At 72.2% G+C, this 221,981-nt stretch carries 212 protein-coding genes, 9 tRNA genes and 2 pseudogenes (2 of these 223 only partly in view); 137 read left to right on the top strand and 86 right to left on the bottom strand.

What is annotated here, in order from left to right:
* From AC07AW_RS22840 to AC07AW_RS22815, 6 genes are all read right to left on the bottom strand, one after another.
* Positions 1–512 carry the 5' portion of a dihydrodipicolinate synthase family protein gene (locus AC07AW_RS22840; protein ID WP_478817290.1) on the bottom strand. It extends 295 nt beyond the left edge of the window, so the window shows 512 of its 807 coding nt (coding positions 1–512); it begins with the start codon at positions 510–512; its stop codon lies off the left edge, out of view.
* A gap of 25 nt (positions 513–537) precedes the next feature.
* Positions 538–1,077 (bottom strand): DUF6190 family protein, encoded by a 540-nt coding sequence (locus tag AC07AW_RS22835; RefSeq protein ID WP_478817289.1) that lies wholly within the window; start codon positions 1,075–1,077, stop codon positions 538–540.
* Complete coding sequence (locus tag AC07AW_RS22830) at positions 1,067–2,245, bottom strand: aminotransferase class I/II-fold pyridoxal phosphate-dependent enzyme (RefSeq protein ID WP_478817288.1); 1,179 nt, start codon at positions 2,243–2,245, stop codon at positions 1,067–1,069. Before AC07AW_RS22830 ends, AC07AW_RS22835 begins: the two co-directional genes overlap by 11 nt.
* A gap of 216 nt (positions 2,246–2,461) precedes the next feature.
* Entirely contained in the window at positions 2,462–3,163 is a 702-nt protein-coding gene (locus AC07AW_RS22825) for a DsbA family oxidoreductase (protein WP_392154381.1), read from the bottom strand.
* A gap of 35 nt (positions 3,164–3,198) precedes the next feature.
* Positions 3,199–3,999, bottom strand: coding sequence for an MBL fold metallo-hydrolase (locus AC07AW_RS22820; protein WP_478817287.1), 801 nt, complete (start codon positions 3,997–3,999; stop codon positions 3,199–3,201).
* A 74-nt stretch (positions 4,000–4,073) separates the two neighbouring features.
* Positions 4,074–5,012 (bottom strand): DMT family transporter, encoded by a 939-nt coding sequence (locus tag AC07AW_RS22815; protein WP_478817286.1) that lies wholly within the window; start codon positions 5,010–5,012, stop codon positions 4,074–4,076.
* 122 nt (positions 5,013–5,134) lie between these two features.
* Between AC07AW_RS22815 and AC07AW_RS22810 the strand changes: the two genes are divergently transcribed.
* A complete protein-coding gene (locus AC07AW_RS22810; protein ID WP_478817285.1) occupies positions 5,135–5,803 on the top strand; it encodes a TetR/AcrR family transcriptional regulator in 669 nt (222 codons plus the stop codon).
* On the opposite strand, the gene AC07AW_RS22805 is transcribed toward AC07AW_RS22810, so the two are convergent.
* From AC07AW_RS22805 to AC07AW_RS22790, 4 genes are all read right to left on the bottom strand, one after another.
* A complete protein-coding gene (locus AC07AW_RS22805; protein ID WP_478817284.1) occupies positions 5,786–6,556 on the bottom strand; it encodes a TetR family transcriptional regulator in 771 nt (256 codons plus the stop codon). The genes AC07AW_RS22810 and AC07AW_RS22805 overlap by 18 nt on opposite strands.
* A gap of 212 nt (positions 6,557–6,768) precedes the next feature.
* Positions 6,769–7,683, bottom strand: a complete 915-nt coding sequence (locus AC07AW_RS22800; RefSeq protein ID WP_478817283.1) for a DMT family transporter — start codon at positions 7,681–7,683, stop codon at positions 6,769–6,771.
* 200 nt (positions 7,684–7,883) lie between these two features.
* Complete coding sequence (locus tag AC07AW_RS22795; RefSeq protein WP_478817282.1) at positions 7,884–8,579, bottom strand: ArsR/SmtB family transcription factor; 696 nt, start codon at positions 8,577–8,579, stop codon at positions 7,884–7,886.
* A gap of 18 nt (positions 8,580–8,597) precedes the next feature.
* On the bottom strand, positions 8,598–9,287 hold the full coding sequence (locus tag AC07AW_RS22790) for a TetR/AcrR family transcriptional regulator (protein WP_478817281.1): 690 nt from the start codon (positions 9,285–9,287) through the stop codon (positions 8,598–8,600).
* Positions 9,288–9,348: 61 nt separating this feature from the next.
* Between AC07AW_RS22790 and AC07AW_RS22785 the strand changes: the two genes are divergently transcribed.
* From AC07AW_RS22785 to AC07AW_RS22775, 3 genes are all read left to right on the top strand, one after another.
* On the top strand, positions 9,349–10,500 hold the full coding sequence (locus AC07AW_RS22785) for an acyl-CoA dehydrogenase family protein (RefSeq protein WP_478817280.1): 1,152 nt from the start codon (positions 9,349–9,351) through the stop codon (positions 10,498–10,500).
* A gap of 61 nt (positions 10,501–10,561) precedes the next feature.
* On the top strand, positions 10,562–10,852 hold the full coding sequence (locus AC07AW_RS22780; RefSeq protein WP_351190444.1) for a YiaA/YiaB family inner membrane protein: 291 nt from the start codon (positions 10,562–10,564) through the stop codon (positions 10,850–10,852).
* A gap of 76 nt (positions 10,853–10,928) precedes the next feature.
* Positions 10,929–11,555: a TetR/AcrR family transcriptional regulator gene (locus tag AC07AW_RS22775; RefSeq protein WP_478817279.1), complete on the top strand. Its 627-nt coding sequence runs from the start codon at positions 10,929–10,931 to the stop codon at positions 11,553–11,555.
* On the opposite strand, the gene AC07AW_RS22770 is transcribed toward AC07AW_RS22775, so the two are convergent.
* Positions 11,546–12,007 (bottom strand): MaoC family dehydratase, encoded by a 462-nt coding sequence (locus AC07AW_RS22770; RefSeq protein WP_150159851.1) that lies wholly within the window; start codon positions 12,005–12,007, stop codon positions 11,546–11,548. The genes AC07AW_RS22775 and AC07AW_RS22770 overlap by 10 nt on opposite strands.
* Positions 12,008–12,133: 126 nt before the next feature.
* Here AC07AW_RS22770 and soxR point away from each other — a divergent pair, with 126 nt between their 5' ends.
* Positions 12,134–12,613 (top strand): redox-sensitive transcriptional activator SoxR, encoded by a 480-nt coding sequence (gene soxR / locus AC07AW_RS22765; protein WP_478817278.1) that lies wholly within the window; start codon positions 12,134–12,136, stop codon positions 12,611–12,613.
* Here the strand turns inward: soxR and AC07AW_RS22760 are convergent.
* The 5 genes from AC07AW_RS22760 to AC07AW_RS22740 form a co-directional block, all read right to left on the bottom strand.
* Positions 12,610–13,314, bottom strand: coding sequence for a 3-keto-5-aminohexanoate cleavage protein (locus tag AC07AW_RS22760; protein ID WP_478817277.1), 705 nt, complete (start codon positions 13,312–13,314; stop codon positions 12,610–12,612). The genes soxR and AC07AW_RS22760 overlap by 4 nt on opposite strands.
* 71 nt (positions 13,315–13,385) lie before the next feature.
* Positions 13,386–14,000 (bottom strand): hypothetical protein, encoded by a 615-nt coding sequence (locus tag AC07AW_RS22755; protein WP_478817276.1) that lies wholly within the window; start codon positions 13,998–14,000, stop codon positions 13,386–13,388.
* A 146-nt stretch (positions 14,001–14,146) separates the two neighbouring features.
* Entirely contained in the window at positions 14,147–15,349 is a 1,203-nt protein-coding gene (locus tag AC07AW_RS22750) for an alpha/beta hydrolase family protein (protein ID WP_478817396.1), read from the bottom strand.
* A gap of 127 nt (positions 15,350–15,476) precedes the next feature.
* Positions 15,477–16,814 (bottom strand): erythromycin esterase family protein, encoded by a 1,338-nt coding sequence (locus AC07AW_RS22745; protein ID WP_478817275.1) that lies wholly within the window; start codon positions 16,812–16,814, stop codon positions 15,477–15,479.
* Between the two features lie 73 nt (positions 16,815–16,887).
* Entirely contained in the window at positions 16,888–18,138 is a 1,251-nt protein-coding gene (locus AC07AW_RS22740; protein ID WP_478817274.1) for an exo-beta-N-acetylmuramidase NamZ family protein, read from the bottom strand.
* Between the two features lie 158 nt (positions 18,139–18,296).
* Here AC07AW_RS22740 and AC07AW_RS22735 point away from each other — a divergent pair, with 158 nt between their 5' ends.
* Together AC07AW_RS22735 and AC07AW_RS22730 are read left to right on the top strand one after the other, a co-directional pair.
* Positions 18,297–19,079, top strand: coding sequence for an SDR family oxidoreductase (locus tag AC07AW_RS22735; protein WP_478817273.1), 783 nt, complete (start codon positions 18,297–18,299; stop codon positions 19,077–19,079).
* Positions 19,080–19,157: 78 nt separating this feature from the next.
* Positions 19,158–19,751 (top strand): TetR/AcrR family transcriptional regulator, encoded by a 594-nt coding sequence (locus AC07AW_RS22730; protein WP_392154406.1) that lies wholly within the window; start codon positions 19,158–19,160, stop codon positions 19,749–19,751.
* A gap of 7 nt (positions 19,752–19,758) precedes the next feature.
* Here AC07AW_RS22730 and AC07AW_RS22725 read toward each other — a convergent pair whose 3' ends face one another.
* Positions 19,759–20,973 carry an acyl-CoA dehydrogenase family protein gene (locus AC07AW_RS22725; protein WP_478817272.1) on the bottom strand — a complete coding sequence of 405 codons (1,215 nt, stop codon included), beginning with the start codon at positions 20,971–20,973 and terminating at the stop codon, positions 19,759–19,761.
* Between the two features lie 6 nt (positions 20,974–20,979).
* Complete coding sequence (locus tag AC07AW_RS22720) at positions 20,980–22,002, bottom strand: phosphotransferase (RefSeq protein WP_478817271.1); 1,023 nt, start codon at positions 22,000–22,002, stop codon at positions 20,980–20,982.
* A 132-nt stretch (positions 22,003–22,134) separates the two neighbouring features.
* Between AC07AW_RS22720 and AC07AW_RS22715 the strand changes: the two genes are divergently transcribed.
* The gene (locus tag AC07AW_RS22715; RefSeq protein ID WP_478817270.1) at positions 22,135–23,400 is read left to right on the top strand and encodes an enolase C-terminal domain-like protein; all 1,266 of its coding nucleotides are present in this window, start codon (positions 22,135–22,137) and stop codon (positions 23,398–23,400) included.
* A gap of 271 nt (positions 23,401–23,671) precedes the next feature.
* Here the strand turns inward: AC07AW_RS22715 and AC07AW_RS22710 are convergent, their stop codons facing one another.
* Entirely contained in the window at positions 23,672–24,589 is a 918-nt protein-coding gene (locus AC07AW_RS22710) for an MBL fold metallo-hydrolase (protein WP_478817269.1), read from the bottom strand.
* 79 nt (positions 24,590–24,668) lie between these two features.
* Positions 24,669–25,019 (bottom strand): winged helix-turn-helix transcriptional regulator, encoded by a 351-nt coding sequence (locus AC07AW_RS22705; protein WP_478817395.1) that lies wholly within the window; start codon positions 25,017–25,019, stop codon positions 24,669–24,671.
* Between the two features lie 70 nt (positions 25,020–25,089).
* Between AC07AW_RS22705 and AC07AW_RS22700 the strand changes: the two genes are divergently transcribed.
* Positions 25,090–25,725 carry an NADPH-dependent F420 reductase gene (locus AC07AW_RS22700; RefSeq protein WP_478817268.1) on the top strand — a complete coding sequence of 212 codons (636 nt, stop codon included), beginning with the start codon at positions 25,090–25,092 and terminating at the stop codon, positions 25,723–25,725.
* A 58-nt stretch (positions 25,726–25,783) separates the two neighbouring features.
* Positions 25,784–26,713, top strand: coding sequence for an NADP-dependent oxidoreductase (locus AC07AW_RS22695; RefSeq protein ID WP_478817267.1), 930 nt, complete (start codon positions 25,784–25,786; stop codon positions 26,711–26,713).
* A gap of 10 nt (positions 26,714–26,723) precedes the next feature.
* Here AC07AW_RS22695 and AC07AW_RS22690 read toward each other — a convergent pair whose 3' ends face one another.
* From AC07AW_RS22690 to AC07AW_RS22670, 5 genes are all read right to left on the bottom strand, one after another.
* The gene (locus AC07AW_RS22690) at positions 26,724–27,041 is read right to left on the bottom strand and encodes a DUF202 domain-containing protein (RefSeq protein ID WP_478817266.1); all 318 of its coding nucleotides are present in this window, start codon (positions 27,039–27,041) and stop codon (positions 26,724–26,726) included.
* Positions 27,038–27,433, bottom strand: a complete 396-nt coding sequence (locus AC07AW_RS22685; protein ID WP_478817265.1) for a YidH family protein — start codon at positions 27,431–27,433, stop codon at positions 27,038–27,040. The genes AC07AW_RS22690 and AC07AW_RS22685 overlap by 4 nt, the downstream gene beginning before the upstream one ends.
* 127 nt (positions 27,434–27,560) lie before the next feature.
* Complete coding sequence (locus tag AC07AW_RS22680) at positions 27,561–28,067, bottom strand: NUDIX domain-containing protein (RefSeq protein WP_478817264.1); 507 nt, start codon at positions 28,065–28,067, stop codon at positions 27,561–27,563.
* Between the two features lie 12 nt (positions 28,068–28,079).
* On the bottom strand, positions 28,080–28,844 hold the full coding sequence (locus AC07AW_RS22675) for a glucose 1-dehydrogenase (protein ID WP_478817263.1): 765 nt from the start codon (positions 28,842–28,844) through the stop codon (positions 28,080–28,082).
* A gap of 21 nt (positions 28,845–28,865) precedes the next feature.
* Entirely contained in the window at positions 28,866–29,525 is a 660-nt protein-coding gene (locus AC07AW_RS22670) for a TetR/AcrR family transcriptional regulator (protein ID WP_478817262.1), read from the bottom strand.
* A 94-nt stretch (positions 29,526–29,619) separates the two neighbouring features.
* On the opposite strand from AC07AW_RS22670, the gene AC07AW_RS22665 reads away from it, so the two are divergent.
* Positions 29,620–31,275: an FAD-binding dehydrogenase gene (locus AC07AW_RS22665; protein WP_478817261.1), complete on the top strand. Its 1,656-nt coding sequence runs from the start codon at positions 29,620–29,622 to the stop codon at positions 31,273–31,275.
* A gap of 99 nt (positions 31,276–31,374) precedes the next feature.
* Positions 31,375–32,259, top strand: a complete 885-nt coding sequence (locus AC07AW_RS22660; RefSeq protein WP_478817260.1) for a TIGR03619 family F420-dependent LLM class oxidoreductase — start codon at positions 31,375–31,377, stop codon at positions 32,257–32,259.
* A gap of 60 nt (positions 32,260–32,319) precedes the next feature.
* Here AC07AW_RS22660 and AC07AW_RS22655 read toward each other — a convergent pair whose 3' ends face one another.
* Positions 32,320–33,717, bottom strand: coding sequence for a GntP family permease (locus AC07AW_RS22655; protein WP_478817259.1), 1,398 nt, complete (start codon positions 33,715–33,717; stop codon positions 32,320–32,322).
* Positions 33,718–33,777: 60 nt separating this feature from the next.
* Entirely contained in the window at positions 33,778–34,302 is a 525-nt protein-coding gene (locus AC07AW_RS22650) for a gluconokinase (protein WP_478817258.1), read from the bottom strand.
* A 157-nt stretch (positions 34,303–34,459) separates the two neighbouring features.
* Between AC07AW_RS22650 and AC07AW_RS22645 the strand changes: the two genes are divergently transcribed.
* The 4 genes from AC07AW_RS22645 (at position 34,460) to AC07AW_RS22630 (ending at position 38,641) form a co-directional block, all read left to right on the top strand.
* Positions 34,460–35,161, top strand: coding sequence for a FadR/GntR family transcriptional regulator (locus AC07AW_RS22645; protein ID WP_041128413.1), 702 nt, complete (start codon positions 34,460–34,462; stop codon positions 35,159–35,161).
* A 181-nt stretch (positions 35,162–35,342) separates the two neighbouring features.
* The gene (locus AC07AW_RS22640) at positions 35,343–36,803 is read left to right on the top strand and encodes an amino acid permease (RefSeq protein ID WP_478817257.1); all 1,461 of its coding nucleotides are present in this window, start codon (positions 35,343–35,345) and stop codon (positions 36,801–36,803) included.
* 123 nt (positions 36,804–36,926) lie between these two features.
* A complete protein-coding gene (locus tag AC07AW_RS22635) occupies positions 36,927–38,012 on the top strand; it encodes an S-(hydroxymethyl)mycothiol dehydrogenase (RefSeq protein WP_478817256.1) in 1,086 nt (361 codons plus the stop codon).
* Complete coding sequence (locus AC07AW_RS22630; RefSeq protein WP_478817255.1) at positions 38,012–38,641, top strand: MBL fold metallo-hydrolase; 630 nt, start codon at positions 38,012–38,014, stop codon at positions 38,639–38,641. The genes AC07AW_RS22635 and AC07AW_RS22630 overlap by 1 nt, the downstream gene beginning before the upstream one ends.
* Here the strand turns inward: AC07AW_RS22630 and AC07AW_RS22625 are convergent.
* Both AC07AW_RS22625 and AC07AW_RS22620 read right to left on the bottom strand, forming a co-directional pair.
* The gene (locus AC07AW_RS22625; protein ID WP_478817254.1) at positions 38,625–39,551 is read right to left on the bottom strand and encodes an RluA family pseudouridine synthase; all 927 of its coding nucleotides are present in this window, start codon (positions 39,549–39,551) and stop codon (positions 38,625–38,627) included. The two genes, AC07AW_RS22630 and AC07AW_RS22625, sit on opposite strands and share 17 nt — an antisense overlap.
* A 66-nt stretch (positions 39,552–39,617) precedes the next feature.
* Positions 39,618–39,705: transfer RNA gene (locus AC07AW_RS22620), tRNA-Leu, on the bottom strand.
* A 207-nt stretch (positions 39,706–39,912) separates the two neighbouring features.
* Between AC07AW_RS22620 and AC07AW_RS22615 the strand changes: the two genes are divergently transcribed.
* The 3 genes from AC07AW_RS22615 to AC07AW_RS22605 all read left to right on the top strand — a co-directional run bounded on the left by AC07AW_RS22615 (position 39,913) and on the right by AC07AW_RS22605 (position 42,549).
* Entirely contained in the window at positions 39,913–41,238 is a 1,326-nt protein-coding gene (locus AC07AW_RS22615) for a M20/M25/M40 family metallo-hydrolase (RefSeq protein WP_392154442.1), read from the top strand.
* Positions 41,239–41,386: 148 nt separating this feature from the next.
* A complete protein-coding gene (gene chpH, locus AC07AW_RS22610; RefSeq protein WP_478817253.1) occupies positions 41,387–41,620 on the top strand; it encodes a chaplin ChpH in 234 nt (77 codons plus the stop codon).
* Between the two features lie 140 nt (positions 41,621–41,760).
* Positions 41,761–42,549: a chaplin gene (locus tag AC07AW_RS22605; RefSeq protein WP_478817252.1), complete on the top strand. Its 789-nt coding sequence runs from the start codon at positions 41,761–41,763 to the stop codon at positions 42,547–42,549.
* Positions 42,550–42,621: 72 nt separating this feature from the next.
* Here the strand turns inward: AC07AW_RS22605 and AC07AW_RS22600 are convergent, their stop codons facing one another.
* A complete protein-coding gene (locus tag AC07AW_RS22600; protein ID WP_478817251.1) occupies positions 42,622–42,810 on the bottom strand; it encodes a DUF5703 family protein in 189 nt (62 codons plus the stop codon).
* A 47-nt stretch (positions 42,811–42,857) separates the two neighbouring features.
* Between AC07AW_RS22600 and AC07AW_RS22595 the strand changes: the two genes are divergently transcribed.
* Positions 42,858–43,523, top strand: a complete 666-nt coding sequence (locus AC07AW_RS22595) for a hypothetical protein (protein WP_478817250.1) — start codon at positions 42,858–42,860, stop codon at positions 43,521–43,523.
* A 55-nt stretch (positions 43,524–43,578) separates the two neighbouring features.
* Here AC07AW_RS22595 and AC07AW_RS22590 read toward each other — a convergent pair whose 3' ends face one another.
* Together AC07AW_RS22590 and AC07AW_RS22585 are read right to left on the bottom strand one after the other, a co-directional pair.
* On the bottom strand, positions 43,579–45,936 hold the full coding sequence (locus AC07AW_RS22590) for a helix-hairpin-helix domain-containing protein (RefSeq protein WP_478817249.1): 2,358 nt from the start codon (positions 45,934–45,936) through the stop codon (positions 43,579–43,581).
* On the bottom strand, positions 45,933–46,910 hold the full coding sequence (locus AC07AW_RS22585) for an aldo/keto reductase (RefSeq protein ID WP_478817248.1): 978 nt from the start codon (positions 46,908–46,910) through the stop codon (positions 45,933–45,935). Before AC07AW_RS22585 ends, AC07AW_RS22590 begins: the two co-directional genes overlap by 4 nt.
* A gap of 128 nt (positions 46,911–47,038) precedes the next feature.
* Between AC07AW_RS22585 and AC07AW_RS22580 the strand changes: the two genes are divergently transcribed.
* Positions 47,039–48,088 (top strand): LLM class F420-dependent oxidoreductase, encoded by a 1,050-nt coding sequence (locus AC07AW_RS22580; RefSeq protein ID WP_478817247.1) that lies wholly within the window; start codon positions 47,039–47,041, stop codon positions 48,086–48,088.
* 192 nt (positions 48,089–48,280) lie between these two features.
* A complete protein-coding gene (locus AC07AW_RS22575; RefSeq protein ID WP_478817246.1) occupies positions 48,281–49,066 on the top strand; it encodes a ferritin-like domain-containing protein in 786 nt (261 codons plus the stop codon).
* Between the two features lie 16 nt (positions 49,067–49,082).
* Here AC07AW_RS22575 and AC07AW_RS22570 read toward each other — a convergent pair whose 3' ends face one another.
* Entirely contained in the window at positions 49,083–50,075 is a 993-nt protein-coding gene (locus AC07AW_RS22570) for a magnesium and cobalt transport protein CorA (protein WP_478817245.1), read from the bottom strand.
* Positions 50,076–50,148: 73 nt separating this feature from the next.
* Here AC07AW_RS22570 and AC07AW_RS22565 point away from each other — a divergent pair, with 73 nt between their 5' ends.
* From AC07AW_RS22565 to AC07AW_RS22545, 5 genes are all read left to right on the top strand, one after another.
* Positions 50,149–50,838 carry a histidine phosphatase family protein gene (locus AC07AW_RS22565; RefSeq protein WP_478817244.1) on the top strand — a complete coding sequence of 230 codons (690 nt, stop codon included), beginning with the start codon at positions 50,149–50,151 and terminating at the stop codon, positions 50,836–50,838.
* A gap of 67 nt (positions 50,839–50,905) precedes the next feature.
* The gene (locus tag AC07AW_RS22560) at positions 50,906–51,496 is read left to right on the top strand and encodes a DUF3090 domain-containing protein (RefSeq protein ID WP_189805362.1); all 591 of its coding nucleotides are present in this window, start codon (positions 50,906–50,908) and stop codon (positions 51,494–51,496) included.
* Positions 51,460–52,296, top strand: a complete 837-nt coding sequence (locus tag AC07AW_RS22555) for an SCO1664 family protein (protein ID WP_478817394.1) — start codon at positions 51,460–51,462, stop codon at positions 52,294–52,296. The genes AC07AW_RS22560 and AC07AW_RS22555 overlap by 37 nt, the downstream gene beginning before the upstream one ends.
* A 158-nt stretch (positions 52,297–52,454) precedes the next feature.
* Positions 52,455–53,684 carry a cysteine--1-D-myo-inosityl 2-amino-2-deoxy-alpha-D-glucopyranoside ligase gene (mshC, locus tag AC07AW_RS22550; protein WP_478817243.1) on the top strand — a complete coding sequence of 410 codons (1,230 nt, stop codon included), beginning with the start codon at positions 52,455–52,457 and terminating at the stop codon, positions 53,682–53,684.
* A 116-nt stretch (positions 53,685–53,800) separates the two neighbouring features.
* The gene (locus tag AC07AW_RS22545) at positions 53,801–56,857 is read left to right on the top strand and encodes an NPCBM/NEW2 domain-containing protein (protein WP_478817242.1); all 3,057 of its coding nucleotides are present in this window, start codon (positions 53,801–53,803) and stop codon (positions 56,855–56,857) included.
* Between the two features lie 48 nt (positions 56,858–56,905).
* On the opposite strand, the gene AC07AW_RS22540 is transcribed toward AC07AW_RS22545, so the two are convergent.
* The 6 genes from AC07AW_RS22540 to AC07AW_RS22515 all read right to left on the bottom strand — a co-directional run bounded on the left by AC07AW_RS22540 (position 56,906) and on the right by AC07AW_RS22515 (position 64,223).
* Positions 56,906–57,946 carry a PAC2 family protein gene (locus AC07AW_RS22540; protein WP_478817241.1) on the bottom strand — a complete coding sequence of 347 codons (1,041 nt, stop codon included), beginning with the start codon at positions 57,944–57,946 and terminating at the stop codon, positions 56,906–56,908.
* A 142-nt stretch (positions 57,947–58,088) separates the two neighbouring features.
* A complete protein-coding gene (locus AC07AW_RS22535; RefSeq protein ID WP_478817240.1) occupies positions 58,089–59,150 on the bottom strand; it encodes an LLM class flavin-dependent oxidoreductase in 1,062 nt (353 codons plus the stop codon).
* 100 nt (positions 59,151–59,250) lie between these two features.
* A complete protein-coding gene (locus AC07AW_RS22530) occupies positions 59,251–60,855 on the bottom strand; it encodes a glycerol-3-phosphate dehydrogenase/oxidase (protein WP_478817239.1) in 1,605 nt (534 codons plus the stop codon).
* Between the two features lie 6 nt (positions 60,856–60,861).
* On the bottom strand, positions 60,862–62,388 hold the full coding sequence (glpK, locus tag AC07AW_RS22525) for a glycerol kinase GlpK (RefSeq protein ID WP_478817238.1): 1,527 nt from the start codon (positions 62,386–62,388) through the stop codon (positions 60,862–60,864).
* A gap of 35 nt (positions 62,389–62,423) precedes the next feature.
* A complete protein-coding gene (locus AC07AW_RS22520; protein WP_478817237.1) occupies positions 62,424–63,182 on the bottom strand; it encodes an MIP/aquaporin family protein in 759 nt (252 codons plus the stop codon).
* 276 nt (positions 63,183–63,458) lie between these two features.
* Positions 63,459–64,223 (bottom strand): IclR family transcriptional regulator, encoded by a 765-nt coding sequence (locus AC07AW_RS22515; RefSeq protein WP_478817236.1) that lies wholly within the window; start codon positions 64,221–64,223, stop codon positions 63,459–63,461.
* A 243-nt stretch (positions 64,224–64,466) separates the two neighbouring features.
* Between AC07AW_RS22515 and metH the strand changes: the two genes are divergently transcribed.
* The 4 genes from metH (at position 64,467) to AC07AW_RS22495 (ending at position 72,501) form a co-directional block, all read left to right on the top strand.
* On the top strand, positions 64,467–67,979 hold the full coding sequence (metH, locus tag AC07AW_RS22510; RefSeq protein WP_478817235.1) for a methionine synthase: 3,513 nt from the start codon (positions 64,467–64,469) through the stop codon (positions 67,977–67,979).
* A gap of 139 nt (positions 67,980–68,118) precedes the next feature.
* Positions 68,119–68,817 carry an HAD family hydrolase gene (locus tag AC07AW_RS22505; RefSeq protein ID WP_478817234.1) on the top strand — a complete coding sequence of 233 codons (699 nt, stop codon included), beginning with the start codon at positions 68,119–68,121 and terminating at the stop codon, positions 68,815–68,817.
* 444 nt (positions 68,818–69,261) lie between these two features.
* Positions 69,262–70,851, top strand: a complete 1,590-nt coding sequence (locus AC07AW_RS22500; protein WP_478817233.1) for an ABC transporter substrate-binding protein — start codon at positions 69,262–69,264, stop codon at positions 70,849–70,851.
* 66 nt (positions 70,852–70,917) lie between these two features.
* Positions 70,918–72,501 (top strand): ABC transporter substrate-binding protein, encoded by a 1,584-nt coding sequence (locus AC07AW_RS22495; RefSeq protein WP_478817232.1) that lies wholly within the window; start codon positions 70,918–70,920, stop codon positions 72,499–72,501.
* Positions 72,502–72,571: 70 nt separating this feature from the next.
* On the opposite strand, the gene AC07AW_RS22490 is transcribed toward AC07AW_RS22495, so the two are convergent.
* Both AC07AW_RS22490 and AC07AW_RS22485 read right to left on the bottom strand, forming a co-directional pair.
* The gene (locus AC07AW_RS22490) at positions 72,572–73,249 is read right to left on the bottom strand and encodes a response regulator (RefSeq protein WP_030691890.1); all 678 of its coding nucleotides are present in this window, start codon (positions 73,247–73,249) and stop codon (positions 72,572–72,574) included.
* Between the two features lie 58 nt (positions 73,250–73,307).
* Complete coding sequence (locus tag AC07AW_RS22485) at positions 73,308–74,210, bottom strand: RecB family exonuclease (RefSeq protein ID WP_478817231.1); 903 nt, start codon at positions 74,208–74,210, stop codon at positions 73,308–73,310.
* Between the two features lie 124 nt (positions 74,211–74,334).
* Between AC07AW_RS22485 and AC07AW_RS22480 the strand changes: the two genes are divergently transcribed.
* The 3 genes from AC07AW_RS22480 (at position 74,335) to AC07AW_RS22470 (ending at position 77,191) form a co-directional block, all read left to right on the top strand.
* Positions 74,335–75,525, top strand: coding sequence for a site-2 protease family protein (locus AC07AW_RS22480; protein WP_478817230.1), 1,191 nt, complete (start codon positions 74,335–74,337; stop codon positions 75,523–75,525).
* 18 nt (positions 75,526–75,543) lie between these two features.
* Positions 75,544–76,431: a tRNA (adenine-N1)-methyltransferase gene (locus AC07AW_RS22475; protein WP_015032448.1), complete on the top strand. Its 888-nt coding sequence runs from the start codon at positions 75,544–75,546 to the stop codon at positions 76,429–76,431.
* Between the two features lie 181 nt (positions 76,432–76,612).
* Entirely contained in the window at positions 76,613–77,191 is a 579-nt protein-coding gene (locus AC07AW_RS22470; protein WP_478817229.1) for a hypothetical protein, read from the top strand.
* A 29-nt stretch (positions 77,192–77,220) separates the two neighbouring features.
* Here AC07AW_RS22470 and AC07AW_RS22465 read toward each other — a convergent pair whose 3' ends face one another.
* Complete coding sequence (locus AC07AW_RS22465) at positions 77,221–77,532, bottom strand: ferredoxin (RefSeq protein WP_478817228.1); 312 nt, start codon at positions 77,530–77,532, stop codon at positions 77,221–77,223.
* Between the two features lie 240 nt (positions 77,533–77,772).
* Here AC07AW_RS22465 and arc point away from each other — a divergent pair, with 240 nt between their 5' ends.
* The 6 genes from arc to prcA all read left to right on the top strand — a co-directional run bounded on the left by arc (position 77,773) and on the right by prcA (position 83,862).
* The gene (gene arc / locus AC07AW_RS22460) at positions 77,773–79,539 is read left to right on the top strand and encodes a proteasome ATPase (protein WP_478817227.1); all 1,767 of its coding nucleotides are present in this window, start codon (positions 77,773–77,775) and stop codon (positions 79,537–79,539) included.
* Between the two features lie 189 nt (positions 79,540–79,728).
* A complete protein-coding gene (dop, locus tag AC07AW_RS22455) occupies positions 79,729–81,240 on the top strand; it encodes a depupylase/deamidase Dop (RefSeq protein WP_478817226.1) in 1,512 nt (503 codons plus the stop codon).
* 160 nt (positions 81,241–81,400) lie between these two features.
* Positions 81,401–81,613 (top strand): ubiquitin-like protein Pup, encoded by a 213-nt coding sequence (locus tag AC07AW_RS22450; RefSeq protein ID WP_030315996.1) that lies wholly within the window; start codon positions 81,401–81,403, stop codon positions 81,611–81,613.
* Between the two features lie 95 nt (positions 81,614–81,708).
* Positions 81,709–82,266, top strand: a complete 558-nt coding sequence (locus AC07AW_RS22445) for an endonuclease VII domain-containing protein (protein WP_478817393.1) — start codon at positions 81,709–81,711, stop codon at positions 82,264–82,266.
* Positions 82,218–83,057: a proteasome subunit beta gene (gene prcB, locus AC07AW_RS22440; RefSeq protein WP_478817225.1), complete on the top strand. Its 840-nt coding sequence runs from the start codon at positions 82,218–82,220 to the stop codon at positions 83,055–83,057. Before AC07AW_RS22445 ends, prcB begins: the two co-directional genes overlap by 49 nt.
* Before the next feature lie 52 nt (positions 83,058–83,109).
* Positions 83,110–83,862 (top strand): proteasome subunit alpha, encoded by a 753-nt coding sequence (gene prcA / locus AC07AW_RS22435; protein WP_093876954.1) that lies wholly within the window; start codon positions 83,110–83,112, stop codon positions 83,860–83,862.
* Positions 83,863–83,923: 61 nt separating this feature from the next.
* Here prcA and AC07AW_RS22430 read toward each other — a convergent pair whose 3' ends face one another.
* The gene (locus AC07AW_RS22430) at positions 83,924–84,943 is read right to left on the bottom strand and encodes a LacI family DNA-binding transcriptional regulator (RefSeq protein WP_478817224.1); all 1,020 of its coding nucleotides are present in this window, start codon (positions 84,941–84,943) and stop codon (positions 83,924–83,926) included.
* Positions 84,944–85,066: 123 nt separating this feature from the next.
* Between AC07AW_RS22430 and AC07AW_RS22425 the strand changes: the two genes are divergently transcribed.
* The 14 genes from AC07AW_RS22425 (at position 85,067) to AC07AW_RS22360 (ending at position 99,816) form a co-directional block, all read left to right on the top strand.
* Positions 85,067–86,338, top strand: a complete 1,272-nt coding sequence (locus AC07AW_RS22425; RefSeq protein ID WP_478817223.1) for an MFS transporter — start codon at positions 85,067–85,069, stop codon at positions 86,336–86,338.
* 69 nt (positions 86,339–86,407) lie between these two features.
* Entirely contained in the window at positions 86,408–87,769 is a 1,362-nt protein-coding gene (gene pafA, locus AC07AW_RS22420; RefSeq protein ID WP_116161892.1) for a Pup--protein ligase, read from the top strand.
* 116 nt (positions 87,770–87,885) lie between these two features.
* The gene (locus AC07AW_RS22415; RefSeq protein ID WP_478817222.1) at positions 87,886–88,824 is read left to right on the top strand and encodes an FKBP-type peptidyl-prolyl cis-trans isomerase; all 939 of its coding nucleotides are present in this window, start codon (positions 87,886–87,888) and stop codon (positions 88,822–88,824) included.
* Between the two features lie 43 nt (positions 88,825–88,867).
* Positions 88,868–89,242 (top strand): FKBP-type peptidyl-prolyl cis-trans isomerase, encoded by a 375-nt coding sequence (locus AC07AW_RS22410; RefSeq protein ID WP_478817221.1) that lies wholly within the window; start codon positions 88,868–88,870, stop codon positions 89,240–89,242.
* 134 nt (positions 89,243–89,376) lie between these two features.
* A complete protein-coding gene (locus tag AC07AW_RS22405) occupies positions 89,377–90,333 on the top strand; it encodes a helix-turn-helix transcriptional regulator (RefSeq protein WP_478817220.1) in 957 nt (318 codons plus the stop codon).
* 16 nt (positions 90,334–90,349) lie between these two features.
* On the top strand, positions 90,350–91,303 hold the full coding sequence (locus tag AC07AW_RS22400; RefSeq protein ID WP_385560253.1) for a helix-turn-helix transcriptional regulator: 954 nt from the start codon (positions 90,350–90,352) through the stop codon (positions 91,301–91,303).
* Positions 91,304–91,414: 111 nt separating this feature from the next.
* Positions 91,415–91,678, top strand: coding sequence for a hypothetical protein (locus AC07AW_RS22395; protein ID WP_478817219.1), 264 nt, complete (start codon positions 91,415–91,417; stop codon positions 91,676–91,678).
* 35 nt (positions 91,679–91,713) lie between these two features.
* A complete protein-coding gene (locus AC07AW_RS22390; RefSeq protein WP_478817218.1) occupies positions 91,714–91,911 on the top strand; it encodes a hypothetical protein in 198 nt (65 codons plus the stop codon).
* A gap of 183 nt (positions 91,912–92,094) precedes the next feature.
* A complete protein-coding gene (gene tatA, locus AC07AW_RS22385) occupies positions 92,095–92,376 on the top strand; it encodes a Sec-independent protein translocase subunit TatA (protein WP_041128368.1) in 282 nt (93 codons plus the stop codon).
* Positions 92,377–92,481: 105 nt separating this feature from the next.
* Positions 92,482–93,384 carry a twin-arginine translocase subunit TatC gene (gene tatC / locus AC07AW_RS22380; RefSeq protein WP_478817392.1) on the top strand — a complete coding sequence of 301 codons (903 nt, stop codon included), beginning with the start codon at positions 92,482–92,484 and terminating at the stop codon, positions 93,382–93,384.
* A gap of 42 nt (positions 93,385–93,426) precedes the next feature.
* Entirely contained in the window at positions 93,427–94,338 is a 912-nt protein-coding gene (locus AC07AW_RS22375; protein ID WP_478817217.1) for a diacylglycerol kinase, read from the top strand.
* Positions 94,339–94,462: 124 nt separating this feature from the next.
* Entirely contained in the window at positions 94,463–97,291 is a 2,829-nt protein-coding gene (locus tag AC07AW_RS22370) for a DEAD/DEAH box helicase (protein ID WP_478817216.1), read from the top strand.
* Between the two features lie 387 nt (positions 97,292–97,678).
* A complete protein-coding gene (locus AC07AW_RS22365) occupies positions 97,679–98,986 on the top strand; it encodes a cytochrome P450 (RefSeq protein WP_478817215.1) in 1,308 nt (435 codons plus the stop codon).
* 26 nt (positions 98,987–99,012) lie between these two features.
* On the top strand, positions 99,013–99,816 hold the full coding sequence (locus AC07AW_RS22360) for a class I SAM-dependent methyltransferase (protein ID WP_478817214.1): 804 nt from the start codon (positions 99,013–99,015) through the stop codon (positions 99,814–99,816).
* 22 nt (positions 99,817–99,838) lie between these two features.
* Here the strand turns inward: AC07AW_RS22360 and AC07AW_RS22355 are convergent.
* The 3 genes and pseudogenes from AC07AW_RS22355 to AC07AW_RS22345 form a co-directional block, all read right to left on the bottom strand.
* Positions 99,839–100,006 (bottom strand): annotated as a pseudogene (locus AC07AW_RS22355) (ADP-ribosylglycohydrolase family protein); the annotation flags it as partial.
* Positions 100,007–100,374: 368 nt separating this feature from the next.
* Positions 100,375–100,824, bottom strand: a complete 450-nt coding sequence (locus tag AC07AW_RS22350; RefSeq protein WP_478817213.1) for an ABA4-like family protein — start codon at positions 100,822–100,824, stop codon at positions 100,375–100,377.
* Positions 100,821–101,738: a hypothetical protein gene (locus tag AC07AW_RS22345; RefSeq protein ID WP_478817391.1), complete on the bottom strand. Its 918-nt coding sequence runs from the start codon at positions 101,736–101,738 to the stop codon at positions 100,821–100,823. Before AC07AW_RS22345 ends, AC07AW_RS22350 begins: the two co-directional genes overlap by 4 nt.
* A gap of 197 nt (positions 101,739–101,935) precedes the next feature.
* Between AC07AW_RS22345 and AC07AW_RS22340 the strand changes: the two genes are divergently transcribed.
* A complete protein-coding gene (locus AC07AW_RS22340) occupies positions 101,936–102,583 on the top strand; it encodes a MerR family transcriptional regulator (RefSeq protein ID WP_478817212.1) in 648 nt (215 codons plus the stop codon).
* Between the two features lie 40 nt (positions 102,584–102,623).
* Here the strand turns inward: AC07AW_RS22340 and AC07AW_RS22335 are convergent, their stop codons facing one another.
* Positions 102,624–103,460, bottom strand: coding sequence for a siderophore-interacting protein (locus AC07AW_RS22335; protein ID WP_478817211.1), 837 nt, complete (start codon positions 103,458–103,460; stop codon positions 102,624–102,626).
* A 111-nt stretch (positions 103,461–103,571) separates the two neighbouring features.
* A complete protein-coding gene (locus tag AC07AW_RS22330) occupies positions 103,572–104,477 on the bottom strand; it encodes a 5'-3' exonuclease (RefSeq protein WP_478817390.1) in 906 nt (301 codons plus the stop codon).
* A gap of 306 nt (positions 104,478–104,783) precedes the next feature.
* Between AC07AW_RS22330 and AC07AW_RS22325 the strand changes: the two genes are divergently transcribed.
* The 4 genes from AC07AW_RS22325 (at position 104,784) to AC07AW_RS22310 (ending at position 109,094) form a co-directional block, all read left to right on the top strand.
* Positions 104,784–105,857, top strand: a complete 1,074-nt coding sequence (locus tag AC07AW_RS22325) for a quaternary amine ABC transporter ATP-binding protein (RefSeq protein ID WP_478817210.1) — start codon at positions 104,784–104,786, stop codon at positions 105,855–105,857.
* Complete coding sequence (locus AC07AW_RS22320) at positions 105,850–107,664, top strand: ABC transporter permease/substrate binding protein (protein WP_478817209.1); 1,815 nt, start codon at positions 105,850–105,852, stop codon at positions 107,662–107,664. The genes AC07AW_RS22325 and AC07AW_RS22320 overlap by 8 nt, the downstream gene beginning before the upstream one ends.
* Before the next feature lie 141 nt (positions 107,665–107,805).
* Complete coding sequence (locus AC07AW_RS22315; protein ID WP_392154516.1) at positions 107,806–108,357, top strand: helix-turn-helix domain-containing protein; 552 nt, start codon at positions 107,806–107,808, stop codon at positions 108,355–108,357.
* The gene (locus tag AC07AW_RS22310) at positions 108,354–109,094 is read left to right on the top strand and encodes a helical backbone metal receptor (protein ID WP_478817208.1); all 741 of its coding nucleotides are present in this window, start codon (positions 108,354–108,356) and stop codon (positions 109,092–109,094) included. The genes AC07AW_RS22315 and AC07AW_RS22310 overlap by 4 nt, the downstream gene beginning before the upstream one ends.
* Here AC07AW_RS22310 and AC07AW_RS22305 read toward each other — a convergent pair.
* A complete protein-coding gene (locus tag AC07AW_RS22305) occupies positions 109,021–110,181 on the bottom strand; it encodes a TDT family transporter (RefSeq protein WP_478817207.1) in 1,161 nt (386 codons plus the stop codon). The two genes, AC07AW_RS22310 and AC07AW_RS22305, sit on opposite strands and share 74 nt — an antisense overlap.
* Before the next feature lie 70 nt (positions 110,182–110,251).
* Here AC07AW_RS22305 and AC07AW_RS22300 point away from each other — a divergent pair, with 70 nt between their 5' ends.
* Positions 110,252–111,178 carry a LysR family transcriptional regulator gene (locus AC07AW_RS22300; RefSeq protein WP_478817206.1) on the top strand — a complete coding sequence of 309 codons (927 nt, stop codon included), beginning with the start codon at positions 110,252–110,254 and terminating at the stop codon, positions 111,176–111,178.
* A 433-nt stretch (positions 111,179–111,611) separates the two neighbouring features.
* Here AC07AW_RS22300 and AC07AW_RS22295 read toward each other — a convergent pair whose 3' ends face one another.
* Together AC07AW_RS22295 and AC07AW_RS22290 are read right to left on the bottom strand one after the other, a co-directional pair.
* Entirely contained in the window at positions 111,612–113,237 is a 1,626-nt protein-coding gene (locus tag AC07AW_RS22295; protein WP_478817205.1) for an amidohydrolase, read from the bottom strand.
* Positions 113,238–113,595: 358 nt separating this feature from the next.
* A pseudogene (locus AC07AW_RS22290) lies at positions 113,596–114,216 on the bottom strand (TetR/AcrR family transcriptional regulator); the annotation flags it as partial.
* A 68-nt stretch (positions 114,217–114,284) separates the two neighbouring features.
* Between AC07AW_RS22290 and AC07AW_RS22285 the strand changes: the two are divergent.
* On the top strand, positions 114,285–115,721 hold the full coding sequence (locus AC07AW_RS22285; protein WP_478817204.1) for a purine-cytosine permease family protein: 1,437 nt from the start codon (positions 114,285–114,287) through the stop codon (positions 115,719–115,721).
* Between the two features lie 252 nt (positions 115,722–115,973).
* Here the strand turns inward: AC07AW_RS22285 and AC07AW_RS22280 are convergent, their stop codons facing one another.
* From AC07AW_RS22280 to AC07AW_RS22270, 3 genes are all read right to left on the bottom strand, one after another.
* Positions 115,974–116,654 carry a gamma-glutamyl-gamma-aminobutyrate hydrolase family protein gene (locus tag AC07AW_RS22280; protein ID WP_478817203.1) on the bottom strand — a complete coding sequence of 227 codons (681 nt, stop codon included), beginning with the start codon at positions 116,652–116,654 and terminating at the stop codon, positions 115,974–115,976.
* A 35-nt stretch (positions 116,655–116,689) separates the two neighbouring features.
* The gene (gene eat / locus AC07AW_RS22275; RefSeq protein WP_478817202.1) at positions 116,690–118,123 is read right to left on the bottom strand and encodes an ethanolamine permease; all 1,434 of its coding nucleotides are present in this window, start codon (positions 118,121–118,123) and stop codon (positions 116,690–116,692) included.
* Between the two features lie 118 nt (positions 118,124–118,241).
* On the bottom strand, positions 118,242–118,970 hold the full coding sequence (locus AC07AW_RS22270) for a FadR/GntR family transcriptional regulator (RefSeq protein WP_189804500.1): 729 nt from the start codon (positions 118,968–118,970) through the stop codon (positions 118,242–118,244).
* Positions 118,971–119,059: 89 nt separating this feature from the next.
* On the opposite strand from AC07AW_RS22270, the gene AC07AW_RS22265 reads away from it, so the two are divergent.
* The 4 genes from AC07AW_RS22265 to AC07AW_RS22250 all read left to right on the top strand — a co-directional run bounded on the left by AC07AW_RS22265 (position 119,060) and on the right by AC07AW_RS22250 (position 123,964).
* Entirely contained in the window at positions 119,060–120,424 is a 1,365-nt protein-coding gene (locus AC07AW_RS22265; RefSeq protein WP_352020530.1) for a glutamine synthetase family protein, read from the top strand.
* A 32-nt stretch (positions 120,425–120,456) separates the two neighbouring features.
* Positions 120,457–121,821: an aldehyde dehydrogenase family protein gene (locus AC07AW_RS22260; protein WP_478817201.1), complete on the top strand. Its 1,365-nt coding sequence runs from the start codon at positions 120,457–120,459 to the stop codon at positions 121,819–121,821.
* Positions 121,818–122,600 (top strand): 3-oxoacyl-ACP reductase, encoded by a 783-nt coding sequence (locus AC07AW_RS22255; protein WP_478817200.1) that lies wholly within the window; start codon positions 121,818–121,820, stop codon positions 122,598–122,600. The genes AC07AW_RS22260 and AC07AW_RS22255 overlap by 4 nt, the downstream gene beginning before the upstream one ends.
* 107 nt (positions 122,601–122,707) lie before the next feature.
* Positions 122,708–123,964 (top strand): haloacid dehalogenase-like hydrolase, encoded by a 1,257-nt coding sequence (locus tag AC07AW_RS22250; protein WP_478817199.1) that lies wholly within the window; start codon positions 122,708–122,710, stop codon positions 123,962–123,964.
* Here the strand turns inward: AC07AW_RS22250 and AC07AW_RS22245 are convergent.
* The gene (locus AC07AW_RS22245; RefSeq protein WP_478817198.1) at positions 123,961–125,163 is read right to left on the bottom strand and encodes an amino acid deaminase/aldolase; all 1,203 of its coding nucleotides are present in this window, start codon (positions 125,161–125,163) and stop codon (positions 123,961–123,963) included. The two genes, AC07AW_RS22250 and AC07AW_RS22245, sit on opposite strands and share 4 nt — an antisense overlap.
* A gap of 718 nt (positions 125,164–125,881) precedes the next feature.
* Between AC07AW_RS22245 and AC07AW_RS22240 the strand changes: the two genes are divergently transcribed.
* From AC07AW_RS22240 to AC07AW_RS22230, 3 genes are read left to right on the top strand one after another with little or no spacing between them, the layout of a single operon-like run.
* On the top strand, positions 125,882–126,862 hold the full coding sequence (locus AC07AW_RS22240; RefSeq protein WP_478817197.1) for a hypothetical protein: 981 nt from the start codon (positions 125,882–125,884) through the stop codon (positions 126,860–126,862).
* Entirely contained in the window at positions 126,859–128,040 is a 1,182-nt protein-coding gene (mycP, locus tag AC07AW_RS22235; protein ID WP_478817196.1) for a type VII secretion-associated serine protease mycosin, read from the top strand. The genes AC07AW_RS22240 and mycP overlap by 4 nt, the downstream gene beginning before the upstream one ends.
* Before the next feature lie 34 nt (positions 128,041–128,074).
* Positions 128,075–128,809: an SseB family protein gene (locus tag AC07AW_RS22230; RefSeq protein WP_478817195.1), complete on the top strand. Its 735-nt coding sequence runs from the start codon at positions 128,075–128,077 to the stop codon at positions 128,807–128,809.
* Between the two features lie 6 nt (positions 128,810–128,815).
* On the opposite strand, the gene AC07AW_RS22225 is transcribed toward AC07AW_RS22230, so the two are convergent.
* On the bottom strand, positions 128,816–129,184 hold the full coding sequence (locus tag AC07AW_RS22225; RefSeq protein ID WP_391912865.1) for a DUF1844 domain-containing protein: 369 nt from the start codon (positions 129,182–129,184) through the stop codon (positions 128,816–128,818).
* Positions 129,185–129,455: 271 nt separating this feature from the next.
* Here AC07AW_RS22225 and infC point away from each other — a divergent pair, with 271 nt between their 5' ends.
* From infC to AC07AW_RS22160, 13 genes are all read left to right on the top strand, one after another.
* Positions 129,456–130,193, top strand: coding sequence for a translation initiation factor IF-3 (gene infC / locus AC07AW_RS22220; RefSeq protein ID WP_478817389.1), 738 nt, complete (start codon positions 129,456–129,458; stop codon positions 130,191–130,193).
* A 122-nt stretch (positions 130,194–130,315) separates the two neighbouring features.
* Entirely contained in the window at positions 130,316–130,510 is a 195-nt protein-coding gene (gene rpmI / locus AC07AW_RS22215) for a 50S ribosomal protein L35 (protein WP_015032399.1), read from the top strand.
* Between the two features lie 106 nt (positions 130,511–130,616).
* Complete coding sequence (gene rplT / locus AC07AW_RS22210; protein WP_056566486.1) at positions 130,617–131,003, top strand: 50S ribosomal protein L20; 387 nt, start codon at positions 130,617–130,619, stop codon at positions 131,001–131,003.
* Positions 131,004–131,121: 118 nt separating this feature from the next.
* Positions 131,122–131,961, top strand: a complete 840-nt coding sequence (locus AC07AW_RS22205; RefSeq protein WP_478817194.1) for a TrmH family RNA methyltransferase — start codon at positions 131,122–131,124, stop codon at positions 131,959–131,961.
* Positions 131,962–132,042: 81 nt separating this feature from the next.
* Positions 132,043–133,206, top strand: coding sequence for a sensor histidine kinase (locus AC07AW_RS22200; RefSeq protein ID WP_478817193.1), 1,164 nt, complete (start codon positions 132,043–132,045; stop codon positions 133,204–133,206).
* A 156-nt stretch (positions 133,207–133,362) separates the two neighbouring features.
* Positions 133,363–134,490 carry a phenylalanine--tRNA ligase subunit alpha gene (pheS, locus tag AC07AW_RS22195; RefSeq protein WP_478817192.1) on the top strand — a complete coding sequence of 376 codons (1,128 nt, stop codon included), beginning with the start codon at positions 133,363–133,365 and terminating at the stop codon, positions 134,488–134,490.
* Positions 134,490–137,021 carry a phenylalanine--tRNA ligase subunit beta gene (gene pheT, locus AC07AW_RS22190; RefSeq protein ID WP_478817191.1) on the top strand — a complete coding sequence of 844 codons (2,532 nt, stop codon included), beginning with the start codon at positions 134,490–134,492 and terminating at the stop codon, positions 137,019–137,021. Before pheS ends, pheT begins: the two co-directional genes overlap by 1 nt.
* Before the next feature lie 111 nt (positions 137,022–137,132).
* Positions 137,133–138,782, top strand: a complete 1,650-nt coding sequence (locus tag AC07AW_RS22185) for a LuxR C-terminal-related transcriptional regulator (protein WP_478817190.1) — start codon at positions 137,133–137,135, stop codon at positions 138,780–138,782.
* Between the two features lie 127 nt (positions 138,783–138,909).
* A complete protein-coding gene (locus tag AC07AW_RS22180; RefSeq protein ID WP_478817189.1) occupies positions 138,910–140,052 on the top strand; it encodes a flavin-containing monooxygenase in 1,143 nt (380 codons plus the stop codon).
* A 10-nt stretch (positions 140,053–140,062) separates the two neighbouring features.
* Positions 140,063–140,452, top strand: a complete 390-nt coding sequence (locus AC07AW_RS22175; protein WP_478817188.1) for a tetratricopeptide repeat protein — start codon at positions 140,063–140,065, stop codon at positions 140,450–140,452.
* A 216-nt stretch (positions 140,453–140,668) separates the two neighbouring features.
* Positions 140,669–141,736: a PP2C family protein-serine/threonine phosphatase gene (locus tag AC07AW_RS22170; RefSeq protein ID WP_478817187.1), complete on the top strand. Its 1,068-nt coding sequence runs from the start codon at positions 140,669–140,671 to the stop codon at positions 141,734–141,736.
* A gap of 302 nt (positions 141,737–142,038) precedes the next feature.
* Positions 142,039–143,379: a transcriptional regulator gene (locus AC07AW_RS22165; protein WP_478817388.1), complete on the top strand. Its 1,341-nt coding sequence runs from the start codon at positions 142,039–142,041 to the stop codon at positions 143,377–143,379.
* Between the two features lie 62 nt (positions 143,380–143,441).
* Complete coding sequence (locus tag AC07AW_RS22160; RefSeq protein WP_369143242.1) at positions 143,442–143,972, top strand: NUDIX hydrolase; 531 nt, start codon at positions 143,442–143,444, stop codon at positions 143,970–143,972.
* Between the two features lie 113 nt (positions 143,973–144,085).
* Here AC07AW_RS22160 and AC07AW_RS22155 read toward each other — a convergent pair whose 3' ends face one another.
* Complete coding sequence (locus tag AC07AW_RS22155) at positions 144,086–144,946, bottom strand: 3-hydroxybutyryl-CoA dehydrogenase (RefSeq protein ID WP_190160426.1); 861 nt, start codon at positions 144,944–144,946, stop codon at positions 144,086–144,088.
* Between the two features lie 173 nt (positions 144,947–145,119).
* On the opposite strand from AC07AW_RS22155, the gene AC07AW_RS22150 reads away from it, so the two are divergent.
* Positions 145,120–146,391 (top strand): glycoside hydrolase family 10-like protein, encoded by a 1,272-nt coding sequence (locus tag AC07AW_RS22150; RefSeq protein WP_478817186.1) that lies wholly within the window; start codon positions 145,120–145,122, stop codon positions 146,389–146,391.
* 22 nt (positions 146,392–146,413) lie between these two features.
* On the opposite strand, the gene AC07AW_RS22145 is transcribed toward AC07AW_RS22150, so the two are convergent.
* Together AC07AW_RS22145 and AC07AW_RS22140 are read right to left on the bottom strand one after the other, a co-directional pair.
* Positions 146,414–146,617 (bottom strand): DUF1918 domain-containing protein, encoded by a 204-nt coding sequence (locus tag AC07AW_RS22145; protein ID WP_478817185.1) that lies wholly within the window; start codon positions 146,615–146,617, stop codon positions 146,414–146,416.
* Between the two features lie 93 nt (positions 146,618–146,710).
* Positions 146,711–147,712 carry a DMT family transporter gene (locus AC07AW_RS22140; protein ID WP_478817184.1) on the bottom strand — a complete coding sequence of 334 codons (1,002 nt, stop codon included), beginning with the start codon at positions 147,710–147,712 and terminating at the stop codon, positions 146,711–146,713.
* Between AC07AW_RS22140 and AC07AW_RS22135 the strand changes: the two genes are divergently transcribed.
* The 4 genes from AC07AW_RS22135 to AC07AW_RS22120 all read left to right on the top strand — a co-directional run bounded on the left by AC07AW_RS22135 (position 147,711) and on the right by AC07AW_RS22120 (position 151,578).
* Positions 147,711–149,147, top strand: a complete 1,437-nt coding sequence (locus AC07AW_RS22135) for an aminotransferase-like domain-containing protein (protein ID WP_478817183.1) — start codon at positions 147,711–147,713, stop codon at positions 149,145–149,147. The two genes, AC07AW_RS22140 and AC07AW_RS22135, sit on opposite strands and share 2 nt — an antisense overlap.
* Before the next feature lie 104 nt (positions 149,148–149,251).
* Complete coding sequence (locus AC07AW_RS22130; RefSeq protein WP_478817182.1) at positions 149,252–149,704, top strand: GNAT family N-acetyltransferase; 453 nt, start codon at positions 149,252–149,254, stop codon at positions 149,702–149,704.
* Between the two features lie 69 nt (positions 149,705–149,773).
* Positions 149,774–150,349: a histidine phosphatase family protein gene (locus AC07AW_RS22125; protein ID WP_478817181.1), complete on the top strand. Its 576-nt coding sequence runs from the start codon at positions 149,774–149,776 to the stop codon at positions 150,347–150,349.
* A 65-nt stretch (positions 150,350–150,414) separates the two neighbouring features.
* Positions 150,415–151,578, top strand: a complete 1,164-nt coding sequence (locus AC07AW_RS22120; RefSeq protein ID WP_478817180.1) for a methyltransferase — start codon at positions 150,415–150,417, stop codon at positions 151,576–151,578.
* A gap of 3 nt (positions 151,579–151,581) precedes the next feature.
* Here AC07AW_RS22120 and AC07AW_RS22115 read toward each other — a convergent pair whose 3' ends face one another.
* A complete protein-coding gene (locus AC07AW_RS22115; RefSeq protein WP_478817179.1) occupies positions 151,582–151,986 on the bottom strand; it encodes a VOC family protein in 405 nt (134 codons plus the stop codon).
* Between the two features lie 131 nt (positions 151,987–152,117).
* On the opposite strand from AC07AW_RS22115, the gene AC07AW_RS22110 reads away from it, so the two are divergent.
* Positions 152,118–153,137, top strand: coding sequence for an MDR family NADP-dependent oxidoreductase (locus tag AC07AW_RS22110; RefSeq protein ID WP_478817178.1), 1,020 nt, complete (start codon positions 152,118–152,120; stop codon positions 153,135–153,137).
* A 187-nt stretch (positions 153,138–153,324) separates the two neighbouring features.
* Positions 153,325–153,729 (top strand): MerR family transcriptional regulator, encoded by a 405-nt coding sequence (locus AC07AW_RS22105; protein ID WP_478817177.1) that lies wholly within the window; start codon positions 153,325–153,327, stop codon positions 153,727–153,729.
* Between the two features lie 7 nt (positions 153,730–153,736).
* Here AC07AW_RS22105 and AC07AW_RS22100 read toward each other — a convergent pair whose 3' ends face one another.
* The 4 genes from AC07AW_RS22100 to AC07AW_RS22085 all read right to left on the bottom strand — a co-directional run bounded on the left by AC07AW_RS22100 (position 153,737) and on the right by AC07AW_RS22085 (position 158,698).
* Positions 153,737–155,335, bottom strand: a complete 1,599-nt coding sequence (locus AC07AW_RS22100; RefSeq protein WP_478817176.1) for an ABC-F family ATP-binding cassette domain-containing protein — start codon at positions 155,333–155,335, stop codon at positions 153,737–153,739.
* Positions 155,336–155,639: 304 nt separating this feature from the next.
* Positions 155,640–156,524 carry a sigma factor-like helix-turn-helix DNA-binding protein gene (locus AC07AW_RS22095; protein ID WP_478817175.1) on the bottom strand — a complete coding sequence of 295 codons (885 nt, stop codon included), beginning with the start codon at positions 156,522–156,524 and terminating at the stop codon, positions 155,640–155,642.
* Positions 156,525–156,660: 136 nt separating this feature from the next.
* Positions 156,661–158,115 carry an argininosuccinate synthase gene (gene argG / locus AC07AW_RS22090; RefSeq protein WP_478817174.1) on the bottom strand — a complete coding sequence of 485 codons (1,455 nt, stop codon included), beginning with the start codon at positions 158,113–158,115 and terminating at the stop codon, positions 156,661–156,663.
* 130 nt (positions 158,116–158,245) lie between these two features.
* Entirely contained in the window at positions 158,246–158,698 is a 453-nt protein-coding gene (locus AC07AW_RS22085; protein WP_478817173.1) for an Lrp/AsnC family transcriptional regulator, read from the bottom strand.
* Positions 158,699–158,809: 111 nt separating this feature from the next.
* Between AC07AW_RS22085 and AC07AW_RS22080 the strand changes: the two genes are divergently transcribed.
* From AC07AW_RS22080 to AC07AW_RS22055, 6 genes are all read left to right on the top strand, one after another.
* Positions 158,810–159,427, top strand: coding sequence for a LysE family translocator (locus AC07AW_RS22080; protein ID WP_478817172.1), 618 nt, complete (start codon positions 158,810–158,812; stop codon positions 159,425–159,427).
* 151 nt (positions 159,428–159,578) lie between these two features.
* Positions 159,579–160,607 (top strand): N-acetyl-gamma-glutamyl-phosphate reductase, encoded by a 1,029-nt coding sequence (gene argC / locus AC07AW_RS22075; protein WP_478817171.1) that lies wholly within the window; start codon positions 159,579–159,581, stop codon positions 160,605–160,607.
* Positions 160,604–161,770 carry a bifunctional glutamate N-acetyltransferase/amino-acid acetyltransferase ArgJ gene (gene argJ, locus AC07AW_RS22070; RefSeq protein WP_478817170.1) on the top strand — a complete coding sequence of 389 codons (1,167 nt, stop codon included), beginning with the start codon at positions 160,604–160,606 and terminating at the stop codon, positions 161,768–161,770. Before argC ends, argJ begins: the two co-directional genes overlap by 4 nt.
* Positions 161,767–162,708 (top strand): acetylglutamate kinase, encoded by a 942-nt coding sequence (gene argB, locus AC07AW_RS22065; RefSeq protein WP_478817169.1) that lies wholly within the window; start codon positions 161,767–161,769, stop codon positions 162,706–162,708. Before argJ ends, argB begins: the two co-directional genes overlap by 4 nt.
* Positions 162,705–163,904: an acetylornithine transaminase gene (locus AC07AW_RS22060; protein WP_478817168.1), complete on the top strand. Its 1,200-nt coding sequence runs from the start codon at positions 162,705–162,707 to the stop codon at positions 163,902–163,904. The genes argB and AC07AW_RS22060 overlap by 4 nt, the downstream gene beginning before the upstream one ends.
* A 7-nt stretch (positions 163,905–163,911) precedes the next feature.
* On the top strand, positions 163,912–164,442 hold the full coding sequence (locus AC07AW_RS22055) for an arginine repressor (protein ID WP_030214728.1): 531 nt from the start codon (positions 163,912–163,914) through the stop codon (positions 164,440–164,442).
* A 9-nt stretch (positions 164,443–164,451) separates the two neighbouring features.
* On the opposite strand, the gene AC07AW_RS22050 is transcribed toward AC07AW_RS22055, so the two are convergent.
* Genes AC07AW_RS22050 through AC07AW_RS22040 form a run of 3 tightly spaced genes read right to left on the bottom strand, consistent with a single transcriptional unit; the run spans position 164,452 to position 167,174 of the window.
* The gene (locus AC07AW_RS22050; RefSeq protein WP_478817167.1) at positions 164,452–165,144 is read right to left on the bottom strand and encodes a L,D-transpeptidase family protein; all 693 of its coding nucleotides are present in this window, start codon (positions 165,142–165,144) and stop codon (positions 164,452–164,454) included.
* A 47-nt stretch (positions 165,145–165,191) separates the two neighbouring features.
* Positions 165,192–165,791 (bottom strand): pyridoxamine 5'-phosphate oxidase family protein, encoded by a 600-nt coding sequence (locus AC07AW_RS22045; protein WP_478817166.1) that lies wholly within the window; start codon positions 165,789–165,791, stop codon positions 165,192–165,194.
* Positions 165,792–165,833: 42 nt separating this feature from the next.
* Complete coding sequence (locus AC07AW_RS22040; RefSeq protein ID WP_478817165.1) at positions 165,834–167,174, bottom strand: HEAT repeat domain-containing protein; 1,341 nt, start codon at positions 167,172–167,174, stop codon at positions 165,834–165,836.
* A gap of 148 nt (positions 167,175–167,322) precedes the next feature.
* Here AC07AW_RS22040 and argH point away from each other — a divergent pair, with 148 nt between their 5' ends.
* Positions 167,323–168,750 (top strand): argininosuccinate lyase, encoded by a 1,428-nt coding sequence (argH, locus tag AC07AW_RS22035; protein WP_478817164.1) that lies wholly within the window; start codon positions 167,323–167,325, stop codon positions 168,748–168,750.
* Between the two features lie 11 nt (positions 168,751–168,761).
* On the opposite strand, the gene AC07AW_RS22030 is transcribed toward argH, so the two are convergent.
* The gene (locus AC07AW_RS22030) at positions 168,762–169,271 is read right to left on the bottom strand and encodes an HAD domain-containing protein (protein WP_478817163.1); all 510 of its coding nucleotides are present in this window, start codon (positions 169,269–169,271) and stop codon (positions 168,762–168,764) included.
* An 84-nt stretch (positions 169,272–169,355) separates the two neighbouring features.
* Here AC07AW_RS22030 and AC07AW_RS22025 point away from each other — a divergent pair, with 84 nt between their 5' ends.
* A complete protein-coding gene (locus AC07AW_RS22025; protein ID WP_478817162.1) occupies positions 169,356–169,907 on the top strand; it encodes a TetR/AcrR family transcriptional regulator in 552 nt (183 codons plus the stop codon).
* Complete coding sequence (locus AC07AW_RS22020) at positions 169,904–171,448, top strand: MFS transporter (RefSeq protein WP_478817161.1); 1,545 nt, start codon at positions 169,904–169,906, stop codon at positions 171,446–171,448. Before AC07AW_RS22025 ends, AC07AW_RS22020 begins: the two co-directional genes overlap by 4 nt.
* A 73-nt stretch (positions 171,449–171,521) precedes the next feature.
* Here the strand turns inward: AC07AW_RS22020 and AC07AW_RS22015 are convergent, their stop codons facing one another.
* Positions 171,522–172,193, bottom strand: coding sequence for a lysophospholipid acyltransferase family protein (locus AC07AW_RS22015; RefSeq protein WP_384897171.1), 672 nt, complete (start codon positions 172,191–172,193; stop codon positions 171,522–171,524).
* Positions 172,194–172,434: 241 nt separating this feature from the next.
* On the opposite strand from AC07AW_RS22015, the gene AC07AW_RS22010 reads away from it, so the two are divergent.
* From AC07AW_RS22010 to AC07AW_RS22000, 3 genes are all read left to right on the top strand, one after another.
* Positions 172,435–173,604, top strand: a complete 1,170-nt coding sequence (locus AC07AW_RS22010) for a glycerophosphodiester phosphodiesterase (protein ID WP_478817160.1) — start codon at positions 172,435–172,437, stop codon at positions 173,602–173,604.
* A 174-nt stretch (positions 173,605–173,778) separates the two neighbouring features.
* Positions 173,779–174,363 carry a sigma-70 RNA polymerase sigma factor region 4 domain-containing protein gene (locus AC07AW_RS22005; protein WP_478817159.1) on the top strand — a complete coding sequence of 195 codons (585 nt, stop codon included), beginning with the start codon at positions 173,779–173,781 and terminating at the stop codon, positions 174,361–174,363.
* Positions 174,364–174,400: 37 nt separating this feature from the next.
* A complete protein-coding gene (locus tag AC07AW_RS22000; RefSeq protein WP_478817158.1) occupies positions 174,401–174,889 on the top strand; it encodes a GNAT family N-acetyltransferase in 489 nt (162 codons plus the stop codon).
* A 7-nt stretch (positions 174,890–174,896) separates the two neighbouring features.
* On the opposite strand, the gene AC07AW_RS21995 is transcribed toward AC07AW_RS22000, so the two are convergent.
* Complete coding sequence (locus AC07AW_RS21995; RefSeq protein WP_478817157.1) at positions 174,897–175,313, bottom strand: hypothetical protein; 417 nt, start codon at positions 175,311–175,313, stop codon at positions 174,897–174,899.
* A gap of 2 nt (positions 175,314–175,315) precedes the next feature.
* The gene (locus tag AC07AW_RS21990) at positions 175,316–175,678 is read right to left on the bottom strand and encodes a hypothetical protein (RefSeq protein ID WP_389228155.1); all 363 of its coding nucleotides are present in this window, start codon (positions 175,676–175,678) and stop codon (positions 175,316–175,318) included.
* A gap of 560 nt (positions 175,679–176,238) precedes the next feature.
* Between AC07AW_RS21990 and AC07AW_RS21985 the strand changes: the two genes are divergently transcribed.
* From AC07AW_RS21985 to AC07AW_RS21950, 8 genes are all read left to right on the top strand, one after another.
* Positions 176,239–177,288, top strand: a complete 1,050-nt coding sequence (locus AC07AW_RS21985) for a methionine ABC transporter ATP-binding protein (protein ID WP_478817156.1) — start codon at positions 176,239–176,241, stop codon at positions 177,286–177,288.
* Positions 177,285–177,953, top strand: coding sequence for a methionine ABC transporter permease (locus AC07AW_RS21980; protein ID WP_041128301.1), 669 nt, complete (start codon positions 177,285–177,287; stop codon positions 177,951–177,953). Before AC07AW_RS21985 ends, AC07AW_RS21980 begins: the two co-directional genes overlap by 4 nt.
* Positions 177,954–178,045: 92 nt before the next feature.
* A complete protein-coding gene (locus tag AC07AW_RS21975) occupies positions 178,046–178,900 on the top strand; it encodes a MetQ/NlpA family ABC transporter substrate-binding protein (RefSeq protein WP_478817155.1) in 855 nt (284 codons plus the stop codon).
* A 219-nt stretch (positions 178,901–179,119) separates the two neighbouring features.
* A complete protein-coding gene (locus tag AC07AW_RS21970) occupies positions 179,120–179,755 on the top strand; it encodes a GNAT family N-acetyltransferase (protein ID WP_190103787.1) in 636 nt (211 codons plus the stop codon).
* Positions 179,756–179,828: 73 nt separating this feature from the next.
* Positions 179,829–181,073 carry a precorrin-6y C5,15-methyltransferase (decarboxylating) subunit CbiE gene (gene cbiE, locus AC07AW_RS21965; protein ID WP_478817154.1) on the top strand — a complete coding sequence of 415 codons (1,245 nt, stop codon included), beginning with the start codon at positions 179,829–179,831 and terminating at the stop codon, positions 181,071–181,073.
* Between the two features lie 306 nt (positions 181,074–181,379).
* Positions 181,380–184,847 (top strand): nicotinate-nucleotide--dimethylbenzimidazole phosphoribosyltransferase, encoded by a 3,468-nt coding sequence (cobT, locus tag AC07AW_RS21960; protein ID WP_478817153.1) that lies wholly within the window; start codon positions 181,380–181,382, stop codon positions 184,845–184,847.
* Between the two features lie 303 nt (positions 184,848–185,150).
* Positions 185,151–186,407 carry a uroporphyrinogen-III C-methyltransferase gene (gene cobA, locus AC07AW_RS21955; RefSeq protein ID WP_478817152.1) on the top strand — a complete coding sequence of 419 codons (1,257 nt, stop codon included), beginning with the start codon at positions 185,151–185,153 and terminating at the stop codon, positions 186,405–186,407.
* A gap of 62 nt (positions 186,408–186,469) precedes the next feature.
* Entirely contained in the window at positions 186,470–187,288 is an 819-nt protein-coding gene (locus tag AC07AW_RS21950; protein WP_478817151.1) for a TrmH family RNA methyltransferase, read from the top strand.
* A gap of 47 nt (positions 187,289–187,335) precedes the next feature.
* Here the strand turns inward: AC07AW_RS21950 and AC07AW_RS21945 are convergent, their stop codons facing one another.
* Positions 187,336–188,508 (bottom strand): serine/threonine-protein kinase, encoded by a 1,173-nt coding sequence (locus tag AC07AW_RS21945; protein ID WP_478817150.1) that lies wholly within the window; start codon positions 188,506–188,508, stop codon positions 187,336–187,338.
* A 502-nt stretch (positions 188,509–189,010) separates the two neighbouring features.
* On the opposite strand from AC07AW_RS21945, the gene AC07AW_RS21940 reads away from it, so the two are divergent.
* The 3 genes from AC07AW_RS21940 (at position 189,011) to AC07AW_RS21930 (ending at position 190,683) form a co-directional block, all read left to right on the top strand.
* On the top strand, positions 189,011–189,178 hold the full coding sequence (locus AC07AW_RS21940) for a hypothetical protein (RefSeq protein WP_351188179.1): 168 nt from the start codon (positions 189,011–189,013) through the stop codon (positions 189,176–189,178).
* Between the two features lie 181 nt (positions 189,179–189,359).
* Positions 189,360–190,322: a phosphotransferase family protein gene (locus tag AC07AW_RS21935; RefSeq protein ID WP_478817149.1), complete on the top strand. Its 963-nt coding sequence runs from the start codon at positions 189,360–189,362 to the stop codon at positions 190,320–190,322.
* Positions 190,323–190,389: 67 nt separating this feature from the next.
* Positions 190,390–190,683 (top strand): TFIIB-type zinc ribbon-containing protein, encoded by a 294-nt coding sequence (locus AC07AW_RS21930; protein ID WP_116161966.1) that lies wholly within the window; start codon positions 190,390–190,392, stop codon positions 190,681–190,683.
* A 94-nt stretch (positions 190,684–190,777) separates the two neighbouring features.
* On the opposite strand, the gene AC07AW_RS21925 is transcribed toward AC07AW_RS21930, so the two are convergent.
* The 6 genes from AC07AW_RS21925 to AC07AW_RS21900 form a co-directional block, all read right to left on the bottom strand.
* Positions 190,778–190,852: transfer RNA gene (locus tag AC07AW_RS21925), tRNA-Val, on the bottom strand.
* Between the two features lie 28 nt (positions 190,853–190,880).
* Positions 190,881–190,952 (bottom strand) — tRNA-Val (locus tag AC07AW_RS21920).
* A 27-nt stretch (positions 190,953–190,979) separates the two neighbouring features.
* Positions 190,980–191,054: transfer RNA gene (locus AC07AW_RS21915), tRNA-Val, on the bottom strand.
* A gap of 34 nt (positions 191,055–191,088) precedes the next feature.
* Positions 191,089–191,160, bottom strand: a tRNA-Val gene (locus tag AC07AW_RS21910).
* A 1-nt stretch (position 191,161) separates the two neighbouring features.
* A tRNA-Cys gene (locus AC07AW_RS21905) sits at positions 191,162–191,235 on the bottom strand.
* Between the two features lie 39 nt (positions 191,236–191,274).
* Positions 191,275–191,347 (bottom strand) — tRNA-Gly (locus tag AC07AW_RS21900).
* Between the two features lie 256 nt (positions 191,348–191,603).
* On the opposite strand from AC07AW_RS21900, the gene AC07AW_RS21895 reads away from it, so the two are divergent.
* Genes AC07AW_RS21895 through AC07AW_RS21885 form a run of 3 tightly spaced genes read left to right on the top strand, consistent with a single transcriptional unit; the run spans position 191,604 to position 194,398 of the window.
* On the top strand, positions 191,604–192,689 hold the full coding sequence (locus AC07AW_RS21895) for a chorismate-binding protein (protein ID WP_478817148.1): 1,086 nt from the start codon (positions 191,604–191,606) through the stop codon (positions 192,687–192,689).
* The gene (locus tag AC07AW_RS21890) at positions 192,686–193,516 is read left to right on the top strand and encodes an aminotransferase class IV (RefSeq protein ID WP_478817147.1); all 831 of its coding nucleotides are present in this window, start codon (positions 192,686–192,688) and stop codon (positions 193,514–193,516) included. Before AC07AW_RS21895 ends, AC07AW_RS21890 begins: the two co-directional genes overlap by 4 nt.
* A gap of 42 nt (positions 193,517–193,558) precedes the next feature.
* A complete protein-coding gene (locus AC07AW_RS21885) occupies positions 193,559–194,398 on the top strand; it encodes a GNAT family N-acetyltransferase (RefSeq protein WP_478817146.1) in 840 nt (279 codons plus the stop codon).
* A gap of 143 nt (positions 194,399–194,541) precedes the next feature.
* On the opposite strand, the gene AC07AW_RS21880 is transcribed toward AC07AW_RS21885, so the two are convergent.
* A complete protein-coding gene (locus AC07AW_RS21880) occupies positions 194,542–195,057 on the bottom strand; it encodes a DsbA family protein (RefSeq protein WP_478817145.1) in 516 nt (171 codons plus the stop codon).
* Between the two features lie 147 nt (positions 195,058–195,204).
* On the opposite strand from AC07AW_RS21880, the gene AC07AW_RS21875 reads away from it, so the two are divergent.
* On the top strand, positions 195,205–195,618 hold the full coding sequence (locus AC07AW_RS21875) for a hypothetical protein (protein ID WP_478817144.1): 414 nt from the start codon (positions 195,205–195,207) through the stop codon (positions 195,616–195,618).
* Positions 195,619–195,740: 122 nt separating this feature from the next.
* The gene (locus AC07AW_RS21870) at positions 195,741–195,905 is read left to right on the top strand and encodes a hypothetical protein (RefSeq protein WP_478817143.1); all 165 of its coding nucleotides are present in this window, start codon (positions 195,741–195,743) and stop codon (positions 195,903–195,905) included.
* 48 nt (positions 195,906–195,953) lie between these two features.
* Here the strand turns inward: AC07AW_RS21870 and AC07AW_RS21865 are convergent, their stop codons facing one another.
* Positions 195,954–196,511 carry a CGNR zinc finger domain-containing protein gene (locus AC07AW_RS21865; RefSeq protein WP_478817142.1) on the bottom strand — a complete coding sequence of 186 codons (558 nt, stop codon included), beginning with the start codon at positions 196,509–196,511 and terminating at the stop codon, positions 195,954–195,956.
* Positions 196,512–196,702: 191 nt separating this feature from the next.
* Positions 196,703–197,116 (bottom strand): SsgA family sporulation/cell division regulator, encoded by a 414-nt coding sequence (locus tag AC07AW_RS21860; protein ID WP_015032345.1) that lies wholly within the window; start codon positions 197,114–197,116, stop codon positions 196,703–196,705.
* Between the two features lie 190 nt (positions 197,117–197,306).
* On the opposite strand from AC07AW_RS21860, the gene AC07AW_RS21855 reads away from it, so the two are divergent.
* Complete coding sequence (locus AC07AW_RS21855; protein ID WP_478817141.1) at positions 197,307–197,729, top strand: TIGR02611 family protein; 423 nt, start codon at positions 197,307–197,309, stop codon at positions 197,727–197,729.
* A 54-nt stretch (positions 197,730–197,783) separates the two neighbouring features.
* Positions 197,784–197,858, top strand: a tRNA-Val gene (locus tag AC07AW_RS21850).
* A 52-nt stretch (positions 197,859–197,910) separates the two neighbouring features.
* Here the strand turns inward: AC07AW_RS21850 and AC07AW_RS21845 are convergent.
* The gene (locus AC07AW_RS21845) at positions 197,911–200,592 is read right to left on the bottom strand and encodes an SCO7613 C-terminal domain-containing membrane protein (RefSeq protein ID WP_478817140.1); all 2,682 of its coding nucleotides are present in this window, start codon (positions 200,590–200,592) and stop codon (positions 197,911–197,913) included.
* 92 nt (positions 200,593–200,684) lie between these two features.
* Here AC07AW_RS21845 and AC07AW_RS21840 point away from each other — a divergent pair, with 92 nt between their 5' ends.
* Together AC07AW_RS21840 and AC07AW_RS21835 are read left to right on the top strand one after the other, a co-directional pair.
* Positions 200,685–201,131 carry an SRPBCC family protein gene (locus tag AC07AW_RS21840; protein ID WP_478817139.1) on the top strand — a complete coding sequence of 149 codons (447 nt, stop codon included), beginning with the start codon at positions 200,685–200,687 and terminating at the stop codon, positions 201,129–201,131.
* Between the two features lie 39 nt (positions 201,132–201,170).
* Positions 201,171–201,242: transfer RNA gene (locus AC07AW_RS21835), tRNA-Val, on the top strand.
* 54 nt (positions 201,243–201,296) lie between these two features.
* Here AC07AW_RS21835 and AC07AW_RS21830 read toward each other — a convergent pair.
* Entirely contained in the window at positions 201,297–202,025 is a 729-nt protein-coding gene (locus AC07AW_RS21830) for an exonuclease domain-containing protein (RefSeq protein WP_478817138.1), read from the bottom strand.
* A 121-nt stretch (positions 202,026–202,146) separates the two neighbouring features.
* On the opposite strand from AC07AW_RS21830, the gene AC07AW_RS21825 reads away from it, so the two are divergent.
* The 3 genes from AC07AW_RS21825 (at position 202,147) to thrS (ending at position 206,150) form a co-directional block, all read left to right on the top strand.
* A complete protein-coding gene (locus tag AC07AW_RS21825) occupies positions 202,147–202,713 on the top strand; it encodes a DUF4365 domain-containing protein (protein ID WP_478817137.1) in 567 nt (188 codons plus the stop codon).
* Complete coding sequence (locus tag AC07AW_RS21820) at positions 202,713–204,026, top strand: serine/threonine-protein kinase (protein WP_478817136.1); 1,314 nt, start codon at positions 202,713–202,715, stop codon at positions 204,024–204,026. The genes AC07AW_RS21825 and AC07AW_RS21820 overlap by 1 nt, the downstream gene beginning before the upstream one ends.
* 147 nt (positions 204,027–204,173) lie before the next feature.
* Positions 204,174–206,150, top strand: coding sequence for a threonine--tRNA ligase (thrS, locus tag AC07AW_RS21815; RefSeq protein ID WP_478817135.1), 1,977 nt, complete (start codon positions 204,174–204,176; stop codon positions 206,148–206,150).
* Positions 206,151–206,162: 12 nt separating this feature from the next.
* Here thrS and AC07AW_RS21810 read toward each other — a convergent pair whose 3' ends face one another.
* Entirely contained in the window at positions 206,163–206,846 is a 684-nt protein-coding gene (locus AC07AW_RS21810; RefSeq protein ID WP_478817134.1) for a potassium channel family protein, read from the bottom strand.
* 65 nt (positions 206,847–206,911) lie between these two features.
* Between AC07AW_RS21810 and AC07AW_RS21805 the strand changes: the two genes are divergently transcribed.
* Positions 206,912–207,475, top strand: a complete 564-nt coding sequence (locus tag AC07AW_RS21805; RefSeq protein WP_225799511.1) for an HIT family protein — start codon at positions 206,912–206,914, stop codon at positions 207,473–207,475.
* A gap of 28 nt (positions 207,476–207,503) precedes the next feature.
* On the opposite strand, the gene AC07AW_RS21800 is transcribed toward AC07AW_RS21805, so the two are convergent.
* Together AC07AW_RS21800 and AC07AW_RS21795 are read right to left on the bottom strand one after the other, a co-directional pair.
* Entirely contained in the window at positions 207,504–209,159 is a 1,656-nt protein-coding gene (locus tag AC07AW_RS21800; protein WP_478817133.1) for a hypothetical protein, read from the bottom strand.
* A 176-nt stretch (positions 209,160–209,335) separates the two neighbouring features.
* Positions 209,336–211,552 (bottom strand): elongation factor G-like protein EF-G2, encoded by a 2,217-nt coding sequence (locus AC07AW_RS21795; RefSeq protein ID WP_478817132.1) that lies wholly within the window; start codon positions 211,550–211,552, stop codon positions 209,336–209,338.
* A gap of 281 nt (positions 211,553–211,833) precedes the next feature.
* Between AC07AW_RS21795 and pgsA the strand changes: the two genes are divergently transcribed.
* The 13 genes from pgsA to secD all read left to right on the top strand — a co-directional run.
* Entirely contained in the window at positions 211,834–212,496 is a 663-nt protein-coding gene (pgsA, locus tag AC07AW_RS21790; RefSeq protein ID WP_478817131.1) for a phosphatidylinositol phosphate synthase, read from the top strand.
* Positions 212,493–213,407, top strand: coding sequence for a phosphatidylinositol mannoside acyltransferase (locus tag AC07AW_RS21785; protein WP_478817130.1), 915 nt, complete (start codon positions 212,493–212,495; stop codon positions 213,405–213,407). The genes pgsA and AC07AW_RS21785 overlap by 4 nt, the downstream gene beginning before the upstream one ends.
* The gene (locus tag AC07AW_RS21780; RefSeq protein WP_478817129.1) at positions 213,404–214,558 is read left to right on the top strand and encodes a glycosyltransferase family 4 protein; all 1,155 of its coding nucleotides are present in this window, start codon (positions 213,404–213,406) and stop codon (positions 214,556–214,558) included. The genes AC07AW_RS21785 and AC07AW_RS21780 overlap by 4 nt, the downstream gene beginning before the upstream one ends.
* A 281-nt stretch (positions 214,559–214,839) precedes the next feature.
* Positions 214,840–215,475 carry an MBL fold metallo-hydrolase gene (locus tag AC07AW_RS21775; RefSeq protein ID WP_478817128.1) on the top strand — a complete coding sequence of 212 codons (636 nt, stop codon included), beginning with the start codon at positions 214,840–214,842 and terminating at the stop codon, positions 215,473–215,475.
* Positions 215,476–215,486: 11 nt separating this feature from the next.
* Entirely contained in the window at positions 215,487–216,029 is a 543-nt protein-coding gene (locus AC07AW_RS21770; RefSeq protein ID WP_478817127.1) for a hypothetical protein, read from the top strand.
* A gap of 114 nt (positions 216,030–216,143) precedes the next feature.
* The gene (pdxS, locus tag AC07AW_RS21765) at positions 216,144–217,058 is read left to right on the top strand and encodes a pyridoxal 5'-phosphate synthase lyase subunit PdxS (protein ID WP_189804419.1); all 915 of its coding nucleotides are present in this window, start codon (positions 216,144–216,146) and stop codon (positions 217,056–217,058) included.
* Between the two features lie 6 nt (positions 217,059–217,064).
* The gene (gene pdxT / locus AC07AW_RS21760) at positions 217,065–217,652 is read left to right on the top strand and encodes a pyridoxal 5'-phosphate synthase glutaminase subunit PdxT (protein WP_478817126.1); all 588 of its coding nucleotides are present in this window, start codon (positions 217,065–217,067) and stop codon (positions 217,650–217,652) included.
* A gap of 63 nt (positions 217,653–217,715) precedes the next feature.
* Positions 217,716–218,468: a YebC/PmpR family DNA-binding transcriptional regulator gene (locus tag AC07AW_RS21755; protein WP_478817125.1), complete on the top strand. Its 753-nt coding sequence runs from the start codon at positions 217,716–217,718 to the stop codon at positions 218,466–218,468.
* 170 nt (positions 218,469–218,638) lie between these two features.
* The gene (ruvC, locus tag AC07AW_RS21750) at positions 218,639–219,190 is read left to right on the top strand and encodes a crossover junction endodeoxyribonuclease RuvC (protein ID WP_189804416.1); all 552 of its coding nucleotides are present in this window, start codon (positions 218,639–218,641) and stop codon (positions 219,188–219,190) included.
* Positions 219,187–219,819, top strand: coding sequence for a Holliday junction branch migration protein RuvA (ruvA, locus tag AC07AW_RS21745; protein WP_478817124.1), 633 nt, complete (start codon positions 219,187–219,189; stop codon positions 219,817–219,819). The genes ruvC and ruvA overlap by 4 nt, the downstream gene beginning before the upstream one ends.
* Before the next feature lie 32 nt (positions 219,820–219,851).
* The gene (gene ruvB, locus AC07AW_RS21740) at positions 219,852–220,943 is read left to right on the top strand and encodes a Holliday junction branch migration DNA helicase RuvB (protein ID WP_478817123.1); all 1,092 of its coding nucleotides are present in this window, start codon (positions 219,852–219,854) and stop codon (positions 220,941–220,943) included.
* A 165-nt stretch (positions 220,944–221,108) separates the two neighbouring features.
* Positions 221,109–221,582: a preprotein translocase subunit YajC gene (gene yajC, locus AC07AW_RS21735; protein WP_478817122.1), complete on the top strand. Its 474-nt coding sequence runs from the start codon at positions 221,109–221,111 to the stop codon at positions 221,580–221,582.
* Between the two features lie 144 nt (positions 221,583–221,726).
* Positions 221,727–221,981, top strand: the beginning of a protein-coding gene (gene secD, locus AC07AW_RS21730; protein ID WP_478817121.1) for a protein translocase subunit SecD. Its footprint extends 1,503 nt past the window's final position; the window shows 255 of its 1,758 coding nt (coding positions 1–255); its start codon is at positions 221,727–221,729; its stop codon lies off the right edge, out of view.

The following is a 221,981-nucleotide window of genomic DNA, read 5'->3' as shown; positions in this document are numbered from 1 at the left end:
AAGGCGGCGTCGCCGCTCGACTCCTTGATGCCGACGATCCCGGGGATCTCCTTGCAGATCCGGATCAGGGTCTCGAACTCGATGCGATTGCCCGACAGCGCCTCCTCGTTGTAGAGGAAGATCGGGATGTCGAGGGCCGCGCGGATCGCCCGGTAGTGCTCGACGATCTGGTCCTGCGTCACGTCGGCGCCGAAGGGCGTGGTGACGACGACGGCGTCGGCGCCGATCTCGGCCGCCGTGCGGGCCCGGTCGACCACCGAGGCGGTGTCCGGGAGCTGGATCCCGGCGAGCACGGGGAGGCCGCCGGCGTGCTTGACCGTGTACGTGACGACGTCCTGCCACTGCCGGGCGTCGAGCTTCCAGCCCTCGCCGGAGGTCAGCGCCGGCATGAGGCCCGTGACCTCGGCCCGGATGTGGTCGAGGAGCCGGACGACGCTCTGCTCGTCGACGGTGCCGTGCTCGTCGAGGGGGGTGATCAGCGGGACGACGGTCCCGGAGTAGGTGTCAGGCATGAGTGGGGTGCCCTTCGCAAGGAGTTCAGAGGGTGTCGGAGTCGACCGTCAGCACCAGAGAGCGCTGGTAGAGGTCCTCCAGGTACGCGGGGAACGAGGGCTCCGCGCCGCCGCCGAGCGGCTGGACGGGCAGACCGTCGGCCGCCTTGAGGAGCCGGGGGCTCGCGGTGTGCAGCACGCCCCCGCGGCCGATGACCTGGGCGAGCAGCAGGCGCTCGTGCGCCGGCAGACCGTCGAGCGCGGGGTCGGTGAAGGCCCGCCGGACGTCGTCCTCGTCGTACGGGACCCGGTCGATGGCCAGGTCGGTGTGGAGGACGTCCATGAACGGGTAGTAGTCGTCCTGCACGCCCCGCTCGTAGCCCCACACCAGGTCGTCGCAGCGGCCGACCTGCTCCCAGTTCATGACGACCCGGCCGGCTTCCCCGGCGGCGAGACGTGCCGCGAAGAAGGCCTTGGCGGCGACGCGGACGGTGTCGTCCTTGCTGTGCATGCCCATGAAGAGGGTGGCGTCGATGAACACCGTGGGGGCGTGCTCGACGGCGTCGGGGGTGGCGTCAGCCGGCATAGCGCTCGAGCACCTTCCGCATCCGCTCCATCGCGCCGGCGAACACCTCGGGCTCGCGGGCCAGGGCCAGGCGGACGAAGCGCTCGCCCTTCTCCTTGGTGTTCCAGTAGAAGAAGGTGCCCGGCAGGACGTACACCTCCTCGTCGAAGAGGACGGCCTGGAGCTGGGTGGCGGTCAGGTGCTTCGGCTTGATGCGGAACCAGGCGACGCTGGTGCCGACGACCGGCTCCTGAAACTCCAGGATGGTGCCATCGAGGGCGGTGCGGGCGGCCTCGCCGTTGGTCTTGATGATGTCGCGGACGGAGGCGAAGCCGTCCTCGATGGAGTCCTCGATGTACTGCGTGACCATGTTGAGGACGAACGGCGAGACGTTCAGGAGGACGCTGGTGTGGAGGTTGTAGACCTCCTCCTGGATGTTCCGGCTGGCGGTGATCATGGCGCACTTGGCGTCCTGGATCGGCCAGGTCTTGCCGGTGTCCTCCATGACCATGTAGGTGACGCCGGACTCCTCCAGGAGCTTGTAGATGTCGACGCGGCCGATGCCCTCGTCGCACAGCGCGAAGGAGGCGAAGCAGAAGTCCATCACCAGGACCTTGTCGTGGTCCACGCAGTAGCGGACGACCTCGGCGAAGCCCTCCAGCTTCTCGGCGAGCAGGGTGAACCCGGTCGGGTTGTTGGGGTCGACCAGGTAGATCGCGTCCGCGTCGATCGCCTCGACCAGACGGTCGTAGATGGCGCCCTTGTCGTGCAGCACCGACTCGTCGACCGGCCCGAGCGGCACCTGCATGTTGCGCAGCAGGTCGACCAGGTTGTCGAAGCAGGGCTCCACCAGCTGCACGGACATCCCGCGCTGCTTGAGGAACATGCCGGCCACCATCGTGGAGACGCTGGCGGAGTACGAAAGGAGCGTGCGGTCCATCGCCCGGGCGGTGGGCTGCTGGTGCAGGCGGAAGAAGGCGTCGATGAACTGGCGCTCGAAGTGGGCCTGCTGCTTCGACTCGGACTCGTGCCAGAGCTCGGGAAGCCGCGAGACGATCCGCTCCTGCGAGGCGGACTGACGCTGGTGCGTGTGGGCGTCGGCCAGGTTGAACCGGGTCTTCAGGGCCTCGATCTCGTGCTGGGTGAGGTCGACGAAGGTGCTGACGTCTGCCTTGTCGGTCAACGACATGAAAACTCCCGCTGTCGATACGAAACTCGTCCGGAATTCCGGCGGCGCAAACGACTTTAGGAGGTTCGAGCGGCCTTGCGAATAACGGCCGGGTCACGCAATTAATAATCACCGCGATGTTCTGCGGAAGAAAAAAAGGAACGACGGCCAGGCATTCCTCGAATAGGAATGCCTGACCGTCGTTCGCGTTATTCGGCCGCCTCGGCGGCTTGTTTTCTATTCCGTGGCGGCCCGCAGCAGGATGTCTTCGTACACCTTCGGGTCGTCCGAGGCGATGACCGGCCAGCCGATGCCGTACGCACCCTCCCAGCCCACGTCGATGCCGGGGTTGGCGTGGTCGGAGCCGTCGGGCAGGAACAGGTGGGGGCTGCAGTTCACGCGGTCGCTCTTGGACAGGGCCGCCTGGTCGGCCAGGGACCGGCGGGCACGCCCGTCGTCCAGCGCCTCGGTGAGGGCGTCGACGTCGACGGCGCCCGTCTCCGCGGCCACGTCCAGGATCACCTTGCGGTGGCTGATGCAGCGCGACTCGGCCCAGAAGGCCCGGCGCAGGCCCAGGTCGAGCTGCTCCGAGGCGTTCAGGCTCTGCTCCTTCGCGGCGAGCACCGCCTCCAGGGCCGGCAGCGTCGTCGAGGGGTACAGCCAGTCCTTGGCCTGCCACAGCTGCCAGCCGGCGGCCGGCTCCAGGCTGGCCATCCGGGCGACCTCGCTGTCCGTGCCGGGGCGCGGGCTCGGGGCGTCGTTCAGCAGTTCCAGGGGGAAGGCGCGCAGGTCGAAGGAGACCTGCTCCTCCAGGCCGAGGCGGGCCCGGGTGGTGTGCAGCCGGTGGATGGCGATGTGCGCGAAGGAACACCAGATGTCGGAGAAGACGGTGACGACTCCGCGCGGCGGGGTCAGATCGGCGGTGGTCGGGTCGGACATGGTTCTCCTCGGTTCGGGTGCGGGCGGAGCGGCGCTCAGCCGGCGGTGGACTCGTGGGCGTCCAGCGCCGCCTCGAGGTCGAGGTCGGCGTCGGGCAGCCAGGCGGGGAGGGACGGGATGCGGGCCATCGCGTCGAAGAGGCGGGGTACGGCGGCCTCCTCGACGGTCGGTCCGTGGGCGCTGAGCAGCCGCGCGGGGCGCAGTGCGGCCAGTTCGTGCGCGGGGCGGAGGAACTTCGCCTCGTCGACCAGGGCGGTCCACGGGGCGATAGCACGGTTCAGTACGTCGAAGCCGTGGAAGAATTCCTCCTCGGAAAGGTCGGTGAAGTCCTGGCGAATTTCTTCGACGACGGTGCCGAAGCTGTCGGAGCTGTAGAGCGTTCCATCGGAATGGTCGAACACGGCGAGGGTGCCGGGTGAATCGAAGGTGGGCGGCCGGTGAAAACTCAGCTCGCGATCTCCGACTTTCACACGACTTCCCGGGTTCGCGGTTACTACCCGGTCCTGCGGAATGGTGAACTCTTCCGATATTCGCGTCACTGATATCGCGTTGGCGAGCACCTTCGCGTGCGGCGCCTCCGCCAGGATCCGGGCGAGGGCGCCGGTGTGGTCGCGGTCGTCGTGGGTGACGACGACCCAGCGCAGGTCGGCCGGGTCGATCAGCGACCAGAGGGAGTCCAGGAAGCCCTCCCGGTCGACGGGCATGCCGGTGTCCACGAGGAGCGGCTGTCCGGACCGTACGAGGAAGGCGTTCACCGGCTGGTCGCCGAGACCGGGGATGGGCAGGGCCGAGGGGAGGACGTGGATGTCCGGCCCGGCGGTGTAGGACGTCTTCATGAGCAGCCTTTCATGAGGCGCCGAGCGGGCCGGGGGTCCCCCGGGCGGGGGCCCGGGGGAGGCGCCGGCCTCGGTCAGACGAGCTGGATGGTCAGGGAGCCGGCGATCAGCAGGGCGAGGCCCAGGGCGCGCGGCTTGGTCAGGGAGCGCTGCGGGAGCTTGAACAGGCCCTTGTGGTCGATCAGCGCCGAGGTCAGCTGCTGCCCGGTCACGGTCAGGGCGATGGTCACGGCCGCGCCGATGGTGGGGATGAGCAGGAAGGTGCCGGTGACGTACGCGGCGGCGCAGGCGCCACCGAGCCAGCCCCACCAGGGCATCTTCTTCAGCGGGGCGATCTTGGGCTTCGGGGTCTTCCGGGTCGCGTAGAGCACGAGCAGGACGACGGCGATGGTGAAGGTCGCCACGGCGAAGCTGATCACGGCGACGGTGATGGGCTCCTTGAGCTGGGCGCGCAGCTGGGCGTTGACCGCGCCCTGCACCGGCAGCACGCCGCCGGCGACGATGCCGAGGGCGAGCCAGCCGATGCGGCCGGCGCTCGACATCTTGGGGGCGCCGGGAGGGGCCGCGGCCTTCATGCCCCGGATGATCACGACGATGCCCGCGAGGACGGCGAGGGCGCCGAGGACGATGCCGACGCTCAGCTCCTTCTGCTTCAGGCCGAGGAGGCCGAAGAGGTCGAGGGCGAGCGAGGAGAACATCTGGCCGGTGACGAAGAGTCCGACGGCGGCGAGGGCGCCGAGCCGTGGGAACAGCAGGATGCCGCTGGTGATGTAGAGCGGGCTGGCGAGTCCGCCGAGCAGCTGCCACCACTCCACGTCGGGCAGCTTGCCGAGCGCGCCGAGTGCGCCGGCCGCCACCGCGAGCACGACGAGCAGCGTGGTGGCGACGCCGAGCTGGATGGTCGAAGCGCCGTACGGGGTGCCGACGGCCGAGTTGAGCTGGAGGTTCACCGAGGCCTGGACGGCCAGGAGGCAGCCGACCAGCAGGGCCGCGGCGAGGAGCGCGGTGTGCATCTGGATCTCCCTGGGGCGGGATGGCGAGCGGATAAGTGGACACTGAGTCCGTTTAGCATGCCACGCAACATGGCAAACGGACAAGGTGTCCACTTAGCCCCGGGGGAAGTAAGGTCTGGTTCATGAGCGAGGAAGAGCAGCGAGGTCGGGGAGCCGCCTCCGTGCACCGGGTCGGCGGGCTCCTCGGTGATCTTCAGGCCGCGGACGAGCAGCCGGTCGCGCCGCGCAGACGTGCGGACGCGGAGCGCAACCGTGCCCAGATCCTGGCCGCGGCCGAGCGGCTCTTCGCCGAGCAGGACCCGCGGTCGGTCACGATGGACCGGATCGCCAAGGCCGCGGGCGTGGGCCGCGCCACGCTCTACCGGAGCTTCCCCGATCCGTCCTCGGTCGCCGTGGCGCTGCTCGACGAGCACGAGCGCCGGCTGCAGGGGCAGCTCATCTACGGACCGCCGCCGCTCGGCCCCGGTGCACCGGCGGGGGAGCGGCTCGCCGCGTTCTATCTGGCGATGCTCGATCTGCTGGAACGGCATCTGCCGCTGGCCCTGGGTGCGGAGACGGGCCCCGCGCGCTTCCGGACGGGCGCGTACGGCTTCTGGCGCGTCCACGTCCGGACGCTGCTGGTCGACCACGGGGTCGAGGACCCCGACCCCCTGATCGACATCGCGCTCAGTCCGCTGTCGCCGGAGCTCTTCCAGTTCCAGCGGCATCAACTCGGCCTGTCGGCCGAGCGCATCGGGCGTTCGCTGTCGGCCTTCGCCCGTCAGCTCCTCGAGTCAGGAGGCGGTCGCTGACCTCCCCTGCGAGGTCGCCTTCGACGCCTCCTGGGCCGCCTGGGCGGACGGGTGGACGAGCCCCGGCAGGATCAACTCCCAGATACGGCGCAGCCGTTCCTCGGCAGGATTGTGCAGAGCCGCCGGGTTGTGCGAGGCGGCCGGGTTGTGCGGCGCAGTCGCGTTGTGCGAGGCGGCCGTACTGTGCGGGGCAGCGCTCTCGGCGGGCCAGAGCTCGTCGGCCGGCGCGCTCGGGACGCGCATCTCCAGCTCCACCCCGGTGATCACATAACCGATCAGCGCCGCCACGGCCGTCGCGTCCACGCCCGGCCGCAGGGCCTTCTCCGCCACCGCGAACCGTGCGAGCCGGCCCACCTCGCGCCGCCAGGGGCAGTCCTGCCCGGGCCCGGGGTCCGTCGACTGCAGTTCGCGGGCCAGGCGTTCACCGGCGCGCGCCACCGGGTCGGTCTCGAAGAGCCGGATCAGCGCGTGGGTGGTGATGACCAGCTTGTCGATCGCGGTGCCGCCCACGCCCTCCGTGGATAAGCAGGCCGACTCGACGGTGATCCGGGTGACCGCCCGGGCCCGCCCGCGCACCGCGGTCGCCAGATCCGACTTGGTCGCGAAGTGGAAGACCAGGGCGCCGGTCGTCACACGGGCCTCGCCGGCGATCCGCGCCAGGGAGGCTCTCTCGTAGCCCACTCTGTCGAACACCCGCGCGGCCGAGGACAGGATCTCCTGCCTCGTGCGTTCCGCCCGCTGCTGAATCGCCATGAGCTCCCCCGTGAACTCGCGAGAAGGGCCGGAGCGTTGTCTTCCGGCCCGCGCTGTGACCGACTCGAAACTATCCGGCCGGGGAGCGGCGAAACGTGCCTTCTCGTCCGTCCGGCCGGAACTGGGGCTTGACGCGCGTCTTCCTCCCAGGTCGTGGGCGCCCACCCCGCAGGGGACGCCCGCGAACTGACCGGAACCGGGGGTATGCCCTGTCAGGTGGATTCAGCCGTTCCGGCGGTCACGGAAGCCCGCGCCCGGGAGCGGGATACGGCCACGCCCGCGAGGCACAGCGCGCCCCCGGCGAGCGTCAGCAGGCCCGGCAGTTCGCCCAGGAACACCCACGCGAGGATCACGACGAGGGCGGGCACGGCGTACGTCGTCGCGCCCATCCGGCCCGCGGTCGTACGGGCCAGGGCGTAGGCCCAGGTCGTGAACGCGAGCGCCGTCGGGAACACGCCCAGGTAGACCATGTTCAGGGTCGCCGACAGCGGTGCCCTGCCCGCCTCCTCGACCAGCCGTCCCGCGAACGGCAGACAGGCCGCGGCCCCCACCAGGCACCCGAAGGTCGTCACCTGGAGCGCGCTGCCGTGCGCGAGCGCCGGCTTCTGGGCGACGACCCCGCCCGCGTACGCCATCGCCGCGAGCAGGCAGAGGACCACCCCGAGCACGGAGGCGTGCCCGCCGGAGCCGCCGCCGGACATGGACAGGCCGACGGTCACCGCGCCCGCGAAGGAGACCGCCATGCCCGCGAGGAGCCGGGGCGGCAGCGACTCCTTGAGGAACCGCGCGCCGAGCAGGGCGATCAGGATCGGCCCTATGTTCACGACCATCGCGGCCGTGCCCGCGTCGACCTCCTGCTCGCCCCAGTTCAGGACCACCATGTACACCCCGAACCAGAGCAGCCCGGAGACCAGGATCCCCGGCCAGGCGGCCCGGGGCGGCAGCCCCTCGCGCCGCACCAGGAGCACGGCGCCGAGGACCAGCGACCCGGCGAGCAGCCGGCCGAGCGCGAGCGCGCCGGGGGAGTAGGCCGCCCCGGCGCTGCGGATGGAGACGAAGGCGGAGGCCCACAGGACGACGGTGACACCGGCGGCGGCGAGAGCGAGCCGGGAGGATTGCTTCTGCATGCCCCGACCGTAGGGTGCGGACCCTTCGGCGCTCACCGCAATATCGAGGAGCGGACCGCCCCGCGCCCGCACGGCCACGGACCTCACCGCCCCGCCCCGCGCCCCGGCCTGACCGCCCCGCCCCGCACGCGCCGCGGACCTCGCCGCCCCGCCCCGCACCGCGCCGCCGGCCTCATCGCGCCCGCCCCGTGCCCCCGGCCTCACCGCAACACCGACGCCTCGATGCCGAGTCCGGCCCGCAGGGCCGTCTCTCCCTCCGGCGTGACCTTCACCGCCCGCTCCGATCCGATCCGTACGCACCACCCGGCGTCGAGCGCGTGCCGGCACAGCGCGGCGCCCGCGATCCCCGCGAGGTGCGGCCGCCGCTCCGTCCAGTCGAGGCAGCCGCGCGCGACGGGCCGCCGCCCCTTCCGTACGAGGGTGATGCCCTGCTCGTCGAACCAGGCCAGGCCCCGGTCCGTGAGCGCGAACCCGGTGTCCTGGCGCAGCAGTCCGCGGTCCGTCATCGCCTCGGTGATCGCGATGCCGAGCCGTCCCGCGAGGTGGTCGTAGCAGGTCCGGCCCCGCGCCATCGCCTGCCCGGCGCTCGCGGCCCGCAGCGAGCGCGGCGGCGCGGGCACCTCGGGCTCGGACCGGGCGGCGAGGTCCTCGACGAGGTGCGCGATCCCGGGGTCGGCGAGGCGTACGTACCGGTGTCTGCCCTGCCGCTCCTCGGCGAGCACCCCGCCCGCGACCAGCTTCCCGAGGTGTTCGCTGGCGGTCGACGGCGCCACTCCGGCGTGCCGGGCGAGCTCCCCGGCGGTCCAGGCCCGCCCGTCGAGCAGGGCGAGCAGAAACGCGGCGCGGCTCTCGTCCGCGAAGAGCGCCGCGAGCGCGGCGAGATCACTGGCTGCCATGCGGCAAGCCTGCCTCACTCACGCTTCGGCGGTGGCCGAACCATGCGCTGCGTCAGGGCGGGCCGGGATCGCCTCGTACTGGAGCCGCAGACCGTCGAGCAGTGCCCGCAGGCCCGTCTCGAAGGCGCCCTCGTCGACCTTCTGGCGGCGCTCCGCGAGGAGGTGGGCCTGGCCGAGGTGGGGGTAGTCGGCCGGGTCGTAGGCCGTCTCGTCGTCCACGAAGCCGCGGGCGAAGGAGCCGAGGGCGGAGCCGGTGATGAAGTACCGCATCAGGGCGCCGATGGAGGTGGCCTGGGCCGGGGGCCAGCCGGCCCGGACCATCGCGCCGAAGACCGCGTCGGCGACCTTCAGGCCCGCCGGGCGGCGGCCGGGCCCCTGGGCGAGGACGGGGACGATGTGCGGGTGGTCGGCGAGGGCGGCGCGGTAGGAGACGGCCCAGTCGTGCAGCGCGGTCCGCCAGTCCCGGCCGTCGTCCTCCGCGAACATCGACAGGTCGATCTTCGCGCTCACCGCGTCCGCGATCGCGTCGAGGATCTCGTCCTTCGTGCGGAAGTGGTTGTAGAGCGAGGGCCCGCTCACTCCGAGTTCGGCGGCGAGCCGCCGGGTGGAGAGCGCGGCGAGCCCCTCCGCGTCCACGAGCGCGCCCGCCGTCTCGACGATGCGTTCTCGGCTGAGCAGGGGCTTGCGCGGTCGGGCCATGGCGCACATAGTAGGGCCGCACCGCAAAAACTAGCAGTGGTAATTAAATGGCCGAGTGGGGTGGCACCGCATGAATCTGGAACTGAGCGAGGAGCAGGAGGCCGTACGGCGGCTCGCCGAGGACTTCGTCGCCCGCGAGGTCACCCCGCACGCGACCGCGTGGGACCGCGCCGAGGAGGTCGACCGGGGCATCGTGAAGAAGCTCGGCGCCGTCGGCTTCCTCGGCCTCACCATCCCGGAGGAGTACGGCGGTTCGGGCGGTGACCACCTCGCGTACTGCCTCGTCACCGAGGAGCTGGGGCGCGGCGACTCCTCCGTGCGCGGCATCGTCTCCGTCTCCCTCGGCCTGGTCGCCAAGACCATCGCCTCCTGGGGCAGCGAGGAGCAGAAGCAGGCGTGGCTGCCCCGGCTCACGGCCGGCGAGGCGCTCGGCTGCTTCGGCCTCACCGAGCCCGGCACCGGCTCCGACGCCGGGAGCCTGGCCACCCGCGCGGTGCGGGACGGCGACACGTACGTCGTCAACGGCAGCAAGATGTTCATCACCAACGGCACCTGGGCCGATGTCGTCCTGCTCTTCGCCCGCACGAACGACACCCCCGGCCACAAGGGCGTCTCCGCCTTCCTCGTCCCCACCGACACCCCCGGACTCACCCGTCGCCCCGTCCACGGCAAGCTCGGCCTGCGCGGCCAGGCCACCGCCGAACTGGTCCTGGAGGACGTCCGCGTCCCGGCCGCCGCGATGCTCGGCCCCGAGGGCAAGGGCTTCGCCGTCGCCATGTCCGCCCTCGCCAAGGGCCGCATGTCGGTCGCCGCCGGCTGCGTCGGCATCGCCCAGGCCGCCCTCGACGCCGCCGTGCGGTACGCGGGGGAGCGCGAGCAGTTCGGAAAGCCCATCGCCTCGTACCAGCTGGTCCAGGAGCTCCTCAGCGACATCGCCGTCGACGTGGACGCCGCCCGCCTGCTCACCTGGCGGGTCGCCGACCTGATCGACCGGGGCCAGGACTTCGCCACCGCCGCCTCCAAGGCCAAGCTGTACGCCTCCGAGGCCGCCGTCCGCGCCGCGAACAACGCCCTCCAGGTCTTCGGCGGCTACGGCTACATCGACGAGTACCCGGTCGGGAAGCTGGTCCGCGACGCCCGCGTCATGACCCTGTACGAGGGCACCAGTCAGATCCAGAAGCTCATCATCGGCCGGGCGCTGACCGGGGTCTCGGCCTTCTGAGTACGTCGCTGAGTACGCGGACGGATGTGGCGCCGGCCACATCCGTCCGATGCTGTGCGGCATGAGCGACACACCGGTCAAGCAGCAGAACACCGCCGCCTACTACATGCAGGCCGTCATCTCCTTCGGGATCGCCATCGCGGCCGTGGCCATCGGGATCTACCAGCTCGACGCCAGCGGCTGGGTGCGGGCCTTCCTCGCGATCTCGGTCCTGTACCTCACGACCTCGGCCTTCACCCTCGCCAAGGTCGTCCGCGACCGCCAGGAGGCCGGTCAGATCGTCAGCCGGGTCGACCAGGCCCGCCTGGAGAAGCTCCTCGCCGAGCACGACCCCTTCCAGAAGCTCGGATGAGCACCCGAAGGATCTAAGCGCTTGCTCACCCTCGTTGTATGGTGTTCGTCCTGACGGGGTCGAGAAGGAGTGTGGGATGAGCGCGGCGGAGGAGACGCCCGGGGTCGAGGACATGGCCTGGGGCGAGGTCACGCCCGAGGCGGCCCGGCGGCTGCTCGTGGCCGCCGTCGAGGCGTTCGCCGAGCGCGGCTACCACGCCACCACCACCCGGGACATCGCGGGCCGCGCCGGGATGAGCCCCGCCGCGCTCTACATCCACTACAAGACCAAGGAAGAGCTGCTCCACCGGATCAGCCGCATCGGCCACGACAAGGCCCTGGAGATCCTCCGGGCCGCGGCCGACGGCGACGGCACCGCCGCCGAGCGCCTAGCCGACGCCGTACGCTCCTTCGTCCGCTGGCACGCGGAGCGTCACACGACCGCGCGCGTCGTCCAGTACGAGCTCGACGCCCTCGGCCCCGAGCACCGCGCCGAGATCGTGGAGCTGCGCCGCGAGTCCGAGGCCGTGATCCGCCGCATCATCAACGAGGGCGTGGCCGCGGGCGAGTTCGAGGTGGCGGACGTGCCCGGCACCACGGTCGCCGTGCTCTCCCTCTGCATCGACGTCTCGCGCTGGTTCAACACGCAGGGCCGCCGGACGGCCGACGAGGTCGGCGCGCTCTACGCCGACCTCGTCCTCCGGATGGCCGGCGCTCAGAAGTAGTAGCGGGAGACCGACTCGGCCACGCAGACCGGCTTCTCGGAGCCCTCGCGCTCCACGGTCACGGCCGCCGTCACCTGCACGCCGCCGCCGGCCTCCTCGACCTTCGTCAGGACGGCGGTGGCGCGCAGCCGCGAGCCCACCGGGACCGGGGCGGGGAAGCGCACCTTCTCCGTCCCGTAGTTGAGGCCCATCTTCATGCCCTCGACCCGCAGCACCTGCGGGACGAACAGCGGCAGCAGCGACAGCGTCAGATAGCCGTGCGCGATCGTCGTGCCGAAGGGGCCGGCGGCGGCGCGCTCCGGGTCCACATGGATCCACTGGTGGTCCCCGGTCGCCTCCGCGAAGAGGTCGATCCGCTTCTGGTCGATCTCCACCCAGTCGCTGTGCCCCAGCTGCTCGCCGACCCCCGCGCGCAGCTCCTCGGCGGAGGTGAAGATCCTCGGCTCGGCCATGTTCCTCGTCCCTTCTGGTACGGCATACGGCATACCTAATGGTCGGTATCCAAGCGCTTGCTCAGCATGTGGGGTGCGGAGGCCGCTGTCAACGGCCGCCGATGACGGACCAGTAGGGTTCGACGGGTGCCGCAGATTCCAGAGAAGATCCACGAACTCACCGTCGGCCAGCTCTCCGCCCGCAGCGGGGCCGCGGTCTCCGCCCTGCACTTCTACGAGGCGAAGGGGCTCATCAGCAGCCGCCGCACCAGCGGCAACCAGCGCCGCTACGGCCGCGACACACTCCGCCGGGTCGCCTTCGTCCGCGCCGCGCAGCGGGTCGGCATCCCCCTGGCCACCATCCGGGAGGCCCTGGCACAGCTCCCCGAGGAGCGCACCCCCACGAACGAGGACTGGGCCCGGCTCTCCGCGGCCTGGCGCACCGAACTCGACGAGCGCATCAAGCAGCTCGGCCGGCTCCGCGACCACCTGACGGACTGCATCGGCTGCGGCTGCCTCTCCCTGGAGACCTGCGTCCTGTCCAACCCCGACGACCGCTTCGGCGAGCAGATGGCGGGCTCCCGCCTCCTCCCCGTACGCCGCCCGGCCGAGGAGACCACCGACTAGTACGCCAGGGCCGCCGCGACCAGCTCGGCGTTGGAGCGCGCCAGGGTGCCGTCCGGCAGGAACAAGGTGTCCTCCAGACCGATCCGGGCGTCCGCGCCCAGGCGGCGGGCGAGCCGCAGCACCGGCCAGGCGCCGCCCTCCTCACCGTGCAGCAGCACCGGGACCCCGGCCGGCACGGCCAGCGCCGCGAGCAGGGCGCGGGCGGTGGCCAGGGGATCGTCGTCCGGGCCGCTGAACTTCGCGGCGTCCGCGGAGCCGTCCGGGCCCGTCACCTTCGCGGCCTCCGGGCCCGTGACCTTCGCGAGGACCCGCCGCACCCTCGGCGCCAGCGGGGAGCGTGCGAACAGGGCCGGGCCCTCCGTGCCGGACCACAGCGCGGCCTCGACCCCGACCCCGCGCTCCAGGAGGGCCGTCGCCACCTCCTCGGCACCCGGCTCGTGCCAGTCGACCGACACCAGACCGGGGAGCACCGTCCAGGAGCGGATCCGCTCCACCCTGCGCCCCGGGTCGGGCTCGGCGGAAGCCGCCGTCGTGACCCGCACCGGAGTCTCCACCGCCGCCCCGATCGCCGTCAGGACCGGCCCGAGCACCCGTGGCGACAACGACGTGCCGCCGCACGGTGTACGGGGATGGACCCGCACCTCCCGGGCCCCCGCCGCCACCGCCCGGGCCGCGGACTCCGCCAGGGACTCCGGCGTCATCGGGACCGCCGCCGAGTCCCCGGGCCCCCGAGACCCGTTGAGACACACCTGGAGCACCGCGCGCGAAGCGCTCACGCCGCCGAGGCCAGCGGCCGGCGCCGGTCCCCGCGCGCCCGGGCCAGCGCCCCCGAGGTCAGGACCGCCCGCGGGACGCCCACCCCGCAGTCCCCGCACACCGGGCCCAGCCACGGCTCGTACGGGTCACCCGGCCCCGCCCACTCGATCCGCGGCCCCGCGCACACCGGGCACGCCTCGCCCGGCCCCCGCTCCAGGGCGCTGATCAGCCGCCGCAGCACCTCCGGCAGCGGGTCCGAGGGATGCACCGCCGGGTCGCCGCAGCGGACCACGCCGTTGCCGCCCCAGACCCGCCGGTGCCAGTCGTCGAGCGCGCCGAGCCCGCGCAGCCCCTCGTGCTTCTCGCGCCGCCGCCGGGCGGCGAACCGCTCCTCGTACGCGAGCCACACGGCCCGCGCCTCCTCCAGCTCGTCGAGCGCCGCCACGAGGCGCCCCGGGTCGAGCTCCCGGTCCTCCGGACCGAATCTGTGCCGGCGGCACAGATGGTCCCAGGTCGCGCGGTGCCCGTAGGGCGCGAACCTCTCCAGGCACTTGCGCAGTGAGTATCTGCGCAGCGCCGTGTCGCACCCCGGATCGCGCACCTGTCTCGCGAGACTCCGGAAACCGGCCATCCCTCGCCACCTCCGCCGCTGGTCCTTCCGCGCTATCAGAGGGACGAACGGGAACCCCGCCGTGTTCCATCGAAATTCCGATGGCAGCCATCAACGGGGTGGAAGAGACGCCCGTCACCTGACGGAACCAGCGCGTCCGGTGGGTTCTACCGGCCCGCCCGGGCCGCCGAGACCACGACCTGGGCCAGCTCGGGATGGCGGATGTCGCTGTGCGAGCGGACCACCTCGGCCGCGTCCACACTCACGCACCCGGAGTCCGGCACCCCGTCGCGCAGGGCCTCCGCGAGGCTCAGCCGTACCGCCCCGGGCACGGCCTGCACGCCGTCGTGCCCGATCGCGCCCCAGCGGGGGTCGTCCGCGCCGAGCAGCCCCACGGTCGCGCCGGCCAGCGACTCGGAGTCGTTCGCGAGCCGGGACGCCAGCGGGTACACCACCCCGAGCGCCGAGTCGTGCCGCGAGTAGCAGGCCACCACCGGCCCCCGGACCCGGTTCTGGAGGTCCCGCAGCGAGCCGGGCCGCCCGGGGTCGTGCGGCAGCCGCGCCGCGAACGCGTAGTGCGAGAAGGCACCCTGGAGGAGCGTCACGGAGGCGACCGGCCGGGCCCCGCCGGGCAGCCCCCGCAGCGCGTACGAGATGAGCCGGGCGCCCATGCTGTGGCCCACCAGGTGGATGCGGAGCCCGGGGGCGGCGCGCGCGACCTCGCCGAGCAGCGGCCCGAGCCCATGCTCGCCGACCTGCCCGGCCCGCTTCTTCATCACGTAGTACGTGGCCTGCCGCAGCGCCTCCCTGGCGCCCTTCCAGTACTTCTTCAGCCCCGCGCCGAAGCCTTCCTCCGGGACCGCTCCCTCGGATTCGAGGGCTCCCGTGAACAGGGCGCACACCGCCACCGGGTCCGCGACCAGGAACTCCGGCACCGACTCCGCGACGGCCACGGACTCCGCGTCCACGTCCGTCAGCTCCCGCAGCAGCGCCCCGAACTCCTCGAACGCCGCCTCGGACGCCGGCGCCGCGTCGATGAGCTCCGTGAGCCGCCCGATGACCGGCTCCTTCTCCGGGAGGACCGTCACCAGGGCCCGGTAGTCGCGCACCGGCTCGTCCGTGAACATCATCGAGGGCCAGACGAGCCCCGCGTACCCCGCCTCCACCCCGGGTGCGAGCAGCCCGGGGAAGGGGGCGAAGAAATCGGAGCAGAGCCGGGTGGCGCCGGACGGGGAGTTGTTCCACCCGTGCGCGAACACCACCAGGTCGCCTACGCCCTGCCGGGCCAGCGCGGCGAGCTCCGAGGCCTGGCCCGGCGGCCCGTCGCCGTCCTTGTCGAAGGTGATCTCCCGGTACGGCTCCACACTCATCCCGGTCACGACCAGACCCGTCCCTCCACGTCGAGGGGGCCGCAGCGCCGAGTGCGCCCCGTGCGCGGGCGGCGGCTCCTCCGCAAGGATGCCCGCGCACGGCCCCGTCCAGACCTGCGACATGCGGTCAGCGCAGTCGGGCCGCCGAGATCCGGGGGAAGTGGATCAGCAGGTCGTACGCGGTGGACAGCCGCTCCGGCACGATGTCGCCCGGCCAGGGGAAGACCGTGCCGACGTGCCGGGCCGGCCGGGGCACGCCCAGCCAGTCGCGCGCCGCCGGAGTCGTACGCCTCAGGTCCAGGTAGAAGGGGCCGGCCGCGACCCGGTCCAGGGTGTGGGAGTTGCTGTCGGGGCCGAGCGGGGCGACGGTGAAGGTGCGGAGCGGTTCGCCGGGGGCGCCGGTGTCGTGCGCGTTGAAGGAGCCCTGCCCGAAGGAGGCGCCCACGCTCACGTAGTCCCGGCCGAGGGCGTCCCGCAGGAAGGCGCCCTGGAGCCTGGGGTACTGGTCCGGCTTCGGCGTCTCGTAGCCGACGTGCCCGTTGTGCGCGGAGAGCACGATCCGGTCGCCGGTCGACCGCTGCCACCACACGGTGTTCTCCGCCATGACCCGGTCGCGGTAGAGCATCGCCGCGGCGAGACCCTCCGGCGTCGTCAGGTCGTGGGCGTACTCGGTGCCGACCTGGGCGATCGCGCGCGCGTGCTGCACCGCCCACAGGTGCGCCTCCCGCGCCCCGGGGCCCTTGCCGGGTTTCTGCCGCTCCAGGAGGGCGAGGGCGCGGTTCACGTCGCCGGCCATCCGCTGCCGCTCGGCGTGCGGCTTCTCCATGTACCCCTTCATCCAGGCCTCCACCTCGCCCGTGGGCCGCGAGTCCCGGTACAGCTCCCGGAAGCGGGGGAGGAGCGCCGGGTGGACACGGGCGACGTGCGAGGTGACGGTGTCGAAGAGGTTCGGTCCCGCGTAGCCGAGGTCGTTGCCCAGGAAGCGGACCGGGTGTCCGGGGTGGAGCTGGTTGTGCCGCCGCATCCACCGGAAGAGGTCGAGGTACTCCTCGGTGTTCCACAGGCGGTACGACTCCTGGAACTCGTCGCGCATGATCGCCCGGATGTCGCCCTCGCCGGTGCGGACCCAGGCGTCGACGAGGAGTCCGGTGGACCAGGGCGCCTCCAGGGCGAAGGTGGTGAAGCCCCGGGACTCCACGAGGTGCTCGAAGATCCGGTGCTTGGCCTCGAAGAACTCCGCCGAGCTGTGGGTGGCCTCGCCGAGGCCGACGACCTTGGCCGAGCCGATCATCCGGTCGAGGGGCCGCAGATCGGTCAGGGGCCGGGCGGAGCCGGCGAGTTCCCGCGCGGGATCGGGTCCGGCCGGGGCCGCGGCGGCGCCCGCGGCGGGTGCGAGGGAGCCCAGGCAGGCGGCGAGCAGAAGCCCCACGAGGGGCAGACGACGGCGTCGTAAGGAGAGGTTCATGGGGCAAGCGTGGTCGGTGGGACACCCGGGGGACATCCCGCCGGCCCCCGTCCTGTACGGGGGCCAACCCCCGTCACCGGTACAGCAGATACTCCTCGCGCACCGACCGGAAGGCCGCCAGGTCCGCCTCCCACGCCCCGACGACCTCGTCGACGCCCGCACCGGCGTCGATCAGGGTCCGTACCCGGGTCGAACCGGTCAGCTTGTCGATCCAGTTGTCCGCCCGCCAGGCGAAGCCGGACCAGGAGCTCCGGGCCGTGACGAGCAGCCCGATCCCGGTCCGTACCGGGTCGAAGGACCCCCGGTCGTGGACGTGCAGCTGCACCCCGCCGACCGTCTTCCCCTGGAACTTGGAGAAGGTCGGGGCGAAGTACGCCTCGCGGAACCGGACCCCGGGGAGGCCGAGGGCGTTCGCCGCCTCCGCCCACCGCCGGTCGACGCCCTCGGCGCCGAGGAGTTCGAAGGGACGGGTGGTGCCCCGGCCCTCGGAGAGGTTCGTGCCCTCGAAGAGGCAGGTGCCGGAGTAGACGAGCGCGGTCTCCGGCGTCGGCATGTTCGGGCTGGGCGGCACCCACGGCAGGCCGGTCGCGTCGAAGAACTCCGACCGCCGCCAGCCCGTCATCGTCACGGTCTCCAGGGCGACGGGCGCGGCCAGGAACTCGCCGTTGAAGAGACCGGCCAGCTCGGCCACCGTCATGCCGTGCGCCTGCGCGATCGGCTCCCGCCCGACGAAGGTCGCGAACGCCCGGTCCAGGACGGGCCCGAGCGCCGCCCGTCCCGTCGCCGGGTTCGGCCGGTCCAGGACGACGAACCGCTTCCCGGCGAGGGCGGCGGCCGCCATGCAGTCGTACAGCGTCCAGATGTACGTGTAGAAGCGGGCGCCGACGTCCTGGATGTCGAAGACGACCGTGTCCACCCCGGAGGCGGTGAAGACGTCCGCGAGAGGCTGCCCGCTCTTCAGGTACGTGTCGTAGACGGGCAGTCCGGTCGCCGGGTCGTCGTAGCGGCCCTCGGAGCCGCCCGCCTGGGCGGTGCCCCGGAAGCCGTGCTCGGGGCCGAAGACGGCGACCAGGTCCACCCGCTCGTCGGCGTGCATCACGTCGACGATGTGCCGCGCGTCCGGGGTGATGCCGGTCGGGTTGGTGACGACGCCGACCCGCTCGCCCGCGAGGAGCGCGTATCCGTCGGCCGCGAGCCGCTCGAAGCCCGTCCGCACCCGGCCGTGGCCCCCGGCGGCGGACGCGGGGCCGGCGGCGCCGGCCGTCGCCGCCACCCCGAGGGCGCCGCCTCCTGCGGCCAGCAGACTCCGTCGCGACAGGCTCATGCGGGACCTCCTCGCCAGTGACATGGGCACGCACGCTAGCGCTCCTGACGGCCCCGGGGAACGAGGCGTGCGGAACGGGTCTTCCGCCGCTCCATACCGACCGGTTAGTCTGTCCGCGTCGTCACGGCCCAGAGCCGTCACAGCCGAGAGGTGGGTCCATGACCGCGGACACGAACGAACTCCGGGGCGCCGGTGTCGTCGTCACCGGAGCGGGCGGCGGCATCGGCGCCGCCCTCGCCCGCCGCTTCGCCGCCGAGGGTGCCCGGGTCGTCGTCAACGACCTGGACCCCGGGCGCACCAAGGCCGTCGCCGAGGAGATCGGCGCCGTCGCCGTCCCCGGCGACGCCTCCGCCGTCGTCGACGAGGCCCGCGAGGCCCTCGGCGGCACCGTCGACGTCTGGTGCGCCAACGCCGGACTCTCCTCGCCCGGCGACGCCTTCGCCGACGAGGACGTCTGGGCCGCCGCCTGGGACGTCAACGTCATGGCCCACGTCCGCGCGGCCCGCGCCCTCCTCCCGGAGTGGCTGGAGCGCGGCAGCGGCCGCTTCGTCTCCACCGTCTCCGCCGCCGGACTGCTCACCATGATCGGCGCCGCGCCGTACAGCGTCTCCAAGCACGGCGCGTACGCCTTCGCCGAATGGCTCTCCCTCACCTACCGCCACCGCGGCCTCAAGGTCCACGCCATCTGCCCGCAGGGCGTGCGTACGGACATGCTCACCGCCGCCGGATCGGCCGGCGAGCTCGTCCTCGCCCCCACGGCCATCGAGCCCGAGGACGTCGCCGCCGCCCTCCTCGACGCCATCGCCGCCGACCGCTTCCTCGTCCTGCCCCACCCCGAGGTCGCCGGCTACTACCGCAATCGCGCCACCGACCCCGAACGGTGGCTCACCACGATGAACCACGTCCAGCGGACCTGGGAGACGGGCACCCGTCAGCCGTAGGCCCGGGCGGATGGGAAGATCTACGGACGGGAACGCGTTCCCGTGACCGAAAACGATCACCAAGGAAGGCGGCGGAGCATGGCCAGGACGACGGACGGGAACGGTGCCCCCGTTCCCCAGAGACTCCTCGCCGCCGCCACCCGGCTCTTCGCGGAGCAGGGCTACGACCGCACCTCCGTCCAGGAGATCGTCGAGGCCGCCGGGGTCACCAAGGGCGCGCTCTACCACTACTTCGGATCCAAGGAGGACCTCCTCCAGGAGGTCTACTCCCGCGTCCTGCGCCTCCAGCAGGAACGGCTCGACGCCTTCGCGGACGCCGACGAGCCCATCGAGGACCGGCTGCGCGCCGCCGCCGCCGACGTCGTCGTCACCACCATCGAGAACCTCGACGACGCCGCCATCTTCTTCCGCTCCATGCACCACCTGAGCCCCGAGAAGAACAAGCAGGTGCGGTCCGAGCGGCGCCACTACCACGAGCGCTTCCGGGCCCTGATCGAGGAAGGCCAGCGGGCGGGCGTCTTCTCCTCCGCCACGCCCGCCGACCTCGTCGTGGACTACCACTTCGGCTCGGTGCACCACCTGTCGACGTGGTACCGCCCGGACGGCCCGCTGACCCCGCAGCAGGTGGCCGACCACCTCGCCGACCTCCTGCTGCGGGCCCTGCGCCCGTAGGACCGGGCTAGAGGTACTTCTTCAGCTCCCGCCGCGCCAGCGACCGCTGGTGCACCTCGTCCGGCCCGTCCGCCAGCTTCAGTGTCCTCGCCGCCGCCCACAGTTCGGCCAGCGGGAAGTCCTGCGAGACACCGCCGGCCCCGTGCGCCTGCACGGCCTTGTCGATGATGTCGACGACGGCGCGCGGGGTCGCGATCTTGATGGCCTGGATCTCGGTGTGCGCGCCCCGGTTGCCGACGGTGTCCATCAGCCAGGCCGTCTTGAGGACGAGCAGCCGCAGCTGCTCGATGGTCACCCGGGCGTCGGCGATCCAGTTCTGCACGACGCCCTGCTGGGCGAGCGCCTTGCCGAAGGCGGTACGGGAGACGGCGCGCCGGCACATCAGCTCGACCGCCCGCTCCGCCATACCGATGAGCCGCATGCAGTGGTGGATGCGGCCGGGGCCGAGCCGGGCCTGCGCGATGGCGAAGCCGCCGCCCTCCTCGCCGACGATGTTCGCGGCCGGGACCCGGACCCCGTCGAAGATCACCTCGGCGTGGCCGCCGTGGTAGTGGTCCTCGTAGCCGTACACCTGCATCGCGCGCCGGACCTCGACGCCCGGGGTGTCGCGCGGCACGAGGATCATCGACTGCTGACGGCGGAGGTCCGGCCCGTCGGGGTCGGTCTTGCCCATGACGATGAAGATCCGGCAGTCGGGGTTCATCGCCCCGGAGATGTACCACTTGCGACCGTCGACGACGTACTCGTCGCCGTCCCGCCGGATCCGGGTCTCGATGTTGGTCGCGTCGGAGGAGGCGACCTCGGGCTCGGTCATCGCGAAGGCCGAGCGGATCTCGCCGGCGAGGAGCGGCTCCAGCCACTGCTTCTTCTGCGCCTCGTCGCCGAACTGGGCGAGCAGCTCCATGTTCCCGGTGTCCGGGGCGGCGCAGTTGAGGGCGGTCGGGGCGAGGTGCGGGCTGCGGCCGGTGATCTCGGCGAGCGGTGCGTACTGGAGGTTGGTGAGCCCGGCGCCGTACTCGGCGTCCGGGAGGAAGAGGTTCCAGAGGCCCTGCCGCTTGGCCTCGGCCTTGAGATCCTCCACGACCTGCGGGGTGTCCCAGGGCGAGGCGAGCAGGGCGCGCTGCTCCTCGGCGACGGCCTCGGCCGGGTAGACGTGCTCGTCCATGAAGGCGAGGAGCTTTCCGCGCAGTTCCTCGGTGCGCGCGTCGTAGGCGAAGTCCATGGTGGTTCAGCCCTCCTGAAGGGTGGTCAGGCCGTGGTCGATGAAGACGGGGACGAGTTCGCCGATGCGGTCGAAGCCGGCGCCGACGGTCTGGCCGAGGGTCCAGCGGTAGTGGATGCCCTCCAGGATCACGGCCAGCTTGAACCAGGCGAAGGCCGTGTACCAGGCGAGCCCGGAGGTGTCGCGGCCCGAGCGGGCGGCGTAGCGCTCGACCAGCTCGGCGACGCTCGGATGCCCGGGGGCCGTCGCGGTCGTGGAGACGGGGGAGTCCGGGACGTCGAGCGGCGTGCTGTACATGACGAGGAGGCCGAGGTCGGTGAGCGGGTCGCCGAGGGTGGACATCTCCCAGTCGAGGACGGCCCGGATGCGGTCGTCCTCGCCGACGAGGACGTTGTCCAGCCGGTAGTCGCCGTGGATCACGGTCGGCGCGGGCGAGACGGGCAGCGCGCGCCCGAGGGCGGCGTGCAGCTCGTCGATGCCGGGCAGCTCGCGGCCGCGCGAGGCGTCGAGCTGCTTGCCCCAGCGGCGCAGCTGCCGGTCGAGGAAGCCCTCCGGGCGCCCGAAGTCGCCGAGACCGACGGCCTCGGGGTCGACGGCGTGCAGGTCGACGAGCGTGTCGACGAGGCCGAGGACGGCCGCGCGGGTGCGCTCGGGGCCGAGCGGGGCGAGCTGGCGGGCCGAGCGGTACGGCGTTCCGTCGACGAACTCCATGACGTAGAACGGCGCGCCGAGCACGGATTCGTCGTCGCAGAACAGCACGGTCCCCGGGACGGGCACACCCGTCCCGGCCAGCGCGCTGATGACGCGGTGCTCGCGCCGCATGTCGTGGGCGGTGGCGAGGACGTGGCCGAGCGGGGGCCGCCGGACCACCCAGCGGCCGGTGCCGTCGCTCACGACGTACGTCAGGTTCGACCGGCCGCCCTCGATCAACCGGGCTTCGAGGGGGCCGGACACAAGGCCGGGCCGCTCGCGGTCGAGGAATCGGCGCAGCTGCTCGGGGTCGAGTCCTGGCGGCGGGGCGGAGCTCATACGTGCGTACCTCCGGATCGGCTTCGGTCGGCGTTCATGATGACCGACCAGTCGGTATGTCGTCCAGAGGGGCGCGGCGAAAGCGCCGCGGGCCCTCTGTTCTCCGATCGCGTCCATGAATAGAGTTCACATATGGATGCGAAGCTGATCGTCGACGAAGTCCGGCTGACCCCGATCCTCATCTCCGACCCGCCTCTCCTCAACACCCAGGGCGTCCACCAGCCCTACACGCCCCGACTCGTGGTGGAAGTCGTCACCAGGGGAGGGGTGAGCGGCCTCGGCGAGACGTACGGCGACACCGTCTACCTGGACGTCGCCCACCGGCTGGCCGAGGCACTCCCGGGCCGGTCGGTCACAGACGTGAACGGACTCTTCGCTCTGGCGGCGGAGACCGGGAGCGCGTCGCAGCCGGACACGGACGAGGGGGTCGACGCGAGCGGCCTGCGCGGGGTCCGAACGGCCGAGAAGCTCCGCCTCTCCGTCGTCTCCGCCTTCGAGACCGCCTGCCTCGACGCCCTCGGCAAGACCCTCGGCCTGCCCGTCCACGCGCTCCTCGGCGGCAAGGTCCGCGACGAGGTCGAGTACAGCGCGTACCTCTTCTACAAGTGGGCCGGTACGGACGACTGGGGCGCGGCGCTCGACCCGGCCGGCATCGTCGCCCAGGCGCGCCGCTTCGACCGGGAGTACGGCTTCCGCTCCTTCAAACTGAAGGGCGGGGTCTTCGAGCCCGAACGGGAGATCGCCGCCATCAGGGCCCTCGCGCGGGAGTTCCCCGGCCGCCCGCTCCGCCTCGACCCCAACGGCGCCTGGTCCGTGGAGACCTCGCTCGCCGTCGCCCGCGAGCTCAAGGACGTCCTGGAGTACCTGGAGGACCCGGCGAGCGGCACGGCCGAGATGGCGGCGGTCGCCGGGAGCACGGACGTGCCGCTCGCCACCAACATGTGCGTCACCACCTTCGAGGAGGTCCCGGAAGCCTTCGCCAAGGGGGCGGTACGGATCGTGCTCTGCGACCACCACTACTGGGGCGGACTCCACCGCACCCGCGAACTGGCCGCGCTCTGCCGGACGTACGGCGTCGGGCTCTCCATGCACTCCAACACCCACCTGGGCATCAGCCTCGCCGCCATGACCCAGGTCGCGGCCACCCTGCCGGGCCTCCACCACGCCTGCGACACCCACTACCCGTGGCAGACGGAGGACGTCGTCACGACCCGCCCCGTCTTCCACGAGGGCCGCCTCAGGGTCTCCGACGCGCCGGGCCTGGGCGTGCACCTCGACCGCGAGGCCCTCGCCGGCCTGCACGACCGGTGGCTGAAGGACGACGGCGGGTTCCGGGACCGGGACGACGCGGCGGCGATGCGAGCGACGAACCCGACCTGGACCCCGAACCGCTGGTAGGCCCCGCGCCCGCCCCGTTGTGGGCATGCGTTCCGCTGGGGCGGAACGGGTGGGCACAACGGACCCGCGCCCTGCCGGCGCCAGAGGCTTCCGCGCCTGAACCCGCACCCGCAGGTACGGCGCGATCGTGGTGCGGGTCCAGGCTCGGAACGCGGAGGCGCCGCTGAAGGGCGCCGTCCCGTGTGCCCACCCGTCCCGCCCAGCGGGACGATTGCCCACACGGGGGGTGGGCCGGGGCACCGCCCAGCTCAGGCGCGGGCCCGTACCGGCGTTACGCGTGGCAAGCCACCGGCACCCCGCCGTTCATCGCCGCCATGTCCCCGAACACCGCCACCGGATCCAGCGGCGACCCCTCCGGCAGCCCCTCCAGTTCCGCGTACGCCCGGTGCAGGTTCGCCACCAGCCGCTCGCTCTCCCGCCACGCGGCGAACTCGCCGAGCTCGGCGCGCCGCGCCGTCTCCAGCGGCGTCGCCCCCTTCGCGTACCCCTCGGCGGCCAGCTCCGCCACCCACCGCAGGTACCGCTCCGTGGTGTCGTACGCCGAGGGGTCGGTGACCCGCCCGTGCCCGGGCACGACCGTCGGCGCGTCGAGGGACCGCAGCAGGTCGAGCGCGCGCAGCGAACCGGCGAGCGAACCCATCGGCAGGAACGGCGTCCCGCCGTGGAAGACCAGGTCACCGGTGAAGACGACGCCCTGCTCCGGGAGATGGACGATCGAGTCGCCGGTGGTGTGCGCGGCGCCCGGGTGCAGCACCCGCACCTCGATCCCGCCGACGTACAGGGTGAGCCGCTCGCTGTACGTGACGGACGGCGGCAGGATGTCGACCCGCCCGAAGTCGGTCTGCGGCCACAGCAGATGGAGCTGGTGCCCGGCCGCGAGCTGCTCGGACCGGCAGTTCTCGTGGCCCACGATCCGCGCCTCGGGGCAGAACACCCCGTTGCCGTAGGTGTGGTCGCCGTGATGGTGGGTGGAGACGATGGTCCGCGGCAGCGGCAGCCCCTCGGCGAGCACCGCCTCGCGCAGCAGCCGCGCCCGGCGCTCGGTGGCGGCGGTGTCGACGAGCAGCGACTCGTCGGCGTCGCCGAGGAACCCGGCGTTGTTCAGGCACCAGCCGCCGTCGGGCTGGACGAAGGCGTGCACGTGCGGAGCGAGCGTGACCACATAGGGATCGGTGGACGTGGCAGACAAAGGGATTCCCCCGGATGAGAGTCCGACTGGACAGGGGAAGAGTGCCAGTCGGCCCCGGCCCGGGGGAAGTCGGAACCGCCTACTCCGCGTCCCACCCCTGCGCCGCCACGAACGCGTCCCCGTACTCCGCCGACCACCGCCCCAGGGCCTCGATCGGCCCGAGCAGCGAACGCCCCAGCGCGGTCAGCGCGTACTCGACCCGGGGCGGCGTCTCCTCGTACGCCCGCCGTTCCACGAGCGCGTACCCCTCGAGGCGTCGCAGCGTCTCCGTCAGCACCTTCGCGCTGATCCCGCCGATCGCCGTCCGCAGCTCGCCGGGCCGCCGCGGCCCGTCCGCGAGCGCGTACAGGACGACCCCGTTCCAGGTGTGGGAGAGCAGGTCGAAGCCGAGCCGCGCCCGGCAGTCCGCGAGGACCCGGTCGGGAACCATCCGGTAAGTCACCACCCGCCTACGGTCGTTCAGGTCAACACGCACAACGGTACGTGAGGGAGGACGCCCCATGCGGGTGGGAGTACTGGGTACGGGAGCGATGGCACGGGCGCTCGGCGGAGGATGGGTCAGGGCGGGCCACGAGGTGCTCGTCGGCGGCCGCGACGCGGAACGGACCGCCGCGCTCGCCGCGAGCACGGGGGCCCGGCCGGGCACCCTCGCCGAGGCGGCCCGCTTCGGCGAGGCGACCCTCCTGGCCCTGCCGTACGACGCGGTCCTGCCGGCCCTCGAAACGGTGGGCCCCGTCGGCTCGTTCGGCGGACGGATCCTGATCGACTGCACCAACGCGGTGGGCCCGGGCCCGGTCCTCACCACCGGCGAGGGCCCCGGAGCCGCCCGCACCCTCGCCGCCGCGACGGGCGCCCGGGTGGTGAAGGCCTTCAACCACGTCACGCCGGCGGTGTGGAGCCGCACCCCGCCCGTCTTCGCGGACGGACCGGTCGCCGTCCCCCTCTGCGGGGACGACGAGGCGGCCCTCGCGCTCGTCTCCACCCTCGCCGCCGACCTGGGCTGCGCCCCCTTCGTCGCCGGCCCGCTGGCGCACGCGGACCTCCTGGAGGCGACCACCGCCTTCCTCATCGGCCTCTGGACCTCGGGCCGCGACCCGCGCGCCATGCTCCCGCCGCCGGTGGCGCTCGGCGGCTGACGCCGGCGACCGGCGCCCCGGCTTGCGGGCCGGCCCGGTCGCACCGAGGGTCGGGGGTATGAAGGCGATCAGCTACAGCCGGTACGGCGGCCCCGAGGTCCTGGAGTACGGCGAGCTGCCCGAGCCCAAGATCGGACCCGACGCGGTCCTGATCGAGGTGCGGGCGGCCGCCGTCAACCCGGTCGACTGGAAGTGCCAGGCCGGATACCTCGACGGCATGATGGACGCGGTCTTCCCGGTCGTCCCCGGCTGGGACGTCTCCGGTGTCGTCGTCCGGCTCGGCCTCTCCGTCCCCGAGTTCGCCGTGGGCGACGAGGTCATGGGGTACGTCCGCGAGGACTTCCTCTCCCGGGGCACCTTCGCCGAGTACGTCGCCGCCCCCGTCCGCACCCTCGCCCGCAAGCCCCGCACCTTCGACTTCGAGGAGGCCGCGGCCCTCCCGCTCGCCGGCCTCACCGCGTACCAGGCGCTCCACCGGGCCCTCGCGGTACGGCCCGGGGACACCGTCCTCGTCCACGCGGCGGCCGGCGGAGTCGGCTCGATGGCCGTCCAGATCGCCCGCCACCTCGGCTGCCGGGTCATCGGCGCGGCCAGGGACGCGGGCCTGGAACGGGTCGCGGAGCTCGGCGCCGACCCCGTCCGCTACGACGAGGAGACCTTCACCGACCAGGTCCGCGCCCTCGCCCCGGCGGGCGTGGACGCCGTCCTCGACACCATCGGCGGCCCGTTCCTGAAGCTCTCCGCCCCGCTCCTCGCCCCTCAGGGCCGCCTGGCGTCGATCGCCGACGGCGAGGTCCTCGCCCTGGGCGGCATCTACTTCTGGACCCGCCCCGACGCCGCCGACCTCGCGGCCCTCGCCGAGCTGGCCGACGCGGGCGTCCTCACCGTACGGGTGGCCAGGTCGTTCCCCCTGGAACAGGCCGCCGAGGCCCAGCGCGCCAACGCGGCGGGCGGCCTCAACGGCAAGGTCGTGGTCACCGTCCCCTAGAGGCGCGGGGTCACCAGATCACCGCCGCCCCGAAGACGGCGAGCGCGATCGTGCACCCCGCCGCGAGCAGCGCGCCCCGGTGGGAGAGCGGGAGCGGCCGGGCCGCGCCCAGGGAACGGATCCGCCGGTGCGCCACGGCAAGGAAGGCGACCCACACAAGGGACGACAGCGCGAGCCCGGTCAGCTCCTTCGCCGTGATCTCGTCGCTGACGGTCAGCTTCACGGCGAGCACCGCGACGACCGTGCACGACAGGGTCGTACGCCGCCACGCCAGCCGGGTCCGCTCCGGCTGGAGCCCCGGATCCCGGGTCTCGGCGGCCGTGCTCACCGCCCGGCCCAGCCGAAGACGACGAGCACCACCATCGCGAGCGCCACCACGGCCACCGCCAGGCTGAGCAGCGCCGGGAACCGGGAGGTCGGCAGGTCCTCGCCGCGCCGCATCGCCCGCTCGCAGCGCACCCAGTGGTTCACCGCCCGCAGGGCGCACAGCACTCCCGCGGCGAGCAGCGCGAGCGCGAGCCCGACGCGCACGCCCCAGCGCAGGTCCGGCAGGAACTGGTCGACGGCGAAGCCACCGCCGACGAGGGCGAGCGCGGTCCGGATCCAGGCGAGGAAGGTCCGCTCGTTGGCCAGGGAGAAGCGGTAGTCGGGGGTCTCGCCCTCGTCCCTGATCCGCTGCGGCGCGAACCACAACCGCAGGCTCTGCACGAATTCGCTCACTCGTGCACCCTAACGGCCGGATGATCGGCGGGCCCGACACATGCTGCGTACCGGGTGATCGGCGGGCCCGCCACCGGCCGCGCGCCGGATGATCGGTGGGCCCGGCACTCGGCTGCGCGCCGGACGATCAGCGAGCCCGCAGCATCTCGTACGCGGCGAGGCCGTCCGGTACCCACTCCCAGGTGCCGAGGCGCTCCTCCAGCTCCCCGTCCGTGAGGAAGCCGTGCCAGGCGACCTCCTCCACCTGAGGGCTGACCGGCAGCTCGCAGCGGACCTCGTAGACCGCCGACCACCACTTCCCGGCCACGCCCCCGGAGTCGTACAGGAACCGCAGCACCGGCTCGGGGCGGGGCAGCCCGGACACCCCGAGCTCCTCCTCGGCCTCCCGCAGCGCGGCCTCGTCGTAGGACTCGCCCGTGCCGACGACCCCGCCGACGAACATGTCGTACATCGAGGGGAAGACCAGCTTCGTCGGCGTCCTGCGGTGGACGAAGACCCTGCCCTCGGCGTCCCGGACCCGGACGAAGACGCAGCGATGGATCAGGCCCCGCGCGTACACCTCACCGCGCGGGGCCTGCCCGATGACCCGGTCGTGCTCGTCGACGACGTCGAGGATCTCTTCAGAGGCGCTCATGCGCCCATGAAATCACTGCCCCATGACGTACTTGACGGTCGGACCGGTCGTCCAGCCGCCGTCCACGGCGAGCTCCGCGCCCGTCACGTACGAGGCGGCGTCCGAGAGCAGGAAGACGACCGCGCCCGCGATCTCGTCGGCCTCGCCGACCCGGCCCATCGGCGTGTTCGGGTACCTGCCCTCGCCGCGCTCGATGCCGACGGAGGCCGTCATCGGGGTGTAGGTCATGCCGGGGTGGACGGAGTTGACGCGGATCTTCGCCGTGCCGAGCTCCACCGCGCCGATCTTCGTCAGGCCGCGCACGCCCCACTTGGAGGCGCCGTACCCGGCGGTCAGCGCCAGGCCCATCAGGCCCGCGGCCGAGGAGATGTTGACGATGGAGCCGCCGCCGGCCTCCTTCATCGCCGGTATCGCGGCCTTCATACCGATGAAGACGCCGGTCAGGTTGATGTCGAGGACCTTGCGGAAGTGCTCGACGGACTCGGTCTCCAGGAACGCCCCGGTGGAGATGCCGGCGTTGTTCACCAGACCGTGCAGCCCGCCGAACTCCGCCACCGCGAAGGCGACGGCCGCCGCCCACTCCTCCTCGGAGGTCACGTCGTGGTGGAAGAACCGGGCCCGCTCGCCGAGCGCCTCGGCCGTGGCCTTGCCGTCCTCGTCGAGGACGTCGGTGATCACGACGTTCGCGCCGGAGGCGACGGCCAGCCTGGCGGCCTCGGCGCCCAGGCCGCGGGCGCCGCCGGTGATGAGCACGGTCTTGCCGGTGAGGTCGTTCATGTGAGGTCCCTTTCAGCGGGTTCAGACGCTCCGGGGCTGTGCGGCCCGGAGAAGCGCGGTGGTGGTCTCGACGAGATCGGCGAGGAAGAGCGGCTCGTCGGTGAGCGGCTCGGTGCCGTCGAGGTACTGCCGGGCCCGGTCCGCCATGGCCGCGCCCACCACGGTCAGCGCCAGGTCGAGGCGCTCCAGGAGCAGCGGCTCGGGGAGCCCGCCGGCGGCGAGACGGTCCGCGATCCGCTCGATCAGGCGCCAGTAGACGGTGCCGGCGAGCGTGGGATGGGGGGTGCGGGTGCGGACGCCGCTCTCGTGGCTGAGCTGCGCGGAGATCCGCAGGCAGCGGCGGCCCCGGTCGGTGCGCAGCTCACTGGCCTCGGCGGTGACGAGCGCGGCGACCAGCGGTCTCAGGTCGTCGCCCGAGCTGTCGAGGCGGACGCTGTCGAGGAGGGCGTTCTCGAAGAGGGGCGTGAGCACCTGTTCCGTACGGGCCTGGCGGCCCGCCATGACCGCGTCGAGCAGTCCGGCGCGCGAGCCGAAGTGGTACTGGACCGCGGAGGGGTTGGCCTGTCCGGCCAGGGCCACGACGTCCCGGAGCTGTGCGCCGTGGACGCCCTGTGCGGCAAAGAGCTCCTCTGCCGCGCGGATCAGTTTCTCCCGGGTCTCGGGCCCTGACGTCCTTGCCATACCTTCATATTAATGCTGGACATTAGAAAACGGAAACGTCGAGGGAGGGCTCGGACGGTTGACTCGATACATTCGTGTATCCAAGATGCGGTCCATGTCCTACGACGCTGATGTGATCGTGATCGGGGCGGGCCTCGCCGGCCTCGTCGCCACCGCCGAGCTGGTCGACGCCGGCCGCTCCGTGATCCTCCTCGACCAGGAACCGGAGCAGTCCCTCGGCGGCCAGGCCCACTGGTCCTTCGGCGGCCTGTTCCTCGTCGACTCGCCCGAACAGCGCAGGATGCGCGTCAAGGACAGCCACGCCCTCGCCCTCCAGGACTGGTTCGGCACCGCGGGCTTCGACCGCACCGAGGACCACTGGCCGAGGAAATGGGCCGAGGCGTACGTCGACTTCGCCGCCGGTGAGAAGCGCGCCTGGCTCCACGCGCGCGGGGTGCGCTTCTTCCCCGTCGTCGGCTGGGCCGAGCGCGGCGGCTACGACGCCAACGGCCACGGCAACTCCGTACCCCGCTTCCACATCACCTGGGGCACCGGGCCCGGCCTCGTCGCCCCCTTCGAACGCAAGGTCCGCGAGGGCGCCGCCCGCGGCCTCGTCGACCTCCGCTTCCGCCACCGCGTCACCGGACTCGGCCGCACGGCCGGAACCGTCGACACGGTCTCCGGCGAGATCCTGGCCCCCTCCACCGCCGCCCGCGGCACCGCGTCGAGCCGCGAGGCCACCGGCACCTTCGAACTGCGGGCCCAGGCCGTGATCGTCACCTCCGGCGGCATCGGCGGCAACCACGACCTCGTCCGCGCGCAGTGGCCCGCCCGGCTCGGCACCCCGCCCGCCAAGCTGCTCTCCGGCGTCCCCGCCCACGTCGACGGACTGATGCTCGGCATCGCCGAGAAGGCGGGCGCCCATCACATCAACCGCGACCGGATGTGGCACTACACCGAGGGCATCGAGAACTGGAACCCCATCTGGGCCCGCCACGGCATCCGCATCCTGCCGGGCCCGTCCAGCCTCTGGCTCGACGCCACCGGCAAGCGGCTCCCCGTCCCGCTCTTCCCCGGCTTCGACACCCTGGGCACCCTCGAACACATCATGCGGACCGGTCACGACCACACCTGGTTCGTCCTCGACAAGCGCATCATCGGCAAGGAGTTCGCGCTCTCCGGCTCCGAACAGAACCCCGACCTCACCGGCAAGTCCGTCCGTGACGTCCTCGGCCGCGCCCGCGCCGACGTACCGGCACCCGTCCAGGCCTTCATGGACCACGGTGTCGACTTCGTCGTGGAGAGCGACCTCTCCGCCCTCGTCCGCGGCATGAACGCGCTCACCGACGAGCCGCTGATCGACGAGGCCGCGCTGCGCCGCGAGATCACCGCCCGCGACCGCGAGATCGCCAACCCCTTCACCAAGGACCTCCAGGTCACGGCGATCCGGGGCGCCCGCAAGTACCTGGGCGACAAGCTGATCCGCACGGCGTCCCCGCACCGCATCCTCGACCCGAAGGCCGGCCCGCTGATCGCCGTACGCCTCAACATCCTCACCCGCAAGTCTCTCGGCGGCCTGGAGACCGACCTCGACTCCCGGGTCCTGACGGAGGGCGGCGAGCCCCTGGACGGCGTGTACGCGGCGGGCGAGGCGGCCGGCTTCGGCGGCGGCGGAGTCCACGGCTACCGCTCCCTCGAAGGCACCTTCCTCGGCGGCTGCATCTTCTCGGGCCGCGCGGCGGGCCGGGCGGCAGCCAAGGCGGTCGGCTGACGGCGAAGGCGGTCGGCTGACGGCGGCGCCCCGCATGTGGTGCGGGTCACACCCCGAGCCCTTCGTGTCGCGGGCCGTCCCGCTGCCCAGGATGAGGCCATGGAGATAGGCATCGCACTGCCGCAGTACGGCACCCACGCCCGCGCCGACCGCATCGCCGCCTTCGCGCGGGACGCCGAGGAGGCCGGATTCGACTCGCTCTGGGTCGGCGACCGCGCCCTCACCCCGGTCGCCCCCAGCGACCTCTATCCGGGACACACGCCCGAGAACCCGTACCCCCACCAGTACAAGACCTTCCTCGACCCGCTCACCGTCCTCACCGTCGCCGCCACCGCGACCGGCCGCGCCCGGCTCGGCACGAGCACCCTCAACGGCCCCTGGTACCCGCCGGTCCTCCTCGCGCGCTCGCTCACCTCGCTCGACCGGGTGAGCGAGGGCCGCCTCGACGTCGGACTCGGGATCGGCTGGCTCCGCGACGAGTACACCGCCGCCGGCGCCGACTTCCGCCGCCGCGGTGCCCTCCTCGACGAACTCCTCGACGTCCTCCACGGCATCTGGACCGAGGAGGAGTTCGGCCACGAGGGTCCGCAGTGGACCATCCCCACCTCGTACGTCGGCCTGCGCCCGGTCCAGCCGGCCGGCCCGCCCGTCTACCTCGGCGGCTTCAGCCCCGCCGCGCTGCGCCGGGTCGGCCGCCGGGCCGCCGGCTGGGTCGGCGCCGTCATGCCGCCCGGTGTGGCCGGGCACCTGTGGGACGAGGCCCGGCGCGCCGCCGAGGAGGCCGGCCGGGACCCCGGTGCCCTGCGCCGCGAGATCCGCCACAACCCGGCCCCGGGCGCCACGGCGGACGCCGTCGCCGCCGTCCTCGCGGGTGTGCGGGACACCGGCGCCGAAGGCTGCTTCGTCGACCTCCAGCAGTGCGTGGACGAGCCGGGCGAGGCCCTGGAGCTGGGCGTGAAGGTCCTGTCGCTGCTGCGGGGCTGAACGCACGGGAGCCCCGGACGTCCAGAAGGACCTCCGGGGCTCCCGCGTGTGCCCGGTCGCCTACAGCACCAGCGACAGCAGCAGCACGAACACGATGCCGACGACCGAGATGATCGTCTCCATCACCGACCAGGTCTTGATCGTCTGGCCGACGTTCATGCCGAAGTACTCCTTCACCAGCCAGAACCCGGCGTCGTTGACGTGGCTGAAGAAGAGCGAACCGGCACCGATGGCGAGGACGAGCAGCGACACCTCGCCGGTCGACATGCCCTCGGCGAGCGGGGCCACCAGGCCGGCCGCCGAGATCGTCGCCACCGTGGCCGAGCCGGTCGCGAGCCGGATCGCGACCGCGATCAGCCAGGCGAGCAGCAGGGCCGGGATCGACCAGTCCTTCGAGAAGTCGAGGATCATCTGGCCGACGCCGATGTCGATCAGGGTCTGCTTGAAGCCGCCGCCCGCGCCGACGATCAGAAGGATGCCGGCGATGGGAGCGAGGGACTTCTCGACGGTCGAGTTCAGCCGCTCCTTGGTGAAGCCGGCCGCGCGGCCCAGCGTGAACATCCCGACTATGACGGCCGCGAGCAGGGCGATCAGCGGCGAGCCGATGACGTCGGTGACCTTCTGGACGCCGCTCTCGGGGTCGTCGACCACGATGTCGACGAGCGCCTTGACCAGCATCAGGACGACGGGCAGCAGGATGGTCGCGACGGTGGCGCCGAAGCCGGGGCGCTTCTCCAGGTCCTCGGACGGCCGGGCCGGGATCATCTTCTCGGGCGCCTGGATGTCCACCCAGCGGGCGGCGTACTTGGAGAAGAGCGGGCCGGCGATGATCACGGTGGGGATGGCGACGACCAGGCCGAGCGCGAGGGTCACGCCCAGGTTGGCGCCGACCGCGTCGATCGCGACGAGCGGGCCGGGGTGCGGCGGGATCAGGCCGTGCATCACGGACAGGCCGGCCAGCGCCGGGATGCCGATCCGCATCAGCGAGTAGTTGCCGCGCTTGGCGACCATGAGCACCACCGGGATCAGCAGCACGATGCCGACCTCGAAGAAGAGCGGCAGTCCGATCACGGAAGCGATCAGGACCATCGCCCACGGCATGGCCCGCTTGCCGGTCTTCGCCAGGATCGTGTCCACGATCTGGTCGGCGCCGCCGGAGTCGGCGAGCAGCTTGCCGAGGATCGCGCCGAGCGCGATGAGCACGCCCACACCGGCCACGGTGTTGCCGAGTCCGGTGCTGAACGACTTGATGGTGTCCGCGAGCGGGGCACCCGCGAACGCGCCGAGCGCCAGCGACCCGATGGTCAGCGCCAGGAACGCGTGCAGCTTGAACTTGGTGATGAGCAGGACGATGACGGCGATGCCGGCGAGGACGGCGATCCCGAGCTGGGCGTTGCCTGCCGAGGTGATGGGTTCGGCGGCGTCCGCTGCCAGGACCTCGACGCTGAGACTGGTCACGGTGGAGTCCTTCGTACGGGCAGGAAGGGGGGGCGGGGGTACGGGGGTACGGGGGAGAGGTCAGCCGGCGAGGCCGCGCAGGGCGGCGACGGCGCGGGCGGTGATCTCCTCCGGAGTGCCGGAGACGTCGACGGCGACGCCGGCCTCGTCGTCCTGCAGCGGCTGCAGGGTGGCGAACTGGGAGTCGAGGAGCGCGGTGGGCATGAAATGGCCCTTGCGCGCGGCCATCCGCCCCTCGATCAGCTCCCGGTCACCGGTCAGATGCAGGAAGACGACCCCGGGCGCGGCGGCGCGCAGCCGGTCCCGGTAGATCCGCTTGAGCGCGGAGCTGCTCACGACCCCGCCGAGTCCGGCCCGGCCGTGCGCCCACTCCCCGATGGCGTCGAGCCACGGCCCCCGGTCCCTGTCGTCCAGCGGGACGCCGGCCGACATCTTGGCGACGTTGGCCGCCGGGTGGAAGTCGTCGCCCTCGGCGTACGGCAGGCCGAGCGCCTCCGCGACCAGCGGACCGATGGTGGTCTTGCCGGTCCCGGCGACGCCCATCACGACGACGACCGGGGGAGCGGAGAGGGGGGTGGTGCTCATGGGGGGTGCCTCGCTGTCTTCTTCGACATCGATTCGGTGAATCCGTCGCGCTCATGAAACCCATTGGGTACGACGTATTCAAGAGTCTGTGACATAAAAGTCGTACTTTTAATTCCCGGGTGTGATCACACGTCCCCGCGCGCATAGGCTGATCGTCATGACGACACCGGCCCAGGGGCTCCACTCACACGTCCTGGCCACCCTGGGTCTCGCGATCACCGCCGGGGAGTACCCGCCGGGCACCGTGCTGCGCACCGACGAGCTCGCCCAGCGCTTCGACGTCTCCCGGACCGTGGTCCGCGAGGTCGTGCGGGTCCTGGAGTCCATGCACCTCGTCGAGTCCCGCCGCCGCGTCGGCGTGACCGTGCTCCCCACCGCCAGCTGGAACGTGTACGACCCCCAGGTCATCCGCTGGCGGCTCGCCGGCGCCGACCGCCCCCGCCAGCTCCGCTCGCTCACCGTGCTCCGCTCGGCGGTCGAACCGGTCGCCGCCGGCCTGGCCGCCCTGAACGCGACCCCCGAGCAGTGCCGTGAGCTCACCGAGCAGGCCCTCGGCATGGTCGCCACCTCGCGCGGCCGGCGCCTGGAGGAGTACCTCGTCCACGACATCGCCTTCCACCGCGTCGTGCTCAACGCCTCCGGGAACGAGATGTTCGCCCGCCTCGGCGACGTCGTCGCCGAGGTCCTCACCGGCCGCACCCACCACCACGTGATGTTCGAGGACCCCGACCCGGCCGCCGTCACCCTCCACGTCCAGGTCGCCGAGGCCGTACGGGAGCGGGACGCGGCCCGCGCCGAGGAGCTCACCCGCCAGATCGCGGTCGGAGCCCTCCAGGAACTGGACGTCCTCGCGCCTTAGCACACCGGTCGTTACGTGCGGGTAAAGCTCTGAACTAGCTCAAATAAGGGCGTTCAGTGACATGCGCCACAGTCAGTGGGGCGCCGTTGCCGTGAGTATGTGCGCTGGCCGTGCCGGGAAGACCCCCTCCTCCGGGCACGGCCGGGTACCGCACAGACCCCTCACGAAGGCGAACAACTCCATGACTGACCGCGTCATCGCGGCCGAGCCGCTGTCCGCCGCTCCGGCGAATCCGGCCGCCGCCCCCCACGTCGACGCAGGCGACGCCGGATACCGCAAGGACCTCAAGTCCCGGCACATCAACATGATCGCCATCGGCGGCGCCATCGGCACCGGCCTCTTCCTGGGCGCCGGCGGCCGCATGGCCAACGCCGGGCCCTCCCTCTTCATCGCGTACGCGGTGTGCGGCGTCTTCGCCTTCTTCGTGGTCCGCGCCCTCGGCGAGCTCGTGCTCTACCGCCCCTCCTCCGGCGCCTTCGTCTCCTACGCCCGTGAGTTCATGGGCGAGAAGGGCGCCTACACGGCCGGCTGGCTGTACTTCCTCAACTGGTCGACCACCGCCGTCGCCGACATCACCGCGGCCGCCACCTACGCCCACTTCTGGGCCATGTTCAGCGACGTCCCGCAGTGGGTCCTCGCCCTGATCGCCCTCGCGGTCGTCCTCGCCGCCAACCTCATCTCCGTGAAGTACTTCGGCGAGATGGAGTTCTGGTTCGCCATCATCAAGGTCGCCGCCCTGGTCGCCTTCATGCTCGTCGGCATCTTCCTCGTCGTCACCTCGCACGACGTCGGCGGTCACACCCCGGGCCTGGCCAACATCACCGACAACGGCGGCATCTTCCCCAACGGCATGATGCCGATGCTGCTGCTCATCCAGGGCGTCGTCTTCGCCTACGCCTCCGTCGAGCTCTGCGGCGTCGCCGCCGGCGAGACCGAGAACCCCGAGAAGATCATGCCGAAGGCGATCAACTCGATCATGTGGCGCGTGGGCCTCTTCTACGTCGGCTCCGTGGTCCTGCTCGCGCTGATCCTCCCGTACACCGCGTACTCCGGCGACCAGAGCCCCTTCGTCACGGTCTTCGACAAGCTGGGCATCCCCGGCGCGGCCGGCGTGATGAACCTCGTCGTCCTCACCGCCGCCCTCTCCAGCCTCAACTCGGGCCTGTACTCCACCGGCCGCATCCTGCGCTCCATGTCGCTCGCCGGCTCCGCGCCCAAGTTCACCGGCGTCATGAACAGGGGCGGCGTGCCCTACGGCGGCATCCTGCTCACCGCGGGCTTCGGCATCGCCGGTGTCGTCCTCAACTACCTGATGCCGGGCGAGGCCTTCGAGCTGGTCCTCAACTTCGCCTCCATCGGCATCATCGGCACCTGGGCCATGATCATGATCTGCTCGCTGCTGTTCGTGCGCCGCGCCGAGCAGGGCAAGGTCACCCGCCCCGGCTACAAGCTGCCCTGGGCCCCGTACACCCAGATCGTGACCCTGGGCTTCCTCGCCTCCGTCCTCGTCCTCATGTGGATGGACGGCGGCATCAGCCGCACCACCGTGAACTGCCTGCCGCTCATCGCGGCGGCGCTGGTCGGCGGCTGGTTCCTGGTCCGCCGCCGGGTCCGCGAGACCTCCGCGACCCCCCAGGACTGAGACTCCCCCCACGGGAGACGGCGAGACCCCCACAGGCACGGCCTGCGGGGGTCTCGCCTTTTGTCAGGAGATAGTGGTACGCAAGAGCCTTACAAGATCCGTTCGGAGAAAAGGAAGTTCGCGATGCCGCAGCACGTCCAGGGGGTCATCGCCCCCGGCAAGAACGAACCGGTACGGGTCGAGACGATCGTCATCCCCGACCCCGGCCCCGGCGAGGCCGTCGTGAAGATCCAGGCCTGCGGCGTCTGTCACACCGATCTCCACTACAAGCAGGGCGCGATCAACGACGAGTTCCCCTTCCTGCTCGGCCACGAGGCCGCCGGAATCGTCGAGTCCGTCGGCGAGGGCGTCACCGACGTCACCCCCGGCGACTTCGTGATCCTCAACTGGCGCGCCGTCTGCGGCACCTGCCGCGCCTGCACCCGCGGCCGCCCCTGGTACTGCTTCGCCACCCACAACGCGAAGCAGAAGATGACCCTGCTCGACGGCACGGAGCTCTCCCCGGCCCTCGGCATCGGCGCCTTCGCCGAGAAGACCCTCGTCGCCGCCGGCCAGTGCACCAAGGTCGACCCGGCCGTCGCCCCCGAGGTCGCGGGCCTCCTCGGCTGCGGCGTGATGGCCGGCATCGGCGCCGCGATCAACACCGGCAACGTCGGCCGCGGCGACACCGTCGCCGTCATCGGCTGCGGCGGCGTCGGCGACGCGGCCGTCGTCGGCTCCCGCCTCGCCGGAGCCGCGAAGATCATCGCCGTGGACATCGACGACCGGAAGCTGGCCAAGGCGAAGGAGATGGGCGCCACCCACACCGTCAACTCCCGCACGGCCGACGCCGTCGAGGCGATCCGCGAGCTCACCGGAGGCTTCGGCGCCGACGTCGTCATCGAGGCCGTCGGCCGCCCCGAGACGTACGAGCAGGCCTTCTACGCCCGCGACCTCGCCGGCACGGTCGTCCTGGTCGGCGTCCCCAGCCCGGACATGCGACTCGACCTGCCCCTCCTCGACGTCTTCGGCCGCGGCGGCGCACTCAAGTCCTCCTGGTACGGCGACTGCCTGCCGTCCCGCGACTTCCCGATGCTCATCGACCTGCACCAGCAGGGCCGCATCGACCTCGCCGCCTTCGTCACCGAGACCATCGGCCTCGGCGACGTCGAGAAGGCCTTCGCCCGCATGCACGAGGGCGACGTCCTCCGCTCGGTGGTGGTCCTCTGATGACCGCCCGCATCGACCACCTGGTCACCTCCGGCACCTTCAGCCTCGACGGCGGCACCTGGGACGTCGACAACAACGTCTGGATCGTCGGCGACGACACCGAGGCCATCGTCATCGACGCCGCCCACGACGCCGGGGCGATCCTCGCCGCGCTCGACGGCCGCGCCCTGCGCGCCATCGTCTGCACCCACGCCCACGACGACCACATCGACGCCGCCCCGGCCCTCGCGGCCGCCACCGGCGCCCGCATCCTGCTCCACCCGGCCGACCAGCCGCTGTGGAAACTGACCCACCCGGACCACACCCCGGACGGAGACCTCGCCGACGGTCAGGTCCTCACCATCGCGGGCACCGACCTCAAGGTCCTCCACACCCCCGGCCACGCTCACGGAGCGGTCTCCCTGTACGCCCCCGACCTGGGCACGGTCTTCACCGGCGACACCCTCTTCCAGGGCGGCCCCGGCGCGACCGGCCGGTCCTACTCGGACTTCCCGACGATCATCGACTCGATCCGCGAGAAGCTCCTCACCCTCCCGCCGGAGACGGTCGTCCGCACAGGGCACGGCGACACGACGACGATCGGCGCGGAGGCCCCGCACCTGGAGGAATGGATCAGCCGGGGCCACTGAGAGCCAGCCGGCTCTCGAACCGCACCTCGTCACCCGTGAACGGGTCGGTGAACTCCAGCGTCCGCGCGAGCAGTTGCAGCGGACGCGAGAAGTCCTCCGGCCCGTCCTCACGGACGGCCGGATAGACGGGATCGCCGAGGATCGGCAGCCCCAGCGCGTTCATGTGCACCCGCAGCTGATGGGTCCGCCCGGTGACGGGCAGCAGCCGGTACCACCCGAGCCCTTCCGCGTGCCTCACCAGGTCGATCCGGCTCTCGGCGTTGGGCTCGCCCGGCACCTCCCGGGCGGCCATCACCCCACGCTCCTTCTCGATCCGGCTCCGCACGGTGACGGGCAGCTCCACGGCCGGGTCGTACGGCGCCACCGCCTCGTACTCCTTGCGCACGACCCGGTCCCGGAACAGCGTCTGGTACGCCCCCCGGTCCTCCGGCCGTACGACGAACAGCACGAGCCCCGCCGTCAGCCGGTCCAGCCGGTGCGCGGGCTGCAGGAACGGCAGCCCCAGATCACGCCGCAACCGCGCGAGCGCGGTCTCCGTCACATGCCGCCCCCGAGGCATGGTCGCCAGAAAGTGCGGCTTGTCGGCCACCACGATCCGCTCGTCCCGGTACACGACCCCGACCTCGAAGGGCACCGGCGTCTCGGCGGGAAAGTCCCGGTGGAACCAGAGATACCGCCCCGCGGCATACGGCTCGTCCCCGCCGACCGGCCCGTCGACCCCGACGAACCGCCCCTCCCACAGCATTCCCTCGATCCGCCCGGCCCCGACGGCATTCCCGTACCGCGCGACCAGATACTCCCGGACGGTCGCCCACTCCGCACCGGAATCCTCCGGCAACCGCACCCGGACGGGATCGATCCCGTACTGCTGGGGGAGGGGCGAAGAGGGGGCCTTGGATCTGCGTCGCACCGGTCCTACCGCCGTGATTCCTGCCGCTGTAACAAGAAAGACCCCACAAGATGTGGGGTCCTTCGATGGTGTCCGAGGGGGGACTTGAACCCCCACGCCCGATAAAGGGCACTAGCACCTCAAGCTAGCGCGTCTGCCATTCCGCCACCCGGACAAGGTGTCTGTCTTCCGGGCCGCTCGGCCCTTCCGACGAACAGAACAATAGCAAAGATCTGAGGGGGTCGATCACCACCCCCGCTCGGCCCCCGGCATGTGACAGCGGCGTGTCGGGCCCTTCGGCGCCCTTGGGCGTGAGGGGGCCACGCGGGAGGATGGGGAGATCACAAGGAATCACGTGGGGCACGTAGTGGGAGGAAGCAGCGTGAGCGAGTCGAACACGACCCGGAGCGTCAGCGGCGAGGACGAGGTGGTGGACCTCTGTCGTGACCTCATCCGCATCGACACCAGCAACTACGGCGACCACTCCGGCCCGGGAGAGCGGGCGGCGGCCGAATACGTCGCCGAGAAGCTCGCGGAGGTCGGACTCGAGCCGAAGATCATCGAGTCGCACAAGGGGCGGGCCTCCACCGTCGCCCGGATCGAGGGCGAGGACCCGTCGCGTCCGGCCCTGCTCATCCACGGCCACACCGACGTCGTCCCGGCCAACGCGGAGGACTGGACCCACCACCCCTTCTCCGGCGAGATCGCCGACGGCTGCGTCTGGGGCCGCGGCGCCGTCGACATGAAGGACATGGACGCGATGACCCTCGCGGTCGTCCGGGACCGGCTGCGCAGCGGCCGCAAGCCCCCGCGCGACATCGTCCTCGCCTTCCTCGCCGACGAGGAGGCCGGTGGCACCTACGGCGCCCGGCACCTGGTCGACAAGCACCGCGACCTCTTCGACGGGGTCACGGAGGCGATCGGCGAGGTCGGCGGCTTCTCCTTCACCGTCAACGAGAACCTGCGGCTCTACCTGGTCGAGACGGCCCAGAAGGGCATGCACTGGATGCGGCTGACCGTCGAGGGCACGGCCGGCCACGGCTCCATGACCAATGACGACAACGCCATCACGGAGCTCTGCGAGGCCGTGGGCCGCCTCGGCCGCCACCAGTGGCCGGTGAGGGTCACCAAGACCGTGCGCTCCTTCCTGGACGAGCTCTCGGACGCCCTGGGCACCCCGCTCGACCCCGAGGACATGGACGGCACCCTCGCCAAGCTCGGCGGCATCGCCAAGATGGTCGGCGCCACCCTCCGCAACTCGGCCGCCCCCACCATGCTCGGCGCCGGCTACAAGGTGAACGTGATCCCCGGCCAGGCCACGGCGCACGTCGACGGCCGCTTCCTGCCCGGGTACGAGCAGGAGTTCCTGGCCGACCTCGACCGGATCCTCGGGCCCCGCGTGAAGCGCGAGGACGTGCACGGCGACAAGGCCCTGGAGACCAGCTTCGACGGCGCACTGGTCGACGCCATGCAGCTGGCGCTGCGCGCCGAGGACCCGATCGCCCGCGCCGTGCCGTACATGCTCTCCGGCGGCACCGACGCCAAGTCCTTCGACGACCTCGGCATCCGCTGCTTCGGCTTCGCGCCGCTCCAGCTGCCGCCCGAGCTCGACTTCGCCGGCATGTTCCACGGCGTGGACGAGCGGGTCCCGGTGGACGGCCTCAAGTTCGGCGTCCGGGTCCTGGACCGCTTCCTCGACGCCTGCTGAGGACCCCGGACCCCCTACGGATTCGTCCGCCCGTTTGCATGTGACCGGAAAGAGTGAATGCACGGGGGCGCTCGTAGCCCTCACCATTCCCCCTCGTTACAGGTGGTGCGGTCCGCGGCTGGGGCCGCATTGCCAACTAGGAGGAATAATGATCAAGAAGGTCGTCGCTGCTGCGGCTGCCACCGGCGGTCTCGTTCTCGCGGGTGCGGGCATGGCCGTTGCCGACGCGGGTGCCCAGGGTGCGGCCATCGGTTCCCCCGGTGTCCTCTCGGGCAACGTCGTCCAGGTGCCGATCCACGTTCCCGTCAACGCGTGCGGCAACACCGTGTCCGTCATCGGGCTGCTGAACCCCGCCTTCGGCAACACCTGCATCAACGCCTGACGTTGTGCCTCGCCCCGTGAGGGTGTGAGCCGGTCCGGCCCCGGAGTGCGTGCCATGCACTCCGGGGCCGGTGGCCATTTCCGCCCCGGGCCGTCCGCCCGGTGGCACTCTTTCGAAGCCGAGCAGGCAGGGAACAAGCTATGCGACAGGTCACGCGCAAGGGCCTTATCACCGTCGCGGCCGCCGGAGGCGTTTTCGCCGCCGTCGGCGGCGGATATGCGCACGCCGATTCCGGCGCGAACGGTACGGCCACGAATTCCCCGGGCGTCGCGTCCGGGAATTCCGTCCAGGTCCCGGTGCACGTACCGGTGAACGCCTGCGGAAACACCGTCAACGTCGTCGGAGTCCTCAATCCGGCCTTTGGCAATACGTGCGCCAACACCTCCTCGTCCGGCAGCGGCTCCTCCGCCGGCGGGCACACGAGCAACTCTCCGGGCGTGGGCTCCGGCAACAACGTCCAGGTCCCGGTCGACGTCCCGGTGAACGTCTGCGGCAACAACGTCACGGGCGTCGGCCTGGGCAACGCCGTCACGGGCAACGACTGCACCAACGGGGGCGGGGACACGGGGTACGGGGAGGAGGGGCCGGGTACCCCTGGGACGCCCGGTACCCCCGGGACTCCCGGTACGCCTGGCACGCCGGGAACGCCCGGTACCCCCGGCACCCCCGGGACGCCCGGCACCCCGGGTACTCCCGGTACGCCTGGCACCCCCGGGACGCCCGGTACCCCTGGCACTCCCGGCACCCCGGGTACCCCCGGCGGTGAGAGCGGGCCGAACACTCCCGGTACGCAGATCGTCACTCCGCCCCGCGCCGTCGAGGAGCTCGCCGAGACCGGCTCCGGTCCGCTCGGCGTGATCGTCCCCGCCGGTGCCGGACTGCTGCTCGCGGGCTCGCTGATCTACCGCCGCGCCCGCAGCGCCGCCTGAGCCGCCGCGGTCACGCACCACGCACAGGGGCCCCGCACACCGCGGGGCCCCTTCTCGATGTCCACTTCTTCGCTACCAGGTCGCCCGGACCTGGCGGATGATCCGCCGCTTCAGCCGCACCCTGCGGCTCCCGTCCCGGTGGAGGCTCAGACGGTCCAACTCCCAGTGTCCGTACTCGGCATGGTCGGTCAGGAGCCGCGTCGCCTCCTTGCGGGAGACACCGCGCGGCACGTACACGTCGACAAATTCGCATTCCGGCATCGCATCTATTGTGCGGGCACGGGCCCGGTACGGATAGCGTCTGTCCCATGTCTGATGCTGCGCAGCCCACCGCTGCCGAGGTACGTGCCGCCGCCGAGGCGGTCAAGACCGCACTGGACCGTCACCTCGCGGCGGTCGAACGCCGCACGGGAGACGACGACACGGCCGTCTACGAAGCCTTCAACGCCCTCGCCACGGCGGCCGAGGCGTACGACGAACTCCTCTACGACCGCTACGACGAGGTCACCCCCTTCGAGATCCCGGGAGCCGACGGCAACCTGCCGCCGTACACCGGACCTGACGAACCTCACGCCGTCAGCCTCCTGATCCGCCGCGACTACGCCGTGGCGGAACCGCAACGCCTGCTCGCCCAGGCCGGCCGCGTCGCCGAGCTCGGCGGCGACGCGGACAGCGCGGCGGCCGCCAAGGCCGGCGTCTCGCCGCTCGCCGCGCTCGGCGTGCTCTTCGGCGAGTACGAACCGGACGAGATCGCCTCCCGGCACAAGGAGTTCGGCCTGGAGGAGGGGGACTCCACGCTCTGGGTCACCGCCGCCGAGGAGCTCCCCGAACCGGGGGAGTGGCTGGGCGCCCCCTTCGACCACGCCGATCCCGAGCGGATCGTCTGCCGCTTCGACGTCAGTTCCGTCTTCGACGAGGAGGACGAGGACGAGGACGAGCCCGTGGACGCGGCGGCCCGCGGCGCGGACGTCTGACGCCTTGACGCCCGACGTCTGACCTCCGGCCGGCCCCCTCCGTCGTCCCGTGCCGCTACTTCTCCTCGTCGGCGGCCAGCAGCCCCTCCAGGAGCGGCCGCAGTCGCGTCGTACGCTCCGGGGGCACTCCCTCGGCCACCGCGCGGGCCAGTGCCTGGTCCACGCCGTGCACGACCGACAGATGGCGCTCCGCCCGGCCGAAGGCCGTGTACACCCACGGCCGGCTCAGGCCGCCCGCGGCGTCCCCGGGGAGCACCACGACCACCGCGGGCCAGCGCGCCCCGGCCGCCTGGTGCGCGGTGAGCGCCCAGCCGTGCCGCAGCGTCGACTCCACCCGCTCCTTCGGTACGAGGAGCTCGTCGTCCCCGCAGCGCAGCCGCAGCCCCTCGGCGTCGGCCGAGAGGACCGTGCCGGTCACCGTGCGTCCCGGCACGGGCGCGTACGCCACCCGGTCCCCGGGGTCGTAGCCCCCGAACCGGCCGGGGCCGGGGTTCAGCCGCTGCTTGAGCGCGGCGTTCAGCGCGCGCGTGCCGGCCGAGCCGCCGTGGCCGACCGTGACGACCTGCGTCTGCTCGGACGGCACCCCGATCGCCCGGGGCACCGAGTCCGCCACCAGCTGGACCGTACGGTGCACGGCCTCGCCCGCGTCGCGCACAGGGACGATCACGACCTCCTTGCCGGGGGCCTCGACCTGGGTCAGCTCGCCGACGCCGATGCCCGACACCAGCTCGCCGAGCGGCCCCGGGTCGGGGACGCGGGACGCGATCCTCGGGCACACACGGGCCGCGAGCACGTCCGCGAAGACCCGGCCCGCGCCCGGCGCGCCGAGCACCTCCGGGTCGCCGCTCAGGACGAGACGGCACCCGTCCGGCAGCGACTCCACCAGCATCGCGCCGGTCTCCACGTCCAGCTGCGGCGCGTCCAGGACCACGAGCAGGTCCAGCGCGAAGGCACCGTCCTCGTCCCGGCCCGGGCCCGCGGCGCCGGACAGCAGGGCGGCGACCGTCACCGCGTCCGCCCCCGCGGCGCGGCGCCCGGCGTCCGCGTGGACGGCCACCAGGGTGCGCAGCCCGCGCTCACGGGCCGCCGCGGCGAGCGCCACCGGCTCGGCGCGCGAGGCCTCCCCGCCGGTGTGCAGGACGAGGCCGTGCGCCGCGACGGCGCGCTCCAGCTCGCCGCCCTCCCAGGTGGCGGGCGTCGCCGTCCTGACCAGCCGGGCAAGACCGTCCGCGAGGCTCTCCTCCGCGAGCGCGTACCGGTCGAGTCCGAGGAGCACGGGAGGGGCGGGCTCCTGCTCCGCGGCGGGCGCGGGCGCCTCCTCGCCGTCCTCGTCGCCGTAGGGCTCCTCCGCCGTCTCCTCCTCCTGGAAGACGAGGACCGCGCCCTCGGAGACGGCCGTCTCGACCGCCTCCTCGGGGTCGGGCACCGCGTGTCCGGCGAGTCCGGCGCGCACGGTCCCGATCTCCAGGGCCGTGTGTCCCTGGAGGGCGGCCCGCTCCAGGAGCCACACGGTCAGGGCGACGGTGCGGCGCGGGTCGCCGGGGCCGCACGCGGGGCCGAGCAGCGCCCGCGCGAAACCGTCGGCCTGCTCGGGCCGGACCCCGGCCACCGCGAGCAGCTGCCACGGGTCCTCGCGCAGCGCCGTGGCCGCGCCCTCGCCGAGCGCGGCGGCGACCTGACCGGCCAGCGCCTCGGGGGCGCCGCCCTCGACGAGGACCTCCCGGACGGCGGCCGTGGTGCCGGGCGCCGGCGCCGCAGGACGCTCCGGGGCGGGGGGCCGCACGGTCATCGCCGGGGCCGCCTCGGCGGCGGGGCGGCGGGGTGCGGGCTCGGGTGCCTCGTAGAAGGTGCTGCCCGGGGCGGAGCCGCCCTCCACGGCCCGGACGGCCGCGAGGAGGTCGGCGGCCGTGCCGCTCAGCTTGGCGCCGCTCGCCACCGGGCCGCCCTTCTCCGCCTTCCGCGCCTCGATCCTCGCCCGCAGCTCCCGCTGCGCGGCAAGCTCGGCCTGCGCGTCACTCAACTCGGCCGCGCCGGAACCCTCGGCGGACTCGGCCTTCTCACCCGCGTCGGGCTCGCCGCCCGCGCCGGGCTGTTCGTCCGCGTCGGGCTCGCTGTCCGCGCTGGGCTCGCCGCCCGCGCCGGGCTGTTCGCCCGCCTCGGGCTCATCGCCCGCGCCCGGCTCATCGCCCGCGCCCGGCTCATCGCCCGCGCCGGGCTCATCGCCCGCGCCGGGCTCATCGCCCGCGTCGGGCTTCTCGTTCACATCCGGCTCTTCGGTCGTCCCCGCCTCTTCGGCGGTACCCGGCTTCTCGTCCGCGCCCGGCTCTGCGTCCGTTCCCGGCTCTTCGGCCGTCTCCGGCCGGTCGGCGGGCTCCACGGCCTCGGGCGCGGTCTCCCCGGAAGGCTCGGTCACAAGGTGCTCCAGTCGTGATCCGGATAGCGGTGCACGGGCGCCGACACATCGTCCAGCGCCCGACAGATCTCGTCAGGAAGACTAAGCGCCTCCACTGACAACGCGGCCGTGAGCTGCCGCGCCGTGCGCGCGCCCACGATCGGCGCGGTCACCCCCGGCCGGTCCCGGACCCAGGCGAGGGCCACGTGGAGCGGGGTCGTCGCGAGCCCGTCCGCCGCCGTCGCCACCGCGTCCACGATCCGGCTCGCCGCCTCGTCCAGGTACGGCTCCACGAAGGGCGCCATCGTCTCGGAGGCGCCCCGCGAGTCCGTCGGCGTGCCGCTGCGGTACTTCCCCGTCAGGACCCCGCGCCCCAGCGGGGAGGAGGGCAGCAGGCCTATGCCGAGGTCCATGGCGGCCGGCAGCACCTCCCGCTCGACGCCCCGCTGGAGCAGCGAGTACTCCAGCTGGGCCCCCGCGAGCCGGGTCCGGTCGCCGCCGAGCTGCCAGGTGCCCGCCTTGGCGAGCTGCCAGCCGCAGAAGTTGGCCACGCCCGCGTACCGCGCCCGGCCGCTGCGTACGGCGATGTCGAGGGCCTGGAGAGACTCCTCCAGGGGCGTGTACGGGTCGAAGGCGTGCAGCTGCCACAGGTCCACGTGGTCGGTGCCGAGCCGGGCGAGGGAGGCATCGAGCGCGGCGAGCAGGTGCCCGCGAGAGCCGTCCGTGCGCCGGTCGGGGTCCGGGACGCTGCCCGCCTTGGTCGACAGGACGAGGTCCTCCCGGGGCACCAGGCGCTCCATCAGACGGCCGAGCAGATACTCCGCCTCGCCCCCGCCGTACACGTCCGCGGTGTCCACGAGCGTGCCGCCCGCGTCCCAGAACGCCTTCAACTGCTCGGCGGCGTCGTGCTCGTCGGTGTCCCGTCCCCAGGTGAGGGTGCCGAGTCCGATGCGCGACACACGCAGGCCGGTACGTCCGAGATGCCTCTGCTCCATGGGCGCGAGAGTACTGGCCACGGCACCACGCGGAGAGAGCCTGTGGACAACCACGTCCTGACGGATGGCCCACGCGCGCGCTAGAGTCCGGCCAAACAGACGTTACCGATGGGTAAGGGGTGCGTGAAATGCGGCTCGGCATCAACCTCGGCTACTGGGGCGCCGGCATGGACGGCGACAACCTCGCCGTCGCCCAGGAGGCGGACCGCCTCGGCTACGACGTCTGCTGGGCCGCCGAGGCCTACGGCTCCGACGCCCCCACCGTCCTCTCGTGGGTCGCGGCGCAGACCGAGCGGATCGACGTCGGCTCCGCGATCATGCAGATCCCGGCTCGCCAGCCCGCCATGACGGCGATGACGGCCGCCACCCTCGACTCGCTCACCGGCGGCCGCTTCCGCCTCGGCCTCGGCGTCTCCGGACCGCAGGTCTCCGAGGGCTGGTACGGCGTGAAGTTCGACAAGCCGCTCGCCCGGACCCGCGAGTACGTCGAGATCGTCCGCAAGGCCATGACCCGGGAGCGGCTCAGCTACGACGGCGAGCACTGGACCCTGCCGCTCCCCGGCGGCCCCGGCAAGCCCATCAAGCTCACCGTCCACCCGCAGCGCGAGCACATCCCGCTCTACATCGCCGCGATCGGACCGAAGAACCTGGAGCAGACCGGCGAGATCGCCGACGGCGCCCTGCTGATCTTCCCCTCCGCCGAGCACCTGGAGGAGACCGCGCTCCGGCACCTGCGCGCGGGCCGCGAGAAGGCCGGCCTGACCATGGACGGCTTCGACGTCTGTCCCACCCTGCCGCTCGCCCTCGGCGACGACGTGAACGCGCTCGCCGACGTGTTCCGCCCGTACACCGCGCTGTATGTCGGCGGCATGGGCAGCCGCAAGCAGAACTTCTACAACCAGCTCGCCCAGCGCATGGGGTACGAGAAGGAGGCCGCCGAGGTCCAGGACAAGTACCTGGCCGGCGACAAGACCGGTGCCGCGGCCGCCGTGCCCCACTCGCTGATCGACCAGACCACGCTGCTCGGCTCCGTCGAGCGGATCGCCGAGCGGATGACGGCCTACGCGGAGGCCGGGGTCACCACCCTCACCCTCGCCCCGGCCGGCTTCACCCTGGACGAGCGGGTGGCGGCCCTGCGGGCGGGCGTCGAGGCGATGGAGCGCGCCGGACTGGCCTAGAGATTCCTGCGGCCGTGGTGGGGGCTCGGGGGTCTTCCCCGCCACGGCCGTCGTGCAGCACAACGGGTCCACCGTGCCTTCGGTTACGCCCGCGCGGCTCACTCTTTCGGCCGAGTGCTCACGCCCTCCTGTTGCCCGATGCCCCGGACCGCATTTGACTCGTGGCTCCGGGGGTGTACGGAGGTGGCGGCGATGCTCACGGCCAAGGGCCTGTTCCAGGAAATCATCGACAACGACGAGTCCTTCCGGCTCTTCTGTTCCATCGCCGCGAGCGGCGAGTCCCAGGGAGGCTGGGAGAACGCCCGGATCGCGGCCCTCGTCGCACCCGGCATGCGCTCCCTCGCACCCAAGATCACCCGGCACGGCGCCGACGAGGACAAGCACGGCCGGATCTTCAACGCGCTGATGAAGAAGCGCGGTCTCGAACCCGTCCCCGTGCCCCCCGACACCGACTACACGATGCTGCTCGAACAGCGCGGCATCGGACTCGCGCACGACAAGCTCCGCGCCGACCGGCCGCTCACCGAGGAGGACGTGGTCGTCTACCTCGCGCACAGCAGGGTCACCGAGGAGCGCGCCGCCGACCAGATGCAGTTGCTCGTGAAGCACTTCGGCGACCACCCGGAGCTCGGCAAGGCCATCCGGATGATCTGCAACGACGAGGACAACCACCTCGCCTACTGCCACGAGGAACTGCTCCGGCTCGCCCGCCAGGGCCACGGCCGGCTCATCCAGCGGACCCTGCGGGAGTCCGCCCTGGCCGAGATCCGGGTCTACCGCGACGTCAGCCTCGCCGTGATGCGCCACATGGGCCGCATCCTGAACTGGCCGAAGCCCAAGGCGGCCGCCCTCGCCGCCGGGATCCACGCCGTGTACGTGTACGAGCGCGCCGCAGGCTGGCACAGGATGGTCGACCTGCGGATGCCCGAGCGGCTGAACGCCCTCGGCGGCCCCGCGACCCCCGCCCCCGCCTTCTGAGCGGGGCCGCGGGGGCCTACATCCAGCCGCGCCGCTTGAAGACCCGGTACAGGGCGACGACGATGCCCGCCATCGCCACGAGCACCACCGGGTACGAGCCCACCCAGCGCAGCTCCGGCATGTGGTCGAAGTTCATCCCGTAGATCCCCGCGACCATCGTGGGGACCGCGGCCATGGCCGCCCACGCCGAGATCTTCCGCATGTCGTCGTTCTGCCGGACGCCCATCTGCGCGAGATGGGCGGACAGCACGTCGGACAGGAGCCGGTCGAGGCCCTCCACCTGCTCGTTGGAGCGCAGCAGATGGTCGTTGACGTCACGGAAGAAGGGCTGCGAGCGCTCGTTCACGAACGGCACCGAACCGGCCGTCAGCCGGGCCATCGGCCCGGCCAGCGGACCGCTCGCCCGCCGGAACTCCAGGACCTGCCGCTTCGCCGTGTAGATCCGTTCCGCGGTGTTGGACGGATTGCCGCCGCTGGGCGCGAAGACGTCCGTCTCCAGCTCCTCCAGGTCGACCTGGAGCTCGGCCGCCACGTCGAGGTAGTGGTCCACGATCGCGTCGCTCACCGCGTACAGCACCGCCGTGGGCCCGTGCTTCAGGACCTCCCGTTCGGCCTCCAGACGCCGGCGGACCTGCGCGAGGGGAGCGCCCTCGCCGTGCCGGACCGTCACGACGAACGAGTCGCCCATGAACACCATGAGCTCGCCGGAGGAGACCTGGTCGCTCTCCGGCTCGTACACGATCGGCTTGAGCACCGCGAAGAGCGAGTCGTCGTAGACCTCCAGCTTGGGCCGCTGATGGGCCTTCAAGGCGTCCTCGACGGCCAGCGGGTGCAGCGCGAACTCCGAGGCGACATGCGCGAACTCCGCCTCGGACGGCTCGTGAAGCCCCACCCACAGGAACGCGTCGCCCGTCGCCCGCGCCTCCTCCAGGGCGTCCGAGAGGTCGGCGGGGCCGTCCGTACGGCGCCCGTCCCGGTAGATGGCAGAGTCCACTATCACGCCGCGCATTCTCGCACCGCCCAGGGGATGTCCTGCCGATCAGGCCGGGCTCGTCGGCAGGACACCCCCTAGGCTGGCCCGCATGGCCACGCTGATCCTCGTCCGGCACGGACGGTCCACCGCCAACACCTCCGGGGTCCTCGCCGGGCGTACGCCCGGGATCGCGCTCGACGAGCGCGGGGCCGCCCAGGCCGCCGCCCTCCCCGGGCGCCTCGCGGACGTCCCGCTCGCCGCGGCCGTCACCAGCCCCCTCCAGCGCTGCCGGGAGACCCTGCGGCCGCTCCTGGACGCCCGGCCCGGCCTCCCGCTCCACGTCGAGGACCGGATCAACGAGTGCGACTACGGCGACTGGTCCGGCCGCAAGCTGGCCGAGCTGGGCGACGAGCCCCTGATGGAGATCGTCCAGGCGCACGCCTCCGCCGCCACCTTCCCCGGCGGCGAGTCCATGCGCGCCATGCAGAACCGCGCCGTCGAGGCCGTACGCGACTGGAACGCCCGCATCGAGGCCGAGCACGGCGAGGACGCCACGTATCTCATGTGCTCCCACGGGGACATCGTGAAGGCGATCGTCGCCGACGCCCTCGGGCTCCACCTGGACCTCTTCCAGCGCATCCACGTCGACCCCTGCTCGGTCACCGCGATCCGCTACACGCGCGTGCGTCCCTTCCTCCTCCGCCTCGGCGACACCGGGGACTTCGCCGGATTCGCCCCCCGGGAGCACCCCGACAGCAGCGGGACGGCGGAGGTCGGTGGTGGTGCGGGCGCACCGTGATCCGCTTGCGCAGTAGGGTGGACGCGCCGCTGTAGTACGACTGTCGAGACTCAAGGGAGCCGGGAACGTGTCCCGTCAGGTGTTCCTCTACGACCCACCGGAGCGTTTCGTGGCCGGCACGGTCGGGCTGCCTGGCCGCCGTACGTTCTTCCTCCAGGCGTCCGCCGGCGGCCGCGTCACCAGCGTCGCCCTGGAGAAGACACAGGTCGCGGCCCTCGCCGAGCGCATCGACGAACTCCTCGACGAGGTCGTCCGCCGCACCGGGGGCAACGCGCCCGTGCCCGCCGTCGCCCCCGCGGAGATCGCGGACACCGCCCCTCTCGACGTGCCCGTCGAGGAGGAGTTCCGGGTCGGCACCATGGCCCTCGCCTGGGACGGCGAGGAGCAGCGCATGATCGTCGAGGCGCAGGCGCTCGTCGAGCTCGACGCGGACTCCGAGGAGGACCTCGCCGAGGCCGAGGAGCGGCTGCTCCAGGACGAGGAGAACGGTCCGCCGATGCTCCGGGTCCGGCTCAGCGGGGCCCAGGCCCGCGCCTTCGCCAAGCGCGCCCTGGACGTCGTCAACGCCGGCCGGCCGCCCTGTCCGCTGTGCAGCCTGCCGCTGGACCCCGAGGGGCACGTCTGCCCGCGCCAGAACGGATACCGCCGCGGAGCATGAGCAGCCCCGAGAGCGCGCGCGACACGGAGCTGCTCGCGCGCGGTGAGCTGACCGTGCGCGGGCAGGTCCGCGAGGCGTCCAACGCGGTGCTGTACTGCTCCGTCGCCCACGAGGGCCGGGAAGCCGCCTGCGTCTACAAGCCGGTCGCGGGGGAGCAGCCCCTGTGGGACTTCCCCGACGGCACCCTCGCCCAGCGCGAGGTCGCCGCGTACGAGATCTCCGAGGCCACCGGCTGGGGCCTGGTCCCGCCGACGGTGCTCCGTGACGGGCCGTACGGGGAGGGCATGGTCCAGCTGTGGATCGAGGCCGACCCCGGGGCGCGGCTCCTGGCCCTCACCGAGGACGAGGAGCCGGGCGAGGGCTGGAAGGCCGTGGGGCCCGCGCAGATCGACGAGGACCGCACCGCGCTCCTCGTCCACGCGGACACCCCCGAGCTGCGCCGGCTCGCCGTCCTGGACGCCGTCATCAACAACGGCGACCGCAAGGGCGGGCACCTGCTGCCGGCCCCCGGCGGGCGGCTGTACGGCATCGACCACGGGGTGACCTTCCACGTCGAGGACAAGCTGCGCACCCTGCTGTGGGGCTGGGCGGGCGAGGAGCTGCCCGCCGAGGCGGCCGGGGTGCTCGACGCGCTCGACCGGTCCCTGGCCCCGGGAGCGCCGCTCGCCACCCGACTGGCGGAACTCCTGACCGGAGCCGAGGTCGGGGCCGTACGCGCCCGCGTGGAGGCGCTGCGCGCCACCGGGCGGCATCCGGAGCCTTCGGGGCAGTGGCCGGCGATCCCCTGGCCGCCCGTCTGAGGCCGTCAGAGTGACCGAATGTTTTCGGCCACATGCCCTGGAGGGGCTTGGACCCCTGGGGGGTATGCACGCACGCCTCCGACCCGCAAGAGCGCCTAATCGGTCAAGATCCCGGATCCGGTTCGTATCCGGAACACCTGTCCGGTTACGCTCGGGTCATGCATGCCTGGCCCGCTTCTGAGGTCCCCGCCCTTCCCGGCAAGGGCCGCGACCTCCGGATCCACGACACCGCGACCGGCGGACGAGTGACCCTCGCCCCCGGCCCCGTCGCCCGTATCTACGTCTGCGGCATCACGCCGTACGACGCGACCCACATGGGTCACGCGGCGACCTACAACGCGTTCGACCTCGTTCAGCGCGTGTGGCTCGACACCAAGCGGCAGGTGCACTACGTCCAGAACGTGACGGACGTGGACGACCCGCTCCTGGAGCGCGCGATCCGCGACGGCATCGACTGGGTGGGCCTCGCCGAGCGGGAGACCGCCCTCTTCCGCGAGGACATGACCGCCCTCCGGATGCTGCCCCCGCAGCACTACATCGGTGCGGTCGAGGCCATACCGGGCATCATCCCGCTGGTCGAACGCCTCCGGGACTCCGGCGCCGCCTACGAGCTCGACGGGGACATCTACTTCTCCGTCGAGTCCGACCCGCACTTCGGTCAGGTGTCGCACTACGACACCGAGCTGATGCGCCACCTCTCCGCCGAGCGCGGCGGCGACCCGGACCGCCCGGGCAAGAAGAACCCGCTCGACCCGATGCTCTGGATGGCCGCCCGCGAGGGCGAGCCGAGCTGGGACGGCGGCAGCCTCGGCGCCGGCCGCCCCGGCTGGCACATCGAGTGTGTCGCCATCGCCCTCGACCACCTCGGCATGGGCTTCGACGTGCAGGGCGGCGGCTCCGACCTGATCTTCCCGCACCACGAGATGGGCGCCTCCCACGCCCAGACCCTCACGGGCGAGTTCCCCATGGCCAAGGCGTACGTCCACGCCGGCATGGTCGCCCTGCACGGCGAGAAGATGTCGAAGTCCAAGGGCAACCTGGTCTTCGTCTCCACGCTCCGCCGCGACGGCGTCGACCCGGCCGCCATCCGGCTCGCGCTCCTCTCGCACCGCTACCGCGACGACTGGGAGTGGACCGACCAGGTCCTGGAGACGGCCGTGGAGCGGCTCGGCCGCTGGCGCGCCGCCGTCTCGCGCCCCGACGGCCCGTCCGCCGACGCGCTCGTCGAGGAGCTCCGCGAGGCCCTCTCCGACGACCTCGACACGCCCACCGCGCTCGCCGCGGTGGACCGCTGGGCCGCGCTCCAGACGGCCGAGGGCGGCACGGACGAGTCCGCCCCCGGTCTCGTCTCGCGTGCTGTCGACGCACTGCTCGGTGTCGCCCTGTAACGAGCAGGACCGCACAACTCCCTTTCAGGCAACCGCCCTTGGACTTCTCGTCGAAGTCCGAGGGCGGTTCCGTTTTGTCCTGGCGGGGATGCTCGTTCCTGCGCTAAACAACCTCCATGCAATCATCATCACGCATGAAAGTTGCACTCGCCGGAGCCGTCCTCGGGCTCTTCGCGGCCTTCGCGGGACCCGGCTCCGCCGCGTCGGCCACACCCACCGACACCACCGTCGGCGACCTCACGGGCTTCGCCGCCGACGGGGCCGTCTACCGGCTCACCGCCGGCCACACCGAGGCCCGCGTCTCCTTCGTCACCGCCGACACCTTCCGTATCGAACTCGCCCCCGACGGAAAGTTCACCGACCCCACCGGCACCGACATCACGCTGCCCCAGGGACCGCCCCCGGCGACCAGCTGGCGCGACCTCGGCGACCGGTACGAACTCGCCACCGCCAAGGTGACCCTGCGCGCCACCAAGTCACCGCTGCGCTTCTCGGCCGTGCGCGCCGACGGCACCCCGCTCTGGACCGAGACCCAGGGCCTCACCTGGAACCAGGACCGCACCGTCCAGACCCTCGCCCGCGGCGCCGACGAGCAGTTCTACGGCGCCGGCATGCAGAACGGCCGCGGCAACACCTCCCACCGCGGCAAGACCGTCGAGGTCGGCGTCGACTACAACTGGAACGACGGCGGCCACCCCAACTCCGTCCCCTTCTACCTCTCCTCGGCCGGCTACGGCGTCTACCGCAACACCTACGCGCCCAACACCTACGCCTTCACCGACCCCGTCACCACCAGCGCGAAGGAACAGCGCTTCGACGCCTACTACTTCGCCGGCACCGGCAGCGGCGCCCTCAAGGACGTCATCGGCCAGTACACCCGGCTCACCGGCAAGCCCTTCCTGCCACCCGTGTACGGCCTGGAGATCGGCGACTCCGACTGCTACCTCCACAACGCCAACCGGGGCGAGCGCCACACCCTCGACGCCCTGAAGGTCGCCGACGGCTACGTCGCGAACGACATGCCCAACGGCTGGATGCTCGTCAACGACGGCTACGGCTGCGGCTACGAGAACCTCGCCGAGACCTCCGCCGGCCTCGCGGAGCGCGACATGAAGCTCGGCCTGTGGACCGAGGACGGCATCGACAAGCTCGCCGACCAGGTCAAGGCCGGCCAGCGCGTCGCCAAGCTCGACGTCGCCTGGGTCGGCTCCGGCTACAAGTTCGCCCTCGACGGCTGCAAGGACGCCCACGCCGGCATCGAGGCCAACAGCGACGCCCGCGGCTTCACCTGGGCCCCCGAGAGCTGGTCCGGTGCCCAGCGCTGCGGCGTCCAGTGGTCCGGCGACCAGTCCGGCAGCTGGGAGTACATCCGCTGGCAGATACCCACCTACGCGGGCGCGTCCATGTCCGGACTCGCGTACACCACCGGCGACGTCGACGGCATCTTCGGCGGCAGTGCCAAGACGTACACCCGCGACCTCCAGTGGAAGTCCTTCCTGCCCGTCACCATGACCATGGACGGCTGGGCCGCCAACGACAAGCAGCCCTTCCGGTACGGCGAGCCGTACACCAGCATCAACCGCGCCTCGCTCAAGCTCCACGAGGCCCTGCTCCCGTACATCTACAGCCACGCCCACCGGGCGACGAAGACCGGCGTCGGCCTCGCCCGGCCGCTCGCCCTCGAATACCCGGACGACCCGAAGGCCGCGACCGACGCCGCGAAGTACGAGTTCCTCAGCGGCGAGGACTTCCTCGTCGCGCCCGTCTACCAGGACGCGGTGGAGAGGGACGGTATCTATCTGCCGAAGGGCACCTGGATCGACTACTGGAGCGGGCGCGTCCACCAGGGTCCGCTCACCCTCGACGACTACAGCGCCCCGCTCGACACCCTGCCCCTCTTCGTCCGGGCCGGTGCGGCCGTCCCCATGTGGCCCGGTTCCGTCCGCTCGTACCAGGACCGCGCCCCCGGCGACCCGATCGCCTGGGACGTCTACCCGAAGGGCAGCTCCTCGTTCGAGCTGTACGAGGACGACGGCGTCACCCGCGAGCACCGCACCGGGAAGTACGCCACCCAGCGCGCCGAGGTCGCCGCGCCGCAGTCCGGCCCCGGCGACGTCACCGTCCGACTGGGCGCCAGCACCGGCTCGTACACCGGCAAGCCCGCCGCCCGGCCGTACGCCTTCACCGTCCACACCGGCGACGCGCCCGGCTCGGTGAAGCTCGGCGGACGCAATCTGCCCGCCCTCACCTCACGTGCCGCCCTCGACGCGGCGACCGAGGGCTGGTGGTACGACCGCGACGAGCGCGGGGGAGTGGTCCGGATCAAGACCGCCGCCCAGTCCACCGACCGCGGTTTCGAACTGCGCCTGACCGACACCAGCGCCGTCGGCGGGGCCGTCCCCGGCGCCTCCGCCGCACTCGCCGCCCCCACCGGGCAGGAGCTCGGCGCCGGCACCCCCGGCACCGTCGCCGTGGACGTCACCGCGGGCACCCGGGACGCCACCGACGTACGGGTCTCCCTCGACGCCCCCGCCGGCTGGCAGGTCACCCCGGCCGCCCCGATCGCCCGCGTCCCGGCCGGCACCACCCGCCGGGTCGAGGTCGCCGTCACCCCGGCGGCGGACGCCAAGCCCGGCGAGGCCACCCTCACGGCCACCGCCCGGTACCGCGCGGTGGGCACCGACCGCACCGCCGTCCAGCGGTTCGCGCTCGGGGTGATGCCCCCGGCACCGACGGCCGACGCCTGGGCGAGCGATCTCGCGTGGCTGCGCTCGACCAACGGCTGGGGACCGCCGGAGCGCGACCGCTCCAACGGCGAGTCCGGCGCCGCCGACGGCCACACGCTCACCCTGGCCGGAAAGACCTACGAGAAGGGCATCGGCGCCCACGCCGACTCCGACATCGAGGTCTACCTCGGCGGCCGCTGCACCGGTTTCACCGCCGACGTCGGCATCGACGACGAGATCAACGGCTACGGGGACGTGGCCTTCTCCGTCGAGGCCGACGGCCGGGTCCTGTGGACCTCGCCACGGCTGACCGGCGCCTCCGCGACCCTGCCCGTGAACGTCGACGTGACCGGCGCCCGGCACGTCCGGCTGAAGATCACGGACACCAACGGGTCGAAGAGCGGCGACCACGGCGACTGGGCGGCGGCCCGCTTCGGCTGCGCCTGACGCACGAACGGGAGGGGCGCCCTCGGGCACCCCTCCCGTTCCGTCCGTCTACTCTCCGGTCTCGCCGTCGGGCCCCGCGGACCCTTCGGGTCCGTCGCCGGATCCCTCGGAAGGACCCTCGTCGGCGTCCGCGCCGCCGTCCGGGCCGGGGACCGACTCCGGGCCCGGCTTCTCCGGCTTCGGCGGCCGGGTCCGGCCGCTGCCGGGGTCCCGCAGGAACGAGGTCTCGCCGCCTTCCGTCGCCACCCCGGGGTCGCGCCGCCGCAGATACCGCTCGAACTCGCGGGCGATCGCCTCTCCCGAGGCCTCCGGCAGCTCCGCCGTGTCCCGCGCCTCCTCCAGCGTCTGCACGTACTCGGCGACCTCGCTGTCCTCGGCGGCCAGCTGGTCCACGCCCAGCTGCCAGGCCCGCGCGTCCTCCGGCAGCTCGCCCAGCGGGATGCGCAGCCCGATCAGGTCCTCAAGACGGTTGAGGAGCGCCAGCGTCGCCTTCGGGTTCGGCGGCTGCGACACATAGTGCGGCACCGCCGCCCACAGGCTCACCGCGGGCACGCCCGCGTGCGTGCACGCCTCCTGGAGGATGCCCACGATGCCCGTCGGGCCCTCGTACCGGGTCTCCTCCAGGTCCATCGTCCGCGCCAGGTCCGGATCGGAGGTCACTCCGCTGACCGGGACCGGCCGGGTGTGCGGGGTGTCCCCGAGCAGCGCGCCCAGGATCACCACCATCTCCACGCCCAGCTCGTGCGCGAAGGCGAGCAGCTCGTTGCAGAACGAGCGCCAGCGCATCGAGGGCTCGATCCCGCGCACGAGCACCAGGTCGCGGGGCTTCTCGCCGCCGACCCTGACCACCGAGAGCCGGGTCGTCGGCCAGGTGATCTTTCTGACCCCGTTGTCCAGGAAGACCGTGGGGCGGTTGACCTGGAAGTCGTAGTAGTCCTCGGCGTCGAGCGCCGCGAACACCTCGCCCTTCCATTCCCGGTCGAGATGGGCGACCGCGGTGGAGGCGGCGTCGCCGGCGTCGTTCCAGCCCTCGAACGCGGCCACCATGACCGGGTCGATCAGCTCGGGTACCCCCTCGAGCTCGATCACCCAGCGCCTCCTTATTCGAAGTTCCTGTCGTACGGCCCCACCTTACGGCTTTCCGGTGGTCCGCCCGCAGTCCCCGGACATCCCCGAAAACCCGTGCGGCCTTGATCGACTACCCAGGAACTCACCTCCGCACACGGCGGAGTCACTCCTCCCACAGCGTGCTGGGCGCCTCCCTCCGCACCACCGGCGCGATCTCCTCGGCGAACCGCTGGAGGGTCTCCTGCTGCTCGGCCGTCGACCGGCCGAAGGTGTCGACCGTGACGGACTGCAGGTCGTGCCCGTAGTGCTCGTGGTAGCCGAGGATCTTGTCGATGATCTGCTGCGGCGAGCCGATGAGCTGGGGGCCGTCCGCGATCGCGTCCTCGATCGTGCGGAAGGGGGTGTTGTACCCGGCCCTGCCCTCCAGGTGCGGCTTGAAGCTCTGCCGCACCTTCGCCTCGTACAGCTCCTTGTACCGGCCGACCGCCTGCTCGGGGGTGTCGGCGATGAGCAGCCCCCCGGAACCGGCCGCCACGCGCGCGTGGGCCGGATCGTGCCCGTACTCCTCGAACTTCTCGCGGTAGTGGGCGATGAGCTTCGCGTACGCCTCGCGCGGCTGGATCGCGTTGGCGGTGAAGAGCGGATCGCCGTGCTTCGCCGCCAGCTCGGGGGAGTTGAGGCTGGTGGCCGAGCCGTGCCAGATCCGGGGTGGACCGGCGTACGGCCGCGGGACCGTGGTCACGTTCTTCAGCGGCGGCCGGAACTCCCCCTCCCAGTCGACGCCCTCCTCCGTCCAGAGCCGGCGCAGCAGCTCGTACTTCTCCTTCTGGAGGTCCCACTGCCGCTCCTCGTCCAGGCCGAAGAGGTCGAAGTGGCCCGCCTCGGCGCCCTTGCCGACGACGAGTTCGAGCCGGCCCCGGGAGAGCTGGTCGATCGTCGCGTAGTCCTCGGCGACCCGGACCGGGTCGAGGATCGCGACCACGGTGACGCCGGTGAGCAGCCTGATCCTGTGGGTGCGGGCGGCCAGTGCGGCGAGCAGCACGGTCGGGGAGGACGAGAGGAACGCGCCCGCGTGCCGCTCGCCGACCGCGTACGCGTCGAAGCCGAGCCGTTCGGCGGTCTCGCCGAGCGTGACGACCTGCTCCAACCGGTCGGCGGCGGACAGCAGTTCGCCGGTGACCGGGTGCGGGGAGTGGTGGACGATCGTGAGCACCTGAAACTTCATGTCCCCACTCTGCGCGCCGAGTGTTGCGGGGGTGTGGCGGGCGCATGGCACGCGTCAGGGGCGGCCCCTCGAAGAGGAACCGCCCCTGTGCGCACGGGAGTTACTTCCGCAACATCGACTCGACCCCGGCGCGGATCTCGTCCGTCGCGAGACCGCGGATGGTCAGCGTCGTCCGGCGGCGCAGCACGTCGTCCGCCGTCTCGGCCCACTCGTGGTCGCGGGCGTAGGCGACCTGCGCCCAGATCTCCGGGGCGTCCGGGTGGATCCGGCGGGCGAGCTCCGGGTTCTCGTTCGCCATCCGGGCGATGTCGAAGGAGAGCGAGCCGTAGTGCGTGGCCAGGTGCTTGGCGGTGTCGGCGGCCATCCGGGGGCCGGGCGCCGGACCGTCGACGAGCAGCCGGTGCGCGACCGCGTTCGGGTTGGCTATGCCGGGCAGCGGCAGCCGCTTCGGCAGCGCGGACACCGGCTCGTAGTCCTCGCCGAGCGGGTGGCCGGGGAGCTGCTCCAGCTTCTTCATCACCGTGCGGCCGATGTGGCGGAAGGTCGTCCACTTGCCGCCGGCCACCGACAGCATGCCGCCGCGGCCCTCGGTGACGACGGTCTCGCGCTTGGCCTTGGAGGTGTCGCCGGGACCGCCCGGGAGCACCCGCAGGCCGGCGAAGGAGTACGTGATCAGGTCGCGCGAGAGCTGCTGGTCGCGGATGGAGAAGGCGGCCTCGTCCAGGATCTGGGCGGTGTCCTTCTCGGTGACCTCGACCTGGCCGGGGTCGCCCTCGTACTCCTCGTCGGTGGTGCCGAGGAGCAGCATGTCCTCCCAGGGGAGGGCGAAGGTGATGCGGTACTTGTCGATCGGGGTGGCCAGCGCGGCCTTCCACGGCGAGGTCCGCTTGAGGACCAGGTGCGCGCCCTTGGAGAGGCGGATGGAGGGGGCCGCGTTCGGGTCCTCCATCTTGCGCAGGTGGTCGACCCACGGGCCGGTCGCGTTGAGCACGAGGCGGGCGTTCACGCCGAACTCGTCGCCGGTGGTGCGGTCCTTCAGGTCCGCTCCGGTGACCCGGCCGCGGGTGAAGCGCAGGCCGGTGACCTCGGCGTGGTTGAGGACGGTGGCGCCGGCGTCGACGGCGGCGCGGACCGTCATCAGCGCCATGCGGGCGTCGTTCATCTGGTCGTCGCCGTAGACGGCGACGGCCTTGAGGTTGTCGGTGCGCAGCTCCGGCACGTCCTGCGCGGCCTTGGCGGGGGAGAGCAGGTGTCCGACGCCGTCGCCGAAGGCCGAGAGGGCGCTGTAGGCGAAGACACCGGCACCGAGCTTGGCCGCGCCGTGCGGGCCGCCCTTGTAGACGGGCAGGTAGAAGGTGAGCGGGTTGGCGAGGTGCGGTGCCACCTGGCGGGAGACCGCACGCCGCTCGAAGTGGTTCTCCGCCACCAGCTTGACCGCGCCGGTCTGCAGGTAGCGCAGGCCGCCGTGGAGGAGCTTGGAGGAGGCGGAGGAGGTGGCGCCGGCGAAGTCGCCGGCGTCCACCAGGGCCACCCGCAGGCCCGACTGAGCGGCGTGCCAGGCGGTGGAGATGCCCAGGATGCCGCCGCCGATCACCAGGAGGTCGTACGTCGCCTTGGAAAGCTGTTCCCGGGTCTCGGCGCGGCTCGGCAGGGAACCGGCAGCCGGGTGCGTCCCGAGGGCAGGGACGCTCTGCAGGGTGGTCATCTCGTATTACTCCTCGTCCTCGATCCAGCCCATGGTCCGCTCGACGGCCTTGAGCCAGCTCTTGTACTCGCTGTCACGCTTGTCGGCGTCCATGCGAGGGGTCCATTCCGCCGCCCGCCGCCAGTTGGCGCGCAGCGCGTCGGTGTCCGGCCAGAAGCCGACGGCCAGACCGGCGGCGTAGGCGGCGCCGAGGCAGGTGGTCTCGGCGACCATCGGACGCACGACGGGCGCGTCCAGGAAGTCCGAGAGGGTCTGCATCAGCAGGTTGTTGGAGGTCATGCCGCCGTCGACCTTGAGCGCGGTCAGCTCGACGCCGGAGTCCTTCGTCATGGCGTCGGTGATCTCGCGGGTCTGCCAGGCGGTGGCCTCCAGGACGGCGCGGGCGATGTGCGCCTTGGTGACGTACCGGGTGAGGCCGGCGATGACACCGCGCGCGTCGGAGCGCCAGTACGGGGCGAACAGGCCGGAGAAGGCCGGCACGAAGTAGGCGCCGCCGTTGTCCTCGACCGAGGACGCGAGGGTCTCGATCTCGGCGGCAGACTTGATGAGGCCCATCTGGTCGCGCATCCACTGCACCAGCGAGCCGGTGACGGCGATCGAGCCCTCCAGGGCGTAGACCGGCTTGGCGTCGCCGATCTGGTAGCCGACCGTGGTCAGCAGGCCGCTGTAGGAGTTGATGATCTTGTCACCGGTGTTCATCAGCATGAAGGTGCCGGTGCCGTACGTGGACTTGGCCTCGCCCTCGGCGAAACACGTCTGGCCGAACAGGGCGGCCTGCTGGTCGCCGAGCGCGGAGGCGACCGGGACGCCGTCGAGGATGCCGCCCTTGACCGCGCCGTACACCTCGGCGGAGGAGCGGATCTCCGGCAGCACGGTGGCCGGGATCTCCATGGACTGCAGGATCTTCTCGTCCCAGGCCATGGTGTGGAGGTTCATCAGCATGGTGCGGGAGGCGTTGGTGACGTCGGTGACGTGGTGGCCGCCGTCGACGCCGCCCGTGAGGTTCCAGATGACCCAGGAGTCCATGGTGCCGAAGAGGATGTCGCCGCGCTCGGCGCGCTCGCGCAGGCCCTCGACGTTGTCGAGCAGCCAGCGGACCTTCGGGCCGGAGAAGTAGCTCGCGAGGGGCAGGCCGGTCTCGCGGCGGAAGCGGTCCTGGCCGACGTTGCGGCCGAGTTCCTTGCAGAGGGCGTCGGTGCGGGTGTCCTGCCAGACGAGGGCGTTGTGGACGGGCTCACCGGTGTTCTTGTCCCAGAGCAGCGTGGTCTCGCGCTGGTTGGTGATGCCGATGGCCTTGACGTCGGCGGCGGTGATGTTCGCCTTCTCCAGCGCGCCGGCGACGACCTCCTGGACGTTGGTCCAGATCTCGGCGGCGTCGTGCTCGACCCAGCCCGGCTTCGGGAAGATCTGCTCGTGCTCCTTCTGGTCGACCGAGACGATCCGGCCGTCCTTGTCGAAGACGATGCAGCGCGAGGAGGTGGTGCCCTGGTCGATGGCCGCGATGAAGGGGCCGGAGGTGTGGGCGTCGGTCACGGTGTGCTCCAAGGGAAGTCTGGAAGAAGGACGGCTCAGGCGAACGCGATGTTGTAGATACCCGCGGCGATGGCGCCACCGATCAGCGGACCGGCGACCGGGATCCAGGCGTAGCTCCAGTCGGAGCCGCCCTTGTTCGGCAGCGGGAGCAGGGCGTGCACGATGCGCGGGCCGAGGTCACGGGCCGGGTTGATGGCGTAACCGGTCGGGCCGCCGAGCGAGAGGCCGATGGAGACCACGACGAACGCGGTGATCAGGGCGCCGATGACGCCGAGACCCTTGCCGCTGTCGTTGAGGCCCTGGGTGAGCACGGCCAGGACCAGCACGACGGTGCCGATGATCTCGGTGGCCAGGTTCTGCCAGGTGTTACGGATCTCGGGGCCCGTGGAGAAGACGCCGAGCACCGGGCCGGGGCCCTCGATCGGCTTCTCGCCGACGGTCTCCGGGTCCGTGAGGTGCGCCTGGAACTGGCCGTAGTAGGCCACCCAGACCAGCGCCGCGCCGATCATCGCGCCGAGCAGCTGGCCGGCGATGTAGACCGGGACGTTGCTCCAGTCGCCGTCCTTGATCGCGATTCCGACCGTGACGGCGGGGTTCAGATGGGCGCCCGAGAGGGAAGCGGTCATGTAGACGGCCGTCATGACGGCGAAGCCCCACCCGAAGGTGATCGCGAGCCAGCCCGCGTTGCGGGCCTTGGAGCTCTTGAGCGTGACGGCGGCGCACACACCGCCGCCGAGCAGAATGAGTACGGCGGTACCGATGGTCTCGCCGAGGAAGATGTCGGAGCTGGACACCCGCGACTCCTTTGTCCTTCGTCCAGGGGAAGGCGAACCACGGGTCACTCCGGTGGTCCGCGCCCTCGTGTGAGGGCGTTGGCGGCCCTTGGCACTGTGACACCTTAGCGCGATTGCCGGTAGGTGTTCGACAATGCCGACCGATGAACGGAAGTTTTGCCCCGGGGTTAACAGCGCGTCAAGGGTTCGGGAAGTGAAAAACCCGCCGATAACGCGATCGTTACCGGCGGGTTCTGTCGCATGGCGGGCGGTCCGTGACCGCGCCCGCACGCGCGGTCAGAAGCGGTTGGCCCCCAGGTCCCGGGAGACGGCGCGGGCGCAGTCCCGTACCGCGGCCACCAGCTCCGGACGCAGCTCCCCGCCCGGACAGACCCGCTCCACGGCGCCCGTGACCGCCACCGCGCCCACCGGCATCCGCCGCCGGTCGTGGATCGGCGCCGCCACCGACGCCACGCCCTCCCAGGTCTCCTCCACGTCCGCCGCCCAGCCGCGGGCTCGCGTCATGTCGAGCAGCGACTCGAAGTCGCCGAGTGCCGTGGTCGTCCGGGGTGTGAACGCCTCGCGCTCGATCTCCAGCACCTCGCTGTGCGCCACCGGGTCGTACGCCGACAGGACCTTGCCGAGCGCCGTGGAGTGCAGCGGCTGCATGGCCCCCACCTCCAGGACCTGACGGCTGTCGTCCGGCCGGAAGACGTGGTGCACGATCAGCACGCCCCGCTGGTGCAGCACCCCCAGGTGCACGCTCTCGCCGCTGGACCGCGCCAGGTCGTCCGTCCAGACCAGGGCGCGCGCCCGCAGCTCGTGCACGTCCAGATAGCTGTTGCCGAGCCGCAGCAGCTCCGCGCCCAGCTGATAGCGGCCCGAGGCCGCGTCCTGCTCCACGAAGCCCTCCGCCTGGAGGGTGCGCAGGATGCCGTGGGCCGTGCCCTTGGCGAGTCCGAGGGAGGACGCGATGTCGGACAGTCCGAGCCGGCGCTCGCCGCCCGCGAGCAGTCGCAGCATGGCCGCCGCTCTTTCAAGCGACTGGATGTTCTTCGCCATCGCCCGGCCCCTCACCCTTCTCACACTGTTCGACAATGCTGAACACTATCGGTCGATGCCGACCTTGCGTCACACACACAGTGTCGGCCAAGGAGGGGCAGGACCGGGAGTCCCCGCACACAGGATGCCGTCCGGCCCGTGGGACGCCGTGTCCACCCCGGCCCGAGCGCGGTTACGCTGGCCCCGTGCACCCTCCCCCGAGGGTGCAAAGCCGACAGCCGTCGCATTCCAGGGAGCTCATCCATGGCCTCGTTGCCGACCCCTTCCGCTGACAGCCGGAACCGCGCCGCCGCCCTCCGCGAGGCACTCGCCAGCCGAGTCGTCGTCGCCGACGGAGCCATGGGCACCATGCTGCAGGCCCAGGACCCCACCCTCGAGGACTTCCAGAACCTCGAAGGCTGCAACGAGATCCTCAACGTCACCCGGCCCGACATCGTCCGTTCGGTGCACGAGGCGTACTTCGAGGTCGGCGTCGACTGCGTCGAGACCAACACGTTCGGCTCCAACCACTCGGCCGCCGGCGAGTACGAGATCGCCGACCGGATCTTCGAGCTCTCCGAGGCGGGCGCCCGGATCGCCCGCGAGGTCGCCGACGAGTTCGGCGCCAAGGACGGCCGCCAGCGCTGGGTGCTCGGCTCCATCGGCCCCGGCACCAAGCTGCCCTCGCTCGGCCACATCGCGTACGACGTGCTGCGCGACGGCTACCAGCAGAACGCCGAGGGCCTCCTCGCCGGCGGCGCCGACGCCCTCATCGTCGAGACCACCCAGGACCTGCTGCAGACCAAGTCCAGCCTCATCGGCGCGCGCCGCGCGATGGACGCCCTGGGCGTGGACGTCCCCCTGATCTGCTCCCTCGCCTTCGAGACGACCGGCGTCATGCTGCTCGGCTCCGAGATCGGCGCCGCGCTGACCGCCCTGGAGCCCCTCGGCATCGACCTGATCGGCCTGAACTGCTCCACCGGCCCCGCCGAGATGAGCGAGCACCTGCGCTACCTCGCCCGCCACTCCCGTACGCCGCTCATGTGCATGCCGAACGCCGGCCTGCCCGTGCTCACCAAGGACGGCGCGTACTTCCCGCTCACCGCCTCCGAGATGGCCGACGCGCAGGAGAACTTCGTCCGCGACTACGGCCTGTCCCTGGTCGGCGGCTGCTGCGGCTCGACGCCCGAGCACCTGCGCCACGTCGTCGAGCGGGTCCAGGGCCTCACGCCCCCCGAGCGCTCCCCGCGCCCCGAGCCGGGCGCCGCCTCGCTCTACCAGACCGTGCCGTTCCGCCAGGACACGGCGTACATGGCGATCGGCGAGCGCACCAACGCCAACGGCTCCAAGAAGTTCCGCGAGGCCATGCTGGAAGCCCGCTGGGACGACTGCGTCGAGATGGCGCGCGACCAGATCCGCGAGGGCGCGCACATGCTCGACCTCTGCGTCGACTACGTGGGCCGCGACGGCGTCGCCGACATGGAGGAGCTCGCCGGCCGCTTCGCCACCGCCTCCACCCTGCCGATCGTCCTGGACTCCACCGAGGTGGACGTCCTGCGGGCCGGCCTCGAGAAGCTCGGCGGCCGCGCGGTCATCAACTCGGTCAACTACGAGGACGGCGACGGACCCGAGTCCCGCTTCGCGAAGGTCACCCGTCTGGCCCAGGAGCACGGCGCCGCCCTCATCGCCCTCACCATCGACGAGGAGGGCCAGGCCCGTACCCCCGAGCACAAGGTCGCCGTCGCCGAGCGCCTCATCGAGGACCTCACCGGCAACTGGGGCATCCACGAGTCGGACATCCTCATCGACACCCTGACCTTCACCATCTGTACGGGTCAGGAGGAGTCGCGGAAGGACGGCATCGCGACGATCGAGGCGATCCGCGAGCTGAAGCGCCGCCGGCCGGACGTGCAGACCACGCTGGGCCTCTCCAACATCTCGTTCGGCCTCAACCCGGCCGCCCGTATCCTCCTCAACTCGGTCTTCCTCGACGAGTGCGTCAAGGCGGGCCTCGACTCGGCGATCGTCCACGCCTCGAAGATCCTGCCGATCGCCCGCTTCGACGAGGAGCAGGTCACCACCGCCCTCGACCTGATCTACGACCGGCGCGCCGAGGGCTACGACCCGCTGCAGAAGCTGATGGCCCTCTTCGAGGGCGCCACCACCAAGTCGATGAAGGCCGGCAAGACCGAGGAGCTCCTCGCCCTGCCCCTGGACGAGCGCCTCAAGCGCCGCATCGTCGACGGTGAGAAGAACGGCCTGGAGGCCGACCTCGACGAGGCCCTGGAGACCCGCCCGGCCCTCGACATCGTCAACGAGACCCTCCTCGACGGCATGAAGACGGTCGGTGAGCTGTTCGGCTCCGGCCAGATGCAGCTGCCGTTCGTGCTCCAGTCCGCCGAGGTCATGAAGACGGCCGTCGCCCACCTCGAACCGCACATGGAGAAGTCCGAGGCCGAGGGCAAGGGCACGATCGTGCTCGCCACCGTCCGCGGCGACGTCCACGACATCGGCAAGAACCTCGTCGACATCATCCTCTCCAACAACGGCTACAACGTCGTCAACATCGGCATCAAGCAGCCCGTCTCCGCGATCCTGGAGGCCGCCGAGGAGCACAACGCCGACGTGATCGGCATGTCCGGCCTCCTCGTGAAGTCCACCGTGATCATGAAGGAGAACCTGGAGGAGCTGAACCAGCGCGAGCTGGCCGCCAAGTACCCGGTGATCCTCGGCGGCGCCGCCCTCACCCGCGCCTACGTCGAGCAGGACCTCCACGAGATCTACCAGGGCGAGGTCCGCTACGCCCGCGACGCCTTCGAGGGCCTGCGCCTCATGGACGCGCTCATCGGCGTCAAGCGCGGCGTCCCCGGAGCCGTACTCCCCGAGCTCAAGCAGCGCCGGGTCGCCAAGACCGCCACCGCAGCCCTCCAGGTCGACGAGCCGGAGCCCGGCGGCCGCTCCGACGTGGCCACCGACAACCCGGTGCCGACCCCGCCGTTCTGGGGCACCCGCGTCGTCAAGGGCATCCCGCTGAAGGAGTACGCGTCCTGGCTCGACGAGGGCGCCCTCTTCAAGGGCCAGTGGGGCCTCAAGCAGAACCGGGCCGGCGACGGACCGGCGTACGAGGAGCTCGTCGAGACCGAGGGCCGGCCGCGGCTGCGCGGCTGGCTGGAGCGCCTCCACACCGAGAACCTCCTGGAGGCGGCCGTCGTCCACGGCTACTTCCCCTGCGTCTCCAAGGGCGACGACCTGATCATCCTGGACGAGGAGGGCAACGAGCGGACCCGCTTCTCCTTCCCGCGCCAGCGCCGCGGCCGCCGCCTCTGCCTCGCGGACTTCTTCCGCCCGGAGGAGTCCGGCGAGACCGACGTCGTCGGCCTCCAGGTCGTCACCGTCGGCTCGAAGATCGGCGAGGCCACGGCCAAGCTCTTCGAGTCCGACTCCTACCGCGACTACCTGGAGCTGCACGGCCTCTCCGTCCAGCTCGCCGAGGCCCTCGCCGAGTACTGGCACGCCCGCGTCCGCGCCGAGCTCGGCTTCGGCGGGGAGGACCCGGCGAACGTCGAGGACATGTTCGACCTCAAGTACCGCGGCGCCCGCTTCTCGCTGGGTTACGGCGCCTGCCCCGACCTGGAGGACCGCGCGAAGATCGCGGACCTGCTGCGTCCGGAGCGGATCGGCGTCCACCTCTCCGAGGAGTTCCAGCTCCACCCCGAGCAGTCCACCGACGCCATCGTCATCCACCACCCCGAGGCGAAGTACTTCAACGCACGGTGACCGTGCCGTGACCGTGTGCGGTAAATACACGCGTTTCCGGTGATCGCGACGTACACTTGTCGGTCCAGTGCAGGCCGGTCTTCCTCCCCGTACCGGGGAGGGGGGCCGGCCTTCTCGTCCCTCCATGGAGGTGTGCCGGATGACCAGTACGGTCCCCGCGTCCCTGTTCCGTACGAACGGCAGCTCCGCCCTGCAGGCGGTCTTCCTCGACATGGACGGGACCCTCGTCGACACGGAGGGGTTCTGGTGGGACGCCGAGGTCGAGGTCTTCGCGGACCTCGGGCATCGGCTGGACGAGGCCTGGCGCGACGTCGTCGTGGGCGGCCCGATGACCCGCAGCGCGGGCTACCTCATCGAGTCCACCGGCGCCGACATCACCCTCGAAGAGCTGACCGTGCTGCTCAACGAGAAGTTCGAGCAGCGCATCGACCGGGGCGTCCCCCTCATGCCGGGCGCCGAGCGGCTGCTCGCCGAGCTCGCCCGGCACTCCATCCCCACCGCCCTGGTCTCCGCCTCGCACCGGCGGATCATCGACCGGGTCCTCGCCTCGCTCGGCCGCGACCGCTTCACCCTCACGGTCGCCGGCGACGAGGTCGTCCGCACCAAGCCGCACCCCGAGCCCTATCTGACGGCCGCCCAGGGCGTCGGCGCCGACCCCGTGCTCTGTGCCGTCATCGAGGACACCGCGACCGGTGTGGCGGCCGCCGAGGCGGCGGGCTGCCGGGTCGTCGCGGTGCCCTCCGTCGCCCCGATCGCGCCCTCCCCGGGCCGGGTGGTCGTGCGCTCCCTCGAAGAGGTCGACGTGCCGTTCCTGCGGACCTTGATCACGGGAATTTGAGCTTTATCTGAGGCAAGCGATCCGGCGAAAGCGATCGGGCCATTCACCGAAAAGCACTTACGTGACCTTGGTCACTCAGAGTGCCGGACGGTGGGTGGCCCGTTCTCGTTCCCTGTCTCAAAAGTGGATGTTTCGGCGCCCCGTGTGTCCTGATTGGGTAACCGTCGTCCGCAACGTCCGGCGCATGGTTATCGAGACCGATGCATTCATGATCACTCTGCGATTACGCCTCTGTACGGTCCCGGTCAAGGGGTACCGGCGCCGCGCACTAATCTTTCGCGAGTACTTCGCCGCATAACCCGCGTGCACCGGCGCATACCCAAGTCGCCGTGAACACAGGACCGATCGCTACACCCGGCCCGATCGCTCCCGCCCCGACCGGGCGGCAGTCGGCGGAGTTCCACTGACCGCTGTACCCAGTGCCGGATGAGGAGATCGTCCCTGATGAACCGCAAGACCCTGGTGCTGCCGGCCGTGGCCGGACTGCTCGCCCCCCTGCTCGTCGCCTGCGGCGGCGCGGAGGAAGGCAGAGCGATCGTCGTGGGCACCACGGACCAGTTCATCGCCACCGAGGACGCCCCGGCCCCGCTCGACCCGGCCTTCGCCTACGACACCGGCGCCTGGAACATCCTGCGCCAGACCGTCCAGACCCTGCTGCACGTGCCCCGCGGCGGCGGCGAGCCCGTCCCCGAGGCCGCCAAGAGCTGCGGATTCTCCGACAAGGCCAGCGAGAGCTACCGCTGCACGCTCCGCGACGGCCTCACCTTCGCCGACGGCACCCCCGTCACGGCCGAGGACGTCAAGTACTCCATCGAGCGCGTCCTGAAGATCAAGTCGGACAACGGCACCGCCGCCCTCCTCGCGAACATCGACACCGTCGAGACCCAGGGCACCGACGGAGTCGTCTTCCACCTCAAGACCCCCGACGCCACCTTCCCGTACAAGCTGTCCACGCCCGTCGCCGGCATCCTCAGCAAGGACAAGTACGCCTCCGACAAGCTCCGCGACGGCTTCGACGTCGACGGCTCGGGCCCGTACACCCTGAAGGTCGAGCGCGAGGGCGACAAGGCCACCCGCTTCGTCTTCACCAAGAACCCCGCCTACAAGGGCGACATCACCCTGCGCAACGACAAGGTCGAAGTGCGTCCCTACGCCGACTCCGGCGCCATGGGCGCGGCCCTGGAGAGCGACGACATCGACATGATGGCCCGCTCCCTGTCGCAGAAGCAGATCAAGGACCTCACCGAGACGCCCAAGGACGGCATCCGCGTCACCGAGGTCCCCGGCCTCGAGATCCGGTACCTCGGCTTCAACACCAAGGCCCCCTCCGTCGAGGAGAAGGCCGTGCGCCAGGCCATGGCCGCCGTCGTCGACCGGGGCGCCCTCGTCAACCTGGTCTACGGTCCCACCGCCGAGCCGCTGTACTCGCTGATCCCCTCCAGCATCACCGGCCACGCCACCCCCTTCTTCGACCAGTACGGCGAGCCCGACCCGGCCCGCGCCGCGAAGATCCTCAAGGACGCGGGCGTCAAGACGCCGGTCAAGGTGACCCTGAACTACACCACCGACCACTACGGCGCCGAGACCGCCCAGGAGTTCGAGGCGCTCAAGAAGCAGCTCATCGCCAGCGAGCTCTTCGACGCGAAGGTCCAGGGCGCCGAGTGGTCCAAGTTCCGCACCGCCCAGAAGCGCGGCGACTACGCCGTCTACGGCCTCGGCTGGTTCCCGGACTACCCGGACCCGGACAACTACATCGCGCCGTTCCTCGACAACGACAACTTCCTCAACACCCCCTACGTGAACAAGACCGTTCGCGAGAAGCTCATCCCGCGCTCGCGCCGCCAGGCCGACCGCAACGCCGCAAGCCCCGTCTACGCGCAGATCCAGAAGATCGTCGCCGAGGACGTCCCCGTCCTGCCGCTGTGGCAGGGCAAGCAGTACGTCGCCGCCCGCGACGACCTCAACGGAGTCGAGTACGCGCTCAACACCTCCTCCGACCTGCTGCTGTGGGAACTGGGCCGAGGCACCGCCTGACCCCTTCGTTGTCCCGGCCGCGCGCCCCGCGCGGCCGGCCTGACAAGAGATCAAGAGGCAAGTTCTGTGAAGGCAACCAACAAGTGGCTGACGGCCCCGCTCGCCGCGGGCCTGTCCGCCGCCCTCCTCAGCGGCTGCGGCACCGAGCAGGGAAGCGGCTCCGGAGGCCCCGGGGGCGGCGTCCGCGTCGGCATGTCCGACGAGATCCTCGCCACCGACCCCGCCGCCGGCTACGACCCCGGCTCCTGGCTGCTGTTCAACAACGTCTTCCAGTCCCTCCTCGCCTTCCCCAAGGGCGGCTCCGAGCCCGAGCCCGAAGCCGCCGAGAAGTGCGACTTCGCCACCGGCAGCAAGGTCTACACCTGCACCCTGCGCGAGGGCCTCACCTTCTCCAACGGCAACAAGCTGACCTCGGAGGACGTCAAGTTCTCCTTCGAGCGGGCCCTCAAGATCGCGGACCCCTCCGGCCCGGCGCCGCTGCTCTCCACCATCGACACCATCGAGACCCCCGACGAGCGGACCGTCGTCTTCCGCCTGAAGGTCCCGGACGCCACCTTCCCCAGCAAGATCGCCTCCGGCGCCGGCTCGATCGTCGACCACCGCGACTACCCCGCCGACGCGCTGCGCACCGACGGCAAGGCCACCGGCTCCGGCCCGTACAAGCTGGACTCCTTCAGCGACAGCGAGGCCACCTTCTCCGCCAACGCCGGCTACAAGGGCAACGCCAAGGCGAAGAACAGCACGGTCACCCTCAAGCTCTACGGCGGCGACCGCACCGCGCTCTCCAAGGCCTTCGCCGACGGCGACATAGACGTCGCCTACCGAGGCCTCTCCGCCGACGACGTCGCCGCCCTCGAGAACTCCGCCACCACGTCCGACAAGGGCATCGAGGTCGTCCAGGGCAGCAGCGCCGAGGTCCAGCACCTCGTCTTCAACATGGAGGACCCGGTCGTCGGCAAGCTCGGCGTCCGCAAGGCCATCGCCCACCTCGTCGACCGCGAGGCCCTCGTCGAGAACGTCTACAAGTCGACGGCCACCCCGCTCTACTCGATCGTCCCGGCCGGCATCGCCGGACACAACACCGCCTTCTTCGACACCTACGGCACCCCCGACAAGGCCAAGGCCAAGAAGGCCCTCCGCGCCGCCGGCATCACCGACAAGGTGAAGCTCACCCTCTGGTCCACGCCCAGCCGCTACGGTCCGGCCACCGACCAGGAGCTCAAGGCCATCGCCGAACAGCTCAACGCCAGCGGCCTCTTCGACGCCGACGTCAAGTCCGTCCCCTTCGAGCAGTACGAGAAGGACATCGCCGCCGGCAAGTACGGCGTCTACGTCAAGGGCTGGGTCCCCGACTACCCCGACGCCGACAACTTCACCAGCCCCTTCTTCGGCGAGGGCAACGTCCTCGACAACCGCTACGAGAACACCGCCATCACCGGCACCCTCCTCCCGAAGACCGCCGCCATGGCCGACCGCGCCGCCACCGCCGACGAGTACGGCAAGCTCCAGGACCTCGTCGCCGAGGAGCTCCCGGTGCTGCCGCTGTGGCAGGGCAAGCAGTACGCCGTCGCCCGCGACGACGTCACCGGCCTCGAATGGACCCTCGACGCCTCGACCGTCTTCCGCTTCTGGGAGATCCGCAAGGGCTGACACCCCCGCTCCACACACGAGGGCCCGGTGCGCACCACGCGCACCGGGCCCTCGTCCGTCCTCGCCCCGCCTACTGGCCGCCGGCCCCCGGCCGCACCAGACCGCTCTCGTACGCGTACACAGCGGCCTGCACCCGGTCCCGGAGGCCCAGCTTCGTCAGCACATGACCCACGTGCGTCTTCACCGTCGTCTCGCTGACGAACAGATCCGCCGCGATCTCCGCGTTCGACAGGCCGCGCGCCACCAGCTTCAGCACCTCCACCTCACGGTCGGTCAAGGTGTTCAGCGTGTCAGGAACCTGCTCCTCGCCCGTCGGCAGATGCGCCGAGTACTTGTCGAGCAGCCGGCGCGTGATCGACGGAGCCAGCATCGCCTCGCCCGCCGCCACCACACGGATCGCCTGCACCAGCTCGTTCGCCGGAGCGTCCTTCAGGAGGAAGCCGCTCGCCCCCGCCCGCAGCGCCTCCACCACGTACTCGTCCAGATCGAAGGTCGTCAGGACCAGTACCTTCGCCGGACCGTCCCGCCCCGGACCCGTGATCTGCCGGGTCGCCTCCACCCCGTCCATCCGCGGCATCCGGATGTCCATCAGCACCACGTCCGGCTGCAACGCACGCACCTGCTCCTGCGCCTGCAGACCGTCCCCGGCCTCACCCACCACCGCGATGTCCTGCTCCGCCTCCAGAATCATCCGGAAGCCGGTCCGCAGCAGCGGCTGATCGTCGACCAACAGGACGCGGATCGTCACAAGGGCTCCTTCACGGGACTGAGCTCACGAGGTGCGCCCACGACGGCGCGGGCGGTGCTCAGGAAGACGGCTGGGCCGGGTCCATTCTGCCCTGCCCGGATTCACCCGACTCCGGCGGGCGCGCGGAAACGATCTTCAGCGGATAGACCGGGGGAGTCCCGCCGAACTCCGGACAGACCGCCTGGTGGTCGCACCAACCGCACAGCTTCGTCGGCCGCGGCCGCCAGTCACCCGACTCCGTCGCCAGCCGGATCGCGTCCCACAGCGCGTGCAGCTTCCGCTCCACCCGCAGCAGATCCGCCTCCACCGGGTCGTACGTCAGCACCTCCCCGCTGCCCAGGTACACCAGCTGCAGCCGCCGCGGGATCACCCGCTTCAGCCGCCACACCACCAGCGCGTAGAACGTCATCTGGAACAGCGCGCCGTCCCGGTACTCCGGCCGCGGCGCCTTCCCCGTCTTGTAGTCGACGATCCGCACCTCGCCCGAGGGCGCCACGTCGACCCGGTCGATCACCCCGCGCAGCCGCAGCCCCGAATCCAGCTCCGTCTCCACGAACAGCTCACGCTCGGCCGGCTCCAGCCGCGTCGGATCCTCAAGGGTGAACCACCGCTCGACCAGCTTCTCCGCCTCGGCCAGCCAGCCCGCCAGCCGCTCCCCGTCCGGATCCTCCGCGAACAGCTCGCCCAGCTCCGGCTTCGACTCGAGGAGCCGGTCCCACTGGCCCGGCACCATCGACTTCGCCCGCGGCGCCGTCCGCTCCGCCGCCGGATCGTCGAAGAGCCGCTCCAGGACCGCGTGCACCAGCGTGCCCCGCGTCGCCGCCGCGCTCGGCTTCTCCGGCAGCCGGTCGATCACCCGGAACCGGTACAGCAGCGGACACTGCATGAAATCGCTCGCCCGCGAGGGCGACAACGACATGGGCGCCCGCGGCTCCGCCGGCAGCTGCTCGCTCGTACTCATGACGAAGACCCTACGACCCGCCACCGACAACGCGCGGCATACCATCGACCTGGGACCCCGTCGCACTGCATGATCGAACCGTGACGCACCGAACGCGGGTCACACCACGCGACGAAAGGAACCCGTGAACCAGGACGAGCCCAAGCCGCAGCGGACCGAGGAGCCCGGCGGCGGGATCCTCATGGGACGGCCCTTCGGCGTGCCCGTCTACGTCGCCCCCAGCTGGTTCGTCGTCGCCGCCCTCATCACCTGGGTCTTCGGCGACCAGATCGACCGCGTCCTGCCCGAGCTCGGCGCCGCCCGCTACCTCGTCTCCCTCTTCTTCGCCGTCGCCTTCTACGCCTCCGTGCTCGTCCACGAACTGGCCCACACCATCGCCGCGCTCCGCTTCAAACTCCCGGTGCGCCGCATCCAGCTCCAGTTCTTCGGCGGCGTCTCCGAGATCGAGAAGGAGACCGAGACCCCCGGCCGCGAATTCGTCCTCGCCTTCGTCGGCCCCCTCCTCTCCCTCGTCCTCGCCGGCGTGTTCTACCTCTCCCTGTACGCCGTCGAGCCCGGCACCGTCCCCGGCGTCCTCCTCGCCGGCCTGATGATCTCCAACCTGATCGTCGCGATCTTCAACCTGCTCCCCGGCCTGCCCCTCGACGGCGGCCGGATGCTCCGCGCCGTCGTCTGGAAGATCACCGGCAAGCCCATGAGCGGCACCGTCGCCGCCGCCTGGGTCGGCCGCGCCCTCGCCGTCCTCGTCCTCGTCGGCCTGCCCCTCCTCACCCGCACCGGCCTCCTCGGCAACTCCACCGACGACATCAGCGGCTTCGAGACCGTCACTGACGCCCTCCTCGCCGCGATCCTCGCCGCCATCATCTGGACCGGCGCCGGCAACAGCCTCCGCATGGCCCGCCTCCGCGAGCACCTCCCCGAACTCCGCGCCCGCGCCCTCACCCGCCGCGCCATCCCCGTCGAACCCACCACGCCGCTCTCCGAGGCCCTCCGCCGCGCCAACGAGGCCGGCGCCCGCGCCCTCGTCGTCGTCGACGGCGCCGGCGAACCCACCGGCATCGTCCGCGAGGCCGCCATCGCCGCCGTGCCCCAGCACCGCCGCCCCTGGGTCGCCGTCAGCACCCTCGCCCAGGACCTCACCGACGGCATGCGGGTCCCCGCCGAACTCACCGGCCAGCCCCTCCTCGACCACCTCCGCGCCAGCCCCGCCACCGAGTACCTCGTCGTCGAGGAGAGCGGCGAGATCTACGGCGTCCTCGCCACCACCGACGTGGAGCGGGCCTTCGTCCGGGCCATGGCACGACCCTCCGCCTGACCCCGGTACTCTGGTCACATGTCCGAACCGACCGGTGCCGCCCGCCGACGCGGGCCCTTCAAGGTCGGGGACCAGGTTCAGCTGACCGACCCCAAGGGCCGTCACTACACGTTCACGCTCGAAGAGGGAAAGAACTTCCACACCCACAAGGGTTCTTTCCCGCACGACGAACTGATCGGCGCCCCCGAGGGCAGCGTTGTCCGTACCACCGGAAACGTCGCCTACCTCGCGCTGCGCCCCCTGCTCCCCGACTACGTCCTGTCCATGCCCCGCGGCGCAGCCGTGGTCTACCCCAAGGACGCGGGGCAGATCCTGGCCTTCGCCGACATCTTCCCCGGCGCCCGCGTCGTGGAAGCCGGAGTGGGCTCGGGATCGCTGAGCAGCTTCCTCCTGCGCGCCATCGGAGACAGCGGCATGCTGCACTCCTACGAGCGCCGCGAGGACTTCGCCGAGATCGCGAAGGGCAACGTCGAGCGCTACTTCGGCGGCCCCCACCCGGCCTGGCAGCTGACCGTCGGCGACCTCCAGGACAACCTGTCCGACACCGACGTCGACCGCGTCATCCTGGACATGCTCGCGCCCTGGGAGTGCCTGGAGGCCGTCTCCAAGGCCCTCGTCCCCGGCGGCATCCTCTGCTGCTACGTGGCGACCACCACCCAGCTCGCCCGCACCGTGGAGTCCATCCGCGAGTTCGGCTGCTACGCCGAGCCGCAGCCCTGGGAGTCCATGATCCGCAACTGGCACGTCGAGGGCCTCGCCGTCCGCCCCGATCACCGCATGATCGGCCACACCGGCTTCCTCGTCACCGCCCGTCGCCTCGCGGACGGCGTGGAGCCCCCGATGCGCCGCCGCCGCCCCGCCAAGGGCGCCTACGGCGAGGACTACGAGGGCCCCAACAAGGGCTGACGTTCCGACATTCACACCGCGCCGCCGCCGAGTTCCCCGCCACGCGGGAGAACTCGACGGCGGCGTCCTCATGTTGTCCGGCAGCTCCGGGGAGCAGGTCCACCCCAGCTGTTCCGTCCCCCTGTGACGTGTGGCACGATGCCGGGAACCCCGTCGCACCACCCCACAGGAGACGTCTCGCGTGCAGCACTCCGCCGCCCCGGACCTCGCGGACCTCGCCCACACCGACGCCCGGCCGGCCCACTGGCTGGCCACCGCCACCGCGACCGCCGCGGTCGTCGCCCTCGCCGGACTGCTCCAGCCCGGCCCCGCCGGAGCCGCCGGCGCACCGGCCGCCGCCCCGCGCCCGGCACCCGCCCCCGAGGCCGCCGGAGCCGACTACCCCCTGGAGTGCGGGGGAGGCCCCCGTACGGTCGCCAAGCGCGCCACCGGAGACCTCGACGGCGACGGGAACCCCGAGACCATCGCGGTCGTGCACTGCGAAGCCGGCTCCGGCACCCCGCCCAGCGGCGTCTACGTCCTCACCCGCGGCAAGGAGAACGGCAGCCCCGCGCGCGTGGTCGCCACGCTCGTCGCACCGGACCAGCACCGGAGCGTCACCGAGCTCGCCGTACGCGACGGGGCCGTGCGCGCCACCCTGCTCGGCTACTCGTCCCCCGAGGTGCCCAGCTGCTGCCCCGACGAGCAGGAGCAGGTCAGCTGGCGCTGGCAGGGCGGCGCCTTCGTCCGCGGCGACCAGACCGACGCGCGCGGCGTCTGAAGCCCGTCCGGCGGATCAGGCCCCGGCCGTCACTCGGCGTCGGGGCCGTACACCTCGACCTTGTCCGCGACCCGGCGGACATGGATGCAGTCGCCCGGGCACTCCTTCGCGGAGTCCACCACGTCCTGGAGCAGCGGCAGCGGCACCGGCGTGGTGGCGCCCGCGTCCTGGAGCAGCTCGTCGTCGGCGCTCTTCACGTACGCGAGCCCGTCGATGTCGAGCTCGAAGACCTCGGGAGCGTACTGCGCGCAGATCCCGTCCCCGGTGCACAGGTCCTGGTCGATCCAGACCTCCAGCGCCTCCTCGGCGCCCGTCGCCGAGGCCTCGTGCTGCACGGTCATATCTCCTGCCGTTTCTGCTTCGCGCGATAAGTCGGGCCACCCCTGACGGGTGTTGACCAATGACGACCATACAACCGCCCGCTTTCAAGCGGTGAAGGGTGGGTATTCCCCTGGCGAGAGGGGAAGCGCAAGGGTGAAGATCGGACACACCCCGGAGTCTTTTTGATCTAGGGGTTTCAATCACCACCCACGCAGGTAGGGTCAGGAAGCGTCCAGCTCCCCTTGGAGGAGGTGAGGACCGTGGCAGCCCACGACGACGACATCAACCGCGGCATCCGGCCGGGGCGGGGGTCTGAAGACCCCGCCGGTCAGGTTGCCTATCTCGAGCAGGAAATCGCCGTCCTGCGCCGCAAGCTCGCCGACTCTCCGCGCCACACGAGGATTCTCGAAGAGCGGATCGTCGAGCTGCAGACCAACCTGGCCGGCGTGTCCGCGCAGAACGAACGTCTGGCGAACACGCTCCGTGAGGCCCGCGACCAGATCGTGGCACTCAAGGAGGAGGTCGACCGGCTCGCGCAGCCGCCGGCCGGCTTCGGTGTCTTCCTGCAGGCGAACGAGGACGGCACGTGCGACATCTTCACCGGGGGCCGCAAGCTCCGGGTGAACGTCAGCCCGAGCATCGAGCTCGAAGAGCTCAGGCGCGGCCAGGAAGTCATGCTCAACGAAGCGCTCAACGTGGTCGAGGCCATGGAGTTCGAGCGCGCCGGGGACATCGTCACCCTCAAGGAGATCCTCGAGGACGGCGAGCGCGCCCTGGTGGTGGGGCACACCGACGAGGAGCGGGTGGTGAGGCTCGCCGAGCCTCTGCTGGACGTCACCATCCGCGCCGGCGACGCCCTGCTGCTCGACTCCAGGTCCGGCTACGTCTACGAAGTGGTCCCCAAGAGCGAGGTCGAAGAGCTCGTTCTGGAAGAGGTCCCGGACGTCGACTACGACAAGATCGGCGGTCTGGGCAACCAGATCGAGCTGATCCGCGACGCGGTCGAGCTCCCCTACCTCTACCCGGACCTCTTCAAGGAGCACGAACTGCGGCCGCCCAAGGGCATCCTGCTCTACGGACCGCCCGGCTGCGGCAAGACGCTCATCGCGAAGGCCGTGGCCAACTCCCTGGCCAAGAAGGTCGCCGAGGTGACCGGCCAGCCCGCGGGGAAGTCCTACTTCCTCAACATCAAGGGCCCCGAGCTCCTCAACAAGTACGTCGGCGAGACCGAGCGGCACATCCGCCTCGTCTTCCAGCGTGCCCGGGAGAAGGCGAGCGAGGGCACCCCCGTCATCGTCTTCTTCGACGAGATGGAATCCCTCTTCCGCACCCGCGGATCCGGTGTCAGCTCGGACGTGGAGAACACCATCGTCCCGCAGCTGCTCGCCGAGATCGACGGCGTGGAAGGCCTGGAGAACGTCATCGTCATCGGCGCCTCCAACCGCGAGGACATGATCGACCCCGCGATCCTGCGGCCCGGCCGCCTCGACGTCAAGATCAAGATCGAGCGTCCGGACGCGGAGGCCGCGAAGGACATCTTCGCGAAGTACCTCACGGCCAACCTGCCGCTCCACTCGGACGACATCTCCGAGCACAGCGGCTCGAAGGCCGCCGCCGCCCACGGAATGATCCAGTCCGTCGTCGAGCAGATGTACGCGGAATCCGAGGAGAACCGCTTCCTCGAAGTCACGTACGCCAACGGCGACAAGGAAGTCCTGTACTTCAAGGACTTCAACTCCGGCGCGATGATCCAGAACATCGTCGACCGGGCCAAGAAGATGGCCATCAAGGCCTTCCTCGACCACAACCAGAAGGGCATCCGGGTCTCCCACCTCCTCCAGGCGTGCGTGGACGAGTTCAAGGAGAACGAGGACCTGCCCAACACCACCAACCCCGACGACTGGGCCCGGATCTCCGGAAAGAAGGGCGAGCGGATCGTGTTCATCCGCACCCTCGTCACCGGAAAGCAGGGCGCGGACACCGGACGCTCCATCGACACGGTGGCCAATACCGGTCAGTACCTGTAAAACGCCCACCGGCTGCGGATGTCCGGAAACCGGGCATCCGCAGCCGACGCATTCCATCCAGCATTTCCCCCGGCATCACAGGGAAACAGGAAATACTGCAACTGATCTCCCCACCAGCGCGGAGCCGCTCTAGGCTCATCGGTACCGCCGAGTCGCGCACAGTGAGCGCCGCCGGGCAAGGAGGGCCGCATGACCGTACGGCGAGTAATGGGCATCGAGACGGAGTACGGGATCTCCGTCCCCGGACACCCGAACGCCAATGCCATGCTCACCTCGTCCCAGATCGTCAACGCCTACGCGGCGGCGATGCACCGGGCGCGCCGCGCCCGCTGGGACTTCGAGGAGGAGAACCCGCTGCGGGACGCCCGCGGCTTCGACCTCGCCCGCGAGGCCGCCGACTCCAGCCAGCTCACCGACGAGGACATCGGCCTGGCCAACGTGATCCTCACCAACGGGGCCCGGCTCTACGTGGACCACGCCCACCCCGAGTACAGCGCCCCCGAGGTCACCAACCCGCGCGACGCCGTCCTCTGGGACAAGGCCGGCGAGCGGATCATGGCGGAGGCGGCCGAGCGCGCCGCCCAGCTCCCCGGGGCCCAGCCCATCCACCTCTACAAGAACAACACCGACAACAAGGGCGCCTCCTACGGCACGCACGAGAACTACCTGATGAAGCGGGAGACCCCCTTCTCGGACATCGTGCGCCACCTGACCCCCTTCTTCGTCTCCCGCCAGGTCGTCACCGGCGCGGGACGGGTCGGCATCGGCCAGGACGGCCGGGAGAACGGCTTCCAGCTCAGCCAGCGCGCCGACTACTTCGAGGTCGAGGTGGGCCTGGAGACGACGCTCAAGCGGCCCATCATCAACACCCGGGACGAGCCGCACGCCGACGCCGAGAAGTACCGCCGCCTGCACGTGATCATCGGCGACGCGAACCTCTCGGAGATCTCCACCTACCTCAAGCTCGGCACCACCGCCCTCGTGCTCTCCATGATCGAGGACGGCTTCATCACCGTCGACCTCGCCGTCGACCAGCCGGTCCGCACCCTGCACCAGGTCTCGCACGACCCGACGCTCCAGTACCTGATCACGCTCCGCAGCGGCCGGACACTCACCGCGGTGCAGCTCCAGATGGAGTACTTCGAGCTGGCCAGGAAGTACGTGGAGGAGCGGTACGGCTCGGACGCGGACGAGCAGACCATGGACGTCCTCATGCGCTGGGAGGACACCCTGGGCCGCCTGGAGACCGATCCGATGAGCCTCGCCGGCGAGCTGGACTGGGTCGCCAAGCGGGAGCTCATGGAGGGCTACCGGCGCCGCGACGGCCTGGACTGGGACGCGGCCCGGCTGCACCTGGTGGACCTCCAGTACGCGGACGTACGCCCCGAGAAGGGCCTCTACAACCGCCTGGTGGCGCGCGGGCGCATGAAGCGGCTCCTGGACGAGCACGAGGTGGAGCGGGCCGAGACGGCGCCTCCGGAGGACACCAGGGCCTACTTCCGGGGCCGCTGCCTGGAGCAGTACGCCGACGACGTCGCCGCGGCCTCCTGGGACTCGGTGATCTTCGACCTGCCCGGCCGGGACTCGCTCCAGCGCGTCCCGACCCTGGAGCCGCTGCGGGGCACCAAGGCGCACGTGAAATCGCTCCTGGACCGCTGCCGTACGGCGGAGGAACTGGTGCGGGTCCTCTCCGGCGGCTGAACCGGGGGCCCGCCAGGGGCCTGAAATACCCCGGCACTGGGAATCATGGAATCAGTGCCCGGGCGTTGTGGAAACTGCGGGGCCGAAGTCAGACCCGACCTATAGGGTCTGATCTTGTACGGACTCAACCGAGCGGGCCGATTCGAGCGGGGTGAGGGATATGGCGACCAAGGACACCGGCGGCGGACAGCAGAAGGCGACGCGATCCACGGAGGAGGTCGAGGAGACCACCACCGAGGCGAGCTCCGACCTCCAGGAACGCCAGGAGAAGCTGAGCGACGACGTGGACTCCGTCCTGGACGAGATCGACGACGTACTCGAGGAGAATGCTGAGGATTTCGTTCGGAGCTTCGTGCAAAAAGGTGGCGAGTAGAGTCCGCTAAGGCGATTTCACCTTCGAATCGAAGGGTCATCGTGAGTGGGGGCGAGTCCGAGCGACTCAAGCACTGCCGGGGCTGTGGTCGGGATCTGCTGTTCTCGTCCTTCGCGAAGGACCGGAACCGCAGGGACGGGCTGCAGCCCCGGTGTCGGGAGTGCGTCGCTGCATACAGCGCCGAGCATTACCGAAAGCGGCAGGCGGTCAGTGGCAAGGCGGTTCGGGAGAAGGTGGACGTGCCGGAAGGGTGGAAGCTCTGCCGGCAGTGTGGCGAGGTCAAGCCGCACAGCGAGTGGCATCGCAACGCCACAGCTTCCGACGGCCTCTCCACCCGATGCAAGAAGTGCCGCAAGGCTCAGGGGCGTGCAGGTCACCTCAAGCGGGCGTACGGCATCACCGAGGCCGAGCGCGACGAGATGATCGCCTCGCAGGGCGGCGTCTGCTGTATCTGTCTGGCCGCCAGGCCAGAGCATGTGGATCACTGCCACGAGACGGGTAGGGTCCGTGGCGTACTGTGCTTCAACTGCAATTCGGCCATCGGCAAGTTGGGAGACGATCCCGACACTCTTCGTCGGGCCATCTCATATTTGGAGGGACAGCCGTGGAAGCCAATCTTGATCGGACCGGGCGCCTACCGGCTGCCTTCCTGACACCGGGCTCGTCCTCGTTCATCGACTTCCTCGCGAGCCACTCGCCGGAGATGCTCCCCGGCAACCGGAAGCTTCCCGAGGGGATCGTCGAGGCGCCGCACGGCACCACCATCGTGGCCGCCACGTTCCCCGGCGGCGTCGTGCTCGCCGGTGACCGGCGGGCGACCATGGGGAACATGATCGCGCAGCGGGACATCGAGAAGGTGTTCCCGGCCGACGAGTACTCCGCCGTCGGCATCGCCGGCACCGCCGGCCTCGCCGTGGAGATGGTCAAGCTGTTCCAGCTGGAGCTGGAGCACTTCGAGAAGGTGGAGGGCGCGACGCTCTCCCTGGAGGGCAAGGCGAACCGTCTCTCCACCATGATCCGGGGCAACCTGGGCATGGCCATGCAGGGGCTCGCCGTCGTGCCGCTCTTCGCGGGCTGGGACGAGGGCAAGGAGAAGGGCCGGATCTTCTCGTACGACGTGACCGGCGGCCGCTCCGAGGAGCACGGCTTCGCCGCCACCGGCTCCGGCTCGATCTTCGCGCGCGGTTCGATGAAGAAGCTGTACCGCGCCGACCTGACCGAGGACCAGGCCACCACACTGGTGGTGCAGGCGCTGTACGACGCGGCGGACGACGACTCGGCGACCGGCGGTCCCGACATGGCCCGCCGGATCTTCCCGATCGTCACCGTCATCACCGACGAGGGCTTCCGCAGGCTCACCGAGGCGGAATCCTCCGAGCTGGCCCGATCGGTCACCGAGCGGCGTCTGGAGCAGCCCGACGGGCCGCGCGCCGCCCTGCTCTGACCCGTCGTCGCCCGTAGAAGCCCTTCAGACCGGAAGAAAGGGACGGTAGCCGGTGTCCACGCCGTTCTATGTCTCACCCCAGCAGGCCATGGCCGACCGGGCCGAGTACGCCCGCAAGGGCATCGCCCGCGGCCGCAGCCTGGTCGTCCTCCAGTACACCGACGGCATCGTCTTCGTCGGTGAGAACCCGTCCCGTGCCCTGCACAAGTTCAGCGAGATCTACGACCGGATCGGCTTCGCCGCCGCCGGCAAGTACAACGAGTACGAGAACCTCCGCATCGGCGGCGTGCGCTACGCCGACCTGCGGGGCTACACCTACGACCGGGACGACGTCACCGCGCGCGGCCTGGCCAACGTCTACGCCCAGACGCTCGGCACGATCTTCTCCAGCGCGGGGGAGAAGCCGTACGAGGTGGAGCTGGTCGTCGCCGAGGTCGGCTCCGAGCCCGAGGGCGACCAGATCTACCGGCTGCCGCACGACGGCTCGATCGTGGACGAGCACGGCTCGGTCGCGGTCGGTGGGAACGCCGAGCAGATCAGCTCCTTCCTGGACCAGCGGCATCGGGACGGCATGACGCTCGCCGAGGCCCTGAAGCTGGCCGTGCAGGCCCTGTCGCGGGACACCAACGGCACCGAGCGGGAGATCCCCGCGGAGCGCCTGGAGGTGGCGGTGCTCGACCGCACGCGTCCGCAGCAGCGCAAGTTCAAGCGGATCGTCGGCCGTCAGCTGTCGCGCCTCCTGGAGGCGGACAACGCTGCGGCGGCGAAGACGGACGAGCCCTCGGACGAGGCTCCCGAGGAGTAGTCGGTTCCGCCCCGAGGGGCCCCGGTCCGAGTGGACCGGGGCCCCTCGGGCGTCTGTGGGCTCAGGAGGCCGGTGCGGGGCCCGAGGAGCCGCGGGGGACGAGGGCGACGGGCAGGGAGACCGGTTCGGGCCGTTCGCCCGCGAGAACGGCGAGGAGCGCCTCCATGCCCCGTCGGCCGAACTCCTCGGCGGGCAGCCGGACCGTGGTCAGCTCGGGCTCCAGCACGGTCGCCAGGGCCATGTCGTCGAAGCCGGTGACCGAGAGGTCCTCGGGGACCCGCAGGCCGAGCCGGCGCGCGGCCTTGCAGACGCCGGCCGCGAGGATGTCGTCGTCGCAGATCACCGCCGTGGGCCGGGTGCCGGGGTCGGCGAGGGCCGGACCGGCGGCCTCCCAGGCGTCCGCGGCGTTCAGCGGTGACCGCACGGTGCGCACGTCCGCGTCGCGCAGGGCGTGGGAGAGCACCTCGGCCCGGACGTCGAAGGTCCAGGACGGGGCCGCGGACGCGAGGTGGAGGAAGCGGCGGTGGCCGAGGGCGAGCAGGTGGTCGGTCACCCGGCGCATGCCGTCGGCGACGTCGAGGTTCACGTGGGCGGCGGCACCCGGGTCGGCCGGGTCGCTGTCGAGCATGACGAGCGGGAGGTCGCCGCCCCGGAAGGCCTCCAGGGCGTCGGTCGCCATCGAGGAGGCGATGACGCCGTCGAGGGCGGCCTGTGCCGAGGCGAAGGGGTCGCGGGCGGGGCCCAGGCCGTCGGGGGAGGGGTAGAGCACGACGCCGAATCCGTGCTCCGCCGCGGCGGTGGCGGCGCCCGTGTAGACGTGGGCGAAGAACTCGTTGGTGAGGGCCGGGACGACCAGTAGGGCGGTGCGTGTGCGCCCGAGCCGGAGGTTGCGGGCGGCCAGGTTGGGCCGGTAGCCGAGCTCGGACGCGGCCTCCCGCACGGCCCCGGCGGTGCGCTCGGAGACGCGTCCGCGCCACTTGTCGCCGAGGACAAGGGAGACGGTGGCCTGGGAGACCCCCGCGACCCGTGCCACGTCCCGGCTGGTGGGGCGGGTGCCGCCGATCGGTTCCGGGGTCTGCACACAAGCCTCCGCGTCGGACGGTTCCGGGGCGCGGGGTGGACCCGCGTACAGCCGTCATGGTACGTATGACTCCGGACGTTATACGTAAAACCTCGGCGTGGCCGGGGCGGAGGGGAGACCCACATGGCCACCGAGGCCACGGCACGCGGCGGCTATCTCGACATACTCCGGGCACCGCACGCCGCCCGGCTGCTCGCCGGAACGCTCGTCGGGCGCCTGCCCAACGGCACCGGGCCCATCGCCATGACCCTGTTCGTCCGGGACCAGGGCGGCAGCTACACCCTGGCCGGCGGCCTGATCGCGGCCTACGGCCTCGCCAACGCCATCGGGCAGCCGCTCCTCGGCCGCGCCGTCGACCTCAAGGGCCAGCCCCGCGTCCAGCTGCCCGCCGCCGTCCTCTCCGCCCTCGGCATGGCCCTCTTCGCCCTCACCGGCATCGGCCACCTGGCCCTCGCGTACGCCGCCGTCGTCGTCGCCGGGCTCTTCACCCCGCCCCTCGAAGGCGGCCTGCGCGCCCTGTGGCCGAGCGTCCTCGGCCGCGAGGACCGGGTCCACCGGGCGTACGCGCTCGACGCCGTCGCCCAGGAGGTCATGTTCACCGTCGGCCCGCTCCTGGTGACCCTCCTGGTCGCCCTGCGCTCGCCCGCGGCCGCCCTCCTCGTCATCAACGTCCTGGGGGTGCTCGGCGCCCTCGCCGTCGTCCTCTCCGAGCCGTCCCGCGCCTGGCGCTCCGCCGCCCGCGAGGCCCACTGGCTGGGGGCCCTGCGCTCGCCCGGGCTCCTCGCCCTCCTCGGCTCGTTCTTCTTCGTCGGCCTCGCCCTCGGCTCCATCACGGTCGCCGCCGTCGCCTACGCCGACGACCGGGGCACGCCGTCCGTGTACGGCTGGCTGATGGCCGCCCTCGGCCTCGGCGCGCTGGCCGGCGGTGTCCTGTACGGCGCCCGCCAGTGGTCCGGGGCGCCCGAGCGGCGGCTGAGGGTCCTCGTGGGCCTCCTCGCGGTCTGCTACCTGCCGCTCATGCTGACCCCCGGCCCCCTCGCCATGACCGGCCTCTCGGTGCTCTCCGGGGTCTTCCTCGCCCCCGTCCTCGCCTGCGCGTTCATCGTGGTCGACCGGCACGCCCCGAGCGGCACCGTCACCGAGGCTTTCTCCTGGCTCGTCACCACCTTCGGCGTCGGCGCGGCCCTGGGCTCCGCCGTGGCGGGACCCGCGATCGAACTGGCCGGAACGGTGGCCGGGTTCGCCGTGGCCGGCGCGGGCGGCCTCGTCGCGCTGCTCGTCCTGCTGGCCACCGGCCGTGTCCTCACCGCCCCCGTGGCCGCCGGCACCGCCGTGCGACACGCCGAGGGAGAGACGGCGCCCACCGCCGTACACGCCGAAAAGAACGCGCACTGATCGGAAAATGATCGAAACGGGAACGCCCAACCCGGTTTCAGCGCACGCCGTCAGGCGTAATGTTCAGACATGGACCGCCGCATTTTCGGGCTGGAGAACGAGTACGGCGTCACGTGCACGTTCAGGGGACAGCGCCGACTGTCTCCTGACGAAGTGGCGCGCTACCTCTTCCGCCGTGTCGTGTCATGGGGCCGCAGCAGCAATGTCTTCCTGCGGAACGGCGCCCGCCTGTACCTCGACGTGGGTTCGCATCCGGAATACGCCACACCGGAATGCGACAACGTGACCGAACTGGTCACCCACGACAAGGCCGGCGAGCGCATTCTCGAGGGCCTGCTCGTCGACGCCGAACGCCGCCTGCACGAGGAGGGAATCGCGGGCGACGTCTACCTCTTCAAGAACAACACCGACTCGGCCGGAAACTCGTACGGCTGCCACGAGAACTATCTCGTCGCCCGCCACGGGGAGTTCTCCCGGCTCGCGGACATCCTCATTCCGTTCCTCGTGACGCGGCAGCTCATCTGCGGCGCGGGAAAGGTCCTCCAGACCCCGCGTGGCGCGGTCTACTGCGTCTCCCAGCGTGCCGAGCACATCTGGGAGGGCGTCAGCTCGGCCACCACCCGCTCGCGGCCCATCATCAACACCCGGGACGAGCCGCACGCCGACGCCGAGCGCTACCGCCGGCTGCACGTCATCGTCGGCGACTCCAACATGTCCGAGACGACGATGCTGCTCAAGGTCGGCGCCACCGACCTGGTGCTCCGCATGATCGAGGCGGGCACGGTGATGCGCGACCTGACCCTGGAGAACCCCATCCGGGCGATCCGCGAGGTCAGCCACGACATCACGGGCCAGCGCAAGGTCCGGCTCGCCAGCGGCCGGGAGGCCTCTGCCCTGGAGGTCCAGCGCGAGTACTACGAGAAGGCCGTGGACTTCGTCGACCGGCGCGGCATCCGCTCCGGCACCGTCGCCCAGGTCCTGGAGCTGTGGGGCCGTACGCTCGACGCGATCGAGAGCGAGCAGCTCGACCGGATCGAGACCGAGATCGACTGGGTCATGAAGCACCGGCTCATCGAGCGCTACCGGGCCAAGCACAACATGACCATGTCGAACCCGAGGGTCGCGCAGATAGACCTCGCCTACCACGACATCCACCGTCGTCGCGGGCTGTACTACCTGCTCCAGAAGAACGGACAGGCGGCCCGCATCTGCAACGACCTGAAGATCTTCGAGGGCAAGTCGGTGCCCCCGCAGACCACTCGGGCCCGGCTGCGCGGCGATTTCATCCGTCGCGCGCAGGAGCAGCGGCGGGACTTCACCGTCGACTGGGTCCACCTCAAGCTCAACGACCAGGCGCAGCGCACGGTGTTGTGCAAGGACCCGTTCCGCTCCGTCGACGACCGGGTGGAAAAGCTGATCGCCGGAATGTAGGCAGGTCATATCGGTCGGCAGAGCCCTGCACGTTCGCGTGCGGGGCTCTCGACGTGACAGGAGGAACGCCTAGAGTGTCGGCACAACTACTGTGCCGTCTGAGATCTGAGGAACACGTGCGCCGACTTGCCGGCCTTCTCGTCGTCCCGCTGCTGCTGCTCTCCACAGCGGCGTGCGGCAGCGACGACAAGGGCTCCGATTCCGCCTCGATGACGAACGGGCTGCCCACCATCACCGCGGGGCAGAAGTTCGGGGAGAAGCCGACCCTCGCCAAGGGCGAGGGCGACCCGCCCAAGGAACTCAAGGTCAACGTCATCAGCGAGGGCAAGGGCGCGGTGACGAAGAAGGGCGACGCCCTCCAGGTGAACTACCTGGGCCAGGCCTGGGACTCCACCACCCCCTTCGACAACAGCTTCGACCGCGGTCAGCCCTTCGACCTCACGCTGGGCGCCGGTCAGGTCATCAAGGGCTGGGACCAGGGCCTGGAGGGCCAGAAGGTCGGCAGCCGCATCGAGATCGGCATCCCGCCGGAGCTCGGTTACGGCGCGCAGGGCCAGGGCGACATCAAGCCGAACGCCACCCTCGTCTTCGTCGTGGACATCCTGAAGGCCGTGACGATCCCGAAGTCCGCCACGGGCACCCCGGTCGCCCAGGACAACAAGGACCTGCCGAAGGTCGGTACGAACACCGACGGCAAGGCCCCCTCGCTGACGGTCCCGAAGACCGACCCGCCGACCAAGCTCGTCTCGAACTACGTGCTGGAGGCCAACGGCGAGGCCGTGAAGGCCACCGACACGGTCGTCGTGAACTACGTCGCCGCCCTGTGGAAGGACGGCAAGGTCTTCGACTCGACGTACACGACCGGCAAGCCCGCGAACTTCCCGCTCCCGCAGCTGACGCTGAAGGGTCTCAAGGACGGTCTCGTCGGCAAGAAGATCGGCAGCCGCGTCCTGATCGTCGCCCCGCCGTCGGAGGCGTTCGGCAGCGAGGAGAAGCAGGGGATTCCCAAGAACTCCACGCTTGTCTTCGCCGTGGACATCCTGACGAAGATGTAAGACTGTCCCGATCACGCAGTACATCAGTTTGAGGAGCAATCCAGTGAGCATCGAGAAGCCCGAGATCGACTTCCCGGGTGGCGAGCCGCCGAAGGACCTGGAGATCAAGGACATCTGGGAGGGCGACGGCGAGGTCGCCCAGGCCGGCCAGTTCGTGCAGGTCCACTACGTGGGTGTGGCCTTCTCCACCGGCGAGGAGTTCGACGCCTCCTGGAACCGCGGCAACCCGCTCGAGTTCAAGCTCGGCGTCGGCCAGGTCATCTCCGGCTGGGACCAGGGCGTGCAGGGCATGAAGGTCGGCGGCCGCCGCCAGCTGATCATCCCCGCGCACCTCGCCTACGGCGACCGTGGTGCCGGCAACGCGATCGCTCCGGGCGAGACGCTGATCTTCGTCTGCGACCTCGTGGCCGTGAAGTAACACCGACCCGATCAAGGTCGCTCCGAGGGCCCCCGCCGTCCATGGCGGGGGCCCTCGGCTTTGGTTCCCGACACCCCGGGGCGGTACGGTCGGACGTCCGAGAAGTGGAACCGGCGGAAGGGTGCGGGGCGTCGATGGCGATTGCCAAGTCCGAGCGGCTGATGAATCTCGCGCTGTGTCTGCTCGGGACGCGCCGCCCGCTGAGCAAGCGGGAGCTCCGCGGCTCCATCGAGGCGTACCTCGAAGCGAGCGGCGACGACGCCTTCAACCGTATGTTCGAGCGGGACAAGGACGATCTCCGCGAGCTCGGTCTGGTCATCGAGACCGTCGAGAACCTGGACGGCGAGACCGGCTACCTCGCCCGCCGCGACTCCAACCGGCTGCCGCCGATCACCCTCGACGCCGAGGAGGCCGCTGCGCTCGGCCTCGCCGCCAAGGTGTGGCAGCAGGCCCGCCTCGCCGGGGCTGCCAGCGGCGCCCTCCAGAAGCTCCGCGCGGCCGGCATGCCCGAGGCGGGGGACTCGTACGACACCCAGCCCAGCGCCCTCGAACCGCGCATCCCGGTGCGCGAGGCCGCCTTCGAGCCGCTGATGCTGGCCTGCCGCGACCGCAGGCCCGTCGTCTTCGACTACCGCAAGGCCAACGCCGCCCGCCCCGAGACCCGCCACGTCGAGCCCTGGACCCTCGAGTGCTGGCGCGGACACTGGTACCTGGCCGGCTGGGACCGCGACCGCGGTGCCGAGCGCGTCTTCCGGCTCTCCCGCATCACCGGCAAGGTCCGCTCGCGGGCCGGCGCCTTCACCGCGCCCGTGCCCGACGTCGTGACCGTCCGGGAGACCGTCGAGAGCTGGGCCGGCGAGACCGCCACCCGCTCCGCCCGGATCCGGCTGCGGGCCGGCTGCGGCTACCCGCTGCGGGCCCGCGCCCAGGCCGTGACCGAGGGCGGCGACGGCTGGGACGATCTTGAGATCCCGTACGGGCACGGGCTCGACGCCTGGCTCGTCGAGTTCGGCCCCGACGTCGTCGTACTGGAACCCGCCGATCTGCGGGCCGATGTGGTGGACCGGCTGCGCGCCGTGGCCAAGGGCTGAGGGGGAGACGTACCGCATGGCTGCCAACGCGATCGACCAGACGAGGCGGATGCTCTCCCTCGTCACCTATCTCCGCGAGCGCCCCGGCGCCCACGTCGCCGACGTGGCGCGCGCCTTCGGGATCACCGAGGACGAGCTGATCTCCGACCTGGACGTGCTGCCCATGTGCGGCACCAGCTTCCGGGGCGGCGACCTCCTCGACATCGACACCGACGGCGACCGGATCTGGTGGCACAACCCCGACGACGTCGCAGAGCCGCTGCGGCTCGCCGCCGACGAGGCCACCGCGCTACTCGTCGCCGCCCGCGCCGTCGCCACCCTGCCGGGGCTCCGCGAGAGCGACCGGGACGCCCTGCTGCGCGCCACCGCCAAGCTGGAGGCGGCGGCCGGCGAGGCCGCCGGGGCCAGCGCCCGGCTCTCGGTGACCTTCGAGTCCGAGGGCGGGGTCTTCGCCGAGGTCGACCGGGCCATCTCGGAGCGCAGGCGGCTGTGGGTGCGGTACTACTCGCCCGCGCGCGACGAGCTCACCGAGCGCGAGGTCGACCCGATCCGGCTCTTCGCCGTCGGCCACACCTATATGGAGGCGTGGTGCCGGCTCTCCGAGGCGCGCCGCACCTTCCGGCTCGACCGGGTCGTCGAGATCCGGATCCTCGACGAGCACGCGGCGCCGCCGGAGCTGGAGCTGCGCGACCTCTCCGAGGGCCTGGTCCAGCCGTCGGCCGACGACCCTGAGGTCGTGGTCGAGGTGGGTCCCGGTGGGCGCTGGGTCGCCGAGTACTACCCGCACGACCGGGCCGAGGAGCTCCCGGACGGCGGGCTGCGGATCACGCTGCGGACGCCGGACCCGGCCTCGCTGCGGAGGCTGGCGCTGCGGCTGGGCAGTGACGGGCGGATCGTCGCGCCGGCGGAGCTGGCCGACAGCGCCCGTACGGCGGCGGCCGCCGCGCTCGCCGCGTACGAGGGTGTGTGACGTTCCCCGCTCCCGAGACGCTGTTACTGACGTGACCGCGCCCGGGATGTCGGCACCGATGTGACCGTGCGACAGGTCGCTGTCGCCGAAGTGATGCCAGAGTCGAGAGAGATGAGGGAGATGTCCGTGATGCACAGTTTTGCGGCGTCCGTGGCCCCGGTCCTCTTCAAGGCCGCCTGCCCCGACTGCCGCTCGCGCTTCGAACTCTCCGCGAGCGCCCTGCGCCTCGCCATCGGGGCGAGCCGGCGCACCACCTTCTACTCCTTCACCTGCCCCGAGTGCGGCAGCTCCGTCCGCAAGCCCGCGGGCGAGCGCATCGTCGAACTCCTCACCGGCGGCGGCGTGCGCACCCTGCGCCTCCACACCACCGTCTGAACGATCCGTCCGCGCCCAACGTCTAGGCTCAGCACATGTTCTGGCCCATGCTCGCCATCGCCCTCGGCTTCCTCGGCCTCGCCGTCCTCGGCGTCCTCGCCATCAGGGTCTTCCTGGAGGTCCAGCGCCTCGGCCGTCAAGTGGCCAGCACCACACAGCGGATACAGCAGGCCGCCGAGGAGCTCGAAACCGCCGCCGTCGGACTCGCCAGGACCGGCGAGACGCTCCGTTGAGGCCGTGCCGTACGCTGCACGAAGGGCCCGGTCAGGGCCCGTGGGACGCAATCCGGAGTATGCACGGGCATTGCCCCGCGTTTACTCCTGCGGGTTACGATCGCAGGCAGCGCGGTGGCAGGACACATGTCCGACCCGCCGGGCACGCACTCCATGTCGCCTCGGTGAAGAAGGTAAACAGCTATGGGTAGGCTCGGCCCCACCGAGATCATTCTGATCCTCGTCGTCGTGATCCTCCTGTTCGGCGCCAAGAAGCTCCCGGACATGGCCCGCTCGCTGGGCAAGTCGGCCCGCATCCTCAAGAGCGAGGCCAAGGCGATGAAGGCGGACGACCAGCAGAGCGCCCCCGCCGACCCGCCGCACGCCGGGACGCAGGAGCCCGCCCCGCGCACCATCCAGGCCGCTCCCGGCGACGTGACCAGCGCGCGTCCCGTGACCGAGCCCTCGGACACCACCAAGCGCTGACCCGGTCCGCCGCGGCCGCCGCACCGGGCGGCGGCCTGCCGCACGAGATGAGGACGTGGGTTGCCCAAGTCTGCCCGCAAGCAGGAGAAGGATCCCGAGGGCCGGATGCCCCTCGTGGAACACCTGCGTGAACTCCGCAACCGACTGGCGAAGGGTCTCCTCGCCATCGCAGCGGTGACGATCGTGGCCCTCGTGTACAGCGAGGACCTCATGCAGTTCCTGACGAGATCGGTGCCCACCTGCGCACCGGGCGTCAACAGCAACGGCGGCAACTGCGCGATCGTCTCCTTCAACACGCTGATGGCCCCCTTCAGCACGACGATCCAGCTGTCCCTGACGGCCGGTCTCGTCATCGCCAGCCCCGTCTGGCTCTACCAGCTGTGGGCCTTCATCGCGCCCGGGCTGCACAGGAACGAGAAGAAGTACACGTACGCCTTCGTCGGCGCGGCCGTGCCGCTGTTCGCCGCCGGCGCCTACCTCGCGTACCTCATCCTCCCCGTCAGCGTGAGGGTGCTCATCAGCCTCACGCCCGAGGGCTCCGCGAACATCCTCTCGCTCGGCGACGTCCTCGACTTCACCCTGCGCATGGTGCTCGTCTTCGGCCTCGCCTTCGAGCTCCCGCTCGTCCTGGTGATGCTCAACCTCACCGGAGTGCTCACGGGTCGCCGCATGGCCGGCTGGTGGCGCGGTGTGATCATGGGCGTCTTCGTCTTCGGCGCCGTCATCACCCCGACCACCGACCCCATCGGCATGATCGCCCTCGCCGGACCCATCACGATCCTGTACTTCGGGGCCGTCGTCTTCTCCCTCCTCAACGACCGGCGGCGCAGGCGCGGCAACCCCGACGCCGAGCTCGACGACGACGAGGCCTCCTCGCTCGACCTCACCCCCGAGGCCGTCGGGGCCGTCGAGCCCGTGAGCGCCGCCCGTGCCCTGCCCGAGCAGGCCACCGGCGAGCACGGCGCAGCGAGCGTGCAGCGGCTCAACGGTTACGACGACATCACCTGATCTTGTAGGGTCCCCCCAGACTCCGTCCGGGGGGACCCTCACATGACCAGCGACGTCACCCTCTTCGTCAACCCCACCGCCGGCCGCGGCCGCGGCGTCCACGCCGCCCGGTCCGCCGCCCAGCTGCTCGGGGACGCCGGATTCTCCGTCGGTACCGTCCTCGGGCTCGACGCCGAAGACGCCCTGGCACGCGCGCGCGAGGCCGTCGCCGCCGGCACCGGCGCCCTCGTCGCCGTCGGCGGCGACGGGATGATCTCCCTCGCGCTCCAGGCCGTCGCGGGCACCACGACCCCTCTCGGGATCATCGCCGCCGGCACCGGCAACGACTTCGCCCACACCCTCGGCCTGCCCGTCCGCGACCCCGCCGCCGCGGCCCGCCTCGTCGCCGGACTCCTGAAGGGCGAGGGGGCCCGCGCCATGGACCTCGGGCGCGTCACGAGCGGCACGCGCACGCGTTGGTACGGCACCGTCCTCGCCTCCGGCTTCGACTCGCGCGTCAACGACCGCGGCAACCGCATGCGCCTGCCCGCCGGGCGCTTCACGTACGACCTCGCGATCCTCGCCGAGCTCGCGACCTTCCGGCCCGTCCCGTACCGCCTCACCTTCGACGACGGGCGCGTCCTGGAGACCGACGCCACCCTCGTCGCCGTCGGCAACGGCACCTCCTACGGCGGCGGCATGCGGATCTGTGCCGACGCCCGCACCGACGACGGGCTCCTCGACGTCACCGTCGTCGGGGACTGCGACCGCACCACCCTGATCAAGGTGTTCCCCCGCGTCTACAAGGGCACCCACCTCGACCACCCCAAGGTCACGACGTACCGGGTCCGCTCCCTGACCCTCGACGCCCCCGGCACCACCGGCTACGCCGACGGCGAGCCGCTCGGCCCGCTGCCGCTCACCGCGGAATGCGTCCCGGACGCCCTGCGCGTCCTCGCCCCGGCCGCGGTCTAGCGGCCCCGGGATCCGCCCGGGCACCCGCCGGATCCGCCCTGGCGCCCCCTGGAACCGGGCCCTCCGCATCCCCTCGATAAAGATCGCGTCACTGTCACAGGTGGCGGGTAGGCTCGACAACAAGATGACAGAGGACCTCACACCAGCCCAGGCGTACGCGGCCGCCCTCGCCCGCAACGCCGAGCAGGCCACCGCACTGGCCCCCTTCCGCGAGCTGTACGACTTCGGTCTGGACCCCTTCCAGATCGAGGCGTGCCAGGCACTCGAAGCGGGGAAGGGCGTACTCGTCGCCGCGCCCACGGGCTCCGGCAAGACCATCGTCGGCGAGTTCGCCGTCCACCTCGCCCTCACCCAGGGCCGCAAGTGCTTCTACACGACGCCCATCAAGGCGCTGTCGAACCAGAAGTACGCCGACCTCGTCAAGCGGTACGGCGCCGACAAGGTCGGCCTGCTCACCGGTGACAACAGCGTCAACGGCGACGCCCCGATCGTCGTCATGACCACCGAAGTCCTCCGCAACATGCTCTACGCGGGATCCCAGGCCCTCTCCGGCCTCGGATACGTCGTGATGGACGAGGTCCACTACCTCTCGGACCGCTTCCGTGGCGCCGTCTGGGAGGAAGTGATCATCCACCTCCCCGAATCCGTCACCCTCGTCTCGCTCTCCGCCACCGTGTCCAACGCCGAGGAGTTCGGCGACTGGCTCGACACCGTCCGCGGCGACACCGAGGTCATCGTCTCGGAGAGCCGCCCCGTACCCCTCTGGCAGCACGTCCTCGCCGGACGCCGGATGTACGACCTCTTCGAGGAGGAGACCGACCACGGCGGCCGCGGCGCCTCCCGGCGCGAGGTCAACCCCGACCTCCTGCGCCTCGCCCGCACCGAGAACACGCGCACGTACAACCCGCGCGACCGGCGCCGCGGCAAGATGGTCCGCGAGGCCGACCGCGAGCGCGAGCGCCGCCAGCGCTCCCGGATCTGGACCCCCGGCCGGCCCGAGGTCATCGAGCGCCTCGACGCCGAGGGGCTCCTGCCCGCCATCACCTTCATCTTCAGCCGCGCCGGCTGCGAGGCCGCCGTCCAGCAGTGCCTCTACGCCGGACTCCGGCTCAACGACGACGAGGCGCGGCTGCGCGTCCGAGAGATCGTCGAGGCGCGCACGGCCGCGATCCCGAGCGAGGACCTGCACGTCCTCGGCTACTACGAGTGGCTCGAAGCGCTGGAGCGGGGCATCGCCGCCCACCACGCCGGCATGCTCCCGACCTTCAAGGAGGTCGTCGAGGAGCTCTTCGTCCGCGGCCTCGTCAAGGCCGTCTTCGCCACCGAGACCCTCGCCCTCGGCATCAACATGCCCGCGCGCACCGTCATCCTCGAGAAGCTCGTCAAGTGGAACGGCGAGCAGCACGCGGACATCACCCCCGGCGAGTACACCCAGCTCACCGGCCGTGCCGGACGCCGCGGCATCGACGTCGAGGGCCACGCCGTCGTGCTCTGGCAGCGCGGCCTCGACCCCGGCCACCTCGCCGGACTCGCCGGCACGCGCACGTACCCGCTGCGCTCCAGCTTCAAGCCCTCGTACAACATGGCGGTCAACCTCGTCGACCAGTTCGGCCGGCACCGCTCCCGCGAGCTGCTCGAAACCTCCTTCGCCCAGTTCCAGGCCGACCGCTCCGTCGTGGGCATCTCGCGCCAGGTCCAGCGGAACGAGGAGGGACTCGAGGGCTACCGCGAGGGCATGACCTGCCACCTCGGGGACTTCGAGGAGTACGCGCGGCTCCGCCGCGACCTCAAGGACCGCGAGACGGAACTGGCCCGGCAGGGCGCCGCCCAGCGCCGCGCCCAGGCCGCCAGCTCCCTGGAGAAGCTCAAGCCCGGCGACGTCATCCACGTCCCCACCGGCAAGTTCGCGGGCCTCGCCCTCGTCCTCGACCCGGGCATCCCGGCCGGCCGCACCAACGGCCACCGCGGCTTCGAGCACCACGACGGGCCGCGCCCCCTCGTCCTCACCGCCGAGCGGCAGGTCAAGAGGCTCGCCTCGATCGACTTCCCGGTCCCGGTCGAGGCGCTGGAGCGCATGCGGATCCCGAAGTCCTTCAACCCGCGCTCCCCGCAGTCCCGCCGCGACCTGGCCTCCGCCCTGCGGAGCAAGGCCGGGCACATCAACCCCGAGCGCCACCAGCGGCAGCGCGCCGCCGCGGCCGACGACCGCGAGATCGCCCGGCTGCGCACCGAGATCCGCGCGCACCCCTGCCACGGCTGCGACGAGCGCGAGGACCACGCCCGCTGGGCCGAGCGCTACCACCGTCTCCAGCGCGACACCCAGCAGCTGGAGCGGCGCATCGAGGGCCGCACCAACACCATCGCCCGCACCTTCGACCGGATCGTCGCGCTCCTCACCGAGCTCGACTATCTGCGCGGCGACGATGTCACCGACAACGGCAAGCGGCTCGCCCGGCTGTACGGCGAGCTCGACCTGCTGGCGAGCGAATGCCTCCGCGACCGCGTCTGGGAGGGCCTCACCCCGGCCGAACTCGCCGCCTGCGTCTCGGCGTTGGTGTTCGAGGCGCGGCAGGCCGACGACGCCGTCGCGCCCAAGCTGCCCACGGGCAACGCCAAGGTGGCGCTCGGCGAGATGGTCCGGATCTGGGGCCGTCTGGACGCCCTCGAAGAGGAGTTCAAGATCAACCAGGCGGAGGGTGTCGGTCAGCGCGAGCCGGACCTCGGCTTCGCCTGGGCCGCCTACCAGTGGGCCTCCGACAAGAGCCTCGACGAGGTGCTCCGCGAGGCGGAGATGCCCGCGGGCGACTTCGTCCGCTGGTGCAAGCAGGTGATCGACGTCCTCGGACAGATCGCCGCGGCGGCGCCCAAGGAGAACAGCACGGTCTCCAAGAACGCCCGCAAGGCCGTGGAGGCGCTGCTGCGCGGCGTCGTCGCGTACAGCTCGGTCGGCTGACGGCTGACGGCTGACGGCTGACGGCTGACGGCTGACGGCTGACGGCTGACGGCTGACGGCTGACGGTTCGACGGATCGACGGTTTCCGAAGGGGCCCGTGGCGTGTGCGCCACGGGCCCCTTGGCATGCCGCCGACAGGGGTTGTCCACAGGTCGTTGTCCACAGGGGTGGCGCGGGGGCCGGGGCTTCCGCTTGCATGGACTCGCAAGCAGGGGAAGTCAGTTGGGGAGGGGAACGCGGATGACCACGCAGGCCGGCCCGGACGCCGGGGCGCGAGACGAAGAACAGCCGGCGGAGGCGCCGGGCGGAGGGTCGAGCGGCGGCGGACCGACGGGGCGCGGGGGAGAGACTCCGGCGGCTCCGGTTGTCGTCGAGGGGCCGCGAGGTGTGCCCTTCCTCGGGAACCTGCCGGCCTTCGGCAAGAACCCGCTGGCCTTCTTCGAGGAGCTGCGGGGGCGTGGCGACTTCGTGCGCTGGCGCTTCGGCGGCAAGCCCTCACTCTTCATCGCGGACCCCGACGCGGTCGGTGAGCTCCTCACCGAAGTCGAGCGCACCTTCGACCAGCCCGACCTCGGCATCGCCTTCCGTACGCTCCTGGGGAACGGTGTGATCGTCTCCAAGGGCGCGGACTGGCGGCGCAAGCGGTCCCTGGTGCAGCCGTCCGTCCGCCCGAAGCAGGTCCGTTCCTACGCGGCGACCATGGCCGAATGCGCCGTCGCCCTCGCCGACCGGTGGAGCGACGGGCAGCGGGTCGACATCAAGAAGGAGATGGCCGCTCTCACCCAACTCGTCGCGGTCCGCACGATCTTCGGCGTCGACACGGCAGCCGACGCCGAGGCCATCGGCCGAGCCATGGACATCGCGCAGAAGGAGATCGGGGCCGAGTTCAGCGGCATCGGCGCGGTCCTGCCCGACTGGGTCCCCACCCCCGGACGCGCCCGGATCAAGCGCGCCACCGCCGTCATCGACGCGGAGGTCTCCCGTGTCGTGTCCCAGCACCGCGACGGCGAGACCGAACGTCCGGACCTGCTCAGCCGTCTGCTCGCCGCCCGGGACGAGACCGGGGCCTCGCTCTCCGACCAGGAGATCAGGGACGAGACCGTCACCCTCTACATCGGCGGTCACGAGACCACGAGTTCCACCCTCGTCTGGGCCTGGTACCTGCTCTCCCGCAACCCCCGGGTCCGCGAGGCCCTCACGGAGGAACTCGACCGGGTCCTCGCCGACCACGAACCCGGCTACGACGACTACGCCTCCCTGACGTACACCCAGGCGGTCATCAAGGAGACCCTCCGTCTGTACCCCACGATCTGGCTGATCACCGGGCTGGCCAAAGAGGGCGCCACCCTCCGGGGCATGCCCGTGGCCGTCGGCACCCGCGTCTGGTCCAGCCAGTGGGCTACGCATCGCGACCCCCGCTGGTACGGCGACGCCGAGGCCTTCCGCCCCGAGCGGTGGATCGGGCAGGACGGCGAACCGGCCGAGGAGATACCCGAGTACGCCTGGTTCCCCTTCGGCGGAGGACCCCGTGTGTGCCTGGGCACCCGCTTCGCTCTCGTCGAGGCGGTCCTCGTCCTCGCGGTCCTGGCGCGCCGCTTCCACGTGGAGGTCACCGCGGACGAGATCCTGCCGGTCCCCAGCCTCACGCTCCAGCCGGACCGGGACGTCCTGGCGACGCTCCACGCCCGGAGCTGAGACGCGGCTGACGTTATCGTCGCGGAATGGCTCAAGATCCCGAGAAGTTCGACACCGCGATGGCCACTTGGCAGGAATGGCAGGACGCCCCCTGGGGCCGCCTCCGCTACACGCTCGCCGAGGCGAACCTCATGCGCCACCTCGACGACGGGCCCGGGGGCGGGCCGCTGCGGATCCTCGACCTCGCGGGCGGCGACGGCGGTGACGCGATGCGGCTCGCCGCGCGGGGGCACCACGTCACCGTGGTCGACGTCGCGCCCGCCATGCTGGCCGCGGCCGAGGCGCGGGCCGCGGAGAGGGGGCTGTCGGAACGGGTGACCTGTGTCCGGGCGGATGTGCACGACCTGCCGGCGGAGATCGCCGGGGGCGGCTTCGACGTGGTGCTGTGCCACAACCTCCTGCAGTACGTGGACGACGTGCCCGGCACCCTGGCGACCGCGCTCGCCCCGCTGAAGGAAGGAGGGCTGTTCTCCGTGATGGCGATCAACCGGCACTCTGCGCCGCTGAACATCGCCGTCCGGCAGCTGGACCCTGCCGCCGCCCTGGCGGCACTCGACAGCGACCTGCTCCGGAACGAGATGTTCGACTCCGAGCTGACGCTCCACACGGCGGAGGAGATCATCCCGGTCCTCGGTGACCTCGGCTGCCGGGACGTGCGGCACTACGGCATCCGGAGCTTCTGCGACTACCTGACCGACGACGCGCGCAAGTACGACCCGGCGTACTACGCGGACCTGGAACGACTGGAACTCGCCACGACAGCGCGCGCTCCCTACATGCACACCGCACGGCTCTTCCAGCTCACGGCCCGCAGGCAGAGCGCCTCCTGACGGACCGCCGGCCCCGGAGCCGCTACCGCCGCCCGGCGGCGAGGGCTTCGGCCAGGTCCCGAAGGTCCTCGGCACGCAGGACCCGTCCGGCGGAGCCGGGAAGCGGGACGTGGAGGAGGGACGTCCAGCGAGCGGGGACGGCGCCGGAGCCGTAGACCGCGCCCGCGAGGGTGCCCGTCACGGCCGCCACCCCGTTGTGGGCAGTTGTTCCGCTGGGGCGGAACGGGTGGGCACAACGGACGGCGCCCCTTGCCGGGCCTAGGCTCCCGCGCCCTGACCCGCACCACGATGTGCGCCGCCGTTTGGGGTGCGGGTCCAGGCTCGGAAGGCGGAGGCGCCGCTGGAGGGCGCCGTCCCGTGTGCCCACCCGTCCCGCCCTGCGGGACGATTGCCCACACGGAGGCACCCGCGCCGCGAAGTACACGGCCGAGGTCGAGGCCCGGGCGAGGCGACGGACGAGCCCGAACTCGAAGGGGGCGCCCAGCGCGTCGCCGACGGCGGAGCCCAGTACGGCGCCCACGGCGCGGTCGATGTCCGGCATCCGGTCAGGGTAGGCCGTCACGCCGGGGTGAGGACCGGGTGTTGCTTCTTCCTGGTCGTCCAGACCGCGCGGACCACCAGGAACAACGGCAGTCCGAGAGGGGAGAGCAGGATGGTCAGGAGGAGCACGGGGGCCATCAGGAGCGGCGGGATCGAGAGGCGGCGGGCCTCGCGGTACATCCACTGGCCGAGGAGGAGGTCCCAGGCGATGACCTGGGCCCAGAGCGCGCTCGCGCCGTTCGCGAGGACGGTGAGGTCGCGGAAGGTGTCGATGTCCGGGCTGCTGACCGCCGCCCACAGTTCGGGCAGGACGGGGGCGGCGAACACCGCCCAGAGGGCCAGCAGCGGCAGGACGGTCAGGGGTGAGGCGGCCAGACGCTCGGTTCCCCGCCAGTTCGGCGCGAAGATCATGAGCAGCCAGACCGGCGCCGCGAGGAAGAACGTCAGCTCGAAGAGGAAGCCGGTCATGCCGCCATCTCCTTGGTACGGGCCGGGGCGGGGGAGTCGGTGCCGGTACGGAGGGACAGTGCCGCGGCGGCACTGCCGAGCAGGACGATGCCTCCCGCGGCCGCGAGCGTCGCCCCGTCCGGGGCGAACAGCGCCTGGCCGCGCAGTGCCTGCCAGGTCAGCAGGGCGAAGGTCGCCGCGTACGCGGCCGAGGCCGTGAGCGTGAGGCGCAGCCGTACCCGCTCGTCGGCCAGGCGGGCGAAGGCCGGGAAGCGGGAGGAGCGTGCGGCGAGGGCGGTCAGGACGATCAGCAGCAGCGGGAGCAGCTGGAGCGCGTGCATGCCGAAGAAGTGCGGGATGCGCAGGTCTCCGCCGGTTGTCGCCCAGCCGGTGACCGGCATCGACGGGCCGCCGTCGGGGACGCCCACGCTGTGGGCGCCGATACGCGGCGGGTTGTCGGCGGCCAGCTGCTCCGGTGTCGGACGGACCATCAGGAAGCCGACGGCCGCGCCCGCCAGGGCGATCAGGGAGGACAGGCGGACGGCCCCGGCCATGACCGGGTCGAGGATTCGGGCGCGGAGCAGGAGGACCGCGATGACGAGGGCGCTCAGCCAGAGCACGGCGACGGTGGCGCCCATGATCTGGAAGACGGCCGCGTCGAAGGGGGTCTGCTGGTTGAAGTGGCTCTGGGTGCCCCGGATCACCTGGAGGGTGATGAGCACCATCTCGATGAGGCTGGCGACCGTGAGCACCGTCCCGGCCCACCAGCCGGCCCGCCGGCCGCGGGGCAGCAGCGAGAGCATCCAGGACAGCGAGAGCGCGTAGGCGACGAACGACACCGAGAACTTGAACGGCTTGGTCCAGATGGGGACGCCGACCAGCATCCGGTCGTCGACGACGATGCCGACGGCGGAGACGAGGGCGAGGACGCCCATCGAGGTGGCGAACCAGACCAGGGGACGGTGCAGCCGGGGCGGTGGCGCGACCGAGGTGTGCGGGCTGGACGAAGACATACGAATCCCCCCGTGGGAGTGTATGGATAGTGGTACTCGCCACTATCCGATAGCGCCACTATCTATGATGGGGGTGTCGGTCGGCAAGGCCGGAGAAGGATCTGGAAGGTGAACGCGCTGTGCGCATCGGAGAGTTGAGTCGCAGGACCGGGGTGTCGGTGCCGACGATCAAGTTCTACGTACGGGAAGGGCTGCTGCCCGCCGGAGAGTTGACGAGCCCGAACCAGGCCTCGTACGGGGAGACGCATGTGCAGCGGCTCCGCCTGATCCGGGCGCTCCTCGACGTGGGCGGCCTGTCGGTGGCGGCGATCCGCGGCGTGGTCACGGCGGTCGACGACCCGGAGCAGCCGGTGCACGACGTGCTGGGCGCGGCGACCGGGCCGTTGGTGCCGCGCTACGAGCGCGAAGCCGGAGACGGCATCGAGGAGGCGCGCAAGGCGGTCGCCGGGCTGATCGCGGCGCGCGGCTGGCACGCCGACCCCTCCGGACCGGCGTCGGAGGCCCTCGCGGCGGCGCTCGTGGCGCTCGACGAACTCGGGCACGGTCGGTTCGTCGACGTCCTGGACACGTACGCGGACGCGGCGGAACAGGTGGCGCGGGCCGATCTGGACTACGTGGCGCGCCATGTGGCGCGGGAGGAGCTCGTGGAGAGCGCGGTCGTCGGCACGGTCCTCGGCGACGTGATCTTCTCCGCGCTGCGCCGCCTGGCCCACATGGACGCCTCGGAGAGCACGTTCGGGCGGGCGCGGGACGGGGGAGCGGGGTGACGAAGGGGCCCGGGGCTCTCGTAGCCCCGGGCCCCTCGGCTCAGTTGTCCTGCTCGCGCTCCACCTGGTCGTTCCACTCGCGCTTCATCGCGCGCCAGCCCTCGTCCGTCTTGCCCAGGCGCCAGTAGCCCGAGATCGACAGTCGCTCCCGCGCCACGCCCCGGTCCAGCCGCAGGTGTCGGCGCAGCTCCTTCACGAAGCCCGCCTCGCCGTGGACGAAGGCGTGCACGTCACCCGCGGGGAAGTCCAGGGTCGTGACGGCCTCGACGAGGGCCCCGCCCGTCGGCCGGTCGCCCCGGTGCAGCCAGCTGACCTCGATGCCCGTGGCCGTCGCCAGCTTCTGCTCCTCGGCCGCGTCCGCGACCTCCACGAGTACGTGCGCCCTCGCCCCCTCGGGCAGCCGCTCCAGGGCCACCGCGATCGCCGGAAGCGCGCTCTCGTCGCCCGCGAGCAGGTGCCAGTCCGCGGCCAGGTCCGGCGTGTAGCCGCCGCCGGGGCCGAGGAAACGGACCGTTTCGCCCGCCTGGGCGCGCGCCGCCCACGGGCCCGCCAGGCCCTCGTCGCCGTGGACCACGAAGTCGATGGTCAGCTCGCGGTGGACCGGGTCCCAGGCCCGCACGGTGTACGTCCGCGTCGTCGGCCACTGCTCCCGGGGGAACTCCGCCCGGATCCGCTCCATGTCGAACGGCTCCGGGTAGGTGACCCCCTCGGGGGCGAAGAGGAGCTTCACGTAGTGGTCGGTGTACGTGTCCGCCGCGAAGCCGTCGAGCCCGGGCCCGCCCAGCACGACGCGCACCATGTGCGGGGTGATCCGCTCGGTGTGCACCACACGGGCTTCGGTGGCCTTCGGTGCCTTGCGGGCCGGCTGCTCTGCCACGGCGGGCTCTCCTGACTCTGCGTACTTAGGTATGCCTAAGCTAGCATCTCGTGGCAAGAAAGGCCCGAGCGACGGTGGACCGCCCAGGGTTCACGCGGTCCGCCGCCCCCGTCAGCGCTCCAGGACCGGCAGCAGGCGTCCCACCGCACCGCCCAGGTTCCAGCGCTTCACCAGCGCCTCCAGGGCGGCCGGGTCGCGGGGAGCGGTCGGCAGGGCCGCGTCGAACTCCGGGAGCGGTGCGTCGGCGGCGACCCGCACCACCGTCGGCGCCACGTCCAGGTACGCCGCCGCCTCCACGATCCCGCGCCGCTTCGCCGGCGTCAGCTTCGACGTCCGGTCCTCCGCCGCCGCCCGGACGCCCGCCAGGTCCCCGTACTCCGTGATCAGCTGCGCCGCCGTCTTCTCGCCGATGCCCTTCACCCCGGGCAGGCCGTCGCTCGCGTCCCCGCGCAGCGCCGCGAAGTCCGCGTACTGATCGGGCCGCACCCCGTACTTCGTGCGGATCAGCTCCGCGTCCACCAGGTCGCAGTCCCCGACGCCCTTGCGCGGGTACAGCACGCGGACGCCCCGCGCGTCGTCGACCAGCTGGAACAGGTCGCGGTCGCCGGTGACGATGTCCACGGGCCCCCCGGCGCGGCCGGCCAGCGTCCCGATCACGTCGTCCGCCTCGTACCCCGCCGCCCCGACCCGCGCGATGCCCAGCGCCGCGAGGACCTCCTCGATCACCGGCACCTGCGGGGACAGGGTGTCCGGGATCTCCTCCTCGTCGGGGCCCGTCTCCGTCTCCACGGCCACCCGGTGCGCCTTGTACGAGGGGATCAGGTCCACCCGCCACTGCGGCCGCCAGTCCTCGTCCCAGCAGGCCACCAGATCGTCGGGGTGGTGGTCCTGGACGAGCCGGGTGATGAAGTCGAGCAGCCCGCGCACGGCGTTCACCGGGGTGCCGTCCGGAGCCCGGACGGAGTCCGGCACGCCGAAGTACGCGCGGAAGTAGAGGCTGGCGGTGTCGAGGAGCATCAGGCGTCGCGTCACACCCCGATCATGCCGCACCCCACCGACAGGACCCTCCGTTCCGCGCGCCGGGCCGCGAGGGGATGGGGCGAAGGTGCCGCACGGCACTCGCGGAGCCGTCGCGTGACCCCCGTCACCTTTGCGTTTGCACCCTGTGAAGCCGGGCAGGCGCGAGCCCGGAGCGGAACCCGGTACGGGATTCAACGAAAAGGATCCCCGTACGCGACGGGCCCGCGGGCCGATCCCGCCCGCTCCACGGCCGGCCACGCGGGGGTGGTGGGGCCGTTCTTCATTTCTACCCGTGAGGTGTATGTGTCCAGGCTCCAGGCCGACCGTCTGTACAAGGTGTTCGGCAGACGACCCGACGAAGCCGTCCGCAGGCTCGCCGACGGCGCCGACCGTGATGAGCTGCGTGCCGAAGGGACGACCGCCGCGGTCGTCGACGCCGGCTTCACCGTCGAACCCGGCCAGATCTTCGTCGTGATGGGCCTGTCCGGTTCCGGGAAGTCCACCCTCCTCCGCATGCTCAACGGCCTGCTCGAACCCACGGCGGGCCGGGTCCTCTACGACGGCCACGACCTCACCGCGCTCTCCCCCCGCGAGCTGCGCGAGGTTCGCTCCACCAAGATCAGCATGGTCTTCCAGCACTTCGCGCTGTTCCCGCACCGAAACGTCCTGGAGAACGCCGCCTACGGCCTGGAGGTCCAGGGCGTGCCCCGCGCCGAGCGCGAGACCCGCGCCGCCGAGGCCCTCGAACTGTGCGGCCTCGCCGGCTGGGAGAAGTCCTGGCCCGACGAGCTCTCCGGTGGCATGCAGCAGCGCGTCGGCCTCGCCCGCGCCCTCGCCACCGACGCCGACCTGCTCCTGATGGACGAGTCCTTCAGCGCGCTCGACCCGCTGATCCGCCGCGACATGCAGGACCAGCTCCTCGTGCTCCAGCAGCGGCTGAAGAAGACCATCGTCTTCATCACCCACGACCTCAACGAGGCCATGCGCCTCGGCGACCGGATCGCCGTCATGCGCGACGGCCGGATCGTCCAGCTCGGCACCGCCGAGGACATCCTCGTCCGCCCGGCCGACGACTACGTCGCCTCCTTCATCCAGGACGTCGACCGCTCCCGGGTGCTCACCGCCGCCGCCGTCATGACGGACGCCGCCCCGGTCGACTGCCCCGAGGACTGCGCCTGCCGGGCCGTCGGACCCGACACGCTCGTCGCCGACCTGTGCGCCGTGGCCGCCCTGGCCCCGCACCCCGTGACCGTCGAGGACACCGACGGCTCCGTCCTCGGAGTCGTACCGACGGAACGCCTCCTCGCCGTCATGGGCGGTGTCGCCGCGACGAACGCCCCGATCACCAAGGCCCAGGAGGTGACCGCCCGTGCCTAGGCTCCCCCTCGGCCAGTGGGTCGACAGCTCCGTCGACTGGCTCCAGGCCCAGTTCTCCTGGCTGTTCGACGCCGTCAGCGCCGGCGTCACCGGCCTGTACGACGGCATCGACGCCGTCCTGTCCGCACCCCAGCCGCTGCTCTTCGCCGGCATCCTCGCCGTCGTCGCCTGGTGGCTGCGCGGCCTCGCCGCCGGCGTCCTCGCCTTCGCGGGCTTCGCGCTCGTCGACTCGGTCCAGCTGTGGGACGAGGCGATGTCGACGCTCTCGCTCGTCCTCGTCGCCACCCTCGTCACCCTGGTGATCGCGGTCCCGCTCGGCATCTGGGCGGCCCGCTCGAAGACCGTCAGCGCCGTCCTGCGGCCCGTCCTCGACTTCATGCAGACCATGCCGGCGATGGTCTACCTCATCCCCGGCATCATCTTCTTCGGCGTCGGCGTCGTCCCCGGCATCATCGCCACCATCGTCTTCGCGCTGCCCCCGGGCGTGCGCATGACCGAGCTCGGCATCCGCCAGGTCGACGGCGAACTCGTCGAGGCCGCCGAGGCGTTCGGCACCACCCCGCGCAACACGCTGCTGCGCGTACAGCTGCCGCTCGCCCTGCCCACGATCATGGCCGGTGTCAACCAGGTCATCATGCTCGGCCTCTCCATGGTCGTCATCGCCGGCATGGTCGGCGGCGGCGGGCTCGGCGGCGCCGTCTACCGCGCCATCGGCAACGTCGACATCGGCCTCGGCTTCGAGGCCGGCGTCTCCATCGTCGTCCTCGCCATGTACCTGGACCGGATGACCGGCGCCCTCGGCCGCCAGGTCTCCCCGCTGGGCCGCCGCGCCGCCGCCAAGGCCCGCGCCGCGCTCAGCGCGAAGCGGCCCGGGGCCAAGCTCTGGGCCCACCGCCCGCAGCCCGTCACCGCCCTCGTCGGCGTCGTCGTCCTCGCCCTCGCGGCCGGCGGCATGGGCTTCCTCGGCGGCTCCGGCGGCGCGACCTCCACCACCGCCTCCGGCCCGAACGGCGGCCACGGCAAGAAGGTCAGCATCGGCTACATCCCCTGGGACGAGGGCATCGCCTCCACGTACCTGTGGAAGGAGCTCCTGGAGCGCCGCGGCTACGAGGTCGAGACCAAGCAGCTGGAGGCCGGCGCCCTCTACACCGGCCTGGCCGGCGGTCAGCTCGACTTCCAGACCGACGCCTGGCTCCCCGTCACGCACCAGCAGTACTGGGAGAAGTACCGGAACAAGCTGGAGGACCTCGGCTCCTGGTACGGCCCCACCTCCCTGGAGCTCTCCGTCCCCTCGTACGTGAAGGGCGTCGACTCCCTCGCCGACCTCAAGGGGAAGGCCGGGCAGTTCAAGGGCCGCATCGTCGGCATCGAGCCCAGCGCCGGAATGATGGGCATCCTCAAGGACAAGGTCCTCAAGGAGTACGGCCTGGAGGGCGAGTACAAGGTCGTCGACGGCTCCACGCCCGGCATGCTCGCCGAGCTGAAGCGCGCCTACGAGCGCAAGGAACCCGTCGTCGTCACCCTCTGGTCCCCGCACTGGGCCTACTCCGCCCACGACCTGAAGAAGCTCGACGACCCCAAGGGCTCCTGGGGCAAGGGCGACGGCGTCCACACCCTGACCCGCAAGGGCTTCGCCGCCGAGAACCCCGAGGTCGGCGCCTGGCTGAAGAACTTCTCTCTGACCGAGAAGCAGCTCACGGACCTCGAAGCCGTCATCCAGGAGACCGGCAAGGGCAAGGAGCAGGAGGCCGTCCGCACCTGGCTGGACCGGAACCCGGGCCTCGCGGAGAAGCTCGCCCCGCAGTAGGGCTCTTCGCTCACTGTCCGAAAAGGGGTGGTCGCCGAACGTGTTCGGCGACCACCCCTTTTCGTCACGACGCGAAACCCCGGCCCAAAGCTGCGTAAGGTTCAGGTAACCGACCGGTACGAGCAGAGGGAGGGAGCCGACATGGACGAGAAGGAAGCACCCCGCGTGGGCGCGGCCGTCAAGCGGCGCCGCAGAGCGCTCCAGCTGACCCTGGCCGTCGTCGCCTCCCGCAGCGGCCTCTCCGTGCCCTTCCTCAGCCAGGTCGAGAACGAGCGCGCCCGCCCCAGCCGCCGCTCCCTCGAACTCGTCGCCGAGGCCCTGGAGACCACGGCCGGCGAACTCCTCGCCGCCGCCGAGGCCTCCCGCACCGTCGACGTCGTACGGGCCGGGGAGCGCACCCCGGGCATGCCCGCCGGCGTACGGGCGCTGGTCCGCGGCCGACACCAGCTGCACGCCCTGGAGTTCACCGGCGAGCAGGACGCGGGACGCGAGTTCCAGCACCGGAACGACGAACTCCTCTACGTGGCCGACGGCGCCGCCGAGGTCGAGGCCGAGGGCCGCGCCCACCGGCTCGGCCGCGGCGACACGCTCTATCTCTCCGGTGGCGTACGGCACCGCTGGCGCGCCACCGAGCCCGGTACCCGGCTCCTCGTCGTCGCCATCGGCGACCACGTCGAGGCCGAGGTGGAATGACGGCCGTCCGGGGGACCGTGCGGAGGGTCGTCTCCCTCGTGCCCTCCCTCACCGAGGCCGTCGCCGTCACCGCGCCCGGTCTCCTCGTCGGCGCGACCGACTGGTGCAGCCATCCCGCGGGGCTCGACGTCGTCCGCGTCGGCGGCACCAAGAACCCCGACGTCGCCGCGATCGCCGCGCTCCGGCCCGACCTCGTCCTCGCCAACGAGGAGGAGAACCGCGCCCCCGACCTCGCCGCCCTGCGCGCCGCCGGGCTCGACGTCCTCGTCACCGAGATCCGCACCCTCGACCAGGGGCTGCGGGAACTGGAGCGGGTCCTCGCCGCCTGCGGCGCGCCCCGACGGCCCCGCTGGCTGGACGAGGCGGAGACGGTCTGGGAGTCGGTGGAAGCGCTGGAGCCGGTCACCGCCGTCGTACCGATCTGGCGGCGGCCCTGGATGGTCCTCGGCTCCGACACCTTCGCCGGCGACCTGCTCGCCCGCCTCGGCGTCCGGAACGCCTACGCCGACCATCCCGACCGCTATCCGAAGATCCCCCTGGACGAGCTCCGCGCCGCCGCGTCCGGGCTCGTCGTCCTGCCCGACGAGCCCTACCGCTTCACGCGGGACGACGGCCCCGAGGCCTTCCCCGGGACCGCCGCCGCCCTCGTCGACGGGCGCATGCTCACCTGGTACGGGCCGTCACTGGCCGAGGCCCCGCGGGCACTGGCCCGGGCCCTGCGAGCAGCGCACCGCTGAACAACCCGCGCAGGGTGTGGAAACCGGCCACCAGCCAGGCCGCCACGAGCATCACGTACAGGCCGATCGCCAGCCACCGGAACGCATCCAGACCGGTGTGCTGCGCCAGCCCCTCGGCGCCGGTCACACAGGTCCCGACCGGGAAGGTGAACGCCCAGAAGGTCATCGCGAAACCCATGCCCCGCCGCCGCGCCCGCAGCACCATCGCCCCCGCGAGCACCAGCCACAGCAGCGCGAAACCCATGACCGGGACCCCGTAGAGGACGGCGAAGGCGGCGAAGCCGTGTGCGTACGGGGCGGGCAGCACGCCCGCGGCCGCGTCGGCGAACTTGTTCGCGGCGGTCGTCGACTGGCCCAGCGGGCCGAGGACCAGGAAGAGGGTGGGGGTCAGCGCCAGCGGCAGCGGGCCGCCGGTGACGAGCCGCCCGAAGACCAGCGGCAGCATGACCAGGGTGGCGAGCAGACTGACGCCGAACAGCGCGTAGCAGCCGATCAGCAGCGTCTGCTGCGCCTGCCCGGCGGGCAGATGGGGCACGAGCAGCGGGCCGAGCGCGGCGGAGACCATGGGAGCGACGACGGGAAGCAGCCACACCGGCGACGCGCTCTCGATCCGGTGGTGCACGACCATCAGGTACGGGACGGCCACCGCGGCCACCAGGCCGATCACCGTGCCGGCGGTGAACAGGACGGTGTCGAGGGCGACGGCCGCCGGGAGCCCGATCCAGTCCCGGCCCACGATCATCGCCCCGCCGCCGACCGCGAGCAGCGCCATCGACAGACAGCCGTAGAACGGCGCCATCGCCGGGTCCATGAGATGGGCCCTCGCCTGGTCCCGGTGACGGGCCCAGTGCACGGCCCGGGCGGCGAGCAGGGCGAGCAGCATCGCCAGGGACAGGACCCAGACGGCGGCGCAGGCCGTACGGAGGCCGGGGACGTCCAGGGGGAGGGCGGCGCCCGCGTTGGCGACGATGGCCGTGCCCATCACGGAGGCGTACCAGTTGGGTCCGAGGTGACGGACGGAACGCGTCGCCGGGGCGCCGGGGGTGGTGGCGCGGAGGGCGGGAAGAGGAGGTGCGAGGCTTGCCATGGCCCGATCGTTTCGCGCCGGAACCGCCCCCACCAGGGACGTTAAGGCTATGAGGCCATAAGCTGCCTTTATGAGCAGCGAGCAGGGCGAGACGCCGAACCCCCTCCACCACCGGGTCCCCGACCTCGGCGCGCTCGAACTGCTCCTCGCCGTCGCCCGGCACGGGAGCCTCGGCGCGGCGGCCCGCGAGGTCGGCATCACCCAGCCCGCCGCCAGCAGCCGGATCCGCTCGATGGAACGCCAGCTCGGCGTCGCCCTGCTCGACCGCTCGCCGCGCGGCTCGCGGCTCACCGACGCCGGCGCCCTCGTCACCGACTGGGCGCGGCGGATCGTGGAGGCCGCGGAGGCCTTCGACGCGGGCGCGCAGGCGCTGCGCGGGCGGCGGGACTCGCGGCTGCGGGTGGCCGCGTCCATGACGATCGCCGAGTACCTGCTGCCGGGCTGGCTGATCGCGCTGCGCGCCGAGCGGCCCGACACCGCGGTGTCGCTCCAGGCCGGGAACTCGGCCGCCGTCGCGGAACGGCTCCTCGCCGGCGAGGCCGACGTCGGCTTCGTCGAGGGGCTCGCCGTGCCGGACGGCCTCGACGGGGTCGTCGTCGCACACGACCGACTCGCTGTCGTCGCCGCGCCCTCGCATCCATGGGCCCGGCGCCGGGGCCCGCTCGACCCGGCGGAACTGGCCGCGACCCCGCTCGTCCTGCGGGAACGCGGCTCCGGCACCCGGCAGGTCCTGGACGCGGCGCTCTCCGCGTACGGCGGGCTCGCGCAGCCGCTCCTCGAACTCGCCTCCACGACCGCGGTGAAGGCCGCGGCGGTGAGCGGGGCCGGGCCGGCGGTCCTCAGCGAGCTCGCGATCGCGGAGGAGCTGGCGTCGCGCCGGCTGGTGGCGATCCCGGTGGAGGGCGTCCTGCTCCGCCGCGACCTCCGCGCGGTCTGGCCGACGGGCCCCCGCCCAACGGGCCCGGCCCGAGACCTCCTGTCCTTGACCCGAGGCTGACACCCCGCCCCCGCCGGGCCGACGCCTTCCCGCGCGAACCCGCACCCGGTGGGCGGCGCCCCAGCCCGTGTGGGCCCGCGCCCGGCGGGGGCGGTGCCCCCCGCCCACGCCCGTGTGGGCAATCGTCCCGCTGGGGCGGGACGGGTGGGCACACGGGACGGCGCCCTCTAGCGGCGCCTCCGCGTTCCGCGCCTGGACCCGCACCCCAAGCGGCGGCGCACATCGTGGTGCGGGTCAGGGCGCGGGAGCCTCTGGCGCCGGCAGGGCGCGGGTCCGTTGTGCCCACCCGTTCCGCCCCTTGCGGAACGCCTGCCCACAACGGGGGCGGGTGGGCGCCGCCCCGGCGGGACCGGTGTCCACAACGGGGGCGGCGGGTGGGCGCCGCCCCGGCGGAACTGTTGCCCACAACGGGGGGCGCCGCGCCGGCGGGACGTCAGGCGTTCGTCGCTCGGAACGTCACCCGGCCCGACACCGTCGTCAGGACGACCGGAACGTCCGGGAGTTCCGTCGACGGCGTCGAAAGCGGATCCGCCGCCAGCGCCGTCAGATCGCCGCGGTAACCCACCGCGAGCCGCCCCGCCTCATGCTCCTCGCCCGCCGCGTACGCCGCCGCCGTCGTCATGCCCCGCAGCGCCTCCAGCGCCGTGAGCGCCTGCTCCGGTCCGTGCGGCGCCTGCCCGAGGTCACGGCTCGGGCGCCGGTGCCGCGCCCCGGCCATCACACCCAGCGGCGGGAACGGCGCGATCGGCCAGTCCGAGCCGAGCACCACCGTGGCACCCGACTCCGACAGGTCCCGGCAGCGCCACGCGCGCGCGGCGCGCTCCTCGCCGAGGCGCCGCGACCAGTTGTCCGTGTGGTCGGCGCGCGTGAAGTCGCAGCAGTGCGTGGGCTGCATCGACGCCAGGACGCCCAGCTCCGCGAACCGCCGCAGCGTGTCGTCCGGCACCGTCTCGATGTGCTCCACCCGGTGACGTACCTCGCCCCCACCGGCCCGCGCCTTCTCGACGGCGTCGAGGACGTGCCGTACCGCCGCGTCACCGATGGCGTGCGTCGCCGTCGACACACCCGCCCGGTGCAGCTCCCCGATGATCCGGGTGTACGCCTCCGGGTCCGGCCAGAACGCGTGCGTCGACTCGCCGTGGCAGTCCGGGCGCTCCAGCCACGCCGTCCCGTTGTCGATCGTCCCGTCCATGAAGAGCTTCACGCCGGCGACCTGCCACAGCTCGCCCCCCGTGCCCTGGAGCGCGATCAGTTCCCGTACCCCGAGCTCGTCCGTCCCCGGCTGGCACCACGGCGCGACCCGGAGCCGCAGCGGCAGCTCACCCGCCGCGTCGAGCTCCCCGTACAGGGCGAGGCTGTCCCCGTTGGCGTCCATGGCGTGCCCGCCGGTGAGCCCCGCCGCCGCCATGGACCGCAGCGCCGTGGCGAGCCGCTCCCAGCTCTCCTCGCGCGTCGGCCGGGGCGCGACCCGCTCGACCAGCTCGCAGGCCGCGTCCTCCTGGAGCAGCCCGGTGGGGCGCCCGTCGGCATCGCAGACGACCTCCGCCGACGCCTGGTCGAAGGTGCGGGGGCCGTCGACCCCGGCGAGTTCGAGGGCCCGGCGGCTGGCCAGGGCCGAGTGGGCGTCGAAGAGCAGCAGGAAGGCCGGCACGCCGTCGAGCACGGTGTCGAAGGGCGCGGTGCCGACGGGCAGGTCGCCGAAGACGTTCGGGTCGAGACCCCAGCCGAACAGCCACTCGCCGCGCTCCAGGCCCCGCACCTCGCGGGCCAGCGCCTCCCGCACGTCGTCGATGTCGGCGCAGTACGACAGGTCGAGGCCGTGGGTGAGTTCGGCGCCCGACACCGGGTGCAGGTGGCCGTCGACGAGGCCGGGGGTGACGACGGCCCCCTTGAGGTCGACGACGGTGGTCCCCGCACCGGCCAGCGCCCGGATCTCGCGGTCGTCGCCGAGGGCGGAGATCCGGCCGTCCTCGGAGACGGCGAGCGCGGTCTCCGGCAGGAACGCCCCCGTGCCGGGGTCGAGCAGGCGAGCGGAGAGCAGGGCGAGTCGGGTGCGCACGGGTGGCTCCAGGAAGAGTGCGAGAGGGGGTAGGTGTGGGGGTGGGTGGGGTGTGTGGGGTCGGTGGGTTGGGTGGGCGGTGGACGTCCGCTCGGCCCGAGGGCGCCGGTCGGGCCGAGGGCGCCGCTCGGGCCCACGGGCGCGGCCTCGACCGGCTGCCCTCCGTGAGGCTCGACGGCGCCGACGTTGATCGGCGAGGGACAGCGGACGGCTGCCGTCGTCAGTGCGACTCGGTCGGCTCCGTCGACTCGACCGCCTCCGTCGGCGCGGCCGACTCGACCGCCTCCGTCGGCGCGGCCGACTCGACCGCCTCCGTCGGCTCCGTCGCCTCCGTCGGCCCCGCCGGCAGCGTCACCTCCGTCAGCGCCCCCCGCTCCAGGCCCAGTTCCCGTTCCGCCGTCGTCACCGCCATCCGCGTCACCGCCTCCGGGCGGTTGCTGCGGTCCGTGTTGGCGTGCGCGCCGAGGCCGTCGAGGACCACCAGGATCTGGATGGCCGTGGCGCGCGGGTCGTCCGTGCGGAACTCGCCCCGCTCGACGCCCTCGCGGATGAGTCCTTCGAGGCGGTCGTCGGAGGCGAGCTCCTGCTCGCGGACCCGGTCGCGCAGGACGGGCCGGTAGCGGCTGAGGTGCCGGGCGTTGATCCACAGGCGGCTGATGTCGTCGTACGCCTCTCCGGCCGAGAGGGCGAAGTAGCGCGCGAGGTACTGCGTCGGGGTCCCGCCGGGACGGTCCGCGGGCAGCAGGGCGTCGAGCTCACCGGTGGACGCGACGCTGAACGCCTCGGCCACCAGATCCTCCGCCGACGGGAAGTAGTGGCTGATCAGACCGGGTCGTACGGCGAGCTCGTCGGCGATCCGCCGGAGCGTGACGCACTCCAGGCCCTCGGTCAGGGCGACCCGGGCCGCGGTCTCCACGATCTCCGCCCTACGGGCTTCGGGTGTTTTCCGAACTCTCTTGCGCTGGACGCTTGACGTCATACCGGCGATGCTATTGAGTGTGCGACCAATAAGCAACCAGGTGGGCACGACAGCATCCGGAGGGCCGCATGGCTTCCACGATCCCCGACCCCGGCGCCGCTCGCGCCGAGGTCACCCCGCCGGCCGTCGACCGGCCGGGCCGCATCGAGGCCCACGGCATCGATCACATCCCCGACACCGAGCGCCACGGGCATCCCCGTGAGCTCTTCTCCGTCTGGGCCGCCGCGAACGTCAACTACCTCAGCCTCGTCATCGGCGGCGCCCTCGTCCTGATGGGCCTGAGCCTGTGGCAGGCCGTGGCCGTGACCGTCGTGGGCAACGTCTTCTGGCTGTTGACCGGGCTCCTCGCCACCTCCGGACCTGCCGCGGGTGCGCCCAGCGAGGTGATCACCCGCGCTCTGTACGGCGTCATCGGCAACCGGGTGAACAACGCGATCGGCGGCTGGCTGGTCTCCGTCTGCTACTTCGCGCTCAACCTCGCCGCCGCCGCGACCGCCGCCTTCGCGCTCGTCGAGAAGGCCGGGATCACCGCGAACACGCCCGTCAAGGTGGCCGTCATCGTGGTGATCGCCGCCCTCACGCTGGCCATCAGCGTCTACGGCCACGCCCTGATCATCAAGCTGTACCTGCCGATCACCCTGGCCCTGGCGGGCGCGTTCACCGTCGTCGCCCTCTCGGTCTTCCGCCACGCCGACTTCTCGTACACGCCGGCCGAGCCGCTGACCGGTGTCGACCTCTGGGCGGTGATCATCGCGGGCACCACGATGGTCGCCTCGGGCCCGCTCTCGTACACGACGAGCGCCGACTTCTCCCGCTACCTGCCCCGTGCGGCCTCGCCGAAGGCGATCGCCGGCTGGACCGCGCTCGGCGCCTTCGTCCCCAGCATCATCGTCGGATCGCTCGGCGCCTTCGCCGCGACCGCCGTCGACATGACCGACCCTCAGAACGCGCTCCAGGAGATCCTGCCGGGCTGGTTCGTGCCCGTCTTCCTGCTCGCCCTCGTCCTCGGCACCATCTCCATCAACGCCCTGACCGCGTACAGCGCGGGCCTCGCCCTCCAGGCCGTCGGCCTGCGCATCCGACGCACCGTCAGCGTCCTCTTCGACGGCACCGTCGCCGTCGCCGCCACCCTCTACGGCCTGCTGGTCTCCAACTTCCTGGACACCGTCAGCAACGCCCTCCAGGTGATCGTGGTCCTGATCGGCCCCCTCATGGCCGTGTACGCCACCGACATCGTGCTGCGACGGAACCGGTACGACGGCCACGCGCTCGCGGACGAGACCCCCGGCAGCCCCTTCTGGTTCACCGGTGGCGTCAACTGGGCGGGCGCCCTCTCCCTGATCGTGGGCGTGGCCGCGGCCGCCCTCTGCGTCAACACCCTCTACACCGGTCCGGTCGCGTCGGCGCTCGGCGGGATCGACCTCTCCATGCCGGTCGGCATGATCGTCGCCTCCGGCCTGTACGTGCTCCTGGGCCGCCGCGCGGTGGCGGCGACGAGCCTCTGACCGGTGGGGGTGGGCCTCACGGGCCCTGCCCCTACCTCCCCCGAGCCGTGAGGGTCGCGGTCCCCCTCATGCCCGAGCTCGGAGGGCGGCGGCCGTCTCCCCGCCCCCTCCGAGCTCCCCCCGAACCGCGGGGCGGCCGGATGCCCACCCCGGCCGCCCCGCTTCTTTTCCGCCTTCCCGCTTCCCTTCTCTCCCGCTTTCCCCGCTTCCCCGCTTCCCCGCTTTCCTGCTTTCCTGCTTTCCCGCGCGCTCCTAGCGCGCCGCCGCCTCCACCAGGCCCCGCATCACCCGCAGGTCCTCGCCCATCTCCGGGTGCCACTGCACACCGAGGACCCACCCCGGGCCGGCCGTCTCGACCGCCTCCACCGTGCCGTCCTCCGCGTGGGCCGAGGCCGTGAGGCCCGTGCCCAGGCGGTCCACGGCCTGGTGGTGGTAGGTCGGGACCTCGGCGAGCTCGGGCACCAGCGAGGCGTACCGCGTGCCCGGCACCGGCTTCACCGCGTGCCGGCCGATCACCCCGACCGCCTCCACGTGCCCGTCCAGGTGCTGGATCAGCGTGCCGCCGAGGGCCACGTTCAGGAGCTGCATGCCCCGGCAGATGCCGAGCAGCGGAGTGCCGGAGGTCAGGGCCGCCTCGATCAGGGCCAGCTCCCAGCTGTCCCGGGCCCGGGCCGGCGGGCCGGTACGGGGGTCGGGCTCGGCCCCGTACCGTACGGGCTCGACGTCCGCCCCGCCCGCGACGACCAGGCCGTCGAGCCGGGCCACCACCGCAGCCGCCTCCTCGGGCCCGCCCGGCGGGAGCATCACCGCGAGCCCGCCGCTCTCCCGTACGAGACGCGGGTACTGGGCCGGCAGCAGGGCCGCGGGCATGTCCCACACGCCCCACCGGGCCTGGTCCAGATAGGTGGTCACACCGATCAGCGGCTTGGTCACGGAACTTCCTCCAGAGGTGCGGAGAGTCGGGTGGATCAGTCGCGTTCGAGCTCGGCCTCGGCCGCGGCGAGCGCCGCGAACTCCTCCTCGGGCGCACTGGCCACCAGATGATGCCGACTGTAGAACGCGAAGTAGGCGAGGGCGATCACGTACACCCCGAGCGCCATGAACGCCGCCGTCCGGTCCACCAGGAAGGTCGCGACCAGCGCCGAGAGGGCCAGGACGAAGGCCACCGACGAGGTCACGATCCCGCCGGGCGTGCGGTACGGCCGGTGCAGGCCCGGCTCCCGGCGGCGCAGCACGATGTGGGAGAGCGCCATCAGGGCGTACGAGATGGTGGCGCCGAAGACCGCGATGTTCAGCATCCGCGCCCCGTTCCCGGTCCCGGCGGCGAGGGCGAAGCCGATGGCGCCCGGGATGAGCAGTCCCAGGTACGGCGACTTGCGGCGGCTGGTCAGGGAGAGGAACCGGGGCAGATAGCCGGCCCGGGAGAGGGCGAACAGCTGGCGCGAGCCGGCGTAGATGAGGGAGAAGAAGGAGGCGACCAGGCCCGCGAGGCCCGCGTAGTTCACGAAGCGGCTGAGCGCGGTCGGCTCCCCGTCGCCCTGGAGCGCCACGACCAGCGGGTTTCCGGCCTCCTGGACGGCGGCGGAGCCGCGTGCCCCGGTGGCGGCGAAGAAGGTCACGACGGCGAGCAGCACCAGGATCCCCATGGAGATCGCCAGCGCCCTCGGCATCGACCGCACCGGGTCCTTCGCCTCCTCGGCGGCGAGCGGCACGCCCTCGACGCCGAGGAAGAACCACATGCCGAAGGGGAACGCGGCCCAGATCCCGAGGAGCCCGAAGGGCAGCCAGGAGTTCGACCCGAGGGCCTCGCCGTCGACCGGGATGTCGTTCAGGCCGTCCACGTGGAAGTCGGTGAACGCGCCGAGCGCGAAGACGACCAGGGCCGCGACCGCGATCGCCGTCACGATCAGGCTGAAGCGCAGCGCCTCTCCCACGCCCCACAGGTGGATGCCGATGAAGAGCGCGAAGCAGACCAGATAGACCGGCCAGCCGGACTCCAGGCCGAAGAGCCCGAGGGACTCCACGTAGTCGCCGATGAAGATGGAGATCGCGGCGGGGGCCAGGATGTACTCGATGAGGATCGCGGTGCCGGTGAGGAAGCCGCCCCAGGTGCCGAGCGCCCGGCGGGCGAAGCCGTAGCCGCCGCCCGCGGTGGGCAGGATGGCGGAGAGCTCGGCGAGCGCGAAGACCAGACAGGCGTACATCGCGCCCATCAGGACGGTGGCGACGGCGAGCCCGCCGAAGCCGCCCTTCGACAGGCCGATGTTCCAGCCGGAGAAGTCGCCGGAGACGACGTACGCCACGCCGAGTCCGGTCAGCAGCAGCCAGCCGGCGCTGCCGCGGCGCAGGGCCCGGCGCTCCAGATAGTCGTCCTTCGTCGGCGTGGTGTCTTCGAGCGTCATGGCAGCGTCAGCTCCCCGCAACGGGCCCAATGGATTGGAGCCATACCTTTGCGGTGGCCGATGGGGGAGCGCAACCCCCGTGCGTTACTTTCGGGTTACGCCGCCGTCCGCCTTCCCGTCACGTCAGGAAGCCCCGCAGCAGCGCCGCCGTGCCCGCGCAGTGCTCCCGCATCACCTCGCGCGCCGCGTCCGCGTCCCCGTCGAGGACCGCCTCCACCAGGGCCGTGTGCTGGTGCTGGGAGTGCTCCAGATTGCGTACGAGCAGGGGGATGCAGTCCAGGAGGTCGTTCACCGTCGCGCGGACGGCGGCGTACTGGGCCGTCAGCGTCGGCGAGCCGGAGAGCTCCGCGAGCGTGAGGTGGAGCAGGGTGTCCTGACGGCGGTAATCGGCCAGCGGGGCGTCATGGGTCGCCGCCACGGCCGTCCGCAGCCGCTCGGCGCCCGCCGCGTCGAGGCCGTGGGCCGCGCACAGTCCGGCGGCCCCCACCTCAAGGACCTCACGGAAGCGCAGGGTGTCCTCCATGTCGACCGTGGCGATCCGGCGGCGCAGCTCGTCCTCGTCCGCCGTCTGCGTCCGGGGCAGCACGAACGTCCCGCCGTACCGGCCGCGCCGGCTCTCCACGAGCCCCTGCTCCTGGAGGACCTTGAGGACCTCGCGCAGGGTCACCCGGCTGATCCCCATCCGGTCGGCGAGCTCCCGCTCGGCGGGCAGCCGCTCCCCGCCGGGCACCAGGCCGAGCCGTACCACCTGGAGGATCTGCTCCAGGGCCTCCTCGAATCCGTTGCCCGCCCGCACCGGCCGCAGCACGGGCGTCAGCCGGTCCGCCGATTCACTCGTACTGGCCACGTTCTCGTTTCCCTTTCTCCAGCACTTCCCAAGCAATGGTCTTCCGCAATACCTTATGGCTCCCGGCAGGCCGAAGGAGGAGCAATCCCGTGGCAGACCGCACACCCCCGCTCACCGTCGAGGAGCTCCGCGCCCTCGTCGCGAGCGGCGAGATCGACACCGTCGTCCTGGCTTTCCCCGACATGCAGGGACGACTCCAGGGCAAGCGGTTCGCCGCCCCGTTCTTCCTGGACGAGGTCCTCGGCCACGGCACCGAGGGCTGCAACTACCTCCTCGCCGTCGACACCGAGATGAACACCGTCGACGGCTACGAGATGTCCTCCTGGGACCGCGGCTACGGCGACTTCGCGATGCACCCCGACCTCACCACCCTCCGCCGCCTCCCCTGGAACGACGCCACCGCCATGGTGACGGCCGACCTCGCCTGGGCCGACGGCACCCCGGTCGTCGCCGCGCCCCGCCAGATCCTCCGCCGCCAGCTGGAGCGCCTCGCGGAGCTCGGCCTCACCGCCCACGTCGGCACCGAGCTCGAGTTCATCGTCTTCAAGGACAGCTACGAGCAGGCCTGGGACGCGAACTACCGCGGCCTCACCCCCGCCAACCAGTACAACATCGACTACTCCGTCCTGGGTACCGGACGCATCGAACCCCTCCTGCGCCGCATCCGCAACGAGATGACGGGCGCCGGACTCACCGTCGAGTCCGCCAAGGGCGAGTGCAACCCCGGCCAGCACGAGATCGCCTTCAAGTACGACGAGGCCCTCGTCACCTGCGACCAGCACGCCGTCTACAAGACGGGCGCCAAGGAGATCGCCGCACAGGAGGGCTGCTCGCTCACCTTCATGGCGAAGTACAACGAGCGCGAGGGCAACTCCTGTCACATCCACCTCTCCCTCCAGGACGCCGAGGGACACAACGTGATGGCCGGGGACGACGCCCACGGCATGTCCGAGACCATGCGGCACTTCCTCGCCGGACAGCTCGCCGCCCTGCGCGACTTCTCCCTCCTCTACGCCCCGAACATCAACTCCTACAAGCGGTTCCAGCCCGGCTCCTTCGCGCCCACCGCCGTCGCCTGGGGTCACGACAACCGCACCTGCTCGCTCCGGGTCGTCGGCCACGGCCGCTCCACCCGCTTCGAGAACCGCCTCCCCGGCGGCGACGTCAACCCCTACCTCGCCGTCGCCGGCCTGGTCGCCGCCGGCCTGTACGGCATCGAGCAGCGCCTCGAACTGCCCCCGCCCTGCACCGGGAACGCGTACACCGCCGAGTACGCGCACGTGCCCACCACCCTGCGCGAGGCCGCCGAACTCTGGGAGACCAGCGAGATCGCCAAGGCCGCCTTCGGCGCCGAGGTCGTCGCCCACTACCGCAACATGGCCCGCGTCGAACTCGACGCCTTCGACGCGGCGGTGACCGACTGGGAGCTGCGCCGCTCCTTCGAACGCCTCTGAGAACCGCACCTGCGACAAGTGAGAGGAACGAGTTGCTCCAGGTACTGAACCCGGCGACGGAGGAGCTGGTCGCCACCGTCCCGGCCGCCACCCCCGCCGACGTCGACGCCGCCGTCGCCCGCGCCACCGCCGCCCAGCGCGGCTGGGCCGCCGCCGCGCCCGCCGACCGGGCCCGGCTGCTCCGCCGCTTCGCCGCCGTCGTCGACGACCACATCGAGGAGCTCGCCCGCCTGGAGGTCACCGAGGCAGGCCACACCATCGGCAACGCCCGCTGGGAGGCCGGCAACGTCCGCGACCTGCTCGACTTCGCCGCCGGGGGAGTGGAGCGGCTCAACGGCCGCCAGATCCCGGTGGCCGGCGGCCTCGACATCACGATCCTCGAACCGCTCGGGGTCGTCGGTGTCATCGCCCCCTGGAACTTCCCCATGCCGATCGCCGCCTGGGCCACCGCGCCCGCCCTCGCCGCCGGCAACGCCGTCCTCCTCAAGCCGGCCGAGACCACCCCCCTCACCGCGCTCCGCCTCGCCGAACTCGCCCTGGAGGCAGGCCTTCCCGAGGGCCTCTTCCAGGTCCTCCCCGGCACCGGCCCCGTCGCCGGGAACGCCCTCGTCGAACACCCCGGCATCGCCAAGATCGTCTTCACCGGCTCCACCCGGGTCGGAAAGTCGATCATGGCGAAGTGCGCCGACCAGGTGAAGAGGGTCACCCTCGAACTCGGCGGCAAGAGCCCCAACATCGTCTTCGCCGACGCGGACATCGAGGCGGCCGCCGCCGCGGCGCCGATGGCCTTCCTCGACAACAGCGGCCAGGACTGCTGCGCCCGCACCCGCATCCTCGTCCAGCGGAGCGCGTACGACCGCTTCCTGGAGCTCCTCACCCCCGCCATCGAGGAGATCGTCGTCGGCGACCCCGCCGACGAGCGCACCCAGATGGGCCCGCTCATCTCCCGCGCCCAGCTCGACCGCGTCCGCTCCTACGTCACCGACGATCTCGAAGGAATCCGGGGCAAGGCCCCCGAGGGACCCGGCTTCTGGTTCCCGCCGACCGTCCTCACCGGCGTCCCCGAGACCGCCCCCTGCGCCGTCGAGGAGATCTTCGGACCCGTCGCCGTCGTCCTCCCCTTCGAGGACGAGGCCGACGCCGTCCGCCTCGCCAACGCCACCGAGTACGGCCTGTCCGGCTCGATCTGGACCCGCGACGTCGGCCGCGCCCTGCGCGCCTCCCGCGCCGTCCGGGCCGGCAACCTCTCCGTCAACTCCCACTCCAGCGTCCGCTACTGGACCCCGTTCGGCGGCTACCAGCAGTCCGGCCTCGGCCGCGAACTCGGCCCCGACGCCCTGACCGCCTTCACCGAAACCAAGAACGTCTTCATCAGCACGGAGGGCCCCGCACTGTGAGCAACGAGATCATCTGCCGCCGCCTCGTCGGCCGTACCGCCGTCATCACCGGAGCCGGCAGCGGCATCGGCCTCGCGACCGCCCGCCGCCTCGCCTCCGAGGGCGCCGACGTCGTCTGCGGCGACATCGACGAGACCGCCGGCAAGGCGGCCGCGGAGGAGGTCGGCGGCACCTTCGTGCAGGTCGACGTCACGGACCCGGAGCAGGTCGAGAACCTCTTCAAGGTCGCCTTCGACACGTACGGCTCCGTCGACATCGCCTTCAACAACGCCGGCATCTCGCCCCCCGACGACGACTCCATCCTGGAGACCGGCCTGGAGGCCTGGAAGCGCGTCCAGGACGTCAACCTCACGTCCGTCTACCTCTGCTGCAAGGCCGCCCTGCCCTACATGCGCCGCCAGGGCAGGGGATCCATCATCAACACCGCCTCCTTCGTCGCCATCATGGGCGCCGCGACCAGCCAGATCTCGTACACCGCGTCCAAGGGCGGCGTCCTCGCCATGTCCCGCGAGCTGGGCGTGCAGTTCGCCCGCGAGGGCATCCGCGTCAACGCGCTGTGCCCCGGGCCGGTCAACACCCCGCTGCTCCAGGAGCTGTTCGCCAAGGACCCCGAGCGGGCCGCGCGCCGCCTCGTCCACATCCCCGTCGGCCGATTCGCCGAGGCCGAGGAGATCGCCGCCGCCGTCGCCTTCCTCGCGAGCGACGACTCCTCCTTCGTCAACGCCAGCGACTTCCTCGTCGACGGCGGCATCGCCGGCGCGTACGTGACCCCCCTCTAGTCCTCGCGGCCGCCACCCATCCCCCCCACCCGACAGCCGGGCGTCGCAAGGCGCCCGGCTGTCCGCGTACACCCAGGCATCCAGGCATCGCATCCAGGAGAGTGTTCATGAAAGACAAGCTCCGCACCTCCGCGGCGGCGGCCGCCCTCGCCCTCGCCGCCACCGGCCTCCTGCCCACGGCGAACGCCGAGGCGAAGCCCGCCGCATGCCCCACCCTGAAGAGCTCCGACGGCTGGTACGGCGACAACAAGGCCCGCATCGACGCCCTGATCGCCGACCACTGCCACGACAAGGGCGGCCGGAAGCCGGTCGCGGTCTTCGACTGGGACAACACCGTCATCAAGAACGACGTCGGCGACGCCACCTTCTACTGGCTCCTCCGCAACGACCGCGTCCGGCCCCCCAAGAACGGCGACTGGTCCACCACCAGCCGCTACCTCACCCCCGAGGCCGCGACCGCCCTCGGCGAGGCCTGTCCCACCGGCGTCCGCACCCTCCCCACGTCCACCGACACCCGCTGCGCCGACGAACTCCTCTCCGTGTACGGATCGGGCGCCACCACCGGCGGGAAGACCGCCTTCAGCGGCTACGACCACCGCCGCATGGAGCCCCAGTACGCCTGGCTCGCCCAGCTCCTGCACGGCTGGACCACCCGCCAGGTCGCCTCCTTCGCGGCCGCCGCCCGCGCCGAGAACCTCGCCGCGCCGCAGGACGCCACGCAGCAGGTCGGCAGCGCACGGGTCACCGGCTGGGTCCGCTACTACGACCAGCAGCGGGACCTGATCCGCACCCTCCAGGACGGCGGCTTCGACGTCTGGATCACCTCCGCCTCGCCCGAGCCCGTCGTCGACGTCTGGGCGAAGGGCGTCGGCATCGACCCCTCCCACGCCCTCGGCATCCGCAACACCACCGACCGCGGGCGCCTCACCAGCCACCTCAAGGGCTGCGGCAGCGTCCGGGACGGCGAGGACGCGATGATCACCTACATCGACGGCAAGCGCTGCTGGATCAACCAGGAGGTCTTCGGCGTCCGGGGCCCCGCCGCCGAGCGCGTCCAGCCCGCCGCCCGCCGCCAGGTCTTCGCCGCCGGCGACTCCGACACGGACATCTCGTTCCTGCGGGACGCCACCGGGCTGCGCCTGGTCCTCAACCGCAACAAGAACGAACTCATGTGCCGGGCGTACGAGAACGGCGACGGGCGCTGGCTGGTGAACCCCATGTTCATCGAGCCGAAGAAGCGGAAGACGAGCGCGTACCCCTGCTCGACGACCGGCTACACGGCGAGCGACGGCACGGCACAGCCGGTCCGGCGCACGGACGGCAGCATCGTCCCGAACCAGCCGGACACGGTCTTCCCGCTCTAGAGGAAGGTCATGCCCTCGCCGCGATAGGTGGGCACGGTCGCCGTGACGCGATCACCCTCGACCAGATGCAGGCTCTCGAACCGCTCGCACAGCTCCCCGGCCTTCGCGTGCCGGAACCAGACCTTGTCGCCGATGCGCAGATCGTCGGCCGGGGAGCCGAGCAGCGGCGTCTGCACCTCGCCGGGACCCTCCTGAGGGTCGTACCTGAGCCCCTCCGGCAGATACGGGACGGGCAGCCGGTCCGGGCCGGCGGCACCGGAGGCCGGGTACCCGCCGCCGAGCACCGTCACCACGCCCACGCCGGGGCGGCGGACGACCGGCTGCGCGAAGAGAGCGGCGGGGCGGCCGCTGAAGGACGTGTAGTTGTCGAAGAGACGCGGCACGAAGAGACCGGAACCGGCGGCGATCTCCGTCACCGCGTCCTCGGCGGCCGTGTGCTGCACGCTCCCGGTGCCGCCGCCGTTCACGAACTCCAGGTCCGGCGCCACCGCCCGGACGGCCCGCACCACGGCCGCGCGGCGCTCGGCGAGCTCCTTGCGGGCGGCGGACTGCATGAGCCGGATCGCCCGCGACCTGAGCGGCCTGCCCGAGACCGAGTCCCCGACCCCGGCGACATGCCCCTCGTACGCCATGATCCCGACGAGCCGGAAACCGGGCCGCCGCACGACGGAGCGGGCCAGCTCGGCCAGGTCGGCCGGGGTCCGCAACGGGGATCGCCGGGCCCCGACCCGTACCCGCCCACCGAACAGATGCAGCGCGGTGTCCAGCTCCAGACAGACCCGCACCTCCTCGGTCCCGCCGGCACGGGCGGCGTCGATCAGATCGAGCTGCGCCACGTCGTCGACCATCACGGTGACGGCGGCGGCGAGCTTCGGATCCCGCACGAGCTCGCCGAACCCGGCACGGTCCGCCGAGGGGTACGCGAGAAGGACGTCCTCGAACCCGGCCCGGGCCAGCCACAGCGACTCGTCGAGCGTGAACGACATGATCCCGGCGAAGCCGTCCCGCGCGAGGACCCGTTCGAGCAGCGCCCGGCACCGCACGGACTTGCTCGCCACCCGGACCGGCTTGCCCCCGGCCCGGCGCACGAGGTCCGCGGCGTTGGCGTCGAAGGCCTCCAGATCGACGATCGCCACGGGCGCGTCGAGATGGGCGGTGGCCCTGTCGTAACGGGCCCGGTCGGCGGCACGGGGAGTCATGGCCCGAGCTTGCCAGACCGGTTTACGGGTGGGTAGCCCCTGGGTTCCCGTGCGCGGGGGAACAGCCCGTAGAGTGACGGGCATTGTCGACACGAGCGGGGGGACGGGGATGACGGGCGAGCACGGCCCCACGACCTCCCGCATCACGGACGCCCTGCTCCCGCCGCGGGACACCACGGACGGGACGCGACGGGAGGCCACGGACCTCGCGCGACGGGAGACCACGGGCCTCGCGTCGGTGGGGGCCACGGACCTCGCGCGACGGGAGGCCACGGACCTCGCGTCGGTGGGGGCCGCGGACCTCGCGCCCAGGGATGCCACGGACCTCCCGGCGGTGGAGACGACCACCCGCCTCCGCCCGATCACCCCTACGACCCCGCCGCCCGCCCCGACACCGGCCCGTCCGGCCGGCACCCGCACCGCCCCGGCCGCGCCGACACCGGCCCGTCCGGGCGGCACCGGCATCGCCCCGGCCGCGCCCGCGTCGCGCGAGCCTTCGGCGACACCGTCCGCCTCGCCCGCGCCCGCGCCGACGGCCACACCGCCTGGCGCGGCTGCGCCCGCGCCGCCCGTCCCCGCTGCGCCTGCGCCGCCCGTCCCTGCTGCGCCCGCGCCGCCCGTCCCCGCTGCGCCTGCGCTTGCGCCCAGGCCCGCGTCCGCTCCCGCCGGCCGACCTACGGTCGGCGCTTCGGGCGCGCCGGCTGTGCCGCCGCGGCCCATGACGGCCCCTGCCGGGGCGATGAGCGCCCCCGCCCGGCCGACGGCCGCCCCGGCAGGGTCCCCGGGCGGCCCGGCTCGGCCCGGGTCCGCTCCCGCCCGGCCCGCCGTCGTCCCCGCCTCCCCGCAGTCGCAGGCCCTCCCCCCGTACACCCACTCCTACGGCCCCGGGGCCCTGCCGCCCGAGATGCCCGTCGAGGTGACCACCCGGCTGCGGCCCGTGCGGGCGCGGCGGAGCGGGCGGAGTGTTCTCGTCGCCGTCTGTGCCGTGCTCGGGTTCGGGCTCGTCGGCGGGGCCCTCGCCGGAGTGTGGCTGGCCGCCGCCGAGCCCGGGAAGCCCGCCGAACCCGTCGGGTACACCGAGGCCAGGGACCTCTGGCACAACGCCCCCGTCGACACCCTCTTCCCCCGCACCCTCGCGGGACCCGACGCAGGCCCCGGCGGCGCCGACCGCACCTGGACCCGGATCGTCGTCGCCCCGGACGCCCCCTGCACGCCCGCCGTCCTCGCCAAGGGCCTCCTCGCCACGGTGCGGCCCCTCGGCTGCGAGCGCGTCCTGCGCGCCACGTACACCGACGCCACCGCCAGCAGCGTGATCACCGTCGGTCTCGTCTTCACACGAGCCGATGCCTCCACCCAGCGCACCCTCGGTCAGGGCCTCACCGGCCGACTCGGCGCGGACGTTCCGCCGGCCCTCGCCGGGCCCGGCACCGTCGCCGAACGCTTCGGCGCCCCGCAGCGCGCCGCCTGGTGGCTGAACGCCCCCGCCGACCTGCCCGTCGTCGTCACCGCCGTCTCCGGCTTCGCCGACGGCCGGAAGATCGACGGCGGCCCCGTTCCCGCCGACCAGGCCATGACCGCGAACCGCACCGACGCCACCGCCCAGTCCGGCCTCGGCCACGAGGCCAAGGGCATCACCGAACGCCTCGTACGACTGCTGCGCACGGCCGCCACCACGGCCGCCAAGGAGAACGCCCGGTGACCCGACCCGCCCACCGCCGTACCAGGGGCGGCGCGGTCGCCCTGCTCGCCGCCGCGTTCTCCGTCCTGCCCGCCACCACCGCCCCCGCGCACGCCGACACCATCCGGGCCCGCCAATGGGGCCTCGAAGCCCTCCACACCACGGAGGCCTGGCGCACCACCCAGGGCAAGGGCGTCACCGTCGCCGTCCTCGACACCGGCGTCGACGCCGACCACCCGGACCTCGCCGGTTCGGTCCTCACCGGACGCGACCTCGTCGGCTTCGGCGCGTCGAGGGGCGACCGCGCCTGGGCCCGGCACGGCACCGCCATGGCCGGCATCATCGCCGGACACGGCCACGGCCCGGGCGCCCAGGACGGTGTGCTCGGTGTCGCTCCGGACGTCCGGATCCTTCCCGTACGGGTCATCCTGGAGTCCACCGACAAGGCCCGCGACAAGGCCCGCAAGACCCGCGGCTCGGCCCTCGCCGAGGGCATCCGCTGGGCCGCCGACCACGGCGCCGACGTCATCAACCTCTCCCTCGGCGACGACTCCAAGTCCGCCCACCCCGACGCGGGCGAGGACGCCGCCGTCCAGTACGCCCTCGCCAAGGGCGTTTCCGTCGTCGCCTCCGCCGGCAACGGCGGCGAGAAGGGCGACCACATCTCGTACCCCGCCGCCTACCCCGGCGTCATCGCGGTCGCCGCCGTCGACCGCTACGGCACCCACGCCTCCTTCTCCACCCGCCGCTGGTACGCCACCGTCAGCGCCCCCGGCGACGACATCGTCATCGCCGACCCCGACCGGCGCTACTACGAGGGCTGGGGCACCAGCGCCGCCGCCGCGTTCGTCTCCGGCGCCGTCGCCCTCGTCCGTGCCGCGCACCCCGACCTCACCCCCGCCCAGGTCAAGCGGCTCCTCATCGACACCGCCCGCAACCGGCCGAAGGGCGGACGCAGCGACGCCAAGGGGTACGGGACGGTCGACCCGGCCGCCGCGATCGCCGCCGGGGGCCGCATCAAGGGCGGCGACCCCAAGAACACCGCCACCGGCTACCAGGGCCGCTACTTCGGGCCCGGCCCCGTCCCCGCCGCCGAGGAGAGCCGCCCCCTCGGCCTCCTCGCCCCCGTCGCCGGCGGACTCGGCGCCCTGCTGCTCCTCACCGCCGTGATACTCCGCCGCGCGCACCGGACCTCCTAGCCGGAGGCCCGGATCCGGCGGTTAGGCTCGGTGCGTGGAGCTCAAGAACATTCCGGACCCCGGTTTCTCCGACGACGACGGCACCGCCGACCCGCGCCTCGCCGCGGCCCTCGCGGCCTGGGCGGAGGACCGGACCGCTCACGGCCCCGTCCTCGAAGCCCTGAAGGAGGCCCGGCTGCTCGTCCCCGTGGTCGCCGTCCTCGGCGAGGTCGAGATCGACCCCGAGACGGGCCTGAAGCAGGAGAAGACGAGCGACATGGCCGTCCCCACCCTCACGGCCGGCGACCGGCGGGCCCTGCCGGCCTTCACCTCGATCGCCTCGCTCGCCCTCTGGGACCCGGAGGCCCGCCCCGTGGCCGTCCCCACCCGGCAGGCGCTCGCCGCGCTCGTCCACGAGAAGGCCGACACCCTGGTCCTGGACATGGCGGGACCCGTGCCGTACCAGGTGACCGGCTCCGCCCTGCTCGCCCTCGCCGAGGGCCGGTCCAGCGCCGACCCGCTCGACGACCCGGCCGTACGGGAGGCGGTGCGCGCCGTCGTCGCCGCCGAGCCCGCGGTCCTCCGCGCCCACCTGGGACCCGGCACCGCCGACGGCACCGTCGCCCTGGTCCTCGCCGCGGACTCCTCCCCGGCGGAGGCCGCCCAGCGCGTGGCCCGCGCGCTGGCCGCCGACGAAACACTGAGGGCCCGCCTGGTGCGGGGCCTCGACCTGGCACTCCTGCCGGCCTCGGCCACGCCTCCGGGCGAGCCCTTCTACGTCAAGAACTAGAGGTTTCTAGCCGTACACCGGCCCGGTGTACTTCTCGCCCGGTCCCTGGCCCGGCTCGTCCGGGATCAGGGACGCCTCGCGGAAGGCGAGCTGGAGGGACTTCAGGCCGTCCCGCAGCGGAGCCGCGTGGAAGGAGGAGACCTCCGTCGCGCCGGCGTCCAGAAGGCCCGCGAGCGCGTGGATCAGCTTGCGCGCCTCGTCGAGGTCCTTGTGCTCCTCGCCCTCCTCGGTGAGACCGAGCTTCACCGCGGCGGCGCTCATCAGGTTGACGGCGACCGTCACGATCACCTCGACCGCCGGGACCTCCGCGATGTCGCGGGTCATGCTTTCGAAGTCGGGGGTGTCCGTGGACTCGTTCTGGGGCGTCTCGCTCATGCCCACACGATAAGCGGACGTACGGTTCGCGCCGACCGCCGGGTCCTGCTAACCTTGTGTAACGACCGGCCGGACACCTGTGTGCCCGGCCCACAAGTGGAGGCTCCGTACTCCCACCTGACCACCCTTACGGGTGGCGGGTCACCGGTCAGGTGGCGCCCATCGTTCCGTACGGACGATGGAGCCGCCCGATGTGCGCCCCGCGGTTGACCGCGGCGGTGCTCCGGTATTTCTGTGGAGCCCCGCCTGTGTCCCGTCCGGGGCATTTTTCATGTACCGGCTCGGTTGGTCTTCAGAAAACAGACGTTGCGCGTCCGTCCGCCAGGCGGTCGCGTGGTGCTACCGAGGAGGATCCATCAGCGCCGAGCCCCGCATCAACGACAGGATTCGCGTTCCCGAGGTGCGACTTGTCGGACCCAGCGGCGAGCAGGTCGGGATTGTTCCGCTTGCCAAGGCCCTGGAGCTCGCACAGGAGTACGACCTCGACCTGGTCGAGGTCGCGGCGAACGCCCGTCCGCCCGTGTGCAAGCTCATGGACTACGGGAAGTTCAAGTACGAGTCGGCCATGAAGGCCCGTGAGGCGCGCAAGAACCAGGCGCACACGGTCATCAAGGAGATGAAGCTCCGGCCGAAGATCGACCCGCACGACTATGACACCAAGAAGGGTCACGTCGTCCGGTTCCTCAAGCAGGGCGACAAGGTCAAGATCACGATCATGTTCCGTGGTCGTGAGCAGTCCCGCCCCGAGCTTGGCTTCCGGCTGCTGCAGCGGCTGGCGTCGGACGTCGAGGAGCTTGGCTTCATCGAGTCCAACCCGAAGCAGGACGGCCGGAACATGATCATGGTTCTCGGCCCGCACAAGAAGAAGACCGAGGCCATGGCCGAGGCGCGTGAGGCCCAGGCCGCACGCAAGGCCGAGCGCCAGGGCGTCACCGCCGAGGAGACGTCCGAGGCTCCGGCCGACGAGGCCCCGGTCGCCGAGGCCCCGGCCGAGACCCCCGAGGCGTGACCCGACGGGCTGCCATCCAGGCAGCCCTGGGCCCCGCCCGGAACCACCACACGAAGAATTGACGCTCCCGCTTGACCGGTGCCCGCACCGGGGGAGCGCCACTGACGAGGAGATACGGCGCGATGCCGAAGAACAAGACGCACTCCGGTGCCAAGAAGCGCTTCAAGGTCACCGGCTCCGGCAAGATCCTGCGCGAGCGCGCCGGTAAGCGCCACCTGCTCGAGCACAAGTCGTCCAAGCTGACGCGTCGCCTCACCGGCAACGCCGAGATGGCCCCGGGCGACGCGGCCAAGATCAAGAAGATGCTGGGCATCTGATCTGATCACCCGCCCTCGGTGACGGGGGCTTCCGGCCAAGTCCGGGACCCATTCGTTTTTCGGGTCGTGTGAGTCCAACCACGACCCCGCTACAAGGAGTTAACAAGTGGCACGCGTCAAGCGGGCAGTCAACGCCCACAAGAAGCGCCGGGCGATCCTCGAGGCGGCCTCCGGCTACCGCGGTCAGCGTTCGCGCCTGTACCGCAAGGCCAAGGAGCAGGTCACCCACTCGCTGGTCTACAACTACAACGACCGCAAGAAGCGCAAGGGCGACTTCCGTCAGCTGTGGATCCAGCGCATCAACGCCGCTGCCCGCCAGAACGGCATGACGTACAACCGCCTCATCCAGGGTCTGAAGGCCGCCAACATCGAGGTGGACCGCAAGATCCTCGCCGAGCTGGCCGTCAACGACATCAACGCGTTCGCCGCGCTGGTCGAGGTCGCGCAGAAGGCCCTCCCGGCCGACGTCAACGCCCCGAAGGTCGCCGCCTGATCTTCCAGGCCGCAGTACTTCCGCCCGGACCCGCAAGCGCGCTCGCGCCTGCGGGTCCGGGTGCGTCGGCCCCCGAAAACCCGTAGTCCCGGCACCGAAGAGAGAACCGCCGCACCTCATGGTCACCCCCGAGCTGATCTCCCCGCGTTCCCCGCGCGTCGTCGCCGCCCGGCGGCTCGCCAAGCGCAACTTCCGGGGCAAGGACCGCCTCTTCATCGCCGAGGGCCCCCAGGCCGTCCGCGAGGCCGTCGAGCACCGCGGCAGCGGCGGAGAGCCCACTCTCGTCGAGCTGTTCACCACCGTCGAGGCCGCCGAGCGCTACACCGCCATCGTCGACGCCGCCCGCGCCGCCGGCGCCCGCGTCCACTTCGCCTCCGACGCCGTCCTCGCCGAGGTCTCCCAGACCGTCACCCCGCAGGGCCTCGTCGGCGTCTGCCGGTTCCTCGACTCGCCGTTCGAGGAGATCATCGCCGCCAAGCCCAAACTGGTCGCCGTCCTCGCGCACGTCCGCGACCCCGGGAACGCCGGCACCGTGCTGCGCTGCGCCGACGCGGCCGGCGCCGACGCCGTCGTCCTCACCGACGCCTCCGTCGACCTCTACAACCCCAAGTCCGTCCGCGCCTCCGTCGGCTCCCTCTTCCACCTGCCGGTGGCCGTCGGCGTCCCCGTCGAGCAGGCCGTCGCAGGACTCAAGGGCGCGGGCGTACGGATCCTCGCCGCCGACGGGGCCGGCCAGGACGACCTCGACGACGAGCTCGACGCCGGCACCATGGGCGGGCCCACCGCCTGGATCTTCGGCAACGAGGCCTGGGGGCTGCCCGAGGAGACCCGGGCGCTCGCCGACGCCGTCGTCCGCGTCCCGATCCACGGCAAGGCCGAGAGCCTCAACCTCGCCACCGCCGCAGCGGTCTGCCTGTACGCCTCCGCGCGCGCCCAGCGCCCCCGAACCTCCGCCTGAAGGGTCCATTCCGCCCTCCCCGCCCAGTAGAGTGACGCATTCGGGGGCCCACTGCGCTACACGGAGGGGTGGGGAACGGGGATGACGGTCGGCACGGACAGTCCCGCACAGGCACGGAGCGCCGCGCCGCACGCCCCGACACCGCCCGGAAGCGCGCCTGAGCCGCCCGGATCCGCGGCGGTCGACGGCTTTGCCGGACTCGATCCCGACGACCTGCCCGACGGTCTCGTCATCGCCGACGAGACCGGCCGCGTCGTCTGCTTCAACGCCGCCGCCGGCCGCATCACCGCAGTCCCCGGCGACCGGGCCCTCGGCCTCCCGCTCGACCAGGCGCTGCCCCTGGAGGACCTCAAGGGACGCCGCTGGTGGGCCCTGACCGATCCGTACGGCGGCCTCTCCATCCGCCGCGGCCAGCCCGAGCGCAACCTGCTGCTCCCCGGCGGCCGCGAGGTCCTCGTCTCCGCCCGGTACGTCCGCGAGCACCCCACGGGACCCGTCCGCCGGGTCGTGGTCTCCCTGCGCGGCACCGAGGCGCGCCGCCGCACCGAGCGCAGCCACGCCGAGCTCATCGCCACCGTCGCCCACGAGCTGCGCTCCCCGCTCACCTCCGTGAAGGGTTTCACCGCCACCCTCCTCGACAAGTGGGAGCGGTTCAACGACGAGCAGAAGCGGCTCATGCTGGAGACGGTCGACGCCGACGCGGGCCGCATCAAGCGGCTCATCGCCGAACTCCTCGACATCTCCCGGATCGACTCCGGCCGCCTCGAAGTGCGCCGCCAGCCCGTCGACATCGCCGCCGCCGTCGGCCGGCACATCCAGGTGCACACCACCGGCGGCCAGTCCCCGGACCGTTTCTTCGTACGGATCAGGCCCCAGCTGCCCGCGCTCTGGGCCGACCCCGACAAGATCGACCAGATCCTCGGGAACCTCCTCGAAAATGCGGTGCGCCACGGCGAGGGAACCGTCACCATCGAGGTGGCACCCACCACGCTGGGCGACGACGGAGAAGAGGGGACGGAGGTCACCGTGAGCGACGAGGGACCCGGCATCCCCGAAGCGTCGATGAGCCGCGTCTTCACCCGCTTCTGGCGGGGCAGCAAGCGCGGCGGCACCGGCCTCGGCCTCTACATCGTCAAGGGCGTCGTCGAGGCCCACGGCGGCACCATCACCGTCGGACGGGGCCCCCGTGGCGGGGCCGAGTTCCGATTTATCCTGCCCGTCGGCACCCCGGCCCACCTTCTCTGACGTCTCAGCAGTCGAGACCGTACGAGATCTGGAGCCGCCCGGTCTGCCCACGGGCTCATTCGCGTCCCCGCGCCCCGTTAGACTCGTCCTTTGGCACGTTTGCGCCCTTGACGTCGAGCGGGGCCGCCCAGCCAGCCAACGGAAGCACGGGAAGAGATGTCCGCACCCAATAAGTCGTACGACCCGGTTGAGGTCGAGGCACTGAAACCGGAAGAGATCGAGCGCATGCGGGACGAGGCGCTCGCCGCCTTCGCCGCCGCGGGCGACCTCGACGCGCTCGCGCACGAGAAGACGGCGCACACCGGTGGCACCTCGCCGCTGGCGCTCGCCAACCGGGAGATCGGTGCCCTGCCGCCGCAGGCCAAGGCCGCCGCCGGAAAGCTCGTGGGCCAGGCCCGCGGCATCGTCTCCAAGGCGCTCGCCGCCCGGCAGACCGAGCTGGAGGCCGAGCGCGACGCGCGCGTCCTCGTCGAGGAGGCCGTCGACGTCACCCTGCCGTACGACCGCGTCCCGGCCGGTGCCCGGCACCCGCTGACCACCCTCATGGAGCGCGTCGCCGACGTGTTCGTCTCCATGGGGTACGAGGTCGCCGAGGGCCCCGAGGTAGAGGCGGAGTGGTTCAACTTCGACGCCCTCAACTTCGTCCCGGACCACCCGGCCCGGCAGATGCAGGACACCTTCTTCGTCCAGGGCCCCGAGGGGACGACCGGCGACGAGTCCGGCGTCGTGCTCCGTACGCACACCTCGCCGGTCCAGGCCCGCACGCTCATCGACCGGGAGCCCCCGGTCTACGTCGTGTGCCCCGGCCGCGTCTACCGCACCGACGAGCTCGACGCCACGCACACCCCGGTCTTCCACCAGATCGAGCTGCTCGCCGTCGACGAGGGCCTGACCATGGCCGACCTCAAGGGCACCCTCGACCACATGGTCCAGGCGCTCTTCGGCCCGGACATGAAGACCCGGCTGCGGCCGAACTTCTTCCCCTTCACCGAGCCGTCCGCAGAGATGGACATGCTCTGCTACGTCTGCCGCGGCGAGTCCGTCGGCAACCCGGACCGTCCCTGCCGCACCTGCGGCAGCGAGGGCTGGATCGAGCTCGGCGGCTGCGGCATGGTCAACCCGAAGGTGCTCGTCGCCTGCGGTGTGGACCCCGAGAAGTACAGCGGATTCGCCTTCGGGTTCGGCATCGAGCGGATGCTGATGTTCCGCCACAACGTCGAAGACATGCGAGACATGGTCGAGGGTGACGTCCGGTTCACCCGGCCGTTCGGGATGGAGATCTGATGCGGGTCCCGCTTTCTTGGCTGCGGGGGTACGTCGACCTGCCGGCGACGGAGACCGGGCGTGACGTCCAGGCCAAGCTCATTTCGGCAGGCCTCGAGGTCGAGACCGTCGAGCAGCTCGGCGCCGGCCTGACCGGCCCGCTGGTGGTCGGCAAGGTCCTCACCATCGAGGAGCTGACAGAGTTCAAGAAGCCCATCCGCTTCTGCACCGTCGACGTCGGCCAGGCCAACGGCACCGGCGAGCCCCAGGAGATCATCTGCGGCGCCCGGAACTTCGCCGAGGGCGACAAGGTCGTCGTGGCCCTGCCCGGCGCCGTGCTGCCCGGAGACTTCCGGATCGCCGAGCGCACGACGTACGGCCGCGTCTCCCGGGGCATGATCTGCTCCGGCGACGAGCTCGGCATGGGCGACGACGGCACGCACGGCATCATCGTGCTGCCGCCGGAGCACGAGGTCGGCACCGACGCCACGGTCCTCCTGGAGCTCTTCGACGAGGTCCTCGACATCGCCGTCACCCCGGACCGCGGCTACTGCCTGTCGATCCGCGGCGTCGCCCGCGAGACGGCCACCGCCTACGGCCTGCCGCTGCGCGACCCGGCGCTCCTCGACGTGCCCGCGCCCAACTCGTACGGCTACCCGGTCCAGATCGCCGACCCGATCGGCTGCGACCGCTTCACGGCCCGTACGGTCGTCGGCCTCGACCCCGAGGCCCGCAGCCCGATCTGGCTGCAGCGCCGGCTGCAGAAGGTCGGCATGCGCCCGATCTCGCTCGCCGTCGACATCACCAACTACGTGATGATCGAACTCGGCCAGCCGCTGCACGCCTACGACCGCAGCCGCATCGACGGCCCCATCGGGGTCCGCCGTGCCGCCGCCGGCGAGAAGTTCACCACCCTCGACGGCACCGCGCGTGTCCTCGACTCCGGTGACCTGGTCATCACCGACAACCGCGGGCCGATCGGCCTCGCCGGTGTCATGGGCGGCGCCAACACCGAGATCGCCGACCCGGTCACCGACCCGGAGACCGGCATCGTCACCGGCACCACCGAGGTCGTCATCGAGGCCGCGCACTTCGACGCGATCTCGATCGCCCGCACGGCCCGCCGCCACAAGCTGGCCTCCGAGGCGTCCAAGCGCTTCGAGCGCGGCGTCGACCCGCAGGCCGCGGCCGCGGCCGCGCAGCGCACGGTCGACCTGCTCGTGCTCCTCGCGGGCGGCACCGCCGAGGCCGGCGTCACCGAGATCGCCGCTCCCTCCGCGCCGCACACCATCACCATGCCGGCGAACCACCCCGACAAGGTCGCGGGTGTCGACTACGGCCGTGAGATCGTCGTCCGCCGCCTCCAGGAGGTCGGCTGCGACGTCTACGGCCAGGACGAGCTCGTCGTCACCGTCCCGTCGTGGCGTCCCGACCTCTACGTGCCGAACGACCTGGCCGAAGAGGTCATCCGCCTGGAGGGCTACGAGAACCTGCCCTCCACGCTGCCGAAGCCCCCGGCCGGCCGCGGGCTCACCGAGCGCCAGCGCACCCACCGCCGGGTGGGCCGCGCCCTGGCCGGCGCCGGCTACGTCGAGGCGCTGAACTACCCGTTCATCGGCGAGCAGGCCCTCGACCACCTCGGTCTCGACGCGGACGACGCCCGTCGCCGCCTCGTGAAGCTGGTCAACCCGCTCTCCGACGAGGAGCCCGCGCTCCGTACGACGCTGCTCCCGGGCCTGCTCGGCGCGCTCCGCCGCAACGACAGCCGTGGCAGCCACGACCTGGCGCTCTTCGAGACCGGTCTGGTCTTCCGTCCCACCGAGGGCCAGCCGGGCGTCGCCGTCCGGCTGCCCGTCGACCGCCGCCCCTCCGACGAGCAGATCGCCTCGGTCAACGCCGCGCTGCCCGAGCAGCCGCGCCGCGCCGCCGTCGTCCTCGCCGGTGCGCGCGAGCAGGCCGGCTGGTGGGGCAAGGGCCGTCCGTCCGACTGGGCGGACGCCATCGAGGCCGGCCGGGCCGTGGCCGCCGAGGCCGGGGTCGAGCTGATCATCAGCGCCGACCAGCACGCGCCCTGGCACCCGGGCCGCTGCGCCGCGTTCCACGTCGAGGTGGACGGCGAGAAGGTCCTCGTCGGCCACGCCGGCGAGCTCCACCCGCGCGTGGTGAAGGCGTTCGGCCTGCCGGCCCGCGCCTGCGCGATGGAGATCGACCTGGACCTCCTGGAGAAGGCGAACGAGGGTCCTGTGAAGGCCCCCCGGATCTCCTCCTTCCCGGTCGCCACCCAGGACGTCGCCCTGGTCGTCGGCTCCGGCGTCCCGGCCACCGAGGTCGAGGCCGCCCTCGTCGAGGGCGCGGGTGACCTCCTGGAGTCCATCCGGCTGTTCGACGTCTACACCGGCGACCAGCTCGGTGAGGGCAGCAAGTCCCTGGCGTACGCGCTGAAGTTCCGCGCCGAGGACCGCACCCTGACCGTCGACGAGGCCAGCGCGGCCCGTGACGCCGCGGTGGCCCTGGCCGCCGAGCGCACCGGCGCCGTCCTGCGCGGCGCGTAGCACGCACACCCCAGGAGGGGCCGGTCCGGAAGACTCCGGGCCGGCCCCTCCTGCATGGTCCGGCCTGACAAGCCCGCGGCCGTGCGGTGCAATGGTCGTGGGAGGCGCGTCATGGACGTGGCTGCGGAACTCGGACGGGCCCGGGACGCCTTCGCTCGCCAGGAGTGGTGGGAGGCCTACACCGGGTTCTCGGACGCCGACGGCGGGCAGCCGCTCGGGCCCGACGACCTCGTGCGCTGGGCGACCGCCGCCTACCTGGTCGGATACGACGCGGAGTGCGGCGCGGCGACCGAGCGGGCGCATCACGCGTACCTGAGCCTCGGTGAGACGGGGCGGGCGGTGCGGTGCGCCTTCTGGATGGCCATGCCGCTTCTCCTGCGCGGCGAGAGAGCGCGGGGCGGCGGCTGGCTCGCCCGGGCCCAGCGGCTGCTCGACGACACACGGCTCGACTGCGTGGAACAGGGCTATGTGCTGTTCCCCCAGGGCCTTCGGCTCATCCACAAGGACCACGCGGCGGCGTACGCCACGTTCACCGAGGCCGCCGCGATCGGGGAGCGCTTCGTGGACCCGGACCTCGTGGCCCTGGCCCGGCACGGCCAGGGACGGGCCCTGATCTACGGTGGCGAGACCGCCGCCGGCGTCGCCCTGCTCGACGAGGTCATGGTCGCGGTCAGCGCCGGCGAGGTGTCGCCGCTGGTGACCGGGATGGTCTACTGCAGCGTCATCGAGGCCTGCCAGGAGATCTTCGACCTGCGGCGCGCGCAGGAGTGGACGGCGGCGCTGTCCGACTGGTGCGCCGCTCAGCCGGATCTCGTGCCCTACCGCGGCCAGTGCCTGGTCCACCGCTCCCAGGTCCTTCAGACCCGTGGTGCCTGGCCGGACGCGCTGGACGAGGCGCGGCAGGCGTGCGAACGGCTTTCCGAGCCGTTGAACCGATCGGCGCTCGGCATGGCCCTCTACCAGCAGGCCGAGCTGCACCGGGTGCGCGGCACCTTCGCCAGGGCCGAGGAGGGCTACCGCCGGGCCGGGGAGTGCGGGCACCCCGCTCAGCCGGGACTGGCGCAGCTGTGGCTGGCCCAGGGGCGGATCGACGCGGCCGTCGGGGCGATCCGGGGCCTCGCGGACGAGACGCCGGACCGGCTGCGCCGGGCGACGGTGCTGGCCGCGTACGTGGAGATCATGCTGGCCGCCGGGGACGTGCCCCGGTCCCGGGCCGCCGCGGACGAGCTGTCGAAGATCGCCGACGACATCGGTGCCCCGCTGCTGCGCGCCGTCGCCGCCCACGCGCGCGGGGCCGTCCTCCTCGCCGAGGGCGATGCCGCGGCGGCCCTCGACGCCCTGCTCGACGCGTGCCGGACCTGGGGCGACCTCGGGGCACCCTACGACGGGGCGCGCTCCCGCGAGCTGCTCGGGCTCGCCCGGCAGCGGCTGGGGGACACCGGCACGGCCCGGCTGGAACTGGACACGGCCCGTCAGGTGTACCGCCGGCTCGGCGCGGCCCCCGACCTGGCCCGGCTCGACGCGCTCACCCACGAGCGGCCACCGGACGACACCGGGCTCAGCCCCCGCGAGATCGAGGTCCTGCGGCTCGTCGCCACCGGTCGTACCAACCACGCGATCGCCGCCGAGCTGGTCCTCAGCGAGAAGACGGTGGCCCGGCACCTGAGCAACATCTTCGGCAAGCTCGGCCTCTCCTCCCGGTCCGCCGCCACGGCGTACGCCTACGAGCACGACCTGGTCGGGGAGCGGCACGCCGGGTAGGCCGCGGCCTACCGATGGGCAGAACGACCCATCGCCGCCGCGCCGCAGGATTGGGGCGTTCTCCCGAAGCAGGCCCGGCCCCCGCGTTCCTAGTGTCGATGACACGGAACGAAGGAGGAGGACGACGATGAACGCCAACGACGGGATGGAACACATCGAGACGGTCGTCATCGGAGCCGGTCAGGCGGGTCTCGCCACCGGATACCACCTCGCCCGGCGCGGCCGGCCGTTCGTGATCCTGGACGGCGGGGACCGGGTGGGCGACAACTGGCGCTCCCATTGGGACTCGCTGCGCCTGTTCAGCCCGGCGCGGGTCGCCTCGCTGCCCGGGATGCGCTTTCCCGCGCCGCCGATGTCCTTTCCCACCAAGGACGAGATGGCCGACTTCCTGGAGGCGTACGCCGAGGCCTTCGCTCTGCCCGTCCGCACCGGGCAGCGCGTCACCCGGGTGGGACGGGAGGACGGGAGCTACGTCGTGGAGACGGGCACCTCGGCCTATGTGTGCGACCACGTCGTCGTCGCCTCGGGCACATTCGGCCGTACCCCGTACGTCCCCGGCTTCGCGGGCGCGCTCGACCCCCGCATCACCCAGCTGCACTCCAGCAGCTACAAGAACCCGGCGCAGCTGCGGCCCGGCGGCGTGCTGGTGGTCGGCGCCTCGCACTCCGGCGGGGACGTCGCCTACGAGGTGGGCGCGGCCGGCCACCCGACCGTGCTCAGCGGCACGATCCACGGCGAGATCCCGTTCGACATCGAGGGCGGTCCGGCACACGCGATCTTCCCGGTGCTGTGGTTCGTGGCGCAGCACGTGCTGACGCTCCGGACGCCCATCGGCCGCAAGATCCGTCCGGACGTCCGGGCCCACGGCGGGCCGCTGATCCGGGTCAAGCGGGCCGACCTCTCCCGCGTCGGCGTCGATCTGGCCCCGGAGCGGACCGTCGGTGTGCGCGACGGTCTCCCGGTCCTCGACGGCGGCCGGGTCCTCGACGTCGCGAACGTCGTCTGGTGCACGGGATTCCGGCAGGACTTCTCCTGGATCGACATCCCGGTCACGGGGGAGGACGGCTGGCCGCTGGAGCGGCGCGGCGTGGTGGCCTCGTCGCCGGGGCTGTACTTCGCGGGCCTGGCCTTCCAGTACGCCTTCGCGTCGATGCTCATCGGCGGCGCGGGGCGGGACGCGGAACACGTCGTGAACCACCTGGTGAAGCACCTCGCCGGGAACACCGCGGACCGCCCGGCCGCGACGCCCGTCTCCGCCCGGCGCTCCTGAGGCGGGCATCGTGGACGCGGCGACACGGCGGCGGCGGGGGCGCCGGCACCTGGCTCGCGCACGACGGTACGGGGCCGACGGCCGGTACGCCGAGGCCGAGCGTGAACTGCGCGCGGCCCTCCGGCCGGCCCACAGCACGGCCGGCCCCGTCTCCGCCGAAACGGCCGAGGCGGCGTCGGCCCTGGGGATCCTGCTCGAAGCGCTGGGCCGGCCCGCCGAGGCGGAAGAGGCGTTGTGGTTCGCGGTGCATTTCTACGAACGCGCCTACGGCCCCGACGATCCCCGCCTCACCCCGTCGCTGAACGCCCTGGGCGCCATCCGGCAGCGACGCGGCGACCTGACCGGGGCCGAACGGCTCTACGCGCGGGTCATGGGCATCGCGGCCGGTACGGCGGCCTGACCGGCCCGCGCACCCGCGCGGGATTCCCGTATCCCTGTACGGGAATCCCGCGTCTGTGCGGGTGGCGCGGCCATGGCGAGGGGCGGCGCGGACGTGGCGCTCACTCCTTCGGGTGAGAAGTCTGGCGGATGTTCCCCCGTGACCGGGACCGTCGACAGAATCGACGCGGCCGCAGGGGCGGGCCTGCGCGCTGTAGGGCCTCAGGGAGGGCCGTGCATGATCCGAACCAGGTCGTTGCTCGCCGAGGGCTCCCGGCTCCGCCGGCCGGCCCCGCTCGTACTTCCCGTCGCATGGGGCGCCGTGGCCGTGGCGTGGAAGTTCGGCTGTCCGCTGGCCCGGCAGCCGGGGCTGCCCATGCGGATCGCCACCAGCGTCGTCTTCCTCACCGTCGGCATCGGCCTGGTCCTCGGCATCCGCCACGGGCTCGTCCGGGATCTGGCCCGGGCCCGGGCCGTCGCGGCCGCCACGCAGCGGGTCCTGCTGCGCCCGCCGCCGGCCCGTCTCGACGGCCTCGCGCTGGCCGCGGGGCAGCTGTCCGCCTCCCGGGGTGCCTCCGTCGGCGGGGACCTGTACGAGGCGGTGGCCACCCCGTACGGGGTACGGATCGTCATCGGGGACGTCCGGGGCCACGGGCTCGCCGCGCTCGGCGCGGTCGTCGCGGTGCTCGGCAGCTTCCGCGAGGCCGCCCACGACGAGGCCGAACTCGCGGGTGTGCTGCGGCGGTTGGAGCGGGCACTGGAGCGCCATCTGCGGGAGCGGGCGCGGGACGAGCATCCGGCGCGGGCCGGGGCGGAGCCCGAGCATCCGGCGGCGGAGGAGTTCGTCACCCTGCTGCTCGTGGAGGTTCGCTCCGACGGGTGTCTCGCCGTCCTCAACTGCGGTCACCCCGGCCCGTACCGGCTCGGACAGCGGGTGGAGCGGCTCCCGGTCGGCGACCCGCTGCCCCCGCTCGGGGTACTGCCGCTGCCCGCCGGAATCGCCCCGTACACGGCGGCCCGGCTGCTGCCCGGCGAGACGCTGGTCCTGCACACCGACGGCGCGGAGGAGGCCCGTGACCACCGGGGCCGGTTCTTCGCGCTCGACGCCGCGCTCGCCGGGGTGCCCGGCGAGGCGCCCGCCGCCCTGGTCCACCGGGTCCACGCGGCGCTGCTGCACCACACGGGCGGCCGGCTCGCCGACGACATCGCGCTCCTCGTCGTACGCAACGACCGTGTCCGGGTGCCGGCGCAGCCCGCCGAACCCGGGCTGCGCCGCCCCCGGCCCGCCCCCTCCTCCCACTGTTGAGCGGAGGGGACCGGGACCGGCGTCGCCCGCCCCGCCACGGAGTGTCGGGCAGATCAGCGGGGCGGGCGACGCGGACCGGGCGGCCGCACTGTACGAGGGGGAGCCGGCGGCCCGGTCGTCGCCTTGCGGCGAGAAGCACAGTCAACCGGGGCCGGGACGAGCGTGGCAGAGTACGCGGACCGGGAGAACGGGTACTTCGTTCACACCCCGTGCGAAATCGGCCACCGCTACGCTGAGTTCACCGAGCGGGCGGGGCGGCCATACGAGTGAGCGGAGCGGCCATGCGAGCGACCGGAGCGGCCATGCAGCCCAACACCCTGCTCGATGCCCTGCTCGACGAAGCGGGCGTCTCGAACGCCGGCCTGGCCGCCCATGTGAACCGGGCGGGCCGGGCCAGGGGCCTCGCCCTGCGGTACGAACACACCGCCGTGGCCCGCTGGTTGAAGGGCCAGCGGCCGCGCGGCCAGGTGCCGGACCTGATCTGCGAGGTGCTGGCCGTCCGGCTGCACCGGCAGGTGACCCTGGACGACATCGGCCTCGGGGTGCCGGGCGGCCCGCCGCCGGCGGCCGGTTCGCCGCTGTCCGGCTTCGTGGAGCGGGCGGCCGCGCTGTGGCGCTCCGACGAGCAGCAGCGGCCGCACATAGTCGCCGCCCCGGCCGTCACCGGCACTCCGGCGGTGATGCCGGTGTGGGAGTGGGAGAACCCGCCGGAGGACGTGGACGTCTCCCGTACGGGCCGGACGACGGTCTCGCCGGCCGACATCACCGTCCTGAGCGCCGCCCGCTCGCACTACGAGCAGATGTACCGCAGGGCCGGCGGCATCGCGACCCGGGCCCGGATCGTCGGCTTCCTCAACACCGAGACCGCGCCGCTGCTCCGGGGCGCGTACAGCGACGCGCTCGGCCGGCGGCTGCACCGGGCCACCGGCGGGCTCGTCGCGGTCGCCGGGATCTGCGCGTACGACGCGGACGCGCACGGCCTGGCCCAGCGCTACTTCCACCAGGCGCTGCGGCTCGCGAAGGCGAGCGGGGACCGGGGGCTCGGCGCGTACGTGATCGCGCTCCTCGTCAACCAGTCGCTGTTCATGGGGGAATACCGGCAGGCGGTGGCGTTCGCGGAGGCGGCGCTGCGGGCGGCCGGGCGGCAGATCACCCCGGCGCTCGCCGCCGATCTGACGGCGATGCAGGCGAAGGCGTACGCGCATCTGGGCGACGGGGTGGCCGCGTTGGCCTGCATCCGGCGGGCCGAGACGGCGGCGGAGCGGATCAGCCCGGGGGAGGAGCCGGTGGAGACGGGCTATGTCCAGCCGGGGTTCGTCAACGTGCAGGTGGCGGAGGCCCTCCTCGGTCTGGGTGAACTCGACGCGGCCCACGAGCACGCCTCGGAGGCGGTCGGGATGCCCTCGCACGACCGGGGCCGGGTGCACCGGCTCGCCATGCTGTGCCAGATCGAGCTGCGACAGGGGGAGGCCGACGGGGCGGCGCGCACGGCGGTGGAGATGACGGAGCGGGCGCGGGGGATGGAGTCGCGGCGGCTGCGGGACCGTCTCACGCAGGTGCGGAAGCGCCTCCTCGCGAGCGGCGGCGGGGAAGCCCGGGAGGCGGCCGCTCTCATCGAAGGGGCGCTACGCGTTCCCCTGTGAGCCGTCAACTGCTGCGATATTGCCACCAAACAAGCACCGACCGATCGGAAGGTGGCAAGAACGTGCAGTGGACGAAACTGAGCGAACGCTCCGTCTATGAGAATCGCTGGTTCCGAGTGAACCTCGCGGACGTCGAACTCCCGGACGGCCGCCACCTCGACCACTATCTGATCCGGCTCCGTCCGGTCGCCGTGGCGACGGCCGTCAACGAGGCCGACGAAGTCCTGATGCTCTGGCGCCACCGCTTCATCACCGACAGCTGGGGCTGGGAGCTGGCCGCCGGCGTCGTCGAGGACGGCGAGGACGTCGAGGCCGCCGCCGCCCGCGAGATGGAGGAGGAGACCGGCTGGCGGCCGGGGCCGCTGCGCCATCTCCTCACCGTCGAGCCCTCGAACGGCCTGACGGACGCCCGTCACCACCTCTACTGGGCGGAACGGGCCACCTACACGGGGCCGCCGGAGGACGCGTTCGAGTCCTCACGGCGGGCCTGGATCCCGCTGAAACAGATCCCCGACATGATCGCCCGGGGCGAGATCCCGGCCGCCAACATGGCGGCCGGGCTGTTGATGCTCCACCATCTGCGCCTCGGCTGAGACGTGGGGGAGCCAGTGCCGGACGGCCCGTACCTGTGCGGGTGTACGGGCCGTCCGGCCGGAGTGACGGCGTCAGGGGTCGGACGCCGGACTCCGGGTCTGTGGAGGGTTGTTCAGGAGTACGGGTAGAAGCCCGAGCCCGTCTTCCGGCCCAGCCGGCCCGCGTCCACCATGCGCTGGAGCAGCGGGGGAGCGGCGTACAGCGGCTCCTTGAACTCGGAGTACATCGAGTCGGCGATCGACGCGATCGTGTCCAGGCCGATCAGGTCGGAGAGCTTCAGCGGGCCCATCGGGTGGGCGCAGCCGAACTCCATGCCGTTGTCGATGTCCTCGCGGCTCGCGATGCCCGACTCGAACATCCGGATCGCCGAGAGCAGGTACGGCACGAGCAGCGCGTTGACGACGAAGCCGGAGCGGTCCTGGGCGCGGATCGCGTGCTTGCCGAGCACCTTCTCCGCGAAGGCCTGGGCCCGGCTGATCGTGCCCTCGGAGGTGGTGAGGGCCGGGATCAGCTCGACGAGCTTCTGCACCGGGGCCGGGTTGAAGAAGTGGATGCCGATGACCTGGTCGGGGCGGGAGGTCGCCACGGCCAGCTTGACCAGCGGGATGGAGGAGGTGTTCGAGGCCAGGATCGCGTCCGGCCGGGTGATCACCTGGTCGAGGACCTGGAAGATCTCGGTCTTGACCTGCTCGTTCTCGACGACCGCCTCGATGACGAGGTCGCGGTCGGCGAACTCGCCCAGGTCGGTGGTGAAGCTGAGACGGGCGAGCGTCGCGTCCCGCTCCTCCTCGCTGATCTTGCCGCGTTCGGCGGCCTTGTTCAGCGAGTTGTAGAGCCGCGTGCGGCCGATCTCCAGCGCCTCGCCGGTGGTCTCGGCGACCTTCACCTCGAGCCCGCTCCGGGCACACACCTCTGCGATGCCCGCGCCCATCTGGCCGCAGCCCACCACTCCGACGCGCTCAATGTCGGCCATGGAGTCCGTCACCTCGTGCCTTTCGCTCTTCTCCGGCGGCGGGGGGCCCGTGTGATTCCGGGTGCGTCCGCCTCTACCCCCACGACGTTACCGCTCATTAACCGATGATCGATCGTCCGGGGCGGGCATGCTGTCCGGGTGCGTGTGACGTATCCGACAGAGGAGGGGTACAAGTGCGGCCTATCGGCAGAAGAGGGTTCGTGGCCGGCGCCACCGGAGCGGCGCTCGCCGTGACGGGAACGACAGTGGCGTCGGCGGCCGACGCCGAGCAGTCGTTACGGGCGAAGCCTCGGCCGGAGCCCGGGACGTCGCACCGCCGGCGGGAGTTCCGCGGCATGTGGCTGGCGACGGTCGCCAACCGCGACTGGCCCTCCCGGGCCGGTCTGCCCGCCGAGCAGCAGCGCGCCGAGCTCCTCCGCCACCTGGACACGGCGGTCGAGCGCCGGCTCAACACGGTGGTCCTGCAGGTCCGGCCGACCGCCGACGCGCTGTGGCCCTCGCCGTACGAACCGTGGGCGCAGTACCTGACCGGCACGCAGGGCCGGGACCCGGGCTGGGATCCGCTGGGCACGGCCGTCGACGAGGCCCATGCGCGGGGGCTCGAACTGCACGCCTGGTTCAACCCGTACCGCGTGGCGCATCACACGGATCCGGGCCGGCTCGACTCCGGCCATCCGGCCCGGCTCCACCCGGAGTGGGTGCTGCCCTACGGCGGGAAGCTCTACTACAACCCGGGGCTGCCCGAAGTCCGGAACTTCGTCCAGGACGCGATGCTGGACGCGCTGCGCCGCTACGACATCGACGCCGTGCACTGGGACGACTACTTCTATCCGTACCCGGTGGCAGGACAGGTCCTCGCCGACGACGAGGCGTACGCACGGTACGGCGGGGACTTCCCCGACAAGGCGTCCTGGCGGCGGAACAACACCGATCTGCTGGTCTCGGAGATGGCCGCCCGGATCAAGGAGACCAGGAAGCACACGGCCTTCGGCATCAGCCCCTTCGGGGTCTGGCGGAACATCGCCACCGACCCGGAGGGCTCGGACACCCGCGCCGGCGTCCAGACGTACGACGATCTGTACGCCGACACCCGGAAATGGATCCGGGAGGGCTGGATCGACTACGTGATCCCCCAGCTGTACTGGAACATCGGGCTGCCCGCCGCCGACTACGCCAAGCTCCTGCCCTGGTGGGACGCGGTGCTCCGGGACACGGGCGTCGGCCTCTACATCGGCGAGGCGCTCTACAAGGCCGGCGATCCCGCCCAGCCCGCAGCCTGGCAGGACCCGCGGGAACTCTCACGCCACGTGGCCCTCGCCCGCACGTACCCCTCGGTCGGCGGTCACTGCTTCTTCTCCGCGAAGGAGGTCGCCGCGGACCCGATCGGGGCGATGACCACCGTGGTGGCCGATCACTACCCGACCCGGGTCCGTCCGCCCAAGTAGGGGCTCGGCAGGTGGTGGGGACTCAGCCGGTCCCCATCTCCGGACGGTGGCGTACGACGGTGTCGGGGCCCGGCGACATCAGGGCCTCGTGACCGTCGTCGTCGAACTTCACGCGGTACGGGGGAGTGCCGTTCTCTCCCAGTACCTGAAGGACCTCGGCCGTGCGGTCGTGATGACCGACGGTCCGGCCGTGTACCAGCAGCTTGTCGCCCACGCTCGCCTGCATCGGGCTGACCTCCTCGCGACCGGGCTTGTCCTGTCCTGTACTGCGCAGGGCCTCTGACTGCCATTGTGACCCGTTTCGCGCCGATTCGTCGCGTCAGCTCTTCGCCCGCTGGGTGACCGCGATGCAGACCAGGACCGCAACCGCCGCGACCGGCGCCGCGAGCGGCAGGGTCTCGCCGAGGAGGAAGACCGACCAGAAGAGGGTGAGGAGCGGCTGGGCGAGCTGGAGTTGACTGGCCTTGGGGATGCCGATCGCGGCCATGCCGCGGTACCAGACGTACAGGCCGAAGAAGGTGGAGCCGGCGGCGACCCAGACGAGGCCGATGATTCCGTGCGCGTTCAGATGGACCGGCTCGATCGACAGCGTCACGGCCGAGGCGGCCACCATCAGCGGCAGGCAGAGGACCAGGGCCCAGCCGATGACCTGCCAGCCCGGCATGAGCGCGGCGAGCCGGCCCCCCTCGGTGTACCCGGCCGCGCACACGAGCAGCGCCCCGAAGAGGTACAGGTCGCCCGTGGAGAACGAGCCGCCGCTCTCCTTGAGCGTGAAGCCCAGCACCACCACGGCGCCGGAGATCGCCGCGACCCAGAACGTACGGGACGGCCGGCGGCCGGTCCGCACGGCGGCGAGGATCGCGGTGGTGAGCGGCAGGAGGCCCACGACCACGGCGGCGTGCGAGGTGGTGGAGGTCTGCAGGGCCAGCGTGGTCAGGAGCGGGAAGCCGATGACGACACCGCAGGCGACCACCGCGAGGCCCGCCCAGTGACGGCGCTCGGGCAGCGGCACCCGGCCCGCGAGGAGGAAGACGCCGGCGATGAGCGCGGCGAGGGTGGAGCGCACCGCCACCAGCGACCAGGGGCCGAAGCTCTCCAGGCCCCAGACGGTCGAGGGGAAGGTGAGGGAGAAGGAGATCACGCCGAGCCCGGCGAGCAGGGTGCCGCTGGTCCGGGGGGTGGAGGCGGCGGGGACCGCGCCGGCAGCCGGTGTCGCGGTGGCGGCAGCCGGGGCGGCGGCGCCGGTGGACCCGGTCCGGGGGGATCCGGTAGCGGTGACCGCTATCGTGGTCGGGGCAGTAGCGCTATCCTGTATTCTCATGCATGAGCGTAGCAGTGTCGCGGAACTGGCGAAATCCCTGAGAGTGGAACTCGACCGCTACTCTCCCGGTGGAAAGCTGCCATCGAGTAGGGCGCTCGTCGAGCGCTACCACGTCTCCCCGGTCACCGTCACCCGGGCCCTCGCCCAGCTCGCCGCCGAAGGCCTCGTCGTCACCCGCCCCGGCGCCGGCGCCTTCCGCGCCGAACCGCGCACCCCCACGCCGGTCGCCGGGGACACCTCCTGGCAGGAGGTCGCCCTCAGCGCCGACACCGCCACCGAACTCGTCCCCCGGGCCGTCGACGCCTCCGGTGTCCTCGTCACCCTCTCCGCGCCCCCGCCCGGCGTGATCGAGTTCAACGGCGGCTACCTCCACCCCTCCCTCCAGCCCGAGAGCGCCCTCGCCGCGGCCCTCGCCCGGGCCGGCCGCCGCCCCGGAGCCTGGGGCAGACCGCCCACCGACGGCCTGCCCGAGCTGCGCGAATGGTTCGCCCGCGAGATCGGCGGCAGCATCACCGCCGCCGACATCCTGGTCACCGCCGGCGGCCAGTCCGCGATCACCACGGCCCTGCGCGCCCTCGCCCCGCCCGGCACCCCCGTCCTCGTCGAGTCGCCCACCTACCCCGGCATGCTCGCCGTCGCCCGCGCCGCCGGACTCCGCCCCGTCCCCGTCCCGACCGACGCCGACGGAGTCCGCCCCGAACTCCTCGAAGCCGCCTTCCGCGCCACCGGCGCCCGCGTCTTCGTCAGCCAGCCGCTCTTCCAGAACCCCACCGGGACCACGCTGAGCCCCGAACGCCGCCGCGAGGTCGTCCGCATCGCCCGCGCCGCCGGGGCCTTCGTCGTCGAGGACGACTTCGCCCGCCGCCTCGTCCACGCGGACGCGGGGCCGCTCCCCGCGCCGCTCGTCGCCGACGACCCCGACGGCGTCGTCGTCCACGTCCGCTCGCTCACCAAGATCACCTCGGCGAGCCTCCGCGTGGGCGCCCTCGCCGCCCGCGGGCCCGTCCTGGAACGACTGCGCGCCATCCAGGTCGTCGACAGCTTCTTCGTCCCCCGGCCCCTCCAGGAGGCCGCGCTCGAACTCGTCGGCTCCCCGGCCTGGCCCCGCCACCTCCGGGCCGTCGCCCAGGAGCTCAAGAGCCGCCGGGAGGTCATGACCGGCTCCCTCGCCCTCCACCTCCCCGAACTCGCCCTGCCGTACATCCCCTCCGGCGGCTACCAGCTCTGGCTGCGCCTCCCCGACACCCTCCCCGAGGCCTCCCTCCTCGCCGGCGCCCTGCGGGCCGGGGTCACCGCCGCCCCCGGCCGCCCCTACTTCTGCGCCGAACCCCCCGCCGGCCACATCCGGCTGAGTTTCGCGGGTGTCGCCGGCCCCACGGAGATCGTCGAGGGCGTGCGCCGCCTGCGGACGGCGATCGACGAACTCACCGGCTGACCCCGGGGGCAGGGCCGCACCCGCCGCCGGCGCGGCCCTGCCCCCGTCCGCGGCCCGGGGCAAATTCGCCTGACAAGCCCGCGCACCCCTGGAAGCCTTCGCCCATGAGCGACAGCACCGCCACCGACACCCCCGTCATGCACGGGGCGTACGAGATCTCAGCCGACCCCGCCCGGATCGACGCCGCCCGCGTCCACCACTGGCTGTCCACCGACGCGTACTGGGCGCTCGGCCGACCTCGGGAGAAGCAGGACAGCGCCATCGCGGGCTCGCTGAACCTCGGTGCCTACCACCGCGAGACCGGCGAGATGAGCGCCTACGCGCGCGTCGTCACCGACTACGCCACCTTCGCCTGGCTCTGCGACGTCTACGTCGACCGCCCGGCCCGCGGCACCGGCCTCGGCACCGCACTCGTCACCGCCGTCCGCGACCACCTCGCACCGTACGGACTGCGCCGCATCATGCTCGCCACCGCCGACGCGCACGGCGTGTACGAGAAGGTGGGTTTCACGCCACTGCAGAATCCGGACAAGTGGATGGCTCTCGGGCAGCAGTGAGCCCGACCCCCTCGGACCCCACCACATGACCCCTTGACCAGCGGGGCCACCGGCCTCACGATCGCGGCCATGAGTCTTCGGGTGACGCTCGTCACGGCGGCACGCAGCTCCTCCCTGCTCGCCGAACGCTTCGACGACGACCGGCCGCTCGACGAGGCCGGCTGGTACGAGGTGCAGCAGGCCGCGCCCGCGCTCATCCCGCTCGGCGCGGCCGAACTGCGCTACTGCTCCCCGACCCCGCGCAGCCGCGCCACCGGCACCGCCCTCGGCTACGCGCCGCTCGCCCAGCCCGCGCTCCGCGACTGCGACATGGGCCGCTGGCGGGGCCTCACCCTCGCCGAGGTCGCCGCCCTCGAACCGGCCGCCGTCGACGCCTGGCTCACCGACGCCCGCACGGCCCCGCACGGCGGCGAACCACTCCTCGCCTTCATCACCCGGATAGGGAACTGGCTCGACACCCGCCCCGCCGAGGACGGCTCCATCGTCGCCGTCGCCGAACCCTCCGTCGTACGGGCCGCCCTCGTGTACGCCCTCAAGGCACCGCCCGCCACCTACTGGAACGTCGACGTCCGCCCCCTCTCCACGATCACCCTCACCGGCCGCCCCGGCCTCTGGCACCTCCAGCTCGCCACCGCCCCCTGCTGACGACTCCCCGCGGGCGCGCGTGAAGGTGGGGAACCGGGCCCCCGACCGGCTAGCCTGAGAGCACGATGAACCGTTTGAGCACGTCATGGGGCGCCTTCACGCTGACCCGCTTCCCCGAGGACCCGCGCGACCAGCTCCGCGCCTGGGACGCGTCCGACGAGTACCTCCTCGGGCACCTCTCCGAGACCGGCACCGACCTCTCCGGCACCGTCGCCGTCCTCGGCGACCGCTGGGGAGCCCTCGTCACCGCCCTCCAGGCCGCGGGACCCCGCGAACTCGTCCAGATCACCGACTCGTACCTCGGCGGGCAGGCCACCCAGGCCAACCTCGCGCGCGCCGGGGCCGCCCCGGACGCCGTCCGGCTCCTCACCACCCAGGACCCGCCGCCCGAGCGGATCGACGTGCTCCTCGTCCGCGTCCCCAAGAGCCTCGCGCTCCTGGAGGACCAGCTCCACCGGCTCGCGCCCGCCGTGCACGAGGACACCGTGATCGTCGGCACGGGCATGGTCAAGGACATCCACACCTCCACGCTCAAGCTCTTCGAGCGGATCCTCGGCCCCACCCGCACCTCGCTCGCGGTGAAGAAGGCCCGGCTGATCCACACCACCCCCGATCCGTCCCTCACGCCCGGGCCGAACCCGTGGCCCCTGCGGTACGCACTCCCGGCGGACACCCCCGCGCCCGGCCTCCCCGGACTCACCGTCACCAACCACGCCGGCGTCTTCTGCGCCGACCGCCTCGACATCGGCACCCGCTTCTTCCTCGCGAACCTGCCGGGCGGTCTCGGCCGGGCCCGCGTCGCCGACCTCGGCTGCGGCAACGGCGTCGTCGGCCTCGCCATCGCCCTCCACGAACCCGAGGCGGAACTGGTCTTCACCGACGAGTCGTACCCGGCGGTCGCCTCGGCCGAGGAGAACTTCCGCGCCCACCTGGGACCCGACCGCAAGGCCGAGTTCCTCGTCGGCGACGGCCTCACCGAGCTGGCCCCCGGCTCGATGGACCTCGTCCTCAACAACCCGCCGTTCCACAGCCACCAGGCCACCACCGACCGCACCGCCCGCCGGATGTTCGCGGACGCACGCCGCGCGCTGCGTCCCGGCGGCGAGCTGTGGGTCATCGGCAACCGGCACCTCGGGTACCACGTCACGCTCCGCAGGATCTTCGGCAACAGCGAACTCGTCGCCAGCGACGCGAAGTTCGTGGTGCTGCGCGCCGTCAAGAGGGGCTGAGGCTCACCGGCCCCAGGATCTGGAACAGAGTACGAGCCGGTATCCGTCGGGGTCGGCGACCGTGACGCCCCACTCGTCCCAGTACGGATTGTGCGCCGGCACCCGGGTCCCGCCGGCGGCGAGCAGCCGCTCCACCTGCTCCTCCTCGACGGGCGCGCCGAGGTAGACGACGAAAAGGTCGTCGGCGGTCGGGGTGGGCTCCAGCGGACGCTCGGGGTCATGGGTCAGCTCGAAGTGCCAGCTGCCGTCCGGGGGCCCGACCATGAGCAGGTCGTGCTTCCCGGGCACCCGCTCGGTGCTCCGCCACTGCACGTCGAGGCCGAGCCCGTCCACATAGAACCGCTCGGCGGCGGCCAGATCCCGCGAAGGGCGGGCGACCCGTACCCGGGTCTGCGCATTGATGATCATGCCTCCAGGCTAGGGCGTCCCGGCCGCGGCCGCCCTCAGGGATCTCCCTCGCCCACCACGGACTTGACCCTGACGCGCGGGTCAGGGTTTACGGTCCCGCCGACCCGACCGACCTCCTCCTGGAGCGCCCCATGGCCACCCACCGCGAGATCCGGCTGCGCACCCGACCCGAGCGCGGCCTCCCGGCACCCGAGCACCTCGCACTCGTCCACACCGCCCTGCCCGTCCCGGCCCCCGGCGAAGTCCTCGTCAGGAACCGCTGGTTCGCGGTCTCCGCCGCGCTGCGGACCCTCATCGGCGGCGGAGTGAAGGGCGCGCCCTTCCCGCCCGTCGAACCCGGCGACCCCCTCTTCGGCGCGGCCGTCGGCGAGGTCGTGTCCGCTCCGGAGGGCAGCGGCCTCCGTCCCGGCGACCTCGTCTCCCACTGGCAGGGCTGGCGCGAGTACGCCGCCGTGTCCGCGGCCGGCTGCACGCCCCTCGGCGACACCCTGCCCGACCCGGTCGCCCACCTCTCCCAGGGCTGGACCGCGTACGCCGCCCTCACCCGCGGCACCGAGATACGCGCCGGGGACACGGTCCTCGTCACCGGCGGGGCCGGCGCCGTCGGCACGATGGCCGGGCAGATCGCCCGACTCCTCGGCGCGGGCCGCGTGATCGGCAGCACCGGCTCACCGGCCAAGGCCGAGCGGCTCGTCACCGAACTCGGCTACGACGCCGCCGTCGTCCGGGGCGCCGCCGCACCCTTCGCCGCGCAGCTAGCCGAAGCCGCGCCCGAGGGCGTCGACGTCGTCCTCGACACGGTCGGCGGCGAGCAGCTGAGCGCGGCGGTCGCCGCCGCCCGCCCCGGCGCGCGGGCCGTCCTCGTCGGCGCCCTGTCCGGCCAGCTCGATCCGGAGGGGACCGGCGCCACCGCGCGTGTGGAGCTCGACTCGTACCCGCTCGTCCTCAAGCGGGTCTCGCTGCGCGGTTTCAGTCCGCTCGACCACCCGGAGACGGAGGCCGAGTGGCGGGGCAGGTTCGGCGACTGGCTGCGCGCAGGGGAGATCGCCTTCCCGCACGTCAGGGTGGCGGGCATGGATCGGGCCGCCGAGGCGTTGCGGGAGGTGATGGAGGGACGGCATCTCGGGGCGGTCGTGGTCGAGTTGCCGTGACGACGGCGACGGCGACGGCGACGGCGACGGCGACGGCGACGGCGACGGGGACGGGGACGGGGACGGGGACGGCGGCGAGGCAGCGACGCGCGGCTGACGGTCGCGGCCCCGACGGTGGTCGCGACCCCCGCGGCGGTCGCGGCCCGGTCCACGATCGCGACCGCCCCCGCGACGAAAGGCGGACGGCATGCGGATCGGTGACGCGGCGGCAGCGGCGGGGACCACACCCCGAGCCCTGCGCCTCTACGAGCAGCGTGGCCTCCTGCCGCCACCCGACCGCACCCCCACCGGTCAGCGGCGTTACGGACCGGACGACGTGGCGCGCATCCGGGTCGTGCGGGAACTCCTCGCCCTCGGCCTGACGATCGAGGACGTACGCGCGTGCGTGGACCGCCTGCCTCTCCTCGACGTGGACGCGATCCGCTCCCGCCGGGTCCCCGAGGGCGTCTGTGTGCGGGCGTCCCCGGTCGTGAGCCGCCGGCTCGCGGCCCTCGACGCGGAGATCGCCCGCCTCACACGTCAGCGCGACGAACTGGCGGCCCGCTCGGCGCCCCCGCCGCACCCGGAGACCCCCGCCCCCGCTGCCGGCTGACGGGCACTCACGCCAGGGCGACCAGCTCCCGGTACTCCGCGTTCCACAGGTCCTCGTCCGCGTCCGGGAGCAGCAGGACCCGCTCGGGGCGCAGCGCGTCGATCGCGCCCTCGTCGTGCGTGACCATCACGATCGCGCCCGGATACGTGCCCACGGCCGCCAGGACCTCGTCGCGCGAGGCGGGATCCAGGTTGTTGGTGGGCTCGTCCAGGAGCAGCACGTTCGCTCCGGAGTGGACCAGGGCGGCCAGCGCGAGCCGTGTCTTCTCGCCGCCGGAGAGCACCCCGGCCGGCTTGTCGGCGTCGTCGCCCCGGAACAGGAACGCGCCGAGCACGGACCGTACCTCACCGTCCGTCAGGTGCGGAGCGGCCGCCGCGAGGTTCTCCCGGACCGTGCGCTCCGGGTCGAGCGTCTCGTGCTCCTGGGCGAAGTAGCCGAGCCGCAGCCCGTGCCCGTGCACCACCCGCCCCGCGTCGGGGGTCTCCTGTCCGGCGAGGAGCCGCAGCAGGGTCGTCTTGCCGGCGCCGTTGAGCCCCAGGACGACGAGCCGGCTGCCCCGGTCGACGGCCAGGTCCACCCCGTCGAGCACCGGCCGCTCCCCGTACGCCTTGGTGAGCGACACGGCGCCCAGCGGTGTCCGGCCGCAGGGGGTCGGCTCGGGCAGCCGGATGCGGGCGACCCGCTCGGCCTGCCGCGCCGGGTCGAGCCCGGCGAGCATCCGGTCGGCCCGGCGGGCCATGCTGCGGGCCGTCGTCGCCGTCGCCACGCGGGACTTCATGCGGTCCGCCTGCGCGTGCAGGGCGGCCGCCTTCCGTTCGGCGTTGGCGCGCTCGCGCACTCGGCGCCGCTCGTCGGCGTCCCGCTGGGCGAGGTACGCGTCCCAGCCGGTGTTGTGGACGTCGAGCGAGGCCCGCTGCGGGTCGAGATGGAAGACCCGGTTCACGGTGTCGGCCAGGAGCCGCACGTCGTGGCTGATCAGCACGAGTCCGCCCCTGTGGGCGGCGAGGTGGCCGCGCAGCCAGCCGATCGAGTCGGCGTCCAGGTGGTTGGTCGGCTCGTCGAGCAGCAGCGTGCCGTCCCGCCCGTGACCGGCGAAGAGGATGCGGGCCAGCTCGACCCGGCGCTTCTGGCCGCCGGACAGCCGGCCGACGGGCCGGTCCATGAGCTCGACGGGCAGGCCGAGACCGGCGGCGACCCGGGCGGCCTCCGCCTCCGCCGCGTACCCGCCGCCCGCCTCGAAGGCGGTCTCGGCGGCGTCGTACGCGGCGAGCGCCCGCGCGTCGGGTGCCTCGCCGAGCCGTCGGGCGGCCTCCGCGAGCCGCCGGACCGCCCGGTCGAGGCCGCGCGCGGAGAGGATCCGGTCGGTGACGGTCACGGAGGGGTCGGCGGCCCGCGAGTCCTGCGCGAGATGGCCGACGGAGCCGGTACGGGTGACGGTGCCGGCGGCCGGGGCACGCAGCCCGGCCAGGGTGTCGAGGAGGGTGGTCTTGCCGGCGCCGTTACGGCCGACCAGGCCGATCCGGTCGCCGGGGGCGACGTGGAAGGAGATGTCGGACAGCAGGAGCCGGGCGCCGACGCGCACGTCGGCACCACGAACGGTGATCATGGGATAACGCTCCGAACAAGCTTGAGGACACACGGGTGGCGTGAGTGCGGGTCCTCAGCTAGGAGATTCGGGGCGTAGACATGGCGTCGACGCTAACGGAACGGACTCCTGGACGCACCGGAATTTCGCCCTGCCCGCGCCTCAGGAGTCCTGCCCGCGCCACAGAGTCCTGCCCGCGCCTCGGAGCCCCGCCCGCGCGTCGGAGCCCCGTGCCCGCCCCCCCCATGAGCCCCGCCCGCCCCCCCATGGACCCTGCCCGCGCCTCCGGAGCCCCGCCCGCCCCCCCATGAACCCCGCCCGCGCCTCAGGAGTCGGGAAAGGCCAGGTCGAGCCCGCGCACCCGGTCCTCCCCGGTGGTGAGCGAGAGGGCGACGATCCGGTCCCGTCGGAGCGTGGCCGCGAAGGCCGAGACCGGCCGGCCGGCGGCGAACCCGACCGCGCCGACGGCCCCGTCGACCAGCGCCGGCCGGGACACGTCCGCGCTCCGCGCGAAGGCGACGGCCGTCTCGGCGACCGCGGCGGCCCCGTGCACCGGGGCGCCCTCGGAGTACGCGACGACCTCCGGGTCGAGGACGGCCACCAGGACGCGGGCATCACGCGCGCGTACGGCCGTGAGGAACCGGTCCACCACCGCGCGCTGCCGCCCCTGCTCGCCCTCGGTACGGGCCGCCCCGCCGCCCCGCATCCGCTCCCGTGCCCGCCGTGCCAGCCGAGCAGCCGAATCGGGCGACCCGCCGGTGATCCGCGCGGTCTCGTGCGCCGGCAGCCCGAAGACATCGTGCAGGACATAGGCCAGCCGCTCCTCGCCCCCGAGCCTCTCCAGCATCACGAGCAACGTCAGCCACAGGGAGTCGACCCCGGCATCCCCCGAGGCGGGCGACTCGCCGAGGCAGTCGGCCCCGCCTGCCCCGGGTGCCCCACCGAAACCCCCTGCGCCGTCGTGCCGCCCCGGCTCCCACCCTCGGTCCCCGCGCTCCTGGAGCCTTCGCATGCAGGTCTCGCCCACGGCCGCCGTCAGCCACGCGCGCACCGCCGCACCGTCGTCCTGCCGGAGCTCCGCCCGGGCCACCGCGAGCGCCTCCTCGGCCTCCGCGGGCGACCCCGTGATCCGCAGGGCGACGGCCCGCAACTGCTCCTCGTGGGCGTCGAACCGCCCGGTCAGGGCGGTCAGAAACGTGTCGTCGTGCATGGCGCCTCACTCCTCGTCGGTTCCGTCACCGCGTTGACGAGAGGGCCCGCCGGTATGTGACAGGGGTCGGCACAGCGGAAAGGCCGGTCCGACACCAAGGTGTCGAACCGGCCTTCCGTGGCTGGGGAGCCGTGCGTCAGTCCGTGCCGAACTCCATCGCGGCCCGGTCCAGCATCTCCTCGTCGCCGGAGACCTCGCCGCGGGAGGCGATGGCCTCGGCGCCGCCCTCGGGCAGCTGCGTCATGGTGCCGATCAGGCCGGTCGCGGCCGCCTGGGCGGCCCCGATGGACGGGCTGCCGGTGCCGATCAGGCCGAGGCCGGCGTACTGCTCCAGCTTGGCGCGCGAGTCGGCGATGTCGAGGTTGCGCATGGTGAGCTGGCCGATCCGGTCCACCGGGCCGAAGGCCGAGTCCTCGGTGCGCTCCATGGACAGCTTGTCCGGGTGGTAGCTGAACGCCGGGCCCGTGGTGTCGAGGATCGAGTAGTCCTCGCCGCGCCGCAGCCGCAGCGTGACCTCGCCGGTGACGGCCGCGCCGACCCAGCGCTGGAGCGACTCGCGGACCATGAGGGCCTGCGGGTCCAGCCACCGGCCCTCGTACATGAGCCGGCCGAGGCGACGGCCCTCGTTGTGGTACTGGGCGAGGGTGTCCTCGTTGTGGATCGCGTTGACCAGGCGCTCGTACGCGGCGTGCAGCAGCGCCATGCCCGGGGCCTCGTAGATGCCGCGGCTCTTGGCCTCGATGATCCGGTTCTCGATCTGGTCGGACATGCCCATGCCGTGGCGGCCGCCGATGGCGTTGGCCTCCATGACCAGGTCGACGGCGGAGTGGAACTCCTTGCCGTTGATCGTCACCGGGCGGCCCTGCTCGAAGCCGATCGTGACGTCCTCGGTGGCGATCTCGACCGAGGGGTCCCAGAACTTCACGCCCATGATCGGGTCGACGGTCTCGACGCCCGTGTCCAGGTGCTCCAGGGTCTTGGCCTCGTGGGTGGCGCCCCAGATGTTGGCGTCGGTGGAGTACGCCTTCTCGGTGCTGTCCCGGTAGGGGAGGTCGTGGGCGAGCAGCCACTCCGACATCTCCTTGCGGCCGCCGAGCTCGGTCACGAAGTCCGCGTCCAGCCAGGGCTTGTAGATCCGCAGGTGGGGGTTGGCGAGCAGGCCGTAGCGGTAGAACCGCTCGATGTCGTTGCCCTTGAAGGTCGAGCCGTCGCCCCAGATCTGGACGTTGTCCTCGAGCATCGCCCGGACCAGCAGGGTGCCGGTGACGGCGCGGCCGAGCGGGGTGGTGTTGAAGTAGGCGCGGCCGCCCGAGCGGATGTGGAACGCGCCGCAGGTGAGCGCGGCCAGGCCTTCCTCGACCAGCGCGGCGCGGCAGTCGACCAGGCGCGCGATCTCGGCACCGTAGGTCTTCGCGCGGCCGGGCACCGAGGCGATGTCGGGCTCGTCGTACTGGCCGATGTCGGCGGTGTAGGTGCACGGGATGGCGCCCTTGTCGCGCATCCATGCGACCGCGACGGACGTGTCGAGGCCGCCGGAGAAGGCGATGCCGACGCGCTCGCCGGCGGGCAGGGAGGTGAGGACCTTGGACATAGGAAGAGTATGCATCATCTCGCATGGTCATGCAAAGGGGTGCTCTCCCGAAGGTTCGCACCCACCTTCCGATCGTCCGGCAGTTCCGCCGTCTCGGCCACCGGAAGCCGCCGCCCGGCCCCCGACCCGGCTACTCCGGCAAGGGGCGGTCGGCGATCACGTTCTTCATGACGAGCGTGGACGTCAGGCGCTGGACGCCGGGCAGCCGGGCGAGCTGCTGGTCGTACAGCTCCTGGAAGGCGGTCAGGTCCGTGGTCGCGACCCGCAGGAGGTAGTCGGGCTCGCCGAACAGGCGCTGGGCCTGCAGCACGTGCGGGACGGCGGTCACCGCCTCCTCGAAGGCGGTGACCGTGTCGGCGTCCTCCCAGCGCAGGGTGGCGAAGACGAGGGCCTCGAAGTTCAGGCCGACGGCGGCGGGGTCGACGACGGCGCGGTAGCCGCGGATGGCGCCCTCGCGTTCGAGGTCGCGCAGTCGGCGGTGGCAGGGCGAGACGCTCAGTCGCACGCGGGCGGCCAGCTCGGTGATCGTCAGTCGGCCGTCGAGCTGCAGCTCGGTAAGAATTTTCCGGTCCAGGGCGTCCATGGAGAAGATTCTCCTCCGTATTTCGTGATCATGGCGCACATACGGAAACACCTTCGGGCATATCCGGCCTAGCTTTCCCTCCAGAGAAAGAAGTGCGAGAGGGAACGATCGATGGACACGACGACACTGGCGGCTTTCCTGGCAGTGGACCTGCTGCTGGTGTTCACTCCGGGCGCGGACTGGGCCTACGCGATCTCCGCCGGTCTGCGGGGACGCTCGGTCGTCCCGGCCGTCACCGGTCTCATCGCCGGGCATACGGCCTATGCGCTGGCGGCCGTCGCGGGCCTGGCGGTGATCGTGGCGAGCTCGCCGGCCGTGCTCACCGCCCTGACCCTGGCGGGCGCCGGTTACCTGTTGTGGCTCGGGTGGGGCGTTCTGCGCCGGCCCGCCGTACCGACGGCCGCCGCGGAGGGCGCGGGTGCCTCCCGTGTGCAGGTCATGCTCAAGGGGGTCGGGATCAGCGGCCTGAACCCGAAGGCGCTGCTGCTGTACTTCTCGCTGTTCCCGCAGTTCATCGACCCTGCCACGGGCTGGCCGGTCGCTGCGCAGACCGGTCTGCTCAGCACGATGCACCTGACCGCGTGCGCCGTCGTCTACCTCTCCGTCGGTGTCCTGGCCCGTACGGTCCTGAGCACCCGCCCCTCGGCGGCCCGGGCCGTCACCCGCGTCAGCGGAGCCATGATGATCGTCATCGGCGCCTTCCTGCTGGTGGAACGCCTGGCCGCCTGAGGGCCCCGCCCCGCTCCACCGTTCTCCTGGTGCATGTCCTGGTAAAAGCGCACTTCACGTAGTAAAGAGGGAATGTCTCTCCACCCAGAGCATGTCGTTGCATAAAAGTTCGGCTCCACGTATAGTCATGCCATCCATGAGGAGGGTTTCGATGACGGTACGAGTAGCTGTGGCGGGTGCGAGCGGATACGCGGGCGGAGAGCTCCTGCGTCTCCTCGTCGCCCACCCCCACGTGGAGATCGGGACACTGACCGGCCACTCCAACGCCGGCCAGCGCCTCGGGGCCCTCCAGCCCCACCTGCTCCCGCTCGCCGACCGCGTCCTCGCGCCCACCACCGCCGAGGAGCTCGCCGGACACGACGTGGTCTTCCTCGCGCTGCCGCACGGCCAGTCCGCGGCCGTCGCCGAGCAGCTCGGGCCCGACGTCCTCGTCATCGACATGGGCGCCGACTTCCGCCTCGAGGACCCGGCCGACTGGGAGACGTACTACGGCTCCCCGCACGCCGGGACCTGGCCCTACGGCCTCCCCGAACTGCCGGGCGCCCGCGCCGCCCTCGAGGGGTCCAAGCGCGTCGCGGTCCCCGGCTGCTACCCGACCGCCGTCTCGCTCGCGCTCTACCCGGCGTACGCGGAAGGGCTCGCCGAGCCCGAGGCCGTGATCGTCGCCGCCTCCGGCACCTCCGGCGCGGGCAAGGCCGCCAAGCCGCACCTGCTCGGCAGCGAGGTCATGGGCAACATGTCCCCGTACGGGGTCGGAGGCGGCCACCGCCACACGCCCGAGATGATCCAGAACCTCAGCGGACCGGCGGGGGAGCGGGTCACCGTCTCCTTCACGCCCACCCTGGCGCCGATGCCCCGCGGCATCCTCGCCACCTGCACCGCCACCGCGAAGCCCGGAGTCACCGCCGAGACCGTACGGGCCGCGTACGAGAAGGCCTACGCGGACGAGCCCTTCGTCCACCTGCTCCCCGAGGGGCAGTGGCCGGCCACGTCGTCCGTCTACGGTTCCAACGCCGTTCAGGTGCAGGTCGCGTACGACGCGAACGCGAACCGGATCATCGCCATCAGCGCCATCGACAACCTCACCAAGGGCACTGCCGGCGGCGCGGTGCAGAGCATGAACATCGCCCTCGGGCTTCCCGAGGCCACCGGACTTTCCACGATTGGAGTCGCTCCATGAGCGTCACCGCAGCGAAGGGATTCACGGCAGCGGGCATCGCCGCCGGGATCAAGTCGAACGGCAACCCGGACCTGGCCCTCGTGGTCAACACCGGGCCCCGCCGCGCCGCCGCGGGAGTCTTCACCTCCAACCGCGTCAAGGCCGCGCCCGTCATCTGGTCCCAGCAGGTCCTCGCCGACGGCGAGCTGACCGCCGTCGTCCTCAACTCCGGCGGCGCCAACGCCTGCACCGGCCCCCAGGGCTTCCAGGACACCCACGCCACCGCCGAGAAGGTCGCCGAGGTCCTGAGCAAGCAGGGCACGGAGGTCGGCGCCGGCGAGGTCGCCGTCGCCTCCACCGGCCTCATCGGCGTCCTGCTCCCCATGGACAAGCTGCTCCCCGGAGTCGAGACGGCCGCCGCCGAACTCTCCGAGCACGGCGGCGAGAAGGCCGCCATCGCCATCAAGACCACCGACACCGTCCACAAGACCTCCGTGGTCACCAAGGACGGCTGGACGGTCGGCGGCATGGCCAAGGGTGCGGGCATGCTCGCCCCCGGCCTCGCCACCATGCTCGTCGTCCTCACCACCGACGCGGACGTCGACGCCAAGGGCCTCGACGCCGCCCTGCGGACCGCCACCCGGCTCACCTTCGACCGGGTCGACTCCGACGGCTGCATGTCCACCAACGACACCGTCCTCCTCCTCGCCTCCGGCGCCGCCGGCGTCACCCCCGCGCAGGACGAGTTCGCCGAGGCCGTACGGACCGTCTGCGACGACCTCGCCCGCCAGCTCATCGGCGACGCCGAGGGCGCCAGCAAGGACATCCGCATCGAGGTGATCAACGCCGCGACCGAGGACGACGCCGTCGAGGTGGGCCGCTCCATCGCCCGCAACAACCTCCTCAAGTGCGCCATCCACGGCGAGGACCCCAACTGGGGCCGGGTGCTCTCCGCCATCGGCACCACGAAGGCGGCCTTCGAGCCCGACCGGCTCAACGTCGCCATCAACGGCGTCTGGGTCTGCAAGAACGGCTCCGTCGGCGAGGACCGCGACCTGGTCGACATGCGCTACCGGGAGGTCACCATCACCGCCGACCTCGCCGCCGGCAGCGAGTCCGCCGTCATCTGGGCGAACGACCTCACCGCCGACTACGTCCACGAGAACAGCGCGTACTCGTCGTGAGCAACACCGCGCGGAAACACACCGCCCTCCCGAAGGCCCAGATCCTCATCGAGGCACTGCCCTGGCTCACCCGCCACCACGGCAAGACCGTCGTCATCAAGTTCGGCGGCAACGCCATGATCGACGAGGACCTCAAGGCCGCCTTCGCCCAGGACATCGTCTTCCTGCACCACGCCGGCCTCAAGCCGGTCGTCGTGCACGGCGGCGGCCCCCAGATCAACGCCGCCCTCGACCAGGCCGGCCTGGTCAGCGAGTTCAAGGCGGGTCTGCGGGTCACCACCCCCGAGGCGATGGACGTCGTCCGGATGGTCCTCGCGGGCCAGGTCCAGCGCGAACTCGTCGGCCTGCTCAACCAGCACGGCCCGCTCGCCGTCGGCCTCACCGGCGAGGACGCCCACACCATGACCGCCACCAAGCACCAGCCGGTGATAAACGGCGAGACGATCGACATCGGCCGCGTCGGCGAGATCACCGCCATCGACACCGGCGCCATCAAGGCGCTCCTGGAGGACGGCCGGATCCCGGTCATCTCCTCCATCGCCCGCTCCCAGGACGACGGACATGTCTACAACGTCAATGCTGATACGGCGGCTGCGGCACTCGCTGCGGCGCTGGGTGCCGAGACGCTGATGGTCCTGACCGACGTCGAGGGCCTCTACGAGGACTGGCCGAACAGCGACGAGGTCATCAGCCGGCTCACCGCGAGCCAGCTGGAGAAGCTGCTGCCCGAGCTCTCCAGCGGCATGGTCCCCAAGATGGAGGGCTGCCTGCACGCCGTACGGAACGGGGTCACCACGGCCCGCGTCATCGACGGCCGGGTCCAGCACTCGATCCTGCTGGAGATCTTCACGGACGAGGGCATCGGCACGATGGTCGTTCCGGACGACAGGGGCGCCCAGGACGCTCAGGGCGCTCAGAGGAACCAGGGGGAGAAATGACCGGCAACACCGAGCTGACCCAGCGGTGGCAGGGCTCGCTCATGAACAACTACGGCACCCCCCGGCTGCCGCTCGTCCGCGGTGAGGGCGCCAAGGTCTGGGACGCCGACGGCAAGGAGTACCTGGACTTCGTCGGCGGCATCGCCGTCAACGCCCTCGGCCACGCCCACCCGGCCGTCGTCGAGGCCGTGTCCCAGCAGATCGCGTCCCTCGGCCACGTCTCCAACCTGTTCGTCGCCGAGCCGCCCGTCGCCCTCGCCGAGCGGCTCCTGAGCCTCTTCGGCCGCCCCGGCAAGGTCTTCTTCTGCAACTCGGGCGCCGAGGCCAACGAGGCCGCGTTCAAGATCGGCCGGCTCACCGGCCGCTCCCACATGGTCGCCACCGACGGCGGCTTCCACGGCCGGACCATGGGCTCCCTCGCGCTCACCGGCCAGCCCGGCAAGCAGACCCCGTTCCTGCCGCTCCCCGGCGACGTCACCCACGTGCCGTACGGGGACGTGGAGGCGCTGCGGGCCGCGGTCACCGAGGACACCGCCTTCGTCATCATCGAGCCCATCCAGGGCGAGAACGGCGTCGTCGTCCCGCCCGCCGGCTACCTCAAGGCCGCCCGGGAGATCACCCGCGCCACCGGCACCCTCCTCGTCCTCGACGAGGTGCAGACCGGCATCGGCCGGTGCGGCCACTGGTTCGAGCACCAGGCCCACGAGGGCGTCGAGCCGGACGTCGTGACCCTCGCCAAGGGCCTCGGCGGCGGCCTCCCGCTCGGCGCGACCGTCGCGTTCGGCGAGGCCGCGGAGCTCTTCACGCCGGGCCACCACGGCACCACCTTCGGCGGCAACCCGGTCGCCTGCGCCGCCGGACTCGCCGTCCTGGACACCCTCGGCGCCGACGCGGCCCTCGACCACGTGAAGTCGGTCGGCGAGCGGCTGCGCCAGGGAATCGAGGGTCTGGGGCACCCGCTGGTCTCCCACGTCCGTGGTGCGGGCCTCCTGCTGGGTATCGTGCTCACCGGGCCCCTCGCACCCCAGGTGCAGCAGGCGGCCCAGGACGCCGGCCTCCTGGTGAACGCGCCCGCCCCCGACGTCGTACGGATCATGCCTCCGCTGGTCCTCACCGACGCCGAGGCGGACGCCTTCCTCCGGGCGCTGCCCGGGGTCCTGGACGAGGCGAACGGGCAAGGACGAACCGGAGAATGAGACGACGATGACCGACGCGCAGGAGAACGAGCACGGCGGGCCGTCCGTTCCGCAGACCCGCACCGCACGCCACCGCAGGATCGTCGACATCCTCAACCGGCAGCCGGTGCGCTCGCAGAGCCAGCTCGCCAAGCTGCTCGCGGACGACGGGCTGAGCGTCACCCAGGCGACGCTCAGCCGCGACCTCGACGAGCTCGGCGCGGTGAAGATCCGCAACACCGGCGGCGAGCTGATCTACGCGGTGCCCAGCGAGGGCGGCTTCCGCACCCCGCAGGCGCCGCTCGGCGAGTCCGCGAAGGAGGAGCGCATGCGGCGCCTCTCCGGCGAACTGCTGATCTCCGCCGAGGCCTCCGCCAACCTGGTGGTGCTGCGAACCCCGCCGGGCGCCGCCCAGTTCCTCGCGTCGGCCATCGACCAGGCCGAACTCCACGCCATCCTCGGCACCATCGCGGGTGACGACACGCTGCTGCTCATCAGCCGCGACCCGGTCGGCGGGCAGGCGCTCGCCGACCACCTCCTGAAACTGGCCCAGAAGTAGCCCCTGGGCTCAATACCGCGTGATCGCCGTCGGACCGCCCCGCGTTCCGACGGCGATGTGCGGTCGGCGCGCGGGATCCGCCCAGGCGAGGACCGCGCGCATCGCGTCGGCCGGCACGGAGACGCAACCCGCGGTCGCCCCGCGCCCGTTGACGTGCAGGAAGATCCCGGCCCCGCGCCCGCGTACCGGGCGCTCGTAGTTGAAGCCGATGACCAGCGCGTACGCGTACTGCGTGCCGTACGAGGCGAGATGCTCGGCCTCGCCGGCCCGGCAGTCCCGGGGCAGCCCCTCGACCCAGCGGTTGTACGCGCGCGAGGCGTTGTCCTGGCACCACCAGGACCGCTCGGTGACCCGGGCGTACGGGAAGCGGGTCCCGGCCGGCCGGGACCGCACCCCGAAGGCGTACGGCAGCCGGTAGAGCCCGGTGGGCGTGGTGTTCGTGCCCTGCCGGCGCGCGGCGCCCTCGGCGAGCCCGCCGGCCCCGAACCGGGCGGGCGCGGAGCCCGCCACGACCCACCGCCCGCCGCGCCGGTCCCACCAGGTCAGCGTGCCCGTGGTGGAGTCCGTGTCCGAGGCCTCGGCCGTGATCAGCTGGGAGCCCCCGCCGGTGTCGGCCATCCGCGCGGGCAGCGGTGCGGGTACGGGTGCGGGCGCGGCGCCGAGGGAGAGCAGGGCGGCGCCGAGGGCGAGCAGAGTGCGCATGGCCGCGACGCTAGGACGGCAGCCGGGCGCCCGCCCGTCGTACGGGGCTATTCGGCGGGCAGCGGGGGCAGCGGGAGCGGAAGGCCGGGGAGTCCGTCGAGGCTGGTCGCGATGTGGTCCTTGCTCGCGCAGTAGTCGCTGAATTCCTGGTCCGTCTTCCGGTTGAAGTACTCGGCGTGCAGCTGCCGCTCCTCCCGGTACTCCATCAGCGGGACTGCGAAGCCGCAGGCGTCGCTGACCCGTCGCGCGTGCACGAGGACGATCGCCCGCGCGCTGCCCTGTCCCTCGACGGCCTCGGCCGGGAACCGCGCGAACAGCTCGCCCCACCGGGGATCGTCCCGCAGCACTGCCTCGCCGGTCCCGTGCACGCGCACGACGGTCGGCGGCCCGGAGAACGCGGTCCACATCAGGGTGATCCGCCCGTTCCCCGGCTCCCGCAGGTGCGCGATCGTCTCGGCGCCACTGCCGCCGAAGTCGATGTAGGCGAGGGTCAGTTCGTCGAGCACCACGAGCGTGCCCTTGCGGCCCTTGGGGGAGAGGTTGACGTGACCGTCGCCGGCGAGGGGAGCGGTCGCGGTGAAGAACATCGGCTGGTCCTCGATGAAGGCCCGAAGCCGCCCCTCGATACGCTCATATGTTTTTGCCATGGTCCGATTCTCGCCCACCCGGGGTGCCGTCCGGCCGGGGCGTCAGCTCCTCAGCAGCGCACGGGAGTTGGCGCGCAGCTTCGGCTCGGCGTCGTCGATCAGTGTCCAGGCGATCTCCCGCAGCCCCGAACCGCCGTGCGCCACGAGCAGCCGGAAGGCCGCCACGCGCACGTGCCGGGGGTGCTCTGTCGCGAGCCGGGCCCGCAGGGCGTCCACCGGCAGCCGCTCGTGGTACGGAACGAGGGCGGTCACCGTCTCGCGTACGACCCCGGGCGCGGGATCGTCGAGGAGCGGCGCCAGGCGCGCCACGTCCGCCGCCTTCCGTACCCGCAGCCCTGCGACGGCGTGGGCCCGTACGCCGGGGTGCGGGTGGTCCGTGAGGCCCCACAGCAGGGCGGTGTCCTCGGGCGCGCCGCACTCGGCGAGTCCGAGGGGAGCGGCCGGGGGCACCGACGCGCTCGCGCACAGGGCGCGGTAGAGCGGTGCGGCCTCGATGCCGTACTGCCGCAGCACGTACCGCGCGCACGCCCGCACCAGGCCCGACCGGTCCGCCAGGTACGCCTCGGCCTCCCCGGGGCGCCCGGCCCGGCGCAGCGCCGTCACCCCGGCCGCGCGCACCCGGGAGTGGCGCGAGCGCAGCAGCGGCAGGAGCACCTCCTCCCCGGTCTCCGGGCCGACCCCGGCGACGGCGCCGTCCGCGCAGATGTCCTGGATCACCACGTCCGGATCGGTGGCGGCGGCCTCGGCGAACCGCTCGGGGGAGAGGTGTCGCCGCTCGACGGCGATCCGGTGCGCCAGGCGCCGGGTCGCCCGGTCCTCGCGGACGAGGGCGGTGTCGAGGACGGGCGCCGGGCCTTCCCGGAGTTCGGCTTCGAGGAGGGTCCGGGCGGCCTCGCCGTGCCGGCGCACGGCGATCCGCAGGACGACGGGCGCCAGGGCGGCGATCGTGTCGGGTCCGGCATCGGGGAGCGCGGCCCGCAGCAGGTCGCGGGCCGGCTCCCGTACCGCCTCCGCCCAGTCCGCGCAGCGGATCGCCACGAGGGGCAGCAGCGGCCGCAGGTCCGCGGCGGGAAGGAGGGCCGCGCGGCGCAGGGCCGCCTCGCGTATCCGGCCGTCGGGGTGGCAGAGCGCGAGGGCGAGTTGGGGTGCGTCGGGTTCGCTGCGCGAGAGGTCCAGGGTGGGCAGCGGTGCGTCCCACGGCCAGTGGAAGCGGCGGCCCGTCGCCCAGGCGTGATCCGGAAGGGCGGACGGACGGGTGCGGGCGAGCTTCCGCACGGCGAGGTCGAGCCCCGTCCAGGCGGTGGCGTCCGAGGTGTCGATCGCCGAGGCGAGCGGTGTTCCCCGGGCCAGTCGGGTGGCTCCTGCGGTGTGGGTGTCCTCCATGGGCGGAGCGTAGGGACAGGGTGTACGGGGGCGCTCACGATTTTCGCCGCCCACGGACCGCGATTGACAAAACATACGGCCATCCGCATAGTTATGCCTAACAACGTCGACCTTGCGTCATCCGCCCACGTTCGATCGAGGAGCAGCAGTGAGCAGCAACAACGGTGACGTCCGGCTCTGGGGTGGACGGTTCGCCGACGGCCCGGCCGAGGCCCTGGCGAAGCTCTCCGCTTCGGTCCACTTCGACTGGCGTCTCGCGCCGTACGACATCGCCGGTTCGCGTGCCCACGCGCGCGTGCTGCACAAGGCCGGCCTGCTCACCGAGGACGAGCTGACCCGCATGATCGCCGGGCTCGACCAGCTGGAGGCGGACGTCGCCGACGGCTCCTTCGTCGGCACCATCGCCGACGAGGACGTCCACACCGCCCTGGAGCGGGGCCTCCTGGAGCGCCTCGGTGCCGAGCTCGGCGGCAAGCTGCGCGCCGGCCGGTCCCGGAACGACCAGGTCGCCACCCTCTTCCGGATGTACCTGCGCGACCACGCCCGGATCATCGGCGGCCTCGTCGCCGATCTCCAGGACGCCCTCGTCGGCCTCGCCGAGGCCCACCCGGACGTCGCCATGCCCGGCCGTACGCACCTCCAGCACGCCCAGCCGGTGCTCTTCGCCCACCACGTCCTCGCCCACGCCCAGGCCTTCTCCCGGGACGCCGAGCGGCTGCGGCAGTGGGACACCCGGACGGCGGTCTCCCCGTACGGGTCCGGCGCCCTCGCGGGTTCCTCCCTGGGGCTCGACCCGGAGGCGGTCGCGAAGGACCTCGGCTTCGAGCGGGGCTCGGCCGGCAACTCGATCGACGGCACGGCCTCGCGTGACTTCGTCGCCGAGTTCGCCTTCATCACGGCGATGATCGGCGTCAACCTCTCGCGGATCGCCGAGGAGATCATCATCTGGAACACGAAGGAGTTCTCCTTCGTGACCCTGCACGACGCCTTCTCCACCGGCTCGTCGATCATGCCGCAGAAGAAGAACCCGGACATCGCCGAGCTGGCCCGAGGCAAGTCCGGCCGCCTCATCGGCAACCTCTCCGGCCTGATGGCCACCCTGAAGGCCCTCCCGCTCGCCTACAACCGGGACCTCCAGGAGGACAAGGAGCCGGTCTTCGACTCCTGCGACCAGCTGGAGGTCCTGCTGCCGGCCTTCACCGGCATGATGGCCACGCTCACGGTCAACCGGGAGCGCATGGAGGAGCTGGCCCCGGCCGGCTTCTCGCTCGCCACCGACATCGCCGAGTGGCTGGTCAAGCAGGGCGTCCCCTTCCGGGTGGCGCACGAGGTGGCCGGCGAGTGCGTGAAGGTCGCCGAGTCCGAGGGCAAGGAGCTGGACGAGCTCACGGACGAGCAGTTCGGCAAGATCTCCGAGCACCTCACCCCCGAGGTCCGCACCGTCCTCAACGTCCCCGGCGCCCTCGCCTCCCGCGACGGCCGCGGCGGCACCGCCCCCTCGGCGGTCGCCACCCAGCTGGTCGAGGTCAAGGCGGACCTGGTGATCCAGCACGCCTGGGCCGAGGCCAAGAAGTAACCCTCAGCAGGTCACAGCGCCGCCGCCCACTCCGCGAGCGCGTCGAAGTCCGGCCGGATCAGCCCGATCCGGGGATCGACGTGCAGCAGGAGGGCGGCGGCGAGGTGTTTCTGCTCCACGTACTCGTGGTCGTACGGCGTGATGTCGTCGTCCACCCATGCGAACGGCCGCCCCGCCGCGTACTCCAGGATGTACTGGGTCTTCCAGAACGTCCCGCGCGGGGCGGCCCCGTGCATCTTCGGCCAGTCGATGAACGGCAGCTCGGGCAGCCCGAGGTGGGGCCCGATCCAGTCGTTCGCCTCGCCCTTCCAGGTCGTCGCCCACACCAGCTCGTACGCCTCCGCCAGCGCGAGCAGCTCGTCCCCGTGGTCCGGGTTGAGCCACACCCGCAGCGGCTTCGTCTCGAACCAGCCGGCGGGCCGCATCCGGTGTGTCGTGTACCCCTCCGGACGTCGCTCGCGCTGCGCCGCGTACGGATTCAGCGGCCCGTCGACATCGATCAGCAGCAGTGGCTTCGTCATCATCACAGCATTCCGTCCCCGCCTCGGTGAGGCGTTGAAATATCGAATGAGACATTGATGTCTCACTCGGTGTATGGTTGTCTCATGTCAGTCGATCGCACCCAGGTGCTCCGTGCCGCCGCCGCCCTGCTCTCCCGCAAGGCGACCGCCACCATGGACGAGGTCGCCCGGGCCGCCGGGATCGGGCGGGCCACGCTGCACCGGCACTTCGCCGGGCGGGACGCCCTGGTGCGGGCGCTCGAAGAGCTCGGGCTGCAGGAGCTGGAGGCGGCCCACGACCGGGCCCGCACCGAAGAAGGGCCCGCCGACGAGGCCGTGCGTCGGCTCGTCGCCGAGGTCGAGCCCGTCGCCCCGCTGCTGTCGTTCCTCGTCACCGAGAACCAGCTCTTCGAGGGCGACCAGCAGAACGAAGGCTGGGAGCGCCTCGACGCCCGGGTCTCCGCCCTCTTCCGGCGCGGCCAGGAACAGGGCGTCTTCCGCATCGACCTGACCCCCGCCTGGCTCACCGAGGCCCTCTACGGGCTCATCGGTTCCGGCGCCTGGGCCGTGCAGGACGGCCGGGTCGCCGCCAAGGACTTCCAATACATGATCGTCGAGCTGCTGCTCGGCGGAGCGCGCAGGAGCGTGGAGAAGTGACCACCAGCAGCATCAGGACCGAGAGCCATATCGAGGGCGTGCACCGCCCCGGCCGGTGGCTCGCCCTCTCCGTGCTCGTCCTGGCCGTCCTCCTCGTGGCGGTCGACGCCACGGTCCTCGGCCTCGCGACCCCCTTCCTCTCCGAGGACCTCAAGCCCTCCGGCACCCAGCTGCTCTGGATCGGCGACGTCTACTCCTTCGTCATCGCCGGACTCCTGGTCTCCATGGGCAGCCTCGGCGACCGCATCGGCCGCAAGAAGCTCCTGCTGATCGGCGCGACCGCCTTCGGCGCCCTCTCGGTCCTGAACGCCTACGCGACCAGCCCCGAGATGATGATCGTCGCCCGCGCCCTCCTCGGCGTCGCCGGCGCGACCCTGATGCCCTCGACCCTGGCGCTCATCCGGAACCTCTTCCACGACCCCCGCGAGCGCAGCCTCGCCATCGGCATCTGGGGCGCCATGGCCTCGGCCGGCGCCGCCGTCGGACCGGTCGTCGGCGGCTTCCTCCTGGAGCACTTCTGGTGGGGCTCCGTCTTCCTCATCAACCTGCCCGTCATGGCCGTCCTCGTCCTCGTCGGCAGCAAGCTGATCCCCGAGTCGAAGAACCCGAACCACGGCCCCTGGGACCTCCCCAGTGTCGCCCTCTCCCTCGTCGGTGTCATCGGAGTCGTGTACGCGGTCAAGGAACTGGCCTCCCACGGCCTCTCCCTCGACGCCGCCGTCGCCGCCCTCGCCGGTGCCACCGCCCTGACCTGGTTCGTCCGCAGGCAGCTGACCCTGCCCGCGCCGCTCCTGGACATGCGGCTCTTCCGCCACCGCGGCTTCTCCGGAGCCGTCCTCGCCGACCTGCTGACCATCCTCGGCCTCTCCGGCCTGGTGTTCTTCCTGTCCCAGTTCTTCCAGCTGGTCCAGGGCCGCCAGCCCCTGGAGGCCGGCCTCGCCGAACTGCCCGCCGCCATCGGCGCGGTGACGGCCGGTCTGGCCGCCGGCGTCGTGGCCCGCCGCTTCTCCGTACGGTCCGTGGTGGCCGGCGGTCTCGCGGCGGTCGGCCTCTCCCTGGCCGTCCTGACGACCCTCGACCAGCACACCGGCTACCCGCTGCTCGGCGCGAGCCTCCTGGTCGTCGGCGTGGGCGCGGGCTTCTCCTTCACCGTGACCGCGGACGTGATCCTCTCCAGCGTCCCGAAGGAACAGGCCGGTTCCGCCTCCGCGGTGTCCGAGACCGCGTACGAACTGGGCGCCGCGCTCGGCATCGCGATCCTCGGCTCCATCGTGACCGGCGTCTACCGCGGCTTCGCCGCCCCGGCCGGTGTCCCCTCGGACATCGCGTCGGCCGCCCACGAGTCGCTCGGCGGGGCGGTCGAGGCCTCCGGCGGCCTCGCCCCCGAGACGGCGACCGCCCTGGTGACCTCCGCCCAGGAGGCCTTCGTCGACGGCCTGCGGATCGCGGCGGGCGTCGGCGCGGCGGTCCTCCTCGCGACAGCGGTCGCGGCCTGGTTCCTCCTGAAGGGCCAGAAGCTGGAGGAAGGCGTCGAGCACTGACGTGCCCGGTGAACGCGAAGGTGCCCCGTACGACCCATGGCCGTACGGGGCACCTCGACGTTCGCAGGCCGGACTACGCCGCCTTCGCCTTGGTGGCGTACATGTCCACGTACTCCTGGCCGGAAAGCCGCATCACCTCGGCCATCACCGAGTCCGTCACCGCCCGCAGCACATACCGGTCGCGGTCCATCCCGTCGTACCGCGAGAACTCCATCGCCTCGCCGAAGCGGACCGTCACCCGGCCCGGGCGCGGGAATCCCGCCCCGCCCGGCTGAATCTTGTCGGTGCCGATCATCGCGAACGGCACCACCGGCGCCCCGGTCATCAGGGTCAGCCGCGCGATACCCGTACGGCCCCGGTACAGCCGGCCGTCGGGGGAGCGGGTGCCCTCCGGGTAGATCGAGAAGATCTTGCCCTCCTCGAGCACCCGGCGGCCCGTCATCAGCGCCGCCACACCACCCCGGCCGCCGTCCCGGTCCACCGGGATCATGCCGACGCTGGTGAAGAACCAGGCCATCGCCCGGCCCTTGAGGCCCTTGCCCGTCACGTACTCGTCCTTGCCGATGAAGTAGACCGGACGGTCCAGGCAGATCGGCATGATCATCGAGTCGATGAAGGTCAGGTGGTTGCCGGCGAGGATCACGGGACCCGTCCCGGGGATGTTCTCGGCGCCCTCCACGCGGGGGCGGAACATCAGGCGCATGACCGGCCCGAGCACTGCCTTGATGATCGCGAGACGGGACAACGGTTCCTCCGGTGGGAAGCGGGTCGGTCGAGTGGGCGATCCGACGGTTGCAGCTGGCGACGATACTCGCGGGTCGCCCTCGCGCGCACATCGGGTTCACCGAGTGGATACGCAGTGTTGACGTGTGTTTCCGCCATGTTCTGCCGAGGTCTGCCGCCCGTAGGGGCCCGCTGCCTAGCGTCGGGGACAACAGTTGACAGGTGCGGGACATCACACCGCGGCTCACACAGGAGGATCCCTCATGACCCAGGGCGAACGCCGGACCCCGGCACGGCGGACGGTTCTCGGAGCGGCGGGCGCCACCGTCCTCGGCGCCTCCACGGCCCTCGCCGCCACCGGCACCGCAGGGGCCGCCGCCCCGGACGGCACGCCCGGCCGCGGCCACGGCTACCGCTCCCTCCCCGTCCCCACCGTCATCGGCCACCGGGGCGCCAGCGGCTACCGGCCCGAGCACACCCTCGGCTCCTACCGCCACGCCCTCGACCTCGGCGCCCACGTCGTCGAGCAGGACCTCGTCCCCACCCGCGACGGACACCTGGTCTGCCGCCACGAGAACGACATCACCGGCACCACCGACGTCGCCGACCACCCCGAGTTCGCCTCCCGCAAGACCACCAAGACCGTCGACGGCACCGCGCTCACCGGCTGGTTCACCGAGGACTTCACGCTCGCCGAGCTCAAGACCCTGCGGGCCAAGGAGCGCATCCCCGGCACCCGCCAGGAGAACACCCTCTACGACGGCCGCTGGACCGTCCCCACCTTCGAGGAGGTCCTCATCTGGGCCGAGGAGGAGGGCCGCCGCCGGGGCCGCGAGATCTGGCTCCACGTCGAGACCAAGCACCCCAGCTACTTCCGCTCCCTCGGCCTCGGCCTGGAGGAGCGCCTCGCGAAGCTGCTGCGCCGGTACGGACGCCACCGCGCGAACTCCCCGGTCTTCCTCCAGTCCTTCGAGCCCAGCAGCATCCAGCGCCTGGCGAAGCTGGTGGACGCCCCGGGCGTCGTCCTGCTCTCCGGCGCGAGCAGCCGTCCCTGGGACTTCGTCGAGGCCGGGGACCCGCGCACGGTCGCCGACCTGGTCACCCCCGAGGGCCTGCGCTGGATCGCCTCGTACGCGCAGGGCATCGGCCCCACGCTCGACCTGGTCATCCCGAAGGACGCGAGCGGCCGGCTCGGCACCCCGACCACCCTGGTCCGCGACGCGCACGCCGAGGGGCTGATCCTCCACCCGTACACGCACCGCAACGAGAACAGCTTCCTGCCCGCGGACTTCCGCAAGGGCACGGACCCGACGGCGTACGGCGACGCCTTCGGGGCCCTCAAGCGGTACCTGGAGACGGGGATCGACGGCATCTTCTCCGACAACCCGGACACCGCACTGCTCGCCGCCGCGGGCCTCACCGCCCGCGACTGACCCGCCGAGGGGGGTGTACTGACGGACAGGGCCGGACCGAGGGGGGCCGTACGGGGCGGACAGGGCCGGACCGAGGGGGCCGTACGGACGGAGCGTCGGACCGTGCGCCCCCCTCCCGGGTGGTTTACGCCCCGCACCGCAACCACGGCCGCACGCCCCGGCATCGTGCCGGTCATGACCACCCCCGAGACCACCCCCGCCGTGCAGGTCCAGAGCCCCGAAGCCCAGGCCACCGGCCTCCTCGCCGCCCTCGCCCCGCTGCTCTCCGCCGAGTCCGACGCCGAGGCACCGGCCGCCGGCGTCGACCCGGGCGACCTCGAACAGGCCGTCTGGCTCCGTCTCCTGGAGCAGCTCCAGGAGACCGGCACCGCCCCCGAGAGGCCCGCCGAATGGCTGCGCCGGGCCGTCCGCGCGGAGGCGCGCCGCGCCCGCAGGACCCACGACCGCGAACTCCCCTACCGGGACGAACCCGTCCACGCACCGGGCGGCGCCGAGCCCCACGGCTCCCCGGAACACTCCCTGCTGGTCGCCGAGGGCCGCCGCACCCTGCGCGCCGCCGTCACCAGGACACCCGGCCGCTGCCCGAAGGTGCTGACCGCGATGCTCGACCCGGAGGACCCCACCTACCGGGAAATCGCAGGAGAGTTGGGTATCTCACAGGGCAGTCTGGGGCCGATGCGTTCCCGATGCCTGGGATGCCTGCGCAGAATGCTGGCTGCAGAGGTTCCCGCCCCCGGTCGACGGGGAAGGGTGCGGTAAACCGATGATCGACCAGATGAGCGGGAGGCGTGCACACATGGGCCTGAGTGTGACCATCTCAGCAGCGGAACCGCAGGACGCGGAGCACATCCTGAAGCTGCAGTACCTCTGCTACCAGAGCGAGGCGGAGCTGTACGGGGACTGGTCCATCGAACCGCTCACCCAGTCGCTCGACGCCCTGCGCGCCGAACTGGACGAGGGCTACGGGCTGGTGGCCCGGCTCGGCGACGAGGTCGTCGCCTCCGTACGGGCCCGCATCGACGAGGACGGCACGGTGCGGATCGCCAAGCTCATCGTCCACCCGCGCATGCAGCGGCACGGCCTCGGCGGCCGCCTCCTCGACGGCATCGAGCGGCACTTCGCCTCGGAGGCCGGGGACACGGCGTCCGCCAAGCGCTTCCAGCTCTTCACCGGCCACCGCAGCGAGGGCAATCTCCGCCTCTACCGCAGCAAGGGGTACGCCCAGGTCGGCACCCGCGAGCTCGGCCCGAAGCTCACCCTGGTCACCCTGGAGAAGGCCGCCTAGAACCGTCCTAGGCGGCCTTGGCCGCCTTCCGCAGCCACCAGATACCGGTCAGCGGCAGCAGCACCGGAATGAAGATGTAGCCGTAGCCGAAGTCCGACCAGACCGTCGCGTCCGGGAAGGCGGACGGCTCCAGCAGCGTCCAGGTCCCCACGATCAGCACGCCCGCGAGCTCGGCGGCGCAGCACACCAGCGCCGCCCTGCGGGCCTTCTCCCCACCGCGTACCAGCGTGTACGTGATGAAGACGTAGACGACCGCCGCCACCGCCGACAGGCTGTACGCGAGCGGCGCACGGTCGAACTCGGTGGCGATCTGGTAGATCGAGCGGGAGACGGCGCCGACCGACATCACGCCGTACAGCCAGACGAGCAGCATGCCCGGACCCGTGACGAGACGGGCCTTTCCCTGGGTCTCGGTCGCGGTCATGGTCAGCCCACCGTCCAGATGTCGTAGAGACGCACTTCGAGCACGGCCAGGACGACCGCGCCGGCCGCCACCGTCGCCGAACCCCACCGGCTGCGCTCCGCGAGCGACATGAAACCGGCGATGGGCACCGCGCACAGCGCGCCGAGCAGATAGGCGACGAAGATCGTCGTGCCCTCCTCGGCCTTCTCGCCGCGCGCCAGCTGCACGATGCCGACGATCAGCTGGACCAGGACCAGGAACGTCACCACGGCCATGCCGATGAAGTGCCAGTCCTTGGTCGGCTGGTCCCGGAAGGCGGCGAAGCCGCACCAGGCGGCGAGGGCGAGCGCGGCCACGGAGACCGCGACCGTCAGGGCGTCAAGCATGCGCCCGAGGGTATTACGGCCCGAATGGCCGGGTGCGCCCGCCCCCGCCCCGTCGGTGCCCCGCCGGCCGCGTGGCCTTGGCCACACCCCGTACCCGATCACCCTCCCCGCCGGGAACCGGCCAAGGGTCGGATCCCTCCAGGCCACACACGGAAAGGCGCACCGACGGGCGGCACCGGCGCGTCCGCATGACGTCTCAACGACGTCCGCTATTCGGACAGCCCCGTTCCCTTCGCAGCTGCGCATGTTTTACTTGCAGACATGACCACGACGAGCAGCCGCACCCTTGCGACCGAGGCGAACACGACGCCCGGTGCTCGTTGTATGTGTCGAATGTGCGCCAACTGAGGGCCCCCGCCTGAGCCTCGCGCCCCGAAGCGAGACCCCGACGGCCGAGCCGATCCGACCGCCATCCGGCGCCGGACCGTGCCTGCCCCGCGCACCGCTGCCGCCCGGCCACCAGCCGGAGCAGCCTCCCCGTGCGCCTGACTGTCCGAAATGACGAATGCCCCGTGCACGACGGACCCCGCGTCGCGCACTCGACAGTGACGGAAACCCCTGTGATCACCACTTCGGGCCTGACCAAGGTCTACGAGTCGCGCGGCCGGCAGGTCACCGCTCTGGACGGCGTCGACCTCCACGTCCGCGAGGGCGAGGTGTTCGGCGTGATCGGCCAGAGCGGCGCCGGCAAGTCCTCGCTCATCCGCTGCGTCAACCTCCTGGAGCGCCCCACCTCCGGCACCGTGACCGTCGACGGCGTCGACCTCACCGCCCTCGCCGGGAAGGGCCGCCGCGCGGGCAAGGACCTGCGCCGGGCGCGCAGCAGCATCGGCATGGTCTTCCAGCACTTCAACCTGCTGTCCTCCCGCACGGTCAAGGACAACATCGAGCTTCCCCTGGAGATCCTCGGCGTCTCCGGCGCCGAGCGCTCCCGCCGCGCCCTGGAACTCCTCGACCTCGTCGGCCTCGCCGACAAGGCCAAGGCCTACCCCGGCCAGCTCTCCGGCGGCCAGAAGCAGCGCGTCGGCATCGCCCGCGCCCTCGCCGGCAGGCCCAAGGTCCTCCTCTCCGACGAGGCCACCAGCGCCCTCGACCCGGAGACCACCCGCTCCATCCTCCAGCTCCTGCGCGACCTCAACCAGCAGCTCGGCCTCACCGTCCTGCTCATCACGCACGAGATGGACGTCGTCAAGACGATCTGCGACTCCGCCGCCCTGATGCAGCACGGCCGCGTCGTCGAGTCCGGCACCGTCGGCGAACTGCTCGCCACCCCCGGCTCCCAGCTGGCGTCCGAGCTGTTCCCGGTCAGCGGCGCCCCCACGGGCCCCGACCGCACCGTCGTGGACGTCACCTTCCACGGCGAGGCCGCGACGCAGCCGGTGATCTCCCAGCTCTCCCGCACGTACAACATCGACATCTCGATCCTCGGGGCGGCGATGGACACCGTCGGCGGGAAGCAGATCGGCCGGATGCGGATCGAACTGCCCGGACGGTACGAGGAGAACGTCGTCCCGGTCGGCTTCCTGCGCGAGCAGGGCCTCCAGGTCGAGCTCGTGGAGGACACCGTGGAAGAGATCGCGTCCGTGCTGGTGAAGGAAGGTGCCAAGTGACCTGGTCGGAGATGCAGCCCCTCCTGGAGCAGGGCACCGTCGACACCCTCTACATGGTCCTCTGGGCCACCGTCGTCACCATCGTCGGCGGCCTGCCGCTCGGCATCCTCCTCGTCCTCACGGACAAGGGCGGACTGCTGCAGAACCGGCCGGTGAACAAGGTCGTCGGTGCGATCGTGAACGTCGGGCGTTCGCTGCCGTTCATCATCCTGCTGATCGCCCTGATCCCCTTCACGACCTTCGTCGTCGGCACCTTCATCGGCCCGACCGCGATGATCGTGCCGCTCGCCATCGGCGCCATCCCCTTCTTCGCGCGCCTCGTCGAGACCGCGATCCGCGAGGTCGACCACGGACTCGTCGAAGCCGTCCAGGCCATGGGCGGCGGCATCCCCACCATCGTCCGCAAGGTGCTGCTCCCGCAGGCCCTGCCCTCGCTGGTCTCGGCCGTCACCACCACCGTGATCGTGCTCATCGGGTACTCCGCGATGGCCGGCGCGGTCGGCGGCGAAGGCCTCGGCTCCAAGGCCGTCACCTACGGATACCAGCGCTTCGACACCACCTTCATGCTGGTCACCGTCGTCGTCCTGGTCGCCATCGTGACCGTCGTGCAGCTCATCGGCGACGGAGTCGTCCGACTCCTCGCCCGCCGGGGCCGTACCGCGTAACGGCCCCCGGCCACCCCAAGACTTCGTTTTCGAAGAACAGCCCGGACTTGTTGTCCAGGCGTCCACCGCTCCACTTGAAAGAGGCACTCTTCGTGCGTAAGAACATCAAGCTCACCGCCGGTATCGCCGCCACCGCCGCCCTGGCCCTCGGCCTCACCGCCTGCGGCACGTCCTCGGACCCGTCCTCCTCCAAGGACGCGGCCGGCTCCGCCGACAAGCCGCTCGTCGTCGCCGCGTCCCCGACGCCGCACGCCGACATCCTCAACTTCGTCAAGGACAACCTGGCCGAGAAGGCCGGTCTGAAGCTGGAGGTGAAGGAGTTCACGGACTACGTCCTGCCGAACACCGCCACCCAGTCCGGCCAGGTCGACGCCAACTTCTTCCAGCACAAGCCGTACCTCGACGACTTCAACAAGAAGAACAAGACCACCATCGTCCCGGTGGTCAACGTCCACCTGGAGCCGCTGGGCCTCTACTCCAAGAGCCTCAAGTCGGTGAAGGACATCAAGGCCGGCCAGACCGTCGCCGTCCCGAACGACACCACCAACGAGGGCCGCGCGCTCCACCTCCTCGCCGAGAACGGCCTCATCACCCTCAAGGACGGTGTCGGCACCGACGCCAAGCTCTCCGACATCACCGACAAGAAGGGCCTGGAGTTCAAGGAGCTGGAGGCCGCCACCGTGCCCCGCGCCCTGAACGACGTCGACGCCGCCGTCATCAACGGCAACTACGCCATCGAGGCCAAGCTCTCCCCGTCGAAGGACGCCCTCGTCCTGGAGAAGGCGGAGGGCAACCCGTACGCCAACTTCCTCGCCGTCAAGGAGGGCAACGAGAAGGACGCCCGCGTGCAGAAGCTCGCCAAGCTCCTCAACTCGCCCGAGGTGAAGAAGTACATCGAGGACACCTACAAGGGCTCGGTCATCCCCGCCTTCGGCGCCGCCCAGTAAGGCCCACGAGCAAGACAGACGTCCGAGGGTCCGTCAGACCGGCACCCCCGTACAGTCCTTGAGGAGAAGGCCCCCGCATCCCGTCCGATGCGCGGGGCCTTCGCCGCACCGCCCCCACACACCCCCGGCTCACCCGACCCGGCCATGCGCACCGGCGGTCGCATGCTGCATGCTGTGCGTTCACGGTCGATTCGGACGGTCCACGGCATGGAGCTGCGCATGACTACCACCTTTCCGGACATCTCCATCAACACGGACCGGTTGGTGCTGCGCGCGCTCGAAGAGGCGGACGCCCCCGCCCTCGCCGAGATGATGAACGACGAGATGGTCGCCGCCTGGACGGCCGTGCCCCAGCCCTACACCGAGGACGCGGCACGCGGCTGGATCACCGAGTACGCCCCCACCGAACGCACCGCGGGCCGGGGCCTCGACCTCGCCGTCACCGAGTTCCTGACCCAGCGTCTGGTCGGCATCGTCCAGCTGAGCAACACCAACTGGCGGGTCCGCTCCACCGAGATGTCCTACATCATCGCCCCCTGGGCCCGCGGCGAGGGCTACGCCTCCGAAGCCGCGCTCGCCACCGCCCAGTGGCTCTTCGGCGACCAGAAGTTCGAACGCCTGGAACTGCGCACCGCCGCCGACAACACCGCCTCCCAGCAGGTCGCCCAGAAGATCGGCTGCATCAGCGAAGGCGTCCTCCGCAACGCCTGCATAGCCCGCACCCGCACCGAGGACGGCACCTGGGCCGAACTGCGCACCGACTTCATCGTCTGGGGCCTCCTCCCCGAGGACCTCGACGGCGTCGCCGACCAGATGGCCGAGGCCGGCTACTCCTCGTACACCGACTGGAGCTGAGCCCCCGGAGCGATCCCGGGGTACGCTCGGCACGCCCCCGACCTGCGACAACACCACAGGGAGACAGACGACGATGGCCGACCGCGTCACGGTGATCGGCTGGGACGGCTCGCCCCTCACCGCGGCGGCCAGGTCCGCGCTCTCCGCCGCCACCCTGGTGGCCGGCGCCGCCCACCACCTGGCGCTGCCCGAGGTGCCGCCCGCCGCCGAACGCATCCGCCTGGGCAGCGTCGACCTCGCCGCCCGCCGCATCGCGACCCACCGCGGCACCGCCGTCGTCCTCGCCGACGGCGACCCCGGCTTCTTCGGCGTCGTCCGCACCCTGCGCGCCCCCGAGCACGGCCTGGAGGTCGAGGTCGTCCCCGCCGTCTCCTCCGTCGCCGCCGCCTTCGCACGCGCCGGCATGCCCTGGGAGGACGCCCGGATCGTCGTCGCCCACCAGCGCACCCTCCGCCGCGCCGTCAACGTCTGCCGCGCCCACCCCAAGGTCGCCGTCCTCACCTCCCCGGGCGCCGGACCCGCCGAACTCGCCCTCCTCCTCGAAGGCGTCCACCGCACCTTCGTCGTCTGCGAGGAGCTCGGCACCGACCGCGAACAGGTCTCCGTCCTCACCTCCGACAAGGCCGCCGACCACACCTGGCGCGACCCGAACGTCGTCCTCGTCATCGGCGGCGCGGTCGGCGGCACCCCCACCACCCCCTGGCTGATGGGCCAGGACCCGGCCGCCCGCACGGTCCGCGGCTGGGGACTTCCCACCGAGGAGTACGACTCCGAGGGCGAAGGCCCGGGAACCGGCCGGGCCCGCCCCGGCGCGGGCGCTGACCCCGCCCTCCGAGCCGCCCAACTGGCCCGCCTCGGGCCCCGCACCGGCGACCTCGTCTGGGACATCGGCTGCGCGGGCGGCGCCTTCTCCGTCGAGGCGGCCCGCTTCGGCGCCGCCGTCATCGCCGTGGACACCGACCCGGACGCCTGCACCCGCACCGAACAGGCGGCCCGCCGCCACGGAGTGCCGCTCCAGACCGTCCCGGGCCGCGCCCCGCACGTCCTGGAGAACCTGCCCGAGCCGGACGTCGTACGCATCGCGGCCGGCGGCGTCCCCGTCGTCACCGCCTGCACCGACCGGCGCCCGGAACGCATCGTCGCCCACGCCTCCACCCGTGACGAGGCCGAGGCGATCGGCGCCGCCCTCGCCGACGGCGGCTACGCCGTCGAGAGCCTCCTCCTCCAGACCGTCGGACTCGACCCGGACGACTGGTCGGAACGCGAGCGCTCGGTCGTGTTTCTGCTGACCGGACGCAGGATCGACCGAGCCCCGTGACCCGGCCGCCCCGTCGGGGCAGGGTAGGCTGGCCGATTGTTGTACCGCACCGGGACGTTCGGCACTCTGTTCGTCAATGTCCCGAATTGGTGGCCGCTTTGTGCCGCCGATGTGGTAGGTGACAAGGGGGGACCGCGCGACGTGGCGCAGTCCACAGCGCACCGTGGCAATTCTCCCTGCCACGATGGCCGAGGGCCGCGACAATGTGTGGGTGTCCGCGTGTGCTTCGTGCCGCGCGGCGCGCGCGCTCGTTCTTGTCGGCGGGCGCAGGTCTGAAGGAGCACAAGCGATGGGCGAGGGGTACGCATGACGGACACCGGCCAGGTCCCGGGCGAGGGGCTGCCGGAGAACGCAGGCATGGTCGAGCAGCCGGGCATCCCCGCTCCGGGCGCGTACACCTTCCTGGACCCCTCCGAGCACACCACCGAGGACGACGACCTGCTCCTGATGCCGGGCGCCCAGGGCGCCTGGAGCGAGCACCCGCCGGGCGTCGTGCCCGCGCCGCCGGTCGCCGTACCGCCGCCGGCGCCCGTGGTTCCGAACCAGGGCGTGCCGCACGCGGCCGTTCCGGAGACGCCGGTCCCGATGGGCGACCCGCTCACCGACCCGCTGCCGGACCCCCTCACGGGCCCGCTCCCCGACGGGGTCGCGCTGGCCGACGTGCTGACGGCCCCGCAGGGCCACACCCCGGCTCAGGGCGTGCCGCTGGGCACCCCGGCGCACGGCGTGCCGGTCGTCACCGAGCACGGCTACGAGCCGGGCATCCTCGACACCGGCGCGCACGAGGCGGCCGGCCGTGACTCCGGCTCCGTCGACCTCGGCGGCGTCCGTGTGCCCCCGCCCGCGGCGGCCATGACGCCGCCTCCGGCGCGGCGCCCGCTGCACATGGGCCCGCCGGTGCCCGACGCCACCGGTGGCGTCGTGCTCTCCCTCGCCGACCGCGGCCCGGCCGCCGCTCCGGCGCCGGCCCCGCAGCCCGCCCCCGCCCCCGAGCCGGTCGTGGCGACGGCCCCCGCCCCGATGCCGGTGCGGACCCCGGGCCCGCCGACCACCGGCCCCGAGTACTTCGAGATCGCGCAGGACCAGCAGCTCGCCCCGCAGGGCGCCGAGCCGTGGGTCGCGCAGCCGCAGGAGCCGGTGGCGCCCGCAGAAACGGTCGTCCCGCCGGTGGCCCAGTTCGTCCAGGTCGAGGGCTCGGTCCCGACGACCCCGCACCTGGCCCCGGTCCCGACGCCGGAGCCGCCCCAGGCCGCCGAGCCGACGCCGGTCGCCGAGCCGGTGGAGCCCACCCAGGAGGCCCCCGAGGCGCCCGAGGCCGTCGTGGAGCCGGCCCCGGAGCCCGCCCCGGCCCCCGAGGAGGCAACCCCCGAGGCCACCGTCCCCGCCCCGCGTGAGGCCGAGGAGGCCGTCCCGGTCGAGGCGGCCGAGCCGCAGGTGACCGAAGCCGCCGCCGAGGCGCCGGCCGAGCCCGCGCAGCCGATCGAAGAACCGGCACAGGCCGAGGTCGTCGAGGTAGCGGCCGCAGAGGTCGCGCCTGTCGAGGTCGCGCCGGTCGAGGTCGCGCCTGTCGAGGTCGCACCGGTCGAGGTCGCACCGGTCGAGGTCCAGGCGGAGGCCACCCCCGAGGCCGCCCAGCCGGTCGAGGAGCAGGTTCAGGCCGAGGCTGTCGAGGTCGCGCCCGTGGAGGCCCCGGCCGAGCCGGTCGTGGAGCCCGTGGCGGAGGTCGTACCGGAGGCAGCCGCCCCGGAAGAGCCGGCAACGGCGGAGATCCCCGTCGAGGCCCCCGCTCAGCCCCAGGCCGAAGAGCCGGCCGAGGCTCCGGTGGAGGCCGTGGCCGAGGAGATCCCGGTCGTTGCCGAGGAGATCCCGGTCGTGGCCGAGGGGCCCGAGGCGGCCCCGATCGAGACGGCCCCCGAGACCGAGGCGGAACCGCAGGCCCGGACGGAGGCTCAGCCGGAGACCGAGGCGGAGGCTCAGGCACAGCCGGCAGCCGAGGCGGAGACCCAGGAACCGACGGAGACCGTCGCGGAGACCCGCCCGGACGCTCCGGCCCCGGGCTACGACGACGCCGAGCGCGAGGCGGTCCTCCGCGTGATGCGCGAGCGCCGCGACATCCGCAACGGCTTCCGCAGTGACCCGATCCCGCACGAGGTGCTCCTCCGCGTCCTCGAAGCGGCCCACACGGCACCCAGCGTCGGCCACTCGCAGCCCTGGGACTTCGTGGTCATCCGCTCCGCCGAGACCCGGCAGACGATGCACGAGCTGGCCCAGCGTCAGCGCGAGGCCTATGCCAAGTCGCTGCCGAAGGCCCGGGCGAAGCAGTTCAAGGAACTGAAGATCGAGGCCATCCTCGACACCCCGGTGAACATCGTCGTGACCGCCGACCCCACCCGGGGCGGCCGCCACACGCTCGGCCGCTACACGCAGCCGCAGATGGCCCCGTACTCCTCCGCGCTCGCCGTGGAGAACCTCTGGCTCGCGGCCCGCGCCGAAGGCCTCGGCGTCGGCTGGGTCAGCTTCTTCGACGAGCGCGAGATGGTCCGTGCCCTCGGACTTCCCGAGCACCTCGAAGTGGTGGCGTACCTCTGCGTGGGATACGTCGACGAGTTCCCGGACGAGCCCGAGCTGATGCAGGCGGGCTGGTCGAAGCGCCGCCCGCTGGCCTGGGTGGTCCACGAGGAGACGTACGGCCGCCGCGCCCTGCCGGGTGAGGAGCCGCACGACCTCCTCCAGGAGACCGTCGCGAACATCCGCCCGCTGGACGCGAAGGCGCTCGGCGAGGCGTGGGAGCGCCAGAAGCGGATGACGAAGCCCGCCGGGGCCCTGGGCATGCTGGAGATCATCTCCGCCCAGCTCTCGGGTCTCTCCCGCGTCTGCCCGCCCCCGATCCCGGAGCCGGCCGCCGTGGCGATCTTCGCCGGTGACCACGGTGTCCACGCCCAGGGCGTCACCCCGTGGCCGCAGGAGGTCACGGGCCAGATGGTGGCCAACTTCCTCGGCGGGGGAGCGGTCTGCAACGCCTTCGCGAACCAGGTGGGCGCCGAAGTCTGCGTCATCGACGTGGGCGTGGCGTCGGAACTCCCCGCCACCCCGGGCCTCCTGCCCCGCAAGGTCCGCCCGGGAACGGGCGACTTCACCACGGGCCTCGCGATGACCCGCGAAGAAGTGCTGGCCGCGATCGAGGTGGGCATCGAAACGGCCCGCGACCTCGTGGCAGCCGGCAACAAGGCCCTGCTCACGGGCGAGATGGGCATCGCGAACACCACGGCGTCGGCCGCCCTGATCTCGGTCTACACCGGGGTGGACGCGGCCGAGGTCACGGGCCGGGGCACGGGCATCAACGACGAGACGCACGCCCGCAAGGTGGACGTGGTCCGTCGCGCCCTCGACCTGCACAAGCCGGACCCGGCGGACCCGATCGGCGTCCTGTCGGCGATCGGCGGCCTGGAGCACGCGGCCCTCGTGGGTCTGATCCTGGGCGCGGCATCGCTCCGTACCCCGGTCATCCTGGACGGCGTGTCCACGGGCGCCGCGGCCCTCGTCGCCCGCGCCATCGCGCCCGAGTCGCTCGCGGCGTGCATCGCGGGCCACCGCAGCGCCGAGCCGGGCCACGTGGCCGCGCTCAACAAGCTGGGCCTGCGCCCGCTGGTCGACCTGGACCTGCGCCTCGGCGAAGGCACGGGCGCGCTCCTGGCCCTCCCGCTGGTCCAGAGCGCGGCACGTGCGATGCACGAGGTGGCCACGTTCGACTCGGCGGGAGTCACCGAGAAGTAGGACCACGGCGCGTCCCCCACCCACACACGGAAGTGGGGGATGCGCAGGAACCGGGTTCGGGACGTAAAGCGTGATGTGTGGCGCGCAGGGGCCTGACGCTCTCAGGACCCCGCAGGCGCCGTAAATCATGCAGTCCCGAACCCGGTTCCGGAGCGTCCCCCACGTCACGGACCCACCGGCGGGGGACATCCGTCACACCCTGCCAGCCCCAGGTCACAGATATCGTGACCATGCACGAGCCGCTCCACCGCCGCAGCGGCACCCTCGCCCGCACCGCCACGCTCTCCGAGGAGCCGCTCACCCATGGCAGAGAACGCCGAGCACCCCGCCTACCCCGTCGGACTGCGCCTCGCCGGCCGCCGCGTCGTCGTCCTCGGCGGCGGGCAGGTGGCCCAGCGCCGACTCCCGGCGCTGATCGCCGCGGGCGCGGACGTCACCCTCATCTCACCGTCCGCGACCCCGTCCGTGGACGCGATGGCGGAGACGGGCGAGATCACCTGGATCAAGCGCAGGTACGAGGAGGGCGACCTGGCGGACGCCTGGTACGCCCTGGTGGCAACCACGGACCCGACCGCGAACGCCGCCGCCTCCGCCGAGGCCGAGCGCACCAGGACCTGGTGCGTACGGGCGGACGACGCGGAAGCGGCGACCGCCTGGACCCCGGCGACGGGCCGCGACGCGGGAGTGACGGTCGCGGTGCTCACGGGCCACGACCCCCGCCGTTCGGCAGCCGTACGGGACGCGATCGTCGAGGGCCTCCGCGACGGTTCGATCGCCGCGCCCGCGCACCGCTCCCGTACCCCCTTCGTCGCCCTGGTGGGCGGCGGCCCCGGCGACCCGGACCTGATCACCGTCCGGGGCCGCAGGCTGCTCGCGGAGGCGGACGTGGTCATCGCGGACCGGCTCGGCCCCCGGGACCTCCTGGACGAGCTGCCGCCGCACGTCGAGGTGATCGACGCGGCGAAGATCCCGTACGGCCGTTTCATGGCCCAGGAGGCCATCAACAACGCACTGATCGAGCACGCGAAGCAGGGGAAGTCGGTGGTCCGCCTCAAGGGCGGCGACCCCTTCGTCTTCGGCCGGGGCATGGAGGAGGCGCAGGCCCTGGCGGCCGAGGGCATCGCCTGCACGGTGGTCCCGGGCATCTCCAGCTCGATCTCGGTCCCGGGAGCGGCCGGCATCCCGGTGACGCACCGCGGGGTGGCGCACGAGTTCACGGTGGTCAGCGGCCACGTGGCCCCGGACGACCCGCGCTCGCTGGTCGACTGGGCGTCGCTGGCGAAGCTCACGGGCACGCTCGTGATCCTCATGGGCGTGGACAAGATCGGAAAGATCGCCGAGGCGCTGATCGCCCACGGCAAGAGCCCGGACACCCCGCTGGCCCTGGTCCAGGAGGGCACGACGGCGACGCAGCGCCGGGTGGACGCGACGCTGGCGACGGTCGCGGAGACGGTCAAGGCGGAGGAGGTCCGCCCGCCGGCGGTGATCGTCATCGGCGACGTGGTGACCGAGAGCCCCGACAAACTGACGAAGAACGACGGAGGCGCCACCCCGAAGTAACCAGGGGTGAGCAAACCTTCGCACGCATTGGCACCACACACCGGACAAGGCAGTATCACCTCGTGGCCGAACTCATCACGATCGACGACCCCGACGACCCGCGCCTGCGCGACTACACCGGCCTGACCGACGTCGAGCTGCGCCGCAGGCGCGAGCCGGCCGAGGGCCTGTTCATCGCGGAGGGCGAGAAGGTCATCCGCCGTGCGAAGCAGGCCGGTTACGAGATGCGGTCGATGCTGCTCTCCGCCAAGTGGGTGGACGTCATGCGGGACGTCATCGACGAGGTCCCGGCGCCGGTGTACGCGATCCAGCCGGACCTCGCGGAACGCGTCACCGGCTACCACGTGCACCGGGGCGCGCTCGCCTCGATGCAGCGCAAGCCGCTCCCGGAGGCGGGCGAGCTCCTGGCCGGCGCCCGCCGGGTGGTGGTCATGGAGTCGGTGAACGACCACACCAACATCGGCGCCATCTTCCGCAGCGCCGCGGCGCTCGGCATGGACGCGGTTCTGCTGTCCCCGGACTGCGCGGACCCGCTGTACCGGCGCTCGGTGAAGGTGTCGATGGGCGCGGTGTTCTCGGTGCCGTACGCCCGCCTGGACACCTGGCCCCGAGGCCTGGAGGCGGTACGGGAGGCGGGCTTCAAGCTCCTCGCGCTGACCCCGGCGGAGAAGGCGACCTCGATCGACGAGGCCGCCCCGCACCGTCTGGAGCGGGTGGCGCTGATGCTCGGCGCGGAGGGCGAAGGCCTGTCGACGCAGGCCCTGCGGGCCGCGGACGAGTGGGTCCGGATCCCGATGGCCCACGGGGTCGACTCGCTCAACGTGGGCGCGGCGGCGGCGGTGGCGTTCTACGCGGTGGCGACGGGCCGCCCGGAGGCCTGAGCGCCTGCGGCCCAGGGCCCGTCCGACCATGCGCGTCGGATCGGGCCCTACCCCTGAAGGGCCTGGGCGGCGGCGATGCCGAGGGCCACGACGAGCGTCACGACCACGAAGACGAAGAGCCGCTGCCGCAGCAGCCGGGGGTTGGCGGGGCGGCGGCCGGTCGACGTGGACCGGGCACCGGGCCGGGTCCCGGGCCGGGACTGAGGCCCGCGCGAACCCCCGGTCCGGGGCCCCGCCGAAGGACGGGAGGAGGGCGCACGCCCCGACGTCCGCTCGGCACCCCGCTCCGGCCCGCGCCCACCGGGCACGTCGCGATCGGTGTACCGCTCGGTGGGCCGGACGGTGTTGCGCTCCTCGGCCCGCTCGCGCTGCACGGGCGGCCGGGAGACGGGAAGCCCCTGGGCCTCGCGCGCCGCGATCTCCTTGAGCCGCATGGACAGCTGCAGGGTGCTGGGCCGGTCTTCCGGGTCCTTGGCGAGGCAGGCCCGGATCAACGGCGCGAGCGCGTCCGGCACTCCGTGGAGCTGCGGTTCCTCGTGCACGACGCGGTAGAGCATGACCTCGGAACTGCCGTGCCCGAAGGGGGAGTCGGCCATGGCCGCGTACGCCAGGGTGGCACCGAGCGAGAAGACGTCGGTGGCCGGGGTGACGGCGGCTCCGCGCACCTGCTCGGGGGCGAGGAAGCCGGGCGATCCGACGGCGGTGCCGACATGGGTGAGGGTGCTCGCGCCCGTCGCCCAGGCGATCCCGAAGTCGATGATCCGGGGCCCCTTGGGCGACAGCAGGATGTTCGACGGCTTGAGGTCACGGTGGACGACCCCGGCCTCGTGGACGGCGACGAGGCCCTCCGAGAGCGCCGCCCCGATCGAGGCCACGTCGGCGGCGCGCAGCGCGCCCTCCTCGGCGACCCGGTCGTGCAGCGAGGGGCCGGGGACGTACTGGGTGGCGAACCAGGGGCGGTCGGCCTCCAGATCGGCCGCGACCAGCCGGGCGGTGCAGCCGCCCCGGATCCGCCGGGCGGCCGACACCTCGCGGGCGAAGCGGGACCGGAACTCCTGGTCCTCGGCCAGGTCGGGCCGGATCACCTTCAGCGCCACCCGCTGGCCGCGCCGGTCGGATCCCAGGTATACGACGCCCATCCCGCCGGCCCCCAGCCTGCGGTGGATCCGGAACGACCCGACGATCCGCGGATCCTCGCGCCGGAGCCGCATCATCGCCATGTCCGTCCCCTCGTCCGTTCGACGTGGCACAGCTTACGTAGTGGCGCCCGTACGCGCTCATAGGCCGCGCCCTCGCAGTGGGATCGATTGTCAGTACTGAGGGGGACACCGGGGGACAGGAGGCAGCAAGCGCAGGCCTCAACCCCCGCCCCCGGAACCCCACTTGGCGAGCCGTCCCGGATCCGGCAGGACACCCCAAAGGGCGGCCTCCCGGGCCGTCCACCCCAGCCGGGAACACGAGAGCCGGGGAAGTGAGCGAAGTCACGCCGCCACGCCGTCTCCGGGCGACCCTTCCGGGAAGTCCCGGGGTTCCGGGTACGCGTCTCCACCCAGGGGAGTACGCCGCACGGCGGGGCCTCATCCTCCGGGAGGCCCGGAAGTCGATACGCGGGCATGACGTGCGGCCGCTTCCCGCTCCCTAGTGTTGAGGTCAAGCGGCGGGTGCAGCACTCGTCCCCCGAGGTCACGCACCCGCCGCGCCGAACACGACAGGAGAGGAACCATGGCCTACACGGCACACCGGACGACCACCCGGCCTTCGAGCCGCCGTCACCCCCTGGTCGCCACCGCCATGGTCCTCCCTCTCGCGGCCCTGCTCGTGGTCGTCTTCGGCGGCTGGGAAGCGGTGGTCACACAGGCGTCGTCCGTGGGCGTGATGCTGGGGCGCTGAGCGGCGCCCCGGACCCGGGAGAGCGGCCCGGGTCGGGACATCCGGCCATCAACCCCGTGGGGACGGGGGTGCGGCGGACGGCAGCGTGGGGCCGGTCAGCTGGGGAGCTGAACGGCCCTCGCGCATTCCCCGGACCGGTCCGGCCGGCGGCGGCAGACGCATCACCCCGTACGCTCCGGGAGTGGACTCAGCACCCCGGACGCCTCCCGGCCCCACCGCACTCCCGCTCCACCGCCTGGCCGACCTGGCCCACGCGGCGGCTCACCCGGCGGACGATCCCTGCCGTTGCGCGAGCGGCCTGGTCGGGGTGCTGGCCGACCGCGACGACGGGACCGTCGTACGGCACGGGGGCCTCGTCGCGAAGGCGCACGCGCCCGGCACGGACCCCGAGGACCACCGCGTACGGCTGGAACTCGCCGCGCACCAGGACGTGGGCGGGATCCTCCTGCCGCCGCTCCCGCTGCCGCGGCCCGGTCCCGACGCGCTCGACGGCCGCCCGGTCACCCTCTGGCCGTACGGTCCGCCGGTCGCCCCGGAGGATCCCGACGCCGCACCGTGGGAGGAGGCGGCGCGGCTGCTCGCGCTGCTGCACCGCACCCCGCCCCCGTCCGGCCGGGCCGGGCGCCTCCCGGACATGCGGGCCCCCGCGAAGGCGGCCCTGGCCGTGGACCGGATGCGCCGCACGGCCCCGGACCACCCGGCGACCGCCACCGTCCTGGGCGCCTGGCGGACGGTCCCGGAGGCCCCTGCCGCGTACCGGCTCCTCTGCCACGGCGACTTCCACCTGGGCCAGCTGGTCCGCGACACCCGCCCGGGGCCCCACGGGCCCTGGCGGCTCATCGACATCGACGACCTGGGTCTGGGCGACCCCGCCTGGGATCTGGCCCGGCCCGCCGCGTGGTTCGCCGCCGGCATCCTGCCGCCCGAGGTCTGGTCCCGCTTCCTCGGCGCGTACCAGGAGGCGGGCGGCCCCGCCGTGGGCGCCGATCCGTGGGACCGACTCGACGTGCCCGCACGGGCGCTGACGGTCCAGACCGCCGCCCTCGCGCTCGCCAAGTCGACGGCCGAGCGCCGGCCGCTCGACGAGGTCGAGGAAGTGATGATCGACACCTGTGCCCGCATCTCCGGACATCGAACCGGGTAGGCCCTTTCGGCGTCCACGTAAGGTGAAGCCACCATTCGAACGGCAATGTCAGGGAGTTGAGCCGAGCATGCAGTGTCCCAAGTGCCATGCGGCCATGCACACGTACAACCGCAACGGCGTCCAGATCGAGCAGTGCAGCGGTTGCCGGGGCATATTCCTGGACTACGGCGAGCTGGAGGCCCTGACCCGCCTGGAGTCCCAGTGGGTCCAGCAGGCCCCGCCCGCCCCGCCGGCCTACCCGGCGCAGCCCGCCCCGGCCGCGCCCGCCTGGGGCGCCCCGCACCACGGCGGCCACCACGGTGGTCACCACGGCGGCCACTACCGCAAGGGCGGCTTCGGGCGGATGCTCTTCTCCTCCTGACCGAACGGGACCGGTCCCTCCCGGTCCCACCGGTCTCCCCACCGGGGCACGAAGAAGCCCCCGGCCGCGAGCTGCGGCCGGGGGCTTCCTCCTCTGGTGCGCGATACTGGGATTGAACCAGTGACCTCTTCCGTGTCAGGGAAGCGCTCTCCCGCTGAGCTAATCGCGCGGGCACACCCGAAGGTGATCGTACTGCGTGCGCGATACTGGGATTGAACCAGTGACCTCTTCCGTGTCAGGGAAGCGCTCTCCCGCTGAGCTAATCGCGCGGGCGCACCCGAGGGGTGCGTGAAGTGTGGTGCGCGATACTGGGATTGAACCAGTGACCTCTTCCGTGTCAGGGAAGCGCTCTCCCGCTGAGCTAATCGCGCGGGGGATCCGAAGACCCGGGATCCGAAGATCCAGTGGACGATACTGGGATTGAACCAGTGACCTCTTCCGTGTCAGGGAAGCGCTCTCCCGCTGAGCTAATCGTCCTTGGAGGTGGAGACGGGATTTGAACCCGTGTAGACGGCTTTGCAGGCCGTTGCCTCGCCTCTCGGCCACTCCACCAGGAGTGATAACGGGGGTTCGGGAAGATCCCCCACATCGAGCGGACGACGAGATTCGAACTCGCGACCCTCACCTTGGCAAGGTGATGCTCTACCAACTGAGCCACGTCCGCTTGTCGTTTCCGTTCCGCTTGCGCGTCCCGGCGACGTGTTGAACTCTAGCGGATTCCTGGGCCAGTACAAAAACGCGTTTCCGCAGCGTGCTGACCTGCGAGCCCTCCAGGGCGCCCGGCCGGGCCCGGCAGAGGGTTCGCGTGGCGTTCACTCGCCGTGTCCCCGGGGTGGCGCGGAGCCCCCACCCCACGCGTCCCTCACGCCCCCTCCGCGGACGACCCCGTGCCCGCGTCCCGCCCGACCTAGACTCGATGCGTGCATGCCCTTGCTCCCCTGGCCCGCTTCGGCGGCCTCGTCGCGACCGATCTCCGGGACGTCACAAACGACCCCGAGGCACTGGACTCCGCAGGCTTCTGGGCCGTCTGCGCGGACTTCGAAGGGCGCCTCACCTGCGCGCGCTTCGGGGACGTCAGGCCCGACCCGGTCCCCGCGCCCGTCCCGGGCGGCTGGCGCGGTCCCGCCGCCGGTGACTGGACGTCCTCGCTCGACCGCGCCGCGTACACCGCGGGCGTACGGCGCGTGCGCGAGCACATCGCGCGCGGCGAGGTCTACCAGGCGAACCTCTGCCGGGTGCTGACCGCGCCGCTGCCGGACCCGGCCGCCGCCGACGTCGACGCCCTCACCGCACTCCTGGCCCGCGGCAACCCCGCTCCCTACGCCGGAACGATCCGCCTGCCCGCCCACGGCGTGGAGATCGCCACCGCGTCCCCGGAGCTCTACCTGCGCAGGGAAGGGGCCCTGATCTCCTCCGGCCCCATCAAGGGGACCGGCCGCACCGCCGCCGACCTCCTCCCCAAGGACCATGCGGAGAACGTGATGATCGTCGACCTGGTCCGCAACGACCTGGGCCGCGTCAGCGAGACCGGCACCGTCGCCGTCCCCGAGCTCTGCGCCGTGGAGGAACACCCCGGCCTCGTCCACCTCGTCTCCACGGTCACCGGCCTGCTGCGCGAGGACGCCGGCTGGCCCGAGCTGCTCGCCGCCACCTTCCCGCCCGGCTCCGTCACCGGCGCGCCCAAGTCCAGCGCGCTGCGGATCATCGAGGCGCTGGAGACCGCGCCCCGTGGCCCGTACTGCGGAGGGATCGGCTGGGTCGACGCCGACGCGGGCACCGGCGAGCTGGCCGTCGGCATTCGCACCTTCTGGATCGACCGCCCCGAGGGCGTGCTCCGCTTCGGCACGGGCGCCGGGATCACCTGGGGCTCCGACCCGGAGCGGGAGTGGGCGGAGACCGAGCTGAAGGCGGACCGGCTCGTCGCGATAGCGTCGGGCGCCTACGAGGCATCGGGCGCCCACGAGTCGGGCGTCCGTGAGGCGAGCGGAAAGGCCACTTCTCGATGAAACTCTGGGTCAACGGCGGGCTGCACGACGCGGAGGCCGCCCGGGTCTCCGTACTGGACCACGGACTGACCGTCGGCGACGGCATCTTCGAGACGGTCAAGGTCGAGCGCGGCGAAACGTTTGCTCTCACCCTGCACCTGGAGCGCCTCACCCGCTCCGCCCGCGGCCTCGGCCTGCCCGACCCCGACCTCGACGAGGTCCGCCGCGCCTGCGCCGCCGTCATCGAGGCCAACCCGATGGAGCTCGGCCGGCTCCGCATCACGTACACCGGCGGACTCTCCCCGCTCGGCTCGGAGCGCGGCGACGCCGGGACGAGCCTGGTCGTCGCCCTCGGCGAGACGAGCCGCCGCCCCGACTCCACCGCCGTGATCACCGTCCCCTGGACGCGCAACGAGCGGGGCGCCCTCACCGGTCTCAAGACCACCTCGTACGCCGAGAACGTCGTCGCCCTCGCCAGGGCGCGCGAGCAGGGGGCCTCCGAGGCGCTCTTCGCCAACACCGTGGGGCAGCTCTGCGAGGGCACCGGCTCCAACGTCTTCGTCGTGGTCGACGGCCGGATCCTCACCCCGCCCGTCTCCTCCGGCTGCCTCGCCGGCATCACCCGGGCCCTCGCCGTGGAGTGGACCGGCGCCGAGGAGACCGACCTGCCGCTGGACGTCCTCGACTCCGCCGACGAGATCTTCCTGACGTCGACCCTCCGCGACATCCAGGCCGTGCACCGGGTCGACGGCCGTGAGCTCACGGGCGCGCCCGGTCCCGTCACCGCCAAGGCGATGCGGGTCTTCGACGAGCGGGCCGCGGCGGACCGGGACCCGGGGTTCGCGTAAATCCGGATGACGGGTGGTGGCCGGCTGGGTAGAACACCTCTGATGACCACCACTCTGCGGCCGTCCGAGCCGCTTCAGCAGTCCGCCGACGGCGGCCGTTCCCGCACCTTCGACATCTGTGTGAACAGTCGCCGGGTCGGCGCCGTCCACCTCGCCACCGATCAGGCCTTCGGCGCCGCCTCGGGTCTGATCGACCGCCTTCGGGTCGACGAGCCCGACCGGGGCCGGGGCCGGGGCACGGTGGCGGCGCTCGCCGCGGAGGAGGTGCTGCGGAGCTGGGGCTGCGGCGAGGTGCAGATCTCGGTGCCCGCCGACGCCGGGGCGGCCCTGCGGATGGCCCGCTCCCTCGGGTACACCGAGCGCAGCCGGAACATGGTCAAGGAGCTGCCGGCCGAGCCGCCGCGGCTGCCGGAGGGGTTCACGCACCGGCCGGTGACCGAGCCGGAGTTCGAGGCGTGGTCGGCGAAGTCCCGGGCCGCCTTCGCGCAGAGCTGGATCGACCGGGGCGTCCCGGAGGAGCAGGCGCTCGCCAAGGCCGAGGACGGCCGCCGCCGCTTCCTCCCGCAGGGCCTCGCGACCCCGGGCGTCACCGTGTCCGTCGCCGTGCGCGACGGGCAGGTCGTCGGCTACCTGTGGGTGGGCCGGCTCGAGCGCGAGCCCGGGAAGGGGACAGGCTTCGTCTTCGAGATCGAGGTCGTCGAGGGGCAGCGCGGAAAGGGGTACGGCCGGGCCCTCATGCTGCTCGCCGAGCACATCGCCCTGGACGCCGGGGAGAGCCTGATCGAACTGCATGTGTTCGCGGGCAACACCCCGGCGATCCGGCTCTACGAGTCGCTCGGCTACCGCACGACGCTGTACAACAGCGCGAAGCCGCTGGTCTGAGGCCCGCCGGGCCGCGTCCGCGAGCTGCTGGGCCTGTCCGGCCCTTCCCGTCGGGTCCGGCCCGCCCGGCACGCACGACAGGCCCTGGGCCGTGTCCGGAAAGTAGCGCCGTCTGCCCGCAGGCGGGACTTTCCGGAGACGGCCTAGGCCCCCAGAAGCCGGTCGGCGATCTCCTCGATCCGCTCCCGCAGGCCCTCCTGGCTCTTGCCGCCGTCCAGGCGCTCGCCGCCGATGACGTAGGTCGGGGTGCCGGTGACCTTGATCGCCTTGCCCTCGGCCTCGTCGGCGTCCACGGTCAGCAGGTGCCGGCCGTCGATCAGGGCGGTGTCGAACTCCTCGGCGTCCAGGCCCAGCTCGGCCGCCACCTCCAGGAGGACCGGCTCGCCCCGGTCGCCGAGCTCGGCGGTCCTGGCGAGCAGTGCCTCCGTGTACGGCCAGCCCTTGCCCTGCTCGAAGGCCTCCTCGGCGGCCTGGGCGGCGGCGTACGCGTGCTTGTGCTTGGCCAGCGGGAAGTGGCGCAGCTGTACGTCGAGCCGGTCGCCGTACTTCTCGCGGAGCGCGCGGACGTCGTCGAGGGCCTGGAAGCAGTCGGGGCACTGGAGGTCGAACCAGGCCTCCAGGACGGCGGGGGAGGCGGGTGCGGTGGTGGAGTCGTTCATGGCAGCAGTCTCCCACTGGGACCTGGGGAGGAGATCCCGGCGGGGGCGACCCGGAGATCTCCCTGAGACGGGGCCCGGGCCATGGCCCCGGACGGTCCCGGCGGTGCAGGATGGAAGGGACGTATCGCCCGGCACCTGGAGGATCGCATGCTCGCCGAGACCATCTGTTCCGCGGTGTCCGCGGCGGGCCTGGGCATCGCCGCGATTTCGGCGTACCGGAAGAAGTTCCTGTCCGCCGCCCGGATCGCGGCCTATGCCCTGGTGCCGCTCGGCCTGGTGATGACGGGCGCGGTCGAGTGGATCGCCGACACGGCCTTCAGCCCGGTGGCCTGGGCCGGCTTCGGCGTGCTCGGCGTCGCCTGGCTGCTCTTCCTGTCCACCCGGGCCGTGGAGCGGCGCCGGGCCGGCCGCGAGGTGACCGCCGGGGGAGCCGAGCCGAGAGCCGTGGCCCCGGCCGCGTCGGCGCCCTCCCGCGCCGTGACGGCGAAGCCGCAGGCCGGCCAGCCGGCGGGTGAGGACTTCAGCGACATCGAGGCGATTCTGAAGAAGCACGGAATCTGATCACTTCTGGCGCTTACGGTGTCCGTCCCCGTTCCGTGATCCACGGGAAGGGGTGAACGGCCCCCGCGGTGGGGCGTGTTGCGGGATTCGGCGGGTCAGGGGTGCGTCATCATCCCCCCGAGATGCTGGATACCTCGCGGGAGCCCGTACCCGCCACCACCGACACCCCCGCCGAAGAGCCGCGCGGCTGCCTGTTCGCGCTCTCCCAGCCGCCGCTGATGATCTTCCTCGGGGTGATCGGCTGCCTGCTGCTGATGGCGGCCGTGCACGATCTCTTCGTGTTGTGACCTCCGGCCCCCGAGCGCTCGGCCGCCCGGCCTCTAGGCCCGGGGAGGTCAGCCCGCGGCTTCCTTGCGGCGCGCCCGGTACGCGGCCACGTGCAGACGGTTGCCGCAGGTGCGGCTGTCGCAGTAGCGGCGCGAGCGGTTGCGCGAGAGGTCCACGAAGGCCCGGCCGCAGTCCGGCGCCTCACAGCGCCGCAGCCGCTCCTGCTCGCCGGCCACGACGATGAACGCGAGGGCCATGCCGCAGTCGGCCGCGAGGTGGTCCGCCACGGAGGCGCCCGGCGCGAAGTAGTGCACGTGCCAGTCGTAGCCGTCGTGGTCGGTGAGCTGAGGGGTGGTGCCCGCCCCCGCCACCAGCTGGTTGATCAGGGGTGCGGCGATCCGGGCCTCGGGGGCGGAGAAGACCGCCGCGAACCTCTCGCGCACCTCGCGCACGGCGCGCAGGTCCGCGGGCCCGAGGTCGCCCACGCCGCTGACCTTGTGCGCCTCCAGGAAGGCGTGGAGCTCCGGGATGTCCGCGAGCTCGTCGGCCCGCTCGCCCTGGGGCGCGGTGTTCATCAGATCGACGACGGTGTCGAGGGCGATCCGGGTGTCGTGGGGGATCAGCACGATTCGCTCCCTGGCCGGCCGCGGGCGGGTGCCCGCGGAATGGCGCTGACTTTAGCGCGCCCCGGAAAACGACACCGGCGCCCACCACCGCGCCGGCTGCGCGGTGGGAGCGCCGGATCTCGTGCCTATGTGACTGTCCGCGCGGCGCCGTCTCCCCGAGTCGGACGGCGCCGTGCGGCTCTCGGCCTGGCTCAGCTGTCGGCCAGGATGTGGGAGAGCTCCGTATCGAGATCGAAGTGCCGGTGCTCGGTGCCCGGTGGCACCGCGGCGTCGGTCCTCTTCAGGAACGACTCCAGGGCCCTCGCCGGGGCCTCGAGCAGGGCTTCTCCCTCGGGGGAGCTCAACGCGATGCAGACGACTCCCTGACCGTGACTACGGGACGGCCAGACGCGGACGTCGCCCGTGCCGGTGGGCCGGTGCAGCCCCTCGGCGAGAAGGTCGCGGGCGAAGACCCACTCGACCGTCTCCTCGGCTCCGGTGTGGAAGGTGGCGTGCACGGCATACGGATCGGCCGTGTCATACCGCAGGCCCGCGGGTACAGGCAGTGAGGACTCGCTCGACACAACGAGGCGCAGGTGCAGCTCGCAGCTGACCGTGGTGTTCATAAGCGCCAGGGCCTTTCGCTCAGTGTGCGCTCGGGGATTCGCACGTCGGCGAAATCGACATGCCACCTCCGGTGCCGTTGTAAACCCCTCTGTCGGTTTTGTGATCGTTCAGGTAGCTCGTATGGGCGCGTGTGACCTGCGGTAATACCGCCATTCCGGTGGGGGCTTCCCGTCCGGTAGGTTGGGGAGTATGAATGCGGAGAGTGACGAGCGCACCGGGGAGTCCGCAGGCGGCCAGGAAGCCGAACTGGGATCCCGCGCACCGGAGTTCATCAAGTCGCGACGAGGCCTGCATCTGAGCTGGCAGGTCGGCGTCTTCATCGTGGGACTCGCCGTGGTCGGCGCCGGAGTGGTGATGCTGCCGCTCCCCGGGCCCGGCTGGCTGGTCATCTTCGGAGGCATGGCGATCTGGGCGACCGAGTTCGTCTGGGCCCAGCTCGTGCTCCGCTGGACCAAGCGCAAGGTCACGGAGGCCGCCCAGCGCGCCCTCGACCCCAAGGTCCGCCGCCGGAACATCATCCTCACCACCATCGGTCTGGTGATCGTCGCGGCACTGCTCGCGGTCTACTTCTGGAAGTTCGGCTTCGTCATGCCGTGGAAGATCGACGAGTGACCTTCCGGTGGTGCGGGAGCCCCGCTGACATGGGGTAATGTTTGCGGTGCGCCCGGGCGATTAGCTCAGTGGGAGAGCACTTCGTTCACACCGAAGGGGTCACTGGTTCGAACCCAGTATCGCCCACCACCCGGATCGAAGGCCCGGAGACGGAACACCGTCTCCGGGCCTTCGGCGTCTCTCACCGCATCCGCGCGAGCCGCTCCCGCAGCCGCCGGGCGTCCCGCAGCCGCTGCTCGTACGTGGCGCCCACCCCGAGCAGCAGCAGCCCCGCCAGGGCCGGCGGCAGCCAGCGCGGCAGCGCGCCCACCGCCTGCACCACGTACGGCGCCAGCTCGTGCAGCCCGTCCAGGGCGAGCACCGCGCCGCCGAGGACCAGGAGCGCCTGGAGCCGGAAGCGGGCACCGAGCAGCGTCACCACGAGCGCCGCGACCCCCAGGGCCAGCGGGCGGGCCCACTCCGGGTCCGTCCAGGCCGCGAAGAGGCTCGGCAGCAGCGTCACCGCGAGACCGGGGCCGTACGCCGTCCAGGACGAGGCCTCCGGGTCCCGGCGGCGCCGCAGGAACCCGACGGCCAGCGCGGGCACCGTCACCGGCAGCGTGTACGCCTCCGGGGTCGTCACGTCCCAGACCGCGAGCCGCACCCACGTGGCGAGCAGGAACAGCACCGCAGCCGTCCACGAGGCGAACCGACGCCGCTCCGGCCGTACCGCCGTCGCCGCCGCGATCACGCCGCCCAGAGCCAGCGCGAGCGCGAGGAACGCGGGCCGGGACGCGGCGATCCCGAGGGCGAGCAGCCCCACGGCCCCGCCCGTGATCTCGACCGCCAGGGCCACCGGGCGCGGTGCCCGGGAGCCGACGGCCGCGGTCGCCGCCGGGACGAGCAGCAGCGCGAGCGCCGTCCAGTGGTCCGCGAACCCGCCGGCGGCCGCGACCGCGAAGACGAGCCCCGTGGCGGCGAGCACCGCCCCGCAGGCGGAGACCACCCGGCGCGCGCCCGAGCCGAGCACCGCGACCCCCGCGAGGAGCGCGAGGACCACGCCGAGCACGGCGAAGGTGGCTCCCCGGACGTCCAGGGCCAGGGCGACCGCACTCACGGCTGACCCGAGCCCACCGACGTACGCGGTCCAACCGAGGACCGTCCCGGGCTCCAGGACCCGATTCCGCGGCGGGACAGGCGCCCACGCCGGCCACGCCCCGGACGGCGAGCCCGGCGGCGGAGTGGGTCCTGCGGGCCCGGAGCCCTGAGGTGCGGGAGCCTCCGGCGCGACCGGGCCGGCTTCCTCGGGGGCGGCCGGTGCACCGGCCTCCGGCGCAGCCGTTCCCGGAGCAGCGGGCGTACGCAGGCCGCGCGTCAGCGGGCCCGGGCGGATCGCGATGCCCAGGGCCGCAGCGGTGGTCAGCAGCTGGAGGGCGAGCGTCGCCGCGTACGGCAGGTCCAGGGAGACCGGCAGGGCCGTGAGCAGCGCCCAGGCGAGGGCGAGGGCGCCGCACCGGGCCCAGAGTCGGGGGAGGGCCGCGAGAGCCGCGACGGCCACCGTCAGGACCAGGACCGCCGTCGCCGGGTAGGAGGTCAGGGCACGCGCGGCGTGCTCGCCCGACCAGACGTCCGTCGTCCGGGCCATGGGCCCGAGGAGCCCCGCCGCCACCGGCGGCAGCGCCCACACGACCCCCAGCGCCGCGACACCCGCGCCCGCGCCGGCGAGGCCGAGCCGGATACCGCGCGGCAGACGGACACCGGCACCGGCCGGGACCGCCGGGTCCGATCCGGCACCGCGCGACTCGCCGCCGCCGGCCGCCGGGGAATCGCTTCCGCCCGCGCGGGGCACGCCGCCCCCGGACGGCGCCTCCGCGGACGCCGCCCCGCCGGACCTACCCTCCGTCGCGCCGCCGAGGCGCCACACCGAGGTCAGGGCCAGCGCGCAGAGGACATAGCCCGGCACCGCCCAGTCGGCGGGGAGCGCCGAGCGCAGGAGGCCGCCCACCGCAGTGAGGACCGCCAGGCCCGCGACCGCCGCGGCCGCCGCCGCGAAGGCGGGGACGCGCCAGGCCGCGTACAGGGTGACCGCCGCGCCCGCCAGGAGCAGCAGGGCGCCGCTCCACGGGGCGACCAGGGAGAGCCAGCCGCCCGTCAGCAGGGCCCAGCCGCCCAGTACGGCCGCGGCCGTACCCGCCGTGATCCGCACCGCCGCCGGCCGGGTCCACAGCACGACCGCGGCGTCCGCCGTCGCCGTGAGGAGCGCCGCCCAGGCGAAGGCCGTCGACCCGCCGCCGGCCGCGAGGACACCGAGGGGCAGCGGCAGCTGCGCGGCGACCACCGCCACCGGCAGGGGGATCCGCAGCCCGGACAGTGCCGAGCCGTACGCCGTCCACGCGCCCGCCAGGACCGCCGACGCCACCGCCGTGTACCCCAGGCCGCCCGTTTCCGGCAGCGCCACCCGGTGCAGCGCGTACGCGTCGAGAACCGTCAGGACCAGGCCCAGCGCCGCCACCGACTCGGCCGTCGACACCAGCCCCTTGCGCAGCAGCGCCACCGGCGTCGCGAGCGCCGCACCCGTCACCACGGCCAGGACCGTCGCGCGGGCGCCGATCCCCATCGAGCCCCAGCTCACCAGGGTGAAGGCGACCGCGGCGATCGTCAGCAGGGTGCCGCCGAGCGTCAGCAGCACGTTCTGCGCGCTCCGCGGCGTCGAGTCCGTGAGCGGCCGGGGCGGGTGCACCCGGGCCGCCGCCGCGACCGGCGAGTAGAGCACCTGGATCAGCCAGGCGCGGCGGGCCAGCAACTGGGAGCGGCGCGCGTCGAGTTGCGCCAGCTCGCGGTCGACGAGCACCAGCTCGTCCGCGGGCGGCAGGGAGTTGTCCATATCCGGAGTGTGGTCCCGGCCACAGCCGGCGGGAATGCGTCCCGGTACTCAGATTCCCGAGATTCCCGCCTGAGTACGTCCACACTGGGGGCATGGACTGGTGCCGGTACCGCTTCCGCTGCGTCTGGCGCCTCGCCGCACCGCCCGAGGCCGTCTACGCGGTCCTCGAACGCGCCGAGGAGTACCCCCGCTGGTGGCCCCAGGTCCGCGAGGTCGTCCCCCTCGACGAGACCACCGGCACCGCCCGCTTCCGCTCCCTCCTGCCGTACGAGCTCGTCGTCACCGCCCGGGCCCTGCGCCGCGATCCGGCCGCCGGCGTCCTGGAGGTCGGCCTTGGCGGGGACCTGGAGGGATGGGCCCGCTGGACCGTCACCCCGGAGGGGAGCGGCACGCACGCCCTGTACGAGCAGGAGGTCGAGGTCCGTGCCCGGCTGCTGCGGGCGTTCGCCGTCCCCGGACGGCCGGTCTTCCGCGCCAACCACGCCCTGATGATGCGCGGCGGACGGCGCGGACTGGCGGCCCGCCTGCGCGCGGTTTGAACCGGAGGTGTGAAGACCTGTATGGTTCAACCCGTTCCCGGGCGATTAGCTCAGCGGGAGAGCACTTCGTTCACACCGAAGGGGTCACTGGTTCGATCCCAGTATCGCCCACCGGGAGAGGCCGGTCCGTCGAAAGACGGACCGGCCTTCCGCATTCCCGCCCTCTCACGCCGCCGTGCGCAGCTCCGGCCGCAGCGGCCACGCCGGGTCCACCGTCTCCGGCGTCCCCTGCCGGGTGAACCAGGCCTGGAGTCCCCGCGCCTGCGCCGCGTGCCACACCGCCTGCAGCGTGTGGAGCTCCGTCGGCGTCAGCCGCTCCAGCCGGGACGAGAAGCGCCGCGCCACCGCCCGTACGACATCCATCGCCGCCGTCGCGTCCGCCGCGGCGTCGTGCGCGCCCGCCAGCTCCACCTCGTAGTGCGCGCACAGGTCCGTCAGCGTCCTGCGGCCCTTCCGGTACCGGTCCAGGTGCTTGTCCAGGACCCGCGGGTCGAGCACGCACAGGGGCGCGCCCGCCGTGTAGTTCCCCAGCGACGACGCTCGGTGCCGGCGCAGTTCGCGGTCCAGGATCGTCAGATCGAACGGCGCGTTCATCACCACCAGCGGCCGTCCCGCCGCCGACTGCTCGGCCAGCGCGCGCGCCAGCTCCTCCATCACCGGGGCCGGCCACCGGCCGTTCCGCTGGAGGTGATCGTCCGTCAGGCCGTGGACCGCCGTGGCCCCCTCCGGCACCGGTATGCCGGGGTTGACCAGCCAGCGCGTCACCCGCGGACGCGCCCCCTCCGTGTCCTGGACGACGAGGGCGGCCGAGACGATCCGGTCCTCCTCGACGTCAACTCCTGTGGTCTCCGTGTCGAAAGCGGCCAGGGGCCCTTCGTACCAGTGCATCGACATCCCCGAACTCCCTGCACACGTGCGGCAGATGGCCAACCCCCTGCCCCGAAACGGTGATACCCGGACTGTTTGCGTCGTACGCGGACCGGTCACAACACAAGGGACGGGGAAGGAAGAAGACATGGCGCTCGCCCAGCCCGAGTCGGGAGGGCTGCCGCCCCAGCGGCTGGCACCGACGCGCGGCTCACTCGCCACCACCGCCTGCATGGAGACCCTTCAGGTGGGATACCTGCACGCCGTCGCCGCCGCGGCCGGCTGCTCGCTGTCCCAGCCCTTTCCGGACAACGGCATCGACTGGCACGTGAGCCACAGCGCTCCCGGGCACACCGTCGACGACGAAGTGACCATCAAGGTGCAGCTCAAGTGCACCTACCAGATACCGCCCCGCCCGCCGGGGAACGCGTTCTCGTTCACCCTCGACAACGACCACCTGGTGAAACTCGCCCGGACGCCGGTGTCCGTGCACAAGATCCTGGTCGTCATGCTCGTCCCGAGGGCACCGGAGGACTGGCTGAGGGCGAGCCACGACCGGCTCGACCTGCGGCACTGCTGCTACTGGATCAACCTGGCCGGGCACCCGGTCACGGGACGGCGCCGGACCACCGTGCGCATCCCGACGACGCGGATCTTCGACGACCGGGCGCTCTGCGAGATCATGACCCGGGTCGGCGTGGGAGGGAGACCTTGATGCACCGGCCGATCGACGAACCCGGGTTCGGGAACGAGGGGGACGGGGCCGGGCGCGGCCCCGTCCCTCCGCCCTACCGGCCCCATCCGGCCCCCGGCGAGACCCCGGGACCCTGGACCGGCATCCCCGCCCCGCCCATCGGGCCCTGGGCCGACACCCAGGGCGCACCCGACCCGGGCAGGGTCGACCCGCGGGTCCTCGGCGCCCTCCTCGCCCGCCACGGCTGGCGGCGCCGCGGCGGCGCCGTCGGCCGCTACAGCCGCTGGACCCCGCCCGGCAGCGGCACCGGCACGAGCCTCCTCGTCCCGGAGAGCCGCGCCTTCCCGGACTGCGAGGACCTGCTCGGCGAGGCGCTCACCGCCCTCGCCCACAGCGCCACGCCCTCCGCGCGCGAGGTCCTCACCGGCCTGTCCGTGCCCAGCGACGAGATCCGCTGGTGGCGCGACGTGCCCCCGGGCCCGGCCGGCACCGTCCCCTGGACCGTGCAGGAGCAGCTCAGGTCCGCCGCCCGTCAGCTCCTCCTGGCCGGCGCCCTCGCCGTGCGCGGCCGGGCCGGCTATTACGGTGCCCGGTACCGGCGCGCCGCCCAGACGTCCCTGGAGACGGTCGTCGTCGGCGCGGCGCCCGGCGGGCGCGGCCTCACGGCCTTCCTGCCGGTCGAGCCGGGCCGCCCGATCGCCGTCCGGCTCTACCACGCGCTGTACGCGGCCCGCGAGGCCGTCGACTACCAGCGGGCCACCGGCGGCATGGAGGCCTTCGACGCGGCCGTCGAGGCGGGCGTGAGCCGTGAGCTCACCGAGGCGCTCGTCGCCCTCGTCCGGGGCACCGAGGGCGCCCGTGTCGCCCTGGAGTGGGCCCCGGCCGCCGGGGCGCCCGAGGGGTGCGCCGCCCGGCCCGAACCGGTCGAGTTCTCGCCCGGCGACCTGCCCGCGCTGCGGGAGGCGAGCGCCCGCTATCTGACCGACGAGCCCTCCGTGCCGGTCCGGCTCACCGGCGCCGTCGTCCGCATGCGCCGCTCGGGGCCGCGCGGCGAGGGGATCGTACGGCTCCGGGTGCTCGCCGGCGCGGACGTCCCGCACGTCCGGGTCGCCCTCGACGAGGAGGCGTACCGCACGGCCGGCCACGCCCATCTCGTCGGCCTCCCGATCCGGGTGGTGGGGCGCCTGGAGAGCCGGGGCGGCTTCCGCCGTCTCACCGACGCCACCGGGGTCGTCCCCGTCCAGGTCGACGAGACGGAACGGGACCGGCTGCTCAAGGCCCTGCACGAGAACCTCGATTTCTTCGAGGAGGCGTGCGGGCCGGAGGAGGAGTAGGGGCGGGGGAGCCGGGGACCGGGAAACCCTTTCGCGAGGGGTGCGAACCGCTCGGTAAGATCGGTGACGACGCGGCACCTCGTCTCTGCCGCGCGTCGCCGGCGCCGGCACCTCGTGTCTGCCTGCGCCCTTATGTATGGAGTACCCGTGTCTGATGTCCGTGTGACCGTCCAGTCCGCCTCGGAGGCAGAGGAGAGGGCGGTGAGCGCGGGCACCACCGCCGGCGCCCTGTTCGCCGACGACCGCACCGTCATCGCCGCCCGCGTGGGCGGCGAGCTGAAGGACCTGTCGTACGAGCTCCGCGACGGCGATGTCGTCGAGGGCGTCGAGATCTCCTCCCCGGACGGTCTCGACATCCTGCGCCACTCGACCGCGCACGTCATGGCCCAGGCCGTGCAGGAGCTCTTCCCCGAGGCCAAGCTGGGCATCGGCCCGCCGGTCCGGGACGGCTTCTACTACGACTTCGACGTCGAGAAGCCCTTCACCCCCGAGGACCTCAAGGTCATCGAGAAGAAGATGCAGGAGATCCAGAAGCGCGGCCAGCGCTTCGCCCGCCGCGTGGTGACCGACGAGGCCGCCCGCGAGGAGCTGGCGGACGAGCCGTACAAGCTGGAGCTCATCGGCATCAAGGGCTCCGCGTCGACCGACGACGGTGCGAACGTCGAGGTGGGCGGCGGCGAGCTGACCATCTACGACAACCTCGACGCCAAGACCGGCGAGCTGTGCTGGAAGGACCTCTGCCGCGGTCCGCACCTGCCGACCACCCGGAACATCCCGGCGTTCAAGCTGATGCGCAACGCGGCCGCCTACTGGCGCGGCAGCGAGAAGAACCCGATGCTCCAGCGCATCTACGGCACCGCCTGGCCGTCGAAGGACGAGCTGAAGGCGCACCTCGACTTCCTGGCCGAGGCCGAGAAGCGCGACCACCGCAAGCTGGGCAACGAGCTCGACCTCTTCTCCATCCCGGACGAGATCGGCTCCGGCCTCGCGGTCTTCCACCCCAAGGGCGGCATCATCCGCCGGGTCATGGAGGACTACTCGCGCAAGCGCCACGAGGAGGAGGGCTACGAGTTCGTCTACTCGCCGCACGCCACCAAGGGCAAGCTGTTCGAGAAGTCGGGCCACCTCGACTGGTACGCCGAGGGCATGTACCCCCCCATGCAGCTCGACGAGGGCGTGGACTACTACCTCAAGCCCATGAACTGCCCGATGCACAACCTGATCTTCGACGCGCGCGGGCGCTCCTACCGTGAGCTGCCGCTGCGCCTGTTCGAGTTCGGCACCGTGTACCGGTACGAGAAGTCCGGCGTCGTCCACGGTCTGACCCGGGCCCGTGGCTTCACCCAGGACGACGCGCACATCTACTGCACCAAGGAGCAGATGGCGGAGGAGCTCGACAAGACCCTCACCTTCGTCCTGAACCTGCTGCGCGACTACGGTCTGACCGACTTCTACCTGGAGCTGTCCACCAAGGACCCGGAGAAGTTCGTCGGCTCGGACGAGATCTGGGAGGAGGCCACCGCGGTCCTCCAGCAGGTCGCCGAGAAGCAGGGCCTCCCGCTGACCCCCGACCCGGGCGGCGCCGCGTTCTACGGCCCGAAGATCTCCGTGCAGGCGCGCGACGCCATCGGCCGTACCTGGCAGATGTCGACCGTGCAGCTCGACTTCAACCTGCCGGAGCGCTTCGACCTGGAGTACACCGCCCCGGACGGCACCAAGCAGCGCCCGGTCATGATCCACCGCGCGCTGTTCGGCTCGATCGAGCGGTTCTTCGCCGTGCTCCTGGAGCACTACGCGGGCGCGATGCCGCCGTGGCTGGCCCCGGTCCAGGCGACCGGTATCCCGATCGGTGACGCGCACGTCGACTACCTGTACGAGTTCGCCGCCAAGGCGAAGAAGCAGGGTCTGCGCGTGGAGGTCGACTCCTCCTCGGACCGGATGCAGAAGAAGATCCGGAACGCGCAGAAGCAGAAGGTCCCGTTCATGATCATCGCGGGTGACGAGGACATGGCCGCCGGCGCCGTCTCCTTCCGCTACCGCGACGGCTCGCAGGAGAACGGCATCCCCGTCGACGAGGCGATCGCCAAGCTCGCCAAGATCGTCGAGGACCGCGTCCAGGTCTGATGACCTGAGCCTTCAGGAGGCCCCCGGGGAATCCCCCGGGGGCCTCTCGTCGTCCCGGGTGAACGCCTGGATCAGCCAGGACGAGAAGGAACCCGTCACCGCGCCGAGCAGGGCCAGGCCGACGCCCATCATGCCGACGGCCACGAGGCGGCCCATCGGCGTCACCGGCGTGACGTCGCCGTAGCCCACCGTCGCCAGGGTCGCGCACGCCCACCACACCGAGTCCCCGAACGTGAGGATCGTCGCGCCCGGCGCGTCGTGCTCGTAGGCGTAGACGGTCAGCGCCCCCGCGAAGCCGAGCAGGCTCGCCGTCATTCCCGCGTACGCCATGACCCGGGCGTAGAGCGTGAGCCGGGGCTTGTCGTGGCGGCGCTGCACCCGGTCGTAGACGCTCACCACCCGCAGCGGGCGCAGCAGCGGCAGGATCACCACCACCGTGTCGAGGAGGTGGTGGCGCACGAAGCGGAGCAGGCCGAGACCGCTCAGCCTGACCCGTACGACATAGTCCACGAGGAAGACCGTCCACGAGGCGTACGTCAGCGCGAGACACAGGTCCCGCACGACCCCGGGCAGATCGTGGCCCAGGATCCGCACCGCGTACGTCGCGAGAAACACCAGGGACGTGACCGTGAGCGGGGTCTCCATCCAGCGGTCCCAGCGTTCCTGGGCGGGTGGGATGAGCGGTCTGTCTCTCATCGGATCAGCATGGCCGCTGCATGGATCTTCCGCCCCGGCGACACGTTCCGAACGGACGACGCAATATGCTGCTCAGCATGACGACTGAGCCGGAGCAGCAGATCGGAGTGGGGACGCAGGACGCGTTCCAGCGCCTGTGGACGCCTCACCGGATGGCGTACATCCAGGGCGAGAACAAGCCGACCGGGCCGGGGGCCGAGGACGGTTGTCCGTTCTGTGTGATTCCGTCGAAGTCGGACGAGGACGGTCTGGTGATCGCGCGCGGCCAGGGCGTCTACGCGGTGCTCAACCTCTACCCGTACAACGGCGGCCACCTGATGGTGGTCCCGTACCGCCATGTCGCCGACTACACCGACCTCGACGAGGCGGAGACGGTCGAGCTCGCCGCCTTCACCAAGCGGGCGATGGTCGCGCTGCGTGCGGCCTCCGGCGCGCACGGATTCAACATCGGCATGAACCAGGGCGCCGTCGCGGGCGCCGGCATCGCCGCGCACCTGCACCAGCACGTGGTGCCCCGCTGGGGCGGGGACACCAACTTCATGCCGGTCGTGGGCCACACCAAGGTGCTGCCCCAGCTGCTCGCCGACACCCGGAAGATGCTGGCCGACGCCTGGCCGGCCACCCTCTGAAACGCCCGAACGCCACGGGGGACCCGGGTCAGGCGTCGTAGACGTCGGCCTTCTTCGGACCCGGGTCCTGGATGCCGCCGCTGAGGACGAGCGAGCGGTTGGTGAAGCGCTCCGTCTCCACGTTGTGCTCGTCGAGCACCTTGAGCGTCGCGGCGTGGACGGCCCGCAGCACGGGCGTGGCCATGCGGATGGCGTCGTCGGCCATGAAGCGGTTCTTCCACAGCGGCCCGGCCCAGACGTGCCGCAGGCCGAACGGCTCGGGCAGGCTCATCTTGCCGCCGAGGAAGTCCAGGACCGGCGGGTACCAGGTGAGCGGGGCGCGCACCGCGAGCCGGACGATGTCGTTGGTCGTGAGCAGCGGCTGCTGGATCTCCTTCGTCTCCCAGAAGCGGACGGTCTTCGCGACCTCCTTCGTCTTCGCCTTCGGCTTCGTGGTGAAGAGGCCGTGGACGGGCCCCAGCGCGTGGCCGGTGACCTCGATCCGGAGCGTGTGATGGAGCGAGGTGACGGTGACCATCATGGTGAGGACGAGATTTCCGTCGTAGAGCGTGAACTGCACGCCGAGGTAGTGACGGTTGCCCGCCCCGAACTGCTGCTCGTTGCAGATGCGCTGTATCTCGTGCGGCTTCACCTGGTAGTGGACGATGTTGTCGCCCTGGGGGCGGGTGACCTCGTCGGCGCCCTCGCCGACCGTGGAGACGATCCAGTGCTTGACGGTCGGCTTGGGGAAGCCGGTCTTCAGCGAGCCGCGCTCCAGGAGCGCCAGCTCGTCGTGGATCCTGCGGATGACGTCCCAGGCGCGGAAGGCGTGGAGTTCCTTCCCGGCCTGCGGGACCAGCTCCTCGGCCAGCGCCCAGCTGCCCCAGCGGGTGCCCAGACCGAGGATCCCCTTCGTGCCCGCGTAGAAGACGATGTTGGACTGCTGCTCCGCGGAGAGCTTCTCCAGGTTGACCCGGAGCGCCTCCGCCGACTTCTCGCCCGGGTCCTGCGGGACGGACTTGGGGACGTGCGGGCCGACCCCGCCGCCGCCGAGCAGGCCCGACCAGCGCTCACGCAGGTCGACGGCGGCGTTCAGGCAGATCCGGCCCGCGAGGTACCAGCCGACGACCGGGGCGACGACCATCGCGCGCAGGTAGTTCGTCAGGATCCCGTCGAAGGGCAGCTTGATCAGGACCAGCACGGCGAAGATCCCGGCGGCCCAGAGGAGGGCGGTGCCGATGGCGCTGTGGCGCTTGTTCTCGGAGCCGGAGACGAGCCGGCGGAGCTGGATGACGCCCAGCCACAGCAGCAGACCGGGCAGGAAGAGGACACCGCAGAAGAAGGTGACCAGGGTCAGCTTGATGTCGCGCTGCCTGCGCAGATGGGTGGCGGCCAGACAGTGCTCGACGACCGGCTGCGGCTCGGCCCCGAAGGACTGGATCAGGGCCTTGCGGGCGCCGCCGAGCATGCGGACCTGGACCGCCCGGGAGAAGGCCTCGCCGAGGTCGGGGCTGAAGAGCCCCCACTTCCCCTCCTTGACCGTGGTCTTGTAGAGGTCGCTGTCCGCTTCCTGGATCGTCTTCAGCGGACTGTCGCGGTACGCGGCGGAGGCGAGCGCGTTCGTCGCGCCCGTGCCGCCTCCCGTGCTCTGGAGGGGGATCTGTGCCCCGGGTCCGAAACCGTCGATCGCCACTGCCGCCCCCATCGCGCGCGAGTACCTGTGCGGGCTGTTCCCAACTGCCGCGCCCCGCACACCTTCTGAGCTGGGCACCACAGCGTAACCGGGTACGACCGGATGCGTCACGGCCTGTGGATGTCCTCGGCCGAATGACGTCCGCCCGGCGAGTGCCGGGCGGACGTGGGCCCCTGTCGCTCCGTCAGTCAGGAGCCGTTTTCGGCCTGTTCGCGGATCTTCTCCGCCAGGTGCGGCGGCATCGGTTCGTGCCGGGCGTAGGTGCGGTCGAACCGGCCGGTGCCGTGCGAGATCGAGCGCAGGTCGATCGCGTACCGTCCGATCTCGATCTCCGGCACCTCGGCCCTGACCACGGTCCGTCCCGGACCGGCCTGGTCGGTGCCGACGACCCGGCCGCGCCGCCCCGACAGATCGCTCATGACCGGGCCGACGTACTCGTCGGGGACGAGGACCTCGACCTGGGCGACCGGCTCCAGGAGATGGACGGGCACCTCGGCGGCCGCCTCGCGCAGCGCGAGCGCCCCGGCGGTCTGGAAGGCCGCGTCGGAGGAGTCCACCGAGTGGGCCTTGCCGTCCCGCAGGGTGACCCGGATGTCGACGAGCGGGTGGCCGGTCGCCAGCCCGCGCGCGGCCTGCGCCCGGATCCCCTTCTCGACCGAGGGGACGAACTGGCGCGGGACGGCCCCGCCGACCACCTTGTCGACGAACTCGACGCCGCTGCCCGGCGGCAGCGGCTCCACGTCGATCTCGCAGATGGCGTACTGGCCGTGGCCGCCGGACTGCTTGACGTGCCGGCCGCGGCCCGAGGCGGGACCGCCGAAGGTCTCGCGCAGTGCCACCTTGTACGGCACGGCGTCGACCTGCACCCCGTACCGGCCGCGCAGCCGCTCCAGGGCGACGTCCTGGTGGGCCTCGCCCAGGCACCACAGCACCACCTGCCGGGTGTCCTGGTTCTGTTCGAGCCGCAGCGTCGGGTCCTCGGCGACCAGCCGGGCCAGGCCCTGCGAGAGCCGGTCCTCGTCGGCCTTGCCGTGGGCCTGGACGGCCAGCGGCAGCAGCGGCTCCGGCATCGTCCACGGCTCCATCAGGAGCGGATCGTCCTTGGCGGAGACGGTGTCGCCGGTCTCCGCGTGGCCGAGCCGGGCGACACACGCGAGGTCCCCGGCGATGCACTCGGCGAGCGGGCGCTGCTGGCGGCCGAAGGGCGAGGTGAGCCCGCCGATCCGCTCCTCCGCCTCGTGCAGCTCATGGCCGTTGTGGGACGGGTCCACGAGGCCGTGACCGGAGACGTGCACGGTCTCGTCGGGGCGCAGCGTGCCGGAGAAGACCCGGACCAGGGAGATCCGGCCCACATAGGGGTCGGCGGCCGTCTTGACGACCTCGGCGACCAGCGGCCCTTCGGGATCGCAGGTGATCGGGGGCCGGGAGCGGCCGTCGGGGGTGGTGACGGCAGGCGCCTCGTGCTCCAGGGGGGAGGGGAAGCCGCCGGTGATCAGCTCCAGGAGTTCGAGGGTGCCGAGGCCCTGCGTCCCGCCGTCGGCGGCGGGGGCGGCCGCGAGCACCGGATGGAAGGCGCCCCGGGCGACGGCCTTCTCCAGGTCGTCGACGAGGGTCTTCAGGTCGATCTCCTCGCCGCCGAGGTAGCGGTCCATGAGGGTCTCGTCCTCGCTCTCGGCGATGATCCCCTCGATGAGCCGGGCGCGGGCCTCCGCGATGAGCTCCCGCTGTGCCTCGTCGGGCGGGTTCTCCCGGCGTACCCCGGAGGAGTAGTCGAAGATCCGCTCCGAGAGCAGACCGACCAGGCCGGTCGCGGGCGCGTGCCCGTCGGCGCCCTCGGCGCCGCGCACCGGCAGGTACAGCGGGAGGACGGCGTCGGGGTCGTCCCGGCCGAAGAGCCCGGCGCAGACCGCGGTGAGCTCGGTGAAGTCGGTGCGGGCCGTGTCGAGGTGCGTGACGACGATGGCGCGCGGCATCCCGACGGCGGCGCACTCCTCCCAGATCATGCGGGTGGAGCCGGCGACGGCGTCGGCCTCCTGGGCGGCCGAGACGACGAAGAGGGCCGCGTCCGCCGCGCGCAGACCGGCCCTCAGCTCCCCGACGAAGTCGGCGTACCCGGGGGTGTCGAGGAGATTGATCTTGTATCCGTCCCAGCCGAGCGGGACGAGGGAGAGTTGTACGGAACGCTGCTGGCGGTGCTCGATCTCGTCGTAGTCGGAGACGGTCGCGCCGTCCTCGACCCGCCCGGCCCGGTTGACCGCTCCGGCGGTCTGCGCGAGGGCCTCGACGAGGGTCGTCTTCCCTGATCCGCTGTGGCCGACCAGCACCACGTTCCGCACGGCCGAGGGCCGGTCGGCCGTAGGAGCCCTGCCGGCGGCTCCGGCGGGGGTCTTCGCCTTGTCACCCATGATGTTTCCTCCCGACTGCTCGCACGGTGCGGCGGGACGCGGGCGCGGGGGAGTGGTGTGTCGCGGTACGGCTCCTGCGGTGCCCGCGGTGGTCCTTCGAGCTTTGCACCGACGCCAGGACGCGTCCATACGTCGTACACCGCGGAGCCCCCCGGGGGGACCGTCGGCGGGTCGCCGACGCGGCCGGGCGGGTGCCCGCCCGTACCCCGGGACGCTCGTGGCTACGATGGGTGAGCCGGTGGTCATAGGGGCCGCGCGGCCCACCGAACCTCGGGAAGGCCATGCTGAACAAGTACGCGCGTGCCTTTTTCACGCGTGTCCTCACACCGTTCGCCGCGTTTCTGCTCCGCCGGGGCGTCAGCCCCGACGCGGTCACGCTCATCGGCACGGCGGGGGTGATGGCCGGTGCGCTGGTCTTCTTCCCCCGCGGAGAATTCTTCTGGGGCACGATCGTCATCACCCTGTTCGTCTTCTCCGACCTCGTCGACGGCAACATGGCCCGGCAGGCGGGGATCTCCAGCCGATGGGGCGCCTTCCTGGACTCGACGCTCGACCGGGTCGCCGACGGCGCGATCTTCGGCGGCTTCGCGCTCTGGTACGCCGGCACGGGCAACGACAACATCCTGTGCGCCGTCGCGATCTTCTGCCTCGCGAGCGGCCAGGTCGTCTCGTACACCAAGGCCCGAGGCGAATCGATTGGCCTGCCCGTCGCCGTGAACGGCCTGGTCGAGCGCGCCGAGCGCCTGGTGATCTCGCTGGTCGCCGCCGGCCTCGCCGGACTCCACAAGTTCGGCGTGCCGGGCATCGAGATCCTGCTTCCGATCGCCCTGTGGATCGTGGCGGTCGGCAGCGCCGTCACCCTGGGCCAGCGGGTCGTGACCGTACGCCGGGAATCGGCCGAGGCGGACGCCGCCACGGCCGGGGGCAGCGGGGCGGCCTCGTGAGCACCCTCAAGGAGCGTCTGAGCGACGGGCTGTACGGCGCCGGCTGGGCGACCGTGAAGAAGCTGCCGGAGCCGGTCGCGACGGGCCTCGGCCGGCGGATCGCCGACTTCGCGTGGAAGCGGCGCGGCAAGAGCGTCCTGCGTCTCGAGTCCAACCTCGCGCGCGTGGTGCCGGACGCCACCCCCGAGCGGCTCGCCGAACTGTCGCAGGCCGGCATGCGCTCGTACATGCGGTACTGGATGGAGTCCTTCCGGCTGCCGACCTGGACCAAGGAGCGGGTCGAGCGGTCCATCGACATCAAGGACCGCCACTATCTGGAGGAGGGCCTCGCCTCCGGGCGCGGCGTCATCCTCGCCCTGCCGCACCTGGCCAACTGGGACCTCGCGGGCGTGTGGGTGACCCGCTCGGTCGGCGTGCCGTTCACCACGGTCGCTGAGCGGCTCAAGCCGGAGTCGCTGTACGACCGGTTCGTCGCCTACCGCGAGTCCCTCGGCATGGAGGTGCTGCCGCACACCGGCGGCTCCGCCTTCGGCACCCTCGCGCGGCGGCTGCGGGCCGGCGGCCTGGTCTGCCTGGTCGCCGACCGCGACCTGTCCGCCTCCGGCACCGAGGTCACGTTCTTCGGCGACACGGCACGGATGCCGGCGGGCCCGGCGATGCTCGCCCAGCAGACCGGCGCGCTGCTGCTGCCGGTGACGCTCTGGTACGACGACACGTCGGTCATGAAGGGCCGGATCCACGCGCCGATCGACGTACCCGAGTCAGGTACCCGGGCCGAGAAGACGTCCCTGATGACACAGGACCTGGCCGACGTCTTCGCCGGCGGCATCGCGGACCACCCGGAGGACTGGCACATGCTGCAACGACTGTGGCTCTCGGACCTGGAGGAGCGGGAGGAGCCGGGCGCGTGAAGATCGGCATCGTCTGTCCGTACTCCTGGGACGTGCCCGGCGGCGTCCAGTTCCACATCCGCGACCTCGCCGAGCACCTCATCCGGCTGGGCCACGAGGTCTCCGTCCTCGCCCCCGCCGACGACGACACCCCGCTGCCGCCGTACGTCGTGTCCGCGGGCCGGGCCGTGCCCGTGTCCTACAACGGCTCGGTGGCCCGGCTCAGCTTCGGCTTCCTCTCCGCCGCGCGGGTCCGCCGCTGGCTGCACGACGGCACCTTCGACGTCGTCCACATCCACGAGCCGACCTCCCCGTCGCTCGGGCTGCTCACCTGCTGGGCGGCGCAGGGGCCGATCGTGGCCACCTTCCACACCTCGAACCCGCGCTCGCGCGCCATGATCGCCGCGTACCCGATCCTCCAGCCCGCCCTGGAGAAGATCAGCGCCCGCATCGCGGTCAGCGAGTACGCCCGGCGCACGCTCGTCGAGCACCTCGGCGGCGACGCGGTCGTCATCCCCAACGGCGTCGACGTGGACTTCTTCGCCCGCGCCGAACCGAAGAAGGAGTGGCAGGGCGAGACCCTCGGCTTCATCGGCCGCATCGACGAGCCGCGCAAGGGCCTGCCCGTCCTCATGCGGGCCCTCCCGAAGATCCTCACCGAGCGGCCCGGGGCGCGGCTCCTCGTCGCCGGGCGCGGCGACGAGGAGGAGGCCGTGGCCACGCTGCCGCCCGAGATGCGCTCCCGGGTGGAGTTCCTCGGCATGGTCAGTGACGAGGACAAGGCGCGGCTGCTGCGGAGCGTCGACGTGTACGTGGCGCCCAACACCGGCGGCGAGAGCTTCGGCATCATCCTCGTCGAGGCGCTGTCGGCCGGCGCGCCGGTCCTCGCCTCCGACCTGGACGCCTTCGCACAGGTCCTCGACCAGGGGGCGGCCGGCGAACTCTTCGCCAACGAGGACGCCGACGCGCTCGCGGACGCGGCGATCGCGCTCCTCGGGGACGCACCGCGCCGCAAGGAGCTGAGCGCCCGGGGCTCGGCCCATGTGCGGCGCTTCGACTGGTCGACGGTCGGCGCGGACATCCTCGCGGTGTACGAGACGGTGACGGACGGGGCGGCGGCGGTGGACACGGACGAACGCACAGGCGGCCTGAGAGCCCGCCTGGGCCTGTAGGACGACACCGGGGCTCCCACCGGCCCGTGCGGGCCAGCCCCGGTGCCCGTGTGGGCAATCGTCCCGCTGGGGCGGGACGGGTGGGCACACGGGACGGCGCCCCCTAGCGGCGCCTCCGCGTTCCGCGCCCTGGCCCGCACCCCAGCGGCGGTGCACAACGTGGTGCGGGTTCAGGCGCGGGAGCCTCTGGCGCCGGCAAGGGCGCCGTTCCGTTGTGCCCACCCGTTCCGCCCCGGGCGGAACGCATGCCCACAACGGGGAGCCGGGGGCAGGCTGCTCCCATGGAAGCGATCACCCGGCTCGACCTCGGGCACCTCACCCGCCCCGCCCAAGAGTGGGGCGGCCCACGCGCCCGCGTGGAGCCCGTTCTCGGGTATCTCGTGCGGCACGCGGGCGTGCGGCTGCTCTTCGACACCGGGATCGGGACCGGGTCCCCGGAGACCGACGCGCACTACCGGCCCGTCCGGCACCCGCTGCCCGTCGGCCCGGGCGACGTCGACCTCCTCGTCAACTGCCACCTGCACTTCGACCACATCGGCGGCAACCGGCGATTCCCGACCACCCCCGTCCTCGTCCAGCGCACCGAGCTCGCCCAGGCCCGCGCCGGCGCGTACACGATCGACGAGCTGCTGCCCGGCGTCCGGTACGAGGAGCTCGACGGCGAGCACGAGATCGCGCCGGGGATGCGGATCGTGCCCACGCCCGGTCACACCGAAGGCCATCAGTCCCTCGTCCTCGACCACGGCGACCGCGTCACGGTCCTCGCGGGTCAGGCGTACGACTTCGCCCACGAGTTCGGGAGCCCGTACCTCCCCTGGCTCGACCGGCTCGGCGAGCTCGCCGACGGCCGTCCCGCGCGTGTCCTGTTCGCCCATGACCGTGACCTTTGGGAAGGTGTGCTGCCCCCGCCCCGGTAGCCTGTGCGCCCGTGACCGAAACCCTGATCTGGACCGTCGTCGCGCTGATCCTCATCGGCGTCTATCTGAGCTGGACCGCCGGGCGGCTCGACCGGCTGCACTCGCGCATCGACGCCGCCCGCGCCGCCCTGGACGCGCAGCTCCTGCGCCGTGCCTCGGTCACCCAGGAGCTCGCCACCTCCGGCGTCCTCGACCCCGCCGCCTCGATCGTGCTGTACGAGGCCGCGCACGCCGCCCGGCAGGCCGAGGAGGACCAGCGGGAGGTGGCCGAGAGCGAGCTGAGCCAGGCGCTGCGGGCCGTCTTCGGCGAGCCCGAGCAGGTGGAGCTCGTACGGGCGGCGCCGGGCGGCGAGGAGGCCGCGGGGGAGCTGGCCGCTTCCGTCCGCCGGGTCCCGATGGCCCGCCGCTTCCACAACGACGCCGTCCGCGCCGCCCGCGCCCTGCGCCGTCACCGCAAGGTCCGCTGGTTCCGGCTTGCGGGCCACGCGCCCTTCCCGCTGGCCTTCGAAATGGACGACGAGCCGCCCGTTGCCCTTGCCGATCGCCCGGCCTGACGCTCGTAACCTGGGAAAACGATCCACCGGGTCCACATTGGCCCTTGATGTGGACCGCAGGTGGCCTGTTTCCTCATCTTGTCGTCAACCCCCGTTGTCACGAGTGAGGTATCCGTGTCCACCACGCCTTCCACCACCTTCCAGTCCCCCGAGACCGGCACCGCGCGCGTGAAGCGCGGCATGGCCGAGCAGCTCAAGGGCGGCGTGATCATGGACGTGGTCAACGCCGAGCAGGCGAAGATCGCCGAGGACGCCGGCGCCGTGGCCGTCATGGCCCTGGAGCGGGTCCCCGCGGACATCCGCAAGGACGGCGGCGTCGCCCGCATGTCCGACCCGAACATGATCGAAGAGATCATCGGCGCGGTCTCCATCCCGGTCATGGCCAAGTCCCGCATCGGCCACTTCGTCGAGGCCCAGGTCCTGCAGTCCCTCGGTGTCGACTACATCGACGAGTCCGAGGTCCTGACCCCGGCCGACGAGGTCAACCACTCCGACAAGTGGGCCTTCACGACCCCCTTCGTCTGTGGTGCCACCAACCTGGGCGAGGCCCTGCGCCGCATCGCCGAGGGCGCGGCCATGATCCGCTCGAAGGGCGAGGCCGGCACCGGCAACGTCGTCGAGGCCGTCCGCCACCTCCGCCAGATCAAGAACGAGATCGCCAAGCTGCGCGGCTTCGACAACAACGAGCTGTTCGCCGCCGCCAAGGAGCTCCGCGCCCCGTACGAGCTCGTCAAGGAGGTCGCCGAGCTCGGCAAGCTGCCGGTCGTGCTGTTCTCCGCCGGTGGTGTCGCCACCCCCGCCGACGCCGCGCTCATGCGCCAGCTCGGCGCCGAGGGCGTCTTCGTCGGCTCCGGCATCTTCAAGTCGGGCGACCCGGCCAAGCGCGCCGCCGCCATCGTGAAGGCCACCACCTTCTACGACGACCCGAAGGTCATCGCGGACGCCTCCCGCAACCTGGGCGAGGCCATGGTCGGCATCAACTGCGACACCCTCCCCGAGTCCGAGCGCTACGCGAACCGGGGCTGGTAAGCACCCATGAGCACGCCCGTAATCGGTGTCCTGGCCCTCCAGGGCGACGTACGGGAGCACCTGATCGCCCTGGCCGCGGCTGACGCCGTGGCCAGGCCGGTCCGGCGCCCCGAGGAGCTCGCCGAGGTCGACGGCCTGGTCATCCCCGGTGGCGAGTCCACCACGATCTCCAAGCTGGCCGTCCTCTTCGGCCTGATGGAGCCGCTGCGCGAGCGCATCGCCGCCGGCATGCCCGTGTACGGCACCTGCGCCGGCCTGATCATGCTCGCCGACAAGATCCTCGACCCGCGCTCGGGCCAGGAGACCTTCGGCGGCATCGACATGATCGTCCGCCGCAACGCCTTCGGGCGGCAGAACGAGTCCTTCGAGGCCGGTGTGACCGTGGCGGGGATCGACTCTCCCGTCGAGGGCGTCTTCATCCGCGCCCCGTGGGTGGAGTCCGTCGGCGCCCAGGTCGAGGTGCTCGCCGAGCACGAGGGCCACATCGTCGCGGTCCGCCAGGGCCGGGTCCTCGCGACCTCCTTCCACCCCGAGCTCACCGGTGACCACCGCATCCACGAGCTGTTCGTGGACATGGTGCGCGCGGAACGGTGACACGATCCCGGTAGGATCTCTGGGGTTCGTTCAAGAAGTGGGTTACGCGAAGGAGACAGGCAGATGTCCGGCCACTCTAAATGGGCTACGACGAAGCACAAGAAGGCCGTGATCGACGCCAAGCGCGGCAAGCTCTTCGCGAAGCTGATCAAGAACATCGAGGTCGCGGCCCGCACCGGCGGTGCCGACCCGGACGGCAACCCGACGCTCTACGACGCCATCCAGAAGGCGAAGAAGAGCTCGGTCCCGAACAAGAACATCGACTCCGCGGTGAAGCGCGGCGGCGGCCTCGAGGCCGGCGGCGTCGACTACGCCACGATCATGTACGAGGGCTACGGCCCGAACGGTGTCGCGGTGCTCATCGAGTGCCTCACCGACAACCGCAACCGCGCGGCCTCCGACGTGCGCGTCGCCATGACCCGCAACGGCGGCTCCATGGCGGACCCGGGCTCGGTCTCGTACCTGTTCAACCGCAAGGGCGTCGTCGTGCTCCCCAAGGGTGAGCTGTCCGAGGACGACGTCCTGGAGTCGGTGCTCGAGGCCGGCGCCGAGGAGGTCAACGACCTCGGTGAGTCCTTCGAGATCATCAGCGAGGCCACCGACCTGGTCGCGGTCCGTACCGCCCTCCAGCAGGCCGGCATCGACTACGACTCGGCCGAGTCCAGCTTCGTCCCGACCATGCAGGTCGAGCTCGACGAGGAGGGCGCGCGCAAGATGTTCAAGCTGATCGACGCCCTGGAGGACAGCGACGACGTGCAGAACGTCTTCGCCAACTTCGACGTCAGCGACGAGGTCATGGAGAAGGTCGACGCCTGATCGCGGACCTTCCGAGCAGCGGGCCGACGGGACACACCCCGTCGGCCCGCCGTCGTTGTCAGAGGCGCCTATTAGCCTGGGGCCGCAACCATGCATTGAGGAACCACGACGGCGAGTGCCACCTCCGCGAGAGCGGCGGCGGTTCAGCCGCAAAGAGGGGAGGGGACGGCGTGCGCGTACTCGGGGTGGACCCCGGGCTGACCCGGTGCGGCGTCGGCGTCGTCGAGGGCGTCGCCGGCCGGCCCCTCACCATGCTCGGCGTCGGCGTGGTCCGCACGGCCGCGGACGCCGACATCGGCGTCCGCCTCGTCGGCATCGAGCGTGGCATCGAGGAGTGGCTGGACCGCTTCTCTCCCGAACTCGTCGCCGTGGAGCGGGTGTTCAGCCAGCACAACGTGCGTACGGTGATGGGCACCGCCCAGGCCAGCGCGGTCGCCATGCTCTGCGCCTCCCGGCGCGGCATCCCCGTCGCCCTGCACACCCCCAGCGAGGTCAAGGCCGCCGTCACCGGCAGCGGCCGCGCCGACAAGGCCCAGGTCGGGGCCATGGTGACCCGGCTCCTCCGGCTCTCCGCCCCGCCCAAGCCGGCCGACGCCGCCGACGCCCTCGCCCTCGCCATCTGCCACATCTGGCGGGCCCCCGCCCAGAACCGTCTGCAACAGGCCGTCGCCCAGCACGCCGCTGCCCGGCCCGTCACCGCGCTGAAAGGCCGTACCCGATGATCGCCTTCGTGAGCGGCCCGGTCGCCGCCCTCGCCCCCACGACCGCCGTCGTCGAGGTCGGGGGAGTGGGCATGGCCGTCCAGTGCACCCCGAACACCATCGCGGGACTGCGCCTCGGTGAGCACGCCCGGCTCGCCACCTCCCTGGTCGTACGGGAGGACTCCCTCACCCTGTACGGCTTCGCCGACGACGACGAGCGGCAGGTCTTCGAGCTCCTCCAGACCGCCAGCGGCGTCGGCCCCCGCCTCGCCCAGGCCATGCTGGGGGTGCACAGCCCCGACGCGCTGCGCCTCGCCGTCGCCACCGGCGACGAGAAGGCCCTCACCGCCGTCCCCGGCATCGGCAAGAAGGGCGCCCAGAAGCTCCTCCTCGAACTGAAGGACAAGCTCGGCGCCCCGCTGGGCAGCAGCGGCCTGGTCGGCGCCCAGCGTGCCGCCGCCGCGGGCCCCGCGCCGTGGACCGAGCAGCTGTCCGCCGCCCTGATCGGCCTCGGCTACGCGAGCCGCGAGGCCGAGGAGGCCGTCAGCGCCGTCACCCCGCAGGCCGAGGCCGCCCTCGCCGAGACCGGCTCCGCCCCCGTGCCCCAGCTGCTGCGCGCCGCGCTGCAGACCCTGAACCGCGCCCGCTGACCGCCCGTACGAACGAGAAGGCAACCACCACCGTGAACTGGGACGACGACAGCACCGCCGAGCCGGACGCGCGGATCGTCGGCGCCTCCGCCGAGGGCGACGACCAGGCCGTCGAGGCGGCCCTGCGCCCCAAGGACCTCAGCGAGTTCGTCGGCCAGGAGAAGGTCCGCCAGCAGCTCGACCTCGTCCTCAAGGCCGCCCGCCAGCGCGGTGCCACCGCCGACCACGTCCTGCTCTCGGGCGCGCCCGGCCTCGGCAAGACCACCCTCTCGATGATCATCGCGGCGGAGATGAACGCCCCGATCCGCATCACCTCGGGCCCCGCCATCCAGCACGCCGGCGACCTCGCCGCGATCCTCTCCTCCCTCCAGGAGGGCGAGATCCTCTTCCTCGACGAGATCCACCGGATGTCCCGGCCCGCCGAGGAGATGCTCTACATGGCGATGGAGGACTTCCGCGTCGACGTCATCGTCGGCAAGGGCCCCGGCGCCACCGCCATCCCGCTGGAACTCCCGCCCTTCACCCTCGTCGGCGCCACCACCCGGGCCGGACTCCTGCCGCCGCCGCTGCGCGACCGCTTCGGCTTCACCGCCCACATGGAGTTCTACGACCCGTCCGAGCTCCAGCGCGTGATCCACCGCTCCGCCGGACTCCTCGACGTCGAGATCGACCCCGACGGCGCCGCCGAGATCGCCGGCCGCTCCCGCGGCACCCCCCGCATCGCCAACCGCCTGCTGCGCCGGGTCCGGGACTACGCCCAGGTGAGGGCCGACGGAGTGATCACCAGAGAGGTCTCCGAGGCGGCCCTCAGCGTGTACGAGGTGGACAGCCGCGGCCTCGACCGGCTCGACCGCGCGGTCCTGCAGGCCCTGCTCAAGCTCTTCGGCGGCGGACCGGTCGGTCTGTCCACCCTCGCGGTCGCCGTGGGGGAGGAGCGCGAGACTGTCGAGGAGGTCGCCGAACCCTTCCTCGTACGCGAAGGACTGCTGGCCCGCACACCCCGTGGCCGGGTCGCCACTCCGGCGGCATGGACGCATCTCGGACTCGTTCCGCCGCAGGCAGCGGGCCCGAGCGCCGCAGGGTACGGCACAGGAACGGGACAACAGGGGCTCTTCGGGGCGTGACGGTGTCGACACTCGCCCGGACCGGAACCAGGGTGCGATGCTGGACGTTGTTCCATCGATGCGGACTCGCCTAGACTCCGCCGTTGCCGCCCTTTCTGGTCGGCGCGCCCACCCCCGAAGATCAGGCCGCGGGTTCTCCGCGACCGTGCGAAGGAAACCCGTCCCGTGAGCATCGTGACCCTCCTCCCCTTCATCGTCCTCATCGGGGCCATGTTCCTGATGACCCGCTCTGCCAAGAAGAAGCAGCAGGCGGCGGCGCAGATGCGCAACGAGATGCAGCCCGGCACCGGCGTACGGACGATCGGGGGGATGTACGCCACCGTCAAGGAGATCGGCGACGAGACCGTTCTCCTCGAGGTCGCGCCGGGCGTGCACGCGGTCTACGCCAAGAACGCCATCGGCGCGGTCCTGGAGGACTCCGAGTACAACCGGATCGTCCACGGCGACGACGAGGAGTCGGACACCGACACCGTCGTCCCGGACGACGCCTCCTCGCTGACCGAGGCCGCCGAGGCCACGGACGCGGAGACCGCCGAGGACGCGCCGAAGGCCGACCTGACGAAGAAGTCGGACGCGGCCGAGGCCGCCGCCGAGGGTCAGAAGGACGGCAAGGCCGACGGCGAGACCGACGCGAAGTAGTCGCGGCCGGGGACCGCGCGCACGCCCACCGGCGGGCGCGGTCCCCGGAACGGTTCCACGTCTGCGGGGGCAGGTCCCCACACACACTTCGTGGCCGTCTCACGCATACCCGGCGTGAGGCGGTTGGACAGGGAGATACGACAGGTGGCAGCACCGAAGAAGGGCCGAGGGCCGGCGGGGGGACAGAGCCGTCCGGGCCGCGCCCTGGCAATCATCCTGATCGCCATGGTCGCACTCACCGGCGGGATGTTCTGGTCGGGGCACACCACCCCGCGCCTCGGCATCGACCTCGCCGGCGGCACGTCGATCACGCTCAAGGCGAAGGCCGAGCCCGGCCAGGAGTCGGCGGTCAACGAGACCAACATGAACACGGCGGTCGGCATCATCGAGCGCCGTGTC

Source organism: Streptomyces sp. NPDC044003, assembly GCF_056435185.1.
Note: the sequence above shows the minus strand (reverse complement) of the source record. Positions and strands in the feature narration are given on the sequence as shown.

Excerpts from the sequence above, each read along its gene's own strand:
- AC07AW_RS21970 (WP_190103787.1), top strand. The coding sequence starts at position 179,120 with ATGACTACCACCTTTCCGGACATCTCCATCAACACGGACCGGTTGGTG.
- AC07AW_RS22515 (WP_478817236.1), bottom strand. The coding sequence starts at position 64,223 with ATGGCGAAGAACATCCAGTCGCTTGAAAGAGCGGCGGCCATGCTGCGA.
- AC07AW_RS22010 (WP_478817160.1), top strand. The coding sequence starts at position 172,435 with ATGACCCAGGGCGAACGCCGGACCCCGGCACGGCGGACGGTTCTCGGA.
- AC07AW_RS22390 (WP_478817218.1), top strand. The coding sequence starts at position 91,714 with ATGTTCTGGCCCATGCTCGCCATCGCCCTCGGCTTCCTCGGCCTCGCC.
- AC07AW_RS22205 (WP_478817194.1), top strand. The coding sequence starts at position 131,122 with ATGGTCACCCCCGAGCTGATCTCCCCGCGTTCCCCGCGCGTCGTCGCC.
- AC07AW_RS22405 (WP_478817220.1), top strand. The coding sequence starts at position 89,377 with ATGGCGATTGCCAAGTCCGAGCGGCTGATGAATCTCGCGCTGTGTCTG.
- AC07AW_RS22180 (WP_478817189.1), top strand. The coding sequence starts at position 138,910 with ATGAACGCCAACGACGGGATGGAACACATCGAGACGGTCGTCATCGGA.
- AC07AW_RS22050 (WP_478817167.1), bottom strand. The coding sequence starts at position 165,144 with ATGCGCACTCTGCTCGCCCTCGGCGCCGCCCTGCTCTCCCTCGGCGCC.
- pafA (WP_116161892.1), top strand. The coding sequence starts at position 86,408 with ATGGACCGCCGCATTTTCGGGCTGGAGAACGAGTACGGCGTCACGTGC.
- AC07AW_RS21875 (WP_478817144.1), top strand. The coding sequence starts at position 195,205 with ATGCTCGCCGAGACCATCTGTTCCGCGGTGTCCGCGGCGGGCCTGGGC.
- AC07AW_RS22715 (WP_478817270.1), top strand. The coding sequence starts at position 22,135 with ATGGATGCGAAGCTGATCGTCGACGAAGTCCGGCTGACCCCGATCCTC.
- pgsA (WP_478817131.1), top strand. The coding sequence starts at position 211,834 with ATGCTGAACAAGTACGCGCGTGCCTTTTTCACGCGTGTCCTCACACCG.
- AC07AW_RS22565 (WP_478817244.1), top strand. The coding sequence starts at position 50,149 with ATGGCCACGCTGATCCTCGTCCGGCACGGACGGTCCACCGCCAACACC.
- AC07AW_RS22630 (WP_478817255.1), top strand. The coding sequence starts at position 38,012 with ATGACCGCCCGCATCGACCACCTGGTCACCTCCGGCACCTTCAGCCTC.
- AC07AW_RS22110 (WP_478817178.1), top strand. The coding sequence starts at position 152,118 with ATGGCCACCCACCGCGAGATCCGGCTGCGCACCCGACCCGAGCGCGGC.
- cbiE (WP_478817154.1), top strand. The coding sequence starts at position 179,829 with ATGGCCGACCGCGTCACGGTGATCGGCTGGGACGGCTCGCCCCTCACC.
- AC07AW_RS21940 (WP_351188179.1), top strand. The coding sequence starts at position 189,011 with ATGGCCTACACGGCACACCGGACGACCACCCGGCCTTCGAGCCGCCGT.
- AC07AW_RS22125 (WP_478817181.1), top strand. The coding sequence starts at position 149,774 with ATGAGTCTTCGGGTGACGCTCGTCACGGCGGCACGCAGCTCCTCCCTG.
- tatA (WP_041128368.1), top strand. The coding sequence starts at position 92,095 with ATGGGTAGGCTCGGCCCCACCGAGATCATTCTGATCCTCGTCGTCGTG.
- AC07AW_RS22330 (WP_478817390.1), bottom strand. The coding sequence starts at position 104,477 with ATGCTCCTCGACACCGCCAGCCTCTACTTCCGCGCGTACTTCGGCGTG.
- AC07AW_RS22680 (WP_478817264.1), bottom strand. The coding sequence starts at position 28,067 with ATGAGCGCCTCTGAAGAGATCCTCGACGTCGTCGACGAGCACGACCGG.
- AC07AW_RS22770 (WP_150159851.1), bottom strand. The coding sequence starts at position 12,007 with ATGGCCGAGCCGAGGATCTTCACCTCCGCCGAGGAGCTGCGCGCGGGG.
- AC07AW_RS22305 (WP_478817207.1), bottom strand. The coding sequence starts at position 110,181 with ATGGCAAGCCTCGCACCTCCTCTTCCCGCCCTCCGCGCCACCACCCCC.
- AC07AW_RS22810 (WP_478817285.1), top strand. The coding sequence starts at position 5,135 with ATGAGCGAGGAAGAGCAGCGAGGTCGGGGAGCCGCCTCCGTGCACCGG.
- cobA (WP_478817152.1), top strand. The coding sequence starts at position 185,151 with ATGGCAGAGAACGCCGAGCACCCCGCCTACCCCGTCGGACTGCGCCTC.
- pheT (WP_478817191.1), top strand. The coding sequence starts at position 134,490 with ATGCGGGTCCCGCTTTCTTGGCTGCGGGGGTACGTCGACCTGCCGGCG.
- AC07AW_RS22825 (WP_392154381.1), bottom strand. The coding sequence starts at position 3,163 with ATGTCCGACCCGACCACCGCCGATCTGACCCCGCCGCGCGGAGTCGTC.
- AC07AW_RS22530 (WP_478817239.1), bottom strand. The coding sequence starts at position 60,855 with ATGACCACCCTGCAGAGCGTCCCTGCCCTCGGGACGCACCCGGCTGCC.
- dop (WP_478817226.1), top strand. The coding sequence starts at position 79,729 with ATGACCGTACGGCGAGTAATGGGCATCGAGACGGAGTACGGGATCTCC.
- AC07AW_RS22155 (WP_190160426.1), bottom strand. The coding sequence starts at position 144,946 with ATGGCCGACATTGAGCGCGTCGGAGTGGTGGGCTGCGGCCAGATGGGC.
- AC07AW_RS22100 (WP_478817176.1), bottom strand. The coding sequence starts at position 155,335 with ATGATCACCGTTCGTGGTGCCGACGTGCGCGTCGGCGCCCGGCTCCTG.
- AC07AW_RS22140 (WP_478817184.1), bottom strand. The coding sequence starts at position 147,712 with ATGAGAATACAGGATAGCGCTACTGCCCCGACCACGATAGCGGTCACC.
- AC07AW_RS22660 (WP_478817260.1), top strand. The coding sequence starts at position 31,375 with ATGGAGATAGGCATCGCACTGCCGCAGTACGGCACCCACGCCCGCGCC.
- AC07AW_RS22740 (WP_478817274.1), bottom strand. The coding sequence starts at position 18,138 with ATGAGCCTGTCGCGACGGAGTCTGCTGGCCGCAGGAGGCGGCGCCCTC.
- AC07AW_RS22700 (WP_478817268.1), top strand. The coding sequence starts at position 25,090 with ATGCGGGTGGGAGTACTGGGTACGGGAGCGATGGCACGGGCGCTCGGC.
- AC07AW_RS22055 (WP_030214728.1), top strand. The coding sequence starts at position 163,912 with ATGACCGACGCGCAGGAGAACGAGCACGGCGGGCCGTCCGTTCCGCAG.
- AC07AW_RS22375 (WP_478817217.1), top strand. The coding sequence starts at position 93,427 with ATGACCAGCGACGTCACCCTCTTCGTCAACCCCACCGCCGGCCGCGGC.
- cobT (WP_478817153.1), top strand. The coding sequence starts at position 181,380 with ATGACGGACACCGGCCAGGTCCCGGGCGAGGGGCTGCCGGAGAACGCA.
- AC07AW_RS22345 (WP_478817391.1), bottom strand. The coding sequence starts at position 101,738 with ATGGGCGTCCTCGCCCTCGTCTCCGCCGTCGGCATCGTCGTCGACGAC.
- AC07AW_RS22580 (WP_478817247.1), top strand. The coding sequence starts at position 47,039 with ATGCGGCTCGGCATCAACCTCGGCTACTGGGGCGCCGGCATGGACGGC.
- AC07AW_RS22400 (WP_385560253.1), top strand. The coding sequence starts at position 90,350 with ATGGCTGCCAACGCGATCGACCAGACGAGGCGGATGCTCTCCCTCGTC.
- AC07AW_RS22135 (WP_478817183.1), top strand. The coding sequence starts at position 147,711 with ATGCATGAGCGTAGCAGTGTCGCGGAACTGGCGAAATCCCTGAGAGTG.
- AC07AW_RS22030 (WP_478817163.1), bottom strand. The coding sequence starts at position 169,271 with ATGACGAAGCCACTGCTGCTGATCGATGTCGACGGGCCGCTGAATCCG.
- AC07AW_RS22820 (WP_478817287.1), bottom strand. The coding sequence starts at position 3,999 with ATGAAGACGTCCTACACCGCCGGGCCGGACATCCACGTCCTCCCCTCG.
- argJ (WP_478817170.1), top strand. The coding sequence starts at position 160,604 with ATGAGCGTCACCGCAGCGAAGGGATTCACGGCAGCGGGCATCGCCGCC.
- AC07AW_RS22500 (WP_478817233.1), top strand. The coding sequence starts at position 69,262 with ATGAACCGCAAGACCCTGGTGCTGCCGGCCGTGGCCGGACTGCTCGCC.
- AC07AW_RS22040 (WP_478817165.1), bottom strand. The coding sequence starts at position 167,174 with ATGGAGGACACCCACACCGCAGGAGCCACCCGACTGGCCCGGGGAACA.
- AC07AW_RS22670 (WP_478817262.1), bottom strand. The coding sequence starts at position 29,525 with ATGGCAAGGACGTCAGGGCCCGAGACCCGGGAGAAACTGATCCGCGCG.
- AC07AW_RS22695 (WP_478817267.1), top strand. The coding sequence starts at position 25,784 with ATGAAGGCGATCAGCTACAGCCGGTACGGCGGCCCCGAGGTCCTGGAG.
- AC07AW_RS21810 (WP_478817134.1), bottom strand. The coding sequence starts at position 206,846 with ATGAGAGACAGACCGCTCATCCCACCCGCCCAGGAACGCTGGGACCGC.
- AC07AW_RS22635 (WP_478817256.1), top strand. The coding sequence starts at position 36,927 with ATGCCGCAGCACGTCCAGGGGGTCATCGCCCCCGGCAAGAACGAACCG.
- rpmI (WP_015032399.1), top strand. The coding sequence starts at position 130,316 with ATGCCGAAGAACAAGACGCACTCCGGTGCCAAGAAGCGCTTCAAGGTC.
- AC07AW_RS22360 (WP_478817214.1), top strand. The coding sequence starts at position 99,013 with ATGGCTCAAGATCCCGAGAAGTTCGACACCGCGATGGCCACTTGGCAG.
- ruvA (WP_478817124.1), top strand. The coding sequence starts at position 219,187 with ATGATCGCCTTCGTGAGCGGCCCGGTCGCCGCCCTCGCCCCCACGACC.
- chpH (WP_478817253.1), top strand. The coding sequence starts at position 41,387 with ATGATCAAGAAGGTCGTCGCTGCTGCGGCTGCCACCGGCGGTCTCGTT.
- AC07AW_RS22105 (WP_478817177.1), top strand. The coding sequence starts at position 153,325 with ATGCGGATCGGTGACGCGGCGGCAGCGGCGGGGACCACACCCCGAGCC.
- AC07AW_RS22025 (WP_478817162.1), top strand. The coding sequence starts at position 169,356 with ATGTCAGTCGATCGCACCCAGGTGCTCCGTGCCGCCGCCGCCCTGCTC.
- AC07AW_RS22705 (WP_478817395.1), bottom strand. The coding sequence starts at position 25,019 with ATGGTTCCCGACCGGGTCCTCGCGGACTGCCGGGCGCGGCTCGGCTTC.
- AC07AW_RS22730 (WP_392154406.1), top strand. The coding sequence starts at position 19,158 with ATGGCCAGGACGACGGACGGGAACGGTGCCCCCGTTCCCCAGAGACTC.
- AC07AW_RS22725 (WP_478817272.1), bottom strand. The coding sequence starts at position 20,973 with ATGGACTTCGCCTACGACGCGCGCACCGAGGAACTGCGCGGAAAGCTC.
- argC (WP_478817171.1), top strand. The coding sequence starts at position 159,579 with ATGACGGTACGAGTAGCTGTGGCGGGTGCGAGCGGATACGCGGGCGGA.
- argG (WP_478817174.1), bottom strand. The coding sequence starts at position 158,115 with ATGTCCAAGGTCCTCACCTCCCTGCCCGCCGGCGAGCGCGTCGGCATC.
- AC07AW_RS22080 (WP_478817172.1), top strand. The coding sequence starts at position 158,810 with ATGGACACGACGACACTGGCGGCTTTCCTGGCAGTGGACCTGCTGCTG.
- AC07AW_RS21805 (WP_225799511.1), top strand. The coding sequence starts at position 206,912 with ATGCTGCTCAGCATGACGACTGAGCCGGAGCAGCAGATCGGAGTGGGG.
- AC07AW_RS22285 (WP_478817204.1), top strand. The coding sequence starts at position 114,285 with ATGGCTTCCACGATCCCCGACCCCGGCGCCGCTCGCGCCGAGGTCACC.
- AC07AW_RS21800 (WP_478817133.1), bottom strand. The coding sequence starts at position 209,159 with ATGGGGGCGGCAGTGGCGATCGACGGTTTCGGACCCGGGGCACAGATC.
- AC07AW_RS21890 (WP_478817147.1), top strand. The coding sequence starts at position 192,686 with ATGAAACTCTGGGTCAACGGCGGGCTGCACGACGCGGAGGCCGCCCGG.
- AC07AW_RS22785 (WP_478817280.1), top strand. The coding sequence starts at position 9,349 with ATGAATCTGGAACTGAGCGAGGAGCAGGAGGCCGTACGGCGGCTCGCC.
- AC07AW_RS22245 (WP_478817198.1), bottom strand. The coding sequence starts at position 125,163 with ATGACTCCCCGTGCCGCCGACCGGGCCCGTTACGACAGGGCCACCGCC.
- AC07AW_RS21855 (WP_478817141.1), top strand. The coding sequence starts at position 197,307 with ATGAATGCGGAGAGTGACGAGCGCACCGGGGAGTCCGCAGGCGGCCAG.
- AC07AW_RS22775 (WP_478817279.1), top strand. The coding sequence starts at position 10,929 with ATGAGCGCGGCGGAGGAGACGCCCGGGGTCGAGGACATGGCCTGGGGC.
- AC07AW_RS21990 (WP_389228155.1), bottom strand. The coding sequence starts at position 175,678 with ATGCTTGACGCCCTGACGGTCGCGGTCTCCGTGGCCGCGCTCGCCCTC.
- AC07AW_RS22640 (WP_478817257.1), top strand. The coding sequence starts at position 35,343 with ATGACTGACCGCGTCATCGCGGCCGAGCCGCTGTCCGCCGCTCCGGCG.
- AC07AW_RS22755 (WP_478817276.1), bottom strand. The coding sequence starts at position 14,000 with ATGGCCGGTTTCCGGAGTCTCGCGAGACAGGTGCGCGATCCGGGGTGC.
- tatC (WP_478817392.1), top strand. The coding sequence starts at position 92,482 with ATGCCCCTCGTGGAACACCTGCGTGAACTCCGCAACCGACTGGCGAAG.
- AC07AW_RS22595 (WP_478817250.1), top strand. The coding sequence starts at position 42,858 with ATGTCTGATGCTGCGCAGCCCACCGCTGCCGAGGTACGTGCCGCCGCC.
- AC07AW_RS22085 (WP_478817173.1), bottom strand. The coding sequence starts at position 158,698 with ATGGACGCCCTGGACCGGAAAATTCTTACCGAGCTGCAGCTCGACGGC.
- AC07AW_RS21860 (WP_015032345.1), bottom strand. The coding sequence starts at position 197,116 with ATGAACACCACGGTCAGCTGCGAGCTGCACCTGCGCCTCGTTGTGTCG.
- AC07AW_RS21885 (WP_478817146.1), top strand. The coding sequence starts at position 193,559 with ATGACCACCACTCTGCGGCCGTCCGAGCCGCTTCAGCAGTCCGCCGAC.
- AC07AW_RS22185 (WP_478817190.1), top strand. The coding sequence starts at position 137,133 with ATGGACGTGGCTGCGGAACTCGGACGGGCCCGGGACGCCTTCGCTCGC.
- AC07AW_RS21880 (WP_478817145.1), bottom strand. The coding sequence starts at position 195,057 with ATGAACGACTCCACCACCGCACCCGCCTCCCCCGCCGTCCTGGAGGCC.
- AC07AW_RS21825 (WP_478817137.1), top strand. The coding sequence starts at position 202,147 with ATGGCGCTCGCCCAGCCCGAGTCGGGAGGGCTGCCGCCCCAGCGGCTG.
- AC07AW_RS22350 (WP_478817213.1), bottom strand. The coding sequence starts at position 100,824 with ATGACCGGCTTCCTCTTCGAGCTGACGTTCTTCCTCGCGGCGCCGGTC.
- AC07AW_RS22780 (WP_351190444.1), top strand. The coding sequence starts at position 10,562 with ATGAGCGACACACCGGTCAAGCAGCAGAACACCGCCGCCTACTACATG.
- AC07AW_RS22240 (WP_478817197.1), top strand. The coding sequence starts at position 125,882 with ATGACGGCCCCTGCCGGGGCGATGAGCGCCCCCGCCCGGCCGACGGCC.
- AC07AW_RS22250 (WP_478817199.1), top strand. The coding sequence starts at position 122,708 with ATGAAAGACAAGCTCCGCACCTCCGCGGCGGCGGCCGCCCTCGCCCTC.
- AC07AW_RS22000 (WP_478817158.1), top strand. The coding sequence starts at position 174,401 with ATGGGCCTGAGTGTGACCATCTCAGCAGCGGAACCGCAGGACGCGGAG.
- AC07AW_RS22225 (WP_391912865.1), bottom strand. The coding sequence starts at position 129,184 with ATGAGCGAGACGCCCCAGAACGAGTCCACGGACACCCCCGACTTCGAA.
- AC07AW_RS22425 (WP_478817223.1), top strand. The coding sequence starts at position 85,067 with ATGGCCACCGAGGCCACGGCACGCGGCGGCTATCTCGACATACTCCGG.
- AC07AW_RS21930 (WP_116161966.1), top strand. The coding sequence starts at position 190,390 with ATGCAGTGTCCCAAGTGCCATGCGGCCATGCACACGTACAACCGCAAC.
- AC07AW_RS22465 (WP_478817228.1), bottom strand. The coding sequence starts at position 77,532 with ATGACCGTGCAGCACGAGGCCTCGGCGACGGGCGCCGAGGAGGCGCTG.
- AC07AW_RS22450 (WP_030315996.1), top strand. The coding sequence starts at position 81,401 with ATGGCGACCAAGGACACCGGCGGCGGACAGCAGAAGGCGACGCGATCC.
- AC07AW_RS21845 (WP_478817140.1), bottom strand. The coding sequence starts at position 200,592 with ATGGACAACTCCCTGCCGCCCGCGGACGAGCTGGTGCTCGTCGACCGC.
- AC07AW_RS22370 (WP_478817216.1), top strand. The coding sequence starts at position 94,463 with ATGACAGAGGACCTCACACCAGCCCAGGCGTACGCGGCCGCCCTCGCC.
- AC07AW_RS21820 (WP_478817136.1), top strand. The coding sequence starts at position 202,713 with ATGCACCGGCCGATCGACGAACCCGGGTTCGGGAACGAGGGGGACGGG.
- AC07AW_RS22005 (WP_478817159.1), top strand. The coding sequence starts at position 173,779 with ATGACCACCCCCGAGACCACCCCCGCCGTGCAGGTCCAGAGCCCCGAA.
- AC07AW_RS22395 (WP_478817219.1), top strand. The coding sequence starts at position 91,415 with ATGAGGGAGATGTCCGTGATGCACAGTTTTGCGGCGTCCGTGGCCCCG.
- AC07AW_RS22045 (WP_478817166.1), bottom strand. The coding sequence starts at position 165,791 with ATGGCAAAAACATATGAGCGTATCGAGGGGCGGCTTCGGGCCTTCATC.
- infC (WP_478817389.1), top strand. The coding sequence starts at position 129,456 with ATGTACCGGCTCGGTTGGTCTTCAGAAAACAGACGTTGCGCGTCCGTC.
- AC07AW_RS22585 (WP_478817248.1), bottom strand. The coding sequence starts at position 46,910 with ATGGAGCAGAGGCATCTCGGACGTACCGGCCTGCGTGTGTCGCGCATC.
- AC07AW_RS22475 (WP_015032448.1), top strand. The coding sequence starts at position 75,544 with ATGTCCGAACCGACCGGTGCCGCCCGCCGACGCGGGCCCTTCAAGGTC.
- AC07AW_RS22675 (WP_478817263.1), bottom strand. The coding sequence starts at position 28,844 with ATGAACGACCTCACCGGCAAGACCGTGCTCATCACCGGCGGCGCCCGC.
- AC07AW_RS22115 (WP_478817179.1), bottom strand. The coding sequence starts at position 151,986 with ATGATCATCAATGCGCAGACCCGGGTACGGGTCGCCCGCCCTTCGCGG.
- AC07AW_RS22485 (WP_478817231.1), bottom strand. The coding sequence starts at position 74,210 with ATGAGTACGAGCGAGCAGCTGCCGGCGGAGCCGCGGGCGCCCATGTCG.
- AC07AW_RS21830 (WP_478817138.1), bottom strand. The coding sequence starts at position 202,025 with ATGTCGATGCACTGGTACGAAGGGCCCCTGGCCGCTTTCGACACGGAG.
- AC07AW_RS22650 (WP_478817258.1), bottom strand. The coding sequence starts at position 34,302 with ATGAGCACCACCCCCCTCTCCGCTCCCCCGGTCGTCGTCGTGATGGGC.
- AC07AW_RS22605 (WP_478817252.1), top strand. The coding sequence starts at position 41,761 with ATGCGACAGGTCACGCGCAAGGGCCTTATCACCGTCGCGGCCGCCGGA.
- AC07AW_RS22750 (WP_478817396.1), bottom strand. The coding sequence starts at position 15,349 with ATGAGTGTGGAGCCGTACCGGGAGATCACCTTCGACAAGGACGGCGAC.
- AC07AW_RS22170 (WP_478817187.1), top strand. The coding sequence starts at position 140,669 with ATGATCCGAACCAGGTCGTTGCTCGCCGAGGGCTCCCGGCTCCGCCGG.
- AC07AW_RS22575 (WP_478817246.1), top strand. The coding sequence starts at position 48,281 with ATGCTCACGGCCAAGGGCCTGTTCCAGGAAATCATCGACAACGACGAG.
- AC07AW_RS22835 (WP_478817289.1), bottom strand. The coding sequence starts at position 1,077 with ATGCCGGCTGACGCCACCCCCGACGCCGTCGAGCACGCCCCCACGGTG.
- AC07AW_RS22795 (WP_478817282.1), bottom strand. The coding sequence starts at position 8,579 with ATGGCAGCCAGTGATCTCGCCGCGCTCGCGGCGCTCTTCGCGGACGAG.
- AC07AW_RS22830 (WP_478817288.1), bottom strand. The coding sequence starts at position 2,245 with ATGTCGTTGACCGACAAGGCAGACGTCAGCACCTTCGTCGACCTCACC.
- AC07AW_RS22790 (WP_478817281.1), bottom strand. The coding sequence starts at position 9,287 with ATGTGCGCCATGGCCCGACCGCGCAAGCCCCTGCTCAGCCGAGAACGC.
- AC07AW_RS21755 (WP_478817125.1), top strand. The coding sequence starts at position 217,716 with ATGTCCGGCCACTCTAAATGGGCTACGACGAAGCACAAGAAGGCCGTG.
- AC07AW_RS22505 (WP_478817234.1), top strand. The coding sequence starts at position 68,119 with ATGACCAGTACGGTCCCCGCGTCCCTGTTCCGTACGAACGGCAGCTCC.
- AC07AW_RS22735 (WP_478817273.1), top strand. The coding sequence starts at position 18,297 with ATGACCGCGGACACGAACGAACTCCGGGGCGCCGGTGTCGTCGTCACC.
- AC07AW_RS22600 (WP_478817251.1), bottom strand. The coding sequence starts at position 42,810 with ATGCCGGAATGCGAATTTGTCGACGTGTACGTGCCGCGCGGTGTCTCC.
- AC07AW_RS21840 (WP_478817139.1), top strand. The coding sequence starts at position 200,685 with ATGGACTGGTGCCGGTACCGCTTCCGCTGCGTCTGGCGCCTCGCCGCA.
- AC07AW_RS22130 (WP_478817182.1), top strand. The coding sequence starts at position 149,252 with ATGAGCGACAGCACCGCCACCGACACCCCCGTCATGCACGGGGCGTAC.
- AC07AW_RS22200 (WP_478817193.1), top strand. The coding sequence starts at position 132,043 with ATGACGGTCGGCACGGACAGTCCCGCACAGGCACGGAGCGCCGCGCCG.
- AC07AW_RS21795 (WP_478817132.1), bottom strand. The coding sequence starts at position 211,552 with ATGGGTGACAAGGCGAAGACCCCCGCCGGAGCCGCCGGCAGGGCTCCT.
- AC07AW_RS22535 (WP_478817240.1), bottom strand. The coding sequence starts at position 59,150 with ATGAAGTTTCAGGTGCTCACGATCGTCCACCACTCCCCGCACCCGGTC.
- eat (WP_478817202.1), bottom strand. The coding sequence starts at position 118,123 with ATGACGCTCGAAGACACCACGCCGACGAAGGACGACTATCTGGAGCGC.
- AC07AW_RS22570 (WP_478817245.1), bottom strand. The coding sequence starts at position 50,075 with ATGCGCGGCGTGATAGTGGACTCTGCCATCTACCGGGACGGGCGCCGT.
- mshC (WP_478817243.1), top strand. The coding sequence starts at position 52,455 with ATGCATGCCTGGCCCGCTTCTGAGGTCCCCGCCCTTCCCGGCAAGGGC.
- pdxT (WP_478817126.1), top strand. The coding sequence starts at position 217,065 with ATGAGCACGCCCGTAATCGGTGTCCTGGCCCTCCAGGGCGACGTACGG.
- AC07AW_RS22665 (WP_478817261.1), top strand. The coding sequence starts at position 29,620 with ATGTCCTACGACGCTGATGTGATCGTGATCGGGGCGGGCCTCGCCGGC.
- AC07AW_RS22165 (WP_478817388.1), top strand. The coding sequence starts at position 142,039 with ATGCAGCCCAACACCCTGCTCGATGCCCTGCTCGACGAAGCGGGCGTC.
- pheS (WP_478817192.1), top strand. The coding sequence starts at position 133,363 with ATGTCCGCACCCAATAAGTCGTACGACCCGGTTGAGGTCGAGGCACTG.
- AC07AW_RS22145 (WP_478817185.1), bottom strand. The coding sequence starts at position 146,617 with ATGCAGGCGAGCGTGGGCGACAAGCTGCTGGTACACGGCCGGACCGTC.
- AC07AW_RS22545 (WP_478817242.1), top strand. The coding sequence starts at position 53,801 with ATGCAATCATCATCACGCATGAAAGTTGCACTCGCCGGAGCCGTCCTC.
- AC07AW_RS22720 (WP_478817271.1), bottom strand. The coding sequence starts at position 22,002 with ATGAGCTCCGCCCCGCCGCCAGGACTCGACCCCGAGCAGCTGCGCCGA.
- AC07AW_RS22120 (WP_478817180.1), top strand. The coding sequence starts at position 150,415 with ATGAACCGTTTGAGCACGTCATGGGGCGCCTTCACGCTGACCCGCTTC.
- AC07AW_RS22800 (WP_478817283.1), bottom strand. The coding sequence starts at position 7,683 with ATGCAGAAGCAATCCTCCCGGCTCGCTCTCGCCGCCGCCGGTGTCACC.
- AC07AW_RS21945 (WP_478817150.1), bottom strand. The coding sequence starts at position 188,508 with ATGGCGATGATGCGGCTCCGGCGCGAGGATCCGCGGATCGTCGGGTCG.
- metH (WP_478817235.1), top strand. The coding sequence starts at position 64,467 with ATGGCCTCGTTGCCGACCCCTTCCGCTGACAGCCGGAACCGCGCCGCC.
- AC07AW_RS22815 (WP_478817286.1), bottom strand. The coding sequence starts at position 5,012 with ATGCACACCGCGCTCCTCGCCGCGGCCCTGCTGGTCGGCTGCCTCCTG.
- AC07AW_RS22060 (WP_478817168.1), top strand. The coding sequence starts at position 162,705 with ATGACCGGCAACACCGAGCTGACCCAGCGGTGGCAGGGCTCGCTCATG.
- AC07AW_RS21775 (WP_478817128.1), top strand. The coding sequence starts at position 214,840 with ATGGAAGCGATCACCCGGCTCGACCTCGGGCACCTCACCCGCCCCGCC.
- AC07AW_RS22745 (WP_478817275.1), bottom strand. The coding sequence starts at position 16,814 with ATGAACCTCTCCTTACGACGCCGTCGTCTGCCCCTCGTGGGGCTTCTG.
- AC07AW_RS22095 (WP_478817175.1), bottom strand. The coding sequence starts at position 156,524 with ATGCACGACGACACGTTTCTGACCGCCCTGACCGGGCGGTTCGACGCC.
- AC07AW_RS21870 (WP_478817143.1), top strand. The coding sequence starts at position 195,741 with ATGCTGGATACCTCGCGGGAGCCCGTACCCGCCACCACCGACACCCCC.
- AC07AW_RS22315 (WP_392154516.1), top strand. The coding sequence starts at position 107,806 with ATGGACGAGAAGGAAGCACCCCGCGTGGGCGCGGCCGTCAAGCGGCGC.
- AC07AW_RS21995 (WP_478817157.1), bottom strand. The coding sequence starts at position 175,313 with ATGACCGCGACCGAGACCCAGGGAAAGGCCCGTCTCGTCACGGGTCCG.
- AC07AW_RS22300 (WP_478817206.1), top strand. The coding sequence starts at position 110,252 with ATGAGCAGCGAGCAGGGCGAGACGCCGAACCCCCTCCACCACCGGGTC.
- AC07AW_RS22760 (WP_478817277.1), bottom strand. The coding sequence starts at position 13,314 with ATGACGCCGGAGTCCCTGGCGGAGTCCGCGGCCCGGGCGGTGGCGGCG.
- AC07AW_RS22310 (WP_478817208.1), top strand. The coding sequence starts at position 108,354 with ATGACGGCCGTCCGGGGGACCGTGCGGAGGGTCGTCTCCCTCGTGCCC.
- AC07AW_RS22645 (WP_041128413.1), top strand. The coding sequence starts at position 34,460 with ATGACGACACCGGCCCAGGGGCTCCACTCACACGTCCTGGCCACCCTG.
- AC07AW_RS22805 (WP_478817284.1), bottom strand. The coding sequence starts at position 6,556 with ATGGCGATTCAGCAGCGGGCGGAACGCACGAGGCAGGAGATCCTGTCC.